The 230,686-nt window shown below is 70.4% G+C and carries 203 protein-coding genes, 1 pseudogene and 1 riboswitch (1 of these 205 running past the window's edge); of the genes and pseudogenes, 100 read left to right on the top strand and 104 right to left on the bottom strand.

Translation table 11 applies throughout. The features are described 5' to 3' along the window. Positions 1-69: 69 nt before the first annotated feature. Both OHB21_RS16980 and OHB21_RS16975 read right to left on the bottom strand, forming a co-directional pair. A complete protein-coding gene (locus OHB21_RS16980) occupies positions 70-273 on the bottom strand; it encodes a DUF397 domain-containing protein (RefSeq protein ID WP_067510016.1) in 204 nt (67 codons plus the stop codon). After that, a complete protein-coding gene (locus tag OHB21_RS16975; RefSeq protein WP_195126205.1) occupies positions 270-1,178 on the bottom strand; it encodes a helix-turn-helix domain-containing protein in 909 nt (302 codons plus the stop codon). The genes OHB21_RS16980 and OHB21_RS16975 overlap by 4 nt, the downstream gene beginning before the upstream one ends. Positions 1,179-1,962: 784 nt before the next feature. Here OHB21_RS16975 and OHB21_RS16970 point away from each other — a divergent pair. From OHB21_RS16970 to OHB21_RS16950, 5 genes are all read left to right on the top strand, one after another. Further along, entirely contained in the window at positions 1,963-2,511 is a 549-nt protein-coding gene (locus OHB21_RS16970) for a DUF3558 domain-containing protein (protein WP_084537759.1), read from the top strand. Between the two features lie 49 nt (positions 2,512-2,560). Continuing rightward, on the top strand, positions 2,561-2,965 hold the full coding sequence (locus OHB21_RS16965; protein WP_195126204.1) for a hypothetical protein: 405 nt from the start codon (positions 2,561-2,563) through the stop codon (positions 2,963-2,965). Positions 2,966-3,110: 145 nt separating this feature from the next. Beyond that, entirely contained in the window at positions 3,111-3,875 is a 765-nt protein-coding gene (locus OHB21_RS16960; protein ID WP_324195152.1) for an imine reductase family protein, read from the top strand. A gap of 125 nt (positions 3,876-4,000) precedes the next feature. Next, entirely contained in the window at positions 4,001-4,450 is a 450-nt protein-coding gene (locus OHB21_RS16955) for a VOC family protein (protein WP_067510029.1), read from the top strand. Between the two features lie 652 nt (positions 4,451-5,102). Next, on the top strand, positions 5,103-6,296 hold the full coding sequence (locus OHB21_RS16950; protein ID WP_328439526.1) for a cytochrome P450 family protein: 1,194 nt from the start codon (positions 5,103-5,105) through the stop codon (positions 6,294-6,296). Between the two features lie 4 nt (positions 6,297-6,300). Here OHB21_RS16950 and OHB21_RS16945 read toward each other — a convergent pair whose 3' ends face one another. The 3 genes from OHB21_RS16945 to OHB21_RS16935 are packed head-to-tail and all read right to left on the bottom strand — an operon-like array spanning position 6,301 to position 10,538. Next, entirely contained in the window at positions 6,301-7,704 is a 1,404-nt protein-coding gene (locus tag OHB21_RS16945) for an aspartate aminotransferase family protein (protein ID WP_195126201.1), read from the bottom strand. Beyond that, complete coding sequence (locus OHB21_RS16940) at positions 7,701-8,888, bottom strand: aminotransferase class III-fold pyridoxal phosphate-dependent enzyme (protein WP_195126200.1); 1,188 nt, start codon at positions 8,886-8,888, stop codon at positions 7,701-7,703. The genes OHB21_RS16945 and OHB21_RS16940 overlap by 4 nt, the downstream gene beginning before the upstream one ends. Positions 8,889-8,921: 33 nt before the next feature. Then, positions 8,922-10,538: an AMP-binding protein gene (locus OHB21_RS16935; RefSeq protein ID WP_195126199.1), complete on the bottom strand. Its 1,617-nt coding sequence runs from the start codon at positions 10,536-10,538 to the stop codon at positions 8,922-8,924. A gap of 153 nt (positions 10,539-10,691) precedes the next feature. Between OHB21_RS16935 and OHB21_RS16930 the strand changes: the two genes are divergently transcribed. Next, complete coding sequence (locus OHB21_RS16930; protein ID WP_195126198.1) at positions 10,692-10,853, top strand: hypothetical protein; 162 nt, start codon at positions 10,692-10,694, stop codon at positions 10,851-10,853. Between the two features lie 20 nt (positions 10,854-10,873). Here OHB21_RS16930 and OHB21_RS16925 read toward each other — a convergent pair whose 3' ends face one another. The 13 genes from OHB21_RS16925 to OHB21_RS16865 all read right to left on the bottom strand — a co-directional run bounded on the left by OHB21_RS16925 (position 10,874) and on the right by OHB21_RS16865 (position 31,942). Continuing rightward, positions 10,874-13,384, bottom strand: a complete 2,511-nt coding sequence (locus OHB21_RS16925) for an ABC transporter permease (protein ID WP_195126197.1) — start codon at positions 13,382-13,384, stop codon at positions 10,874-10,876. Further along, positions 13,381-14,076 (bottom strand): ABC transporter ATP-binding protein, encoded by a 696-nt coding sequence (locus OHB21_RS16920; RefSeq protein WP_195126196.1) that lies wholly within the window; start codon positions 14,074-14,076, stop codon positions 13,381-13,383. Before OHB21_RS16920 ends, OHB21_RS16925 begins: the two co-directional genes overlap by 4 nt. A gap of 255 nt (positions 14,077-14,331) precedes the next feature. Continuing rightward, the gene (gene narI, locus OHB21_RS16915; RefSeq protein ID WP_067510041.1) at positions 14,332-15,090 is read right to left on the bottom strand and encodes a respiratory nitrate reductase subunit gamma; all 759 of its coding nucleotides are present in this window, start codon (positions 15,088-15,090) and stop codon (positions 14,332-14,334) included. Next, positions 15,087-15,767, bottom strand: a complete 681-nt coding sequence (narJ, locus tag OHB21_RS16910) for a nitrate reductase molybdenum cofactor assembly chaperone (protein ID WP_067510042.1) — start codon at positions 15,765-15,767, stop codon at positions 15,087-15,089. The genes narI and narJ overlap by 4 nt, the downstream gene beginning before the upstream one ends. Next, entirely contained in the window at positions 15,764-17,488 is a 1,725-nt protein-coding gene (narH, locus tag OHB21_RS16905; RefSeq protein ID WP_067510175.1) for a nitrate reductase subunit beta, read from the bottom strand. Before narH ends, narJ begins: the two co-directional genes overlap by 4 nt. A 62-nt stretch (positions 17,489-17,550) precedes the next feature. Then, complete coding sequence (locus OHB21_RS16900; protein ID WP_195126195.1) at positions 17,551-21,288, bottom strand: nitrate reductase subunit alpha; 3,738 nt, start codon at positions 21,286-21,288, stop codon at positions 17,551-17,553. Positions 21,289-22,260: 972 nt separating this feature from the next. Then, a complete protein-coding gene (locus OHB21_RS16895) occupies positions 22,261-23,010 on the bottom strand; it encodes a sirohydrochlorin chelatase (protein ID WP_195126241.1) in 750 nt (249 codons plus the stop codon). Beyond that, positions 23,007-24,272, bottom strand: a complete 1,266-nt coding sequence (locus tag OHB21_RS16890) for a uroporphyrinogen-III synthase (protein ID WP_067510044.1) — start codon at positions 24,270-24,272, stop codon at positions 23,007-23,009. Before OHB21_RS16890 ends, OHB21_RS16895 begins: the two co-directional genes overlap by 4 nt. A gap of 4 nt (positions 24,273-24,276) precedes the next feature. After that, positions 24,277-24,672: a nitrite reductase small subunit NirD gene (nirD, locus tag OHB21_RS16885; RefSeq protein WP_067510045.1), complete on the bottom strand. Its 396-nt coding sequence runs from the start codon at positions 24,670-24,672 to the stop codon at positions 24,277-24,279. Positions 24,673-24,736: 64 nt separating this feature from the next. Further along, positions 24,737-27,298, bottom strand: a complete 2,562-nt coding sequence (nirB, locus tag OHB21_RS16880; RefSeq protein WP_195126194.1) for a nitrite reductase large subunit NirB — start codon at positions 27,296-27,298, stop codon at positions 24,737-24,739. A gap of 26 nt (positions 27,299-27,324) precedes the next feature. Further along, positions 27,325-28,773 carry a nitrate/nitrite transporter gene (locus OHB21_RS16875; RefSeq protein WP_084537763.1) on the bottom strand — a complete coding sequence of 483 codons (1,449 nt, stop codon included), beginning with the start codon at positions 28,771-28,773 and terminating at the stop codon, positions 27,325-27,327. A gap of 258 nt (positions 28,774-29,031) precedes the next feature. Beyond that, positions 29,032-30,528, bottom strand: coding sequence for a sodium/proline symporter PutP (gene putP, locus OHB21_RS16870; protein WP_195124858.1), 1,497 nt, complete (start codon positions 30,526-30,528; stop codon positions 29,032-29,034). A 133-nt stretch (positions 30,529-30,661) separates the two neighbouring features. Continuing rightward, positions 30,662-31,942: an MFS transporter gene (locus tag OHB21_RS16865; RefSeq protein ID WP_067510179.1), complete on the bottom strand. Its 1,281-nt coding sequence runs from the start codon at positions 31,940-31,942 to the stop codon at positions 30,662-30,664. A 65-nt stretch (positions 31,943-32,007) separates the two neighbouring features. On the opposite strand from OHB21_RS16865, the gene OHB21_RS16860 reads away from it, so the two are divergent. Both OHB21_RS16860 and OHB21_RS16855 read left to right on the top strand, forming a co-directional pair. Continuing rightward, complete coding sequence (locus OHB21_RS16860) at positions 32,008-32,679, top strand: FadR/GntR family transcriptional regulator (RefSeq protein WP_067510051.1); 672 nt, start codon at positions 32,008-32,010, stop codon at positions 32,677-32,679. A gap of 253 nt (positions 32,680-32,932) precedes the next feature. Next, positions 32,933-34,414 carry an MFS transporter gene (locus OHB21_RS16855; protein WP_195124857.1) on the top strand — a complete coding sequence of 494 codons (1,482 nt, stop codon included), beginning with the start codon at positions 32,933-32,935 and terminating at the stop codon, positions 34,412-34,414. 154 nt (positions 34,415-34,568) lie between these two features. Here OHB21_RS16855 and OHB21_RS16850 read toward each other — a convergent pair whose 3' ends face one another. The 3 genes from OHB21_RS16850 to OHB21_RS16840 form a co-directional block, all read right to left on the bottom strand. After that, a complete protein-coding gene (locus OHB21_RS16850; protein WP_067510181.1) occupies positions 34,569-35,420 on the bottom strand; it encodes a TIGR02569 family protein in 852 nt (283 codons plus the stop codon). Between the two features lie 295 nt (positions 35,421-35,715). Beyond that, on the bottom strand, positions 35,716-36,900 hold the full coding sequence (gene moeZ, locus OHB21_RS16845; RefSeq protein WP_067510056.1) for an adenylyltransferase/sulfurtransferase MoeZ: 1,185 nt from the start codon (positions 36,898-36,900) through the stop codon (positions 35,716-35,718). Positions 36,901-36,993: 93 nt separating this feature from the next. Further along, on the bottom strand, positions 36,994-38,178 hold the full coding sequence (locus OHB21_RS16840) for a DUF3152 domain-containing protein (RefSeq protein ID WP_407675219.1): 1,185 nt from the start codon (positions 38,176-38,178) through the stop codon (positions 36,994-36,996). Positions 38,179-38,431: 253 nt separating this feature from the next. On the opposite strand from OHB21_RS16840, the gene OHB21_RS16835 reads away from it, so the two are divergent. Then, entirely contained in the window at positions 38,432-39,097 is a 666-nt protein-coding gene (locus OHB21_RS16835; protein WP_067510060.1) for a TetR/AcrR family transcriptional regulator, read from the top strand. 214 nt (positions 39,098-39,311) lie between these two features. Here the strand turns inward: OHB21_RS16835 and OHB21_RS16830 are convergent, their stop codons facing one another. Then, positions 39,312-39,539: a DUF3107 domain-containing protein gene (locus OHB21_RS16830; RefSeq protein ID WP_067510062.1), complete on the bottom strand. Its 228-nt coding sequence runs from the start codon at positions 39,537-39,539 to the stop codon at positions 39,312-39,314. A gap of 144 nt (positions 39,540-39,683) precedes the next feature. Beyond that, positions 39,684-40,217, bottom strand: a complete 534-nt coding sequence (locus OHB21_RS16825) for a YceI family protein (RefSeq protein WP_195124854.1) — start codon at positions 40,215-40,217, stop codon at positions 39,684-39,686. Positions 40,218-40,318: 101 nt separating this feature from the next. Between OHB21_RS16825 and OHB21_RS16820 the strand changes: the two genes are divergently transcribed. Next, on the top strand, positions 40,319-41,158 hold the full coding sequence (locus tag OHB21_RS16820) for a helix-turn-helix transcriptional regulator (protein WP_195124853.1): 840 nt from the start codon (positions 40,319-40,321) through the stop codon (positions 41,156-41,158). Between the two features lie 80 nt (positions 41,159-41,238). Next, a complete protein-coding gene (locus OHB21_RS16815; protein WP_407675218.1) occupies positions 41,239-42,708 on the top strand; it encodes a nucleobase:cation symporter-2 family protein in 1,470 nt (489 codons plus the stop codon). Here the strand turns inward: OHB21_RS16815 and OHB21_RS16810 are convergent. Both OHB21_RS16810 and OHB21_RS16805 read right to left on the bottom strand, forming a co-directional pair. Beyond that, positions 42,705-43,391: a ferritin-like fold-containing protein gene (locus tag OHB21_RS16810; protein WP_067510067.1), complete on the bottom strand. Its 687-nt coding sequence runs from the start codon at positions 43,389-43,391 to the stop codon at positions 42,705-42,707. The two genes, OHB21_RS16815 and OHB21_RS16810, sit on opposite strands and share 4 nt — an antisense overlap. Positions 43,392-43,613: 222 nt before the next feature. Further along, positions 43,614-44,669 carry an alpha/beta fold hydrolase gene (locus tag OHB21_RS16805; RefSeq protein WP_195124852.1) on the bottom strand — a complete coding sequence of 352 codons (1,056 nt, stop codon included), beginning with the start codon at positions 44,667-44,669 and terminating at the stop codon, positions 43,614-43,616. Between the two features lie 545 nt (positions 44,670-45,214). Here OHB21_RS16805 and OHB21_RS16800 point away from each other — a divergent pair. The 6 genes and pseudogenes from OHB21_RS16800 to OHB21_RS16775 form a co-directional block, all read left to right on the top strand. Next, positions 45,215-46,708 (top strand): annotated as a pseudogene (locus tag OHB21_RS16800) (DEAD/DEAH box helicase); the annotation flags it as partial. A gap of 1,046 nt (positions 46,709-47,754) precedes the next feature. Then, positions 47,755-48,990 (top strand): Rv3212 family protein, encoded by a 1,236-nt coding sequence (locus OHB21_RS16795; RefSeq protein WP_067510072.1) that lies wholly within the window; start codon positions 47,755-47,757, stop codon positions 48,988-48,990. 45 nt (positions 48,991-49,035) lie between these two features. After that, on the top strand, positions 49,036-49,539 hold the full coding sequence (locus OHB21_RS16790) for a nitroreductase/quinone reductase family protein (protein WP_195124851.1): 504 nt from the start codon (positions 49,036-49,038) through the stop codon (positions 49,537-49,539). A 52-nt stretch (positions 49,540-49,591) separates the two neighbouring features. Next, complete coding sequence (locus tag OHB21_RS16785; RefSeq protein WP_067510183.1) at positions 49,592-50,200, top strand: acid phosphatase; 609 nt, start codon at positions 49,592-49,594, stop codon at positions 50,198-50,200. Then, positions 50,197-50,676: a GNAT family N-acetyltransferase gene (locus OHB21_RS16780; RefSeq protein WP_067510076.1), complete on the top strand. Its 480-nt coding sequence runs from the start codon at positions 50,197-50,199 to the stop codon at positions 50,674-50,676. Before OHB21_RS16785 ends, OHB21_RS16780 begins: the two co-directional genes overlap by 4 nt. A gap of 13 nt (positions 50,677-50,689) precedes the next feature. Then, complete coding sequence (locus OHB21_RS16775) at positions 50,690-51,370, top strand: endonuclease V (RefSeq protein ID WP_067510078.1); 681 nt, start codon at positions 50,690-50,692, stop codon at positions 51,368-51,370. A gap of 12 nt (positions 51,371-51,382) precedes the next feature. Here OHB21_RS16775 and OHB21_RS16770 read toward each other — a convergent pair whose 3' ends face one another. Continuing rightward, positions 51,383-51,805, bottom strand: coding sequence for a hypothetical protein (locus tag OHB21_RS16770; RefSeq protein WP_067510080.1), 423 nt, complete (start codon positions 51,803-51,805; stop codon positions 51,383-51,385). Between the two features lie 93 nt (positions 51,806-51,898). On the opposite strand from OHB21_RS16770, the gene OHB21_RS16765 reads away from it, so the two are divergent. Both OHB21_RS16765 and OHB21_RS16760 read left to right on the top strand, forming a co-directional pair. Further along, positions 51,899-52,846: a diacylglycerol/lipid kinase family protein gene (locus OHB21_RS16765; RefSeq protein WP_195124850.1), complete on the top strand. Its 948-nt coding sequence runs from the start codon at positions 51,899-51,901 to the stop codon at positions 52,844-52,846. 248 nt (positions 52,847-53,094) lie between these two features. Next, positions 53,095-53,349 (top strand): WhiB family transcriptional regulator, encoded by a 255-nt coding sequence (locus OHB21_RS16760; protein ID WP_011211115.1) that lies wholly within the window; start codon positions 53,095-53,097, stop codon positions 53,347-53,349. A gap of 106 nt (positions 53,350-53,455) precedes the next feature. On the opposite strand, the gene OHB21_RS16755 is transcribed toward OHB21_RS16760, so the two are convergent. Continuing rightward, a complete protein-coding gene (locus OHB21_RS16755; protein ID WP_067510084.1) occupies positions 53,456-54,970 on the bottom strand; it encodes a sensor histidine kinase in 1,515 nt (504 codons plus the stop codon). Between the two features lie 21 nt (positions 54,971-54,991). Then, a complete protein-coding gene (locus OHB21_RS16750; RefSeq protein ID WP_067510085.1) occupies positions 54,992-55,207 on the bottom strand; it encodes a biotin/lipoyl-binding carrier protein in 216 nt (71 codons plus the stop codon). Between the two features lie 168 nt (positions 55,208-55,375). On the opposite strand from OHB21_RS16750, the gene OHB21_RS37510 reads away from it, so the two are divergent. Further along, positions 55,376-55,450, top strand: coding sequence for a 50S ribosomal protein bL37 (locus tag OHB21_RS37510; protein WP_022597109.1), 75 nt, complete (start codon positions 55,376-55,378; stop codon positions 55,448-55,450). Between the two features lie 102 nt (positions 55,451-55,552). On the opposite strand, the gene rsrA is transcribed toward OHB21_RS37510, so the two are convergent. Together rsrA and OHB21_RS16740 are read right to left on the bottom strand one after the other, a co-directional pair. After that, positions 55,553-55,834 (bottom strand): mycothiol system anti-sigma-R factor, encoded by a 282-nt coding sequence (gene rsrA / locus OHB21_RS16745; RefSeq protein WP_067510185.1) that lies wholly within the window; start codon positions 55,832-55,834, stop codon positions 55,553-55,555. Between the two features lie 20 nt (positions 55,835-55,854). Further along, the gene (locus tag OHB21_RS16740; protein WP_228789659.1) at positions 55,855-56,619 is read right to left on the bottom strand and encodes a sigma-70 family RNA polymerase sigma factor; all 765 of its coding nucleotides are present in this window, start codon (positions 56,617-56,619) and stop codon (positions 55,855-55,857) included. Positions 56,620-56,774: 155 nt separating this feature from the next. On the opposite strand from OHB21_RS16740, the gene ybaK reads away from it, so the two are divergent. The 3 genes from ybaK (at position 56,775) to OHB21_RS16725 (ending at position 59,857) form a co-directional block, all read left to right on the top strand. Next, complete coding sequence (ybaK, locus tag OHB21_RS16735; RefSeq protein WP_195124849.1) at positions 56,775-57,266, top strand: Cys-tRNA(Pro) deacylase; 492 nt, start codon at positions 56,775-56,777, stop codon at positions 57,264-57,266. A gap of 194 nt (positions 57,267-57,460) precedes the next feature. Further along, a complete protein-coding gene (locus OHB21_RS16730; protein WP_067510089.1) occupies positions 57,461-57,772 on the top strand; it encodes a hypothetical protein in 312 nt (103 codons plus the stop codon). Between the two features lie 147 nt (positions 57,773-57,919). After that, the gene (locus tag OHB21_RS16725; protein ID WP_195124848.1) at positions 57,920-59,857 is read left to right on the top strand and encodes a sigma factor-like helix-turn-helix DNA-binding protein; all 1,938 of its coding nucleotides are present in this window, start codon (positions 57,920-57,922) and stop codon (positions 59,855-59,857) included. Between the two features lie 139 nt (positions 59,858-59,996). Here OHB21_RS16725 and OHB21_RS16720 read toward each other — a convergent pair whose 3' ends face one another. From OHB21_RS16720 to OHB21_RS16700, 5 genes are all read right to left on the bottom strand, one after another. Next, complete coding sequence (locus tag OHB21_RS16720) at positions 59,997-60,920, bottom strand: AMP-binding protein (RefSeq protein ID WP_228789652.1); 924 nt, start codon at positions 60,918-60,920, stop codon at positions 59,997-59,999. A 366-nt stretch (positions 60,921-61,286) separates the two neighbouring features. Continuing rightward, positions 61,287-62,543 (bottom strand): enterobactin transporter EntS, encoded by a 1,257-nt coding sequence (entS, locus tag OHB21_RS16715; protein ID WP_228789056.1) that lies wholly within the window; start codon positions 62,541-62,543, stop codon positions 61,287-61,289. Further along, the gene (locus OHB21_RS16710) at positions 62,540-62,950 is read right to left on the bottom strand and encodes a hypothetical protein (protein ID WP_195124847.1); all 411 of its coding nucleotides are present in this window, start codon (positions 62,948-62,950) and stop codon (positions 62,540-62,542) included. The genes entS and OHB21_RS16710 overlap by 4 nt, the downstream gene beginning before the upstream one ends. A 111-nt stretch (positions 62,951-63,061) precedes the next feature. Beyond that, the gene (locus OHB21_RS16705; protein ID WP_067510095.1) at positions 63,062-63,787 is read right to left on the bottom strand and encodes a hypothetical protein; all 726 of its coding nucleotides are present in this window, start codon (positions 63,785-63,787) and stop codon (positions 63,062-63,064) included. A gap of 326 nt (positions 63,788-64,113) precedes the next feature. Further along, on the bottom strand, positions 64,114-64,902 hold the full coding sequence (locus OHB21_RS16700; protein ID WP_067510097.1) for an SOS response-associated peptidase: 789 nt from the start codon (positions 64,900-64,902) through the stop codon (positions 64,114-64,116). 180 nt (positions 64,903-65,082) lie between these two features. Here OHB21_RS16700 and OHB21_RS16695 point away from each other — a divergent pair, with 180 nt between their 5' ends. The 5 genes from OHB21_RS16695 to OHB21_RS16675 all read left to right on the top strand — a co-directional run bounded on the left by OHB21_RS16695 (position 65,083) and on the right by OHB21_RS16675 (position 69,533). Continuing rightward, positions 65,083-66,582 (top strand): aldehyde dehydrogenase family protein, encoded by a 1,500-nt coding sequence (locus OHB21_RS16695; protein WP_067510099.1) that lies wholly within the window; start codon positions 65,083-65,085, stop codon positions 66,580-66,582. Positions 66,583-66,640: 58 nt separating this feature from the next. After that, the gene (gene aroA / locus OHB21_RS16690; protein ID WP_067510101.1) at positions 66,641-67,945 is read left to right on the top strand and encodes a 3-phosphoshikimate 1-carboxyvinyltransferase; all 1,305 of its coding nucleotides are present in this window, start codon (positions 66,641-66,643) and stop codon (positions 67,943-67,945) included. Then, the gene (gene rsgA / locus OHB21_RS16685; protein WP_228789648.1) at positions 67,942-68,943 is read left to right on the top strand and encodes a ribosome small subunit-dependent GTPase A; all 1,002 of its coding nucleotides are present in this window, start codon (positions 67,942-67,944) and stop codon (positions 68,941-68,943) included. Before aroA ends, rsgA begins: the two co-directional genes overlap by 4 nt. An 84-nt stretch (positions 68,944-69,027) precedes the next feature. Continuing rightward, positions 69,028-69,279, top strand: a complete 252-nt coding sequence (locus OHB21_RS16680) for a type II toxin-antitoxin system Phd/YefM family antitoxin (RefSeq protein WP_067510191.1) — start codon at positions 69,028-69,030, stop codon at positions 69,277-69,279. After that, positions 69,276-69,533 carry a Txe/YoeB family addiction module toxin gene (locus tag OHB21_RS16675; RefSeq protein WP_067510105.1) on the top strand — a complete coding sequence of 86 codons (258 nt, stop codon included), beginning with the start codon at positions 69,276-69,278 and terminating at the stop codon, positions 69,531-69,533. Before OHB21_RS16680 ends, OHB21_RS16675 begins: the two co-directional genes overlap by 4 nt. Here the strand turns inward: OHB21_RS16675 and OHB21_RS16670 are convergent. Further along, a complete protein-coding gene (locus OHB21_RS16670) occupies positions 69,524-70,426 on the bottom strand; it encodes an alpha/beta hydrolase (RefSeq protein WP_067510107.1) in 903 nt (300 codons plus the stop codon). The two genes, OHB21_RS16675 and OHB21_RS16670, sit on opposite strands and share 10 nt — an antisense overlap. Next, positions 70,423-71,028 carry a TetR/AcrR family transcriptional regulator gene (locus OHB21_RS16665; RefSeq protein ID WP_228789645.1) on the bottom strand — a complete coding sequence of 202 codons (606 nt, stop codon included), beginning with the start codon at positions 71,026-71,028 and terminating at the stop codon, positions 70,423-70,425. Before OHB21_RS16665 ends, OHB21_RS16670 begins: the two co-directional genes overlap by 4 nt. 65 nt (positions 71,029-71,093) lie before the next feature. Between OHB21_RS16665 and OHB21_RS16660 the strand changes: the two genes are divergently transcribed. From OHB21_RS16660 to OHB21_RS16650, 3 genes are all read left to right on the top strand, one after another. Further along, complete coding sequence (locus OHB21_RS16660; RefSeq protein ID WP_195124845.1) at positions 71,094-71,327, top strand: ribbon-helix-helix protein, CopG family; 234 nt, start codon at positions 71,094-71,096, stop codon at positions 71,325-71,327. Beyond that, positions 71,327-71,800 (top strand): PIN domain-containing protein, encoded by a 474-nt coding sequence (locus OHB21_RS16655; RefSeq protein WP_195124844.1) that lies wholly within the window; start codon positions 71,327-71,329, stop codon positions 71,798-71,800. The genes OHB21_RS16660 and OHB21_RS16655 overlap by 1 nt, the downstream gene beginning before the upstream one ends. A 297-nt stretch (positions 71,801-72,097) precedes the next feature. Then, positions 72,098-72,514: a hypothetical protein gene (locus tag OHB21_RS16650; RefSeq protein ID WP_195142040.1), complete on the top strand. Its 417-nt coding sequence runs from the start codon at positions 72,098-72,100 to the stop codon at positions 72,512-72,514. Between the two features lie 136 nt (positions 72,515-72,650). Here OHB21_RS16650 and OHB21_RS16645 read toward each other — a convergent pair whose 3' ends face one another. Beyond that, the gene (locus OHB21_RS16645; protein ID WP_067510157.1) at positions 72,651-73,154 is read right to left on the bottom strand and encodes a hypothetical protein; all 504 of its coding nucleotides are present in this window, start codon (positions 73,152-73,154) and stop codon (positions 72,651-72,653) included. A gap of 202 nt (positions 73,155-73,356) precedes the next feature. Then, a complete protein-coding gene (secA, locus tag OHB21_RS16640) occupies positions 73,357-76,200 on the bottom strand; it encodes a preprotein translocase subunit SecA (RefSeq protein ID WP_195124842.1) in 2,844 nt (947 codons plus the stop codon). Between the two features lie 378 nt (positions 76,201-76,578). Between secA and OHB21_RS16635 the strand changes: the two genes are divergently transcribed. From OHB21_RS16635 to bluB, 6 genes are all read left to right on the top strand, one after another. Beyond that, positions 76,579-77,985 carry a WS/DGAT/MGAT family O-acyltransferase gene (locus OHB21_RS16635; protein WP_067514026.1) on the top strand — a complete coding sequence of 469 codons (1,407 nt, stop codon included), beginning with the start codon at positions 76,579-76,581 and terminating at the stop codon, positions 77,983-77,985. Then, positions 77,972-78,538, top strand: a complete 567-nt coding sequence (locus tag OHB21_RS16630; RefSeq protein ID WP_407675217.1) for a DUF6912 family protein — start codon at positions 77,972-77,974, stop codon at positions 78,536-78,538. The genes OHB21_RS16635 and OHB21_RS16630 overlap by 14 nt, the downstream gene beginning before the upstream one ends. A 104-nt stretch (positions 78,539-78,642) precedes the next feature. Further along, positions 78,643-79,779 (top strand): ferredoxin reductase, encoded by a 1,137-nt coding sequence (locus tag OHB21_RS16625; RefSeq protein WP_067514025.1) that lies wholly within the window; start codon positions 78,643-78,645, stop codon positions 79,777-79,779. Between the two features lie 84 nt (positions 79,780-79,863). Next, complete coding sequence (locus OHB21_RS16620) at positions 79,864-81,285, top strand: fatty acid desaturase family protein (protein ID WP_067514024.1); 1,422 nt, start codon at positions 79,864-79,866, stop codon at positions 81,283-81,285. A gap of 99 nt (positions 81,286-81,384) precedes the next feature. Next, positions 81,385-82,671: a fatty acid desaturase family protein gene (locus OHB21_RS16615; RefSeq protein WP_195124841.1), complete on the top strand. Its 1,287-nt coding sequence runs from the start codon at positions 81,385-81,387 to the stop codon at positions 82,669-82,671. Between the two features lie 163 nt (positions 82,672-82,834). Beyond that, the gene (gene bluB, locus OHB21_RS16610; protein WP_067514032.1) at positions 82,835-83,479 is read left to right on the top strand and encodes a 5,6-dimethylbenzimidazole synthase; all 645 of its coding nucleotides are present in this window, start codon (positions 82,835-82,837) and stop codon (positions 83,477-83,479) included. A gap of 25 nt (positions 83,480-83,504) precedes the next feature. Here bluB and OHB21_RS16605 read toward each other — a convergent pair whose 3' ends face one another. Beyond that, positions 83,505-84,797 carry an acetyl-CoA C-acyltransferase gene (locus OHB21_RS16605; RefSeq protein ID WP_195124840.1) on the bottom strand — a complete coding sequence of 431 codons (1,293 nt, stop codon included), beginning with the start codon at positions 84,795-84,797 and terminating at the stop codon, positions 83,505-83,507. 374 nt (positions 84,798-85,171) lie between these two features. Here OHB21_RS16605 and OHB21_RS16600 point away from each other — a divergent pair, with 374 nt between their 5' ends. From OHB21_RS16600 to OHB21_RS16580, 5 genes are all read left to right on the top strand, one after another. Then, the gene (locus OHB21_RS16600; protein ID WP_067514021.1) at positions 85,172-85,861 is read left to right on the top strand and encodes a helix-turn-helix domain-containing protein; all 690 of its coding nucleotides are present in this window, start codon (positions 85,172-85,174) and stop codon (positions 85,859-85,861) included. A gap of 6 nt (positions 85,862-85,867) precedes the next feature. Next, positions 85,868-86,284, top strand: a complete 417-nt coding sequence (locus OHB21_RS16595) for a hypothetical protein (protein WP_067514020.1) — start codon at positions 85,868-85,870, stop codon at positions 86,282-86,284. A 99-nt stretch (positions 86,285-86,383) separates the two neighbouring features. Next, positions 86,384-86,908 carry an ImmA/IrrE family metallo-endopeptidase gene (locus OHB21_RS16590; protein ID WP_067514019.1) on the top strand — a complete coding sequence of 175 codons (525 nt, stop codon included), beginning with the start codon at positions 86,384-86,386 and terminating at the stop codon, positions 86,906-86,908. A 387-nt stretch (positions 86,909-87,295) separates the two neighbouring features. Continuing rightward, the gene (locus OHB21_RS16585) at positions 87,296-87,604 is read left to right on the top strand and encodes a hypothetical protein (protein WP_195124839.1); all 309 of its coding nucleotides are present in this window, start codon (positions 87,296-87,298) and stop codon (positions 87,602-87,604) included. Next, positions 87,564-88,034, top strand: a complete 471-nt coding sequence (locus OHB21_RS16580) for a DUF6545 domain-containing protein (RefSeq protein ID WP_324195151.1) — start codon at positions 87,564-87,566, stop codon at positions 88,032-88,034. The genes OHB21_RS16585 and OHB21_RS16580 overlap by 41 nt, the downstream gene beginning before the upstream one ends. On the opposite strand, the gene hpf is transcribed toward OHB21_RS16580, so the two are convergent. From hpf to cofD, 16 genes are all read right to left on the bottom strand, one after another. After that, positions 88,021-88,695 carry a ribosome hibernation-promoting factor, HPF/YfiA family gene (hpf, locus tag OHB21_RS16575; protein ID WP_067514016.1) on the bottom strand — a complete coding sequence of 225 codons (675 nt, stop codon included), beginning with the start codon at positions 88,693-88,695 and terminating at the stop codon, positions 88,021-88,023. The genes OHB21_RS16580 and hpf overlap by 14 nt on opposite strands. Before the next feature lie 318 nt (positions 88,696-89,013). Continuing rightward, positions 89,014-89,661 carry a ComF family protein gene (locus OHB21_RS16570; protein WP_067514015.1) on the bottom strand — a complete coding sequence of 216 codons (648 nt, stop codon included), beginning with the start codon at positions 89,659-89,661 and terminating at the stop codon, positions 89,014-89,016. 39 nt (positions 89,662-89,700) lie between these two features. Further along, complete coding sequence (gene lpqB, locus OHB21_RS16565) at positions 89,701-91,509, bottom strand: MtrAB system accessory lipoprotein LpqB (RefSeq protein WP_084538175.1); 1,809 nt, start codon at positions 91,507-91,509, stop codon at positions 89,701-89,703. Next, on the bottom strand, positions 91,506-93,257 hold the full coding sequence (gene mtrB, locus OHB21_RS16560) for an MtrAB system histidine kinase MtrB (RefSeq protein WP_084538178.1): 1,752 nt from the start codon (positions 93,255-93,257) through the stop codon (positions 91,506-91,508). The genes lpqB and mtrB overlap by 4 nt, the downstream gene beginning before the upstream one ends. A gap of 107 nt (positions 93,258-93,364) precedes the next feature. Next, the gene (mtrA, locus tag OHB21_RS16555; protein WP_067514013.1) at positions 93,365-94,042 is read right to left on the bottom strand and encodes an MtrAB system response regulator MtrA; all 678 of its coding nucleotides are present in this window, start codon (positions 94,040-94,042) and stop codon (positions 93,365-93,367) included. Between the two features lie 164 nt (positions 94,043-94,206). Further along, positions 94,207-94,854 (bottom strand): dTMP kinase, encoded by a 648-nt coding sequence (locus tag OHB21_RS16550; protein WP_067514012.1) that lies wholly within the window; start codon positions 94,852-94,854, stop codon positions 94,207-94,209. 138 nt (positions 94,855-94,992) lie between these two features. Further along, positions 94,993-96,477 carry an adenosylhomocysteinase gene (gene ahcY / locus OHB21_RS16545; RefSeq protein ID WP_067514011.1) on the bottom strand — a complete coding sequence of 495 codons (1,485 nt, stop codon included), beginning with the start codon at positions 96,475-96,477 and terminating at the stop codon, positions 94,993-94,995. A gap of 78 nt (positions 96,478-96,555) precedes the next feature. Further along, on the bottom strand, positions 96,556-97,284 hold the full coding sequence (locus OHB21_RS16540; protein ID WP_067514010.1) for a lipase family alpha/beta hydrolase: 729 nt from the start codon (positions 97,282-97,284) through the stop codon (positions 96,556-96,558). A 75-nt stretch (positions 97,285-97,359) separates the two neighbouring features. Continuing rightward, entirely contained in the window at positions 97,360-98,514 is a 1,155-nt protein-coding gene (locus tag OHB21_RS16535) for an alkane 1-monooxygenase (protein ID WP_067514009.1), read from the bottom strand. A 236-nt stretch (positions 98,515-98,750) separates the two neighbouring features. Beyond that, a complete protein-coding gene (locus OHB21_RS16530; RefSeq protein ID WP_067514008.1) occupies positions 98,751-99,371 on the bottom strand; it encodes a TetR/AcrR family transcriptional regulator in 621 nt (206 codons plus the stop codon). A 40-nt stretch (positions 99,372-99,411) separates the two neighbouring features. Further along, positions 99,412-99,594 (bottom strand): rubredoxin, encoded by a 183-nt coding sequence (locus tag OHB21_RS16525; protein WP_067514007.1) that lies wholly within the window; start codon positions 99,592-99,594, stop codon positions 99,412-99,414. Then, the gene (locus tag OHB21_RS16520) at positions 99,591-99,767 is read right to left on the bottom strand and encodes a rubredoxin (protein WP_195124837.1); all 177 of its coding nucleotides are present in this window, start codon (positions 99,765-99,767) and stop codon (positions 99,591-99,593) included. The genes OHB21_RS16525 and OHB21_RS16520 overlap by 4 nt, the downstream gene beginning before the upstream one ends. Then, the gene (locus tag OHB21_RS16515) at positions 99,764-100,999 is read right to left on the bottom strand and encodes an alkane 1-monooxygenase (RefSeq protein WP_067514005.1); all 1,236 of its coding nucleotides are present in this window, start codon (positions 100,997-100,999) and stop codon (positions 99,764-99,766) included. Before OHB21_RS16515 ends, OHB21_RS16520 begins: the two co-directional genes overlap by 4 nt. 274 nt (positions 101,000-101,273) lie before the next feature. Next, positions 101,274-101,792: an NUDIX hydrolase gene (locus OHB21_RS16510; protein WP_067514004.1), complete on the bottom strand. Its 519-nt coding sequence runs from the start codon at positions 101,790-101,792 to the stop codon at positions 101,274-101,276. Positions 101,793-101,820: 28 nt separating this feature from the next. Beyond that, positions 101,821-103,161 (bottom strand): coenzyme F420-0:L-glutamate ligase, encoded by a 1,341-nt coding sequence (locus OHB21_RS16505; protein WP_067514003.1) that lies wholly within the window; start codon positions 103,159-103,161, stop codon positions 101,821-101,823. Beyond that, the gene (gene cofD, locus OHB21_RS16500; RefSeq protein ID WP_232331918.1) at positions 103,155-104,153 is read right to left on the bottom strand and encodes a 2-phospho-L-lactate transferase; all 999 of its coding nucleotides are present in this window, start codon (positions 104,151-104,153) and stop codon (positions 103,155-103,157) included. Before cofD ends, OHB21_RS16505 begins: the two co-directional genes overlap by 7 nt. 490 nt (positions 104,154-104,643) lie before the next feature. On the opposite strand from cofD, the gene OHB21_RS16495 reads away from it, so the two are divergent. The 7 genes from OHB21_RS16495 to OHB21_RS16465 all read left to right on the top strand — a co-directional run bounded on the left by OHB21_RS16495 (position 104,644) and on the right by OHB21_RS16465 (position 111,177). Then, positions 104,644-104,877 (top strand): WhiB family transcriptional regulator, encoded by a 234-nt coding sequence (locus OHB21_RS16495; protein ID WP_040827503.1) that lies wholly within the window; start codon positions 104,644-104,646, stop codon positions 104,875-104,877. Positions 104,878-104,956: 79 nt separating this feature from the next. Next, positions 104,957-105,433, top strand: coding sequence for a metallopeptidase family protein (locus tag OHB21_RS16490; RefSeq protein WP_170160732.1), 477 nt, complete (start codon positions 104,957-104,959; stop codon positions 105,431-105,433). Between the two features lie 85 nt (positions 105,434-105,518). Continuing rightward, complete coding sequence (locus OHB21_RS16485; protein WP_067514027.1) at positions 105,519-105,896, top strand: DUF3499 domain-containing protein; 378 nt, start codon at positions 105,519-105,521, stop codon at positions 105,894-105,896. A 372-nt stretch (positions 105,897-106,268) separates the two neighbouring features. Next, on the top strand, positions 106,269-107,645 hold the full coding sequence (locus OHB21_RS16480) for a phosphomannomutase/phosphoglucomutase (protein ID WP_067514002.1): 1,377 nt from the start codon (positions 106,269-106,271) through the stop codon (positions 107,643-107,645). A gap of 95 nt (positions 107,646-107,740) precedes the next feature. Beyond that, complete coding sequence (locus tag OHB21_RS16475; RefSeq protein ID WP_113975091.1) at positions 107,741-108,958, top strand: tobH protein; 1,218 nt, start codon at positions 107,741-107,743, stop codon at positions 108,956-108,958. Beyond that, on the top strand, positions 108,958-110,178 hold the full coding sequence (gene manA, locus OHB21_RS16470; protein ID WP_067511000.1) for a mannose-6-phosphate isomerase, class I: 1,221 nt from the start codon (positions 108,958-108,960) through the stop codon (positions 110,176-110,178). Before OHB21_RS16475 ends, manA begins: the two co-directional genes overlap by 1 nt. A 69-nt stretch (positions 110,179-110,247) precedes the next feature. After that, positions 110,248-111,177, top strand: a complete 930-nt coding sequence (locus OHB21_RS16465) for a cation diffusion facilitator family transporter (RefSeq protein ID WP_067511001.1) — start codon at positions 110,248-110,250, stop codon at positions 111,175-111,177. A gap of 232 nt (positions 111,178-111,409) precedes the next feature. Here OHB21_RS16465 and OHB21_RS16460 read toward each other — a convergent pair whose 3' ends face one another. Both OHB21_RS16460 and OHB21_RS16455 read right to left on the bottom strand, forming a co-directional pair. Then, complete coding sequence (locus tag OHB21_RS16460) at positions 111,410-112,321, bottom strand: alpha/beta fold hydrolase (RefSeq protein WP_067511002.1); 912 nt, start codon at positions 112,319-112,321, stop codon at positions 111,410-111,412. Between the two features lie 28 nt (positions 112,322-112,349). Then, positions 112,350-113,231, bottom strand: coding sequence for an alpha/beta fold hydrolase (locus tag OHB21_RS16455; RefSeq protein WP_067511003.1), 882 nt, complete (start codon positions 113,229-113,231; stop codon positions 112,350-112,352). A gap of 129 nt (positions 113,232-113,360) precedes the next feature. Here OHB21_RS16455 and OHB21_RS16450 point away from each other — a divergent pair, with 129 nt between their 5' ends. Further along, complete coding sequence (locus tag OHB21_RS16450; RefSeq protein WP_067511004.1) at positions 113,361-114,287, top strand: cation diffusion facilitator family transporter; 927 nt, start codon at positions 113,361-113,363, stop codon at positions 114,285-114,287. A gap of 9 nt (positions 114,288-114,296) precedes the next feature. Here the strand turns inward: OHB21_RS16450 and OHB21_RS16445 are convergent, their stop codons facing one another. After that, entirely contained in the window at positions 114,297-115,766 is a 1,470-nt protein-coding gene (locus OHB21_RS16445) for a phytoene desaturase family protein (protein WP_067511005.1), read from the bottom strand. 219 nt (positions 115,767-115,985) lie between these two features. On the opposite strand from OHB21_RS16445, the gene OHB21_RS16440 reads away from it, so the two are divergent. Continuing rightward, on the top strand, positions 115,986-116,207 hold the full coding sequence (locus tag OHB21_RS16440) for a DUF4287 domain-containing protein (protein WP_067511006.1): 222 nt from the start codon (positions 115,986-115,988) through the stop codon (positions 116,205-116,207). Between the two features lie 123 nt (positions 116,208-116,330). Here the strand turns inward: OHB21_RS16440 and OHB21_RS16435 are convergent, their stop codons facing one another. Then, a complete protein-coding gene (locus OHB21_RS16435) occupies positions 116,331-117,698 on the bottom strand; it encodes a cation:dicarboxylate symporter family transporter (protein WP_067511007.1) in 1,368 nt (455 codons plus the stop codon). 421 nt (positions 117,699-118,119) lie between these two features. Here OHB21_RS16435 and OHB21_RS16430 point away from each other — a divergent pair, with 421 nt between their 5' ends. Both OHB21_RS16430 and OHB21_RS16425 read left to right on the top strand, forming a co-directional pair. Continuing rightward, positions 118,120-119,709, top strand: coding sequence for a sensor histidine kinase (locus tag OHB21_RS16430; protein ID WP_084537856.1), 1,590 nt, complete (start codon positions 118,120-118,122; stop codon positions 119,707-119,709). Further along, positions 119,706-120,410 carry a response regulator gene (locus tag OHB21_RS16425; protein WP_067511008.1) on the top strand — a complete coding sequence of 235 codons (705 nt, stop codon included), beginning with the start codon at positions 119,706-119,708 and terminating at the stop codon, positions 120,408-120,410. Before OHB21_RS16430 ends, OHB21_RS16425 begins: the two co-directional genes overlap by 4 nt. Before the next feature lie 2 nt (positions 120,411-120,412). Here OHB21_RS16425 and manB read toward each other — a convergent pair whose 3' ends face one another. The 3 genes from manB to rfbD all read right to left on the bottom strand — a co-directional run bounded on the left by manB (position 120,413) and on the right by rfbD (position 123,701). Next, positions 120,413-121,492, bottom strand: coding sequence for a mannose-1-phosphate guanylyltransferase (manB, locus tag OHB21_RS16420; protein ID WP_067511009.1), 1,080 nt, complete (start codon positions 121,490-121,492; stop codon positions 120,413-120,415). Positions 121,493-121,557: 65 nt separating this feature from the next. Further along, a complete protein-coding gene (locus OHB21_RS16415; RefSeq protein WP_067511010.1) occupies positions 121,558-122,445 on the bottom strand; it encodes a glycosyltransferase family 2 protein in 888 nt (295 codons plus the stop codon). A gap of 401 nt (positions 122,446-122,846) precedes the next feature. Then, entirely contained in the window at positions 122,847-123,701 is an 855-nt protein-coding gene (gene rfbD / locus OHB21_RS16410; RefSeq protein ID WP_067511011.1) for a dTDP-4-dehydrorhamnose reductase, read from the bottom strand. 222 nt (positions 123,702-123,923) lie between these two features. Between rfbD and OHB21_RS16405 the strand changes: the two genes are divergently transcribed. The 3 genes from OHB21_RS16405 (at position 123,924) to OHB21_RS16395 (ending at position 127,509) form a co-directional block, all read left to right on the top strand. Further along, positions 123,924-125,348 (top strand): LCP family protein, encoded by a 1,425-nt coding sequence (locus OHB21_RS16405; RefSeq protein WP_407675245.1) that lies wholly within the window; start codon positions 123,924-123,926, stop codon positions 125,346-125,348. Positions 125,349-125,363: 15 nt separating this feature from the next. Next, complete coding sequence (locus OHB21_RS16400; protein WP_067511019.1) at positions 125,364-126,083, top strand: TIGR03089 family protein; 720 nt, start codon at positions 125,364-125,366, stop codon at positions 126,081-126,083. A gap of 118 nt (positions 126,084-126,201) precedes the next feature. Then, positions 126,202-127,509 (top strand): cytochrome P450, encoded by a 1,308-nt coding sequence (locus OHB21_RS16395; protein WP_195124834.1) that lies wholly within the window; start codon positions 126,202-126,204, stop codon positions 127,507-127,509. Between the two features lie 156 nt (positions 127,510-127,665). Here OHB21_RS16395 and OHB21_RS16390 read toward each other — a convergent pair whose 3' ends face one another. Continuing rightward, a complete protein-coding gene (locus OHB21_RS16390; RefSeq protein ID WP_228789615.1) occupies positions 127,666-129,213 on the bottom strand; it encodes a serine hydrolase domain-containing protein in 1,548 nt (515 codons plus the stop codon). A gap of 173 nt (positions 129,214-129,386) precedes the next feature. After that, the gene (locus tag OHB21_RS16385) at positions 129,387-130,955 is read right to left on the bottom strand and encodes a carboxylesterase/lipase family protein (RefSeq protein ID WP_084537855.1); all 1,569 of its coding nucleotides are present in this window, start codon (positions 130,953-130,955) and stop codon (positions 129,387-129,389) included. 149 nt (positions 130,956-131,104) lie between these two features. On the opposite strand from OHB21_RS16385, the gene OHB21_RS16380 reads away from it, so the two are divergent. Beyond that, positions 131,105-131,329, top strand: coding sequence for an FmdB family zinc ribbon protein (locus tag OHB21_RS16380; RefSeq protein ID WP_067511014.1), 225 nt, complete (start codon positions 131,105-131,107; stop codon positions 131,327-131,329). A 15-nt stretch (positions 131,330-131,344) separates the two neighbouring features. Here the strand turns inward: OHB21_RS16380 and OHB21_RS16375 are convergent, their stop codons facing one another. The 4 genes from OHB21_RS16375 to OHB21_RS16360 form a co-directional block, all read right to left on the bottom strand. Next, on the bottom strand, positions 131,345-131,635 hold the full coding sequence (locus tag OHB21_RS16375; protein ID WP_067511015.1) for a SelT/SelW/SelH family protein: 291 nt from the start codon (positions 131,633-131,635) through the stop codon (positions 131,345-131,347). Positions 131,636-131,689: 54 nt separating this feature from the next. After that, positions 131,690-132,088, bottom strand: coding sequence for a YchJ family protein (locus OHB21_RS16370; RefSeq protein WP_195124832.1), 399 nt, complete (start codon positions 132,086-132,088; stop codon positions 131,690-131,692). Between the two features lie 225 nt (positions 132,089-132,313). Then, a complete protein-coding gene (locus tag OHB21_RS16365) occupies positions 132,314-132,691 on the bottom strand; it encodes a hypothetical protein (protein WP_067511021.1) in 378 nt (125 codons plus the stop codon). Between the two features lie 77 nt (positions 132,692-132,768). Then, positions 132,769-135,198, bottom strand: coding sequence for an AAA family ATPase (locus tag OHB21_RS16360; RefSeq protein ID WP_232331801.1), 2,430 nt, complete (start codon positions 135,196-135,198; stop codon positions 132,769-132,771). Between the two features lie 442 nt (positions 135,199-135,640). Between OHB21_RS16360 and OHB21_RS16355 the strand changes: the two genes are divergently transcribed. From OHB21_RS16355 to OHB21_RS16325, 7 genes are all read left to right on the top strand, one after another. Continuing rightward, positions 135,641-138,595, top strand: a complete 2,955-nt coding sequence (locus tag OHB21_RS16355; protein WP_228789052.1) for a DUF5691 domain-containing protein — start codon at positions 135,641-135,643, stop codon at positions 138,593-138,595. After that, a complete protein-coding gene (locus OHB21_RS16350; RefSeq protein ID WP_407675244.1) occupies positions 138,586-139,677 on the top strand; it encodes an ATP-binding protein in 1,092 nt (363 codons plus the stop codon). Before OHB21_RS16355 ends, OHB21_RS16350 begins: the two co-directional genes overlap by 10 nt. A gap of 6 nt (positions 139,678-139,683) precedes the next feature. After that, positions 139,684-142,101 carry a DUF5682 family protein gene (locus OHB21_RS16345; protein WP_407675216.1) on the top strand — a complete coding sequence of 806 codons (2,418 nt, stop codon included), beginning with the start codon at positions 139,684-139,686 and terminating at the stop codon, positions 142,099-142,101. 139 nt (positions 142,102-142,240) lie between these two features. After that, the gene (locus tag OHB21_RS16340; protein ID WP_195124830.1) at positions 142,241-143,401 is read left to right on the top strand and encodes a VWA domain-containing protein; all 1,161 of its coding nucleotides are present in this window, start codon (positions 142,241-142,243) and stop codon (positions 143,399-143,401) included. A gap of 81 nt (positions 143,402-143,482) precedes the next feature. Continuing rightward, complete coding sequence (locus OHB21_RS16335) at positions 143,483-145,744, top strand: ADP-ribosylglycohydrolase family protein (protein ID WP_195124829.1); 2,262 nt, start codon at positions 143,483-143,485, stop codon at positions 145,742-145,744. 417 nt (positions 145,745-146,161) lie between these two features. Next, the gene (locus OHB21_RS16330) at positions 146,162-146,833 is read left to right on the top strand and encodes a serine/threonine-protein kinase (RefSeq protein WP_324191974.1); all 672 of its coding nucleotides are present in this window, start codon (positions 146,162-146,164) and stop codon (positions 146,831-146,833) included. Between the two features lie 329 nt (positions 146,834-147,162). After that, a complete protein-coding gene (locus OHB21_RS16325; protein ID WP_195124828.1) occupies positions 147,163-148,242 on the top strand; it encodes an ADP-ribosylglycohydrolase family protein in 1,080 nt (359 codons plus the stop codon). Between the two features lie 354 nt (positions 148,243-148,596). Here the strand turns inward: OHB21_RS16325 and OHB21_RS16320 are convergent, their stop codons facing one another. The 5 genes from OHB21_RS16320 to OHB21_RS16300 all read right to left on the bottom strand — a co-directional run bounded on the left by OHB21_RS16320 (position 148,597) and on the right by OHB21_RS16300 (position 155,409). Beyond that, positions 148,597-151,140 carry an ABC transporter permease gene (locus OHB21_RS16320; protein WP_067511027.1) on the bottom strand — a complete coding sequence of 848 codons (2,544 nt, stop codon included), beginning with the start codon at positions 151,138-151,140 and terminating at the stop codon, positions 148,597-148,599. Further along, entirely contained in the window at positions 151,137-151,910 is a 774-nt protein-coding gene (locus OHB21_RS16315; RefSeq protein WP_067511028.1) for an ABC transporter ATP-binding protein, read from the bottom strand. The genes OHB21_RS16320 and OHB21_RS16315 overlap by 4 nt, the downstream gene beginning before the upstream one ends. A 72-nt stretch (positions 151,911-151,982) precedes the next feature. Next, positions 151,983-152,345 carry a hypothetical protein gene (locus tag OHB21_RS16310; RefSeq protein ID WP_195124827.1) on the bottom strand — a complete coding sequence of 121 codons (363 nt, stop codon included), beginning with the start codon at positions 152,343-152,345 and terminating at the stop codon, positions 151,983-151,985. 991 nt (positions 152,346-153,336) lie between these two features. Continuing rightward, positions 153,337-153,897, bottom strand: a complete 561-nt coding sequence (locus OHB21_RS16305) for a TetR/AcrR family transcriptional regulator (RefSeq protein ID WP_195124886.1) — start codon at positions 153,895-153,897, stop codon at positions 153,337-153,339. Positions 153,898-153,936: 39 nt separating this feature from the next. Next, positions 153,937-155,409 (bottom strand): FAD-dependent oxidoreductase, encoded by a 1,473-nt coding sequence (locus tag OHB21_RS16300; RefSeq protein WP_195124826.1) that lies wholly within the window; start codon positions 155,407-155,409, stop codon positions 153,937-153,939. A gap of 345 nt (positions 155,410-155,754) precedes the next feature. Between OHB21_RS16300 and OHB21_RS16295 the strand changes: the two genes are divergently transcribed. Both OHB21_RS16295 and OHB21_RS16290 read left to right on the top strand, forming a co-directional pair. Then, positions 155,755-156,528, top strand: a complete 774-nt coding sequence (locus OHB21_RS16295; protein WP_067511032.1) for an SDR family oxidoreductase — start codon at positions 155,755-155,757, stop codon at positions 156,526-156,528. A gap of 60 nt (positions 156,529-156,588) precedes the next feature. Then, positions 156,589-157,074 carry a glutathione peroxidase gene (locus OHB21_RS16290; protein WP_067511033.1) on the top strand — a complete coding sequence of 162 codons (486 nt, stop codon included), beginning with the start codon at positions 156,589-156,591 and terminating at the stop codon, positions 157,072-157,074. Here OHB21_RS16290 and OHB21_RS16285 read toward each other — a convergent pair. From OHB21_RS16285 to OHB21_RS16275, 3 genes are all read right to left on the bottom strand, one after another. Further along, positions 157,071-159,011, bottom strand: coding sequence for a serine/threonine-protein kinase (locus OHB21_RS16285; protein ID WP_067511034.1), 1,941 nt, complete (start codon positions 159,009-159,011; stop codon positions 157,071-157,073). The two genes, OHB21_RS16290 and OHB21_RS16285, sit on opposite strands and share 4 nt — an antisense overlap. A gap of 4 nt (positions 159,012-159,015) precedes the next feature. Continuing rightward, on the bottom strand, positions 159,016-160,914 hold the full coding sequence (locus OHB21_RS16280; protein ID WP_195124825.1) for a serine/threonine-protein kinase: 1,899 nt from the start codon (positions 160,912-160,914) through the stop codon (positions 159,016-159,018). 166 nt (positions 160,915-161,080) lie between these two features. After that, entirely contained in the window at positions 161,081-162,862 is a 1,782-nt protein-coding gene (locus tag OHB21_RS16275) for a serine/threonine protein kinase (RefSeq protein WP_195124824.1), read from the bottom strand. 150 nt (positions 162,863-163,012) lie between these two features. Here OHB21_RS16275 and OHB21_RS16270 point away from each other — a divergent pair, with 150 nt between their 5' ends. The 5 genes from OHB21_RS16270 (at position 163,013) to OHB21_RS16250 (ending at position 167,202) form a co-directional block, all read left to right on the top strand. Then, a complete protein-coding gene (locus OHB21_RS16270) occupies positions 163,013-163,783 on the top strand; it encodes a deoxyribonuclease IV (RefSeq protein WP_067511052.1) in 771 nt (256 codons plus the stop codon). Between the two features lie 106 nt (positions 163,784-163,889). Then, positions 163,890-164,810 carry a TauD/TfdA dioxygenase family protein gene (locus OHB21_RS16265; RefSeq protein WP_067511039.1) on the top strand — a complete coding sequence of 307 codons (921 nt, stop codon included), beginning with the start codon at positions 163,890-163,892 and terminating at the stop codon, positions 164,808-164,810. 72 nt (positions 164,811-164,882) lie between these two features. Next, complete coding sequence (locus OHB21_RS16260; RefSeq protein WP_195124823.1) at positions 164,883-166,106, top strand: CaiB/BaiF CoA transferase family protein; 1,224 nt, start codon at positions 164,883-164,885, stop codon at positions 166,104-166,106. Further along, a complete protein-coding gene (locus OHB21_RS16255) occupies positions 166,103-166,279 on the top strand; it encodes a hypothetical protein (RefSeq protein WP_157115851.1) in 177 nt (58 codons plus the stop codon). Before OHB21_RS16260 ends, OHB21_RS16255 begins: the two co-directional genes overlap by 4 nt. Continuing rightward, complete coding sequence (locus tag OHB21_RS16250) at positions 166,276-167,202, top strand: beta/alpha barrel domain-containing protein (RefSeq protein ID WP_195124822.1); 927 nt, start codon at positions 166,276-166,278, stop codon at positions 167,200-167,202. Before OHB21_RS16255 ends, OHB21_RS16250 begins: the two co-directional genes overlap by 4 nt. On the opposite strand, the gene OHB21_RS16245 is transcribed toward OHB21_RS16250, so the two are convergent. Together OHB21_RS16245 and OHB21_RS16240 are read right to left on the bottom strand one after the other, a co-directional pair. Next, positions 167,187-168,023 (bottom strand): GNAT family N-acetyltransferase, encoded by an 837-nt coding sequence (locus OHB21_RS16245; RefSeq protein ID WP_195124821.1) that lies wholly within the window; start codon positions 168,021-168,023, stop codon positions 167,187-167,189. The genes OHB21_RS16250 and OHB21_RS16245 overlap by 16 nt on opposite strands. 70 nt (positions 168,024-168,093) lie before the next feature. Continuing rightward, entirely contained in the window at positions 168,094-168,375 is a 282-nt protein-coding gene (locus OHB21_RS16240) for a hypothetical protein (protein WP_228801437.1), read from the bottom strand. 283 nt (positions 168,376-168,658) lie between these two features. On the opposite strand from OHB21_RS16240, the gene OHB21_RS16235 reads away from it, so the two are divergent. Beyond that, the gene (locus OHB21_RS16235; protein WP_067511042.1) at positions 168,659-169,183 is read left to right on the top strand and encodes a hypothetical protein; all 525 of its coding nucleotides are present in this window, start codon (positions 168,659-168,661) and stop codon (positions 169,181-169,183) included. A gap of 55 nt (positions 169,184-169,238) precedes the next feature. Here OHB21_RS16235 and OHB21_RS16230 read toward each other — a convergent pair whose 3' ends face one another. Beyond that, the gene (locus OHB21_RS16230) at positions 169,239-170,366 is read right to left on the bottom strand and encodes an acyl-CoA dehydrogenase family protein (RefSeq protein ID WP_067511043.1); all 1,128 of its coding nucleotides are present in this window, start codon (positions 170,364-170,366) and stop codon (positions 169,239-169,241) included. A 9-nt stretch (positions 170,367-170,375) separates the two neighbouring features. Then, positions 170,376-171,548: an acyl-CoA dehydrogenase family protein gene (locus OHB21_RS16225; RefSeq protein WP_067511044.1), complete on the bottom strand. Its 1,173-nt coding sequence runs from the start codon at positions 171,546-171,548 to the stop codon at positions 170,376-170,378. A gap of 229 nt (positions 171,549-171,777) precedes the next feature. Between OHB21_RS16225 and OHB21_RS16220 the strand changes: the two genes are divergently transcribed. Beyond that, on the top strand, positions 171,778-172,596 hold the full coding sequence (locus OHB21_RS16220; RefSeq protein WP_195124820.1) for a hypothetical protein: 819 nt from the start codon (positions 171,778-171,780) through the stop codon (positions 172,594-172,596). Positions 172,597-172,653: 57 nt separating this feature from the next. Here the strand turns inward: OHB21_RS16220 and OHB21_RS16215 are convergent, their stop codons facing one another. Continuing rightward, complete coding sequence (locus tag OHB21_RS16215; protein WP_067511046.1) at positions 172,654-173,814, bottom strand: epoxide hydrolase family protein; 1,161 nt, start codon at positions 173,812-173,814, stop codon at positions 172,654-172,656. 93 nt (positions 173,815-173,907) lie between these two features. Here OHB21_RS16215 and OHB21_RS16210 point away from each other — a divergent pair, with 93 nt between their 5' ends. Beyond that, entirely contained in the window at positions 173,908-174,882 is a 975-nt protein-coding gene (locus OHB21_RS16210; RefSeq protein WP_195124819.1) for a helix-turn-helix transcriptional regulator, read from the top strand. A 68-nt stretch (positions 174,883-174,950) separates the two neighbouring features. Here OHB21_RS16210 and OHB21_RS16205 read toward each other — a convergent pair whose 3' ends face one another. Genes OHB21_RS16205 through OHB21_RS16195 form a run of 3 tightly spaced genes read right to left on the bottom strand, consistent with a single transcriptional unit; the run spans position 174,951 to position 180,203 of the window. Continuing rightward, positions 174,951-177,602, bottom strand: coding sequence for an ATP-binding cassette domain-containing protein (locus OHB21_RS16205; protein ID WP_195124818.1), 2,652 nt, complete (start codon positions 177,600-177,602; stop codon positions 174,951-174,953). A 29-nt stretch (positions 177,603-177,631) separates the two neighbouring features. Then, the gene (locus tag OHB21_RS16200) at positions 177,632-178,606 is read right to left on the bottom strand and encodes an ABC transporter permease (protein ID WP_067511048.1); all 975 of its coding nucleotides are present in this window, start codon (positions 178,604-178,606) and stop codon (positions 177,632-177,634) included. 10 nt (positions 178,607-178,616) lie between these two features. Further along, positions 178,617-180,203 carry an ABC transporter substrate-binding protein gene (locus OHB21_RS16195; protein ID WP_195124817.1) on the bottom strand — a complete coding sequence of 529 codons (1,587 nt, stop codon included), beginning with the start codon at positions 180,201-180,203 and terminating at the stop codon, positions 178,617-178,619. Between the two features lie 38 nt (positions 180,204-180,241). Then, positions 180,242-180,369, bottom strand: a riboswitch (cobalamin riboswitch). 174 nt (positions 180,370-180,543) lie between these two features. Between OHB21_RS16195 and OHB21_RS16190 the strand changes: the two genes are divergently transcribed. From OHB21_RS16190 to OHB21_RS16170, 5 genes are all read left to right on the top strand, one after another. Then, on the top strand, positions 180,544-181,266 hold the full coding sequence (locus tag OHB21_RS16190; protein WP_067511049.1) for an alpha/beta hydrolase: 723 nt from the start codon (positions 180,544-180,546) through the stop codon (positions 181,264-181,266). Between the two features lie 313 nt (positions 181,267-181,579). After that, the gene (locus OHB21_RS16185) at positions 181,580-181,960 is read left to right on the top strand and encodes a hypothetical protein (protein WP_195124816.1); all 381 of its coding nucleotides are present in this window, start codon (positions 181,580-181,582) and stop codon (positions 181,958-181,960) included. After that, positions 181,953-183,239 carry a PPE domain-containing protein gene (locus OHB21_RS16180; protein ID WP_195124815.1) on the top strand — a complete coding sequence of 429 codons (1,287 nt, stop codon included), beginning with the start codon at positions 181,953-181,955 and terminating at the stop codon, positions 183,237-183,239. The genes OHB21_RS16185 and OHB21_RS16180 overlap by 8 nt, the downstream gene beginning before the upstream one ends. Then, positions 183,221-184,093, top strand: a complete 873-nt coding sequence (locus tag OHB21_RS16175; protein WP_228789048.1) for an ESX secretion-associated protein EspG — start codon at positions 183,221-183,223, stop codon at positions 184,091-184,093. Before OHB21_RS16180 ends, OHB21_RS16175 begins: the two co-directional genes overlap by 19 nt. A gap of 10 nt (positions 184,094-184,103) precedes the next feature. After that, a complete protein-coding gene (locus OHB21_RS16170; protein ID WP_195124814.1) occupies positions 184,104-184,628 on the top strand; it encodes a gamma carbonic anhydrase family protein in 525 nt (174 codons plus the stop codon). Between the two features lie 74 nt (positions 184,629-184,702). Here the strand turns inward: OHB21_RS16170 and OHB21_RS16165 are convergent, their stop codons facing one another. Next, entirely contained in the window at positions 184,703-185,326 is a 624-nt protein-coding gene (locus tag OHB21_RS16165; RefSeq protein WP_067511057.1) for a phosphoribosyltransferase, read from the bottom strand. 11 nt (positions 185,327-185,337) lie between these two features. Next, on the bottom strand, positions 185,338-186,192 hold the full coding sequence (locus tag OHB21_RS16160; RefSeq protein ID WP_195124813.1) for a carbon-nitrogen hydrolase family protein: 855 nt from the start codon (positions 186,190-186,192) through the stop codon (positions 185,338-185,340). Between the two features lie 62 nt (positions 186,193-186,254). Here OHB21_RS16160 and OHB21_RS16155 point away from each other — a divergent pair, with 62 nt between their 5' ends. Next, positions 186,255-188,057, top strand: coding sequence for a DEAD/DEAH box helicase (locus OHB21_RS16155; RefSeq protein WP_195124812.1), 1,803 nt, complete (start codon positions 186,255-186,257; stop codon positions 188,055-188,057). Positions 188,058-188,142: 85 nt separating this feature from the next. After that, positions 188,143-191,403 carry a bifunctional RecB family nuclease/DEAD/DEAH box helicase gene (locus OHB21_RS16150; protein WP_232331805.1) on the top strand — a complete coding sequence of 1,087 codons (3,261 nt, stop codon included), beginning with the start codon at positions 188,143-188,145 and terminating at the stop codon, positions 191,401-191,403. Positions 191,404-191,406: 3 nt separating this feature from the next. Here OHB21_RS16150 and OHB21_RS16145 read toward each other — a convergent pair whose 3' ends face one another. Together OHB21_RS16145 and OHB21_RS16140 are read right to left on the bottom strand one after the other, a co-directional pair. Then, the gene (locus OHB21_RS16145; protein WP_407675215.1) at positions 191,407-192,594 is read right to left on the bottom strand and encodes an amino acid deaminase/aldolase; all 1,188 of its coding nucleotides are present in this window, start codon (positions 192,592-192,594) and stop codon (positions 191,407-191,409) included. A gap of 46 nt (positions 192,595-192,640) precedes the next feature. Then, the gene (locus OHB21_RS16140) at positions 192,641-193,120 is read right to left on the bottom strand and encodes a TetR family transcriptional regulator (RefSeq protein WP_228789046.1); all 480 of its coding nucleotides are present in this window, start codon (positions 193,118-193,120) and stop codon (positions 192,641-192,643) included. A gap of 415 nt (positions 193,121-193,535) precedes the next feature. On the opposite strand from OHB21_RS16140, the gene OHB21_RS16135 reads away from it, so the two are divergent. Then, entirely contained in the window at positions 193,536-194,297 is a 762-nt protein-coding gene (locus OHB21_RS16135; RefSeq protein WP_067511061.1) for a tyrosine-protein phosphatase, read from the top strand. Between the two features lie 21 nt (positions 194,298-194,318). Here OHB21_RS16135 and OHB21_RS16130 read toward each other — a convergent pair whose 3' ends face one another. Further along, positions 194,319-195,530, bottom strand: coding sequence for a class I adenylate-forming enzyme family protein (locus OHB21_RS16130; protein ID WP_067511062.1), 1,212 nt, complete (start codon positions 195,528-195,530; stop codon positions 194,319-194,321). A gap of 97 nt (positions 195,531-195,627) precedes the next feature. Then, the gene (locus OHB21_RS16125) at positions 195,628-196,422 is read right to left on the bottom strand and encodes an enoyl-CoA hydratase/isomerase family protein (RefSeq protein ID WP_067511063.1); all 795 of its coding nucleotides are present in this window, start codon (positions 196,420-196,422) and stop codon (positions 195,628-195,630) included. A gap of 47 nt (positions 196,423-196,469) precedes the next feature. Here OHB21_RS16125 and OHB21_RS16120 point away from each other — a divergent pair, with 47 nt between their 5' ends. From OHB21_RS16120 to OHB21_RS16105, 4 genes are all read left to right on the top strand, one after another. Further along, entirely contained in the window at positions 196,470-197,498 is a 1,029-nt protein-coding gene (locus tag OHB21_RS16120; protein WP_067511064.1) for a glutathione S-transferase family protein, read from the top strand. A 125-nt stretch (positions 197,499-197,623) separates the two neighbouring features. Beyond that, entirely contained in the window at positions 197,624-198,349 is a 726-nt protein-coding gene (locus tag OHB21_RS16115; protein ID WP_067511065.1) for a hypothetical protein, read from the top strand. Continuing rightward, positions 198,346-199,329 carry an ABC transporter ATP-binding protein gene (locus OHB21_RS16110; protein WP_195124811.1) on the top strand — a complete coding sequence of 328 codons (984 nt, stop codon included), beginning with the start codon at positions 198,346-198,348 and terminating at the stop codon, positions 199,327-199,329. Before OHB21_RS16115 ends, OHB21_RS16110 begins: the two co-directional genes overlap by 4 nt. Next, positions 199,326-200,105: an ABC transporter permease gene (locus OHB21_RS16105; protein ID WP_195124810.1), complete on the top strand. Its 780-nt coding sequence runs from the start codon at positions 199,326-199,328 to the stop codon at positions 200,103-200,105. The genes OHB21_RS16110 and OHB21_RS16105 overlap by 4 nt, the downstream gene beginning before the upstream one ends. Here the strand turns inward: OHB21_RS16105 and OHB21_RS16100 are convergent. After that, positions 200,040-200,630 carry a hypothetical protein gene (locus OHB21_RS16100; protein WP_195124809.1) on the bottom strand — a complete coding sequence of 197 codons (591 nt, stop codon included), beginning with the start codon at positions 200,628-200,630 and terminating at the stop codon, positions 200,040-200,042. The genes OHB21_RS16105 and OHB21_RS16100 overlap by 66 nt on opposite strands. A gap of 111 nt (positions 200,631-200,741) precedes the next feature. Between OHB21_RS16100 and OHB21_RS16095 the strand changes: the two genes are divergently transcribed. Beyond that, positions 200,742-204,365, top strand: coding sequence for an ABC transporter ATP-binding protein (locus tag OHB21_RS16095; RefSeq protein ID WP_324195149.1), 3,624 nt, complete (start codon positions 200,742-200,744; stop codon positions 204,363-204,365). Positions 204,366-204,645: 280 nt separating this feature from the next. Continuing rightward, positions 204,646-208,380 (top strand): multifunctional oxoglutarate decarboxylase/oxoglutarate dehydrogenase thiamine pyrophosphate-binding subunit/dihydrolipoyllysine-residue succinyltransferase subunit, encoded by a 3,735-nt coding sequence (locus tag OHB21_RS16090; protein ID WP_407675214.1) that lies wholly within the window; start codon positions 204,646-204,648, stop codon positions 208,378-208,380. Between the two features lie 83 nt (positions 208,381-208,463). Here OHB21_RS16090 and OHB21_RS16085 read toward each other — a convergent pair whose 3' ends face one another. Then, positions 208,464-209,123 carry a TetR/AcrR family transcriptional regulator gene (locus OHB21_RS16085; protein WP_195124806.1) on the bottom strand — a complete coding sequence of 220 codons (660 nt, stop codon included), beginning with the start codon at positions 209,121-209,123 and terminating at the stop codon, positions 208,464-208,466. A 60-nt stretch (positions 209,124-209,183) separates the two neighbouring features. On the opposite strand from OHB21_RS16085, the gene OHB21_RS16080 reads away from it, so the two are divergent. From OHB21_RS16080 to OHB21_RS16065, 4 genes are all read left to right on the top strand, one after another. Beyond that, the gene (locus OHB21_RS16080) at positions 209,184-210,707 is read left to right on the top strand and encodes a flavin-containing monooxygenase (protein WP_328439427.1); all 1,524 of its coding nucleotides are present in this window, start codon (positions 209,184-209,186) and stop codon (positions 210,705-210,707) included. Between the two features lie 5 nt (positions 210,708-210,712). Next, positions 210,713-211,543 carry an SDR family NAD(P)-dependent oxidoreductase gene (locus tag OHB21_RS16075; protein WP_067513760.1) on the top strand — a complete coding sequence of 277 codons (831 nt, stop codon included), beginning with the start codon at positions 210,713-210,715 and terminating at the stop codon, positions 211,541-211,543. A 9-nt stretch (positions 211,544-211,552) separates the two neighbouring features. Then, positions 211,553-212,512, top strand: a complete 960-nt coding sequence (locus OHB21_RS16070; protein WP_195124804.1) for an alpha/beta hydrolase — start codon at positions 211,553-211,555, stop codon at positions 212,510-212,512. Positions 212,513-212,641: 129 nt separating this feature from the next. Continuing rightward, the gene (locus OHB21_RS16065) at positions 212,642-214,435 is read left to right on the top strand and encodes an AMP-dependent synthetase/ligase (RefSeq protein ID WP_067513748.1); all 1,794 of its coding nucleotides are present in this window, start codon (positions 212,642-212,644) and stop codon (positions 214,433-214,435) included. Here OHB21_RS16065 and OHB21_RS16060 read toward each other — a convergent pair. Continuing rightward, complete coding sequence (locus tag OHB21_RS16060) at positions 214,432-214,668, bottom strand: hypothetical protein (RefSeq protein ID WP_067513747.1); 237 nt, start codon at positions 214,666-214,668, stop codon at positions 214,432-214,434. The genes OHB21_RS16065 and OHB21_RS16060 overlap by 4 nt on opposite strands. Before the next feature lie 258 nt (positions 214,669-214,926). On the opposite strand from OHB21_RS16060, the gene OHB21_RS16055 reads away from it, so the two are divergent. After that, positions 214,927-215,112, top strand: coding sequence for a CGNR zinc finger domain-containing protein (locus OHB21_RS16055; protein WP_211334136.1), 186 nt, complete (start codon positions 214,927-214,929; stop codon positions 215,110-215,112). A 5-nt stretch (positions 215,113-215,117) separates the two neighbouring features. Here OHB21_RS16055 and OHB21_RS16050 read toward each other — a convergent pair whose 3' ends face one another. From OHB21_RS16050 to OHB21_RS16040, 3 genes are all read right to left on the bottom strand, one after another. Continuing rightward, the gene (locus OHB21_RS16050; protein WP_084538133.1) at positions 215,118-216,590 is read right to left on the bottom strand and encodes a DHA2 family efflux MFS transporter permease subunit; all 1,473 of its coding nucleotides are present in this window, start codon (positions 216,588-216,590) and stop codon (positions 215,118-215,120) included. Between the two features lie 16 nt (positions 216,591-216,606). Further along, positions 216,607-217,266, bottom strand: a complete 660-nt coding sequence (locus OHB21_RS16045) for a PadR family transcriptional regulator (protein ID WP_232331901.1) — start codon at positions 217,264-217,266, stop codon at positions 216,607-216,609. A gap of 234 nt (positions 217,267-217,500) precedes the next feature. Then, the gene (locus OHB21_RS16040; protein ID WP_067513744.1) at positions 217,501-218,370 is read right to left on the bottom strand and encodes a glycine betaine ABC transporter substrate-binding protein; all 870 of its coding nucleotides are present in this window, start codon (positions 218,368-218,370) and stop codon (positions 217,501-217,503) included. A gap of 232 nt (positions 218,371-218,602) precedes the next feature. Between OHB21_RS16040 and OHB21_RS16035 the strand changes: the two genes are divergently transcribed. The 4 genes from OHB21_RS16035 to OHB21_RS16020 are packed head-to-tail and all read left to right on the top strand — an operon-like array spanning position 218,603 to position 222,003. Beyond that, complete coding sequence (locus tag OHB21_RS16035) at positions 218,603-219,487, top strand: ABC transporter substrate-binding protein (protein WP_228789570.1); 885 nt, start codon at positions 218,603-218,605, stop codon at positions 219,485-219,487. A 25-nt stretch (positions 219,488-219,512) separates the two neighbouring features. Then, positions 219,513-220,661, top strand: a complete 1,149-nt coding sequence (locus OHB21_RS16030) for an ABC transporter ATP-binding protein (protein ID WP_067513743.1) — start codon at positions 219,513-219,515, stop codon at positions 220,659-220,661. Then, positions 220,658-221,320: an ABC transporter permease gene (locus OHB21_RS16025; protein WP_067513742.1), complete on the top strand. Its 663-nt coding sequence runs from the start codon at positions 220,658-220,660 to the stop codon at positions 221,318-221,320. Before OHB21_RS16030 ends, OHB21_RS16025 begins: the two co-directional genes overlap by 4 nt. Next, a complete protein-coding gene (locus tag OHB21_RS16020) occupies positions 221,317-222,003 on the top strand; it encodes an ABC transporter permease (protein WP_067513757.1) in 687 nt (228 codons plus the stop codon). Before OHB21_RS16025 ends, OHB21_RS16020 begins: the two co-directional genes overlap by 4 nt. Positions 222,004-222,069: 66 nt before the next feature. On the opposite strand, the gene OHB21_RS16015 is transcribed toward OHB21_RS16020, so the two are convergent. The 4 genes from OHB21_RS16015 to OHB21_RS16000 all read right to left on the bottom strand — a co-directional run bounded on the left by OHB21_RS16015 (position 222,070) and on the right by OHB21_RS16000 (position 226,598). After that, positions 222,070-223,266 (bottom strand): NAD(P)-dependent malic enzyme, encoded by a 1,197-nt coding sequence (locus OHB21_RS16015; protein WP_067513741.1) that lies wholly within the window; start codon positions 223,264-223,266, stop codon positions 222,070-222,072. A gap of 465 nt (positions 223,267-223,731) precedes the next feature. Then, on the bottom strand, positions 223,732-225,429 hold the full coding sequence (locus OHB21_RS16010) for an FAD-binding protein (protein ID WP_195124802.1): 1,698 nt from the start codon (positions 225,427-225,429) through the stop codon (positions 223,732-223,734). 51 nt (positions 225,430-225,480) lie between these two features. After that, a complete protein-coding gene (locus tag OHB21_RS16005; protein ID WP_084538131.1) occupies positions 225,481-225,747 on the bottom strand; it encodes a hypothetical protein in 267 nt (88 codons plus the stop codon). Beyond that, positions 225,744-226,598, bottom strand: a complete 855-nt coding sequence (locus OHB21_RS16000) for a PHP domain-containing protein (protein WP_195124801.1) — start codon at positions 226,596-226,598, stop codon at positions 225,744-225,746. Before OHB21_RS16000 ends, OHB21_RS16005 begins: the two co-directional genes overlap by 4 nt. A gap of 91 nt (positions 226,599-226,689) precedes the next feature. On the opposite strand from OHB21_RS16000, the gene OHB21_RS15995 reads away from it, so the two are divergent. Genes OHB21_RS15995 through corA form a run of 3 tightly spaced genes read left to right on the top strand, consistent with a single transcriptional unit; the run spans position 226,690 to position 228,457 of the window. Continuing rightward, the gene (locus OHB21_RS15995; protein ID WP_067513738.1) at positions 226,690-226,926 is read left to right on the top strand and encodes a FitA-like ribbon-helix-helix domain-containing protein; all 237 of its coding nucleotides are present in this window, start codon (positions 226,690-226,692) and stop codon (positions 226,924-226,926) included. Further along, complete coding sequence (locus OHB21_RS15990) at positions 226,923-227,333, top strand: type II toxin-antitoxin system VapC family toxin (RefSeq protein ID WP_195124800.1); 411 nt, start codon at positions 226,923-226,925, stop codon at positions 227,331-227,333. Before OHB21_RS15995 ends, OHB21_RS15990 begins: the two co-directional genes overlap by 4 nt. Positions 227,334-227,383: 50 nt before the next feature. Then, positions 227,384-228,457 (top strand): magnesium/cobalt transporter CorA, encoded by a 1,074-nt coding sequence (gene corA / locus OHB21_RS15985; RefSeq protein ID WP_067513737.1) that lies wholly within the window; start codon positions 227,384-227,386, stop codon positions 228,455-228,457. A gap of 24 nt (positions 228,458-228,481) precedes the next feature. On the opposite strand, the gene OHB21_RS15980 is transcribed toward corA, so the two are convergent. From OHB21_RS15980 to OHB21_RS15970, 3 genes are all read right to left on the bottom strand, one after another. After that, on the bottom strand, positions 228,482-229,249 hold the full coding sequence (locus OHB21_RS15980) for an ESX secretion-associated protein EspG (protein WP_067513736.1): 768 nt from the start codon (positions 229,247-229,249) through the stop codon (positions 228,482-228,484). Between the two features lie 76 nt (positions 229,250-229,325). Next, positions 229,326-230,651: a hypothetical protein gene (locus OHB21_RS15975; RefSeq protein ID WP_195124799.1), complete on the bottom strand. Its 1,326-nt coding sequence runs from the start codon at positions 230,649-230,651 to the stop codon at positions 229,326-229,328. 8 nt (positions 230,652-230,659) lie between these two features. Beyond that, positions 230,660-230,686, bottom strand: partial view of a hypothetical protein gene (locus OHB21_RS15970; protein WP_195124798.1) — the 3' portion only. Its footprint extends 363 nt past the window's final position; 27 of the gene's 390 nt are visible here — the last part of the coding sequence; its start codon lies off the right edge, out of view — the gene reads right to left on this strand; it ends in the stop codon at positions 230,660-230,662.

The raw sequence follows: 230,686 nt of genomic DNA, 5'->3' as shown, positions 1-230,686 counted from the left end.
GCGACCGAATCGTCGCCCGGGTCGCCGACCATGCCGGGCCCGCGCATCGCGTCACCGCCGACCAATCCCCTAACGGTGCGCGAACTCTCCGCTTCGCGTGCCCGCGAGGAAGGCGTCCCACTCGGCGGGGGCGAGGATCAGTGCGGGGCCGGTCGGGTTCTTCGAATCGCGAACGCCGACGGCGCCGTCCAGATGCGCGACCTCGACACAGTCACCGCCCGTCTTGCTGTAACTGCTCTTGAACCAGTCCGCTGCGGACATGCTGACGTTCATTCCCCGCACTCCTCCGCAATCGCCCGTATCAGCGACCTGGACTCGGTATCCCCCAGCGCGACGCGTTCGATCTCGCCGATGGCGGCACGATACTGCTCGATCTCAACACCTTTGTCCAGGTACAGGGCACCAGTGTAGCCCTCGACGTACACCACGGGCGGCTCTGTCAGAGAAGGATTGGCGTGCTCGGGGAACTCGAGTAGGACGAACGAACCGACCTGCAGCCCCAGCCACCCGACGGCGGTCATGGGGATGACTCTGATGGACACGCCAGGGTGGTCGCCGAGAAGGAGTAGATGCCTGGCTTGCTCAGACGTGGTCCGATCGTCCCCCATGCGATGCCGCAACGCCGCCTCGCTCAGGAGTACGTCGAAACGAAACACATCGCTCGATTCCGCCAGGCGCTCTTGGCGTTTCGCGAGCACCGCCAGATGGCGGTCGACATCGCCATCCGACAACGCCGGACGATAGGCACGCGCCATCGCACGCCGGTAGTCGGCGGTCTGCACGAGCCCCGGCAACATCGTCAGCTGGAACGACACGATGCGGCTCGCATACTGCTCCAGTTCGATGAACAGGTTGTTGTGGTCGAGAATCGCGTTGCCGTACGACTGCCACCAACCCGTCTTGCGCGACTCCTCCGCGAGCCAGAACAGTTCTCGCCGCAGTTCGTCCTCGACCCCGTACACGTCGCACAGTTGACGGAGCACACCTCGCTTGATGACGGCGACCTGAGCTTTCTCCAAGCGCCACAACGTCTGTGAACTCATCTCGCCGAGCTTCGCGGCCTTGTCGCGGGTGAGGCCGGCGGCCTCCCGCAGCAAGAGCAGGCGGCGAGCGAGCAGTCGCCGGGGCGGCGGCGTCGCCTGCGGCGCCACTGTCCATTCCGCCGAATCGTCTGCCATGAAACCCCCTTGTTCGACAGGGCCGCCGAACCATTCCAGTTGATTTGGAAGGAATCGGCCTTCCTCTAATTCTGTTGGGAATATTAGCTTTCGGACCCCGCAGTGGTCTACTCACAGAGCCCAACAATTTCTCGCATACGTCCGACGATCGGCGATTCCAACGATCCCCCGGACGAGGTTGGTCCTGTCCGAAATTCCTATGTCGCACCCGATGCGCCGCCGGCGCACCGGGGGGAGGGTTGATACCTTGGACCGCATACCTTTTGGCGCAACCGTGCAGGAACGTTGCTACTTCTATCGTCGGATATGCGACCTTCCAGCTGTGGTCGATCCGCCATTCCTCGGCCGGATCACCATTCCGGCAACACACGTGTGGGCGCTCATCATGCCCGCTGGACTCGGGGAAATCCGTCATGCAAGAGCTCCGCTACCAGAATGAGAACCTCGGCCCGATCCTCCACCACCCCCGCTCGGACCGCTGGTCCTTCCTCGTCCGCCCCGACATCCCCGACGACGTCGGACTATTCGCGGAACTGTTCCGCGCCAACGTCTCGGTCGTCCGAGAGGGGCCGCCCACTGCATGCGAACCGCGACAGCGGTAGAGCTCCCGACTCGAGCGAGACCGGACAAGCACAGGCTGCGTCTGCCGGCCCGCGAATGGCACATGTCACCCGCGCCGGGGGCGATACACGGTAGGTGCTGAAAATCGGGCGGAACCGTGGCGGCACCGGCTGCGTCATATAGTTGCAGCGGGGGAAACTGCCACGTCGACGCCAGGAGAGCCATGCGCATCGCTCACGCCCTACGCACCGCGATCACGGGGGGTGCGGTACTCGTGCTGGCCGCGGGGTGCGGAACGGAGGTCGGTGGGCAGGCCGAGTCCACATCGACCACCACCACGCCCGCCATGGACAACTTGCTCAATCCGTGTACGGACATCCCGGACGAGTGGTTGGTTGAAACGGGCGTCGATCCAGCGAGCGAGCGTGACACGGTGAACCCCTCCGACGCGTCTGCATGGCGAGTATGTGGCTGGAACTCCGTCGAGCTCCCATATCGGGTCGACGTCATGTCCTCCAGCCGCAAACTGGAAGAGATTCGCGCCAACCCAAGTCTCGTCCTGCTCCGCGAGACCACAATCGGAACCCGCCCGGCTCTGGTCACCCGCAACCAGTCCGACACGGATACGGAGAGCTGCTATGTAGCCTTCCCGGCGGATCAAGGCTCGTTCACAATCGCCGTTGGTTGGCGCGCATCTCAGCCGAAGACTCACGATCGATGCGATTTGGCAATCAAGCACGCCACTGATCTGGAGCGCCACCTACCCAATTAGGGCGCCGCCCGCAGCGGCGATGAAGACATATCGCGAGGGGAGCATGACAATGACTGGTGACATGCAAGGCCATCTGAAGACCTGGCAGAACTTCAAAGACCAAGCGATAAACGGCGAGTTCACGATGGACCACGAGATCGGCGCGGCTCTTCGTGATCGCTGCAATACCCTTCTGGTCGCCCTCGATCAAATGAAAATCGACGCCCAGAACCTGCAGTATCTGTCTGGCTATGGCAGCCTGCCCTCGGCCCAGGACTTGCAGAGCAAGTTCCAGAAAAAGGCGACCGGCGGCGCTGACCACGACCCCGATGACAATGCCGTCCACCGCATTCAACAGCACATCGAGGTGGTCAAGACGATGCGCGACGCCTACCTCGCCGCGATCGGTGAACTCCAGAACACCGATCAGAACGCCGGAAACCAGATGGGCACCCAAACCGAGCAGGTGAACTGATGGGATTGAATCCGTTCGAATCCGTGGCCGACGCGCTCAATTCGGTCAATCCGTTCACCGCCCCGGCCGCGATCTTCAACTCCCACGACAAGTCCGACGAGAACCGTGACAGCGATCGGAACCGCGCCACCGAGGGCGAGAACGCGTGGAAGGACGATCGCCAGATCATCCAGAACGAAGGCAATCAGCCAATTCGACGAAGTCGCTCACCGTCCTCGGTCTCGGCGATATGGGAACGGCGCCGGCACGGTCGTGGGCCGGCGCCGGGTACGCCGTCACCGTGTGGAACCGCGGTCCCCGAACAGCGCCGGAGGGTAGCGCGCCCACCTCCACCGCCGCCGAAGCCGTCGCCGCCAACTCTCTCGTCGTCGTCTGCTTGCCCGACGACGCGTCCGTGCGCGCGACACTCGACGGCCTCGACCTCACCGGCCGCGACATCGTCAACCTCACCACCGGCACCCCCGGTGAAGCACGGGCGCTCGCGGAGTGGATCGGCGCGCGCGGTGGCCGGTTCCTGAACGGCGGCATCATGGCGGTCCCGTCGATGATCGGGGTCGCGGATTCGGGCGCGTACATCTTCTACAGCGGGTCGGCGCAGGCGCACGCGGCACACGCCGAAGCGCTGGCCGTGCCCGCCGGCGTCGAATACGTCGGCACCGACCCGGGTTTCGCGGCGTTGTATGACATCGCCCTGCTCAGCGCGATGTGGGGCATGTTCGCCTGCGCCGCGCACGCGTTCACGCTGATCGCGAAGGAGGACATCTCGCCGGTCGAGTTCGCGCCGCGCATGGTCGCCTACCAGCGGGCCATGGCGGGATACGCCTTCGGCACGGCGGCGCAGCTGGCGGGCGGCGACTACACCGAGGGCATCGAGTCGACCACCGGCGTGGTGGATCTGCTGCGCCGATAGCGCCCGCGCCGCACGGCCCCGTGCGGAAAGATTCCTCGAGAAAGTTCGGGAGATGTGTCGAAGGGTGACGCCCTGCTCCGACCGATAGGTGACAGGACGTTCTTACAACGAGTGAGGAGATCATCATGGGCGTCACCACTTTCTTCTGGTTCGAGGCGCAGGCGGAGGAGGCCGCGCGACGGTATGTGGAGTTGATTCCGGGGTCGCGGGTGGTGGAGGTGTCGCGGCAGCCGGACGGGTCGGCGTTCGTGGTGGCGATCGAGCTGCAGGGGCAGTCGTTCACGTTCATGAACGGCGGGCCGGGGCATCCGCTGACGGATGCGGCGTCGGTGCAGGTCACCGTGGACACGCAGGAGGAGGTGGACCGGCTGTGGGCGGCGCTCACCGAGGGCGGGCAGCCGGGGCCGTGCGGGTGGCTGGTGGATCGGTACGGGATGCACTGGCAGGTGGTTCCGGCGAAGCTGACCGAACTGCTGGCGGGTGAACCGCATCGCGCCGCGGCGGCGGGGGCGGTCATGCAGACGATGTCCAAGCTGGATATCAAGGTGCTGCAGGACGCCTACGACAAGGCGTGACCCGCCGGGTCCGCTGGCTTCGGCCCATCCGTGGTGTCCGCGCGAGTGGCCACTCGCGTACAACCCACCCACAGGTCGCTGACCTCGTATCGGGGTCGCTCCGTCGAACAGGCACGGAGCGACACCGATTCGGCGCCATCCCGGCTCGGATCGGTAGCCCTGTGATCGCCAGCAACCACGAACCCGCCGTCCACACTGCACCAACTGGACGCTTGATAGCAACCGCGCGATCCGGTGAGCTGCATCGCTCACCGGATCCCGGGTTTCCCGGCGGCCAACGCGCCCCGGTGATCGACACGAGCACCTGACACCCTGGCCGAGTGGCATGACCTGTACGTTTCCGGTGCGTCGCACACAATGGCCCACCACACCGGCCTCCCCATCACCCACACAGGTCGAACGATCAATCGCACCGGCATCGCCCGCGTGCTCAGCGTCACTCCCCTGGCGGCGCGGGATTGCGGATAGCATCGCCTTGCCTTCGGTGGCGGTAGCTGGGCGGTGGAATTCCGTTGTCGGACAACGGTCCCCGATCCGGTATCCCGGCACACGCCGCCGCTGCGCGCTGTCCACAGCGTGGTGGGCGCACCCGTTCTTCCACCGGCACGACGGCGTGCCGCCCCGGGATACTCACCAGCAAGGACCCCAATAGATGAAACATCTATCTGCGGACTACTTTCGGGCGCCCCACGACTTCACCGCCGGCTTGCGGGCCGAGGGGCCGGTGCACCAGGTCACGTTGCCGACGGGAGCGCGAGCATGGCTGGTGGTGGGATACGACGAGGCGCTGGAGGTGCTGCGCCACCCCGATATCCGCAAGAATCCGCCGGGAACGCCGCCGAAACGGGACGACGCCGCGGTGAGCCCGCGGGTCAAGCGGCACCTGCTGAACACCGACCCGCCCGAACACTCCCGGTTGCGCAGACTGGTGACGCCCGCGTTCGCGCCGTCCAAACTCGCCGCGCTCGCGCCGCGCGTCGAAGCCGTCACCGACGAGCTGCTGGAGCGGATCGGGCGGGCGGATCGGGTGGACCTGCTGGAGGAGTTCGCGTTCCCGCTGCCGATCATCGTGATCTGCGAGATGCTCGGGGTCCCGGCACGCGACCGGCCCCGGTTCCGGGAGTGGTCGACCGTGATCGTCGACGTCAGCAAGGCCGACGCCTCCGAAAAGCGCAGCGCCACCGACGCTTTCGCCGACTACCTCGACGGCCTGATCGATGCCCGTCGTGAAGATCCGCGCGCGGACATGATCTCCGACCTGGTCGCGGCCAGCGACGACGGCGGCAGGCTCACCCGCGACGAGCTGGTCGCCATGGTGTTCCTGATCCTGGTCGCCGGGCACGAGACCACCGTGAACCTCCTCGGCAACGCGATCTACACGCTGCTCGACGACCCCCGCCGCTACCGCGCCCTGCGCGCCGATCCCGGACTGGTCGCGCCGTTCGTCGAGGAGATCCTGCGCTACGACGGCCCGGTCAACTTCACCACCGTCCGCTTCACCGCCACCGAGGTCACGATCGGCGGCGCGACGGTGCCGGAGGGCGAACTGGTGCTGGTCGCGGTGGGCTCGGCCAACCGCGACGAACGAAAGTTCCCGGACGGCAAAAGCTTCGATCCCGGCCGGGGGAACTCCGGACACATCGCGTTCGGCCACGGCATCCACTACTGCCTCGGCGCCGGGCTGGCCCGGCTCGAAACACGCATAGCCCTGGACGGATTGGCGCGGCGCTACCCCGACCTGCGCCTCGCCGCCGGGGACCTGCGGTGGCGTGAGAGTCTGCTCATCCGCGGACTGCACAGCCTGCCGGTGCACCCGCACGGCGCGCCGTCGGCCGCGGTGGCGTGATCCGTCAGTCGGCGACGAACGCCGGCGTCCACGGTCGCGTGCGGACGATGCCCCGGCGCGCCGAGAGGATATCGGCGCCGTAGCGCAGCAGCCAACGCGGCAAATGGAACTGCACGGCCATGAACGTGTCGAGGATCCGGTAGCTGAACGCCGGATACTGCGACAGGTCGGCGAGGGTCGCGTCGAGCGCGGCGACCGCCTTGTCGATCTCGGCGCGACTCACGGTGAGCGGCGGAAAGATCCGCAGCGCAGGGTGTTTCGCTGCCGAGTTCATCGAGATGCCGGTCAGCACGCCGCGCCGCACCATCTGCAGGAGGATGCCCTGTTCGACGAGCGGATTGAGCACCTTCATCCCGACCATCAGCCCGCGCCCCTCGACCTCCAGGACGAGGCTCGGATACCTCGCGGCCACCGAGGCGAGTCGGTCGAGGAGGTAGTCCCCGAGCCTGGCGGCATTGCCCGCGAGATCGTCGGCGACGATCTTCTCCATCGCCGCCGCGGCCGCCGCGCACACGAAGGGTGACCAGCCCGCCTCGGTGTCGAAGGGTAGTGCGCCGCCCGAGGTTTCGAGCGCCGCGGCGAACACCTCGTCGCGCACGACGGTCGCCGAGATCGGCACATGACCCCCGGACATCGCCTTGGACACCACGAGGATGTCGGGCACCACGTTCTCGCGATCGACACCGAAAAGCGTTCCGGTGCGGCCGAATCCGGTCTGCACCTCGTCCGCGATCAGCAGCGCGCCGTGCCACCGGCACAGGCGGGCGACCTCCGTGAGGTAACCGTCGGGCGGCACGGTCACGTAACCGCCACCGACCACCGGTTCCAGGCACACCGCCGCGACACCGTCGTCCAAGGCCGCCGCCATGGCGCGCAGATCACCGTAGGGCACGAAACGCGTGTCGGGATCGGCGTCGAAAAACGGTGCCGTCAGATGGTTTTGGCCCAGTAGTGCCATCGCCCCGAGCGTCTTGCCGTGGTAGCCGGTGGTGGCGGCGACCATCCGGGCGCGGCCGGGGCGGGCCAGCCGTGCGAGCCGCCGCGCCACTTCCACCGCTTCGGAGCCGCTGCCGCTGAGGATCACGTGCTCGAGATCGCCCGGCGTGATCCGCGCCAGCGTTCGCTTCAACTCCTCCGCGGCGGCCGTGCGCAGTGGGGGCGGGACCATCGCGAGCTCCGCGAGTTGGCGTTGCGCGGCCCGCTGCACGTCCGGATCGAGGTGGCCGAGCCCGAAAACCCCGTATCCGGCGGAGAAGTCGAGGTACTCGCGGCCGCGCTCGTCGACGATGGTGTGCTCGCGGGCGCTCACCTCGATGGGCAGCCGGCCCGCGCGCATCATCAGGGACAGCGAGGGGTTGTAGTGACGCCGGTAGATGTCGAGCACCGCGCGCCGGGATCGGGCGGTCATGCGATTCGCTCCTCCGCGACCGTGCCCACCGCGTCCACGGCGGCGCGGATGCCGTCGAGCGCCCGCTCGAGTTCCGCGCCCGTGCAGATCAGCGGCGGACGGAGGCCGAGGACGCCACGGTCGAGTGCACCCTCCCAGGCCAGCACGCCGTGGGCGCGAGCCTGGGACGCAGCGCCTCTCGCCGACGCCGGGTCGTGGAAGGTGATCGCGGCGAGCTGACCCACGGAGGCGACGGATTTCACCACTTCGGCACGCCGGAGATGAATGTCGTTCAGTGACTGCCGAATTCGTCGCGCGTTGATACGACTGCGGCCCGGCAGGTCCTCCCGCTCCATCACGTCGAGCACCGACACCGCCGCCACACAGGCCAGCGGATTGCCGCCGGTGGTCGAACCGTGCAACCAGGGCCCGCGCCGTCCGTAGACGCGACGGTTGATCGCCGCCCTGGTCACGTAGGCCCCCACCGGCAGCACCCCGCCGCCCAACGCGCCACCGAGCACGAGGACGTCGGGCACCACGTTCTCGGCGTCCACCGCGAACCGCGCACCGGTGCGCCCGAGTCCCGTGATGGTCTCGTTGACGATCAACAGCGCGCCGGACTCGTCGCAGATCTCCCGCACCGCGCTCAGGTACCCGGCGGGCGGGACCGTCAGCCCCTCCCCGGTGGCGATCGGCTCGAGGACGACAGCGGCGGGCCGTGCCCTTTCCACCGCCCGGCGCAATTCCGTTGTGTCACCGAATCGGACGAACGCCACGTCGATCGGCGCGCCCGCAACCTCGGCCCTCTCCGGAGATCCGAGGCGCGACACACTCATCGCGCCACCGCTGCCGCCGTGGTCGGAGCCGAGGGTCGCGACGAAACCCCTTCGCCCCGAACGCCGGTGGTAGCCGAGCGCGAGCTTGAGCGCGCCCTCCATCGCCTCGGCGGCCGAGTTGGCCGGATAGGTGACCGCCAGGTCGCCCGGCGTGCTTTCGGCGAGGTGGCGCACCAGATCCGCCAGCGGACGGTTCAGGAACATGCGCGTCGACTGCGGCAGTACGCTCAGCTGCGCCGACACCGCCTCTCGCACAACGGGATACTGATAGCCGAAAGCGGCCGACGCGCAGTCGATCAGCTCGCGGCCGTCGGCGGTGCGCAGGGTCGCGCCGGACGCGCCGACGATCACGGGTTCTGTCACGGGCATGGTCGAGTTCCCCTTCCCTCTCGACGGCGACCGTCAGGTCCACCGTCCGGTGCCGAAGGTTTCCGCGGTGCCGAGCACCTGTTCGCGCAGCGCGTGGCGGCGCACCTTCCACGTGGAGGTGCGCGGCACGTCCTCCCACGGCAGCACCACCGGCGGCCCGAGCGGCGGCAGGTCCCGCGTCGCCCGCGCCCACAGCTCCTCGTCCAAGGCGCCGCCGGCCAGGCACAGCACGGGCACCGGCAACCGGCCCGGCACGCCGAGCACGACCACCTCGGTGGCGTGCTCGAGGCGGTCGAGCAGCAGGCTCTCCACGTCGATTCCGCTCATGCCGGGGATCATGTCGACCTCCCGGTCCAGCAACCGGAAGCGGCCGAGCAGGTCGCGATAGCCGAGATCGCCCGTGTTCCACCACTTCCCGTCGACCTTCTCGCGATGGCGTTCCGTCTCGCCGAGGTAGTCGACGCAGCGGCCCTTGCCGCGGGCCATCAGCAGCCCGGGCTGTCCGATCCGTTGCCGCGCACCGGTCACCGGGTCGACGACCTTGGCGCGGCTGATGCCGGGAACGGTCCAGCCGATATCGCTGGTGACCGCCGACTTCCCCGAGGCCCACCGCACCCGGGTGCGGTTGTAGAAGCCGCCGGTGATCGGTCCGGTCTCGCTCTGCCCCCACCCCTGCAACCACAGCGGGAAGCGGCGGCGCGTCGCACCCAGGAACGCGCGCACGGTCGACGGGTGGATGAGATCGAAGGTGTTGAAATACAACCGGATCCGCTCGAACAGTTCCGGATGCGTGCGCGTCAGGGGCTGCCAGTGCAGGAAGATGTTCGGGCACGCCTCGAGAATGGTGACGCGATGGTTGCGCAGCACGCTGACGGCGTTGTCCGGCTCATGATTCGAGAGGATCACCAATTTCGCTGGAGCCAATGATAATTGCGCCGTGAAGGTGCCCGCCGCCCTGGCATGCGCAAAGGAGACCGCCGAGGCGTAGACATCGCGGTGGCCGCTGGTGAGGACAGGGAAGGGAATCGTGTCCAAGCGCGTCGCGTGATACAGGGTGGTGGTCGTGTGCACCACGAGTTTGGGCAGTCCGGTGGTGCCCGAGGTGTGGCAGAGGAACGCGGGCTCGTCGTCGGCACGCAGCCGGACGGGCGCCTCCGGCCCGCCGCGCAGCTCCTCGAAGTGGATTACGTCGCCGATCGACTCGGGGTAGGAATCCTCGCCCACCACAACGATCCGGCCCGCCGCCTCCGGCAGTTTCTCGCCGCCCTCGGTGAGTGCGCGAATCACGGTGGGCGACAAGATGGTCACCGCCGGTTCGGTCGAGGTGATCAAGTGCCGCAAGGTATCCGCGGGCGCCGCCGACGAAAGCGCCGCGGGTACCGCGCCGATGCGGGCGGCCGCGGCGACCAGGAACTGGATGTCGAAGTGGTTGTCCTTCACGATCGCCACCCGGTCGCCGGGACGAGCGCCCGCCGCGTGGAGCCAACCGGCGGCGTCCCGGACCAGGCCGGCCGCGGCGGCGCCGTCGATCACGGTGCCTTCCCACGGTGCGATGTCGAACGGCCGGTCCAGGTGGAAGGTCGTCTGCTGCGAACGTCCCGCGTGCCAATCCAGCAGTGCCGCCACGTTCTTCGGTTTCCGACTGCCCACTTGACCCCTCCTCGATACCGCGCGGTGCGGCGGGCCACGGCACGACCCGCTGCGAGTGGACCGCCGATGGTCCGGTGTGGAATGGTTCGATCGACAAGGAACGCGTTGTCGCCGAATAAGCCTATCGCCGAGTTGATTTCGGACTCTTATATCGTGACGCAGGCATTGGGTATTCGGCAATACCAGGCGCGTGGTTTCTTTACCTTTCTCGCGACGGCACAGGATAGCGGTTTGGCAGACAGTATCGGCGTCGGTGCTCGTCGCGAATCCGGCGCTTATTCAGGAATATTCGAGTATTCGACCGTCCGGCTGTGACACAATGCCGGACGGCCGGGTCATTCGTCGGCGATCACCTCGGCAGGTGAACTGTTCGCGACGGAACGGCGGGCGATCCACAGGGCGCACGCCACCGCCGCCAAGGTCACCGGCAGGCTGACGCCGATCATGCCGAGCGGCAGGTCGATCCGGGGCGCGAGTCCGCTCATCAGGGACTGCACGCCGAGCATCGCGACGGTCACCAGCAGGCCGGCCGGCACGGCGATCACCCAGGCCAGTCCGGCGATGACGGCCGCCTCCGCCCCCAGCAACCGTTCGCCGGGCCGGGGATCGCCGGACAGGGCGGTCAGCACCAGTCCCCGCCGGCGCTCGAAGATATTGGACGCCAACGTGGTCACCCCGACCACGGCCGCCACACCGAACATCACCCACGCGAGGACGCCGAACGAGCTCATCAAGCGTCCGAGGGTGGAGCTCACACTGGCGCGATAGGCGTCGCGGTCCAGCACGGCGGCGCGCGGATACCGCTGCGCGAGCAGGCTTTCCAGACCGGCTGCGACCTGCGCCTCGGCGCCGTCGGCCACCAGCACGGCGAAGGAGTAGGCGCCCTTGCCCGTGATGTCGCGATAGAGGTCGGCGCTCACGTAGACCAGGCCGCCGTCGGAGGTCGAATCGTCCACGATGGCGACGACCCGGCCGGTGCGGGTGCCGTCGGCGATTGGGAGTTCGACGGTGTCACCGACCCCGACCGACCGCGTGCGGGCGAAGTTCGACGAGGCGACGACATCCGAACCGCTCAGGTGATCGAGTACGTCGGCGGGCCCCTCCAGAATCCGCGCGTCCGAAGCCTGCCCGATATCGCCGGACAGCGACGACACCTGATAGCGATCCTCGCCCAGCACCATCAGCGACATCGAGAAGGCGTACACCCCTTCGACGCCTGGCAACGCCCTGATCTCGTCGGCCAGCGCGGGGGGCAGGGTTTCGTCGGCCAGGTTCTGGCCGATCGGCGCCGCCTGCACGAACACGTCGGCCTGGGTCCAGCGCACCATGGACGCCTCCAGATCGCCGCGGATACTCCCCGACGCGCCGGACACGGCAATGGAGGTGACGAGCGCGATCGCGAAAGTGATGGCCAGGGCGGCGTTGCGCCGCCAATACACTTCGAGCTGCCGCCCGACGAACAGGGTGGTCGCACCGGACCCGAGTCGCCGGATCGCGGTGCCCGCGACCACCGGCAGCACGACGCTGAGCACCACGATCGCGACGACCAGCAACGGCACACCGGCGGCCGAGGTGACCGACGACCACACCGGGGACGCGACACTGCCCGCGCTCGCCACGACCAGCGCGCCCACCGCGAAGCACACCGCACCGGCGGCGAGCGGCCTGCCGACCCCCGTCGCGTGCACGGCCGTCTGATCGCGGCCCGTGACCGCGTCGATGGCGGTGACCTGGCGCAGCCCGAGAATGCCCGACAGCCAGGCGAATCCGAACATCACCACGGCCGTCGCGAAACCACCGGCCAGCGGGATCGCGATGCCGGTGCGCGAATCCAGCGCCTGCTGGGTGAAATTCGCGATCTGCGCGCCGATCGAGTCCAGGCCGCGGCCGGTGGCCAGACCCAGCGCGGCGCCGAGGGCGTAGCTGCACAACAGCATCGGGATCATCACCAGGCCGGAGCCGAGAACCAGGTCCGAGGTGCGCACGCCGATCAGGCGCAGGCGCGCCAGCACCGGACGGGCGTCGGCGAGCGCGAGGCGCCAGGTCAGGAACGTCACCACGGCGCCGGTCAGCAGGCCGACGAGGAGGAACATCCACACCAGCAGCAGCGGGGTGCGGAAGACGCGGGAGTACGGCGCGAAGATCTCGTCCGGCGGCCCGACCAGCGCCGCGCCACCCGCGATCTCTCGCGCGCGGTCCGCGACCTCGGCGTCGCCGCGCAGCAGGAGGATGTCGACGGCGCTGCCTCGGTCGAAAGCGGCGGACAGGTCACCGATGCCCATGATCACGGCCGGTCCGCCGCCCGTAGCTTCGTCGCCGAGCACATCGGCCACCCGCCAGGGGCGTGCACCCGTCGGTGTCACGATCTCGACGCTGTCCCCGGCGGCGATGCCGTGCTCGTCCGCCCACCTCCTCGGCACGTAGACCTGGCCGGGCAGTAGGGGCGCGAAAGCCTCGGAGCGAGCGTCGGATTCGAGCATCGAGGGCAGGCCCGTGTCGACGCCGAGGACGCGCGCGGGGGCGTAGTCGGTGTCGCCGCGAATATTCGTGCTGGCCATGAGGATTCGCGCCGACTGCGCGCCGGTGGCCACGGTGATGTCGGTGGCCAGCTCGGCCGACAGGCCGACCGGCGCCTTCGCGGACACCGCGACCACCTCGGGATCGATCGCCTCGAGCGGCGCCAAGCGCACCGATTGCAGCACCGGCACCGAGATCGTGAGCACCGCGACCGCGAGCAGAACACCGCCGACGCCCCCACACACGGTGGCGATCAACCGGATCGGCCGCCGCCACCAGCCGCGGGCCAGCGCTCGCGCGACCAGTGCCACCGCCGAGGCGCGGTTCACCGCGCGCCTCCGCTCCGATCGAGCACTCCGTCGGACATGTGCCACACCGCATCCGCGTCCGCCGCGACGTCCGGATCGTGGGTCACCAGCACGCCGGCGGCACCGGATTCGCTGACGAGTTTGCGGAACAGTTCGCGCACGGTGGCACCGTTCTGGCGGTCCAGCGCGCCGGTGGGTTCGTCGGCGAACACCACGGTGGGCCCGGCGATACAGGCGCGCACCACGGCGGCGCGCTGGGCTTCGCCGCCCGAGACGAGCGTCGGCCAGGATCGCGCCCGGTCCGCCAGGCCGACCCGGTCGAGTGCGTCGCGGGCGGCGGCGAGGGCGGCCTTGCGCTTGGTTCCGGCGAACATGAGGGGCGCGGCGACGTTCTCCTCGATCGTCAGCCAGGGCACCAGATTGTCGCGCTGGAGCACGAATCCGAGGTGGCGGGCGCGCAATTCGGCCAGCTCGCGTGTCGAGAGGCCCGCGAGGTCGCGGCCGAGGATGGACACCGAACCTGTGGTGGGGCGGTCGATCCCGGAAAGCAGGTGGCACAGTGTGGATTTGCCGCTGCCGCTCTTGCCGACGATCGCGACCAGCTCCCCCGCCCGCACCTGCGCGTCACAGGGCCGCACCGCCGCGACGGTCGCCTCGCCGATCCGGAACTCACGAGAAACGCCCCGAGCGACGACTACCGCGTCCTCCGTCATCGGCACCCCTCGAATCCGCGGCCGCCGCACGGGCGACCCGGCCGGACTCCCCGATGAGCCGACACGACACTCCGACAACCCGGACCTCGATCGCACCGAGCTCAGGGCGCCCTCACTGTATCCCCGCCCCGAACCCCCGGCCCCCGGCTTTGCCGAAACTCGAGCGCTCCCGGAAATACCGAACGCCACCCCCACCGGATCGCGGTTGGGGGCGGCGTCGACCAGCGCGCGCGGCTGTTCACCAGCGCGCCGAACTCACCGCCAGCGCTCGGGCGTCACCGGCGCCTCCCACGCCTTCGCGTACCTGCGCGTATCCGCAGCATTCGACTGCTTGTGCCGGTAGACGATGTACGGCCTGGTCAGGTACCCCACCGGTGCGCTGAACATGTGGACCAGCCGGGTGTAGGGCCACACGCCGACCAGCACCAGCACGACCAGTCCGTGCAGTTGGAAGGTCCAGGGTGTGCCGACCATCAGTTCCGGGTGGGGGCTCAGCGAGAACAGGCTGCGGAACCACGGGGAGACGGTGTCGCGGTAGTTGTAGGTGCCCCAGAGCAGGTTGCTGCCCCAGGTGTTGAGCAGGCCGGTGACCAGCGCGGCGGTCAGCAGGATGTACATCGCCTTGTCGTTGGCGGTGGTCGCCTTGCGCACCGCGGGCACCGTGAGGCGGCGGTAGAGCAGGATGCCGACGCCGGCCAGCACCATCGCGCCCGCCACCGAACCGGCCCCGACGGCGATCAGGTGATAGGTGTGCTGGGTGATGCCGACGGCCGCCGTCCACGACTGCGGAATCAGCACGCCGAGCACGTGCCCGAAGAACACGCCGAGCATGCCGAAGTGGAACAGCGGGCTGCCCAGGCGCAGCAACCGGCTCTCGTAGATCTGCGAGGAGCGGGTGGTCCAGCCGAACTGGTCGTTGCGGTAGCGCCAGATGTGGCCGAGCACGAACGAGGTGAACGCGACGTACGGCAGGATCAGCCACAACTCGACGGGGACGGGGATCGATCCGTTCATCGGCGGCCTTCCGAATCGGCGAACATGGTCGGGTCCATGGAGAACGGCTCGAGGCCCACTTCCTCCTCCGGCGGGCCGGCCGCGGCCAGTTCGGCGATGCGTCGCCGGTCGGCGGTGGTGAGCGGCGGCAGCGTCGCCACCACACCGGCGAGCGCGGCGGCGTACGGGGATCCGCTGTCGGACAAGGAGAGTCGCAACAGTTCGATCACCGGGAGGTGTTCGCCGAGGAGGCGTTCCCCGCCGACCGGGTCCACGGTGGCCGCGAATTCGAGCAGGACGGGCAGGTGGTCGGGCAGTTCCTCGTCGCCCAGCTCGACGCCCGCGTGGCGGTAGGCGTGCTTGAAACGCAGCAGTGCCATACCGCGTTTGCGGGTGTCGCCGTAGGCGTAGAAGGTGAGGTGCAGGCTGGCGCGGCGGCGCAGGTCGAAGGTCTGGACGTAGTCGGCGGCCAGGTCGATCGGCGGTGTGCCGCGCTGGTGGGCCAGCAGCGCCTCGAACCCGGGGCGAACTTCGTCGGGCAATTCCGCTGCGGCGGCAGATAATTCGTCCAGCATGCCGAGCAGCTCGCGGCCGGGGTAGTCGAGGACCAGCGCGGTGAGCCGCCAGATCAGGCGACGGTCGCGCTCGGACATCCGCACCGCGGGCTCCGGCCTGCGGCGCAACTTCAGCAGGCTCATCGTGGCGCCCCGCTGGCGGTGGGGGCCGGGGCGGTGCCGTTGCCGGCGGCGCCGTTGCCGCCGGTGCCGGCCCCTCCCGCGGCAGCGCCGTTGCTGCCGTTCGCCTGCGCGCCTTCGGCTTTCGCGGCGCCGTTGCCGTTCGAGGGCAGCAACCCGTCGGTGCTGCGTCCGTCCCAGTTGAGCAGGTTGATGCGGTTCGACTTCTCCTCCGGCGCGGCGCCGTTGGAGTCGGTGAGGTGGAACTTCTCCACCATCTGGTCGAACGCCGTCATCCCCGGCCCGCCGTCGGTGTCGAGACTGCACCCGGTCGCCAGCGAATCCAGTTCGTGCGCTTGCGAAGTCGCGCCCTGCGGGATGACGTAGCGGTGCTCGTACTTGGCGATGGCCAGCAGCCGGTACATCGCCTCGATCTCCTCCGGCTCGAGCCCCACCGACGGCGCGATCGCCGGATCGGGCTCCTGGCCGAGGTTCACCGAGCGCATGAACGAGCGCATGCCGGCGAGCCGTTGCAGCGAGGCCCGCACCGGGCCGACGTCACCGGCGGTGAACAGCTCCGCCAGGTATTCGACGGGGATGCGCAGCGCGTCGATCGCGCCGAACAGGGTGCCGTGGTTCTCGCCGTCGTGCCCCGTCTCGCTCAGCACGTCCACCACCGGCGACAGCGGCGGCACATACCAGACCATCGGCATGGTGCGGTATTCCGGATGCAGCGGCAGCGCCAGCTGGTAATCCACGATCAGCTTGTAGACCGGCGAATCCTGCGCCGCCTGAATCCATTCCGGCGAGATGCCGGCGCGCTCCGCCTCGGCGACCACGCGCGGATCGTGCGGGTTGAGGAACACGCCCAGCTGCGAGGGATACAGATCTTTCGTGTCGGTGACCTGCGCGGCCTCGAGCACCTTGTCGGCGTCGTAGAGCATCACGCCGATGTAGCGCAGCCGCCCGACGCAGGTCTCCGAGCACACGGTCGGGATGCCGACCTCCACGCGCGGGTAGCAGAAGGTGCACTTCTCCGCCTTGCCCGTCTTGTGGTTGAAGTAGATCTTCTTGTACGGGCAGCCGGTGATGCACTGGCGCCAGCCGCGGCACTTGTCCTGGTCGACGAGCACGATGCCGTCCTCGGCGCGCTTGTAGATCGCGCCCGAGGGGCACGACGCCGCGCACGACGGGTTGAGGCAGTGCTCGCAGATGCGCGGCAGGTAGAACATGAAGGTCTCCTCGAACTCGAGTTTGACCTTCTCCGACAACTTGTTCAGCAGCGGGTCCTTGCCGACCTGTTCCGGGCCGGAGCCCAGGTCGTCGTCCCAGTTCGCGCCCCAGGTGACCTTCGTATCCTCGCCGGTGATCACCGATTTCGGACGCGCCACCGGGGTGGTGTCCATGGCCGGGGAGGACAGCAGGTTGTCGTAGTCGTAGCTCCACGGGTCGTAGTAGTCCGATACGGTGGGCAGATCCGGGTTGGCGAAGATGTTGAGCAGCCGCTTCATCCGCGAACCGGACTTCAGCGTGAGCTTGCCGCGCCGGTTGAGCGTCCAGCCGCCCTTCCACTTCTCCTGATCCTGGTACTGGCGTGGATAGCCTTGTCCCGGACGGGTTTCCACGTTGTTGAACCAGACGTACTCGGTGCCACCGCGATTGGTCCACGCCTGCTTGCAGGTGACCGAGCAGGTGTGGCAGCCGATGCACTTGTCCAGGTTCATCACCATGGCCAGCTGTGCCATGACGCGCATGTCAGTCCCGCCTTCCCGGGTCGGTGACGGGCGCCGGGCTGTGGGCGCGCACGTCAGTACTCCACTTCTTGCGAGCGACGGCGAATGGTGGTGACCTCGTCGCGCTGGTTTCCGGTGGGGCCGTGGTAGTTCAGGGCGAAGGACTGCTGGGCGTAGCCGCCGATGAGATGCGAGGGCTTGATCATGATGCGGGTCAGCGCGTTGTGGATGCCGCCGCGTTTGCCGCGCGCGTCGTCCACCTCAGGGGTGCCCTCGATGCGCGGCACGTCCACCGCGCGGTCCTGCGCGTGATACATGAACACGGCGCCCTCGGGCATCCGGTGCGACACGATCGCGCGGGCCACCACGATGCCGTTGCGATTGATCGCCTCGATCCAATCGTTGTCGCGCACACCGATCTTCGCGGCATCCTTGTCCGACATCCAGATCGACTGCCCGCCCCGCGAGAGCGTGAGCATGTGCAGGTTGTCCTGATAGGCGGAGTGGATGGACCACTTGGAGTGCGGCGTCAGGTACCGCACGGTGACTCCCCTCTCGGTCACCGTGCCGACGCCGGGTTCGTGGAACAACGCCGTCATGTCCAGCGGCGGACGGAAGATCGGCAGCTGCTCGCCGAGTTCGATCATCCAGTCGTGGTCCAGGTAGAAGTGCTGGCGGCCGGTGAGCGTATGCCAGGGCTTGAGCCGTTCGGTGTTGATGGTGAACGGCGAGTACCGGCGCCCGCCCGTCTCGCTGCCCGACCATTCGGGCGAGGTGATCACCGGCACCGGGCGGGATTGGGTGTCGGCGAATGTGATTCGCTTGCCCTCGTGCTCGGCGGCCAGGTCGGCCAGTTCGGTGCCGGTGCGGCGTTCCAGCGCCTCGAAGCCCTCCACGGCGAGCCTGCCGTTGGTGGTGCCCGACAGCGCGAGCACGGCCTCGGCGGCGAAGGTGTCCTTGGCCAGCGACGGACGCCCTTGCGCCACACCGGAAACCACGGTGCCGTTCACACCGGCCAGGTACCGCACCTCCGCCTCGGGGTAGGTGGTGATGCCCTTGGTGGTGAGTCCGAGCGATTCCACCAGCGGTCCCAGCGCGGCCATCTTCTCGGCCAGCTTCGGATAGTCGCGTTCGATCACCACCAGCTTCGGCATGGTCTTGCCCGGAATCGGTTCGCACTCACCGGCTTTCCAGTCCAGCACCCGGCCGCCCGCCTGGGCGAGCGCGTCGGGGCTGTCGTGCTGCAAGGGCACCGCGACGATGTCCTTGCGCTTGCCGAGATGCTTCTCCGCCATCCAGGAGAAGCCGCGCGCGATGCGGTGGAACGCGTCGAAATCGGTCTTGGCCTCCCACGGCGGGGAGATGGCGGGCGAGAACGCGTGCACGAAGGGGTGCATATCGGTGGAGGACAGGTCGTGCTTCTCGTACCAGGTGGCGGCGGGCAGCACGATATCGGAGAACAGCGTGGTGCTGGTCATCCGGAAATCCAGGGAGAGCAGCAGATCCAGCTTTCCGGTGGCGGCCTGCTCGCGCCACACCAGTTCCTGCGGGCGCACGCCGGTGGCCTCGCCGGTCTGGAGGTTGGAGTCGGCGCCGAGCAGGTGCCGGTGGAAGTACTCGTTGCCCTTGCCGGAGGAGCCGAGCAGGTTGGCGCGCCACACCGTCAGGCAGCGCGGGAAGTTCTCCGGTGCGTCGGGGTCCTCGCAGGCGAAGCGCAGATCGTTCGACTTCAGGCCCGCGACAACGTGATCCGCCGGGCTCACCCCCGCGGCTTCGGCCTCGTCGACCAGGTCGAGGGGATTGCGGTCGAAGGTCGGGTAGCTGGGCATCCAGCCGAGCCTGCTGGCCAGCGCGATATTGTCGGCGGCGGTGCGGCCCGCGAACTTGCCCTGCGCCAGCGGCGAGGCGAACGATTCGGCGGTGAACGGGTCGTAGCGCCACTGGTCGTTGGTGAGATACCAGAACACCGTGCCCTGCATCTGGCGCGGCGGGCGCTGCCAGTCCAGGCCGAAAGCCAATGTGGCCCAACCGGTGACCGGTCGGCACTTCTCCTGCCCCACGTAATGCGCCCAGCCGCCGCCGTTCACGCCCTGGCAGCCGGTGAGCAGCGTGAGGGTGAAGAAGGCGCGGTAGATCTGGTCGGAGTGGAACCAGTGGTTGGTGCCCGCGCCCATCAGGATCATCGAGCGTCCGCCGGAACGGTCGGCGTTGTCGGCGAATTCGCGCGCGATGCGTTCGGCCTGCGCGGCCGGGACGCCGGTGATGCCCTCCTGCCACGCGGGCGTGTAGGGGGTGGTGGCGTCGTCGTAGCCGGTGGGCCACTCGCCGGGCAGGCCCGCGCGGCCCACGCCGTACTGGGCGAGCAGCAGATCGAAGACGGTGGTGACGCGGTGGCCCGCGACGGTCACGGTCGGGACGCCGCGCAGCAGCACTCCCGCCGAGTCGGAGTCGAAGCGCGGCAGGCGAAGTGCGATGCCCTGCGCGCCGTCGCGCCCGTGCAGGGTGAGCAGCGGGTCCACGCCCTCGAGGTCGAGGTTCCACTTGCCCGCGTCGTCGGCGCCGAAGCGGTGGCCCAGAGAACCGTTGGGCACCACCGGGTTTCCGTCGGCATCCAGCAGCACCGGCTTGTGGGCGGACCCTTCGGCGGTGTCGCCGAGGTCGGCGGCGGTGAGGAACTTGCCCGCCAGCGCGCCGTCGTGGTGGTAGTCGCCCTCGGCGTCCCAGCCCTTCGGGTCGTCCACGCACACCAGGTACGGCAGGTCGGTGTAGCGCTTGACGTAGTCGAGGAAGCGGGGCGTGTCACGCTCGACGAAGAACTCCTTGAGCACCACGTGACCCATCGACATGGCCAGGGCCGCATCGGTTCCGGGCCGCGCGGGCACCCACTCGTCGGCGAACTTGGTGTTGTCGGCGTAGTCCGGCGACACCACCACGACCTTCTGGCCCCGGTAGCGCGCCTCGGTCATGTAGTGCGCGTCGGGCGTGCGCGTGACGGGCACGTTGGAGCCCCACATGATGAGGTAGCCCGCGTCGAACCAGTCGGCCGACTCCGGCACGTCGGTCTGGTCGCCGAACACCTGCGGCGAGGCCACCGGCAGATCGGCGTACCAGTCGTAGAACGAGAGCATCGACCCGCCGAGCAGCGAGATGAACCGCGCGCCGACCGCGTGGCTGACCATCGACATGGCCGGGATCGGCGAGAAGCCCGCGACCCGGTCGGGGCCGTAGCGCTTGATGGTGTGCACGTGCGCGGCGGCCGCGATCTCGGCGGCCTCCCACCACTCGGCGCGCACGAAACCGCCCTTGCCCCTGGCGGATTTGTAGCGACGGGCCTTCTCCGGGTCCTCGACCACGTCGGCCCAGGCCAGCACCGGATCCTTCAGGCGCTCCTTGGCCTCGCGGTAGAGCTCGAGCAGGGTGCCGCGCACGTACGGGTAGCGCACCCGCGCCGGCGAATAGGTGTACCAGGAGAACGACGCGCCGCGCGGGCAGCCGCGCGGCTCGTACTCCGGCTTGTCCGCGCCGACGGAGGGGTAGTCGGTCTGCTGCGACTCCCAGGTGATCACGCCGTCCTTGACGTAGATCTTCCACGAGCAGGAGCCGGTGCAGTTCACGCCGTGTGTGGAGCGCACCACCTTGTCGTGCGCCCAGCGGTCGCGGTAGAACTCGTCCGCGCCGCGGCCGCCGACCTTGTGCAGCACCCGCTGGTCCTCGGAGACCTCGCCGCGCCGGAAATACTTGCCGAGCCGGAGCAGGACATCGCCGGCATCGGGAGAACCGCCTGCCGGATCATGAGTGCGCGAGGTGACCACGACGCCCCCTTCGAGCTGTGGAATCGGGCTGATGTTTCGACTGTAGGGAGGTCGTTTCGCGCGGCAAAACGATTCTTTCACAGCGCTCGAAAGGCCACGGTGAGTTGTGAGGTCGAGGCAATATGCCGGTCACGGTACGGCGCGCGCGAATATCCGGCGACGACACGGCGACCAGGGGCGATGGGCGCTGAACTCGGGTTTTGCGGGGTGGAGGGGTCGTCAGGGGGACTTGCCGGTGATGCTTTGGAAACAGCTGGTTCTCGCGCGGTTTACAATCGTTAACACGTTTTCGGGAGAGGGAAAGCCTCGAATTGTGGTTTCGCACACGGAGATTTGCGCACCCGCTGTCCGCCTCCTTGTCCGCCTCTCCGCGTTCAAGGCGGCTGCGTCAGGGGCGGGGATCGTTGGGTGGCCGTCTGCCGTCGTTTGATGGGGCTGAGTTAGCCGGTACCCGGCGAGTTACCCATGTGCGAGCGAGATCAGTTGTCACCTCGAGCAGATTGATGAATGGCCATGTAATGGGCCACGAAGGCGGCCACGGATCCACCCGATCACGCGGATGCGGCGAGACGGTTGTGGACAGCCAGTGGGCGGAAATGCGCGGCGGCCGTGCCGAACGTCAGTGCGGCACGGGTGTGGGCGGTGGCAGCGATGCCGCAGGTGCCCGGAGGCTTCAGCGGAGGTGTGTTGCCGATTCGGTGAGCCTGGCAAATCCGTGGCATGCAGCGATGGACAGGGCCGGGAGGACCGCATCATCCGTGGACGCCTCGGCAAGCGGTGGTATTCAGCGAGAGATCCGGCCGACAACCAGTCTCGACCGCAACGACGTGTTTGCAGGCGTTCGGCGAGTTACCCAAGGCAACAACTGGTTTCGCCAGCACATGGGTAACTCGCCGGGTACCGGCTGACTCCGCCCAGCAGAATTCCGGAGACGGCAGCGAACCGACGTCCGCGCCTGACGCAGCCGCCGCCTTATACGCGGAGAGGCGGGTGGGCTGCCGCGCGGTAGCGGTCGGCAATAAGGCGCACCACCGCCGGGTGGACGCCGATCGGCTCGGCTACCCCGTCGGCGCCCGCCTCGTGCAAGCGCTGCTGGAACAACCCGTGCGCGAGCAGATACGAGGCGATGAACACGCGGCGCGCACCGGACTCACGCAATTCCGCGACAACCTCGGGCACGCGGGGCGCACCCGTCGCCACGTAACCGATGCGCACCGGCGCGCCGAGGCGCTCGGCCAGCATCGCGGCCGCGCGCCGGACATCTTGGCGCGCACGGGAATCCGATGAGCCGGCGGCGGCGAACACCACGGCGTCACCGCGACGCCACCCGGCCGCGCGCAGGCGCATGGCCATGATCGCGGCCAGCGCCGGATCGGGGCCCATCGCCGGGGTGACGGTCGCGGCCGGATGAGCGCTCTCGGTCACCTCGCGCGGCACATCCTGGTAGACGTGGTAGCCCGAGGCGAGGAACGCCGGAACCACCACGGCGGGAACGGTTTCCGCGCCGGCGTCCAGATCCCGCAACACCTCGGCGGGCGACGGGCCGAGCACGTCGACGAACGCCGTGCGCACCGCCGGGACGCGGGCGCCGCGCCCCGAAATCGCGGCGCCCGCGGGCGCGCCGAGCTCACGGGCGACCGCCTCGGCGAGCGCGGCGATCATCTCGACACCTTTGGTGCTGCGCGTGCCGTGCGCGACCAGCACCAGCGCGGGGGCGTTCACCACGACCCCATCGGCTGGGGCGCGTAGCGCGGCGAACGGACCGGGTTGCCGATGCCGGGCGCGGCCGGGCGGGTGTGCGCGGGCGGCTGCGCGTGCGGGGACGTCAGGTCGCGCGGCACCGGATCGCAGTCGGCGGCGTCCAGCGCCAGCCGGTAGCCGCGCTTGACCACGGTCTGGATCGCCTTCGGCGTGCCCAGGCCCGCGCGCAGGCGGGCGATGGCGGTTTCCACGGCGTGCGTGTCGTCACCGCCGCCGGGCAGGGCGGCGAGCAGGTCCTCGCGGGACACCACGCGGCCGGGCTGGCGGGCCAGCGAGCGCATCAGCGCCATCGGCGCGGGCGCGAGCTGGCGCACCTCACCGTCGACCACCACGCACGCGCCGCGCACACTGATGATGTGCCCGGCGGCGTGAATCCGGCTGGCGCGCCGGGGCAGTTCCTCGGCGACGTGGCGAGCCAGCGCACCGAGCCGCGCGCGGCCCGGCATCGAGGTCGGCACGCCGAGCTCTTCGAGCGGGGCGGCGGTGATGGGGCCCACGCAGGCCGCCAGCACCCGGCCGCGCAGGGCGTGCAGCACACCCTCGAGCAGACCGGTTTCCTTGGCGCGCATCAACATCGAGGCCACGGCGGGCGCGCTGGTGAACGTCACGCAGTCCAGTCCGGCGGTGACGATCAGCTCGATCAGCTGATCCATCGGGCCCTGATCCTCGGGCGGGATCCAGCGATACACCGGCACCGGCACGACATCCGCACCGGCACAACGCAATACCTCACAGAAGTCGGGCACCGGCTCCCACTCGGTGGTGGCGCCGTGCAACTGCACCGCGATCCGTACGCCCTCCACGCCCTCGGCGAGCAGGTGGTCGAGCACTTCGGCCGAGGACTCCGACGCGGGCGACCACTCCTCGCGCAGTTCGGCGGCGCGGATGGCGCCCTTGGCTTTCGGGCCGCGGGCCAGCATCCGGGTGGCGCCCAGGGTGGCGCGCAGATCCTCGGCCAGGCCCCAGCCCTCGGCGGCCTCCATCCAGCCGCGGAAGCCGATACCGGTGGTGGCCACCGTGATCTGCGGCGGCTGGGCCACCAGGGTGCGGGTGACCCGCTCCAGTTCGGTGTCGTCGGCCAGCGGAATGATCCGGATGGCCGGAGCCGACACGATGGACGCGCCCCGCCTGGTGAGCAGCGTGGCGAACTCCTCGGCTCGCCGGGCCGCCGTGACACCGACGGTGAAGCCGGCCAGGGACGCGCCGGCGTCGATTGTCGTCATATGTTCATCCGTCCGAGGCGTCGAGCGCGGCGGGCTCGTTGGAAATCGAAACGATGCCGTCGTCCACACGCACCGCGTACACCGGCAGCGCCGCCGATGCGTCGTCCAGGCAGCGTCCGTCGAGCAACGAGAACGCCTGCTTCAGCAGCGGCGAGGCCACGATGGGCACGCCGCCGCGGTCGCCGACGATCCCGCGCGACATGACCGCCGCCCGGCCGAACGGATCGATGTTCCCGACCGCGTAGAGGGCGCCGTCGCCCAGCAGGAAGAGCGCGGCCTGCTGGCCACCTCTCAGCAACACCGCGACCCCGCGGCCGGGGATCAGGTAGTCGAGTCGGCACGCCTGCGTCCAACCGGTGGCCGTAGCCGGGGAAATGCTGGGTGTATCGATCACGGTCATCGGGTTCCTCCTCCGAACGCCTTACCCATTGGTACCGGCGTCCTGTTTCCACACGGTTAAGCGGCTATTTCCCGTGCGTCGCGGTGTTGTCTCCCACCCGCGCCGCCCCGACGGCGATCTGTGGCACGCCCAACAGCACGGGCACCTTCCGCTCGCCGCTGTCGTCGAACGCGATGGTCGGGTCGGCCTCGGCGGGCGCGTTGACGAACGACACGAAGCGCGACAGCTTGTTCTCGTCCTCGAGCACCGCCGCCCACTCGTCCTTGTAGCCCTCGACGTGCTTGGCCATGGCCGACTCCAGCTCCTCGGCGAGGCCGAGGCTGTCCTCGCAGATGACCTGCCGCAGGTACTCGATGCCGCCCTCCAGCGCCTCCTGCCACGGCGCGGTGCGCTGCAACCGGTCGGCGGTACGGATGTAGAACATCAGGTACCGGTCGATGTATTTGATCAGCGTCTCGTCGTCGAGTTCGCCGGCCAGCAGCACCGCGTGCTTCGGGGTGAGACCGCCGTTGCCGCCGACGTAGAGGTTCCAGCCGTTCTCGGTGGCGATGACGCCGACGTCCTTGCCGCGCGCCTCCGCGCACTCGCGGGCGCAGCCCGACACCGCCAGCTTCAGCTTGTGCGGGGAACGCAGTCCGCGGTAACGCTTTTCGAGCAGCACGGCCATGCCGACCGAGTCCTGCTGGCCGTAGCGGCACCAGGTGGACCCGACGCAGCTCTTGACCGTGCGCAGCGATTTGCCGTAGGCGTGGCCGGACTCCATGCCCGCGTCCACCAGGCGCTTCCAGATCAGCGGCAGCTGCTCGACGCGCGCGCCGAACAGGTCGATGCGCTGGCCGCCGGTGACCTTGACGTAGAGGTCGAACTCCTTGGCCACCTCGCCGATGGTGATCAGCTGCTCGGCGGTGACCTCGCCGCCGGGCATCCGCGGCACCACCGAGTAGGTGCCGTTCTTCTGCATGTTGGCCAGGAAGTGGTCGTTGGTGTCCTGCAGCGCGGCCTGCTCGCCGTCGAGGATGTGATCGCTGGAGGTGGACGCCAGGATCGAGGCGACGGTCGGCTTGCAGATATCGCAGCCCGAGCCCTTGCCGTACTTGGCGATCAGGCCCGAGAAGGTGCGGATGCCGGTGACCTGCACGATCTGGAACAGCTCGGCGCGCGACTGGCTGAAGTGCTCGCACAGCGACTTGGAGACCTCGACGCCGGACTGCTCGAGCAGCTTCTTCAGCATCGGCACGCAGCCGCCGCAGGAGGTGCCCGCGTTGGTGCAGCTCTTGATGGCGGGCACATCGCACGCGCCGTCGGCGATCGCGCCGCAGATGGAGCCCTTGCTGACGTTGTTGCAGGAGCAGATCTGCGCCTCGTCGGGCAGGGCGTCGGCGCCCAGCTCCGCGCCGGCCGGGGAGATGAGCGAAGCCGGGTCGGCGGGCAGCGGACGGCCGACCAGCGGGCGCAGCGCCGAGTAGGCCGACGCGTCGCCCACCAGGATGCCGCCGAGCAGGATCTTCGCGTCGTCGGAGACGACCAGCTTGGCGTAGGTGCCCTTGGCCGCGTCGTGCAGCACCACCGACAGCGCGCCCTCGGTGGTGGCGTGCGCGTCACCGAAGCTGGCCACGTCCACGCCGAGCAGCTTGAGCTTGGTGGACATGTCCGCGCCGGGGAACTCGCCCTGCCCGCCGAGCAGACGGTCGGCGACCACCTCGGCGGTGGAGTAGCCGGGGGCCACCAGGCCGTAGCAGACACCCTCGACCGCGGCGCATTCGCCGACGGCCCAGATGTTCGGGTCCGAGGTCTGCAACCCCAGGTCGGTGATGATGCCGCCGCGCGGGCCCACCTCGAGGCCGGCGTCGCGGGCGATCTGATCGCGGGGGCGCACGCCCGCGGAGAACACCACCATCGCGGCGTCGATCACGGTCTCGTCGGAGAGGGTGACCCGCAGGCCGCCCTCGGTCTCCTCGATCGAGGAGGTGCCGACGCCGGTGTGCACGTTCAGGCCGAGATCGGTGACCAGGCGTTCCAGGATCGCGCCGCCGCCCTCGTCGACCTGGGCGGGCATCAGCCGGTTGTTGTACTCGACCACGTGCGGGGTCATGCCGAGCAGGCGCAGCGCGTTGGCCGCCTCCAGGCCGAGCAGACCGCCGCCGACCACCACGCCGCGCGCGCCGGGACCGGCCGCCTCGGCGGTGGCGCGGATGCCGTCGAGATCCTCGATGGTGCGGTAGACGTAGCAGCCCGGCAGGTCGTGGCCGGGGACCGGCGGCACGAACGCGTAGGAGCCGGTGGCCAGGATCAGCGCGTCGTAGGCGAGGGTGTCACCGGCGGAGGTGAGCACCTTGCGCGCCTCGCGGTCGATGCTCTCGGCCCGGTGGCCCAGCCGCAGCTCCACCAGCTCGTCACCGGCGTACTCGTTGCCGGGCAGCGCCAGCGCGCTGGGGTCCCAGGCGCCCACGTAGGACGACAGGCCGACGCGGTCGTAGGCGGGCAGCTGCTCCTCGCTGAGGACCACGATCTGCCAGGTGGCGTCCTCGTCGCGGGACCGCAGGGCCTCGACGAAGCGGTGTCCGACCATGCCGTGGCCGACGACCACCGCGGTCTTGCGCCGAGTGGGATCGACGGTGGGGTTCATAGTGACCTCCCTGGAATGGTTCGGCGTCAGGCGCGAGCCGACGGGCTGGACGACGCGGCGGCCTCGGCTTCGAGGACGAGCGCCTCGGCTTCGACGACCACGTCGGAGTCGGTGGCGGCGGGGCGGCGCAGGAACACCAGGTAGGTGACCGCGGCGCACACCACGTAGAAGGCGGTGAAGACCCAGAACGCGGTGGTCGCGGAGCTGGTCGAGGCGTAGGACGAGCGCAGCACCAGGTTGATGCCGACCCCGCCCAGCGCGCCGATGGCGCCGACGAAACCGATGAGCGCGCCGGCGGTGTTCTGCGACCAGGCCGACTGTTCGGCCGGACGCACGGGCAGCGACTTGGACCTGGCCTCGAACACCGACGGGATGATCTTGGTGACCGAGCCGTTGCCGATGCCGGAGATGACGAACAGGGCGATGAAGCCGGCCACCATGGCCACCATCACCACACCGGTCGGGCGACCCGCGCCGTCACCGAGGGCGCTCGCCAGCCCGACCAGCACAGCCGCGCCGATCATGACGGCGAAGGTGAACAGCGTGACCTTCGCACCGCCCAACCGGTCGGCCCAGCGGCCGCCGTAGGGGCGGGCCAGCGAACCGAGCAGCGGGCCGATGAACGCGATGGACGCGGCGTGCACGGCGGCCTGGGCGGCGGTGTCACCACCGGCGACGAAGTTGAGTTGCAGCACCTGGCCGAACGCGAAGCTGTAGCCGATGAACGACCCGAAGGTGCCGATGTAGAGGAAGGCGATGGCCCACGACTGCGGCACCCGCAGCGCGTCGACCATGGACGAGAGGTTGGCCTTCTGGCTCGGCAGGTTGTCCATGTAGAGCGCGGCGCCGAAGCCGGCGACGGCGATCAGGGCCAGGTAGATCAGGCAGATCACCGATGCGTACTCGGCGCCCAGGGTGGCCAGCACCAGCAGGCCGAGCAGCTGGATGACGGGGACGCCGATATTGCCGCCGCCCGCGTTCAGGCCCAGCGCCCAGCCCTTGAGCCGCTGGGGGTAGAAGGCGTTGATATTGGTCATCGAGGAGGCGAAGTTGCCGCCGCCGAAGCCCGCGAAGGCCGCGATGACCAGGAACGTGGTGTACGAGGTGCCCGGCTGGTTGATGAAGTACAGCGTCAGCAGCGTCGGGATCAGCAGCGCCAGGACGCTGAAGATGGTCCAGTTGCGGCCGCCGAATCGCGCGGTGGCGACCGTGTACGGGATGCGCAGCACCGCACCGACCAGCGTAGGCACCGCGACCAGGAAGAACTTGCCCGCGGGATCGATGCCGAACTGGTCGGCGGGCATGAACAGCACCATCACCGACCAGATGGACCACACGGAGAATCCGATGTGCTCGGCGACCACCGACCAGATCAGGTTGCGCTTGGCGACGTCCTTGCCGCCCGCCTCCCAGGCGGCGACATCTTCGGCGTCCCACTGCTCAATGTTGCGATTACGCGTCAGCGTGCTCAACAAGGGCCTCCCAAATTCCGGTTGGCCCAACGGTAGGAAACAGGTATTGCCGTAATGCTGCGGTAGATGACCGTCAAATCAACGGTTACTCACCTCGCTCCGGTCAGCGAGGTGAGCCCCTTCGAATGTTTCGGGCATGTGACACAACGGTTTCCGCGAGTGACAAACAGCCGACCCCGCCGGAAAACCGCGTGAGATGTGACGTGCACAGCATGCGCCCGGGGCGGCGACACCGCAACAGCTACGTCCCGATCGCCGCGGCTAGCGGGCGTGGGCGACGTCCACCGCGCGGTCGAACTCGTCGTCCATTCCGGTGTCCGGGGTGTAGGTGGCCAGGCTGACGGCGATCGAGACGACCACGTTGACGAGGAAGCCGGGGACGATCTCGTAGAGGGCGACGCCGTAGATGTCGGGGCCGTAGGCGGACCAGAGGATGACGGTCAGCGCACCGGCGACCATACCGGCGAGCGCGCCCCAGTTGGTGAGCTTGCGCCAGTAGAGGCACAGGAGCACGGCCGGGCCGAAGGACGCGCCGAAACCGGCCCACGCGAACGCGACGAGTTCGAGGATGGTGCCGCTCGGCGAGATCGCGAGCAGCCCGGCGATGACCGCGACCACCAGCACGCACACCCTGCCCAGCGTCAGCAGCGTGCGCTGGGAACTCTCCCGGCCGAAGACGTGGTACAGATCCTCGACGAATGCCGAGGAACAGACGATCAGCTGGCTCGACACCGTGCTCATGATCGCCGCCAGCACCGCCGCGAACACGAAACCGACGATCAGCGGATGCAGCAGCAGCTGCGAGAGCGCCAGCACCACATGCTCGGGATTGTCCAGGGATTCGCCGCTGGTCGAGAAGTACGCGATCCCGACCAGGCCGCAGGCGACCGCGCCGGCCAGCGACACGATCATCCACGTCATGCCGATGCGCCGGGCCGGTCCCGCCGACTCGGCGCTGCGCATCGCCATGAAGCGCACGATGATGTGCGGTTGCCCGAAGTACCCGAGGCCCCACGCGGCCGCAGAGAGGATGCCCACCACGGTGGCCGCCGTCAACGAGCCGCCGCCCAGCCAGGACAACCGGGCGGGGTCCACCTCCCGGATCGCGTCGACCGTCGCGCCGGGCCCGCCCACCGCGACCATCGCCACGACGGGCACCACGAGCAGCGCCAGCAGCATCATGGTGCCCTGCACCACGTCGGTCAGCGACGCGCCGAGGAAGCCGCCGATGAGCGTGTAGGCCAAGGTCACGGCGGCGACGATCAGCATGCCGCTCAGATACGAGGTGCCGAACGCGAGCCGGAAGAACTCACCGCCCGCGACCAGCATCGAGGACACGTAGAAGGTGAAGAAGACCAGGACGATGGTCCCCGAGGCCACGCGCAGCAGCCGGGTGTCGTCGTGCAGCCGGTTCTCGAAGAAGCTGGGGATGGTGATGGAGTTGCGCGCGACCTCGGTGTAGGCGCGCAGCCGCGGCGCGACGAACCGCCAGTTGAGGTAGGCGCCGATGGTGAGGCCGATGGCGATCCACGCCTCGATCAGGCCCGCGGCGTAGATGGCGCCCGGCAGGCCCATCATGAGCCAGCCCGACATATCGGAGGCGCCCGCGCTGAGGGCGGCGGTCCACGGCGGCAGCTGCCTGCCCGCCAGCATGTAGCCCTCGTGGTCGACCGTCTTGCGGTAGGCGTAGACACCGATGGCGACCATCGCCCCGAAGTACACGACCAGCGCGATGATCTGCAGGGTCCGGTCGGACACGCTGCCCCCTTTACCCCGGTGGCCGCGCGGGCTCCGGCGAGATCGGCGGGAGGTTTGTCCGGTTACGGTATCCCAGCCCGGGGTTCTTCCACGGCGCATCGCCGGTTAGCGACTCGGACGTGTCCTGGGGAACCTACGCCGCGACGACCGGCTCCCGTTTGCCCCAGGTGTCCTCCAGCAGGCGCGGTTTGCAGGCTTGCCAGGCGCCGAGGAGCAGGACCAGCACCGCGACGCTCAGCATGGCGAAGGGGGCGAGCCAGCCGCCGGTGGCGGTGTGCAGCATGCCGAACAGCAGCGGGCCCAGGCAGGCCACGGCGTAGCCGACGCCCTGGGTGAAGCCGGACAGCGCGGCCGAACCGCGCGGGGTGCGGGTGCGCAGGTTGATCAGGGTGAGCGCCATCGGGAAAGTGCTCGGGCCCAAGCCCAGCAGCACCACCCACAGCACGGGCGCGGCCATCGGCGCGATCAGCAGGCCCGCGAAGGCGGCGAAGAAGAAGACCGCGCAGCCCAGCACGATGGGGAACGGGTTGCGGTACCGCGCGACCAGGGTGGGCGCGGTGAACGCGGCGACGAGTCCGACCAGGGCGAACAGGCCGACCATGGTGCCGCCGAAGGCGTCGCTCGCGCCGGCGTCGCCCAGGATGCGCGGCAGCCAGGCGAACATGGCGTAGGTGGTCAGCGAGGTCATGCCGAACATGCCCGCCATGCCCCAGGCCAGCGGCGAGCGCCACACCCGGCCCGCCGCCGCGCCCGGCTCGGTGGGCAGCGCAGTGACGTCGTCGCGGTCACGGCCCTCGCGGCTGCGCAGCACCGCGATCCACGGCACCGCCGCGGCGAAGCCGAGCAACGCCCACATGCCGACGGACACGCGCCAGCCGAAGTGGTCGGCCGCGGGCACCGCGACCAGCGCCGGGAAGACGGTGCCCAGCTGCACCATGGTGATGTAAAGGGAGCTGATCACCGCGAGCCGGTCGGGGAAGTACCGCTTGACCAGCGGCGGGATCACCACGTTGCCGATACCCATGCCGCCGAGGGCCAGCGCCGAGAACACCAGCAGCTCGCCGGTGCCGTGCATGAGCGAACGGATGAGCATGCCCGCGCCCGCCATGAGCATCGCGGCCAGCGCGGTGCGCTCCAGGCCGAGGCGGCGCACCATCAGCGGGGTCAGCAGGCCCGAGACCGCGAACATCGCGGTGGGAATCATGCCGAAGACGCCGACGACGGCGGTGGAATAGCCGATGTCGGCGCCGATGCGTTCGGCCAGCGGGCTGTAGGCGGTGACGGCGACGCGCAGCACGAGCGCGGACATGACGATCGCGGTGAGGACGAGTAGTCGCCCCTCCAGCAGCGCGCGACGGCGCGCGGCGATATCGACGGTGTCCTGGCTCGGGGCATCGGGGAGGGTCGCTGTCACCGAGAAATCATAGGATGACCCCATGATCGGAGGCAACCGTTTGTGACGGGCGGTACCCTATTGCCGTGCAACCAGTCCGGCGCACCAGCCTCATCGCCCAGGTAACCGAACAGCTGCGTGCCGAAATACGTTCCGGCCGTTGGCCCATCGGCTCCCGCATCCCCACCGAACCGGAGCTCACCGAGCTCACCGGGACGGGCCGCAACACCGTGCGCGAGGCGGTGCAGGCGCTCGTGCACGCGGGTGTGCTGGAACGCCGCCAGGGCTCGGGCACCTATGTGATCGCGGCCTCGGAGGTCGGCGGCACGCTCGGCAAGTTCTTCGCCGACGCCGAGGAGCGCGATGTGCTCGAGTTGCGCCTGGCGCTCGACACCACCGCCGCGGCGCTGGCGGCCCAGCGCCGCGACGAGTCCGATATCGCCACCCTGCGCCGCCTGCTCGCCGAGCGCAGCAACCACTGGGACGACGACATTCCCACGGCCATCGCCGCTGACGTGGAGTTGCACCGCGCCATCGTGGTCGCCAGCCACAACGCCGTGTACCTCGAGTTCTACGATTCGCTGCTGCCCACCATCGAACAGGTGATCCGTTCGCGCACCTCGAAGTCCGACGACTCCTACGACGCCGAGCACAACGAGCTCGTGCAGGCCGTCATCGACGGCGACGGCGAGCGCGCCTCGCAGGCCGCGAGCTGCTTCCTCGGCTCGCTCATCGCCGAATATCCCGACGCGCGCTGAATTCCGACCGGTCGGGCACGCAGGAAAACCCTCTCCGCGGCCGATCCCACGATGTGAGTCGGATTTGCCGGGAACGTCACCGAAGGCCACGGGGACGCAACAACGGGCTTCTACTTTTGTCTCGACCGTACTAAGGCAACTCGACGGCTCCACCCGATTCCGGGGCGAGGGGCGAATCCCGAGACGAACAACGTCGCAACGGCGCGACGGTGCCGCGATGAGGGTCGGTCGAGATCGAATCGAGAGGAAGCCGATGACCGCCACAGTCGCTGCCACCGGCCAGACGCCGGACACCGCGTTCACCCACGAGAAGCGCGGCCGCTGGCTGGATCACTGGGAACCGGACAACGAGAAATTCTGGGAATCGGGTGGCAATCTCACCGCGCGCAAGAATCTCATCTTCTCGGTGTTCGCCGAGAATCTCGGATTCAGCGTGTGGGTCATCTGGGGCACCGTCGTCACCAGCATGGGCGCGGCCGGATTCCCCTTCCTCGCCGGTCTCGGCCAGGGCAACCCGACCGCCGTCAGCAACGCGCTGCTGCTGACCTCCACGCCCACGCTCGTCGGTGCGGCACTGCGCATTCCGTACACCTTCGCCATCCCGCGCTTCGGCGGGCGCGCGTTCACCGCGTTCAGCGCCGCCATGCTGCTCATCCCGACGCTCGGCCTGGCCTGGTTCGTCAACCAGCCCGGGACGCCGATGTGGGTGTTCATGGTGCTGGCCGCGCTCGCCGGTTTCGGTGGCGGCAACTTCTCCTCGTCGATGGCGAACATCTCGTTCTTCTTCCCCGAGGGCAAAAAGGGTGCGGCACTGGGCATCAACGCCGCGGGCGGCAACCTCGGCGTCGCGCAGACCCAGCTGGTGCTGCCGCTGCTGATCACGCTCGGCACGCACATCATGGCCAAGGACGCCGCGGGCTACCGGTTCGGCATCACGCTCTCGGTGCTGGTCTGGGTGCCGTTCATCCTGGTCGCCACGTTCGGCGCACTGCGCTACATGGACAGCATCAGCACGGCCAAGTCCGACGGCAAGTCCTACAAGCTGGCGCTCACCAACCGGCACACCTGGATCATGTCGTTCCTCTACATCGGCACTTTCGGCTCGTTCATCGGTTTCTCGTTCGCGTTCCCGACGCTGATCAAGGCGAACTTCCCGAGCCTGGCCAATATCGGCTGGATCACCACCCTGGGCAACCTGGCCTTCCTCGGCGCGCTGGTGGGCTCGTTCAGCCGTCCGTTCGGCGGCTGGATCTCCGACAAGGTGGGCGGCGCGAAGATCACCGTGATGGTGTTCGGCGGCATGGCCGTGGCGGCGGTCGCCATCCTGGCGGCGCTGGAGCTGAAGAGCTTCCCGCTCTACCTGACCGCGTTCCTGGCGCTGTTCATCCTGACCGGCATCGGCAACGGCTCCACCTACCGGATGATCCCGTCGATCTTCAGCGCGGAGGCCAAGAAGTACGCCTCCGAGCACGGCACGGACATCGCCGAGGCCGCGGCGTCGGCGCGGCGGCAGGCGGGTGCGGCGATCGGCGTCATCGGCGCGATCGGCGCCTCGGGCGGCTACCTGCTGCAGCAGGCGCTGCGCCTGTCGAACATCAACTTCGGCAGCATGTCGCCCGCGTTCTGGGCCTACGCGGCCACGTTCGTGGTGATGGCGGGCGTGACCTGGTTCTTCTACCTGCGGTCCTCGTTCGCGGTGGGCCGGATCTCCTCGCTCGCCTACGCGAACGTGTAAGTCGCACCGGGCATCCGGGACCGAACCCCTCGGATGATCGCGACGCCGGCGACCGGCGGCGCGCCCGGTGAGACCCGAATGCCGCCGGGAAGTCTTCCTTCCCGGCGGCATTCGGTGTGTTCGTATGCAAGTTGTTGCCCGGCAACGGTTTTCACTACAGCAGGAACCGCACCATATCGGCGGTGCGCGCGAGTCCGGGCAGCGCCTCCGGGGTGGAACGCGGATGCAGCGCGTGCACCGCGAGCCGGAACATGACCGCGCGCAATAACATCTGCGGCCACTCCGGCAGATCCGCCCAGCGGTCGACCAAACCGTCGTCGGCCCCGCCCCACGACAGCGCGTCCACCACGATCACCCCCGCCGCCCAGCCCGCGGGCCGCCAGTACGGGGTGATGTCGGTGAGCCCTGGCGTGTACTGCCCGGCGAACAGGACCGTGCCGAACAGGTCGCCGTGCACCAGTTGCGCCGGTGTGTGGACAGGTTTGCGCAGGGTGGCCAACTGGCCGATGAGCTCCATGCTGCGCTGCCCGTCGGGCGAGGTGGGCAGCACCGCGCCGCCCGCGCGCAGACTGCGCAGCGGCACCGATTCCCAGGCCGCGCGATCGGCGGCCACGAAGATGTCCACGTCGACCCACGGCGCGACGGGCGGCTGCACCAGGAAGCGTGGGCGCTCCAGCCGCGAGGTGGCCTGGTGCAGGCGCAGCGAGATGGAGACCACCTCGTCGTGGCGGGGTTCCGGGCTGCCCTCCAGGTACGTATCGGCCCGCCAACCCGAGACGACGTAGCGGCCGTCGGTCGCGCGCACCGGCCGCGCCAGCCGCAATCCGTCCACCTTCAGCGTCTCGCGGACCTTCGCCGACCACGCCGCGCGCGCGTGATCGGCCACCGGGCTCAGCACCACGTCACCGCACCGCCAGCCACCGTCCCAGTCATTGAGCGGGACGGGTGTCACTTCGCGCAGACCGAACGTGGCGCGCACGTGCTCGGGAGGTTCCACAGAAGTCACGGCCGTACGGTACCGCCGGTCAACGGCGGAATTCGGACGCCGCGCCGGTACCGAGTCGCGCCGGTGACCGTCCTCGCCGGCCATCCGCTCACCGATCTCGCACTCCCGGCGGCCCGCGCCGGCGCCGTGTTCGGCGTCCACCATCTCAGTCGGTACTGGCCTGTTCCCGGTGGGCGGATCGGCCGCCGACCGGATCGGGACCGCCACGAGGGTGACGTTTTCCAGACCGTCCACCTCGACTGCAACGCGGGGTGGACGGTCGCGGCGGCCCGGCGCGCGGGCCACCGCGGCGGTGTCAGTAGACGGGCAGGCTGGTGTCGACCTGGCGGGCCCAGGCCACGATGCCGCCCTGCACGTGCGTGGCGTCGGCGAAGCCCGCGCTCTTGAGCACCGCCAGCGCCTCGGCCGAGCGGATGCCGGTCTTGCAGTGCAGCACGATCGGGCGGTTCTGCGGCAGTTCGGCCAGCGCCTCACCGGACAGGATGCGGTCCTTCGGGATCAGCTTCGCGCCCTCGATGTGCACGATGTCCCACTCCACCGGCTCGCGCACGTCGATCAGCTCGATCTCCTTGCCCGCGTCCAGCAACTCCTTGAGCTCGGTCGCCGTGATGGTGGATCCCGCCGCGGCCGCCTGGCCCTCCTCGGACACCACACCGCAGAACGCCTCGTAGTCGATCAGCTCGGTGATCGGCTGACGCTCCGGGTCACGGCGCAGCTTGATGGTGCGGTAGGTCATGTCGAGTGCGTCGTAGACCATGAGCCGGCCCAGCAGCGGGTCGCCGATGCCGGTGATCAGCTTGATGGCCTCGGTCACCATGATCGAGCCGATGGAGGCGCACAGCACGCCGAGCACGCCGCCCTCGGCGCAGGAGGGCACCATGCCGGGCGGCGGGGCCTCGGGGTACAGATCGCGGTAGTTGATGCCGCGGCCGTCGGGCGCGTCCTCCCAGAACACCGACGCCTGGCCCTCGAACCGGTAGATCGAACCCCACACGTACGGCTTGCCGGCCAGCACGGCGGCGTCGTTCACCAGATAGCGGGTGGCGAAATTGTCGGTGCCGTCCAGGATCAGATCGTACTCGCGGAACAATTCGACCGCGTTCTCGGGTTCGAGGCGGAACTTGTGCAGCCGCACGTCGATGCCGGAATTGATCTCCAGAATGGAATCGCGCGCGCTGTCGGCCTTGGAACGACCGATATCGGACTGGCCGTGGATCACCTGCCGTTGCAGATTCGAGGCGTCCACCTCGTCGAATTCCACGATGCCGAGCGTGCCCACGCCGGCGGCGGCCAGGTACAGCAGGGCGGGCGAGCCGAGGCCGCCCGCGCCGATCACGAGCACTTTCGCGTTCTTCAGACGTTTCTGCCCGTCCACACCCACATCCGGGATGATCAGATGCCTGCTGTAGCGAGCGATCTCGTCCTTGCTCAGCTCGGCGGCCGGTTCGACCAGCGGCGGCAGGGACTTCGGTGATGACACGTCCAGGACTCCTCGAATCGAATTGGCCGATCGCGTGGTGCAACGCGCGCGAGCGGGCCGTTCTTCCCGATTATCGCGCCGTGCCGCGCCGCGTCAGCCGCGGGGGTAGGGCCAGGGGTTGAAACGACAGCGCTTGCCGTCCATCGGGACCACACCGTGCGGATCGAGTTCGGCGATGTCGTTGTTCTTGGTGCCGAACGTCTGCTGCATCATGATCGGCGCCAGGCCGCCGTCGGTCTCGCACGGCTGATGCTGGTGGTAGCCGATGGCGTGGCCGACCTCGTGATTGATCTGGTACTGCCGGTAGGAGCCGATATCGCCCTCGAAGGCCAGCGCGCCACGCACCCAGCGCACCTCCGAGAGCACCACGCGGTCCAGGTCGGCGTGGTAGCAGGACGAATCGATGGGGATCTCGAACCCGCACACCTCGCGGGTGGTCTGGCGCGAGGTGAGCGAGATCCGGAAATCGGGCTCGCCCTGGTCGATCCGCTGGAACGCGAACTTCGGGTCGTGCGACCAGCTTTTGGGGTTGGCGAGGGTGCTGTCGATCATCTTCGCCACCGACTCGTCCCCGCCGAAGCCGGAGGTGTCGATGCCGTCCTCGATCTCGACGGTGTAGCGGAAGCTGTACTCCCGGCCCTCGCCGACCTTCGCGGTCGTGCCGGGCACGACACGCCAGGTGCCCGTGCCGTCCTCCACGAACGGCCCGCCCTCCGGCAGTGCGCCGGTGGGCAGATCGGCGGGGAACTGCCCGTCACCGGGCGGTGCGCCGATCACGCCCGCCGACGCGGCGCGCGGACTGAATCGGCCGAAACTCGGATCGGTGTTCGCGCCCGCCCCCTCGGCGCCGCCCCCGCGCACCGCGTCCACCACCACGAGGACCGTGACGATGAACAGGATGGGCAGCGCGTAGGCGCGCCATCCGTAGGTGGAGACGAATCGGCCGATCGCGCTCTGCTTCTTGGTGCCGCGTTCGGGGCGCGGCCGGCTGCGGCTCTCGTCGGGAGCGGTGGGGTCCCAGCGCGCTCGCAGCGGCTGATGGGAACGGTCGGCCCCCTGGTAGAGCCCGAGGGGGTCGTAGATCTCGACGCCGTCGCGGGTGCGGGCCGGTGGCGCCGCGTCGCGATCGGAGGGGGTGTCGCCCGCGCGCGGCCACGGTTCGCTGATGCGAGGGACCGCGCGCTCGGGTCTGGATCGGCGGCCCGGCGCACCGGAACGCCGCGCGGTGCCCGATCGGGCAGCCGCGCCCGAACGCGCCTCGGGACCGGACCTCGCCACGGGGTCCGACACTACGGAACCGGGCGTCGCCGAGCCAGTGGGGCGGAGCGCGTCACGCCCGCCGCCGGACGGTCTTTCCGGTCGGTCGGTCACACCCATCAGGTTCTCACAGGGCGCAAGCTCCCCGCCGGACGTCCCATCGGGTGAACTTCGTCGCAGGGCCGGGTCCGCATGCGACGGGTTAGCGGGTATCGTTCTTTGGATACCCGGTGCACAACCCCATTCAGCCGGGGAACCGACTGGGAGAGCCGAAATGACCGACCTCGTGGACCGGATGACGTCCCGCAGAACGTCGTCCGAGGCCATGGCACCGACCAAACGCGGTACCCGCCTGCCGCGCGACGAGCGCAGGCTGCAACTGCTCCAGGCCGCGAGCGAGGTGTTCGTACTGCGCGGCTACCACGCCGCGGGCATGGACGAGATCTCCCAGGTCGCCGGCGTGAGCAAGCCGGTGCTGTACCAGCACTTCACCAGCAAGCTGGAGCTGTACCTGGCGGTGCTGCAGAACTACGTCGACATGCTGGTCTCCAGCGTGCGCCAGGCGCTGCGCTCCACCACCGACAACCGCCAGCGCGTGCGCGCCGCCGTGCAGGCGTACTTCGATTTCGTGGACAACGAGATGCAGGGCTTCCGCCTGGTCTTCGAGTCCGATCTCACCAGCGAGCCGCAGGTGCAGCGCCGCGTCGAACAGGCCACCGAGGCCTGCGTGGACGCCGTCTTCGACCTGGTCGCCCACGACTCCGGCCTGGACCCCTACCGGGCCCGCATCCTGGCCGTCGGCTTGGTGGGCACCAGCCAGTTCACGGCGCGGTACTGGCTGGAAGCCGATCGCCCGATCCCCAAGGACGAGGCCGTGGATACGACGGTGGCGCTGGCATGGGGCGGCCTGTCCCACGTCCCTTTGCATCCGATCGGTTAGCCCCAACCATCAGATCGAACAAGAAAGGTCCCTGGCTTCCGAGAAGCCAGGGACCTTTTCGTTCTTCACCCACGCAACACCTGATCTCGCACCTACATGGGTAACTCACCGGGAACGCCCAGAACTCACCCTGCACAGAACAGGCGGCCCGGCACGAAACCGAACCACGCACTCACGACCGGCGAAAAGACGCGGAGAGGCGGGTAAGCCCAGATCAAACAGCGGCGAAACCTACGCGGCCGCCCGTGGCGGTGCCGATCTCGACGTACGCCACCTTGGACGCCTGGATCAGGAACTTGCGGCCCTTCTCGTCGGTGAGGGCGACGACGCCCGAGGTGCCGCTCAGCGCGTCGGAGACCAGCGCTTCGACCTCGTCGGGGGTCTGTCCGCTGACGATGACGAGTTCGCGCGGGCTATCCGCAATACCGATCTTGACCTCCACGGCCAACCTCCGAACCTAGAGTCCTGTGCGGCACCGGGCGTCGCGGCGCCCGAGCGCTCTTGCTGTCGGTCCAAGGCTAATGCAGGGCCGCGGCCGTCCGGCACGGCCCTGCCTGCGCTGTCAGCGAACAGCGGGCCGGGTGGGCTATTTCGGTTCGACGAGCTGGATCTCGAGTTCGATGGCCACCGCGTCGCCGAGGAAGCCCGGCGCCGACGGGCCGACACCGAAGTCGGATCGCTTGATGGTCCCGGTGGCGGAGAATCCGGCGTGGCGTTCGCCGGTCTCGCCGAAGGCCTGCACACCGCCCCATTCGACGTCCAGGCGCACCGGCTTGGTGATCGCGCCGAGGGTGACCTCACCGTCGACGGTGAAGGTCTCCGCGACACGGACCGGGCCGAGCGCGCGGAAGGTGAGCGTGGGGCGGTTCTCGACGTCGAGGAAGTCGGCGGTGCGGACGTGGGCGTCGCGGTCGGGGTTGCCGCTGTCGAAGGAGTCCAGGTGGATGGTCGCGCCGAGGGTGGCCTCGCCGTTCTCGTCGACGACGAATTCGGTGTCGAAGCGGGTGAAGCCGCCGCGCACCTTGGAGATGCCGAGGTGGCGGATGGCGAACGAGACCGACGAGTGCGCGGTGTCCAGCGCCCAGGAGCCGGCTTTGAGCTGCGTGGTCGAAGTGGTCATGGCTACGACGATGTGCGCGCGGGCGGCGGGCAGCCAGACCGCCGTTATCCTCGCCCTCGCAGGGCGCGGCTACCGGTACCCGGATAGGGCATGGTGGAACCATGGCACGCAACGCCTTCGCCGAGTTCCTGGTGGCCCGCCGCGGTGAGCTGCGGCCCGCCGACGTCGGCCTGCCCGAGGGCGGCAGGCGGCGCACGCCGGGCCTGCGCCGCGAGGAGGTCGCGGTGCTGGCCGGGGTGAGCGCGGACTACCTGGCACGGCTCGAGCAGGGCCGCGACACGAACCCGTCGCTGGCCGTGGTGGACGCGCTCGCCGACGCGTTGCGCCTGGACGGCACGCAACGGCAGCACTTCGGTCTGCTGGCGCTCATCTCCGGCAACGAATCCCGCTGCCCGGGAGCCGAATCCCCGCACGAGCAGATCAGCGACACGGTGCGTGCGGTGCTCGACGCCCTGGACCCCACGCCCGCTTTCGTTGTCGGCAGGCGCTGGAACATCCTGGGCTGGAACCACACGTGGGCCGAGTTCGCCGCGCCGCTGGGCCTGATCGACCGCGCCGAGGAGGCCAACCTCGCCGGGTACGTGTTCACCGATCCGCGGGCGCGCCACATCCTGCGCGACTGGCCCGCGGCCGCCGACTCCTTCGCCACCGCGCTGCTGCGCGCGAAACTGCGCTGGCCCGGGGACAGCAAACTGCTCGCGATGATCGACGCACTGCGCCGCGAACCCGAATTCGACCGTCGCTGGCAGCCGCAGCGCGTCGGCGCGGGGCCGATGTCGAGCCTTCTGCGGTTCGACCATCCCACCCACGGCACCATCGACGTGCCCGTCGAAACAATGGAAACCGACAGCGATCAAAGCGTGGTCGTCTGGCTGGTCGACCGCGCCGCCACCCACTCCCCCGGCCTGCGCCTGGTCCACAACCGCGCGGCCAACGAATAGGCATCGGTATATCCAGCCCGTAATTCGGCGGTGACGAGCGGGAGAAGGCGCGGAAACCTGGGTCGAAAACGATGGGGGCCATGGCTTCCCGCAACACGAAGGCTCCGCGCCCGGTCGACGAGATCCCGCCGCTGAAACGGCTGTTCCCTTTGGCCGCGCAGCACGTCCTGGCGATGTACGCGGGCGCGGTCGCGGTGCCGCTGATCGTCGGCGGCGCGATGGTGAGCGCGGGACGGTTGCAGCAGTCCGACATCGTGCACCTGATCATGGCGGACCTGTTCGTCGCCGGCCTCGCGACCGTGCTGCAAGCCGTCGGATTCTGGCGGTTCGGCGTCCGGCTGCCGCTCATGCAGGGCGTCACCTTCGCCGCCGTGGGCCCGATGATCACAATCGGCGTGAACCACGGCGTCACCACCATCTACGGGTCGGTCATCGCCTGCGGGCTCTTCATGATCCTGCTGGCGCCGGTGTTCGGCAGGCTGATCCGGTTCTTCCCACCGCTGGTCACCGGCACCATCATCCTCATCATCGGGGTCTCGCTGATGCGGGTGGCGTCGGGATGGTTCGGCGGCGGCACCGGACCCGAGTTCGGCGATCCCGCCGCGATCGGCATGGGATTCTTCACCCTCGCGGTGATCATCCTCATCGAACGGTTCGCCCCCGAGGGCCTGCGCCGGATCTCGATCCTGCTCGGACTGATCATCGGCACGGTGGTGTCGATCCCGCTGGGGCTGACCGACTGGAGTCACCTCGGCGACTACGACTGGGTCGGTGTCGTGACACCGTTCCAGTTCGGCCTGCCCACCTTCGAGATCGGCTCGGTTCTCGCGCTGCTCATCGTCGCGATCGTCGTCATGACCGAGACGACCGGCGACATCGTGGCGGTCGGCGAGATCGTCGACGAGAAGATCACCCCGCGCCGGTTGGCCGACGGTCTGCGCGCCGACGGGCTCGGCACGGTGCTCGGCGGGGTCTTCAACACGTTCCCCTACACCGCGTTCGCCCAGAACGTGGGGCTGGTCGCCCTCACCGGCGTGCGCAGCAGGCATGTGGCCACGGCGGCCGGAGCATTGCTCGTGGTGCTGGGTCTGCTGCCGAAACTGGCGGCCGTGGTGGAAGGGATTCCGCTGCCGGTGCTCGGCGGCGCGGGTGTGGCGCTGTTCGGCATGGTCGCGGCCTCCGGGGTGCGCACGCTGTCGAAGGTCGCGTTCGACAACACCAACATCCTCGTTGTCGCGATCTCGCTGGGGGTGGCCATGCTGACCGAGGCCAAGCTCTACTACACCGACCGGTCGGGCGAGGCGCCGGTGAACGTGGCGCTGGACCTCTACAGCCAGTTCCCGGACTGGTTCCAAACGGTCTTCCACTCGGGGATCTCGGCGGGCGCTATCACGGCGATACTGCTCAACCTGCTGCTCAACCGAAACCGCACCGCCGACCCCGGCGAGCCCGACGCCCACGACGCCCCGCGCGCGGCGCGCCCCGATCCCGGCGACCTGGCGCGCGCCGCGGAACCGTCGCGGGCGGAGCGGGGAGCGGAACCGGCCTAGAGGCCCAGGACCGCCATGCGCTGGGCGTGGCTGTCCTGCATGCGCTCGAAGAGCGCGGCGATGCCGTTGAGATCGCCGGTGGCGGTGAGCACGAGTTCGGCCAGTTCGTCGCGCTGGGCCATCACGTACTGGGCCTGGGTGATGGCCTCACCCAGCAGCCTGCGGCCCCACAGGGTGAGGCGGTCGCGTTCGGAACGGCTGGTGGTGACCGCGCGGCGCACCTCCTCGACCACGAACTCCGAATGGCTGGTCTCGGCGAGCACATCGCGCACGACGGTGGCCACGGCCGGGTCCAGCGCGCCCGCGATCTCGGTGTAGAAATCGGCGGCGATGCCGTCGCCCACGTAGAACTTCACCATCGACTCGAGCCAGGTGGAGGGGTCGGTGGACGCGTGGTAGGCGTCCAGGGCCCGCACGAACGGCGCCATCGCGTCGAACACGTCGACACCACACTCGGCCAGCGCCGTCTCCAGCGTCTGGAAGTGCGCCATCTCGGCGGTCGCCATCTTCGCGACGGCCACCTTCCCCCGCAGCGTCGGCGACAGCTTCGCCTCCTCCGCCAACCGGTAGAACGCGGAGATCTCGCCGTAGGCGAGCACCGCGAAAAGGTCGATCACACCGGGGTTGTCCGCGGCGATGGGCGAGGTCGAGACACCGGACGTTGCAGGGGACTGTGCTGCCATGCAGCCAGCCTAATAGGCACCGATGGGCGCAGCCCATTCGAAACACTGCGCACGGCCGAAGCGCAGTCCGTCCATGCCCGGCAGACGCCCGACGAGCGGAGGCCATCACTGCCCTGCGCGCGGCCTGAGCGGGACGAGACGCTGCACACGCCCCAGGAGAAACCGCGGCTTGCCCGAACTCCCGCGCCGCGAATGAGGCGGAACGCGAACGGGATTCGCCGGTCAGCTCGCGTCGCGTTCGGTGAGGAACTTCTCCAGGTACACCCAGGTGGTGTCGCGGGCGGTCTCGCCGGTGAGGATGCCGAGGTGGCTGCCGGGGGCGGTTTCGTAGCGCACGGTTTCGGCGCCGGTCAGGGTGCGGGTGCCGGCCTGCACGGCGGCGGCCGCGGTGATCACGTCGGAGGGGCCGCCGACCAGCAGCACGGCGGCGGTCACATCGGCCAGCCGGATGCGCCGCTCCCCCAGGCGCACCACGCCGCGTCCGATGTCGTTGCCGAGGATGAGCCTGCCCCACAGCTGCCCGTAGAACCGGCCGGGGTAGCCGGGCATCTCGGCCATGAAACGGTCGATCGATTCCATCTTGGCCAGCGTCTCGGTGCGGGCCAGGTTGGTCGCGACGAACCACGGCCGCTTGAGCTCGCGCTCCCACGCGGTGACGCGATAGGCCAGCCGGGTGAGCGGTGCGGGGATGCCGCCCGCCGCCCGCACCGCCGTGGTGGTGGCGATGCCGCCGGTGAGCTTGGCGACCGCGCGCAGTTGCGGGATGCCGGTCATCTTGTCGTAGTCCAGCGGCGAGCCGACGGCGGTGATCGAGCGGATCGGCAGTTCCGGATGGGCGGCCGCGGTGAGCAGCGCCAGCGTGCCGCCGATCGACCAGCACACCAGGTCCACGGGCGCGCCGCCGCGATCGGCGGAGGTGCGCAGCACGGCGTCCGGGATGATCTCGTCGATCCAGTCCTCGAAGCCCATGGCGCGGTCGGCGAAGGTGATCTCGCCGTAGTCGATCACGTAGGTCGCGCGGCCGCTGTCGCGCAGGTGGCGGGCCAGGCTCTGGTCGGGCCGCAGGTCGAAACAGGTGGCCGGCGCGGCGAGCGGGGGCACCAGCAGGACGGCGGCGTCCGCGACCGGGGTGGGTCCGCCCTCGAACCGGCGCAGCTGCCGGTGCGGTTCGTCCCACAGGATCGTCGACGGGGTGGGTTCCGGCGACTCGACGCCGGAGCCGAAGGTCAGCGCCCACGCGTTGCGGGCGGCGGTGGTGACCGTGTCTGCGATGCTCACCCCAAGAATGTCTCACATCCCAGTACCGCCGGTAACAGGCAAGTCCGCTTCCCGACGGTTTGCCGCCACCGCGACACTCGGGCGCCGGGCGGGCCCGCCGCCGCTACCGCCCCGCGCGCGAAGCATTCCGGCGACCATGAATTGTCAAGTCCCGCACCATACATCGGGTAAACCGGACGGGCGCCCGCGGAGTTTCGCCCGCGAATAACCCGGGCGCCATTTCGGGCGCAGCACAATATCACGCTACAATCACCACGGACAACGGAAAATATCGTTCCCCACGCATGCGCCACGGCGCCGCCACGGGGCTTCCGAGGTCCAGGAAAATGTGCGCGCACCAGATCCGCATCCCGCGTTGCGCCGATGTTCCCGGGTAGTTGCCGTCCCACGATGGCACCCTGACGACATCCGGCCGCGACCCGGAGCACCCGCCGGATCAGTGGTCGTCGCGGACCGGCCGGTCCGCCCCACACCTCGTGCGCGCGTGACGCGATATCGAGGAAGGCACGAACCTGAGCAAGATCACTGTCGAGCAGGAGCCCGGCCTGGCGGACACGCTGTTGACGGCCGAACTGGACGAGACACACACCGCCCCGACATTCACCGAATTGGGGGTGCGCGACGAAATCGTCCGCGCGCTCGCCGAGATCGGTATCGAACGCACCTTCGCGATTCAGGAACTCACCCTCCCGCTGGCGCTGGCCGGCGAGGATCTCATCGGTCAGGCCCGCACCGGTATGGGCAAGACCTTCGGTTTCGGCGTGCCGCTGCTGCACCGCATCGCGACCGGTGATTCCACCACCCCGCTGGACGGCACGCCGCGCGCGCTGGTGATCGTCCCGACCCGCGAACTGTGCATCCAGGTCACCCAGGATCTGGAGAACGCGAGCAAATACCTGCGCAACGAGCGCGGCAGGCTCGCGGTGGCCTCCATCTACGGCGGCCGCCCCTACGAGTCGCAGATCGCGGCGCTGCGCGAAGGCGTGGACGTGGTGGTCGGCACGCCGGGCCGACTATTGGACCTGGCCAAGCAGAACCATCTGATCCTCGGCAAGGTCGGCGTGCTGGTGCTCGACGAAGCCGACGAAATGCTCGACCTGGGCTTCCTGCCCGATATCGAGCGCATTCTCACCATGGTCCCGGACAAGCGCCAGACCATGCTGTTCTCGGCCACCATGCCGGGCCCGATCATCACCCTGGCCCGCACGTTCCTCACCCGCCCGACCCACATCCGGGCCGAGGAGCCCAGCGATTCGGCCGTGCACGACCGCACCGCGCAGTTCGTCTACCGCGCGCACGCGCTGGACAAGAGCGAACTGATCGCGCGCGTGTTGCAGGCGGAGACCCGCGGCGCCACCATGATCTTCACCCGCACCAAGCGCACCGCGCAGAAGGTGGCCGACGACCTGGCCGACCGCGGCTTCGCCGTGGGCGCGGTGCACGGCGACCTCGGGCAGATCGCGCGCGAGAAGGCGCTGTCGAAGTTCCGCAAGGGCGCGATCGACGTGCTGGTCGCCACCGACGTGGCCGCGCGCGGCATCGACATCGACGACGTCACCCACGTCATCAACTACCAGTGCCCCGAGGACGAGAAGACCTACGTGCACCGCATCGGCCGCACCGGCCGCGCGGGCCGCACCGGCGTCGCGGTCACGCTGATCGACTGGGACGAGCTCAACCGCTGGGCCGGCATCGACAAGGCGCTGGGCCTCGGGATCCCCGAGCCGGTGGAGACGTACTCGCGCTCGCCGCACCTGTACTCCGATCTCGGGATTCCCGAGGGCGTCGGCGGCACCGTGCGCAAGGCGCGTCCCGCGAGCGAAGAGGACGACGCGGTCGTGGTGGAGCGCGAGGCGCGCAGCCCGCGCAAGCGCAACCGCAGGCGGACCCGCGGCGGGCAGCCGGTGGACGGCGTGGAATCGGGCGCCGCCGAGGCCGCCGGTGAACAGGGCGAGGACGCGCAGCTGGGTCGGCGCAGGCGCAGGCGGCGCCGGTCGGGCGGCGGCGAGAACGGCGCCGACGCGCAGGTGACCGAGACGGGTGGCCAGGTCGCCGAGCCGGGTGCCGACGCGGCGGACGCCGAGCCGGGTGCGGCGCAGGGCGAGGCGCCCGCGCGGCGCAGGCGTCGGCGGCGCAAGCCGGCCGAGTCGGGTGCGGGTGACGTGACCGACGTGCAGTCGGATGCGTCGGCGAACGGCGTTTCGTCGGTGGGCGCCGAGTCGGCTCCGGTGGCTGACGCGGCGGCGGTTCAGGCCGAGGAGCAGGTCTCCAACACTGCGGCAGTTCAGTCCGCTTCGGCACCGGTCTCGGTCGAACAGGCCGCGACCGATCAGCTGTCGGCCGTGGCGAACACGGCGCAGCCGGTCGCTGCTCCCGTCGAGCAGCCCGCTGTTGTCGAGCCCGGCACCGCGACGGCCGAGCAGTCCGCGACCGTGGCCGAAGCCGCGACCCCGGCGACGGCCGGGGAGAAGCCCGCGCGACGTCGGCGCACCCGCGCCACCGCGAACGCCGAAACCGCTGATCAGGCCACCGAAGCCGGTGCCGAGAAGCCGAAGCGCACGCGGAAGAAGGCGGACGCACCTGCCGAGGCCGCGGTGGCCGACGGCGCCGAGGAGAAGCCGGCCCGCCGCACGCGCAAGGCCGCGGTGAGCGCCGAGGGCGAGTCCGCGGAAGTCTCCGCCGAGGAGAAGCCCGCGCGACGTACCCGCGCCCGCAAGGCCGACGCCGACACCGCGAACGGGGAGGAGGCGGCGCCGCGCCGCCGCACCCGCAAGATCGAGGCGAACGGCGAGGAGACGGCGGAGGCCGAGAAGCCGGTGCGCCGCAGGCGCGCCAAGGCGGAGGCGACCGCCGAGGCCGAGGGTGACCCGGTGTCGGTGGGCGCGGCAGGGACAACCGCTTCGGCCTAGCACCTGGCTCGGAGCACAGTCGCAGCGATCGCCGTCCGGCGACGCGGAGGAGGAGCCGACACCGGGGTCGTCCCGGCGGCGCCGACAACGCGGCCGGGCAGCGGTCCGCATCGCGGAGACGCCGGTGGGGACACCGATACGGAGCCCGCCCCCGCGGATCGGCTAGTCTCGCTCACGTGCTCGCACCCGAGCGGCGGACGCGCGCCGATATCATCTCCGCAGTCGCGATCGTCGTGCTCGTCGTGGTCGCGGCGCTGGTCGTCTGGGCGCGCGGCGACGCCACCGGCACCGAGTCGGTGACGGCGCCGAGCCCCCCGCCCACACCGCCGACGGCGGGCACGCTCCCGGTCTCCCTGCGCGAACTGTGGCACGCGCCCGACGGCGCGAGCACGCGCGCGCTGGCCTCCGGTGGCGCGGTGATCACGGCCGAGGACGGCACCGTCACCGGTCGTGATCCGGCCACCGGCGCCGAACTGTGGCGCTACCGGCGCGACATGCCGCTGTGCGGTGTGGAGTCTCAGTACGGTTCAGTGGTGGCGGTCTACCGCGACCAGCGCGGGTGCAGCCAGGCCACACTGCTCGACGGCGACACCGGCGAACGGCGCACGGCGCGTAGCAGTTACATGGACGAGAACGTGCGCCTCTCGGTCGACGGCACCTATGTGCTGGCCAAAGGTGAACGGCGACTGGAGATGTGGCGTTCGGACCTGGTGCGCACCATCGAGTACGGATACGTCGACGCGGCGATCAACGTGAAAACCCAACCGCGCAAAGGCTGTACGTTGCTCTCGGCCGGGTCCAGCGCGTCGCGCCTGGCGGTGCTGGAGCGCTGCCCCGACGACCAGTCCGACCGGTTGACGCTGCTCAATCCCGCGCCGAAGGACAACACCGTGCCCGAGGAGTACGGCTCGCGCGTGCTCACCGGGCCGGGCGCGGGTTCCCCCGGGGCGCGGGTGATCGCGGTATCGGAGAACCGCGTCGTGGTGTATCTGCCCGGCGGAAGCGGTTCCGGCGCAGAGGAATCCGCGCCGCCCCGCCTGGCAGTGTTCGACGCCACCGGCAATCCGGTTGTCACACACCATCTTTCCGCGCCACTGGACGACGTGATCGACGTGTCGCGGGTCGGTTCGGCCTACTTCCTGTTCACCGGCAACAGCGTGATCGCGTTGAACGCCAGCACCTTCGACCCGATGTGGACCGCCGCCGACGCACTCGGCGCGCCCGCGTTGATGGCGGGCCGTTTGCTGCTGCCCGTCACCGACGGGATGGTCGCGCTGGACCCGGCCAACGGGCAGGAGGTGGCGCGCATTCCCGTGCAGCGCTCCACCGCGCCCGAGGGGCCCATCTCGGTGGCGGTGCTCGGCAGCACGGTGCTCGAACGCCGCGACGGCGAGCTGTACGCGCTCGGCTGAGCCGGACCGGGCGAACTTGTCGGTGCCTCGAGGCAGACTGTGGCCATGTCTGAAAGCCATTCGCCCGCCGCCGAATCCACCATCACCGACTACGACGATCCCAACGCCCCGTGGAACAAGCTGGCCGAGGACGGTGACGTCGCCGGCTGGAACAACGACGTCATCAGCGAGTTCCGCGAGCAGGGCGGCAAGGTCGGCGGCGACTACGAGGGCGGCGATCTGGTGCTGCTCACCACCACCGGCGCGAAGAGCGGCAAGCAGCACGTGGTGCCGCTCGGGCTGTGCTACCGGGGCGAGATCCCGTACGTGAGTTCGTTCGTCGAGGACCGGTACCCGGCCTGGTACCACAACGTGAAGGCCGACGGGCGCGTCGTCATCGAGCACGGCTCGCACACCTACGACGGGTTCGCGCGCGTGCTCACCGGCGCCGCGTACGACGAGTTCGCGGCGTTCGCGTTCGCCGACAACCCGATGCTGGCCCAGTGCCAGGAGCGGGCCGGCCACCCGCTGCCGCTGGTGGTGCTGGAGTTCGGCGAGCCGAGGAAGTAGTCGCCCGCCCCGGTGCGGGCGGCACCGGTCCCCCGTCGCCATGATGGAGGGCATGCCCGAAAGAGACGACGCCAAGCTGGTTCTGCTCCGGCACGGGGAGACCGACTGGTCGCGCACCCGCCGCCACACCGGCCGCACCGATGTGCCGCTCACCGAGACCGGGGAGCGCCAGGCCGCGGCGGCGGGCTCGCTGATCGCCGGGCTGGACTTGCTTGACCCGCTGGTGCTCACCAGTCCGCGGCAGCGCGCGACGCGCACCGCCGAACTCGCCGGCCTGGGTGGCGCGGTGCCCGACGACGACCTCGTGGAGTGGGACTACGGCGACTACGAGGGCCTGACCTCGCGGCAGATCCGGGAGTCCGCGCCGGGCTGGACGATCTGGACCGGCGCGGTGCCGGGCGGCGAAACCGCCGAGCAGGTGCGGGCCCGCGCCGACCGGGTGCTGGCCGCCGCCGCGACGGCGCTGCCCGACCGCGATGTGGTGCTGGTGGGCCACGGGCACTTCTCCCGGGCGCTGATCGCCCGCTGGGCCGAATTCGCGCTGGTGGAGGGCCGCCGCTTCACCATGACCACCGGCGCGGTCAGCGTGCTCGGCTTCGAGCACGGCAATCGAACCATCCACGCGCACAACCTCGTTCCGACCTCAGGAGGGTTCCGATGACCATCCGCCGCGCCGCCCCGGCCGACGTGCCCGCCCTGGTCGAACTCGTCTACGACCTGGCCGAATACGAGAAGGCGCGCGACGAGTGCACGCTCACGGCCGAGCAGTTGCACGCCGCGCTGTTCGGGCCGGCGCCCGCCCTGTTCGCGCACGTGGCCGAGGACGAGACGGGCATCGCTGGGTGCGCGATCTGGTTCCTGAACTTCTCCACCTGGGACGGCGTGCACGGCATCTACCTGGAGGATCTGTACGTCCGGCCGGACACCCGCGGCAAGGGGTACGGCAAGGCGCTGCTGGCCGCCCTGGCGCGCGAGGCCGTCGACCGCGGCTACAGCCGGGTGAGCTGGTCGGTGCTCACCTGGAACAGCCCGTCCATCGACTTCTACCGCTCGCTCGGCGCCGCCGAACAGGACGAGTGGGTCGGCTACCGCCTCGCCGGCGCGGAACTCACCGCGCTCGCGGAAACCGCAGGCTGAGAGCCGCCGCACCATGCGGATCACCCAGCCGGACCGCTGGCCGCGCACCGCTGACGAGGCACGGGCCATCCAGGACGAGTTGCGTCCGCTGGTGGTGGCAACCGATCCGGAACCGCCCCGGTTCGGCACGGTGGCCGGGCTCGACTCGGCCTACGACGACGAGGCCGGGGTGGTCGCGGCGGCCGCCGTGGTGCTGGACGCCGACACCCTGGGGACGGTCGAATCGGAGGTCGCGCACGGCACGGTCGAGTTCCCGTACGTGCCGGGACTGCTGGCGTTCCGCGAGGTGCCCACCGCGCTGCGCGTGCTGGAACGCCTCGACACCGAGCCCGATCTGCTGGTCTGCGACGGCCAGGGCCTGGCCCATCCGCGCCGTTTCGGGCTGGCCTGCCACCTCGGGGTGCTCGCCGGCCTCCCCACGATCGGCGTCGCCAAGAACGCGTGGGGCGAGTACACCGCACCGGGCCCCGAACGCGGCGACAGCAGCAACCTGGTGCTCGAGGGCGAGGTGGTGGGCCGCGCCCTGCGCACCCGCGCGGGCGTCAAACCGGTCTTCGTCTCGGTGGGCCACCTGATCTCCCTGGACACCGCCTGCGCCCAGGTGCTCGCCCTCACCCCGCACTACCGCCAGCCGGAAACGACCCGCCGCGCCGACGCCCTCTGCCGCAGCGCGCTGCGCGCCGCTCTCGACTGAGACCCGGCAGGCTCAGTCTCCGCCGTACTCCGCGGCTATCCAGCGGGTCGAGGCGGGGACGAACAGCAGGACCAGGGCGCTCACCACCACGACGCCCAGGACGGTGCCGTAGACGGGCTGGTGGGAGTCGGTGAGCAGGGCCCACACGACGGGGAGCAGCAGGATCTGGGCGATGACGGCGATCGCGCGGCCCCAGCGCTGACCGAGCAGCAGGCCGATGCCCGCGGCCAGCACCGCGCCGCCCAGGATCGCGAACCACGCGGCGGTGCCGTACCCGCTGGCCTGGGACTGATCGTGGCCGAGCAGCCCGCGGACCACGAGCACGATCGCGACACCCACCGCGACCGCGCCCTCCAGCGCGACCAGCGCCCCCGCGCCCCGCACCGTGGGCGGGGTCGCGCCCGCCGAAACTTCTCCCTTGCCGCTGTCAACCACGGGCCCAAGCCTACGACGCGCGCCGCGGTGCGGCCGGTGCCGCCCGACCCGCGCGGAATCGGCCCGCGCCCGGCCGCCCATTAGGCTGCGAACGTGCGGACGCTGCTGATCGTGAACCCGAATGCCACCTCCACCACACCGGCAACCCGGGATCTGCTGGCCCACGCGCTGGAGAGCCGGACCCAGCTGACCGTCGCGCACACCCAGCACCGCGGCCACGCCGCCGAGCTCGCCCAGTGGGCCGCCACCAGCGAGATGGATCTGATCGTGGTGCACGGCGGTGACGGCACCGTCAACGAGACCATCAACGGCTTCCTGCCGCTGCCGCAGATCGACGACGGCCAGGCCTGGCTGCCGCGCCTGGGCGTGATCCCGGGGGGCTCGGCCAACGTCTTCGCCAGGGCGCTGGGCATCTCCCCCGATCCGGTCACCGCGACGAACCAGCTCATCGACCTGCTCACCGTGCGCGGGGACCGCCGCATCGGACTCGGCCTCGCCGACGACAGGTGGTTCACCTTCAGCGCGGGCGTCGGATTGGACGCCGATGTGTGCGAGGCCATCGACGCCAGCCGCGCCAAGGGCCACACCGCCACTCCGGCCCGATATCTTCGAACAACTGTGCGACAATTCTTCCGGGCGAAGCGTCGTGAACCAAGCGTCCGAATCGAAATCCCGGGTTTCGAACCCGTCGAGAGTGCCCATTACGCGTTCGTGACGAACTCGAGTCCTTGGACCTATCTGGACGCCACCCCGGTGCACACCAACCCGGGCACCAGCTTCGAGACCGGCCTCGGCGTCTTCGCCGTGCGGTCCATGGCGGTGCTGCCCACCCTGCGACTCGCCGGGCAATTGCTGTCGAAGAACGGAAATCCCAAGTCCCGCATATTGTTTCGCGAGGACGACGTGCCGTCGGTGCATATCGAGACCAAGGAGCCGATCGGCCTGCAAATCGATGGCGACTTCATCGGGAAGCGGAACGTGGTGGATTTCACGGCCGTGCCCGATGTGCTGGAAGTGATCGCCCCGCGGCCGTCGCGCTGACGAAACGCCGCGAAAAACTGGCGGTTGTGCTGCGAAAACCGTCCGGAGCGAGTACAAAGGACCGGGCAGGCTCCCCATGCGGGGTCCTCGATTGCGTGAGCTTCCCCACGGTGCACCGGATACCTATTGACATCTACGGTGTTCGTGAAAGCATTCACAAGCAACCGTGCGGAAACATTCGAGTCGCACAAGTGAACGATCCACTAACGACAGGCGCCCCTTGTGGCGCCCAGCAAAGGAGCAGAGGAATGGACTGGCGCCACAAGGCCATCTGTCGCGACGAGGACCCCGAACTGTTCTTCCCGGTGGGTAACAGTGGGCCCGCGCTCGCGCAGATCGCCGATGCCAAGCTGGTCTGCGCCCGCTGCCCCGTCACGGCCGACTGCCTGTCCTGGGCCCTGAAGTCCGGACAAGACGCCGGCGTGTGGGGTGGTATGAGCGAAGACGAGCGTAGGGCGCTGAAGCGTCGCAACGCGCGCACCCGCACCCGCACCGTCGTCTAGAAGAGTAAAGACGACCGGCCTTACCGGGCCATCCCAGCCCGGCCCGGTAAGCGCATGAAGCCCGGCACCGAGAGCGGTGCCGGGCTCAGTTGTTTTCGGGGAGTTCTCAGCGCCCTGAGCGGCGACCCAAAGGCACCCGCAGCACCGCGTCCGTTCCCACGTCCGCGCCCGGGTGCAGGCCGATGGAGCCGCCGAGTTCGGCCGTCACCAGGGTTCGGACGATCTGCAGGCCCAGGCGGTCGGAGGCCTCCAGGCTGAAGCCGGGGGGCAGGCCGCGGCCGTCGTCGCTGATGATGACGTCGAGCCAGCGGGCCGAGCGCTCCGAGCGGATGGTGACGGTGCCGGTCTGGCCGGAGTCGAAGGCGTGCTCGATGGCGTTCTGCACGAGTTCGGTCAGCACCATCACCAGCGGCGTCGCGCGCTCGGCGGAGAACACGCCGAGTGAACCGGCGCGGCGCACCTTGATGCGGGTGGTGTGGACGGTCGCGACGTCGGCCATGATCGGCAGCAGCCGGTCCACCACCTCGTCCAGATCCACTTCCTCGTCCACCGACATGGACAGCATCTCGTGCACCGAGGCGATCGAGGTGACGCGGCGCACCGATTCGGTGAGCGCGACCTGCGCCTCCTCGTTCTCGGTGCGGCGGGCCTGTAGGCGCAGCAGCGCCGCGACGGTCTGCAGGTTGTTCTTCACCCGGTGGTGGATCTCGCGGATGGTGGCGTCCTTGGACAGCAGCGCGCGGTCGCGCCGCTTCACCTCGGTCACGTCGCGCACCAGCACCGCCGCGCCGGCGAGCTTCCCGTGCGGGCGCAGCACCAGCGTGCGCAGCAGCACGGTCGCGCCGCGCGCCTCCACCTCCATCCGGCGTCCGGTGCGCCCGGCCAGCGCGGCCTGAATGTCGCCGACCACCTCCTGCGCGTCGAACGGGTCGGTGATCAGCGACCGGGTGGTGACCGCCAGATCCTGCCCCTCCAGATCGGCCTGCAACCCCATCCGGTGATAGGCCGACAGCGCGTTCGGACTGGCGTAGACGACGATGCCTTCGGTGTCGAGGCGGATGAAACCGTCACCGGCGCGCGGACTGGAATGCGTGGCCGCGCGGTCCTCCGGGGTGGGGAAGGTGCCGTCGGCGATCATCTGGCACAGGTCGTCGGCGCAGGCGACGTAGGCGGTCTCGAGCGCGCTGCGCATCCGGGAACGCTGCAGGTCGGTGTCGCGGGAGAGCACCGCGATCACGTCGTCGCCGCAGCGCACCGGGATGGCCTCGCGCACCGCGTGCACCGGATGCGGATGGTAGACGCCCTCGGCCTCCACGTCGCGGTCGGCGCGCACGATGTCGCCGGTCCGCAGCGCCTGGAAGACCTGGGCGTGCTCGTCCTTGCTCGCCGCGGCGCCCACCTTGTCCTCCAAGTGCACGGTGGCCGCCGTGGTGGGCCTGCACTGCGCGACGCAGACGAGGTCGGCGCCCTCGTCGACGGGGCCCGCGCCGACCCACAGCAGCAGATCGGCGAAGGAGAGATCCGCCAGCAATTGCCAGTCGCCCACCACGCGCTGCAGGTGGTCGACGGCGCTGCCGGGTAGGTCGGTGTGTTCGGCGAGAAGTTCGCTCAGTGTGGCCACGGTGGGTCTACCCGCTCCGCCCTAGGAGATGACGGCGATGAGATCGCCCTGCTGGAGGACCTGGCCCGGCCGCACCTCGAGAGCGGTGACCTCGCCACCGACCTCGGCGATCACCGGGATCTCCATCTTCATCGACTCCAGCAGGATCAGCGTCTGGTCGACCGCCACCTTGTCACCCACCGCCACCTCGACGGTCAGCACGGTGGACACCATCTCCGCGCGCACTTCCTCGGCCATGACACCCCAATCACTCGTCGGTCGGACCGGCCCCGCGGGGGGCTGTTCGGCGCGGCGCCGGGTCGCGACCGTATCCGCTGAAAGTACAGCCAACCACACATGAAACAATGACCGACGACCAGATGTGTTCCCCGCCGGATCGCGGGGATGAGCCGCCGGAGGAATTCGATGGGTAAGCGAGGACGGAAGAAGCGCAGCCGCAAGGGGAACGCGGCCAACCACGGCAAGCGTCCCAACGCCTGAGCCGTCACAGCGCGAAAACAGAGCGGCACGCTCTTCCGTGATCGGAAGGCGTGCCGCTCTTTTCGTGGGATGTCGGACCCAGCGTTGTCGGACCCGCGCGGGTCAGGACTCGGTGGCCTCCAGCGGACCGGAGGTCTCGATCCGCGTCACCGTCACGGATCTGCGGATCTCCAGGGTGAGCCGGTCGCGCAGCGAATCCGGCGCCCGGTCCCCGCCGCACTTGCGGCTGAGCAGGCTCTTGATCTTCTCCTCGATCCCGTACGCCTCGATGCACGGGGAGCAGTGGTCCATGTGATGCTGCAGGCGGGCGCGGGTCGCGTCATCGCACTCGCCGTCGAGCATCAACCAGACATCGGCCAGTACCGCCGTGCAGTCGAGCTCCATATCGGGGTCCCGCTCCACACTCACTGCTTGACCTCCTGGCGCTCACCACGATTGAACCCGCGTTCGCGCGCCACATCGGCGAGCAAACCCTTCAGCTGCTTGCGGCCGCGGTGCAGCCGCGACATGACCGTGCCGATGGGGGTGCCCATGATCTCGGCGATCTCCTTGTACGGGAAACCCTCGACATCGGCGTAGTACACCGCCATGCGGAACTCCTCGGGCAGTTCCTGCAGCGCGGCCTTGATGTCGTCGTCGGGCAGGGCGTCCAGTGCCTCGACCTCGGCCGAGCGCAGTCCCGTCGAGGTGTGCTCGGCGGTGGCGGCCAGCTGCCAGTCGGTGATCTCGTCGGTCGGGTACTGCGCGGGTTGGCGCTGCTTCTTGCGGTAGGAGTTGATGTAGGTGTTGGTGAGGATGCGGTAGAGCCAGGCCCGCAGGTTCGTGCCCTCTTTGAACGATTTGAACCCTTGGAACGCCTTGACGTAGGTCTCCTGCACCAGGTCCTCGGCGTCGGCGGGGTTGCGGGTCATGCGCAGCGCGGCGCCGTAGAGCTGGTCGAGCAACGGGAGCGCGTCCCGCTCGAACCGCTGCGCCAGCTCGGCATCGTCGACCGCGGCACCGACCTCACCGTCGTCGGGCACCACGTCTTCGTCGCTCGTCACACCTGTCCCTTCGGTCGCCGTACCTGCCAAATCTACCGGCAGGAAGGAAACCGGGGCGAACCCGGCCGCCGACGGCGAGGTGTCGACCGCGACCGGACGTTCGTCGAGCAGTACGGACACCGACATCTCCTCCATGTGTTCCAACGTGCGATGGGCCCGGTGTGGTGACCGAGCGTCCCGCCCACCGGTATCGCGTGCAACATGTCCCGCGGGCGGTGTGTTCCCGAGTGGTGGGAAATCCGGTTGCGGGAAGGCTGCCGGGCACGATTACGGTGGCGCGCATGGCAGGCGCGTCCACCCCCGCTGTCCGCACGCTGAGCGCCGCGAAGATCGCGCATCGCGTGCATTCCTACGTCCACGATCCGCGCGCCGAGTCGTTCGGCGCCGAGGCGGTGTCCGCGCTCGCCGCCGGACTCGGTGTCGAGGCGGCGCAGATCTTCAAGACCCTGGTCGTCGAATTGTCCACGGGCGCGCTGGCCGTCGCGATGCTGCCGGTGCCGGAGACGCTGTCGCTGAAGGCGGCGGCCGCGGCCCTCGGCGCGCCGAAGGCGGGGATGGCCGACAAGACGAAGGCCGAACGCGCCACCGGCTACGTGCTGGGCGGCATCTCCCCGCTGGGGCAGCGCAAGAAACTGCCGACGGTGGTGGACGCCTCGGCGCTGCGCTGGGACCGGATCCTGTGCAGCGCGGGGCGGCGCGGACTGGAGATCGAGGTGGCGCCCGCGGACCTGATCCGGGTCGCCGACGCGGTGACGGCGCCGATCACCGCCTGACCGGGTCAGGCCCGGAGGAAGTAGCGCAGCGTCACCACGCAGGACCCCCGGTGCGCGCGACACGTCCGCAGGTGCGGGACTTTCGCCCGCGGCCGGGCGCGGTGTGCGTTACTGGTCTGTGCGTTTCCGAGCCCGCGGGCTCATGTTCTCGAGTGCAAGGTCCGATCGGCCCGACCCAGAGGATGTGATGCGTGATGTCTCGTCAGCGGTTCTTCCCCCGGCGGCGCGGTGCGGTCGCCGCTCTTTTCGCCGCGATCGTGCTCGGCCTGGCGACACCCGTGCTGCCCGCCGCCACCGCCGCGCCGGGTCCCGCGCAGAGCGACCCCTTCGCGGGGCTCTCCGGTGACACGCCGTCGGTGTCCCCCGAGCGGCAGGAACAGGACGAGAAGGCGGAGAAGGCCGAGAAACTGGGCGGCGGGGTGACCACGAAAGTGATCGATCTGTTCACCGACGTCATCAAGTGCGGGTTGAATATCGCGACACCCGCTGTGAAATGCAAAATGTGAAATCCTCGCGCACAAACCGGGCCGATCGTTATGACCGATCAGCCCGGTTCGTGCGTTAATACACCGTTTTCGCCGGTAACGTCCCCCGGACTCAGTCAAGCCTATACTTTGTGAATGTCAGCACAGCACTGGTTGTAGGAGTGATAGGTGAGCGGGCTTTCCCCGTCTCCCGTCGGCGATATCGCGCGGCGGTCCTGGCTGGACGTCCTGCCCTGGCTCGGTGCGCACCGCCAGGGTCCCCCGCTGCTCGGCGAGGGCGAACTCATGGCGAACGCCTGGATGTCGACGGCGCCGGGTGACTCGGCCTCCGACGAGCATCTGGCCGAGATCTGCCGGCGGCTGGCCACCGTCTTCACCGAGCACCACCGTGGGCTGGCGCTGGCCGAGGCGTTCCCGTTCGCCTTCCCCACCGACGACGCGGACCTGTCGTGGCTGGGCCTGCGCGAGCGCACCGCCGCGACGCTCACCGCCGCCGGTGTCACCGATTCGGGCGCGCTCGGCGCGCTGACGGTGGACGGGCTGGCCGGATTGCGGCGGGTCGGCCCGGCGGTCGTCGCCGAGGTCGTCACCGCGCTGGTGCGGCGCAGCGTCTCCGCCGACACGGCCACCTCGGCCGCGGTCGACGAGGTCGAGCGGTTCGTCGCGCCCCTCGGCGAGCGCGATCGCTTCCTGCTCACCGCGCGCATCCTCGGCGACCGGCGCGTGACGCTCGCGGAATGCGGTGCGGCGCTGGGTATTTCACGGGAGCGGGTGAACCAGCTGGACAACCGGCTGCGCGAGCGGGTGCACGCGGCGTTCCACTCCTCCGCGCCGCTGCGCGCCGCGGCCGACGCGCTGGCCGCCGCCGCGCAACCGGTCGCCGCGCTGGACCGATTGATCGCGGCCACACCGGAACTCGGCGCCGTGGCGCCGTCGGCGGGCGTGCCGCTGTGGTTCGTGCTGACGCGGCTGGATCAGCGCGTCGACGCGGTGGACGGCTGGGTGGTCGCCGAGACCATCGATGCCGCGCGCTCGCGGGTCAAGGCCGCGCTGGCCCAGCTGGCGGGCGACGAGGGCCTGGTCGCGCTCACCGAGATCGCCGCGCACCTGGGCATCCCGGAGGCCGAAACCGCCACGTGGCTGGCGTATTCGGGCTACCGGATCGCGGACGGCCACGTGCTCACCCGCTCGGGTTCGGTGCACGACAGCGTCGCCGCGATCCTGGCGCTGGCCGGGGAACCCATGACGCTCAACGAGATTCACGCGGCCGTGGTGCCGGCGCGGTCGCTGTCGAGTGTGCGCAACGCGATGGTCTCCGACGAGCGGTTCGTCAAGACCGATCGCGCGCGCTGGGGCCTGGCCCGCTGGGGCACGTCACGCTACGTGCCGATCCACCGGCAGATCGGCGAGATCCTGGACGCGCGCGGCGGCAGCATCCCGGTGGACGAACTGGTCGAGCGGCTCACCACCGAGTTCGGGGTGAAGGAGTTCAGCGTCCGCACCTACGCCGCGTCGGGCGGTTACACGACGGTCGACGGCGTGGTCACCCGCCGCAAGCAGACCTACAAGCCGCGCAAGTCCCCCACCAAGACGCGCCACCTGTACCGCGAGGGTGAGGTGCTGCGCTGGCGCACCACGGTGGCCGCGCCGCACGCGAAGGGTTCGGCGTTCAACCTGCCGACGGCGCTGGCCGGACTGGTCGGCGCCGGCCCCGATCGCTCGGTGGAGCTCACCAGCAGGCTGGGCCCGCAGTCCATCCTGTGGGTGGCGGTGCAGGCGCGGTCGGGCACGATCAAACGCTTCCTGGACGATCTCGGGCTGGTCCCGGGCGACGACATCTTCCTGGAGTTCGTCCCCGACGCCACGGACCGGCCGCAGTTCGACGTGCTTCCCGCGCAGCCGGTCCCCGATTCGGGCAGCCCCGCGCACCGGGCGCTCGCGGCGACCGGCCACGCGAACGCCGCGGGCCTGTCCGAGCCCGCGGCGCTGGCGGCGCTCGCGGAATCGCTGTGGCTGCCGTCCACGTCGGATCAGGCCGCCGTCGTGGCCGCGTTGCGCGGGCGCAAGGAGGACGAACTCGCCGAGATCCTCACCAGCGCCCGCTGAGCCGGCGGTGCGCACGCGCCGTCGCGGCACGCGAATCCTGCCGCCTCCCGGCCACACGGTGCGGCCGCCGACGGACTCGGGCGTCGGCGGGGGCGCCTCGGAGCAACACTTCTGCGCCACGCGCCGAATCCGCGGGCGCTCAGTCACGCCCGCGGCATGCGCAAGGCGCGGCAGCGGTGCGGTCGGCCGACTTGCCGAACCGCCCGCGCCCGCCGCCGAGGCCGAGGAGGGCGCGGCAGCGCACGAGATCGAAGTCGGCGGCACGACCGCGAGGCAGCGCCAGCACCCGCAGGCCGGGTGCGCGCACGCCCGCAGCGCGCAGTTCGACAAGGTCGGCCAGGGAACAGACCAGGACCGAGACGGCGTCCTCGCGCAACTGGCGATCCACCCGGGCCGCGACGGGCCCGCGGTGCCCCCGCAGCGAGAGACAAGCGCCGCGCGATAGGGCCGCCAGCACCACGGTGACGACCGCGCGTCCGGTCAGTGTCCCCGAGACGGCGACCACGTCGTCGGCCGTGATGGACACGGCGGCGCCCAGTTCCTCGGCAGCCGCGGTCAGCGCGGCACCGTCCACGGTGATCGCGCCGACGCCACCGGAGAGTCCGAAGACGAATCCGCCTCGGCCGCCGGGACGCGCGCTCGCCCGCCGACGCCGCACGAGCGTGTAATCACCCGCCACCGCGAGCACGGACACGCCGGTCGCGCTGATGTCGCCGACCAGTTCTTCGACCAAGTGGCCGTCGCCGATGTGCCCGATGATGTGGTCGGCCCCTGCTTGCGCGAGGGCGCGCTCGGTGTCCTCCGGCGAGTCGTAAATGTCGAGGGGCATCGCGGTGGCGCCGAGGTATTCGACGGACAGCAGGGCGAGCAGAGCCTCGAAACCCGAGCCTACATACACGGCGGCCCGCTGCCCCGGGAACACACCCGCCTCCGCGAGTTCGGCGGCGAACAGCTGCACCGCCTCCCACAGCGACGCGTAATCGTGCATGCAGTCACCGTCGACCACCGCGAGACGATCGGCGAACGACGCCGTCGCGGCCTCCATCGCGTGGGCCACACACATCACCGGCACGACACACCTCCCGCCACAACCTCTACCCGATCCCCGCGATGCGAATATCCTGCCATATAGGGAAGGCAAACCTAAGTTCGCTCAAGGACTGTGCAGCAGCTCACACCAACGCCGGCCTGCGGCATCCGGCCCACAGCGAAGCGGTGTCCGCGCCTATCGGCGTAACCATCAAGTCATTCCGCGCCGAGTCGGTTCGTCCGCCCGGCCATGGCTCACTTGCGCCGGGTGTCGATGACCACGGGGCGAGCGTATGTCTCCCCCGCTTCAGACGGCACCATAGCTCTCGCCCCTCCGAGGCATGGCTCGGAGGGGCAGGCCACCCGGAGGAGCCCGCGGCCGCCCGTCAACCCCACCGAATCACCTTTCGGCCGAGACATTTTCCTCACTGCCCAACTGACGCAGCGGACCGAGCGCACCCCACAGCACGAGCGTGAGCACACCCCCCAGCGCCCCGTACACCAGGAACACCTCGCGCGCCGGAACCAGTTCCGAAACTACGCCTGCCACCACCGCGCCGACCGCCGCAGCGACGGTCACCTGCGCGGTCCATACTCCAGACACGCGCCCACGGAACTCGTCAGGCGTATTCTGCTGCACCACAGCGAATTTCGCGATATCGCCGACCACGCGGCCCACTCCATAAGCGAACAGCCCGACAAACGCGCACACGGTCGTCCCAACCATCCCGGCGCCTGCCAAACCCGCCGCCGAAACCAGGGCCGCCCCGAAGATCACGATGCCCCCGCGTCGCAACCCACCGGTCCAGCCAGAGGTCAGCGACCCGGCCACCGCGCCGATAGCCGGTGCGGCGAAAAGCAATCCGGCGACGGCCGATCCACCGTGCAGCACCTCGCCGACATAGGCGGGAATGAGCACGCTCCATCCGGCGAGCACCATCGTTACCACGCCGGCGAGCAGCGTGCTGCCGATGATGCGATGCCCGAACGCGAACCGGAATCCGGAAACCATGGCGCGCACCGATGATTCAGCGTGCGCCCGGTGCGGTGGCATGGCGTCCAGGCGCGCGATCAGCACGGTCGTGACCAGGCTCGCGACGGCTGCCAGCCAGTAGTTCGCGGCCACACCCGCCCACGCGATGAGCAGGCCACCCAACGCGGGCCCGACCATGGTGCCCAGGTCGACGGTCAGCGCCATCAACGCGCCGGCCGCCGCCATCTTGTCGCGCGGGACGAGCCCCGGCATCGCCGCGACCAGCGCGGTGGCCGAAATCCCGCCCGCCGCACCGTCGATCACCCCGCAGGCGAGGATCAACCACACTTGCGGCGAGGGCAGCATGGCGTTCACGGCGAGCAAAGCGAATCCCAGCGTCGCCGCCCCGCGCGCGACCACGATCACAGTGCGCCGATCGACCCGGTCGGCGAGCGCACCCCCGATCAGCGTGCCGCCGAAGGTGGCGGCGCCTGCCACCACCGTCACCATCGCGATACGCGCGGTGGAGCCGGTGAGCTGGTAGACCTGAATCGGCAACGCCACCATGAGGAACCCGATCCCGAGCACCGAGATGGCCCGGGCGATGAACAAGGTCCGGAACTCACGACTGCTGCGCAGGGGGTCCAGATCGATGGCGATCCTACGCGGCGACATTCGCGTCATGCGCCGAGCGTGCCGAACCGGCCGGACCGCGCCGGATCCGGTGCGCGGCGGCAGGCGGCCCCCTTCGGGTCCGCATCGATGACCGTCGACCCGGCACCGCGCGGATCAGCTTGCGCGACGATGGCCGTGTGCCACGTGCCGCGGACGAGCGTGCGAAGCATTTCGTTTCTCCCACTGCATGATTCGACGATGTGACGGCCGGCGAGAAGCGCTTCGGCCGGTGCCGGCGAGAACGTTCGGTACGAACTCGGTGAGATGAAACCCGTCGCCGCCACCCTGTTCCCGGGCCCCGCCGCCGTCCGCATACCCGCATCGGCGATTGACTCGACAGGCCGGCCGATCGGGATGCCCGACGCCGCCGGCCCGGTGCGGCGAGGCAGCCCGACCGGCCGCGAACCCGCGAGCACCGCCTTACCCGAGGCGATCGCGCCGTCCGATCGGCCCCACCGGAAGACCCTGCGACGGACATCGGCGGGTCCGGAGCCCGGACCCGCCGATCGAACCGCTCGGCGCCGTGGCTACTTGGCCGGAGCGGCGGGCGGCAACGGCGCCGTGACGGTGCTGAAGTACTCGATCGCACCCGCGATGGCGACCGGGACGCCGACGAGCAGCGCGCCGGCGATGGTGCCCACGGGAGCCAGCATCACGGCACCGGCGATGCAGCCCGCGATCGGTCCGCCGCCCAGCAGCAGGGCGACCGGAGCGGTCAGCGCCCCACCGAGCACGCCGCCGGCCACACAGCCGACCGCGGACGCGCCCACCGCGCCGACCAGCGCGCCGACGGCGGCACCGACCGACAGGCGGCTACCCAGCTTCTGCCAGGCCGCCTGCTCGCGCTGCGCCGCCGTCTGCTCGCTGATCTCCTTGGCGGCCGACAGTGCGGGGCGGAAGTAGGCGCCCTCGGTGGTCGGGGTGAGCTTGGCGGTGTTGCCGGTGATCTCGGCCTTCACCGGGTAGGCGATCTCGTCGACGGTCACCTCGAGCGGCACGCCGCCCACCAGCCTGCCCTCGGCATCCGTGATCTGGAACTGCCCGCCCACGACGGTGAGCGCGCCCACGTCGGTGGTGATGATCGCCGAGGTGCCGTCGTTGGTCGCGGTGTAGTTCACCACGCCCGGGATGATCGGGGTCGCGATGCCGCCGGGCGGAGCGACCGGTGCGGGCAACGCGTTGGCGGTGCCCCCGGCGATCCCTACCGCGGCGATCGCCACCATCGCGGCGACCGCCGTGTTCCTCATCTTCATGCTGCTTCCTTTGCCTCTTCGATCGCAGACGGCGTCACAGCCGCCTGCGATCCGTCGGGAATGTCCCGCCCGGCCGATCCGCAGCGGAGTCCCAGCACCGGACGGTGCCGGTCTCGGGCTCGGCGAATCCCGCCCAGCGGAACCCGAGCAAAGTTAGCCTATCCTTCATAACCGCACAAGAGGTTGCGATTCATCAAGTGCGACCGGGACACGAGAGCACCCGCGCCGGCGTCGCCGACGGGCGATCCGGCACACGACGGCACCGCACAGCCCCGCACGTCGGACGTGCGTGTTGTGTGCGAGAGCGACGGACGTGGCCCGGGGCGTCAGCGCGACTCGGCGGCCTCCGGTGCGCCGTCCACCGGCGCCAGCAACTCCGGCCCGTTGTTGCGCACGCTGTTGACCAGCGTCGACACCGGCCGCGCCACGATGCTCGCGACCACCTCCTCCGACGGCGTCTCGAGCAGGCTCGCGGGCGCGGGGTGATCCGGGTCCAGCCAGGCGTCCCAGTGCTCGCGGGGCATCGGCAGCGGCATCCGGTCGTGGATGCGGGTCAACTCGCCCACCGCGTCGGTGGTGAGGATCGTGCAGGACAGCAGCGGTTCACTATCGGCCACCGACCGGTCCCGCCACACCGACCACAGGCCCGCCATGTACAGGCGGGAACCGTCGGCATCGGCCATGTAATAGGGGCGCTTGACCGCCTTGCCCTTCGCGCCGCCGATCGGGTCGGGCTCGACCAGCCACTCGTACCAGCCGTCCATCGGCACCAGGCAGCGCCGGTACTTCACCGCGTCGCGGAACGACGCCGTGGTGGCCGCCTTGTCGGCGCGCGCGTTGAACAGCGGCTTGCCCTTCACCGGCACGCCCGGCTCGGCCGCCTTGGTCCACACCGGGATCAGGCCCCACCGCATCCGCCGCACGCGCAGGCGCGGATCGTCGTCTGGGTGGTCGCGGTCGTGGCGGGCGACGACGGTGAGCACCTGGGTCGTCGGGGCCACGTTGTAGTTCGTGAATCCGTCACCGCGGGAATCGTTTTCGCCGGTCTCGTCGATCGCGTCGAGGTCGGCCGCGAGCCTTCCCGGGTTGGTCGTCGTCGCGTATCGTCCGCACATGTCACCGATCCTCCCACCCGGGGCCGACATCGCGCGGACAATGGGAAGGGCAGGGGTGGTGACCAGTTGAGAGTTGTGGAATAACATTCTCTCAACGGATGGGATGAGCGTCACACCCCCGTCCGCACCGGCACGCGCACCGACCGGCCGATCGCACCGAGGCAGAGGAGAGCACCACCCGTGACTACCATCGAGACCACCCCCGACACGTCGCTCGAGTCGGTGAATCCCGCCACGGGCGAGGTCATCGCCACCCATCCGATCGCCGACGAGCAGGCCGTGCGCGCCGCCGTCGCCACCGCCCGCGCCGCCGCCACGACCTGGGGCGCACTCACCTACGACGAACGCCGTCACCATTTGCTGCGCTGGGCCAGCTACCTGATCAACAACGCGGACGAGTTCACCGCGCTCATCCACCGGGAGAACGGCAAGCCGCTCGACGACGCCTACCTCGAGCTCATGCTCGCCGTCGAGCACGTCTCCTGGGCGGCCAAGAACGCCAAGAAGTACCTCTCGCCCAAGCGCGTCTCGCCCGGCGCGCTGATGTCGAACTTCTCCGCCCGCCTCGAGCAGCGCCCCCTCGGCGTCATCGGCGTCATCGGCCCGTGGAACTACCCCGTCTACACCCCGAACGGTTCCATCGCCTACGCGCTGGCCGCGGGCAACACCGTGGTGTTCAAGCCGAGCGAGTACTCCACCACCATCGGCAACTACCTGGCCGACGCCTTCGCCAAGGCCAATCCGGAACTGCCCGCGGGCGTCTTCGCGACGATCAACGGCTTCGGCGCGACCGGCGCGGCCCTGGTCAAGGCCGACATCGACAAGATCGCGTTCACCGGCTCCACCGCCACCGCGAAGCGAATCATGGCCGCGGCCGCCGAGAACCTCACCCCGGTGTTGCTCGAAGGCGGCGGCAAGGACGCGGTGATCGTCGCGGCCGACGCCGATGTGAAGGCGGCCGCCGACGCGGTCGCCTGGGGCGCCACCTCCAACAGCGGCCAGACCTGCGCGGGCGTGGAGCGCGTCTACGTAGACCGATCGGTACGCGACGAGTTCGTCGCCGAGGTCAAGCGCATCCTCACCGACGTCAAGCCCGGTTCGGGCGACAAGGCCGCCTACGGACCCATGACCATGCCCAAGCAGGTCGACATCGTGCGCCGCCACATCGAGAGCGCGCTGAGCAACGGCGGCACCGCCGTGCTCGGCGGACCGGAGTCGGTCAAGGGCCCGTTCATCGAACCGGTCGTCCTGGTCGATGTGGACGAGAACTCCGAGGCGGTGCAGGAGGAGACCTTCGGTCCCACGATCACCATCAGGACCGTCGACAGCGTGGACGAGGCGGTCGATCTGGCCAACAATTCCCGCTACGGACTGTCCTCGGCGGTGTACTCGAAGCGCAACGGCCTCGATATCGCCCGGCGGCTGCGCGTCGGCGCGACGTCGGTGAACTCGGTGCTCGCCTTCGCCGCCATCCCCGGCCTGCCGTTCGGCGGCGTCGGCGATTCCGGCATCGGCCGCATCCACGGTGAGCCGGGCCTGCGCGAGTTCACCCGTCCGCATTCCATCGCGGTGCAGCGCTTCGCCATTCCCGGTATGGCGCTGCTGAGCTACGCGCGCACCGATTCGACCATGAAGCTGCTGCGCAAGATCACGCCCCTGCTGCACGGGCGCCACAAGTAGGCCGGCCGCGGGCGGTCGCGGTAACGGATCCGCGACCGCCCGTGTGTCCCGGACGGCGATGGGTCAAGATGGACGGGTGACTTTCTGGCCAGCGCCCCACGTCGATGTCCCCGTACACGCGACCGTCACCCTGCCCGGTTCCAAATCGATCACCAATCGCGCGTTGATCCTGGCCGCCCTCGCCGACGGGCCGTCCACCCTCACCGGCGCGCTGCGCAGCCGCGACACGGATCTGATGATCGCCGCGCTGCGCGCGCTCGGCACCGGCATCGACGGTGACGGCGACACGCTGACCATCACCCCCGCGCCGCTGGGCGGCGCATCCGTCGACTGCGGGCTCGCGGGCACCGTGATGCGTTTCCTGCCGCCGGTCGCCACGCTCGCGGGCGGCGACGTGGCCTTCGACGGCGACGCGCAGGCGCGGGTGCGCCCGCTGAGCACCATCCTCGACGCGCTGCGCGGGCTCGGCGCGCGCATCGACGGCGACGCGCTGCCGTTCACCGTGCACGGCGCGGGCTCGCTGCGCGGCGGTGCGGTGACCATCGACGCGTCGGGTTCCTCGCAGTTCGTCTCGGGCCTGCTGCTCTCGGCGGCCCGCTTCGACGAGGGGCTCACCGTGCACCACGACGGCAAGGCGCTGCCTTCGATGCCGCACATCGAGATGACGGTGGAGATGCTGCGCCGCGCCGATGTGGCCGTGCAGGCGCCCGCCGACAGCCGCAAGGCGCAGACCTGGACCGTCGCGCCCGGCCCGATCAGCGCGGTGGACTGGGACGTGGAGCCCGACCTGTCCAACGCCACGCCCTTCCTCGCGGCGGCCGCGGTGACCGGCGGCGAGGTGCGGATCCCGCACTGGCCGCGCCTGACCACCCAGCCCGGCGACGTGATCCGCGAGATCCTGGTGCGCATGGGCGCCGAGGCGCGGGTCTTCGACGGGGTGCTCACGGTGCGCGGGCCGGAGCGGCTGGCGGGCATCGACATCGACCTGCACGACGTCGGCGAGCTGACCCCGACCGTGGCCGCCCTTGCCGCACTGGCGGATTCGCCGTCCTGGCTGCGCGGCATCGCGCACCTGCGCGGGCACGAGACCGACCGGCTGGCGGCGCTGTCCACCGAGATCAACCGGCTCGGCGGCAAGGTCACCGAGACCGAGGACGGCCTCGAGATCGTTCCGGCCACCCTCCACGGCGGCCAGTGGCACTCCTACGCCGACCACCGGATGGCCACCGCCGGAGCGATTCTCGGCCTGCGGGTGCCCGGTGTGGAGATCGAGGACATCGGCACGACCGCCAAGACGCTGCCCGCCTTCACCCTCCTGTGGGAGCAGATGCTGGCCTCGGCCGGCGAGGGAGCGGCACGCTGAGCCGCCCGCGCCGCTCCGCCGCGGGGTACGACGAATCCGATGTGCGGGTTCGTCCGGGCCGCAGTTCCCGTCCGCGCACCAAGAATCGCCCGCAGCACAACGACGCCGAACCGGCGATGGTGGTGTCGGTGGATCGCGGGCGCTGGGGGTGCGTGCTCGACGGCGATCCGGAGCGGCGCATCGTGGCCATGCGCGCGCGGGAACTGGGACGCACGCCGATCGTGGTGGGCGACCAGGTGGAAGTGGTGGGCGACCTGTCCGGCCGGCCCGACACGCTGGCGCGGATCGTGCGCGTGGGTGAGCGGCGAACGGTGTTGCGCCGCACCGCCGATGACACCGATCCGTTCGAACGCATCGTGGTGGGCAACGCCGAGCAGCTGTTCATCGTGGTGGCACTGGCCGATCCGCCGCCGCGCACCGGTTTCGTGGAGCGCTGCATGGTCGCCGCGTTCGTCGGCGGGTTGCGGCCGGTGCTGTGCCTCACCAAGCACGACTTGGCCGCCGATTCCGAATTCGCCTCCGCCTTCGACGATCTGGATCTCACCATCGTCTACGGCGGTATCGACGACCCGCTCGAACCCGTGCTCGAACTCCTCACCGACCGGCTCACCGCGTTCATCGGGCACTCCGGCGTCGGCAAGTCCACGTTGGTGAATCGCCTTGTGCCCGACGCGGATCGGGCCGTCGGTGAGGTGTCGGGGGTCGGCAAGGGCAAGCACACCTCCACCCAGTCGGTCGCCCTGCCCCTCCCCGACGGCGGGTGGGTGATCGACACCCCCGGCGTCCGCTCCTTCGGCCTGGCCCACATCACCCCCGACGACGTCATCCACGCCTTCAGCGACCTCTCCGAAGCGATCGAGGACTGCCCCCGCGGCTGCACCCACCTCGGCCCACCCACCGACCCCGAATGCGCCCTGGATTCCCTGCCCGGCAAGCAACGCCGCGTCGCCGCCATCCGGTTGCTGCTGGTGGCGTTGAATTCGAATGATCCGTGGTGAGAGGCGCTAGCCACGCACAGTTGTCGTCACCGCCGAATCGAATGTACAATTTCTTGTACGTCAGCTGAAATGGTGGTGGTCATGATGCGCACGATGTCCTACTCCGAATCGCGGGCGCGCTACGCAGAGGTCCTCGACAGTGTCGTCAATGATCGGGAGGAAGTAGTGATTACGCGCGCTGGACACGAGCCGGTGGTCATGGTGTCTCTCGACGATTACGAATCCCTCAAAGAGACCGCCTACCTGCTGCGCAGCCCGGCCAACGCGCGCCGGCTGCTATCCGCGATCGAGCGGTTGGAAGAGGGTGGCGGCACCATCCGTGAGCCGATCGAATGAAGCTTGTCTGGGACGAGAACGCCTGGTCCGACTACCTGTGGTGGCAGACTCAGGACCGGAAGGTCCTCAAACGGGTCAACCAGTTGCTCGCGGACATCGATCGCAATGGCAACGAGGGAATCGGCAAGCCGGAGCCACTGAAGCACGGGTTCCATGGCTACTGGTCGCGGCGCGTCACCGACGAGCATCGGCTCGTCTACAAGATCGTCGGTGACGAGATCCGCATCGCGGCCTGCCGTTACCACTACAGCTGAGCCGGCCGGTTCTCCGGACGCAGGATGGCGTCGAGGAATTCGATCTGGTCGGCGAGAACCTTGGTCCGGTTCTCGGGGCGGTAGATGTCGAAGTGGGAGAACGAGTAGTTGATCACGCGGCCGTGCGGGGCCAGGTCGGCCAGCTGCCTGCTGTCGGAAGCCGCTGTCTCCTTGTCGAATTCGCCGACGCACACCAGGATCGGCATGCGCAGGTTCGGGGCGTGCTCGCCGGGTTTGTAGCGGGCCATGGCGAGCAGCGAGCGCGGGGCGACCTCGTTGCGCCAAGTGGCGCTGTCGAGTTCCGCGACCGCGGCCTGCGCCTGCGGGCCGGTCATGACGGCGACCTCGTTGGTCGCGCCGACGGCGGGGATGTAGTACGGCGGGCGGCCGAGCATCCCGCGCCAGCGGTCGCGCAGGATCGCCGCGAGCACCTTCAGCGTCGCCCACCGCGACCGTCCCTCGACCCGCTTCGGAAAACCGTTGTACGGCACCTGCGCGACCACGGCGGCGATGGCCGGGTCAGCCGCCGCCACGGTGACGACGTGTCCGCCGCCGAGGGAGGTGCCCCACAGCGCGATGCGGGACTCGTCCACGTCGGGGCGCGCTCGTGCGGCGGCGATCGCGGCCTCGATGTCGAGCGGCTGGCCCGCGATGTCCACGAGCTGGCGCGGCTCGCCGCCGCTGCGGCCGAAATTGCGGTAGTCGAAGGTGAGCGCCACATAGCCGGCGGTCGCGAACGCCGCCGCGGCCGCCTCCAGGGACGGGGTGTCCTGGGTACCGCCGTAGCCGGTGCACAGGACCACACACGGGTGCGGCCCCGCCCCCTCCGGCAGGTACACGAATCCCGCCAATTCGGTATCGGCGACGGTGAATTCGATCGGTTCGACTCTCATCGGGGCTCCGTTTCTCGGATCTGCGGATCGGCGAGCATCCGCGCGAGCAAGGCGAGCAGGTGCTCGCGATGCCGCGCCAGCTCGAAATCTTTTCGCGCGGCGTAGGTCTCGTGCAGTCCGGTCAGAGCACCCAGCATCGCCGCGGCCGTGAACTCCGCATCCTCGACGTCGAATTCGCCCGCTTCCACACCCTGCGCGATGAGCGTGGCGAACACCGGAAGAAGCCGCGCGGCAACCGATTCCGTGACGCGATGATGCACGTCGGCGAACCCGCCGGAATGCAGATCCGCCGCGAGCTCCGCCCCGCTCGGCCGCGCCGCCAGCGCGTAGTTGTGGTCGACGTAGTCCACCAGCCGCCGCCTCGGCGAACGCGTTTCGTCACCCAGGATCGCCACGTACTCACCCAGCAACCGCTCGGCCAACGCCTCCACGCACGCCTCGAACACCTCGGCCTTGGACGCGAAGTGGTGATAGAAGCACCCCTTCGCCACCCCCATCCGCCCGATGATCGCCCCCACCGTCGTCCGCTCGAACCCCTCCTCCGCGAACAACCCCGTGGCCGTCTCCACGATCTCGGCCTTCCGCACCTCGGGCTTCTTCATCTGCCGCACACGGGCAGGCTACCGACCGACCGTCGGTCTGTCGATACCTATACTCCCCTGCACATATGTCCCTGAAGCGCACCATGGTCTACGCCGAGGCCGAGGACCTCGCCGCGATCAAGGATGCTGCCGCCCGGACCAATGTCAGCGAAGCCGAGATCATTCGGGACGCGATCCACTTGGCGGCCATGCGGGTGCGACGACGCAACGAGCCGCTGCGGCTACGCCGATTCGCCAGCGGCGACCCGACGTTGGCGCATCGCGTAGACGAGATCCTCTCGGAGGACGACGAGAACTGATGACCCATTCCCGGGGGGTCGGAGTTTCCGGAACCGGCATCGTCATCGCCGACACCTCCGGACTCATCGCGGCATTCGACACATCGGCACCGGAGAGCGAGGACGCTTTTCGCGCGTTGGAGTCAGCGGGCCTCGTCGTGATCTCGCCATTGATCCTCGCCGAGATCGACCACGTCGGCCGAGGCGCGATCGGCCGGGGACACGCGCTCTCCATGATCGAAGACCTGACCGCGCAGGCACGCGCCGGGCACTTCGAGATCGCCGCCGTCACCACCGAGGTGCTGGACCAGGCGAACGCAGTGCGGACCCTCTATCCCGATCTACGCCTCGACCTCGCGGACGCAGTGAATGCCGCCCTCGCCGCGGACTACGAGACCGAAACGATTCTCACCCTTGACCGCCGCGATTTTCGGGCGCTGACACCATTGACGAAGCACACCGCCTTCCGGCTGCTGCCGGACGACCTCGACTAGCGGTCATCATCAGATACCCCGAGCATCCCGATTCGGGCCACGCCCAGGTATGTGAAGCACCGCCGAAATGAGTGCTACATTTTGGAGGGTTCACGGTGCTCGATTGCTCGCGAAAAGCGGGGCGCGGGACCGGAATTCGATAAATTTCCGGGTGGAAGGGTTGGGGGAATCCCCCTTCGGGGCGTGCACTGGACGGGATTCGGAGCGAATCGGGCAATCCGCGAGCGTAATCGGGTCTAGGGTGACGACTGATTCATTGATTCGTCAACGGCATCGGAGCCAGAAGGCGAGGCAGTTGTGGACAAGGATTTCGGAACCCGGTTGACCCTGGCGTTCGAGATGTGGGAGCGACGGTACGGGCGTCCACTCTCCGATGAGATCGTGGCCGGGTGGCTCACCGCCGTCGGCCATCGCGTCTCCGCCGACTACGTGCGCCGATTGCGCAAGGGCGAGATCACCGCCGTCCCCGCACCGACCAGATCGGCCCTGGCCCAGGTCTTCGGCGTGGACCCCGGCTATTTCGCCCACGTCCCCGTCCTGGCCCACTCCCACGACCAGGACGTCGTCGCCGATTTCGACAACCCCGCCCTGCGCCACCTCGGCCGCGTCGTCACCGGCCTCTCCATGCGCACCCTCCTCTACCTCGAATCCGTAGCCGACGCCCTCCGCCGAGCCGACGGCCTCCCACCCGCCAACTGGACCGCCCAGATCTGATACGAAAGAAGGTGCCCGGAAACCCCGGGCACCTTCTTTTTCGCGGCCCCCAGATTCTTTTCGCGACCCCTGCGCCTGCGAAAGCGACCGGAGTCGCATCGTCTCGCGACCGAATCAATCAGGCGCGCACCGAAACTCAGGAGACGAGCAATACTCCCGTGCCCGGGATGAGGGAGATGGGCATGGGTGGGGCGTTCCACTGTTCGCGCTGCTCGGTGGCGGTGGCGAGGATCGGGCCGGGGCCGGTGGGAGCGGTGGCGGCGGTGGGGAGGGAGGCGGCGTAGCCGGTGCTGCCCGAGGTGGGGTTGGTGGTCCAGTGGCGGATGTCGACGCTGCCCGTCGCGCCGGTCTGGAGGTTGCGCCAGTGGACCGTGATCCAGCGGTAGTTGTATTGACTGTCGTACGGCGCGAGGACCGGAATCGAGAAGGTCGCTGCGCCAGGTGTTTCACCGACGGTGCCCACCACACCGATCGTTCCGAACGAACCGCCCGGCACGCCGCCCGGCCCCACCTCCAACCCCTTCACCACCGGGATCTGGAACGCGACGTGCGTCGGCGCCGCCTCGGCGACCGGCATCCCGAGCCCGAACAGCAACGGCACCGACACCAGAGCGCCGGCCATCATCTTCTTGACACGCATGTACCCCTCCAGGACAGTTGACTTTCATGTTGGGACATCTATGTATCATTTCCAGCGCCTGTCACAGTAACCACTTCCCCACCGGATAGCCACCCACTTTGGCGAGCAGCTGCATTCACAGCGCAAAAACGAAGGCGCCCAACTGTTTCCGGTTGGGCGCCTTCGTGCTGGGCTCGGTCGCGGCGGGGACCCGCCACGGGGCTCAGTGCTTGCGGCGGCTCTTCGGCGCGCGCTTGCCCTTGGCCTGGGCGCGGGCGGCTTCGCGGCGCTCGCGGCGGGTGGCGGGGGCGCCGCCGTCGCCGTCGCCGTACTCCTCGGCGTCGCTGTGGACGGCCGCGTGGCCGCCCTCGTCGGGACCGGAGTAGCTGAAGCCGCGGGTGTTATTGGACTCGTCGATCCCCTTGGCGCGCAAGGCCGCCGGGGCGGCGCTGCCCGAGGGGGCCGGGGCGGCGGGGACCGGGGCGGGCGCTGCGGCGCCGACCGGGGAACGCAGGCCCGGGTCGACCGAGACGCCGGCGGGCTGCGGCTGCTGCACCTCCACCTGGAGGTTGAACAGGAAGCCGACCGACTCCTCCTTCAATCCGTCCAGCATGGCGGTGAACATGTCGAAGCCCTCGCGCTGGTATTCGACCAGCGGGTCGCGCTGCGCCATGGCGCGCAGGCCGATGCCCTCCTTGAGGTAGTCCATCTCGTAGAGGTGCTCGCGCCACTTGCGGTCCAGCACCGACAGCAGCACCTGGCGCTCCAGGTTGCGCATCGACCCCTCGCCCGCGAGCCCGTCGATATCCTGCTCGCGCTTGGCGTACGCGTCGTGCGCGTCGTCGAGCAGGGTCTCGAGGAGTTCCTCGCGGGTCAGGTCGCCCGCCTCGCCGACCTCGGTCTCACCGGTCAGCTGCTTGTGGTCGACGCTCACGGGGTACAGCGTCTTCAACGCGGTCCACAGCTTCTCCAGGTCCCAGTCCTCGACATAGCCCTCCGCCGTGGCGCCCTCCACGTAGGCGGTGACCACGTCGGTGATCATGTTCTGGACCTGGCCCTCCATGTCCTCGCCGCGCAGGATCCGGTTGCGCTCGCCGTAGATCACGGTGCGCTGCTGGTTCATGACCTCGTCGTACTTGAGGACGTTCTTGCGGATCTCGAAGTTCTGCTGCTCGACCTGCGTCTGGGCGCTCTTGATGGCCTTGGACACCATCTTCGCCTCGATCGGCACGTCGTCGGGCAGGTTCAGGCGCGTCATGATCGCCTCGAGCGCGGCGCCGTTGAAGCGCCGCATCAGCTCGTCGCCCAGCGACAGGTAGAACCGCGACTCACCCGGGTCGCCCTGACGGCCGGAACGACCGCGCAGCTGGTTGTCGATACGCCGCGATTCGTGGCGCTCGGTGCCCAGCACGTACAGGCCGCCCGCGGCGCGCACGTCGTCGGCGTCGGCCTCGGTCTGCTCCTTGACCTTCTCCAGGGTGGGCAGCCAGGCGGCCTCGTACTCGTCGGGGGTGTCGATCGGGTTCAGGCCGCGCTTGCGCAGCTCCAGGTCGGCGATGATGTCGGGGTTGCCGCCGAGCACGATGTCGGTGCCTCGACCGGCCATGTTGGTGGCCACCGTGACCGCGCCGGGCCGGCCGGCCTCGGCGATGATCTGGGCTTCCTGCTCGTGGAACTTGGCGTTGAGCACATTGTGCGGGATGCCGCGCTTGGTGAACTGCTTGGACAGGTATTCCGAGCGCTCGACACTGGTGGTGCCGATCAGCACGGGCTGGCCCTTCTCGTGCCGCTCGGTGACGTCGTCTACCACGGCGGCGAACTTGGCCTCTTCGGTTTTGTAGATCAGGTCCGACTGGTCGGCGCGGATCATCGGCTTGTTGGTGGGGATCGGCACCACGCCCAGGCCGTAGATCTGGTGCAGCTCGGCCGCCTCGGTCTCGGCGGTACCGGTCATACCGGACAGCTTGTCGTAGAGGCGGAAGTAGTTCTGCAGCGTGATGGTGGCCAGCGTCTGGTTCTCCGGCTGGATCTCGACGCCTTCCTTGGCCTCGATGGCCTGGTGCATGCCCTCGTTGTAGCGGCGGCCCACCAGGATGCGGCCGGTGAACTCGTCGACGATGATGACCTCGCCGTCACGGACGATGTAGTCCTTGTCGCGCTGGTAGAGCTCCTTGGCCTTGATGGCGTTGTTCAGGTAGCTCACCAGCGGCGAGTTCGCGGCCTCGTACAGGTTGTCGATGCCGAGCTGGTCCTCGACGAACTCCACGCCCGCCTCGTGCACGCCGATGGTGCGCTTCTTGATGTCGACCTCGTAGTGCAGGTCCTTCTTCAGCAGCGGCGCGATGCGCGCGAACTCGGCGTACCACTTCGAGGACGCGTCGGCCGGGCCCGAGATGATCAGCGGGGTGCGGGCCTCGTCGATGAGGATGGAGTCGACCTCGTCGACCACGGCGAAGTTGTGCTTGCGCTGGACCAGATCGTCCAGCGAGTGGGTCATGTTGTCGCGCAGGTAGTCGAAGCCGAACTCGTTATTGGTGCCGTAGGTGATGTCGGCGTGGTAGGACGTGCGGCGCTGGGCCGGGCTCATCCCGCCGAGCACCACGCCCACCTCGAGCCCGAGGAAGCGGTGCACGCGGCCCATCCACTCGGAGTCGCGCTTGGCCAGGTAGTCGTTGGTGGTGACGATGTGCACGCCGTCGCCGCTGAGCGCGTTGAGGTAGGCGGGCAGCACCGAGGTCAGGGTCTTGCCCTCACCGGTCTTCATCTCGGCGATATTGCCCAGGTGCAGCGCCGCGCCACCCATCACCTGCACCTTGTAGTGCTTCTGGTTGAGCACGCGCCAGGAGGCCTCGCGCGCCACCGCGAACGCCTCGAGCAGCAGGTCGTCGAGGGTCTCGCCGTCTGCGTAGCGCTGGCGGAACTCGTCGGTCTTGCCGCGCAGCTCGGCGTCGGTGAGATCCTCGTAGTCCGGGGCGAGCGCGAGGACCTCGTCGGCGAGATGGGACAGCCGCTTGACCGTGCGACCCTCACCAATCCGTAGCAACCTCGTCAAAGTCAGCGCAGGCACGGGTCTCGTCAGTCCTCTGGTCGGTGTGTCATTCGTGGTGTGGTGGTCCGCCCCGGCCGCCCGCCGGGCAGGCGGAATCTCCCAGCACGCCCCCATGGTAATGCCGCGACCGCACCGAGCGCCGGTGACCAGCGTCGTCACAGGTCGTGGCGCGACCTCGCCGGAGGCGTACCACCTCACCGTACCCGCACCGCGCAGTACTTCGACTGGGCAATCCCCACCGCCTGTGGTCGAATCGGTCAACACTGCCACGCGAACCGACGCGGGTGAAGATGTGCGCCGATTTCGCTGGAAATGCCACAGATCCCCTTCGGAACCGTTGTCGGGCACGACAATGGGTCGCAGGACACAGCGGCATCGGAAGGAGCATCGGGCAGCGTGATCACGCGATTGACGCCGCAGGACGCGTCGTTCTACCGGCTCGAATCGAGCAGCAATCCGATCCACATCGGCTCCCTCGCGATCGTCCGCAACGGCGACGACGAGCCCGCGCTCGACTACGACCGGCTGGTCGACCTGGTCGAGAGCAGGCTGTCGCTGGTCCCCCGCTACCGCCGCAAGGTGCGCGAGATCCCGTTCGCGCTGGGGCGGCCGGTGTGGGTGGAGGACAGCCGCTTCGACATCACCTATCACATCCGCCGCTCGGCGCTGCCCAAACCGGGCACCGACGACCAGTTGCACGATCTGGTGGCCCGCCTCGCCTCGCGCCCGCTCGACCAGAGCAGGCCGCTGTGGGAGATGTACCTGATCGAGGGGCTCAGCGGGGGTCGCAGCGCGATCTTCACCAAGACCCACTCCGCGCTGGTCGACGGATCCAGCGCGCTGGAGATCGGGCACGTGATCCTGGACAACACCGCCTCGCCGCGCGATTTCGCCGACGACTCCTGGATCGCGCCCCGCGAACCCAACGACGTGGAGCTGCTGGTCGGCGCGCTCACCCACCTGGCGGGGCAACCGCGCGAGGCGCTGGAGGTGGCCCGCGACGTGAGCGCCGACGCGTTCGCCATGATCAACGCCGCGGGCAAGGCGGTGGAGTCGGTGATCTCGGCCGTGCGCACCGCCGCGATCGGCGCGCCGGACAGCCCGCTGAACATCCGCACCTCGCGGCACCGCCGGTTCGACGTGGTGCGCACCGACCTCGAGGACTACCGCACCATCCGCAAGCGCTTCGACTGCTCGATCAACGACGCGATCCTCGCCGTGGTGACGGGCGCGCTGCGCAACTGGCTGCTCTCGCGCGGCGAGGCGCTGACCGAGTCGACCACGCTGCGCGCGGTGGTGCCGATGTCGGTGTACGTCGACGGGCAGGGCTCCGAACGGCTCGAACCCGACAGCGAGGTGTCCTCGTTCCTGCTCGATCTGCCGGTGGGCGAACCGAATCCGGTGATGCGCCTGTCGCACATCGCGCACGCCAACGAGGCGGGCGCGCGGCACCGGCGCGGGGTGCGGGCGCGCACGCTCGTCCATATGGCGGGTTTCGCGCCCGCCAGCCTGCACGCGATGAGTGTGCGGGCGGCGAGTACGTTCGCAGAGCACACGTTCAACTTGGTGATCACCAACGCGCCGGGTCCGCAGACGCCGATGTACATCGGCGGCGCGCGGATGCTGGAGATGTATCCGGTGTCGCCGTTGCTGCGCAACCAGGCCTCCAGTATCGGGATCACGTCCTATGACGGACAGGTGTTCTACGGGCTCAACGCCGACCGCGACGCGATGGCCGACATCGGGGTGCTGGCCGCCGCGGTGCACGAATCCATGGAGGAGATGCTCGGTGCCTGCGCCTGACCGGAACGAGACCACGCGGGTCTACGTGCCCGCGACCGTGTCGATGCTGCGGAGACTGGTCGCCGACCGGGAGCTGTTCCCGCTCGGCGGCACCGCGTTCGCGCTCACGCCCACGCTGCGGGAGGCGTACGCGTCGGGCGACGACGAGGAACTGGCCGAGGTCGCGATGGCGGAGGCGGCGCGCGCCTCGCTGCGGCTGCTGGCCGGTGAGCGCGAGGACGCCGAGACCGACCCCGCCGACGACGAGCCGTCGTCCTCGGGCCGCCCGGTCTACCGCCGCGCGGTGATCGCGGCCGACGTGTCGGGCGTGAAGCCGCGCCCCGATCTGGACGACGCGGTGGTGAAGCTCTCGGGCCCGATCACCTACGACCGGATCGCCTCGGTGCACGTCGACCTGGCCGAGGCCGAGCCCGCCGTCGCCAAGGCGGTGGACGTCGTCGATGCCGCCGACCTGGGCGATCCCGATGCCGAGTTCGTGCTCGGCGACGCCGAGGACCACCAATTGGCCTGGTACGCCGCCCAGGAACTCCCCTTCCTGCTGGATCTGCTCTAGTACGTGCGCGGGCTCACCGGAATCGCTAACCTACGATGCCGTAACCTTGCCCTATGACCGGTCGCCGACGGTGGCCGTCCCGACGGAAAGACGAACGGCAGCGAATGGTCCTGAAGAATGTCCGCGAGTGGCTCGAGGCACCCGCGGCGAGCGTGGCCGAGCGAGGTGGGCGGCTCAACGTGCTGCGCGGCGCCGTCGCCCGGGTCACCACGCCGCTGTTGCCCGACGACTACCTGCACCTGGCCAACCCGCTGTGGTCGGCACGCGAACTGCGCGGGCGCATCGTGGACGTCCGCAAGGAGACCGCCGATTCGGCGACCCTGGTGATCAAGCCGGGCTGGGGTTTCGACTTCCGCTATCAGCCCGGCCAGTACATCGGCATCGGCATCCTGGTCGAAGGCCGCTGGCACTGGCGCTCGTATTCGCTGACCTGCCCGCCGGACTGGAACGATCCCAGCCGCGGTTCCGGGCGCCTGATCTCCATCGCGGTCAAGGCGATGCCGGAGGGTTTCCTGTCCAGCCACCTGGTCAACGGCGTCAAGCCGGGGACCGTCGTGCGGCTGCAGACCCCGCAGGGCGGATTCGTGCTGCCCTACCCGCCGCCGCCCAAGGTGTTGTTCCTCACCGCGGGCAGCGGCGTGACGCCCGTCATGTCGATGCTGCGGGCGATGGATCGCCGCGACACCGTCACCGACGTGGTGCACCTGCATTCGGCGCGCACCGCCGACGACGTGATGTTCGGCGCGGAGCTGAAGGAACTGCACCGCCGCCACCCCGGCTTCGAATCGCACCTGCATCTCACCTCCGAGCAGGGCAAATTCGCGCTGGCCGACCTCGATACGCGCTTCCCGGACTGGAAGGAACGCGACACCTGGGCGTGCGGTCCGGCGGGCATGCTGGACGAGATCGAACAGCACTGGCGTGCGGCGGGCATCGAGAACCGGCTGCACATCGAGCGTTTCGAGATCGAGCGCTCCGCCGTCGGGGAGGGCGGTACCGTGACGTTCGGCAAGACCGGACGCAGCATCGAGGCCGACGGCGCGACCAGCCTGCTGGAAGCGGGTGAGTCGGTGGGGGTGCAGATGCCGTTCGGCTGCCGGATGGGTATCTGCCAGACCTGTGTGGTGACAATCAGTTCCGGGCACGCGCGCGATCTGCGCAACGGCGAGGAGCGTCGCGAGGGCGACAAGGTTCAGACGTGCATCTCCGCGGCCGCGGGCGACTGCACACTGGACGTCTGAAACACCCCCGACAGCCTGGCTCGCCTTCGGCGGCGCTTGCCCGGGTACCCTCGATGCAGACCGCCGAACGACGAAGGGACCCCGGTGGCCATCACCGACATTCAGGCGTTCTCGCACCTCACCGACTCCGACATCGAAGCGCTCGGGCAGGAGCTCGACAGCATCCGGCGCTCTGTGGAGTTGAGCCGTGGTGAACGCGACGCCAAGTACATCCGCCGCACCATCGCCGCCCAGCGCGGCCTCGAGGTCGCGGCGCGCGCTGTGCTGTTCGGCAGCCGCAACCGCTGGGCTTGGGTCGCGGGCACGGCCATGCTCTCGGTCGCCAAGATCATCGAGAACATGGAGCTGGGCCACAACGTGAGCCACGGCCAGTGGGACTGGATGAACGATCCGGAGATCCACTCCACCTCGTGGGAGTGGGATATGACCGGGCCGTCGGCGCAGTGGCGTCGCGCCCACAACTACTCCCACCACACCTACACCAACGTGCTGGGCAAGGACGAGGACCTCGGTTTCGGCATCCTGCGGATGACCCGCGACGAGGAATGGCGCCCCGTCCACCTGGTGCAGCCGTTCGCTAATCTGCTGCTGGCCGCCACCTTCGAGTGGGGCATCGCCCTGCACGACTGGACCATCGACAAAGAGCTGTCCGGCACGCCCCGCTACCAGCTGGCCTCCGAACCCAACAAGCTGTTCGCCCGAAAGATCGCGCGGCAGGTGGGCAAGGACTTCGTGCTGTACCCGCTGCTCACCGGCCCGGCCTGGAAGTCCACACTGAAAGCCAACGCGACGGCGAATCTGGTGCGCAACCTGTGGGCCTACGCGGTGATCTTCTGCGGGCACTTCCCCGACGGCGCGGAGAAGTTCACCATCGAACAGCTCGACGGCGAGACGCAGGCCGAGTGGTACCTGCGCCAGATGCTCGGCAGCGCCAACTTCAAGGCGGGCCCGGCGATGGCGTTCATGAGCGGCAACCTCTGCTACCAGATCGAGCACCACCTGTTCCCCGATCTGCCGAGCAACCGCTACCCGGAGATCGCCGCGCGGGTGCGCGAACTGTGCGACAAGTACGACCTGCCCTACACCACCGGCTCGCTGGGCAAGCAGTATCTGCTGGCGTTCCGCACCATTCACAAGCTCGCGCTGCCGGACCGCTTCCTCATGCGCACCGCCGACGACGCTCCGGAGACCTCCTCGGAGCGCAAGTTCGCCGGGATCACGCTGCCCGCCGCGGGGTGGACCGAGCACAACCGGCTGATCACCGACCCCGAAACCGGGCAGCGGCGCGGGCTGCGCTCGGCGCTGCACGAGGCGAAGGTGGCGCTGGAGGAGAAGGCGGCCCACGAGAAGCAGGTGCTGAGGGAGGCGAAGGCCTCGCTGAAGGAGAAGGCCCGCCACGAGAAGCAGGTGCTGCGCGAGGCCAAGCGCTCGCTGCGGGAGAAGGCCGAACCGCGCCGTAAGTCGCTGCGGGACCGCGTTTTCCGTGCGCGGGCACGCTTCGCGTGATATAGCACTCGTACGTTGCTGTGGCAATGCGGTATTTGCCACAGTATCGGCACGATCCCGGCAACCTACGGTGTCGTAACTTACGGTACTGTAACCGCCATGGCGATCTCGGATGTCAAGGAATACGCGCATCTCACCGCTGCCGACGTGGAAGCGCTCGGCGCGGAATTCGACGCGATCCGGCGGGAAATCGAAGCCTCGCGCGGGGAAAAAGACGCGCGCTACATCCGCAACGTGATCCGGCTACAGCGCGCCCTCGAGATCAGCGGGCGCACCGTGCTGTTCGCCAGCTTCCTGCCGCCCGCGTGGCTGGCCGGCGTCGCCCTGCTCGGCACCGCCAAGATCATCGAGAACATGGAGATCGGGCACAACGTCATGCACGGGCAGTGGGACTGGATGAACGATCCGGAGATCCACTCCACCTCATGGGAATGGGACAACACCGGCCCGGCCAAGCACTGGAAGCACACCCACAACTACCTGCACCACAAGTACACCAATGTGCTCGGCATGGACGACGACATCGGCTACGGCCTGCTGCGCGTCACCCGTGACCAGCGCTGGCGGCCCTTCTACCTGGGCAACCCGGTCTACAACCTGCTGCTGCAGCTGTTCTTCGAGTACGGCGTGGCCATCCAGCACCTGGAGCTGGGCAAGCTGGCCGCGGGCAAGTACAAGCCGGGCACGCCGGAGCGGGCGGAGTTCGAGCGCAAGCGGCGCGAGGTGCTGACCAAGATCGGCAAGCAGACCCTCAAGGACTACGTGATCTTCCCGGCCCTGACCGGCCCGGCGTTCCTGACCACGCTGACGGCGAACCTGGCCGCCAACATGGTGCGCAACGTGTGGACCAACGCGGTGATCTTCTGCGGCCACTTCCCCGACGGCGCGGAGAAGTTCACCAAGCACGACGTGGAGACCGAGACCCAGGCCGAGTGGTACCTGCGCCAGATGCTGGGCAGCGCCAATATCGACGGCGGCCCGATCATGCACTTCATGACCGGCAACCTGAGCCACCAGATCGAGCACCACCTGTTCCCCGATCTGCCCAGCAACCGGTACGCCGATATCGCGGTGCGGGTGCGCGAACTGTGCGACAAGTACGACCTGCCCTACACCTCCGGCTCGCTGCCGGTGCAGTACTTCAAGTCGTGGCGCACCATCCTCAAGCTCTCGCTGCCGAACAAGTACCTGCGCCAGACCGCCGACGACGCCCCCGAGACCTCCTCGGAGCGCCGCTGGGGCGGCAACGCGGTCCCCACCGTCGACCCGCTGACCGGCAAGCGCCGCGGCCTGCGCACGGCTCTGGAGCAGGGGCGCAAACGCGCCGTGGCGGAGGGCCGCAAACGCCTCACCCGCCGCGTGCCGGTGCTGTCGAAGGTGGGCTGAACGACCCACTACGCTTCGCCAGGTGGATGATCCGACCGGCCACCTGATTTCGTTCGAACCGGACTCGCCGTCGCGCCAGAGGGTGCGCCACGCGGGTGGCGGCGAGAACGGCACGGAAGGTTCGCCGCGAACGGACGACGCCGATCGAGTTCGCGGCACCGCCTTGGACGCGCCGGCCCGCGCGGGCGTCTACGAGGCCATTCACCTGCGCCGTGACGTGCGCGCGGAGTTCACCGGCGAGACCGTGGACGAGTCCACCCTGTGGCGCATCCTCGATGCCGCGCATCGCGCGCCCAGCGTGGGCAATTCGCAGCCGTGGGATTTCGTGGTGGTGCGCGATCCGGACCGGCTGGCCGCGTTCGCCGCGCACGTCGCCGAGCACCGGATCGCCTTCCGCGACGGGTTGCCGCCCGAGCGCGCGGCCGTCTTCGAGCCGATCAAGATCGAGGGCATCGTGGAGAGCGGGACGGGCATCGTCGTCACCCACGACGACAGCCGCGGCGGCCCGCAGGTGCTCGGCCGCGCGACCGTCCCCGAAACCGGCGTCTACTCCACGGTTCTCGCGATCCAGAACCTGTGGCTGGCCGCCACCGCGGAGGGCGTCGGCGTCGGGTGGGTGTCGTTCTACGACCCGGCCTTCCTCAGCGACCTGGTCGGCCTGCCCACGGGTATCCGGCCCATCGCGTGGTTGTGCGTCGGGCCGGTCCGCGAGTTCCAGACCGTCCCCGATCTGGAACGGTTCGGCTGGCGCTCCCGCCGCCCGCTCTCGGCGGCGGTCCACCACGAAACCTTCGGCACCGCAGACTGATCCGCTGCGGCCGAAGGACCACCGCTCACACGCGTTCCAGCACCGCCGAGGCGCCGATGCCGCCGGCCGCGCAGATGCCCAGAAGGGCCGCGTTCTTTCCCGAGAGGGCGAGCTCATTGGCCATGGTGGTGACCATGCGGGCGCCGGTGGCGCCGAAGGGGTGGCCCAGGGAGACCGAGCCGCCGTGGACGTTGAGGCGGTCGACGTCGATCTCGCCGACGGCGGTGTCGCGGTCCAGGCGGGTCTTGGCCCACTCGTCGCTGGCCAGCGCCTTCACCACGGACAGGGTCTGGGCGGCGAACGCCTCGTGGATATCCACGAAATCCACGTCGGCCAGCGACATCCCGGCCTTGTCCAGCGCGCGCGGCATGGAGATGGCGGGGCCGATGAGCACCTGGTCGGTCGGGTCCACGCTCACGTAGCTCCACGAGCGGAACGCGGCCAGCGGGGTGAAGCCCAGCTCGCGGGCCTTCGCCTCGCTCATGAGCAGCACCGCCGAGGCGCCGTCGGTGAGCGGGCTGGCGTTGCCCGCGGTGACGGTGCCGTTCTCCGCGAACACCGGCTTCAGCTTCGCCAGCTTCTCGACGCCGGTGTCGCCGCGCACGAGTCCGTCGCGGCTGATCTCCACGCCGTCGGGCGTGCGGACGCTCAGCACCTCGCTGTCGAAACGGCCGGAGGCGATCGCGGCGGCGGCGCGGGCGTGCGAGCGGGCCGCGAACTCGTCCTGTTCGGCGCGGGTGACGCCGTGGATGCGCGCCATCTTCTCCGCCGACTCCCCCATCACCTCGCCGGTGGTGCGTTCGGCGATCTTGGGCCGACTCGGCAGCAGATCGGTGAACGGCGCGAGCTGCGCGGCGGCCGAGAGGTAGTCCTTGACCTTCGGCTTGCCCAGCGCCAGCGGCGCGCCCGCGTGCACCAGCTTCTGGGGCAGCTTCACCTCGGCGTTGCTGGTGGAGTCGCTGCCGCCGGCGATCATGATGTCGTACTCGCCTCGCTCGATGGCGGCGACCGCCGAGGTGACGGCTTGCAGTCCGGACGCGCACGCCCTGGTGACGGTGTGGCCCTCGCACCCGGGGTCGAGCTTCAGGTCCAGTGCGATCTCGCGCGCGATGTTCGGCGCGGCGCTCGGCAGGATCACCCCGCCCCACACGATGGCCTGCACCTGGTCACCCGGCAGCCCGGTGCGGTCGAGCAGACCGCGCACGGCCGCGTCGGCAAGTGCGATGGAATCCATCCTGGTGAAGTCGGTGAACGCGCGCACGAACGGCGTGCGGGCACCGGAGACGATTACGGCACGGCGAGCAGCGTCGGAGGCCATGCGGAGTCCTTTCGAGGGAGATGTACCCCACAAACTTACTTGGAAGTAAGTTCAAGGGCCAGTGATACCTCCACCAATCCTTCCCGCACCCCACCGGGCGGGAAGGCCGGCAGACCCCTCGTTGGATACGCCGACGAGCCGGAAGGGCTCAGCGATCCCCTCCGTGCCGCTGAGCCCGCCCGCGCCGTCACCGCGCGGGAGCCCGTCCGTCGAACGCCCCTGCTCGCCCCGGACGGCAGGTCCGGCGCTCCGCCACGCACGGACCGCACCCTACGTCCGGCGCGAAAGAACAGTAGCGTTCTTTCCATAGACTTTTCAAATCTTTTCTATGAAGTTGTCATTTGTACCATCGGCCGCTTAGCATGAACGGCACTATGAGAAGCCCTTCGGAGCTGTCGCGGCAGAAGCGCTTCGGCCGGATCATCAAGGACCGCCGGGACGAACTCGGCCTCACGCAGCTGCAGATCGGCGACCTGGGTGGGCCGTCGGCTCCGACCATCCGCAAGATCGAGGACGGCGACGCCGCGATCAGCACCCACACGCTGAACAAGCTGGACGCCCCGCTGCGCTGGCTGCCGGGCAGTGCGGCGCGCACGTACGCGGGCGGCGCGCCCACCGCGCACGAGAGCGCCGCCGCCCCCGACGAATCGGTCGTCGCCGGGCCGACCTCGATCCGGTTCGACATCGCCGACCTCACCGGCCTGCTCGCCGCGACCGGCAGGCTCAGCGACGCGGTCGAACACGGCCGCACCACCGAACCCGCGATCACCGAGGCCGTCGCGGATCTCAACCGCGTGGTGTCGCGGCTGTCGGCGCGCTACGCCACGGTGATGCTGGAACGCAACGGCGGGCCGGGGCGGCAGCTGCACCCGCTGGTGGAGATGGCCTTCGCGCATCTGCTGGAGACCCCCGCCGACACCGACGATCCCGAAGAACTGGAAGAGCGCCGCTACCGGCGCTGGCTGGCGGGCCGCCCGGCGGACCTGACCGCCGCGGCCGAAGCCCGATTCCGCGCCCGCTGGCTGGCTGCGGGCGGAACGCCGACCACGAACGGCAAGCACTGAGGTACCATGCCCGACACCGTGAACCTGACCCTGAGTCACAAGATCAACCGCTTGTTCGCGGTGATGCATCCCCGCTCGGCGCCCGAACGCAGCACCGAATCGGTGGCCGAACAGGTCGCCGAAGCGTTGAACCGGGCGGTCACCCCGGACTACCTGGAACAACTGCGCGACGGCCGCGTCGATCAGGACGGCGCCGACACCGAGGTGCTGGCCGCCGTCGCGTCGTGCTTCGGGGTGGCGCCGTGCTACCTCACCACCGCGGGCCCGGCCGCCGCGGGCATCGATCGCGAACTCGAACTGCTGGCCACCATGCGCGACGCGAACGTCGCCAGCATCGCGCTGCGCGGCTCCGCGATCGACCGGTCCGTGCTGGCGGCGGTCGTGCGGGAGGTCGACGACACCGCGGGCGAAATCAACCGCTGATCGTGGATTCGCGGCGCCGACTCGGCAACGGCACCGACTCCGGTTACCATCGTCAGCCACGGGGCGGGACCGCGGAACTGCTGTAGGAGAACGCATCGCATGGCCGGTATGGATACCCGCTTCCGGGAGCTGTCCCGGGACGTGCCGATACCGCACCCGTGGCGCCTGGACACCTACCTCGACGCCGTCGCGGAATTCCGCGGCCGCCCGATCAGCCTGCATCCCGTGGACACCGCGGTGCTGGCCGGGGCGGGCTGCGGCACCGGCAGCGGCCTGTGGATCGCCAAGCGCGACGCCGACGTCATCGTCTACGGCGCCGACACCACCGAGTGGCACGCCGAGCACATCATCGCCCACGAACTCGGGCACATGCTGCTCGGTCACGGCCCCGACACCGAGGAGACCCCGGACGGGCCGACCGCGCGGACCGTCGCGGCGGTCGCCGAGCTGCTGCCCTCCATCTCCCCGGAGTCCATCGCGCACGTGCTCGGCCGCACCGACTACGGCACCACCCGGGAACGCGACGCGGAGACCTTCGCCGACATGGTGATGTTGCAGGCCATGCGCCCGCCGCACCGCGATTCGCTGCTGCACCGGACGTTCTTCCGCGACCGCCGCAGGTGAGTTCGCCGATCCCAGGCCCGGTCGCCGCGCCGCTGATCGCGTTCGTCGCCCCGGTGACGATCGGCCGCTGGATCCTCTTGCGCCGCACCGCGACCGATCGCCTGCTCAATCGCGCGCTGGCGTGGGCGGGCGCGGGGCCGCTGCTGCTCGAACGCGGCCTGGCCCCGCAGTTCGGCAGCCTCATGCATCAGGTGTCGATGGGCTGCATGGTGAGGGGCGTGATGAGCGCGTACGGCGCGGCGGCGCTGTGGGCGGGCGCCGATCCGGCGACGGCGCGCGCCCGGCAGCGACGTTACGACCTGGTCGGCGTGACGGGCGCGGTGACGATCCTGCTGGTGGGCACCGAGTCGCGGGGCGAGGGCAGGTTGCTGGGACTGGGAGTCGGCCGTGTCGGCGCCGGCGCTGTGCCTGCCCGCGGTGGCCTGCGGGCGGCTGATGTGGCGGGCGCTGTGGCGCGAGGCCCGGCGCGCCGACGCGACCCGGCGCGAACGCCTCGTCTACGGCACCCTGTTGGCCGCGCTCACCGCGGGCGCGGCCGGGTTGCCGTTCTCGGCGGCGCTGCTGATCGGCCGCCGCACCGTGGACGATCCGGAACTGCTGCGCTGGGCGGTGCCCAATTTCGTGGTGATCACGGTCGCCGCCGTGCCGCTGGCCGATGTCCTCGCGACCCGCGCCGGACTGGATCGCTCGCGCTAGGCGCTGCCGCCGACTGCTGCCGCTGTGGCGGGACGTGACGGGCGCCGAGCCGGCAATCGTGCTCGATTCGGATGCCGCGCCGCACCGGGGCGACGCCGACGTCCGCCTGATCCGGATGACGGTCGAGATCCGCGACGCCCTGCTGCACCTGAATCGCTATGTGCCCGAAGACCTTCCGGACACCGGTGACGATCCGCCACGCCGGTACGCCACGCGCATCGCCGACGCCATTCGCACCGAGCGGGCGGGCACCGGCCCGGTGCGCACCAACCCGGGCTCGGCACCGCTCGGACCGGAGTGCGCCGATATCGACGCCGAACTGCGGCACCTGCTGGCGTTGGCGAAGGTGTCGCCGGTGGAGACAGGCGCCCGGCCGGCGCCGCGAACGGCACCGGCCGGGTGGTCCGGACGCTTCGCTACGCGAGCCTGATCAGGCCGTAGTCGAAGGCGTGGCGACGGTAGACGACCGACGGTCGGTCGGTCTCCTTGTCCTGGAACAAGAAGAAATCGTGGCCGACGAGCTCCATCTGGTACAGGGCGTCGTCGACGGACATCGGCGTGGCGGAGTGGACCTTGGTGCGCACGATGTGGCCGGGACCGGCCTCGTACTCGATCTCGTCCTTCTTCGCGTGCTCACCGGGGTGCTCGTGCGCGGCCGACCCGTTGGTCAGCGTGAACAGCGAGTCGTCGATGAGATCGGCGGTGGCCTCGGCCACCGAGAGCGGGGTCTTTTCGCCGTAGTGCACGCGGCGGCGGTCCTTGGTGCGCCGCAGCCGGCTCTCCAGCTTCGCGGTCACCGACTCGAACGCGGCATAGAAGCTGTCCGCGCAGGCCTCGGCCCGGACCACCGGGCCCTTGCCGCGCGCCGTGATCTCCACACGCTGGCAACTCTTACGCTGACGACGGTTGCGTTCGTGGAACAGCTCGACGTCGAACAGGAATATCGACGGGTCGAAGCGTTCGAGACGGGAGAGTTTCTCCGCGACATAGATTCGGAAATGATCGGGGACCTCCACATTGCGGCCCTTGACCACGATGTCGGCTCGGGTGGCCGGTGGCCGGTCCGCTTCGGATGGGTCTGTCGCGTCCACGACGCCGGCGAGCGTCGAGGGATCAGCGGCTTTCGCTGAAGGTCGTGAAGTAGTCGTCACGCGTACCTCCCGGATCTGGCCGCACGAACCGAATACCCGTGCGGCGGGATTGAACCGTGCCGAACGAGAATCCTGACGAATGGGAGCGCGGACCGAGAGAGGTCAGCCAGGCTGACGCCTTCGAGCGAGCTCACACCGGGGAATCGCACGACACGTAGATGTCCGAGGCGCCACCTCCAAACTCTCGGTTCGGGTGTGTGTTCGCGACGCTAGTACGCCGCGCGGCAGTCCGCCAGTGTTCACGCAAATTTCCCGGAGTCAAGCAGCGCACGTCACCAGAACGGCACGTGTCGCCAGCCCGGAACGGGCCAGCGCACGCACCGATTCGCGGGCGGTCGCGCCGGTGGTGAGGACGTCGTCGACCACGATCACCTCGGCGTTTTCCGTCACCTCCGCGTCCGGTACGCGGCGGTGGCACACCGATACCCGCCCGCTCAGGTTGTGCACGCGCTCACGAGGGGTGAGGCCGACCGAATCCCGCACACCCCGCCCGGCACGCAGGATCGGCGCCACCCGGCAATCGTCCAGCCAACCCGCCGCCACCCGCGCGGCGCGCAGCACCGGATCACCGCCGCGCCTGCGGGCCGCCGCGCGACGGGTCGGCGCGGGCACTACCAGCAGCGGACGTGCTGGCGCACGCAACCGGGCCAGCGCGAGCGCGTACGCGAAGCCGACCGGATTCGCGACATCGCGGCGCCCGGATTCCTTGGCCGCCAGCACCGCCCGCCGGGCCGCTCCGCGATACGGGGCGATCGCCCAGCACGGCACCCCCGGATCGGACCGCGGACGCAGCCGCACCGGCCTGCGGGCGAGCACGGCGGCGCAGTCCAGGCACCAGCGCACCCCGGGCGCGCCACAGCCCGCGCAGGCCAGCGGGAGCACCAGGTCGGCGAGGGTCGATTCCATGGGCGGATTCTGCCCCGCCGCACCGACATCCGGCCGGGCTCAGCCGGGCAGCACCGGAGCGGTGTCGGAGCCGGAGAGGCCGGGGATCTCGGTCCAGTAGCGCAACTCGCTGGTCTCGTTGCTGGTCAGCCCGAGCACGCCGCGCGAATCGGCGACGTACTGGGTGGTGGGCGAGGCCGCCACCACGCGCACCGGCGGGGTGAGGTTCTGCGAGGTCGTCGACACCTGCTCGGACCCGTCGATGGCGACGGTCACCACCGGGTCCACATTGCCCTCCCTGGCCACGATGATCCGGTCGCCGCCGAGCCAGTTCAGCGACACCGCGCTGGTGCTGAGCACGGCGATCGGCAGCGGCGAGGTGAGCACGTAGCGGCCGTCGGGGCGCGGCTCGACCACCGCGACGAACACCTTGCCGTCGGCGATGATCGCGGCGCGCACGCCCGTGGCGGAGACCCGCAACTCGGTGATGGGCCCGCGCAGCGCGGGCGCCGAAGGCGAACCGAAGAGCGCGGAGGTGTCCACATCCCGCACCGACACGTTGCCGGTGCCGCGGTCGTTGACGGCGCGGATCACCCGGTCGCCGTTGATCACCGCCCAGGCGGCGCCGCCGTCGGCCGTCCACGACGGTCTGCTGATGGTGTCGCCCTCCGCGACGGGGAACGCGCCGCCGCCGTAGGTGCCGATCATCAGCGTGCGTGGCGGTTCCGGGGCCGGGCGGCCCGCCTCGGCCACGGCCGCCACCAGCTGGCCGTCGGGGCTGAGCGCGATCGAACGCAAGTTGTTCACCCCGCCGAAGTAGCCGGGCGCGTTCACCACCCCGCTGTCGGTGACCTGCACCAGCGCCCCGTCGCGCAGCGCGTGCAGGCCGATCCGGTTCTGCGCCACCGCCGTCGGGCCGAAGTGCTCGACGTCGGCCACCGACCAGCCGTTGGCGGCGAACCGGTCGTCGAGGGGTTTGCCGTCGGCCAGGAGCATGTACGGGCCGAGGATGTCGGCGGCGGCCAGCGTGAGCACCACCTGCGCGGCGAGCAGTTCTCGATCGCGCGGGGCGAGTTCGGAGGCGCCCGCGAAATCGATGCGCACCCCGCCCAAGCCCACACCGACCTCGTCGGGATCGCCGTTGGCCTTGGTGATCGGACCGCGCAGCGTGACGGGGGCGGCGAGTTCGTTGCGCACCACGGCCGCCAGCGCGGGCTGGCTGCCCTCGGTGAGCAGCGTCAGCAGCCGCTGGGTGAGCTGGTTCTTGGGCACCGAGATCCAGCGCAGATCGGGCACCACGGAGGCGCCCGACGGGTCGGCGAAGTAGAGCACGTTGCGCCGGTAGGACTTGGCGAACGCGGTCTTGTCCATGACCACGCCGTCGGGCAGCTCGTCGATGCGCCACTCGCCGTCGACCCTGGTCATCTCGATCTTGTTCTCGACCGTGCCCTCCACGGCCCGGTAGGACCCGTCGGGCGCCAGTTCGGCCACCCGCTGCGCGCGGATCACGTAGGTGGCCTGGTCGCCGGAGCGCGACTCGCGCAGGGTGTCGGGCTTGTCCACGATGAGGGTGCCCGCCGAGTCGTCCCACTGGGCCGAGGCCGCGGGCGTCATGTACTGACGCGCCGCCAGGTGCCGGTTGGTGGGGTCGGCGGTGGCCTGCAGGAAGTCCCGCAGCAGCAGGTCGGGGTCGCGGCCGGGCAGGGGCGGCGGCGGGCCCTCGGTGGTGGGCTCGCGGTTGAGCGTGCCCAGCGCCTGCGGCGAGGAGGAGTCGGGCAGGCTCGCGCAGCCGCCGAGCACCAGCAGCGCCGCGAGCAAGGTCGCGCACACCGCGAACCGGCGGGGGGTTCTGGCACCGGGCATCGTCATGACTGTACGTCTCCGCGTTCGGTGAGCACCGAGCCCGCGGCCGTGTCGGCGGCCTCGGCCGCACCGTTCACCGGCGTGGCCGGGGGTGTCGTGCCGTCGCCGCGCGCGGCGGGCTCGGCGGGCGATTCGGCGCGCTGGAACGGCACCGTCGGCACGTCGCCGTCGGCGAGGTCCGCCGTGCGCGTGGGCTTGCGCCCGGCCGGTTCCAGCGGCAGCGGGCTCACGCCCATCTTGCGGCCGCGCACCATCGGCAGGGTGAGCCGGAACGCCGCGCCGACGCCGACCTCGCCCCACGCCTCCAGCCTGCCCTCGTGCAGGTTCGCGTCCTCCACGCTGATCGACAGGCCCAGGCCGGTGCCGCCGGAGCGGCGCATCCGCGACGGGTCCGAGCGCCAGAACCGGTTGAAGACCAGCTTCTCCTCGCCGGGCCGCAGACCGACGCCCTGGTCGCGCACGACCATCGCGACGGCGTTGACCTCGGCGTCGCCCCGCATGCGGATGAGCACCGGTTTGCCCTCGCTGTGGTCGATGGCGTTGGCCAGCAGGTTGCGCAACACGCGCTCCACGCGCCGCGGGTCGACCTCGGCCACCACCGGGTCCTCCGGCAGGTCGATGACGATCTCCACGCCCGCGTCCTTGGCCAGGTGGCGCACCGTGGAGATGGCCGCCCGCGCGCACATCCGCACGTCGAGCGACTCGATCTGCAACTCGGCCACGCCCGCGTCGTGACGGCTGATCTCGAGCAGGTCGTTGAGCAGGCCCTCGAACCGGTCCAGTTCGGTGACCAGCAGTTCGGCGCTGCGCGCCAGCGTCACGTCCAGATCCTCGCTGCTGCCGTGGATCAGGTCGGCGGCCATGCGCACGGTGGTCAGCGGGGTGCGCAGTTCGTGGCTCACATCGGAGGTGAATCGGCGCTGCAGGTTGCCGAATTCCTCGAGCTGGGTGATCTGGTTGGACAGGCTCTCGGCCATCTCGTTGAACGCCTGCGCCAGCCGCGCCATATCGTCCTCGCCGCGCACCAGCATGCGCTCTTTCAGGCGGCCGTCGGCGAAGCGGCTCGCGATGCGCGCCGCCGAGCGGATCGGCAGCACCACCTGGCGGGTGACCAGCGCGGTGATCGCGGCGAGCAGGACCAGCAGCACCAGGCCGCCGATCATCATGGTGCCGCGCATCAGGGCCAGGCTGCGTTCCTCGTTGGCCAGCGGGAAGATCAGGTAGATCTCCAGGGTCGGCACCTCGGCGCTGGGGCTGCCGATGATGAGCGCACTGCCGTGGTAGCCGTCCGGGTCGTCGACCGTGGCGAACTGGTAGCTGACCTGGTTGCGCTGCACGAAACGGCGCAGCTCCTCGGGCACCTCCTGGATCGGGCCGGAGGCGACCTGCTGCGGCGGGGTGCCGCCGATGACGCTCAGCGCCGAATCGAAACTGCCCGCGGCGCCCGCGGATTGGCCGGTGCCGCCGCGATTGGACAGGCTGTTGCGCGTCTCGTCGAGGCGCTGGCGCTGCGCGCCGATGTCGTGCACGCCCGAGAGCTGGCTCTCGACCGTGTTGCGGGCGCGTTCCATTTCCTCGACGGCCGCGTTGATCTTCGCGTCCAGCAGGCGGTCGGTGATCTGACTGGTCAGCACCACCCCGAGGATGGTGATGACGATGAGCGAGAGCGTCAGCGTGGACACGATGACGCGCAGCTGCAGCGAACGCCGCCACAAGTGCCCGAGGGCGGTGCCCGCGTCCTTGAACCATGCGATCGCGGGCGCGAGCCAGGTTTCCAGGCGTGCGATCACCCCGGCCGGCGGCCGAACCGGGTCCCCCGGACCCGACGCGTCACCGGCGGGGCGATCCGCGTCGCCATCGGTCACGGCGGTCCGGCCTTGTACCCGACCCCGCGGACGGTCAGCACGATCTCAGGATTCTCCGGGTCCTTCTCGACCTTGGCGCGCAGGCGCTGCACGTGCACGTTCACCAGGCGGGTGTCGGCCGCGTGGCGGTAACCCCAGACCTGTTCCAGCAGCACCTCGCGGGTGAACACCTGGCGCGGTTTGCGCGCCAGCGCCACCAGCAGGTCGAACTCGAGCGGCGTCAGCGAGATCTGCTGACCGGCCCGGCTCACCTTGTGCGCGGGCACGTCGATCACGATGTCGGCGATCGACAGCAGCTCCGCCGGCTCCTCCTCGGTGCGGCGCAGGCGCGCCCGCACCCTGGCCACCAGCTCCTTCGGCTTGAACGGCTTCACGATGTAGTCGTCCGCGCCGGACTCCAGACCGAGCACCACGTCGACCGTGTCGGTCTTGGCCGTGAGCATGACGATCGGGACACCGGAATCGGCCCGCAGCACGCGGCACACGTCGATGCCGTTCATGCCGGGCAGCATCAGGTCCAGCAACACCAGATCGGGGCGGATCTCGCGAACCGCCGCCAGGGCCTGTGTGCCGTCGCCGACCACGTGCGGGTCGAACCCTTCCCCGCGCAGGACGATCGTGAGCATCTCAGCGAGTGCCATATCGTCGTCGACGACCAGAATCTTCGGCTTCATAATTACTATGTTGTCATCTCCCAGGCCAGGATCGGGCCGCCACGCCAACACCGATGCGTAACAACCGGCCGTTCACACCGCGTAGCCGGACGAATTGTTTCGCCGCTCCACACTAATGGACGCGACCGGAACGGTCACCGTCAGGCCGCACCCGCGCGACCCGCTCATCTCGCGCGGATTTCGGCGATCCGCGCGGCCAGCACCTCAGGGTCGTCGCCTGGGGCGTGCACCCACCACCGGCCGTGCCATCCGGTCTCGACGAGTTCGCGGTAGACCTCCAGCGTGCGCTGCTGTAGGTCGGCGTCGCGTTCGTAGGCGTCGAGCGCGCGCGTGCTGTCGAGTTCGCCTCGGCGGCGCGCGCGTTCGGCCGCGAGTTCGGTCGGCACGTCCAGCAGCACTTGCGCGTCGGGTTCGGGCATGCCGAACCGACCGAACTCCAAATCCGCTGTCCAGCGGGTCATCTCGCCGTCGGCGGACTGGTGCAGGCGGGCCGCGTTGTAGGCGGCGTTGGAGGCGACGTAGCGATCCAGGATCACGATGTCGTTGTCCGCCAACAGTTTCGCCAGTTCGGTGCGGGCGTCGGCGCGGTCCAGCGCGAACAGCAGCGCCATCGCGTACACCGAGTCGGCCAGATCGCCGTGCGCGCCGCGCAACGCCTCGGCGGCGAGATCGGCGTGCGCGGAACGTCCGTAGCGCGGGAAGGCCAGTGTCGCGACCGAGAGTCCGCGCGCGGCCAGCGCCGCCACGACGGCATCGGTCAGCGTGCGCTTACCCGCGCCGTCCAGCCCTTCCACCGCGATCAGCACTCCCATGGCACGCACAGTACCCCCGCCCGCGCGAGGCTCCGGGCCGAGGTCGCGACGGCGACCGGATGCGCCGCGCGCCAACGCAATACGCGAAAGGCCCGGCGGTGCGATGCCGCCGGGCCTGTCACAGATCGACCGGAAATGTCAGTACCGGTAGTGCTCGGGCTTGTAGGGGCCCTCGACGTCGACGCCGATGTACTCGGCCTGGTCCTTGGTGAGCTTGGTCAGCGTGCCGCCGAGCGCTTCGACGTGGATGCGCGCGACCTTCTCGTCCAGGTGCTTGGGCAGCCGGTAGACCTCGTTGTCGTACTGCTCGGGCTTGGTCCACAACTCGATCTGCGCGATCACCTGGTTGGAGAAACTGTTCGACATCACGAACGAGGGGTGCCCGGTCGCGTTGCCGAGATTGAGCAGACGCCCTTCCGAGAGCACGATGATGGACTTGCCCGACTCACCGAAAGTCCACAAGTCGACCTGCGGTTTGATGTTCAAACGCGTGGCGCCGGACCGTTCCAGGGCGGCCATATCGATCTCGTTGTCGAAATGCCCGATATTGCCCAGGATGGCCTGGTCCTTCATCGCCTTCATATGGTCGAGGGTGATGATGTCCTTGTTGCCGGTCGAGGTGATGACGATATCGGCGCCGCCGATCGCCTGCTCCACGGTGACCACGTCGTAGCCGTCCATCAGCGCCTGCAACGCGTTGATCGGGTCGATCTCGGTGACCTGCACCCGCGCGCCCTGCCCGGCCAGCGACTCCGCGCACCCCTTGCCGACATCGCCGTACCCGCAGATCAGCACCTTCTTACCGCCGATCAGCACGTCGGTGCCGCGGTTGATGCCGTCGATCAGCGAGTGCCGGGTGCCGTACTTGTTGTCGAACTTCGACTTGGTCACCGAGTCGTTGACATTGATCGCCGGGAACACCAGCTCCCCCGCCGCCGCGAACTGGTACAGGCGCAGCACACCGGTGGTGGTCTCCTCGGTGACACCCTGCACGCTCTCCGCGATCGCCGACCACTTGCCCTTGTCGGTCTCGAAACGCTCGCGCAGCAGGTTCAGGAACACCTTGTACTCGGCGGAGTGCTCCTCCTCCTCGGGCGGCACCACACCGGCCTTCTCGAACTGCGCGCCGCGCAGCACGAGCATGGTGGCGTCACCACCGTCGTCGAGGATCATGTTGGCCGGCTCGCCGGGCCAGGTCAGCATCTGCTCGGCCGCCCACCAGTACTCCTCCAGCGTCTCGCCCTTCCAGGCGAACACCGGGGTGCCCTTCGGCTCGTCCACCGTGCCGTGCGGGCCCACCACCACCGCCGCGGCGGCGTGATCCTGGGTCGAGAAAATGTTGCACGAGGCCCACCGGACCTGCGCGCCCAGCGAAGTCAGGGTCTCGATCAGCACCGCGGTCTGCACCGTCATGTGCAGCGAGCCCGAGATCCGCGCCCCCTGCAACGGCTGCACCTCGGCGTACTCGCGCCGCAGCGCCATCAGACCGGGCATCTCGTGCTCGGCGAGCCGGATCTCCTTGCGGCCGAACTCGGCCAGCGACAGGTCCGCCACCTTGTAGTCGATGCCGTTGCGGACATCGGGGGTCAGGGACACACGTGCGGGAAGTTCTGAGGTCGTCATCTGCCTCTCCATGGTTCGGCTGTACCGAAGCAAGGCTAGCCGTTGTGTCCCGGCCGGTGTGGCGCGACCGCCGACGGGTCAGCCGAAGGGGATGCCGCTGGGCCAGAGGCTGGACTCGGCGGTGACCGATCCGTCCGGATCGTCGGCGAATTCGCCCGCGCAGTCACCGTTCAGCGCGGCGCGCACCTGCTCCCACACGACCGGCAGCACCGGTTCGAGGCTGTGGTCGAGGCCGCCGTTGCCGAGCGTGGCGAAGGGCGTCAGCCGGCACTGTCCGCCGTCGAGGTCGCCGGTGGTCCACTCGCGCTCGCTGCGGATCGAGTAGTAGGCGGTGTCGCCGGGGGTGTCGTCGCCCTCGTTGAGCGCGGCCATGAAGTCGGTGCCCGGGCACACCTCCGCGCCGACGGGCTGGCCGCACGCGCCGGGCGAACCGTATTGCGGCGCACCGATGGACACGTAGGTCGCCACCGACTCGGTGCCGCCGAGATTGCGCAGGTAGTAGCGGGCGCTGACGGAGCCGATGCTGTGCGTCACGAGCGAGACGGGCACGCCGGGATGGTCCGCGCGGGCGGCGGCGACGGCCGCGCCGATGACGGGCGCCTCGGCGGCGAGGTCGAATCCCTCGAGATCCAGCACGATCGGGGTGTAGCCCGCGCGGCGCAACATCTCGGCCATCGGCTGGTACGGCAGCGCGCCGAGATACTGACCGGGCACGATCACCACCACGCCGCGCGACGGGTCCTGCGCGTGCGCGGGCGCCGCGAGACCCGCCGCGACGAGCACGAAGAACAGAATCCGCTTCATCATCAGCTGAGCCTTACCTGAGCACGATGTGTGCCGGAAGGTTACCAAGCGGCGGCGGCACCGTCGGGAAAGTGGGAGTCAGCCCACACCGTGCTGGGCCAGCAGCTTCTCACGCTTGCGCGGCTGGATGTTCGCGCGGGTCACGTCGCCGCCGTAGTGCTCGAGCACCCGGTGATCCATGATCCGGCGCCACAGCGGCGGGATGGCGGCGAACACGATCATGCTCGCGTACCCGCCGGGCAGTTGCGGCGCCTGCTCCGAAGTGCGCAGCGTCTGGTAGCGACGGCCCGGGTTGGCGTGGTGGTCGCTGTGCCGCTGCAGGTGGAACAGGAAGATATTGGTGACCAGCCGGTCGCTGTTCCAGCTGTCGCGCGGGGAGCAGCGGGCCCAGTGCCCGTTGGGCCTGCGTTCGCGCAGCAGACCGTAGTGCTCGACGTAGTTCACCGTCTCCAGCAGCAGCGCGCCGATCGCGGCTTGCAGCAGCAGCCACGGCAGCACCTTCGGGCCGAAGGCCACGACCAGTCCGCCGAAGAGCACCAGCGTCATCGACCACGCCTGCAGGATGTGGTTGTCGAGCGACCACCAGCCCTTGCCCTTGCGCGCCAGCCGCTCCTTCTCCAGCCTCAGCGCGGACCGGAAGCCGCCCGCGACCGTGCGCGGCAGGAATTCATAGAGCGACTCACCCAGCCGGGCGCTCGCCGGATCGTCCGGGGTGGCGACGCGCACGTGGTGGCCGCGGTTGTGCTCGACGAAGAAGTGGCCGTAGGCCGACTGCGCCAGCGCGATCTTGGCCAGCCATCGCTCCAGGTGCTCGACGCGATGGCCCAGTTCGTGCGCGGCGTTGATGCCGATGCCGCTGACGAAACCGAGCGTCGCGGCCAGGCCGAGCTTGTCGACCACGCTGAGGTCGTCGCCCGCCCACATATAGGAGGCGATCATCAGGCCGATCATCTGGATCGGGAGGAAAATGAAGGTGCACCAGCGGTAGTAGCGATCGTTGGACAGCAGTTCATAGTCCTCGTCGCGGGGGTTGCTGCCGTCCTCGCCGACCACCCAGTCCAGGACCGGAATGGCCACCAGCACGATGATCGGACCGATCCACCAGAAGACCTCGGAGCCGGTGTGGAGCACCAACTGCGAGGGCAGCAACGCGGACGCGGGCGCGATCAGGCCGAGAACCCACAGATGGCGTTTGGGATCGGGTGATCCCGCCGGTTTGCCAACCGTTTGCACGTTTGCCCCGCTAAAAAAGACCCTGACTCAGCTATACGAGAATACTGACAGACCTTACGTCTCCCACACAGGGTCCATCGCTTCAAACGTGGTGACGGTTACAACCGTGGTGGTCGGTTTTTGAGCGGGTTCACCTGTGACCCGCGACACGGCACACTGCGCGCAAATCAGAAATGAGCAAAGTTCAAATATGGTGAGAGGCGGAGCAACTCGGGGTTCGCCGAGCCCGGAACCGTTCAGCGAACTTCGCGCGCGGCGAGAATCGCCTCGACGTACGGACCCAGCAACTCCGCGAGTTCGGACGGGGCGTTGCTGCCCGGGGCGGGCGGAGTCGGGATGTAGCTGAGCGCGATGCGGACCACGGCGTGCGCCAGGATCCGCGACTGTTCCGCCGTCGCGTTCACCCAGCTGTGCTCGAACACCGAGGCCAACCGCGCACCGGCGTGCTCGAGCAGCGGCCCCGCGTCCAGCGTGATCAGGCGCAGCAGATCCAGTTTCACCTCGCCGGCCAGCAACGACCGGACCAGCGGGTCGGACGCCGCGTCCAGGAAGAAGCCCGACAGCCCCTCCCGGAACGCGGCCCGCACATCACCCACATTGCCCGCGATGGCGGCGCGCACGTGGTCGACCAGGTCGTCGGCCAGCCGCAGCGCGTAGGCCTGCGCCAAGCCGGAGCGGGAACCGAACTCGTTGTAGAGCGTCTGCCTGCTCACCCCGGCGCGGCCGGCCACGTCGCCGAGGGTGATCTTGGACCAGTCGCGTTCGGTGAGCAGTTCGCGCATCGCGTCGAGGACGGAGGCGCGCAGCAGTTCCCGCGCCGCCTCCTGATACGGGACCCTCGGACCTGTGCGCGGCATACCCGCGAGGTTGTCACGGGCATCGGCCGCAGTCAAAATCTCACGACCGCTCGATCTCGACCATGAAGAAGTCGGCCTTGGCCGCGCCGCAGTCCGGACAGGTCCAGTCGTCGGGGATGTCGTCCCACCGGGTGCCCGGCGCGATGCCGTCCTCCGGCCATCCTTTCGCCTCGTCGTACTCGAAACCGCACTGGATGCACTGGAAGAGCTTGTACTCGGTCACTTGCTCGACACCTCCACCGGTTCGAAGTCGATCTTGTCGCGAACGCCACAATCCGGGCAGTTCCAATCGTCGGGCACCGCGTCCCACGACGTGCCGGGCGGGAAGCCCTCGTGCGGCGCGCCTTTCGCTTCGTCGAAGATGTAGTCGCACACCGGACAGCGATACGAACTCATGCCCGCTCCTGCGCCCCGTAGCGCGCGAGCACCCGCTCGCGCTTGGCCGGATGGATATTGGCGCGGGTGATGTCGCCGTCGTAGTGCGCGAGCACCCGCTTGTCCATCACCTTGCGCCACAGCGGCGGGAAGTAGGCCAGCAGGATCATGCTCGCGTAGCCGCTGGGCAGGTTAGGCGCGCCGTCCCAGCTGCGCAGCGTCTGGTAACGCCGCGTCGGGTAGGCGTGGTGATCGCTGTGCCGCTGCAGGTGGTACAGGAAGATATTGGTGACGATGTGGTCGCTGTTCCAGCTGTGCGTCGGGGCGGGCCGCTCGTACCGGCCCGACGCGGTGCGCTGGCGCACCAGCCCGTAGTGCTCGAGGTAGTTGACCGCCTCGAGCAGGCTGAATCCCACTACCGCCTGCAGGATCAGATACGGCAGCACCTCGAGCCCGAACACCGCGACCAGCGCCGCGTACAGCACCACCGACATCGCCCACGCCGAGAGCACCTCGTTGTGCCGCGACCACGGCTTCTTGCCCAGCCGCTCCAATCGCGCCTTCTCCAGGTGCCACGCGGACTTCAGGCTGCCCCACACGGTGCGCGGCCAGAACGCCCAGAAGGTCTCGCCCACACGGGAACTCGCCGGATCCTCGGGGGTGGCGACGCGCACGTGATGGCCGCGGTTGTGCTCGATGTAGAAGTGGCCGTAGAAGGACTGGGCCAGCGCGATGCGCGACAGCCAGCGCTCCAGATCGACCTTCTTGTGCCCGAGTTCGTGGGCGGTGTTGATGCCGATGCCGCCGATCATGCCGACGGTGATGGCGATGCCGATCTTGTCGGCCACGTGCAGCCCGCCGTCGATGCCGAGCCAGGACAGATCGCCCGCGGTGATCAGGTAGCAGGCCATGATCAGCGAGGCGTACTGGAACGGCAGGTACAGGTAGGTGAGGTAGCGGTAGTACCTGTCGTTCTCCAGGTACTCCATGACCTCGTCGGGCGGGTTGTCCCCGTCGGGGCCGAAGAAGATGTCGGCCAGCGGGATCACCAGGTACACCAGGATCGGCCCGAGCCAGAACGGCACGTGCGCGAGTTCGGTCCACCCCAGCTGATTGAGCGCCCAGATCATCGGCAGCCCGATCGTGAACAGTCCGGTCGGCGCGAACAGCCCCCACAGCCACCAGTAGCGCTTGCGGTCCCGCCAGGCCGGAACCTCGACCGGGCGATCCGGCGCGTCGGCTTCCGTCGACATCGTTGTCTCCCATCACGCGGCGTCACGCTGTGACGCGCACAACATCTTGCTTTTGACAGTAGAACGCCGACTGTCGTCTGTCTATACAAATGACAAGATTTGTAAAGTTGTGACGGGTGGGGTTCTTGTGACGTGGACAGAACGGGGCACGCCCGGTTCGGCGCGTGGACCGAACGGGGCGTGCAAGGTCGCCGGTTGCCGGTCGGCTGATGGCTGAACCGATCCCGGCGTGCGGGAAGGACGGAGCGGGCCGACGCCCGGCCGCGCGAGCCCGTCAGCGCAGGAGCACGTCCGCGTCGGCGGGCAGGGCGTCGACCGGCCACCAGCGCAGGTCGGTGGACTCCGCGCTGCGGATCGGGACGGCGCCGGGCGGGGCGGTGATGCGGAACAGGAGGTCGAGGTGGCGGGTGGGCCGGCCGAGGGAGCAGGTGATGGGGTGGGCCTGGGCGCCGTAGAGACCGGGTTCGAGGCGCAGGCCCGCGATGCCGGATTCCTCGGTGGCCTCGCGGAACGCGGCGGCGGACACGGTGTCGTCGGACTCCTCGCAGTGCCCGCCGAGCTGGATCCAGCGGCCGACCCTGGGGTGCAGGGTCAGCAGGATCTCGCCGCCGTCATGGGAGAACACCAGCGCCGAGGCCGTGATGTGCCCGGGGGCATGTTCGCGTAGGCAGCCGCGCGGTGCGGAACCGAGGAACGCGAGCATCGCCTCACGCAGCGATTGATCGGAACCCGCACTCGGCGACCAGGATTCGAGCAGTTCGGTCGCGGAGGCGTGCAACGACTCGGCGCTCATCGGGGGCACCTCGCCGCGGGCGCACCACTCACAGCTCCACCAGCCCCGCCCCGGAGGGCACAGGCGTACGCGGAGCCAGCTCCTCGAGCGGGTGTCCGATCGCGATGGCGCCCAACGGGTTCCAGTCGGACTCCAGGCCCAGCACCTCGCGGGTGATCTCCGGGGCGAAGATGGTGGACCCGATCCAGCAGCTGCCGATGCCTTCGGTCGCCAGCGCCACGAGCAGGCCCTGCACGGCCGCGCCCACGGCGACGGTGAACATGGTGCGCTCGGCCGCGCGGCGACGCTCGTCGGGATAGTCGTGCGCCCCGTCGGGCACGCACACCGGAATGATCACCTCGGGGGCGTCGCGCAGAATCTGCCCGCGCCCCACCCGGCGTTCGACGCGCTCGGGGTCCAGACCGTCCCCGGCGAGGTCGGCGCGCCACTTGTCCGCCATAGCGTTCAGCAGCCGGGCCCGCTTCTCCGGATCGCGCACCCACACGAACCGCACCGGCCGCGTATGGTGCGGCGCCGGCGCCGTCAGCGCCACCGACACCGCCGCGCGGATCCGCTCGGGATCGACAGGGGTGTCGGCGAATTGGCGCACCGATCGTCGCAACAGCACGGCTTGGCGCCGGCCCAGCTCGATCGCCTCCGCCGTGCCGAGCCAGAACAGATCCTCTTCCCCGCCGCGCAGCAGATCCGCGGCGCTGGACCCGTCATCGGTGACGGGCAGCCCGCGCACCACCGCGACGGGCACGCCGCCCAGCTTGCCCTTCACCAGATCGGCCGCGGCGGCCAGTTCATCGGCGATGGCCACCTGGGTGACGTGCAGTTCGTTGCCCTGTCCGTCCACCGCGCCCGCGTAGTCGTGCAGCACCCGCAGCCCGGCCGCGCCGATCGCGGCGTCGATCTGCCCGTTGCGCCACGCGCGGCCCATGGTGTCGGTGACGACCACCGCGACCGTCACCCCCAAGCGCTCGAAGATCGCCGTGCGCAACGCTTTCGCGCTGCCGTCGGGGTCGGCGGGCAACAACACCAGCTCGCCCTGCTCCACGTTGGAGCCGTCCACGCCCGAGGCGGCCTGCACGATGCCGAGCTTGTTCTCGGTGATCAGGGTGCGGCCCTTGCGCGCGAGCACGCGCACCGCCTCCTGGTCGACCAGCGCCCGCCGCGCGCTGTCGCGCTCCTCGGGATCGGTTGGGGCGGTGACGATCCTGCCCTCCGCCTTGGCGACGATCTTGCTCGTCACCACCAGGATGTCGCCGTCGGCCAGCCACGGCGCGGCGGCGGCGATGCGCTCGCCGAGGTCGTCCCCGGGCCGGAACTCCGGCAGTCCGGTGATCGGGCGGATGGTCAGCTCCCCCGCCGCGTGGTCGTTCACCACTTCACTCCCGCGAGATCCAGTGCCGCACGCACGATTTCGGCCGTGGTGGGCGGGTCGGTCATGAGCAAGGGCACGCTGCGCACCTCCACGCCCGGCACGTCGGCGGTGTCGGTGGTGTGGATGAGCCAGCCGTCGAGAATACCGGTGGTGGCCCGGGCGCCGTAGTGCCGGCCGACGGCCTCGGCCGTGGTCTCCACCCCGATCACCGACAGGCACTCATCGGCCATGCCGCGCAACGGTTTTCCGTCGATCACGCCCGACACCCCGATGACCTTCGCCGGCGTGGTGCGCAGCGCGCCGCGAATGCCGGGCACCGCGAGGATGGACCCGATGCTCACCACGGGGTTGGACGGGGCCAGCAGCACGGCGTCGGCCGACTCTATGAGATCGATCACATTGGGCGCGGGTTTGGCCTCCTCGGCCCCGATTGTGGCGAATCCATGGGTCTCGATGTTCGCGCGGTAGCGCACCCACCACTCCTGGAAATGGATCGCGCGACGTTCGCCAGGGTTGTCCGGATCGCTCACAACGACATGCGTTTCACACCGATCGTCGGTCGCCGGGATCAGCTTCACGCCGGGTTGCCAGCGATTGCACAGAGCCTCGGTGACCGCCGAGAGGGGGTAGCCGGCGCGCAGCATTTCGGTGCGGATCAGGTGGGTGGCGATATCCCGGTCGCCCAGGCCGAACCAATCCGGCTGCGCGTGGTATTTCGCCAGTTCCTCCTTGGCGTGCCAGGTCTCGTCGATCCGGCCCCAGCCGCGCCCGGTGTCGATCCCGCCACCCAGGGTGTACATGCAGGTGTCCAGGTCGGGACAGATACGAAGGCCGTGCATCCAGACGTCGTCGCCCACGTTCACGATCGCCGCGACCTCCGCGCCGGGCAGCAGTTCGCGCACGCCCTGCAGGAAGCGCGCACCGCCGACGCCGCCGACCAGGACGACGATCTTCGGCTCGGTCGCGGGCGCGATGTCCGCTTGTTGTCCAGTCACATCCGCACAGCCTATGCGGTACCCGTGACGCACTCCGTTCACACCATATTTGCTGCTCATTTGCTATTGCGCCCATCAAGATCAGCGCGGAAATCGGTCGCGGATAGTAACGGAATAGTGTCGGCAGCTTGACCATCGACACGTACGGCGTGTCTAATCACAGTCATGTCATTCCGGGTTCGCGCGAGAGGGCAAGGCGCGGACGGCTTTTCGAACGGATGTTCGCATCGGGATGGCGAGCTCGGGGATGTCCGCGGGACAACGTCGCGGGGTACGGCCGCCGGTGTGCGCGTTGATCCGGCGGAAAGAATCATTCTGCGCTAACACACAGTGAGGAGGCGGAGCGATGACCGAAGACATGGTCTCGCGAAGCGATTCCACAGCAGGCGCAGCACGTGGCGTCTGCGCAGACATCGACCGAAGCGAGCACGACGGCGGTGACGCGGTGCCGACACCCCGGCTCAGCCTGGTCGTGACCGGCTTCGACGAGATGTTCGACACCATCGAGGAGCAGTGGCAGGAGCGTGCCCTGTGCGCGCAGACCGATCCGGAGGCGTTCTTCCCCGAGAAGGGCGGCTCGACCCGCGAGGCGAAACGGATCTGCATGGGCTGCGAGGTACGCGACGAGTGCCTGGAATACGCCCTCGCCCACGATGAGCGCTTCGGCATCTGGGGCGGCCTCTCCGAGCGGGAGCGTCGTCGCCTCAAGCGCGGCATCGGCTGACAGTACGGTGTCGCACCGGCCTCCGCGGCGGGGTCGGTGCGAGTTCACCCCGGTGCCCTGATTCCCCTAGATTCGGAGCATGTCCCGTTCCCGCAATCGACGACCGCCGACCGCGCGTTCGGTGATCCGGCGCGGCCGCGGTGTGCGCGGGCCCATGCTGCCCCCCACCGTCCCCGCGTGGCGAACCCGCGGCCAGCAGTTCGACCGGCTGGTGCTGGAGGCGTTCGCCCCGCTCGACAGTCGCTGGCACGACCGGCTCACCAAGCTCGACATCGCCGTCGACGACGTGCCGAAAATCCGCCCGCTGCATCCCGATACGGTCACCTGGCCCGACGAGGTGGTGGCCGACGGCCCGGTGCCGCTGTCGCGCCTGGTGCCCGCCGGCGTGGACCGGCACGGCCAGGCCACCCGGGCGCGCGTGGTCCTGTTCCGCAAGCCGCTGGAGTTGCGCGCGGGCGATCCCGACGATCTGGTCGACCTGCTGCGCGAGGTGCTCGTCCAGCAGATCGCGACGTATCTGGGCGTGGATCCCGATCTCATCGATCCCGAGGCGTGAGAACACCGGTGTGAGCCGAGACTCGCACCCGCGTGTCTGTCCACATCCGGGGGTCGAGGGGGTTACTCTCATCGGCGTGATCCCCATGCGTCGTTGCTGCCGACCCGGCTGCAAGAACCCGGCCGTCGCGACGCTCACCTATGTGTACTCGGACTCGACCGCGGTGGTCGGCCCGCTCGCGACGGTGGCCGAACCGCACTCCTGGGATCTGTGCGAAACCCACGCCTCCCGGATCACCGCCCCGAAGGGCTGGGAACTGGTCCGCCACGAGGGCGGGTTCTCCACCACCCCGGACGACGACGATCTGACCGCACTGGCCGAGGCCGTCCGCGAAGCCGGACTGCGCCGCCGCCCCCCGGAACCCGATCAGCGCGGTTACCGCGACTACGCGCCCCCGCCGCCGCGCCCCACGCGCACCGGCCGCCGCGGCCATCTACGGGTCCTGCCCGATCCGCCCAACTGATCCTCCGCGGATCCCGCCCTGGCCTCCACCTCCCGCTGAGATCCCGGCCCGCCGTCGAGCATTCGCGGATCCGAGCCGCCGCACCCCGACCTCCTGCCGCACCCCTGACCTCCAGCGGCCCGCCACTCCCCACATCGACTCCGCGACAACGGATCGCCTCGACGCCCGGCCGCGCGCGGTTCCGCTCACCTCCCGCCCGAGCACACACAGTCCCCCAACCGGACGAAACGCCGAAACCGACTGCGCGCCCGGATCTCCCGGAGCGTCCGCCACCCGCCGTATCGCCGCCCGCCAACCGCGCGGCAAGCGGAAATCGGGCCGCCCGGCAGGGACCGTCCCGGCCCCGCGCGCGGGCACACTAGGGTAGGTGCCATGACAGTCGCCCGCTCTGCCGAATTCGTGAACGCGGTGATCAAGGCTTACGACGTTCGCGGTGTGGTCGGTGAACAGATCGACGCGCGGTTCGTCGGTGACGTGGGCGCCTCGTTCGCCCGGCTGATGCGCGCCGAGGGCGCCACCCGCGTGGTGATCGGCCACGATATGCGCGCCTCCTCCCCCGAACTGTCCGAGGCGTTCGCCGAGGGCGTGCGCGAGCAGGGCCTGGATGTGGTGCACATCGGCCTGGCCTCCACCGATCAGCTGTATTTCGCCTCCGGCCACCTCGGCTGCCCCGGCGCCATGTTCACCGCGAGCCACAATCCGGCCCGCTACAACGGCATCAAGCTGTGCCGCGCCAACGCGCTGCCGGTCGGGCAGGACACCGGCCTGGCGACCATCAAAGACGAAGTGATCGCGGGCGTGCCCGCGCACGACGGCCCGCGCGGCGGCGAGAGCCGGGTCGACCTGCTCGCCGACTACGCGAAGTTCCTGCGCGGCCTGGTCGACCTGGAGAACATCCGCCCCCTCACCATCGCGGTGGACGCGGGCAACGGCATGGGCGGGCACACGGTGCCCGAGGTGCTCGGCACGCTCGCCCCCATCACGATCGTGCCGCTCTACTTCGAGCTGGACGGCACCTTCCCCAACCACGAGGCCAACCCCCTCGACCCGAAGAACCTGGTGGACCTGCAGCGCCTGGTGCGCGAGTCCGGCGCCGACATCGGCCTGGCCTTCGACGGCGACGCCGACCGCTGCTTCGTGGTGGACGAGTTGGGCGAGCCGGTCTCGCCGTCCGCGATCACCGCGCTGGTCGCCGAGCGCGAGCTCGCCAAGGAGCCGGGCGCCACCATCATCCACAACCTGATCACCTCGCGCGCCGTACCCGAGCTGGTGCACGAACTGGGCGGCACGCCGGTGCGCACCCGGGTCGGGCACTCGTTCATCAAGCAGCAGATGGCCGCCACCGGCGCGGTGTTCGGCGGCGAGCATTCCGCGCACTACTACTTCCGCGATTTCTGGGGCGCCGACTCCGGCATGCTCGCCGCGCTGCATGTGCTGGCCGCGCTCGGGGAGAAGGACCGCCCGGTGTCGGAGCTGATGGCCGCCTACACCACCTACGCCGCCTCCGGGGAGATCAACTCCACGGTCGACGACGCCGCCGCGCGGACGATGGCGGTGCTGGACGCCTTCGGCGACCGGGCGCAGTCGGTGGACCGGCTGGACGGCGTCACGGTGCAGCTGGCCGACCACGCCTGGTTCAACCTGCGCGCCTCCAACACCGAACCGCTGCTGCGTCTCAACGTCGAGGCCCGATCGCCGGAGGAAGTAGACGCACTCGTAACCGAGATTCTGGGCATCGTCCGGTCCTGACTGGAATAGTGGAATCACAGACAGTGGATTCGCCCGACCCGGGCTCGGTGTGGACGATCCGGACGCAGCGCGATGAGGGGAGGTGGAACGCGGAGATGATCGCGGGAACACCGGTGCTCGACCTCGACGATGCCGCTTCGCTCGAGGCAGCCGACAACGGCGGCGCACTGCGCTCGGCCGCCTCCGGCGGCGCCCAGGTCCGGGCCACGGCGGCAGCCGTCGCCGAACAGGCCCTGGCTCGCCTCACCGATCTGCGCCCGCGCAGCCTGGTACTGGTCTCCGGTTCCGGGCGGGCGGCGCGCGCCGCGGCGATCCTGGTGGCCGCGCTGGGCGACCGGGCGGGCATGCCGGTGGTGCCGGTGTCGGCGCTGCCGCCCTGGGTCGGCCCGCTGGACGTGGTGCTCGTCGCGGGGGACGACGCGGGCGATCCGCGCCTGATCGACGCGGTGGACCGCGCGCTGCGCCGCGGCGCCGAGGTGGTCGTGGCCGCACCGCTGGAGGGTCCGCTGCGCGCCGTCGCGGCGGGTCGCGCCGCCGTGCTGGAGCCGCGGGTCCCGGTGCTCGATCACAACCGCCTGCTGCGCTATCTGGCGGCCGGAATCGCCGTCCTGCGCCTGGTGGACCCGGGCCGCACCGGCGCGTCCGTGCCGGACCTGACGGAGCTGGCCGACGTGCTGGACGCGGAGGCGTTGCGCGACGGCCCGCACAACGAGGTCTTCCACAATCCCGCCAAGACGCTGGCCGCGCGCATGCAGCAGCGCGGTGTGGTGCTGGCGGGCGACTCCCCCGCCGCGGCCGAGCTGGCCGGGCACGGTTCCGAGGTGCTGTTGCAGGCCGCGGGCCGTCTGGCCGCCGAGGCCGAACTGGCCGAGGCCGTCGCGGCGCTGCCGCGGCTCACCGCCGCCGCGGGCGCCGCGGCCCCCGACTTCGATCCGCTGTTCCACGACGAGGAACTCGACGGTCCCGCACCGGTCGAGCGGGTCCGGGTGTTCGTGCTCAGCGCCGACGCCGATCAGTCGGCCGCGCGGCGCAGGCTCGCCGTCTTCGGCGGCGACTCCTCGGCCCTGGTCGACGCCGATCTGGTGAGCGCCGATGTGGACCTGCTGCGCAGCGGGCTCACCGACCCGGCCGCACCCACCCCGCCCGAGGACGCCGAAACACCCTCGCGCGGCACCGAACTCGAACAGCTGGCGGTGCTGGCGCTGCGCCTGGAGATGGCCGCCGCCTATCTGCGGCTGATCGGCTCGCACGGCACCGACACCTCCGCGCGAGCGCCCTACGGCGGCGACCAGTACGACGGGGGACGCTACTAGTGCACGAACTCGTTGGTGCACTGCGTTCCTACGCTTGGGGTTCGCGCACCGCGCTCGCTCGGCTGTGCGGAAGGCCGGTCCCGTCGGCTCATCCGGAGGCCGAACTCTGGTTCGGCGCGCACCCCGCCGACCCCGCGCACGTGAAAGCCGCCGAGGGCACGCTGTCGCTGCTGGAACTGGTGGCGGCCGATCCGGAGGGCGAACTCGGCGCCGTCGCGGGCGAATTCGGCGGCAAGCTGCCGTTCCTGCTGAAGATCCTCGCGGCCGAGGAGCCGCTGTCGCTACAGGCGCATCCCTCGGCGGCGCAGGCGAAGGCGGGCTACGAACGCGAGAATCGCGCACGGGTGCCGCTGGATTCGCCGATGCGCAACTATCGCGACGACAACCACAAGCCCGAACTCGTGGTGGCACTGGACCGTTTCGAGGCACTGGCCGGGTTCCGCGAACCCCGCCGCACGGTCGAACTGTTCCGCGCGCTCGAGGTGCCCCAGCTCGTCTCCTACGCGGATATGCTGGCCGCCCAACCGGATTCGGCCGGCCTGCGCACCCTGTTCACCACCTGGATCACGCTGCCGCAGCCGGTGCTGGCCACCCTGCTGCCCGCCGTGCTGGACGGCTGCGTGCGCTACCTGTCCGGAAAAGGCAAGCGGCCCTTCGCCGCCGAGGCGCGCACCGCGCTGGAACTGGCCGAGGTGTACCCGGGCGACGCGGGCGTGCTCGCGGCGCTGCTGCTCAACCGCGTGACGCTGGAACCCGGTCAGGGCCTGTACCTTTCGGCCGGCAACCTGCACGCCTACCTGCACGGGCTTGGCGTGGAGATCATGGCGAACTCCGACAACGTGCTGCGCGGCGGGCTCACCCCCAAGCACGTCGACGTCCCGGAGCTGTTGCGGGTGCTGGACTTCGAGCCCATCGACCTGCCCGCCGTGCTGCCCGAACCCGCGGGCGACGGCTCGGTGCGCTACCGCACGCCCGCGCCGGAATTCGCGCTGCGCCGCTTCGACCTCACCGAGGGGTCGGGTCAGGTGCCGCTCATGTCGGCGGGCCCCGGCATCGTGCTGTGCACCGGGGGCACGGTGCGACTGCTGCGCGACGAGACCGAACTGATCCTGGGCCGCGGCTCGGCCGCGTGGATCTCGGCATCCGACAACGATATTCGTGCCCAGACCGTGGACGGACCGGCCCAGGTCTTCTGCGCGTGCGTCGGGCCGGGGGCCTGAACCGAGACGTCCCGGCGTGAGCGCGCTATCTTGACCGAGGTTCGCGCATACGAGAGAGGGCGGTCGGACATGTCGGCTAGCGGTGGGAAGAAGGCGATTCTGGCCGCGTTGGTGGCGAACGCGGGTATCGCGGTGGCGAAGTTCGTCGGCGCCGCGATCACCGGATCGGCGTCGATGCTGGCCGAGGGCGTGCACTCGGTGGCCGATACCTCCAACCAGGCCCTGCTGCTCTACGGCCAGCGCGCCGCCGCGAAGGAGGCCACCGAGCTACACCCGTTCGGGTACGGCCGCAACCGGTACTTCTATTCGTTCGTCGTTGCGCTGGTGCTGTTCACCCTCGGTTCGGTGTACGCGCTCTACGAGGGCATCCACAAGGTGCAGCACCCCGAGGAGCTGAACTCGCCGATCGTCGCGATCGTCATCCTGGTGATCGCGATCGCGCTGGAGACCTACAGCTTCATGACGGCGGTGAAGGAATCCCGCCCGCTCAAGGGCGGCGCGAGCTGGTGGCGGTTCATCCGCAACTCGCGCAGCCCCGAGCTGCCCGTGGTGCTGCTGGAGGACACGGGCGCGCTGGTCGGCCTGATCCTGGCGCTGTTCGGCGTCGGCCTGACGATGATCACCGGCGACCCGGTGTGGGACGGCGTCGGCACCCTGTGCATCGGCGTGCTGCTCGGCGTTATCGCGATCATCCTGATCATCGAGATGCAGAGCCTGCTCATCGGCGAGGGCGCCACCCCCGAAGAGGACCGCGCCATCCGCGAGAGCCTGGTCGACGGCGAGCGCATCGACCGCCTGATCCACCTCAAGACCCAGTACATCGGCCCCGAGGAGATCCTGGTCGCCGCCAAGGTGTCGGTGGTGCGGGGACTCGACATAGCCACCATCGCGGCCGCCATCGACGCCGCCGAGGCCCGGGTGCGCCGGGCCGTGCCCGCGGCGCGCACCATCTACATCGAGCCGGATCTGTATCGCACGGAGAACAGTCCGGCCAAGTGAGCGAGGCCGCGTCCGGATACGGCCTTCCGGTCGTTGCGCGCAAGTCATTTCGCGGCGACGCTCAGGTCCGGGCTGGGTCGTGTTTCGCGGCACGCGCACGTGCGGACCGGGCAGGTTCCGCGGCAACGCTCGAGTCCAGACCAGGCGTGTTCCGCGGCACGCTCACGTTCGGACCGGGTCGTGTTCCGCGACAGCGCACACGTTCGGACCGGGTCGTGTTCCGCCGCAGCACTCAGGTGCGGACCGGGTCGTGTTCCGTGGCGAACGCCAGCAGCCTCTGCATCACCTTGTCCTTGATGGCCCACGGCATTTCGTGGCCGACGCCGGGGTAGACCTCGATGTCGGCCGCGGGGATGTGGTCGCGGATGCGGCGGGCGACGGCCTCCGGATCGTTGACCACCGTCGCTGCGCCGAAAAGGACCAGCAGCGGAGCGGTGAGGGCGCGCAGCTGATCCTCGGTGAGCGGGCGCTCCCACGGCAGCGCGAACCGGTACTTGCGGCCGGCCCGCACCATCGCCCGCTCGTTCTCATCGAGTTCGAGTCCGGGCGTGAGCCATTCAGTCAGCTTGCGCATCCGCTCGTCGGTCGGTCGGAGACCCGCCACCAGGAACTTCCACAGCACGGACAAGCGCGGTCTGATGAACGCACCGCCGCTGGGCTCCAGCATGATCACGCTCGCCAACCGGTCGGAGCGGTGCGCGCCCACCACCCCTGCCATCCACGCCCCGAACGAGACGCCCGCGAGGTGCACGCGCTCGACGCCCAACCCGTCGAGGACCTCCACCACCCAGTGCGTGATATCGGCCTGGTCCAGGATGGGCGCGGTCTGCCGGCAGCGGCCCGGCCAGCCCATGATGTCGGGCGTGTAGACGACGCGGTCCTTGGACAACTCCTCGACGAACCCCCGCGACGCCATCCCGTTGCCGGTGATCCCCGGGAACAGCATGAGCGGCGCCGGTCCGCTTTCCCGCGTCGTCCCACCGATCGCAGGAGCCTCCCCGGACCTGCGCACTCGCGTTGTGCCGAACGAGGTTTCGATATCGAGGTCGGTGAACGACACCGGCCACTCCGCGCCAACCGCCTCGTACGCCCGCAGGAACGCCGCCTCGTCGGTCGCGTTCCGGAACCGTCCGATCTTCGCCATGGTCTCCCCTTTCCTCCGATCCGAGCGCTCAGGTCCGGGCTGGTTCGTGTTTCGCAGCGAAGGCCAGGAAGCGGGGGATCACCGTGTCGGTGCGCGCCCACAGCAGGTCGTGGCCGACGTCCGGGTAGGTCTCGACGTCGGCCGAGGGTACGTGGTCGCGGAGGCGGCGCGCGCCGATTTCGGGGTCGTTGACGACGGTGTCGCGGGCGAAGAGGACCAGTAGCGGGGCCGTGAGGGCGCGCAGCTGGTCGTCGGTGAGCGGACGCTCCCAGGGCAGCGCGAGCCGGAATTTGCGGCCCGCCTTCGCCATCGCCCACGCCTCGTCGTCGAGCGCGACGCTCGGCGTGAGCAGCGCCGCGATCTTACGCATGCGCCTGTCGGTCGGCCACAGCCCGGCCGCCAGGAGCTTCAGCAGCAGGCTCCACTTCGGTTTGGCGAAGGTCGCGCCGCCCGGTTCCAGCATGCTCAGGCTGGCGAGGCGATCCGAGTGCTTCGTTCCGACCAGGGCGGCCAGCCACGCGCCGACGGAATATCCGGCGAGGTGCACGCGGTCGACGCCGAGTCCGTCGAGGGTTTCCGCCAGCCAGCCGATGATGTCGTCCTGGTCCCGGATCGGCGCGGTCTGCCGACAGCGGCCGGGCCAGCCCATGATGTCGAGGGCGTAGACGACCCGGTCGCGCGCCAGTTCCTCGATGAACGGCTGCCAGAACAGGCAATTGCCGGGCATGCCCGACAGCAGCACCAACGGCGCGTGGTCGCCCGACCCGGATTTGCGTACTCGCGTTGTGCCGAAAGAGGTTTCGATATCGAGGTCGGTGTATGGGACCGGCCACCGCGCGGAGATCGCGTCGTAGGCCCGGAGGAACGCCGCCTCGGCCTTGTCGTTGGTGAACCGCCCGATTTTCGCCATGGTCTCCCCTGTTCCAAGTATGTGATATGAGCGTATCAGTTAAAGCGATACATGCATACCATCAAAATCGGGCGGTGGGACCGCCGTGTCGGGATCGCGGGGCGGGGCGGTCCGGGTAGCGTCGCGCGCATGGCGTCCAGTGGAGGCAAGGCGGCGATCTTCGCGGCGCTGGCGGCGGATGCGGGGATCGCGATCGCGAAGTTCATCGGCGCGGGGATCACCGGGTCGTCCTCGATGCTGGCCGAGGCGGTGCACTCGGTGGCCGACACGTCGAATCAGTTCCTGCTCCTGCTCGGGCAGAAGCGGGCGGCGCAGAGCCCGGACCGGTTGCATCCCTTCGGCTACGGGCGCAACCGGTATTTCTACGCGTTCGTGGTGGCGCTGGTGCTGTTCTCGCTCGGGTCGCTGGCCGCGATCTACGAGGGCGTCGGCAAGATCCGCGAGCCCGAAGAGTTGACGTCGCCGCTGGTCGCGATCGTGATCCTCGGGGTCGCGGTGGCGCTGGAATCGTTCAGCCTCGCGACGGCGCGGCGCGAATCCCGGCCGCTCAAAGGACGTTCCAGCTGGTGGGAATTCATCCGCACCTCGCGCAACCCGGAACTGCCCGTGGTGCTGCTGGAGGACAGCGGCGCGCTGGTGGGCCTGCTGTTCGCGTTCGCGGGCGTCGGGCTGACCGTGCTCACCGGCGATCCGATCTGGGACGGCATCGGTACCCTGGCCATCGGCGTGCTGCTCGGCGCGATCGCGGTGGTGCTCATCGTGGAGATGAAGAGCCTGCTCATCGGCGAGGGCGCCACCCCGGCGGAATACGCCGCCATCCGCGCCAACCTCGTCGACGGCGAGCACATCGACCGCGTCATCCACCTGGAAACCGAATACCTCGGCCCCGAGGACATGCTCGTCGCCGCCAAGATCGCCATCGTCCCCGGACTCGACATCGCCACCGTGGCCACCGCCATCGACGCCGCCGAAGTCCGCGTGCGCGCGGCGGTGCCGCACGTGAACCGGATGTACTTGGAACCGGACCTGTATCGCGCGGTGCGTGCGGATACGTGAGCCCGCGCGTCAGCGGGACCGAATCTTGCTGTCGCGCACCAGGTCCAACGGTTCGGTGTGGATGTCGAACTCGCGGCGCAGGACGCGGTGGGCGGCGTGGAGGCCGCACATGCCGTGGACGCCGGGGCCCGGTGGGGTCGCTGACGAGCACAGATAGACGCCGGGAAGTGGTGTGGCGTAGGGGTTCCAGCGGGGTGCCGGGCGGAATGCCGTCTGCAGCAGCGTCATCGCGCCCGCGGAGATGTCGCCGCCGACGTAGTTGGCGTTGTGCGTGGGCATTTCGGCGGCCGTGCACACGTTCTTCGCGAGGATCAGGTCGCGGAATCCGGGGGCGAAACGTTCGACCTGGTCGATCACGACCTCACTGATGTCGATATCGGAGCCGTTGGGTACGTGGGCGTAGGTGTAGAAGGTGTGTTTGCCTTCGGGTGCGCGCGTGGGGTCGACGACGCCGGGTTGGATGGCCAGCACGTAGGGCCGGTCGGCGTGGCGGCCCGAGGCGACCGCGCCTTCCGCCGCCATCGCCTCGGCCCGGCTGCCGACCAGGTGCAGGGTGCCCGCGCGATCGCAGCCCTCCGCCGCCCACGGCACCGGGCCCGACAGGGCGAAGTCGACCTTGCACGCCGCGCCGCCGTAGCGGAACTTGCCGAGCCGCTTGGCATATCGCTGCGGCAGCCGGTCACCGGCGATGCGCAGCAAGCCCGCCGGGGCCAGGTCGAGGAGAATCGCTCGCGCACCGCCGAATTCGTCCAGCGAGTCGACGCGGTGGCCGGTGTGCACGGTGCCGCCGAGGGATTCGAGTTCGGCGATCAGCGCATCGGGGATCGCTTGGCTGCCACCGCGCGGGATCACCCAGCCCTCGGCGTGCGCGAGGGTGCCGAGCAGCAGGCCCGCGCCCACGGCCGGGAGCGCGCGCGGTGACGTGATCGCGTGCGTCGCAACGCCACTCAGCAGCGCGGGCGCGGCGTCCTCGCGGAAACGGATGTTCCACAGCGGCGAGCCCTGTTCCAGTAGCCGCAGCCCGAACCGCGTCGCGGCTCCCAGATCGTCGGGGATGCCGCGCAGATCACCCATCGCGACGTCCACGACCCCGGGCCAGTCGCGCACCAGCGGCCCGAACAGCCGCCGCCACGCCTTCCCGTCGAGCCCGAGTCCCGCCACGGTCCGCTCCAGATCCCGCCACGCCACCGCACCCCGCCCGCCGTCGAGGGGATGCGCGTACGACGCCTCGGGGGTGAGCAGTTCCACCCCGTGCGCGGGCAGGTCGAACGCCCGGAAGAACGGTGACGCCGCGGCCATCGGATGCGCCCCCGCGCACACATCGTGCCGGAACCCCGGCAACGTCAACTCCGCCGTCCGCGACCCACCCCCGGCCGTGTCCTGGGCCTCGAACACCTCCACCGACAACCCCGCCGCCGCCAACGTCACCGCCGCCGCGAGCCCATTCGGCCCCGACCCGACCACCACGACATCAGCCATACGCCCACGCTACCCGCGCCCCAGGTTATCGATGGCCGGTGCCACGTCGCCGTGAATACAGTCATCGACGGTGCCACCACCCACTCGACCACCGACCCGGTCCGCGCACCGTCCGACGGCTGCGGACCGCTCCATGACGTGCGTCACATCGGGCGCCGAAGCGGTGAGTTCGACCGGTTCGTCTCGTCGGAAGGATGAACAGCGAGATGAGGAGAGTTCATGTCCGGCAAGCCGAGTGGTCCCGCTTCCTATTTCCCGTCCATCGAAGCCAAGTACGGCAAGCCGGTGACCGAGTGGTTCGAGTTGCTGGCAAAGTCCGGGGTGGCGGGGCACAAGGGATTGGTGGAGTGGTTGAAAGCCGAGCACGGGGTGGGGCACGGGCATGCGAACGCGTTGGTGCAGGTGCATTTGAATCCCGAGAAGTGGGGTTACTCCGCGTGATTCACGAACGAAGGGCCCGCGGATCGCGCGGGCCCTTCGTCGAGGGGGCGGGCGGCACCGGCGGGAGCTAGGCGCACGGTGCCGCCCTGGTCCCCGGCCCGGGCCGGGGACTGGCAACCGGGATCAGACCGGTACCAAGGACTTCGGTTTCGGGTCGGGTTCGGGGGAGGCGTGGTCGTCGACCATGGTGCTTTCGTCGAACGGGATCTCGCGGGCCAGCACACTGCGGACCCGGTCCACGTCGAGGGTTCTCGTCCAGGTGCCGATGAGCACGGTGGCGACGGCGTTGCCCGAGAAGTTGGTCAGCGCGCGGGCCTCCGACATGAACCGGTCGATGCCGACGATCAGACCGACCCCGTCGAGCAGTTCGGGCCGGTGACTCTGCAGGCCGCCCGCCAGCGTCGCCAGGCCGGCGCCGGTGACACCCGCCGCACCCTTCGACGCCACGATCATGAACAGCAGCAGCCCGAGCTGTTCGGGAATGCTGAGCGGCACGCCGAGCGCGTCGGCGATGAAGATCGACGCCATCGTCAGATAGATCGCGGTGCCGTCCAGGTTGAACGAGTACCCGGTGGGCACGACCACGCCCACGGTGGTGCGCTGCACGCCCATGTGCTCCATCTTCGCGATGAGCCGCGGCAGCGCCGACTCCGACGACGAGGTGCCCACGATCAGCAGGTACTCACGCCCGAGGTAGCGCGCCAGCTTGAAGATCGACACCCCCGACACCACCCGCATCAGCACGCCGAGCACGCCGAACACGAACACCAGGCAGGTCAGGTAGAAGGCGATCATCAGGGTGGCCAGCTGCACCACCGCGTCCAGCCCGGTGCGCCCGACCACGTTGGCGATGGCGCCGAACGCGCCGATCGGCGCCAGCCACAGGATCATCGCCAGGATGCGGAACACCAACTTCTGCACGATGCCGACGGCCTCGAGAATCGGCTCGCCCGCCGACCCCATCGCCTGCACCGCGAACCCCACCAGCAGCGCGACGAACAGCGCCTGCAACACGCTGCCCGCGGTGAGCGAGGAGACCAGTGTGGTCGGGATGATGTCGTGCAGGAATTCGATGGTGCCGCCCCCGCTGTGCGCCTGATCGGCGTATTTCGCTCCAGCACCGGCATTTTCGGCGATGTCCATACCGCTGCCCGGATCGAGCAGGTTGCCGACGACCAGGCCGATGCCGAGCGCGACGGTCGACATGACGAGGAAGTAGCCGAGCGCGAGCCCGCCGACCTTGCCGACCGTGGCGGCGGTGCGCACCGAGCCGATGCCGAGCACGATGGTGCAGAAGATGACCGGGGCGATCATCATCTTGATCAGGTCGACGAACATGGTGCCCAGCGGCGCGAGCGACTGCCCGACCCCGGGTGCGAGCCAGCCGACCAGCACGCCCGCGACGACGGCGACGATGACGGCCAGGTAGAGCCAGTGCGTGCGGTCGCGTTTGCGGGCCGGAGCGGGGGCGGCGTCGGTGCTGGCGCTCATCGGTTGACCTCCCCGGTGCCGCCGGGCGGCGGGGGCGGGCACTGGATGGCGCGCCCGTGCCCGGAGCGCCACGGCGCGGACAGCCGATCGCGTCGCGCGCAGTCGACACCAGCGTGCGACAAGCGCGCTGATCTAGATTTATCGCTCATGGCGAATCCTGCTCTCCGATTTGATGCCGGAATTGGCGGCCGCGCTGCCCGTGTGAGGCGGGTACGGCGTCGGAGCCGGGGTATGCACCGCGCGGCCCGATGTGCACAATGTTCTCGGCCCCAGTGACGCGGGTCACTGTTTGGTGCATAACGTTCAACGGTTATGCATAACGTTCGATGGAGGAAATCAAGTGCGACGTGATCGACCCGCATCCGGCGCGGGGTCCGATCCGTCCCCGCGACCTCGCCGGTTCCGGCACGGCCGCTATCGGCTGTCGCTGGCCGCGCAGGCGTTCGTCCTGCAGCTGGTCGTCCTGGCGCTGGTGATCGTCGGCGGTACCGTCGCCGCGGTCTTCGAGGCGCGGCGCACCAACGACCTCACCACCGAACGCGAGGTCAGGGACATATCGGTCAGCGTCGCCCAGGCTCCGTCCACGCGCGAGGCGGTGCTCTCGCCCGACCCGACGGCGCGGTTGCAGCCGGTGACCGAACAGATCCGCGTGCGCACCGGCATGGACTTCATCGTGGTCATGGCCCCCGATCGGACCCGGTTCACCCACACCAATCCCGCACAGATCGGCGGACAGTTCGTCGGCAATATCGATCGCGCGCTGGCCGGCGAGACCTTCACCGAGACCTTCACCGGCACCCTCGGCCCCTCCATCCGCGCGGTGACACCGGTGCGCGACGACGACCGGGTGATCGCCCTGGTGTCGGTCGGGGTCACCCGCGCCCGCATCGGGGATCAGGTGGCGGCGCGCCTGCCCGACATCCTGGGTGTCGCGGCGGCGGGCCTGGTGGTGGCGGCGATCGGCTCGTTCCTGCTCAGCAGGCGGCTGCGCCGCCAGACCCACGGCCTGGACCCCGACGAGCTGCGCATCATGTACGAGCACCACGACGCGGTGCTGCACTCCGTGCACGAGGGCCTGGTGGTGTTCGGCACGAGCGAGCTGGCCGAGGTGGTCAACGACGAGGCGCGCAGGCTGCTCGATCTGCCGGACGGGCCGGTGCGCCGTGCCGACCTGCCGCTGTCGCTGCGACGGATGGGCGGCGGCGTGGTGCGCGACGAGATGCACGTGACGGGCGATCGCATCCTGCTGGTGAACCAGGACATCGTCACCTCGCAGGGCCGCGCGCTCGGCACCGTGATGACGATCCGCGACCACACCGAATTGCGCAACGTGCTGGGCGAACTCGACTCGGTGCGCAGCTTCGCCGAATCGCTGCGCTCGCAGGCGCACGAGGCCGCCAACCGGTTGCACACCGTGGTCACCATGGTCGAACTCGGCAAGCCGCGCGAGGCGGTGGAGTTCGCCACCGCGGAACTCGAACTCTCCCAGTCGCTCATCGATCGGCTGATGGCCGCGGTCGGCGAACCCGCGCTGGCCGCACTGCTGCTCGGCAAGGTGAACCAGGCCGCCGAACGCGGCCTGGAGCTGACCGTCTCGGAGGACACCGCACTCGACTCCACCGCGCCGCTCACCGCCCGCGAGGCGGTGACGCTGGTCGGCAACCTGGTCGACAACGCCATCGACGCCGCCGCGGGCAGCTCCGCCGCATGGGTGGAAGTGGCGGTGCGCCAAGATGATTCGACGCTGTTCGTCCGGGTGTCGGACAGCGGGCCCGGCATGACGGCGGAGACCTTCGCCAGGGCGGCCGAGCGCGGCTACACCACCAAGGATGATCACCACGGCCTCGGGCTGGCCCTGGTGCACCGGGTCGTCGCGCGGCATCACGGGGTGATCACCGCCGACAGCACACCGGAAAGTACTGTCACCGTGACGATTCCGCGGGGGGAAGATCGAAAAAGCGCCGGACACAACGCAATACCGGCGCGAACCACCCTGGAAGGACCGTCGTGATCCGAGTGCTGATCGTCGAGGACGAACCGTTGATCGCCGAGGCGCATCGCGCCTACGTCGAGCGCATCCCCGGGTTCACCGCCGTCGGCGTCGCCCACACCGGACGCGACGCCATGCGCGCGGCCGCCACCGCCGCCGCCGACGAGAGCCCGATCGACCTGGTGCTCATGGACATCGGCCTGCCCGACACCAGCGGCCTGGACGTGGCGGCCGCGCTGAGCGGGCTCACGCCGAGCCCCGACGTCATCGCCATCACTTCCGCGCGCGACCTCACCATGGTGCGCACGGCCGTCGCCAACGGCGTGGTGCTGTATCTGCTCAAGCCGTTCACCTTCGCGGCGTTCCGCGACAAGCTGGAGCGCTACCGGGAGTTCCGCACCGCGCTACCCGCGGGCGAATCCGCCCTCTCCCAGCTCGACATCGACCGCGCGCTGAGCGCCCTGCGCACCCCCGACCAGCGCGCCAACACCCCGAAAGGCGTTGTGCCGCAGACACTCGAGGAGGTGTCGCGGTCGGTGCGCGCCGCCGCGAACGGCATCACCGCCGCGGAGGCCGCCAACACCGTCGGCGTCTCGCGGATCACCGCGTGGCGCTACCTGGAGAAGCTGGCCGACGACGGCCTGGTGCTGCGCAAGTCCGACTACGGGCGCGCGGGCCGGCCGAAGACGCGCTACCTGTGGAAGCGCGCCGACACGACCTGAGCTCAGACGTCGGTGGAGAAGCGGATGCCGCCGTCGGGGATCTCCACCCCCGGCCACACCCGCGCACCGCGCAGCAGTTCGCAGCGGGCGCCGATGTTGGCGCCGTCGCCGATGACGCCGTCGCGCACCAAGGCGCGGGGGCCGATGCGCGCGCCGAAGCCGATGATGGTGCGTTCCACCGTCGCGCCCGCCTCCACCACGGCGCCGTCGAAGACGACCGCGCCGTCCAGCCGCGCGCCCGCGCCGATCTCCGCGCCGCGACCCACCACGGTGCCGCCGATCAGCACCGCACCCGGCGCGACACCCGCGCCCGGGTGCACGAGCGATTCGCCGCGCTGACCGGGCAGCGCGGGCGAGGGCGCGATCCCGCGCACCAGATCGGCCGAACCGCGCACGAAGTCCTCGGGCGTGCCCATATCGCGCCAGTACGAGGAGTCGACGTGGCCCTGCACGCGCGCGCCCTCGGCCAGCAGCGCGGGGAACACCTCGCGCTCGACCGACACCGGCCGCCCGGCCGGGATCTTCTCGATGTACTCGCGGCGGAAGACGTAGCACCCGGCGTTGATCTGGTCGGTGGGCGGGTCCTGGGTCTTCTCCAGGAACTCCAGCACGCGGCCGTCGGCGTCGGTGGGGACGCAGCCGAACGCGCGCGGGTCCGAGACGCGCACCAGGTGCAGCGTCACATCCGCCTTGGTGGACTCGTGGGTGTCGAGGATGGCGCCCAGGTCGGTGCCGCCGAGGACGTCGCCGTTGAACACCATCACGTTGTCGGCGCGCAGCTTGGGCAGCACGTTGCGGATGCCGCCGCCGGTGCCCAGCGGCTCGGTCTCGGTGACGTACTCGATCTCGAGCCCGAGTTCGGCGCCGTCGCCGAAGTGCTCCTCGAACACCTCCGCCTTGAACGACGTGCCAAGCACCACATGCGTGATCCCGGCCTCGGCGATGCGCGCGAGCAGGTGGGTGAGGAACGGCAAGCCCGCCGTGGGCAGCATGGGCTTGGGGGCCGACAGGGTCAGCGGCCGCAGCCGCGTGCCCTGACCGCCGACCAGAATCACGGCGTCGGTGCCTGGATTTCCTGCCATCGGTGTTCCCCTGTTCGCCTCTCCACGCGGCGCTGGTGCGCCTGTTGACCGCGCCTCGGGGACCGTTACCGGCCCTGCTGGCGCAGAGCGGATCGAACCGCAATCCGGGAGCGGATCGCAAGTCCGGCGCGCAGCGCCAGCCGCAGCGGTGCCTGCCACCAGTGCGGATGCCGGTCGGCCTGGAAGCGGTACGCGCTGGCGTGGTGCGCGGGCAGCATCACCTCGGGATGCCGTCCGGCGGCGTGTCCCTTGGCGTGCGTGACCTCGGCCGACGGCACGAAGACATTCTGCCAGCCCGCCTTGCCCATGCGGTCGCCGAAGTCGACGTCCTCCATGTACATGAAGTAGCGGGAGTCGAAGCCCTCGATGGCGTCGAACGCCGAGCGGCGCACCAGCAGGCAGGAGCCGGACAGCCAGCCCACCGGGCGCTCGGAGATCTCCTCGTTCTCCTGGCGGTAGCGCCGCGTCCACGGGTTGCCGGGCCACACCGCGCCGAGGATGGCGTGGCCCGCGCCGTCGGCCAGGCCGGGCACCCGGCGCGCGGAGGGGTAGACGCTGCCGTCCGGTTCGCGCACCATCGGCCCGAGCGCGCCCGCGCGCGGCCACCGCTGGGCGGCGGCGAGCAGGTCGTCGATGGCGTCGGTGCCCCAGCGGATGTCGGGGTTGGCGATCACGATGAACTCGATCGACGGGTCGATCTCGGCGACCGCCCGGTTGATGGCACCGCCGTACCCGATATTGCCGCCGGTGCGCAGCAGCCGCACGTGCGCGTTGGCCTCGGCCACCAGCTCCGGCACCCCGTCCACCGACCCGTTGTCGGCCAGGATCACCCGCGGTTTCTCGCTGGTCGCGTGGGCCAGGGTGGTGATGAAGTGCTCGAGGTGCTCGCCGGGCGAATAGGTCACCGTGACGACGGCAAGGCCACCGGGGGCCGCGGGATCGGGTGCGCTCACGCCACAGCCTCGCTGGCGCTCGCCCGCAGCGTGCGCGCGGCGCACTGTGACATGGTTCGCTCACTACGTTCGCTCACGACTCCGCAGCCTAGTAGGAACCACGCCGCCGCGCGTGGCCGGTTCCACACTCGCGCGAGACCGGACGGTCTGGATCGGCGGGGCCGGACGACCCGAATCCGGTACGCGCCCATCGTTTCTCATCGCGCGGGTGGCGGGCCTTCCGGCTCGGGCCGCGCAGGGCCTGGGCAGCGGATCGACGTCACGGACCGGTCCGCTGCCTGCCGCCCCGCGGTATGTCGGCCAACGCGGGCGGTTCGCCGACGGGCCCGTTCGCGAAGTGCATCGCGCCGTTCCACCGGCCTACGTGCCGCCACAGATCTCCGGCCGAAGGCGAGCGTCGATCACCGCTCGTCCGACAGCGCCGCGTGCAATGCCGCGCGCCAGTCGCGCAGCGGGGTCAGCCCCGCCTCGGCCCAGGCGCGGCCCGAGAGCACCGAGTAGGCCGGGCGGCGGGCGGGGCGGGGGTAGGCGGACGAGTCGACGGGACGGATGCGCTCGGGATCGGCGCCGATCTCGGCGAATACCGCGCGGGCCAGGTCGAACCAGGTGGCATGCCCGGCGTTGGTGGCGTGCAGGACGCGGGGAGCGCCGGGGTGCGCGGCGAGTTCGAGCAGACCGGCCGCCAGGTCGCGGGCGTAGGTGGGTGAGCCGAGCTGGTCGTTCACCACGGTGAGGGTGTCGCGTTCGCGCTCCAGGCGGCGCATGGTGGCGACGAAATCGCTGCCCACGCCCGTGTAGACCCACGCGGTGCGGACCACGTGGACCTGCGCGGCGCGTTCGAGCACGGCTCGTTCTCCCGCGAGCTTGGTGCGGCCGTACACCGATCTCGGGCCGGTCGGGTCGCCGGTCTCATAGGGCGCGCGCGCTGTGCCGGGGAACACATAGTCGGTCGAGAGGTGGATGAGGCGCGCGCCGACCCGTGCGCAGGCCGCGGCGAGCACGGCGGGTCCGGTGGCGTTGACGGCGAACGCGGCGCCCGGATCGGACTCGGCGGCGTCCACGGCGGTATACGCGGCGCAGTTGATCACCACGTCACCCGGCGCGATCACCGCGCCGACGGCGGCCGGGTCGGTGATGTCGAGCTCGGCGCGGGGTAACCCCAGCGCAGCGGGGTCCAGTCGCAGGATCTGTGCGCCGACCTGTCCCCCGGATCCGGTGACGAGCAGGCGGCGGGCGGCGGGCGATGCGGCGGTCACGGCCGCAAGTCTGGCACGCCGGTACACCTGCGGGTCCGGTCCGCCGGGGTAACCGTTCGTTAGCCTGGGGGCGGGGTATCCGGTCGGCACGGCCGCCGGAACGCACTACGGGGGGCCACCGGACGCGGGGGCGGTCGGGGCGAATATCGGGCTTTGTCGAGAGGATGCGCAGTGCAGCGGAGGAGTACACCGGCAGCCGCGGCGCGGTTCGACCGGCGCCCGCTGGGCGCGCTGCGCCTGTCCGCCGCGGCGCTGGCGGCGGCGGTGTTCGTGGTGACGGGTTTCGGCTGGCACAGCGTGGACGCGCTCATCTCGGGCATCGAGCGGATCGGCGGGCTCGGGCTGGGCGGCGGGCGCGACGGCGCCGTCGACATCCTGCTGGTCGGCGTGGACAGCCGCACCGACGCCCACGGCAACCCGCTCAGCCAGGCCGAACGCGACATGCTGCACGCGGGCGACGAGGTGGGCACCAACACCGACACCATCGTGCTGGTCCGCGTCCCCGACGACGGGCGCTCCGCGACCGCCATCTCCATCCCGCGCGACTCCTACGTCGACATCCCCGGCTTGGGCAAGGGCAAGATCAACTCCGCGTACGGCGCCACCAAGGAGGCCGAACGCGCCGAACTCATCGAGAGCGGCGTCGCCGCGGACCGCGCCGAGCGCGAGTCCACCGAGGCGGGCCGGCGCGCCCTGGTCGAATCCGTGGCGAACCTCACCGGCATCACCGTCGACCACTACGCCGAGGTGAGCCTGCTCGGGTTCGTGCTGCTCACCGATGCCGTGGGCGGTGTCGAGGTGTGCCTGAACAATCCCGTGAACGAGTGGATGTCGGGCGCGAACTTCCCGGCGGGCCCGCAGCGCCTGGACGGGCCGCGGGCGCTGAGCTTCGTGCGCCAGCGCCACGACCTGCCGCGCGGCGATCTGGACCGGATCGTGCGCCAGCAGGTGTTCATGGCCCAGCTGGTCGGGCAGGTGCTCAGCGCGAAGACCCTGGCGAATCCGGGCCGGTTGAGCGAACTCACCGAGGCGGTCGGGCGCACCGTGGTGCTGGACGAGGACTGGGACGTGATCGCGTTTCTTCAGCAGCTCCAGGACCTGTCCGGCGGGCAGGTGACCTTCGAGACCATCCCGGTCGCCGACCTCAACGGCACCACCGCCGGCGGCGAATCGGTCGTGCGCGTCGATCCGAAGACGGTCAAGACCTACGTCGCCTCGCTGGTCGGCGAGCAGCAGGCCGACGAACCCGCGGTGGACCCGAGGACGGTCACCGTGGACGTGTTCAACGCCGGCGGCGTCGCCGGACTGGCCGCGCAGGTGTCGCAGGCGCTGGGCGGCAAGGGTTTCCGGCCGGGCGAGGTGGGCAATTACCAAGGGGCGGGCGTCACCGGCAGCCGGGTGCTCGCGGCCGACAGCTCGGACCCGAAGGCCGCCGCCGTGGCCGAGGCCCTGGGCGGACTGACCGTGGTCGCGGAACCGGGCATGGCGCCGGATGCGGTGAGCGTCGTGCTGGCGAGCGACTATTCTGGTCCGGGCTCGGCCGCGAGTTCGGTGTTCGACTTCTCCGGAACGTCGGGCACCGCGACACCGGTTCCCCCCGCCCCTCCGATCGACGCAGGCCAGAACGGACCGAAATGCGTGAACTGAAGCGTGAAGGAACCCATGCGTGACCACGGCGCGCCGAACCTCACCGAGGCGGTGCTCGATCCGATCCTGTCCAGGGACCCCGCCGGGCCGCGGGTCACGTATTACGACGACGCCACCGGCGCCCGCGTCGAACTGTCCGGCCTGACGCTGGCGAACTGGGCGGCCAAGACGGCCAACCTGATCCGCGACGAATTCGGCCTCACCCCCGGCGCGCGCGTGGCGGTGCTGCTGCCCGCGCACTGGCAGACCGCGGCGGTGCTACTGGGCTGTTGGTGGGCCGGGACCGAAGTGGTGCTGCGCCCCGATCCCGACGCCGAACTGGCGCTCGTCACGGCGGGCCGGATCGACGACGCCGACGGTATCGATGAGGTGGCCGCGCTGTCATTGGACCCGCTGGGCGCCCCGATCCGCGATCTGCCCGTCGGCATCACCGATTTCGCCACGGCGGTGCGCGTGCACGGCGACCAGTTCTTCCCCGGCGGCGCCGGTGTGGCGCTGGACGGCCTGGCGGTCGCCGAGGTGCTCGCGGCGGCCCGCAAATCGGCGGCCCGCCAAGGGTTCTCCGAGGGCGACCGGGTGCTCTCCAGCGCACCGTGGGACACCCCGGAGGAACTGATCAACGGGTTCGTCGCGGTGCTGGCGGCGGGCGCCTCGCTGGTGCAGGTCGCCAACCCCGACCCCGGCCGTCGGGATCGGTTGATCGAATCGGAGCGGGTCACCGCGCAGGTGGGGTGAGCGCGAACCGGCGTCTCCTACCGGAGTAGGAGACGCCCTCCGACTCCGGAACAGTTCCCCCGTCGGCCGCGAATCCGTACCGTGGATGTTGTCCGCACAACGATGGGGTTGATGGGATATGAAGCCGCAGTACTGGTTCCGCTGGCTGTCACAGCAGGGTCTGCCTCGCCTGATCCTGCGCACCCGCGCGCGGCGCGGGGACACGTTCGCCCAGTTGATGGGCGGGCCCGCGGGCATCGCCGATCCGTATCCGCTGATCGAGGACCTGCGCGGCCGCGGCCGGATGGTCCGCACGCCGCTGGCCTGGGCCACCGTCGATCACGAACTGTGCCGCACCATTCTGCGTGACAACCGCTTCGGCGTGCGCACCACCGAGAGCTTCGGCATCCCGAAGCCGCTGCAGATCCTGGCCGACCGCTCGCCGCTGCCGCCCAACCCGGTCGAACCGCCGTCGATGCTGGTGATCGACCCGCCCCAGCACACGGCCATGCGCAAACCGGTCGCCTCGGCGTTCACCCCGCGCGCCATCGGCAGGCTGCGCGACCGCATCGAGTCGGTCACCGTGGAACTGCTGGACGCGCTGCCCTCCGGCGGCTCGGCCGACCTGGTCGCGGCCTACGCCTCGCAGGTCCCGATCGCGATCATCTCCGAGATGCTCGGCTTCCCCGACCGGGACCGCGCCATGTTCCTGGAGTGGGGCGACCGGATGACGCCACTGCTGGATCTGGGCATCCCGTGGCGGGCGCACCGGCGCGCGCTGGTGTCGATGGAGGTGATGAACGACTACCTCGATCAGCACATCGCCCGGCTGCGCCGCGATCCCGGCGAGGACATCCTGAGCACCCTGGTCGTCTCGGGCGACCTGGACGACTACGCGCTCAAGGCCACCGCCAGCCTGCTGATGGGCGCGGGTTTCGAGACCACGGTCAACCTGATCGGCAACGGGGTGGTGCAGCTGGTCCGCAATCCCGATCAGCTCGCGCGGCTGCGCGAGGAGCCGGACCTGTGGCCGAACGCCGTCGAGGAAGTGCTGCGCCTCGACTCCCCGGTGCACACCACGGCGCGCACCGCGCACGAGGACGTGGAACTCGGCGGCGTGCGGCTGCGCAAGGGCAACACGGTGGTGCTGTCGCTGGCGGGCGCGAACCGCGACCCGAAGGTGTTCGCCGACCCCACCCGCTTCGACGTGGGGCGGGCCAACGCCAGGGATCACCTGTCGTTCAGCAACGGCATCCACGTCTGCCTGGGCGCGGCCCTGGCGCGCATGGAGGGCACGTACGCGTTGCGGGCACTGTTCGAACGGTTCCCGGATCTCCGCCTGGACGGCGCACCCCGCCGCCGCGAACTGTTCACCCTGCACGGATATTCGCGGATGCCGGTCGATCTCGGGCACCGCGCGCCGCTGCGGACCACGGCGAGTGTCTGAGGAATCCGGGCGTCCGAACGTCGCGCGTTTCACCGCCCCTCGCAGGAGCGGGCGGCGCTGAATACACGCCGCGGCCGGAGTGTCGGGTACGCGGATGCGGCCCTCGTGGCTCGGACACGACCTCGAGATCTCGGCCGACGACGGGCGGGTCCTGGATCACGACACCGATCGCGACGATGACGACTGAGGGCTGACCGCCTCGGCGGACGGTGGGTCGGCGGGCGCGGTTCGCCTGGCGCGCAAGCGAACCGCGCGCACCGCCACCACCGCCGCCCCGGCGACCGACGCCACCACCAGGAAGATCGGCGCGGACGGCAGCACGTACAGCACGTGCTCGTACCCGCCCGCGCGACCCGCGAACACCAGCGAACCCAGCTGGGGCAGCAACACCAGCGGGGGAATCGCCGCCAGATAAGGCAATTGGGTCGCCACGGTACGCGCGAGCGGCCATCCGGCTCGACGGTCGGCCCAGCCCTTGGCGCGGCCGATCAGCACCCCCGCGCCCACCACCACACCGAGGGTGGCCGCGCCGAGCGCCCAGTCGGCGTAGATCCCGGCCGGGCGGCGCACCTCGGGATCCTGGCCTCGGGTCAGCGCGACCAGTCCGTCGGCGATGATCGCGGGGTCGTCCTCCAAGCCCATCCCCATGTTGGCGAGAACGGCTATGCCGTAACCGGTTTCGGGGAGCAGCACCTGCTGGGCGGTATAGGTGAACCAGTCGCCGCCGTGATAGACGCGCGTGGGATCGGTCTCGTCGTACTGCCACCCCATGCGATAGCCGCCGACCGGAGACGGGGCGTGCATCAGATTCACCGACTCCTCGGTGGCGATCCGCGGCCCCTCCCCCGCGCGCCCGCCGCCGTTCTGCACCGTCAGCCAGCGCGCCAGATCCGCCGCCGTGGTGACGATGCCGTGGCTGCCGTTGACGAACCAGTCGATCTCGCCGACCGCGATCGCCTTGCCGTACAGGCGGATATGGCCGCGCGGTACGTCGTGCGCGTCGGCCGGGCGGTCCACGGTGTAGCTGTCGGCCATGCCGATCGGCTCGAAGATGTGCTCGCGCAGGTAGTCCCCGTACGGTTGCCCCGCGACGACTTCCACGATGCGGGCGGCGACCTGGAAATTCGGGTTGTGATAGTGGTACTCGGTCCCCGGTTCGGAGGCCAGCTCGGCGTCCTTCAGCCGCGTCACCGCCTCCTCGAGCGAATGCGCCTGCGGCATACGCAGATCCGCGAACGCGCTGTCGGCCATCCCGGAGGTCTGCTGCATCAGCTGCCGCACGGTGATGCGCTCGGCGCGGTCGTCGGCCATGACGAAGTCGGGCAGGTACCGTCGCACCGGCTCGTCCAGCGAGACCCGCCCCGCTTCCACCAGCTGCATGACCGCCAGCGCCGCAAAGGATTTGCTCACCGACGCGACGGGCATCGGGGAGTCACCGGTGATGGCGGCCCCTGTCGAATCCGTTCCGTACCCCGCGACGTGCACCACCCGGTCGCCGTGCGTGATCGCCACCGCCACCCCGGGTAATCCGGTCCGGTCCAGGTACTCCTCCACGAACCTGTCCACCGCCGCCGCGTCGACGTCACCGGCCGCCTCCTGCGCACCGACCGGCCCGGCGGGAAATACGGCGAGCAGCAGGAACCCGAACACCGCGAGCAGCGCCCCGCCCGCGACCCGCCACGACGCCCCGCCTCGACCACCCATCACGCCACACTCCAATCCGGCACCCGAACCTCGGCGGATGCCGAACGCACCACCAGCCGCCCCCACCCGGCACATCCGGCCGGGCTCGACCGCCCCACCAGTCTGCCCGAGCCGATCCGCGAGCCCCAGGCACCAGAAATCGGGTCCACCGGCCCGACTGCGTGGCCCCGCGCTCAGCTGAAGCCCACGGCTTGGTCCCCCCAGGCGGTGAAGAGCTGTTCGTCGGGGTTGTCCACCACGCGGTCGGCGGTGTCGATGACGAGGGTCGTGCGGGTGGCCGGGTGGTACGGGGGCCAGTGCTTGGAGCCGTCGAGCGCGGCGGGCACGCCGTGGGTGGCGAAGGCCAGCCAGCGCCGCATCATGCGGCCGGAGATCTCCGTCGCCACCTTGCGGCCACCCAGCCAGAAGGTGGGGTCGTGGTTCAGCGTGCCGAAATTGCCGAAGACATACGGCAATTCGGTCGCGTGTCCCGCGCCGACGCGGGCGGCCCGCAACATCGGGGTGGCGGCGTCGAAGCGATAGGCCCAGGTGCGGGAGTGCTGGGCGTGGGCGTCGGCCACCCAGTGCGCGGGCATGCGGAACGCCGCGTCGGTGGACATGGCCAGCGCGCCGCGCGTCTTGTCCAGATCCGGGTAGGCGGAGGTGATCTCGGCGATGCGCTCCGGCGACATGTCGGGGTGGCTCTGCGCCACGTCGCGCAGCATCACGTTCACCGCGTCGGGCGTCACCGGCATGATCGGCGAGCGGAACACCCGGAACAGCGACGCCTCGTCCTTGTTGGTCCCGATGATCAGCGGCACCCGGTGCGAACGCCCCTGCTGGAACCGGTCGATCGGATACCCCGGCAACAGGTCGCCGTCGACCACCGGCGCGGCCGCCAGCCGTCCCGGCTCGGCCAGCGGCACCTCGTCGAGCAGGATGTCCGCCGCGCGCACCACCCGGTCGATCGGCAGGTCGATCAGTTCCAGCGCGCGCGAGGGCGGCAGCTCCAACAGCTCGAGGAATCGGCAGGCCACCCGCGCCGCCCGTTCCTGCCCGAAAACCGTTGTCGCGGGCGGACTCTGCGCGATCGCTCGGTGGAACAGCCCCTCGGCCGCCGGCGAGGTGAGCAGGGCCGTGACGCAGCCCGCGCCCGAGGACTCCCCGAACAGCGTGACGTTGCCGGGGTCTCCGCCGAACGCGGCGATATTGTCGCGCACCCAGCCCAGCGCGGCCAGCTGATCGTGCAGCCCGAGGTTCGGGGTGAAGCCGTGGAACAGCGAGGAGAGGTCGAGGAACCCGAGCGCGCCGAGCCGGTAGTTCACCGTGACGACCACCACGTCGCCGGTCTCGGCCAGCCTGCGCCCGTCGTAGATGGCCTGTGCGGCGGTGCCCAGGCAGTACGCGCCACCGTGCAACCACACCAGCACCGGGCGCGGCGCCTCGGCCGGCGCGAGCGGGGCCCACACGTTGAGCCACAGACAGTCCTCGCCCATGTGCAGGTCGGAGTCGACCGGCACCATGTTGCCCATCGTCTGCGGGGCGATCTCGCCGAACATGACGCAGTCGCGCACGCCGTCCCACGGCTCGGGCGGCACGGGCGGACGGAACCGGCGCGTCCCGGTGACGGGCGCCGCGTACGGGATGCTGCGCCAGACGGCGATCCCGCCCTCGGCCTGGCCGCGCACCCGTCCGGAGGTCGTCGGGACCACGGGGGCCGCCGCGTCGGCGAGGGCCCGGTCCTGCTCGATCCCAGTGCTCATGGTTCGCACCTCCTGCCACCGGCCCCACGTGCGCTGCGGAGTAGCCACACCGCGGCCGGCGCTTCGCGATCTTCCTTCGATGCTACGTCCGCCCCGGAGGTGCCACCGGGACGACGCACCAACCGTGACCGCGGCGCTACCCTGATCGAATGCCGAACTACAGCTTCCGATGCCGCAGCTGCGGGGATACTTTCGAGGTGAATCGGCCCATGGCGCGGTCCGCCGATCCGGCGACCTGCCCGAGCGGCCACGACGACACCGTCAAGCTCCTGACCACGTTCGCGACGGTCGGGAAGGCCGGTGCGGGCGCACCCCCGCCGCCCGCCGCGCCCGCCGGCGGGGGCGGTTGCTGCGGCGGAGGCTGCTGCGCCTGAGCGGCGCGGATCGGCTCAGGCGGACGGCCCATCCGCCTGACGGTCGGCATGACCGAGATCACGGTCCGGGGCGACCTTGTCGCGCACCCGCTGCTTGAGCACCGCGATCTCCGGGAACCCGCCGTCGGCCTTGCGCTCCCAGATCTGCGCGCCGTCGACGGTGATCCGGAACACCCCGCCCTCCCCGGGCACCAGCGCGACCTCGTCCAGGTCGGTGGCGAAGGTAGTGAGCAGCTCCTGCGCCATCCACCCCGCCCGCAATAGCCAGCGGCACTGGGTGCAGTACTCGATCGCAACACGTGGCATAGGGGTCGACGCTACTCGAGCGCGGGGGTGCGCGCCGGGCGGGGATCGGCCGCGTCAGGCTTCGATCACACCGTCCAGGTACATCCACGCCCCGTCTTCCCGCACGAACCGGCTGACCTCGTGCAACTCTCCGCGCCCGCGATCGTCCCGATAGTGCGCGACGAACTCGACCACCCCGGTGTCGTCGAACGGCCCGCCCCGCTCGGTCCGCAGCACCTCCAGGAACAGCCACCGCTGCCCGGGGTCGAGGTCGATCGTCGCGGGCCGGGTCCGCGCCGACCACGACCGCAGCAGGTAGTCCGCATCGCCGGTGGCGAACGCCGTGAATCGCGAGCGCATCAACGCCTCCGCCGTCGGCGCGGGCTTGTCTCCGGAAAGCGCGGGCCCGCAACATAATTCGAACGGCTCACCCCTTCGGCACGGGCACACCTGCGACTTTCCCATGCGCCCCATCCTGCCGCGCCCGGTTCGCGCTCGGGCGACCGCCCCCGCCCAGCGAACACGGCTCGATACCCACACCCGGCGGGCACAGCGCGAGCCACTACCCGCACCCCGCGAAGCCGGCTGGGGCAACCGCACCGCACCCAGCGAAGTCGGCGCACGCCACTACTCGCACCCGGCCAACGGCTCACGCCTCGGCCCGAACCCGTCACGACCGCCGACAGGCTCGGCGCAGGCTCACCCCTCGGTCCGCACCCACGTGTAGCCGTGACCCGCCAGCGCCTCGGCCACCGCCGCCGTCTGCTCCCGCCAGCGGCGCAGTTCGGTGACGCTCGGCGCGAGTTCGTAGTCGTGGTGGTGGGCGGCACGTGAGAGTGCCGCCCACACGGCCGCGACCTGCGCGGCGACCTCCGGCGTCGTGTACACGCGCAGCGCGACGAGCTGGGCGCGCATCGGGCAGCGGGTCAGCTCCGGCGCCTCGCGCGCCCACAGCTCGTCCACGGCCTGTTCGAGGGCCAGGCGCAGGATCCACGCCGTCGCCCGCGACCACACGCCACCGGCGGCCGTCACCTGGCCGTCGAGCAACCGGTCCACGGCGTCGAACCGTTCGGCCACCGACGGTCGCGGCGCGCGCGGCGGCCGCGGCGGGCGTTTCGCACCGTGCGGGCGCCGACCCGGACCGCGGCGGCCCGTCACCGGCTGATCCAGGCGATGAAACGTTCGGTGTCGCCGATCAATTCGCGCACACCGCGACGGATCGGCACGTGCGCGCCCGCCGTGACGTCGCGCAGCACGCCGACCAGCCAGCCCGCCTCCCGCGAGAGATGCGCGTTGAGGTGGTCCACGTTGTAGGTCACGCCCATGACGGCCAGCGCGACCATCGCCCGGGTGGTGTGCGCGCCCTCGACGTGGCGTTCCACCTGCCGGTGGTGCATCCCGCCCGAGAGCAGCACGCGCCGCGCCTTGGCCAGCGCCGCCGCCTCGATCGCCGAGCGGCAGCAGGTGGCGACGAGTTCGTCGGCGATGGCGGGCGGCAGCTGCGGGGTGCGGGCCAGCGACCGCGCGTCGTCGAGGTAGCGGCGCACCGGGTCGCTCGCGGTGCGCACCTCCACCACCGACCGCTCGCGCCGCTGCACCTCCAGCACCCGCGCGTCGAGTTGCATGCGGCGCACCGCCTCGGCCAGCCGCTCGTCGTGGGTGAAGACGACCACCTGCCTGCTCCACGCCACGAACGCCAGCACCCGGGCCAGCCCGTCCACCTTCGCCGGATCCATCGCCTGCACCGGATCATCGATCATGACGAAGCGAAAAGGGCTGTCCTCCACCGTGGCTCGCGGCAGGAACAGCGAAAGGCCCAGTGCGTGCAGCTCACCCTGGCTCATCACGCCCAGCGCCGCGCCGTCCACCTCGTCCACGGTGACGTCGAGCAGCACCCGCCGCGCCGTTCCGGCGTTGCCCTGCAAGCGAATCGCGCCCAGCTCCACATTGCTCTGCTGGCGCAGTGTGCGCCACACCCACCGCGCCGTGGTCTCCAGCGGCGCCATCCGTTCGTCGCGCAGACCGGCGGTGGCCGACTTCAACCACTCCTCGGCGCGCTTGAGCGTGCGCAGTTCGGCGGCGTTCACCGCCACCTCGCGCGCCCGCGCCAGCCAGCCCGCCACGCGCGGCACCAGCGGCGCCCACACCTCGTCCAGGCGGTCCAATTCCTTGCGCGTGCCCTGCTGGAGCAGATCCAGCTCGTCCACCAACCGGGTGTGCGCGGAACGCAGCCGGCCGGGCAGCCCCGGGCTGTACTCGGCGGAGCGCAGCGCGGCCCAGGCGGCCCAGGCGCGGCGCACGGCGCCGGTGTCGACGGTGGGCGGGTTGCTGGGATCGAAATCCAGTTCGGCGGGCACGTGCTCGGGCAACGACCGCGCCGCGCGCACGGCGTTGTCGAGTTCGGCGCGCGCCGTGGTGAGCGCGTCCACCTCGGCCGAAAGGCGCGCGATGGTCGCGTCGGTCTCGCGTGCCCACTCCTCGCCGAGAGTGCCGCGCCCGCACACCGGACACGCGCATTCTCCGCTCGCCGCAACGTGTTCGCGCGCACGGCGCAGCAGGTCGAGCACCCGCAGGTCGGCTTCGGCGTCGGCGGTGGAATCGCGCGCCAGCGCGTCGGCGCAGCGTTCCAGCCGTGCCGCGACGGCGTCCACCTCCGCCTCGGTGGGCAGCGCGAGCCGCACGATGGCGCGCAGTTCGGCCGGGCCACCGGTCTCGTCGGCGCCCATCATGTCGCGGCCGACGGCGGTGAGGTCGGGTTGCGCGGGACGCAGCAGTTTCGCCATCCGCACGGCGCGGTCGTCGGCCAGGCCGTCCAGCGCGGCGAGCAGATCCAGCTTCTCCTGCCGGGAATCGCGTGCGGCGCGCTCCAATTCGAGCCTGCGCGCCCGCAGGCGGTCCTGGGCGGCGGTCAGGTCGTCGAGGCCGAGCAGCTGATGCAGCGCGTCGAACAGATCGCTCGGCTTGCCGTCGACCAGGGTGCCGAGTTCGCTGTAGGAGAGGAACGGCCGGTACAGCTCGAGCGCCGAAGACCAACGCGCGGCGTCGAATTCGGACTGCGCGCCGGAGGACCGGCGCTGGGTCCAGCGCGCTTCGGTGAGATCGTCGTGCTCGGACCACTCTTTCGTGATGGTGAGGTCGGGATCGCCGCCGCCGGTGAGCAATTCGAGTTCGATGCGGGTGCCACCGCCGTCGTGCAGGTTGCGCCACCCCTCCCGCCACGCCGCCGAACGCCCCTCCCACCGGCGATTTCCGCCGGTGAACGCGAGTTCGGCGGCCTCGGCGAAACTGGATTTACCGCTGCCGTTGCGGCCCACCACCAAGGTCAGGCCGGGGCCGGGCGCCAGGTCCAGGGTGGTCTCGGCGCCGATGCCGCGGAAGCCGCGCACCCGGATCGAGCGCAGGAAGATGCCGGAGTCCTCGAATTCGGTGGCCGGGTCGCCGGAGTGCACACCGCCCAGCGCGCCGAGCACCGCGTGCGCGACATCGGGGGTCACCGCGGGATCGTCGTGCAGTCGCCGCGCGACCACCTCGGTCAGACTCTCGGCGACCTCGGCCGCCGTGTCGACCGCGGGCTCGGGACACACTGTCTGACCACCCCTCCACCACCGCACCGCCGCGCGCCCTCCCGCTCGCACGCTCGGTGTCAACCTGTCGAAAGCTGAGCGAAACGCTACCCGATCGGCACGCATTCCCGCACTCGCGAACGGGTGCGACGGTGGGAAGGCGAATCTGCCCGCGGGGATGGATATGGCCATCGACAACCACGGCGGCGTCGATGTCCACCCCTCGGCCAACCCCGGCGGGCAGCTCGATGGTGTATCACCCGAAGGGGGGTGGCCCGGACGAAGCCGAACAAGACAGAATGCCAGACGAATTCGCGGTGCACAAGACCTGAGTGGTCGCGAATTCAACCATCGCCCAGCCGTTTCCACCGGCCCCTGGTGGGCGCGTCGACTGTCGGTGTGGTGGGGTAGAAATCGGGACGGCGGGGGTGGGGCCCTTGCCGTCGCGAAAGCAGGAGGCGAGATGACGCACGGCCCGATGAGCGCGCCGTGGCCCGCGGAACGGGTCACCGCGCTGGCGCCCGACGCGCGCTCGCTGGCCGCCGCGCGGGGCCTCGCCGATCGGTGGTCGGACACGGGATACCTCGGGGACGCACTGTGGGGGCGGTGTCGTGGCACGCAGATCTACGAGACCGTGGTCGATATGTCCGGTCCGGCGTCGCGCTGTTCGTGCCCGAGCCGGAAGTTCCCCTGCAAGCACGCACTGTCACTGTTGCTGGCGTGGTCGGCGGGCGCGGTGCCCGAGGCGCAACGGGTGGCCGATTTCGCCGAGTCGTGGCTGTCGGGGCGGGTCGCGCGCCCGGCTCCCGTCGCGCGCACCGCGAACCCGGCCACCGCCGAACAGCGCCGGGTGCGGGTGACGGCGGGGCTCGAGGAACTCGACCTCTGGCTCGGCGACCAGATCCGCACCGGCCTGGCCCAGACCGATCGGTCCTTCCGGGCGTTCGAGGCGGTGGCGGCGCGCATGGTCGACGCGCAGGCGCCCGCCGTGGCGAGCGTGTTGCGGCGGTTGCCCGGCACGGTCGTCACGCGCGCCGACTGGCCCGCGCGGATGCTGCGCGAGTTCGCCGGCCTGCACCTGCTCGTCGCGGCGCACCGCCGCCTGGACGAGCTGCCGCCCGGCCTGCGCGCGAGCGTCCGCACCCACATCGGCTACCCGACCCCGGCCGAGTCGGTGCGCGCCGAACCCCGCGTCCGCGACGAGTGGATGACGCTCGGCGTGCGCGTCACCGAGGACGAGCGGCTGTACACCCGCCGCACCTGGCTCTACGGCCGTCACACGCACCGCTGGGCCGTGCTGGTGGACCATTCCTTCGGCGATCCCACCTTCGCCGCCACCGCCCCCGCGCTCGGGTTCCAGAGCGACGCCGACCTGCACTTCTATCCGGCCGCCGCGCCGCTGCGCGCGCTGTGGGGGACGCGGCACGGGGCGGATGAACCGTTCACCACGCTGCCGAAGGCGCCCGATACAGCGGAGTCCTCCTCGCCCGGCGAAACTCCGGTGCCCCAACCAGCCGTGGGTCACTCGTCGACCGCACGCCGTGGGCCTGTCGCACGGGCGCTGGAGGAGCACGCGGCGGCGCTGGGGGCGGACCCGTGGTTGCGCGGGTGGCCGGTGCTACTGCGGAATGTGGTGCCCGTGGCGGCGCAAGCGCCGGGTGCCGAGGAACCTACCGGAGAGGGCGGTCTCGGCAGGTGGCGGGTGGTGGATGCGTCCGGTGCGGCGCTGCCCCTTGTCGCCGGTGCGGAGCCGTGGATGTCGCTCGCGGTGTCAGGTGGGTATGCGGTGGCCGTGGCCGGGGAATGGACCGCCGACGGTTTGGTGCCGGTCTCGGTGTTCACGTCCGGTGAGTGCGTGGGCTTGGAAAGCGAAGGCGGGCAAGGGAAAGAGGCCGCGTCCGAGTCCCCGGACGAACTGGTCTCCGTGGCGCTGCTCGGGACCGCGCGCCGAGCGCCCGACCCGTCGCGGCTGCCCGAACCGGTGGCCGCCGCCGCGAGCGCACTGGACACCGATCCCGCCGTCCTCCTTCTCGAATCCGCCGCTCTCCGCGACTCTTTCGCACGTGGCGGGGTGGGCGCGGATACCGCCGATCCGCCATCCGCCGCCGTCGACGACGACCGTCCCGCACTCCCCCGGGCTGTCGCCGCCCGTCTGTCCGACATGCTGCGCGACCGCTCGCCGTTCCTCCCGGAGTGGTTCGCCGCCACCGCCGCGCGCGACTTCCGCGCCCCCGACGCGCTGTGCCCGCAGGTGCTCACCGCCGCGCTGACTACACAGGAACACCGCGAACAACTGCTCCGGCTGGCGGGCGCCCGTGGCCGGTGGCTCGCCGAGCAGCATCCCGAATGGCGGAACCTGTTGTCGCTGTGGCCTTCCGACGACGACGGCGACGATCTGTGGTGGCACGGCACCCCTGCGCAACGCCGCTCGTGGCTCGCGCGCCTGCGCCACCGTGACCCCGATGCCGCCCGCGAGATCCTCGCCGAATCGTGGGCGAGCGAACCGGGCGCGGAGAAAGCCGATCTGCTCGGCATTCTCGCCGACGGGCTCGGCACCCGCGACGAATCCCTGCTGGAGACCGCGCTCGACGACCGCAGGGCCGAGGTGCGCAGAACGGCCGCGAGCCTGCTCACGGTACTGCCGGATTCCGCATTCGCCCGGCGGATGCGGCACCGAGCGCGCGAGTGGGTTGTCCCGAACGCCGACGGCTCCCTGGCCAGGATCGCGGTCCCCGACGACCTCGACGCCGAGGCCCGGCGCGACGGAATCACCGATCGCACCGTCGAATTCGCCTACCGCTGGAACGGCGCACCCGATCTCGCCGCCGGCCGCCTGCGCCAACTCGTCGCGGCCACCCCGCTGGACCACTGGGCGGCCGTCCTCGGCCCACCCGCCACAACCCTGCGGGTCACGGTCGAGGAACGTTTCCGCCAGCCGCTGTTCGACGGCTGGGTCGACGCGGCCCTCGCCCACGGCGATCCCGACTGGGCGGCAGCGCTTTTCGCGGGCGGCATCCCTTCCGACACCGCACTGCTGCGCCGCCGCGAACTGTTCGCCGAATTCGCCGCCGAGGACCGGGTGCGGCATCTGCTCCGCCTCGACGGCTCCTGGCTGTCCGAACTGGAAGCGCTGCTGCCCGCCGCCCCGCACCCGTGGCCGCAGGCGCTGGCCCAGCACGTGCTCCTGCTGCTGTTCGAGCGCGCCCGCGTCGCCGCGGGACGCACCGCGGGGCACGGCGTCGGCCCCGCCGCCCACCGCTCCCTGCTCGCCGCGGCCGCCGCCCACCTCCCGGTCGACGCGGCCGACGCAGCGAGCGCCCTCGCCGCCCGCTGCGAGGACCCGGCCTGGTCGCGCGCCTTCGACCGCCTCGCCACCGACCTCACCTTCCGATCCGAAATGCTGGAGGAATTGCCGTGATCGAAGCGCTGTTGCGTCCGCACGCCGAGCAAGCGCACGCCGAGGAGTTGCGCGCGCTGGCCGCGGCCGACGACCGGCCGCGTCCGCCCGCGTGGCGGCTCTCGCCGTGGGCGGTGGTGACGTATCTGCTGGGCGGCACGCTCGACGACGGCACCGTGATCACGCCGAAGTACGTGGGGCCGCGCCGGCTCATGGAGGTCGCCGTCGCCACGCTGGCCACCGACCGCGCGCTGCTGCTGCTCGGCGTGCCGGGAACCGCGAAAACCTGGGTCTCGGAACATCTTTCGGCCGCGATCTCCGGCGCGTCCACGCTGCTGGTGCAGGGCACGTCGGGCACCACGGAGGAGTCGATCCGCTACGGCTGGAACTACGCGCGCCTGCTCGCCGAGGGGCCGAGCGAGGCCGCGCTCGTCCCCTCGCCGGTGATGACAGCGATGCGCACCGGCGCGCTGGCCCGGATCGAGGAGCTCACCCGCATTCCCTCCGACGTGCAGGACGCGCTGATCACCGTCCTGTCGGAGAAGACGCTGCCCGTACCCGAACTCGGCACCGAGGTGCAGGCGGCGAAGGGCTTCAACGTGATCGCGACCGCCAACGACCGCGACCGCGGCGTGCACGAACTCTCCTCCGCGCTGCGCCGCCGCTTCAACACGGTGGTGCTGCCGCTGCCCGCCGACGAGGAGGACGAGGTCGCGATCGTCACCCGCCGCGTCGCCCAGCTCGGCGCGGCACTGGAACTGCCCGCCACCCCGTCCGCCGCCGAGGAGGTGCGCCGGGTGGTGCGGGTGTTCCGCGAATTGCGCTCGGGCGCCACGGCCGACGGGCGCACCAAGCTCAAATCCCCCTCCGGCACCCTGTCCACCGCCGAGGCGATCTCGGTGCTCACCAACGGCATCGCCCTGGCCACTCACTTCGGCGACGGCGTGCTGCGCCCCACCGATGTGGCGGGCTCCCTGCTCGGCGCGATCGTCAAGGACCCGGTCACCGACGCCGCCATCTGGACCGAATACCTGGAAGCCGTTGTCCGCGAACGGCCCGACTGGGCCGACCTGTACCGCGCCTGCCGCGAGGTCGGCGAGTAGACGGACATGGTCGCGCCACTCGAAGGGTCCGGAGTCGACCGGCGATCCGACAGCGTGGACGCCGGGATCCGTCGTGCACCGGAAGCCGTTCGCGCCGAGCATGATTCGGCTCGGTCGGCCAACGGAGCGGTGGTTCCGACCGCCGCGCCCGAGTCGGCGACGCCAGCCACTACACGCCCTCCGGCTACCGCGGGTGCCGCCGAATCCGAGGTGCACGATCCGCGTGCCATCGGCGACGACGTGCTCCCCGACGCGGATCCGATCACCCGCGTGTTCGGGATCCGCCACCACGGCCCAGGTTCCGCGCGCTCACTTCGGTTGGCGCTGGAGAGTTTTCGACCGGACACGATCCTCATCGAAGGACCGGCCGACGCCGACAACCTGGTGCAGTACATAGCCGACGAGGGGATGGAACCGCCCGTCGCGCTGCTCGGATACCTACCGGATCAGCCTGCGCGCGCGGCGTTCTGGCCGTACGCCGTGTTCTCCCCCGAGTGGCAGGCGCTGCGCTACGCCGCCGAACACGAAGTGCCCGTGCGGTTCTGCGACCTCCCCGCCTCCGCCGCGCTGGCCACCGGGTCGGAGCCGGGCGATCGCGTCGACCCGCTGGCGCGGCTGGCCTACGCCGCCGGATACGACGACGCCGAACGCTGGTGGGACGCGGTGGTCGAATCCAACACCGACACCGATATTTTCGACCCCCTCACCGAGGCGATGGCCGCCCTGCGCGAGGAGCCCGAAGCCCTCGACGACCACACCCTGCGCCGCGAGGCGTACATGCGCCAGACCATGCGCAAAGCGTTGAAGGCCGGAGCACGGCGGCTCGCGGTGGTGTGCGGGGCCTGGCACGCACCCGCGCTGGCGGGCCCGCTCGGCCCCGCCGCCCCCGACGCCCGGCTGCTCAAGGGCCTGCCGAAGGTGAAGACCGCGCTCACCTGGGTGCCGTGGACACATTCGCGTCTCGCCGCGGCCTCCGGGTACGGCGCGGGCGTGGATTCGCCGGGCTGGTACCACCACCTCTTCACCGCAGGCGAGCAACCGATCGCGCGGTGGCTGACGAAGGTGGCGGGCGTGCTGCGCGCCCACGATCTGCCCGTGTCGAGCGCGCACGTCATCGAATCCGTCCGTCTGGCCGAAACTTTGGCGACACTGCGGCAACGTCCCCTCGCCGGGTTGTCCGAGGTGACCGAGGCGGTGCGGTCGGTGATGTGCGGCGGCGACGAGACCATGGTGCGGGTCGTCACCACCAAACTGGTGGTCGGCGAAGCGCTGGGCACCGTGCCCGAGCACGCCCCGACCGTCCCGCTGGCCGCCGATCTGCGCGCCCGCGTGCGCCGCCTGCACATGAAGACCGAACCGACCGCCCGCACCGTGGATCTGGACCTGCGCAAGGAGCGCGAACGGGAACGCTCGCACCTGCTGCACCGCCTGCGTCTGCTCGGAATCGACTGGGGCACACCGACGGAGAGCGAGACCGGCAACACCGGGACCTTCCGTGAGACCTGGACCCTGCGCTGGCGCCCGGAATTCGCGGTGTCGATCATCGAGGCCTCCCGCTGGGGCACCACGCTGCGCACCGCCGCCGAGGCGAAGATCCTCGACGTCGCCGACCGCGACGACCGCACCCTCGCCGAGGTCTCGGCGGCGCTGGAACAGGCGCTGCTCGCCGATTTGGGCGATGCCACACCGGGTCTCATCGCCCGCCTGGCATCTGTGGCCGCGCTGGACCACGACATCACCCACCTGCTGGCGGCCCTACCCGCCCTGGTGCGCACCCTGCGCTACGGCGATGTGCGAGGCACCGACACCGCCGCGCTCACGCACGTCGCCGACGGGATGCTGGTGCGCATCTGCGCCGGACTCCCCGGCGCGGTCACGGGTTTGGACGCCGAGGCGGCCGCCCAGCTCCGCGGCCAGATCGACGCCGCGCACCTGGCCATCCACACCCTCGACGACACCCGGGCCACCGCGGCCTGGCTGGACGCGCTGCACCGCTTGGCGAACCGGCCGGATGTGCACGGCGCGCTGGTCGGGCGGGCCGTGCGATTGCTGTGCGACGCCGGGCTGATCGAGGACGCCGAATCGGCCCGCCGCCTGGCCGCCGCCCTCTCCGTCGGCGCGACCGCCGCCGCGAAGGCCGCGTGGGTGGACGGGTTCCTCGGCGGGCGCGGCCTGTTGCTCGTGCACGATCGAGACCTGTTGCGCCTCATCGACTCCTGGCTCGCCGCCCTCGACGACGACCAGTTCCTGGAAACCTTGCCCGCCCTGCGCCGCACCTTCGGGGCCTTCGAATCCGGGGAGCGCCGAGCCATCGGACGAGCGGTCCAGGACGCCGCGCCGACAGCCGAGCAGACCGCGCTCGACATCGAAAGAGGGCGCGTCGCCATGCGTACCGTCGCCGAGATCCTGGGGGTGCCGGTATGAACTCCCCCGCACCGAAGGGTGCGTCGACCGTGCCGCATCCGCGTACTCGAACCACGAGCACGCGTAGCGGATCTGCGAACGAACCGGGCGACCCGAGCCCGGCGCCGACACATCGCCGCGCCGACCGCGGGAGGCAGCAATGACCACTCCCGACGAAACCCGCGCGCGCCGTTGGCGTCTCGTGCTCGGCACGGCCGCCGAACCGGAGCTCGGCGGGCTCGGCTCGGCCGACGACCTCGCTGTCGACCGCGCCCTCGGCGCGCTGTACAACACGGGCGACGAACCGGCCCCGGGTCGGCGCACCGGCGGCCTCGGCGGGTCCGCGCCGCGCGTCGCACGCTGGCTCGGAGATATTCGCACCTACTTCCCCAGCAGCGTCGTGGAGGTGATGCAGCGCGACGCGATCGACCGGTTACAGCTCACCGAATTGCTGTTGGAGCCGGAGCTTTTGGCGGCCGTCGAACCCGACGTGCATCTCGTCGGCACCCTGGTCGGACTCAACCGGGTGATGCCCGAGACCACCAAGGCCACCGCGCGCACCGTGGTCGAGAAGGTGGTGCGCCAGATCGAGGAACGCATCGCCACCCACACCCGCACCGCCGTGTCGGGCGCGCTGAACCGCGCGGCCCGGGTGTCGCGCCCGCGCCCCCGCGATATCGACTGGGACCGCACCATTCGCGCGAACTTCGCCCACTACCTGCCCGAGCACCGCACGGTGGTGCCGGAGCGGCTGATCGGCTACGGCCGCAACACCCAGGCGGTGCGCCGCGACGTGATCCTGGCCCTCGACCAGTCCGGGTCCATGGCGGCGAGTGTGGTGTACGCGTCGGTGTTCGGCGCGGTGCTGGCGTCGCTGCGGGCGCTGCGCACCTCGCTGGTCGTCTTCGACACCGAGGTGGTGGACCTGACCGAGCTGCTCGCCGACCCCGTCGACGTGCTGTTCGGCGCGCAGCTGGGCGGCGGCACCGATATCAACCGCGCCCTGGCCTACTGCCAGAACCTCGTCACCCGCCCCGCCGACACGCTGTTCGTGCTCATCTCCGACCTGTACGAAGGCGGGATCCGGGAGGAGATGCTGCGCCGGGTGCGCACCATGACCGAGTCGGGTGTGCAGGTGATCGTCCTGCTCGCACTCGCCGACGACGGCGCCCCCGCCTTCGACCACGACAACGCCGCCGCCCTGGCCGCCCTGGGCGTCCCCGCCTTCGCCTGCACGCCGGACCGCTTTCCCGACCTGCTCGCCGTCGCGTTGGACCGCGGTGACGTGCACGCCTGGGCCGACGCCAACGCCGGCCGGTGAACTCCTCGCGCCCGCGGCCGGGCCGGTTCGCCGAGATGTTCGATAGGCTCGGACGGTTCCGAGTCAGTCGAGGGGGTGCGTGTGCTTCGCCGGGGTGAGACGTTCGCCGGGTACGTCATCGAGCGGGAGCTCGGGCGCGGCGGCATGGGCGCGGTCTACGCGGCGCGGCACCCGCGACTGCCCCGCCTCACCGCGCTCAAGCTGCTGCACCGGGAGATGTTCGGCGACGACGAGCTGCGGGTGCGCTTCGAACGCGAGGGCGATGTGGTCGCCCAACTGGACCACCCGAACATCATCACCGTGTTCGATCGCGGTATCGAGGACGACCGGCTGTGGATCTCCATGCAGTACGTGGACGGTCCCGACAGCGCCACCGTGCCGCGCGACGGCATGTCCGCGGAGCGCGCGGTCCAGATCGTGGTGCAGACCGCCGCCGCGCTCGACTACGCGCACGGCAAAGGCATCCTGCACCGGGACGTGAAGCCCGCCAATCTGCTGCTCTCGCGATCGGCGGGCGTCGGCGCGGGGTTCGACGAACGGGTGCTGCTCACCGATTTCGGCATCGCGAAACTCCTCGACGACACCGGCCAGCTCACCCGCACCGGCAACCTCACCGCCACCCTCGCCTACGCCGCGCCCGAACAACTCACCAACACACCGCTGGACCACCGCTGCGACCAATACGCCTTGGCGTGCACGCTGTTCCGGCTCATCACCGGCTTCGGCCCGTACGACGCGCCGAGTGTCGGCGCCGTGGTGTTCGGGCACATCCAGGGCCCGATCCCGTCGATCCGCGCGGCCCACCCGGAGCTGCCCGCGGAATTGGACGCCGTGCTCGCCAGGGCGATGGCGAAAGATCCCGCGCAGCGCTACGACTCGTGTGGCGAGTTCGCCGAGGCGGCGCGCTCGGCGCTGCGCGATCCGGCGCGCCTGGCCCTGACGCTCCCGCCGCACGTGCCCGACTTCACCGCGCCGTCCGGTCCCGAGCCGACTCGGCGCGTTGCGCCGCGACTGATTCCGGACCTGTCCGTGCACTCGAGTGGCGATCACCGGATAGACGAAACCGCCTCGACCTCGCGTGGACTTCGCGATTCCGGCACACGCGCCGATCCCGAACCCACACAACACAATTCGGTGCACCCGAGCACCGACAGGACGCTGCGCCGGGGCGAGATCCCTTTGGGCCGAACGGGATACCGGCCTTCCGCCCGGGGGACGCACGCGATCACCGCGCACCCGCCCTTGTCGCCGCACGACCTGCGCGACGCCGTCCTCGGCTGCCTGCTCGGCGGTGCCGTCGGGGACGCGTTGGGCGCGCCGATCGAATCCCTAGACCTCGAACGGATCCGGCGGCGCTACGGTCCCCGGGGACTCACCAGCGACCCCGCCGCCTACGAAGGCCGGATCTCCGATGAGACGCAGCTGACCCTGTTCACCGTGGAAGCGCTGATCAAGGGCTCGCAGCGGGCGCGCGAGCGCGGGGTGGGCGGCGCGACGCTCGGCCTGATGCAGCAAGGATTCCTGGTGTGGTTGCAGGGGCAGGGCGTCACCATCCCCGAACAGCCGGTGCCGCTGCACAGTTCGCTCGCGGCGTATCCGGAGCTGATGCAGCGACGCGGGGTCTCGCACGCGGCGTCCACCGCGCTCCAGCAGGCCGGGGCCCGCCGCGCGCCCACCGACCCGCTCGGCACCAGGTCCGCGCCGGTCAACGATTCCAAGGGCTGTGCCGCCGTGGTACGCGCCGCGCCGTGCGGGTTCGGCTACGCCAGCGACAGCACCGGCGCTGTGCTCGAGCACGTCTTCGAATTGGGCTGCGACGCCGCCGCTCTCACGCACGGCCACCGGTCGGGCTGGCTGCCCGCGGGTGCCATGGCCGCCCTGATCTACCGGCTGTGCCGGGGCGCGTCGCTGTCCGCCGCGCTCGACGACGTGCGCACCGAACTGGCCCACCACGACGGCCACCAGGAGACCACCGACGCGCTCACCGCCGCCGTGGACCTCGCCGCCCGCACCACCGGCGACCCGCGCGCGGAACATGTCGAAACGCTGGGTAGCGGCTGGGTGGGGCCGGAAGCGCTGGCCATCGCGGTCTATTCGGCCCTGAGCGCCGAATCCGTGGGCGGCTCACCGGAAGCGATCTTCCGGACCGGAGTCCTGCTGTCGGTCAACCACTCCGGTGACAGCGACTCCACCGCGTCCCTCTGCGGTCACCTCCTCGGCGCCCACCTCGGCCGCACCGCCATCCCGTCGGCGTGGGTGACGCCGCTCGACGCCGCCCCCGTCATCACCACCCTCGCCAACGCCTATTACACGGAGTTCGGGCCCGCACCGGTCACGCCCTGAACGGCTTCTCCGCTATCGTCGGCCGTAGTGGACGCCCGGCAATCCCGGGTGCGGCCGCCGCGATCGGCACCGGCCGGAATCGTGCCCGATGTGGGTGATCCCACACCGAAGTTCGATAGGCTCGGGCCGGTTCCGAGGTAACGGGGGAGACAGTCGTGTTGCGCCGAGGTGAGCTGTTCGCCGGGTACGTGATCGAGCGCGAGCTCGGCCACGGCGGCATGGGCTCGGTGTACGCGGCGCGACATCCCCGGCTGCCCCGCCTCACCGCACTGAAGCTGCTGCACCGGGAGATGTTCGGCGACGACGAGATCCGGGTGCGGTTCGAACGCGAGGGCGATGTGGTCGCCCAGTTGGACCATCCGAACATCATCACCGTCTTCGATCGGGGCGTGGAGGACGACCGGGCTGTGGATCTCCATGCAGTACGTCGACGGTTACGACAGCGCGTCGGTACCGCCCACCGCGATGTCGCCGGAACGCGCGGCCCAGATCGTGGTGCAGACCGCCGCCGCGCTGGACTACGCACACGCCCGGGGTGTGCTGCACCGGGATGTGAAGCCCGCCAATCTGCTGCTCTCCCGCTCGGCGGGCGTCGGCGCGGGGTTCGACGAACGGGTGCTGCTCACCGATTTCGGCATCGCGAAACTCCTCGACGACACCGGTCACCTGACCCGCACCGGCAACCTCACCGCCACTCTCGCCTTCGCCTCGCCGGAACAGCTCACCAACGCCGCGCTGGACCACCACTGCGACCAATACGCCTTGGCGTGCACGTTGTTCCGGCTGCTCACCGGCATCGGGCCCTATGACGCGCCCCGCGTGGGGGCGGTGGTGTTCGGGCACCTGCACGCACCGATCCCCTCGCCGCGCATCTATCGTCCCGACCTGCCCGCCGAGCTGGACGCGGTCCTGGAGCGCGCGATGGCGAAGGAGCCGTCCGAGCGGTTCGATTCGTGCGGGGCGTTCGCCGACGAGGCGCGGCGGGCGCTGCGCGGGCGTTCGGGTGGGGTATCTCGGCATTCGAAAGTGGATGTTCCCAGCGGATTGTGCCTCTCGCCGACTTCGGGGATAAACGCTCGCACTTGGTGACGCCCGCCGAACCGGCGGTCCCCGAGCCCGATACGCGGCGGACGGTCACCGACGAGGATGCGGAAGGAGGGTCCGAGGAGGCCCTGATGACCGCCGGAAAGCCTTCGCCCGCGGCGGCCGAACACTCCCCGCCGAAGGCGAATCCGCTCTCGCACGAACGTCCGGAATACGTTGCTGCTCAATTAGATTCGCCAGACTGTGCACCGCGTCCCCCGGCGGCGGCACCCGCCGCTGCCCCACATGCCGTGCCGGCGGGCGGCGAACCCGAACACTCGTCTCGCCCACCGGCGGCAGACCAACCCCGCCTCGCCCGCGACCACGAGAACGCCGTGCTGGGTTGCCTGCTCGGCGGCGCGGTCGGTGATGCGCTCGGCGCGCCCGTGGAAACCATGCAGCTGCACAACATCCTGCGCCGCTACGGCCGACGCGGGGTCACCGGCGACGCCGAGACCTACAAGGGGCAGATCTCCGAGGAGACGCAGGTCGCCCTGTTCACGGTGGAAGCGCTCATCAAAGGTTCGGTGCGGGCGCGGGCGCGCGGAACCGGCGGCGCGACACTCGGTTTGATGCAGCAGGGCCTGCTGGTCTGGTTGCAGGGGCAGGGTGTGGTGATCCCGGAGCAGCCGGTGCGGATGCGCAGCGCGCTGGCCGGCTACCCCGAGCTGATGGCGCAGCGCGGCACCGCGCACGCGGTGGTCACCGCCCTGCGCCGGGCCGCCGCCCGCCGCGAGCCCACCACCCCGCTCGGCACCAGGGCCGACCCGATCAACGCGTCGAAGGGCTGCGGCGCCGTGGCGCGCGCGGCGCCGTGCGGGTTCGGCTACGCCCTCGACAGCGCGGGCGCATCGCTCGAGCACGTCTTCGAATTGGGTTGCGACGCCGCGGCACTCACCCACGGACACCCGTCCGGCTGGCTGCCGACCGGGGCGATGGCCGCGCTCGTCTACCGGTTGTGTCGCGGTGTGGGGCTGCTCGACGCGATCGAGGACGTGCGCACCGAACTGGGCAGGCACAGCGGGCACGAGGAAACCTCGGCCGCGCTCGCCACCGCCGTCGACCAGGCGCGCTGGACCGTCGACCAGGCCCGCCCCGAAGACGTCGAAACGCTGGGCCGCGGCTGGACCGCCCCCGAAGCACTGGCCATCGCGGTCTATTCGGCGCTGTGGGCCGAATCCGCCGGCGGCCCAACGGAACAGATCTTCCGCACCGGAATCCTGTTGTCCGTCAACCACTCCGGTGACAGCGACGCCACCGCCTCCCTCTGCGGCAACCTCCTCGGCGCCCACCACGGCCCCCGCGCCATCCCCACCCCCTGGCTCACCCCCCTCGACGCCGCCCCCGTCATCACCACACTCGCCACCGCCTACTGCACCGAATTCGGGCCCACGCCACCACCGGTGGGGGTGTGAATGTTTTCCATGCCGGGGGCGTCCCGGTTTCCATCGAGCGCGGCCGGGCAAAGGTGAATGAAAGTCCGTATGCTCGGCCGAGAAACCGCAGGTCAAGAAGTATGCTCCCCGCGCACGCGGGGATGAGCCCACGGGGAGGCGATAGCGGCCGACCTACTGACGATGCGCACGCGGGGACGAGCCGGTCAACCAGAAACGCAGGTTCGGGTCGGTGATATATGCCCCGCGTATGCGGGGATCAGGCCGCCTTCGACCTCGGCTTGTCGACAGTTACATTTGCTCCCCGCGCAGGCGGGGGATTGCCGCACAGACCCTCGGCCGGGCGGTTCGAAGCCGCCCGGCCGACAAGTCCGGTTACAGGTCCGCGATCGCCGCCAACGGTGGCGTTCGGGCCGCGCGGATACCCGGCCACACCGCCGCCAGGATGCCCACCACCGCCGACGCGATCACGACCGCGACCAGCTGATCCCATGGGATCGCGATCTGGTCGATCCCGAGGTCACGCAGGGTGCGCAGGAATCCGATCCCCAGACCGAGGCCGAGGATGACGCCCACGATCGCGCCGAAGACGGCGATCAGCATGGACTCCAGGTAGATCGTGCGCCGCACTTGCGCGCGGGAGGTGCCCACGGCGCGGAGCATGCCGATCTCGCGACGGCGTTCCACCACCGAGAGGGCGAGCGTGTTGACGATGCCGAGGATCGCGATCACCACGGCCAGCGCGAGCAGTCCGTAGAGGATGGCGAGCATGGTGTTGATCTGGCGGCCCTGCTCGCCCTTGAACTGCTCGCGGTCCTGCACCTGGATGATGGCGAACCGGTCGGTGGCGTTCTCCAGGTCGGTGCGCAGCGCGTCCAGATCGGTCCCCGGCTGACCCTTGACCAGCACGAAGAAGTTGCTGCGGAAGGCCGTCGGCGTCACCTCGTCGAACACCGCGGGCGGTGCCACCAGATCGCCGAGCAGCGGCGACGCCTTGAACACGCCCGCCACGGTGACCGGCACCTGCTCGTTCTTGTCCAGCGTGGTCAGCTCCACCTGCTGGCCCGGCTGCCAGCCGTGCTCGGCGGCCTCGTCCTCGGAGACCAGCACGCCGCGTTCCCCGAGATCGCGCGACCCCTCGATCAGGTCGATGCTCAGCAGCCCGGTGAGCGGCCCGTCGGGTGCGATACCGGCGATGCGATCGTCACCGACCCGCGCCGCCACACCGCGCAGCCCGACGACCTGACCGGCGGCGGGCACCTCGGCGCGCACGGTGTCGGGCACGCCCATCGGCAAGCCGATGAACTGCTGCGGCGGGCCGGTGAGTACGTAATCCGCCTCCACGCCCTTGTCCACCAGCACGTCCACGCTCGCTTTGGCCGAGGCGCCGAGCATGCCGATGGCCGAGACGAGCATGAGCCCGAGGGTGAGCGCGAACGCCGTCGCGGCGGTGCGGCGCGGATTGCGCACGGCGTTATTGCGCGCCATCCGCCCGATCGGTCCGAACGGGCGCAGCGCCGCACCGAGCGCGCCGACCACCGGCCGCGACAGCGCGGGCGCGGCGAGCAGCACCGACAGGATCAGCCCCAGCGCGCCGACCCCGACCGTTGCCGCGGCGCTGCCGCCGGTCGACTGCGCACCCACCACCACCAGCGCGATGCCGGCGACAGCGAGCACCGCGCCGACGAGCGTGCGGACCCGCAGCGAATCGCCCGCCGACGCGAACTCCTCGCGCATCGCCTCGACCGGCGGGATCTTCGCCGCGCGCCGGGCGGGCGCGTAGGCGCTGATCACGGTGACCGCGATGCCGACGAGCAGCGCCACGATCACCGTGCGCGGCAGCACCGCCATCGTGCCGGTCGGCAGGCCGAGATCGAACGCATTGAGCAGAGCAGCGAGCCCGAAGGCCAAACCCACACCCGCCGCGAGTCCGATTGCGCTGCCGATGATTCCGATCACCAGCGCCTCGCCGACCACCGACCCGCCGACCTGCCTGCTGCTCGCGCCGACCGCCCGGAGCAACGCCAGCTCTCGCAGGCGCTGCGCGACGATCATCGCGAAGGTGTTGTAAATGATGAACGTGCCGACGATCAGCGCGATCGCGCCGAAGGCCAACAAGAAATAGTTGATGAAGTTCAGCGCTTCGGAGACTTGGGATCTCAGGTCCTCGCGCACCTGCTCACCGTTCTGCACCTTGTAGCCGGGCAGCGCGGCGGCGATCCGTTCCTGCGTGGATTCCGAACCGTCCGTGGCGATGTCGACGTAGCCGACGTGCGCGCCGTCGGTGAACAGCTGGCGAGCCTGCGCGTCCTCGAACAGCACGCCGATGTATCCGCCTGTGTCGGACGGGGTTTCGTAGATGCCGGTGATGGTGACGTCCAGCATCGGCTGCTGCTGGGTGCTCTGCGAGGGGATGAGGACCTTGGTGGTGTCACCCACGGCGAGCCCCGCGCGTTCGGCGCCGCTCTTGTTCAGCGCGACTTCGTTCGTGTTCGCGGGCGGCGCGCCCTCGAGGAACTTCTCGGGTTCGGCGACAGCGCGTTCCGGCGGGAGGTAGGACTCGCCCCAGCTCGGCGCGCCACCCGTCTGCACGGGCTTCTCACCCGCCGGATCGAGCAGCACCAGCGGGCCGCCCACGCTCGGCGCGACCGTGCGCACGCCCTCCATGCCGGCGATCTCGTCGACCACGCTGTTGGGGACGCCGAACGACTGCTGCTCCTCGGGGCTGACCCGCACGTCCACACCCATCGCCTCGTTGGCGAAGATGCCGTCGAACGTGCGCTGGAGGGTGTCGGTGAACACGAACGATCCCGCGATGAACGCGGTGCCGAGCACCACCGAGAGCAGGGTCAGCGCCAAGCGCACCTTGTGCGCGGCGAGATTGCGCAAGGCGACCTTGCGCATCGGCGAGCCGGTCATGCCTGCTCCAGCGACTTCATCCGGTCGAGCACGGATTCGCTGGTGGGATCGCGCAATTCGGAGACGATGCGGCCGTCGGCGAGGAACACCACGCGGTCGGCGAACGACGCGGCGTGCGGCTCGTGGGTGACGATCACGACGGTCTGCCCGAACTCGTCCACCGCCGCACGCAGGATCGACAGCACCTCCTCCGAGGATCGCGAGTCCAGGTTGCCGGTGGGTTCGTCGCCGAAGATGATCTCGGGTTTGCCCGCCAGCGCCCGCGCGCAGGCGACGCGCTGTTGCTGCCCGCCGGACAGTTCGCTGGGCCGGTGCCCGAGCCGGGCGGTGAGCCCGAGCCGCTTGGTGACCGTGTCCAGCCATTCGGCGTCGGCGGCGCGGCCGGCGATGTCCAGCGGCAGGGTGATGTTCTCCAGCGCGGTCAGCGTCGGCACCAGGTTGAACGCCTGGAACACGAACCCGATCCGGTCGCGGCGCAACTGCGTCATCTGCTTGTCGCCGAGCGAGGTCAGATCGGTGTCGCCGATGCGCACCTGCCCCGAGCTGGCGCTGTCCAACCCGGCCAGGCAGTGCATGAGCGTCGACTTCCCCGACCCCGACGGCCCCATGATGGCCGTGAACTCCCGCTGCGCGAAATCCACCGACACCCCGTCCAGAGCCCGGACCTGCGTGTCTCCGGACCCGTACACCTTGACCAAGTCCACGGCGCGCGCCGCCACCCCGGTCCCGACGGCCTCAGCCGTCCCAGCCACTCCACCGTGCGAAGTCATGCACTCCAGTCTGTCGGTGATCGGTGCCGCGCGCCATCGGGGAAGTCCCCGATGGCGCGGGGTTGATGCAGATCACCCTCGAGAAGTAGGTGGTGCCGTGCCTCGATCGGTCTCCGGCTCGCGCCGGAGGCGGTCGAGGCGATCGGCTTCGGCGCGGGCCTGATCGCGCGCGCCGTGCAGATAGGCGATCGTCCCGATCATCACCTGTTCGAGCGGATCCCCCTCGGGGCCGAGCAACGCGAGACGAGCCGCCATCTTCGCGGCGACCTCCTGCATGTTCAGCCCCTCCGACGCCAACGGAAGATTGCGCCACCAGATGTCCGCGAAGGTGTCCGCCATCTGCTCCGAGGATTTCGCGAGCCGCTGCCAGATGTCGACGATCTGCTCCCGGTAGGCGTCCACGGTCTCGGGAGGGAACTCCGACTCGTCGTTCATCGGTGTCCGCTGCGTTGCCGTGTGGCTCCGCCCGCCCGCCCCTGAGCCCCAGCGCGCGGGTGCACGCCGGCGACTACCAACGCACCCGCCAGCAGCACCACACCGAAGACTCGTCGCATGCTCACCCCCACTACCCACGCCGGGCCTTCATCGTTGCTGCAACTATACAAACGTCCACCCCTGACCGGGTTCCCGCCCAGATCGACCATCCAAAGTGCGGCTTGGTCGGGCATCCGCGCCGCCCACCCACCGTCGACGGCGATCGCGGGCGTGCGACAACTGCCCACCGGGCAGTTTCGAACCACCAGGGCAAGGTGCTGATGCGGAGATCCACACGCGCGGGGAGCGTGACGCCGATGGCCGGCACTACTTCGGCGGCCCAGGCTCAACCCCGCCGGCGCGGGGAGCACGTGCTACAGGCACGGTAGGGATGGATAGTACCGCCGGAGATAGTATCGCCAGAGATACTATCGCTCGCGATACTATCCATTTCGGTACGAACACTTCGGAATCCGCTCACGGGGCGGAGTCGCACGGATTCCACCAACGGCGATGATCGCGACTCTGCAAATGGTTGACCGCCTGGCACTTCGGCGCCGCCCGGCTGGGGGGGCATCGTGAACCATCTCCGCATGCGACTGGAGCATCCGAGCGGGTCGATCAGCGCGCCCATGACGCCGAGGCCCATCCCCGCATGCGCGGGGAGCATAAGGGGACCACCCAAGAACTCATGGCCGCCGCGGGCTCATCCCCGCACGGGCGGGGACCATCTCGGCGTCGAAATTAAGGCCGACACAACAGGGGGCTCATCCCCGCACACGCGGGGACCATGACTCGGCGGTCAGCAGGGTGATCGGGGTGGCGGGCTCACCCCCGCATGCGCGGGGACCATACTTCTTGACCTGCGGTTTTTCGCAGAGCTGAGCCAATTCTCATTCACTTTCGTCCGACCACGGCCATCGCGTCCGGACGCGACATCCACCGTATCCCCTCACCGTAAGATCAGCAGCGCCGATTTCTCGATCCGGTCGGCGATCTCCGCGTACGACGCGTAGCCCATTCCCGCGCGGACCAACGCTCCGGCGTAGAGCAGTTCGAGGGATTCGACGATGTCGGGGTCGGGGTCGGGGCCGAGGGCGCGCAGGATGCGTTTGCGGATTTCGGCGCCGATGCGGTCGCGCAGGTGGGCGACGTCGGGGTCGCGGCCGAGCAGGGCGCTGGTGACGGCGCCGGAGAGTTCTTGTTCGTCGGCGACGAGCAGGGCGATGTCGCGCAGTTCGGCGATGACGCGGACCACGGGGTCGGGGTCCTCGCTGGCGGGCGAGGGGGAGGCGATCAGGCGGCGCCAGAAGATCTCCGCGACCAGGTGTTCCTTGGAGGAGAAGTAGGTGTAGGCGGTGGCGGTGCCCACGCCGGCGGCGGCCGCGACCAGGCGGACGGTCATGCCGGCGAAGCCCTCGCGCGCGAGCACTTCCACCGCCGCTTTGGTGAGCTTGTCGACGGTGTCGGCCTGCTTGCCGCTGAGGCGACGGCGGGTCGCCTCCAGCATCACGAAATCACCTTCAGACATGTGTCCAGACGCTATCAGGGTCTAGCCGTCTTTGGCGGCGGCCCTCCCGGCACGGCGGCCGTAGAAGCTGCCGTCACCCAGCGACGCACCGCTGACATAGCCGCCGGCGCACAATCCCGACGTGCACCGGCCGGCCGCGTACAGACCCGGGATCGGCTCGCCGGACACGTGCAGGACGCGCGAATCCAGATCGGTGCGCAACCCGCCGAGGGTGAATCCCGCGGTGAAGTTGCGCATGTCGAAGCCCGCCAAGGGCGTACCGATCGGCCGCACCCATTCCGGCTTCTTCCCCAGCACCGGATCGTGCCCGTCGGCGGCGTGCCGGTTGTAGACCTCGACGGTGGATTGCAAAGTGCCGCTGGGCAATCCGATCTCGGCTTCCAGTTCGGCGACGCTCTCGCACGCCCACGTGGGCGGCTGCCGGAAAAACGGCGTGGCGGTCACGGTGGCCAGCGCCTCCTCGTAGGACCGCTCGTCGATCACCAGGAAGGCCTGATTCTCGTTGCGCAGCAACGTCGCCTGCCCGATGTGGCCGCCGTAGGTGTCCTCGGGGACGTAGCGCTGGCCGCGCCCGTTCACCAGGATGCCGCGCGCCAGCAGCTGCGGATCGCCGAAGAACGCGACCTCGGTGGCATCCATGTGGGCCAGGTCGGCGCCGAGCGCTTGCGCCACCCGGATGCCGATGCCGTCGTGCTCCTCGATCGCCGCCGCCGGACGGCCGATCAGGCGCGGCGCGTAGCCCTGCACCATGGACTGGGCGTAGGCGAAACTGCCGGTGGCGAGCACCACGCCGCGCTCGGCGCGGATCGCGACGCGCTCGCCGAACCGGGTGGCGAGCACGCCGACGACGCGGTCGTCGTCGTCGACGATCAACCGGCGGATGCGGGTGTCGAATTCGACTCGCGCGCCGAGCTTTTCGGCGGTCTCCGCGAGCGGCTTCATGAGCATGTAGCCGCCGCTGCGCTGCCCGGGGCGCTTATCGGAGTACTGCGGAACATGGCCGCGCGGTGCGGGTTTCGCGAGAGTGTTGAAGGGCGCGGAGTTCTCGCCGCCGGAGTAGCCGAGCCCTTCGTCGTGGGGCACCTCCCACCCCGGCTCACCCCAGAACGCTTCGCGGAACGGCACTCCGCACGCCACGAGCCATTCGTAGTGCTCGACACTGCCGCGGCAGTAATCGGCGATCCTGGCCTCGTCGGCGCCCGGCCCGACGGCGGCGAGCAGGAACTGCTCCATGTTCTCCGGGGTGTCCTCGAAGCCGAGCGCCTTCTGCAACGGCGTGCCGCCGCCGAGGTAGATCCAGCCGCCCGCCATGGACGCCGCGCCGCCCCAGCCGCCCGCGCGTTCGAGGATGAGCACGTCGGCACCGGCCCGCGCCGCCTCGACGGCCGCGCACACCCCGGCGATCCCGTAGCCTGCGACCACCACGTCGGCGGTGTGCGCCCAGGTGTCCACGTCGCGGGCGCGCAGCGGTCGGACGGTGTCGATATCGGTCACGGTTTCTCCTCGGATTCCGTCGCGCGGGCCGCGTCGGTGCGCGGCGCCGCGAGGATGCCCACTCGTTCCGGAACGCGGTCCGGAGTCACAACAGCAACAGTAACTTGTTCCTGTTTTCCGAGTGGAGAACTTACCCGCCGCGACTCGATCCCATCGACCCATTGTCCCGGTAGCCGGTGCACTGATAGTGTCCAGACACATGTCCAGCTACGCGTCTCCACGAGTCGGCAACCCGGCGCGTGGTCGCGAGAACTCGTTACGGAAATTCCGGACCGAGATCGACTCGCCGTCACCGACCTTCGACCTGCGCGACACGTCCGCGCACCCGATCCCCGTGGAGAGGTAATGCCGCGCTTCGAACCCCATCCCACCCGCCGCCCCGCCCTGATCGCGGGCGCGTCCTCGGGCATCGGCGCGGCTACCGCCGTGGCGCTGGCCGAACTGGGCCATCCGGTCGCGCTCGGCGCGCGCCGCGTCGAGTTGTGCGAGGAACTGGCCGGCAAGATCCGCGCCGACGGCGGCGACGCGCTCGCGCACCGGCTCGACGTGACCGACGCCGACTCGGTGGACGCCTTCGTCACCGCGGCCGAGGACGCGCTCGGACCGGCGGAGATCCTGGTCTCGGGCGCGGGTGACATCGAATTCGCCCTGGTGCAGGACATGGATCCGGAGAGCTTCCTGCGGCAGGTGCACGTACACCTGGTCGGGGCGCAGCGCTTGGTGCATCGGGTGCTGCCCGGCATGCTGGCGCGCAAGCGCGGCGACCTGGTCCTCATCGGCTCGGACTGCGCGCCGCAGCCGCGCCCCCGCACCGGCGCCTACACCGCCGCCAAGGCGGGACTGGAGGCGATGGCGACCCAGTTGCGAATGGAGTTGGAGGGCACCGGGATTCGCTCCTCTGTGGTGCGCCCCGGACCGACGCTGACGAATATGGGCATGAACTCGACGCCCGAGGTGGTCGGGCCGCTGCTGGAGGACTGGCAGCGGTGGGGTTTCGCCAGGCACCCCTACATGCTGCGCGCCTCCGACCTCGCGGCGGCCGTGGTGGCGGTGGTGTCGGCGCCGCGCGGGGCGCACCTGGTGCTCGTCGAGGTGCAGCCCGAGGCCCCGCTGAAGTGAACGGAGATCCGGTAGCGTGGCGCTCGGGGTGGGCCGACGACATCGAAGAGGTGTAGACGCGTGAGCATTCGCGAGATTCCGCTGCGGACCCTGACGGGCGCGCCGACCACGCTGGCCGAACTGGCCGGCGACAAGGCCGTGCTGCTGGTCAATGTGGCCTCCAAATGCGGTCTGACGCCGCAGTATTCGGGGCTGGTCGAGCTGAACAAGACCTACGGTCCGCGCGGGTTCACTGTGATCGGCGTGCCGTGCAACCAGTTCATGGGACAGGAGCCGGGCACCGCCGAGGAGATCGAGCAGTTCTGCTCCACCACCTACGGCGTCGATTTCCCGCTGCTGGAGAAGACCGAGGTGAACGGTGAGAACCGGCACCCGCTCTATGCCGAGCTGGTCGAGACCGCCGACGCCGAGGGCGGCGCGGGCGATATCCAGTGGAACTTCGAGAAGTTCCTCATCGACCGCGACGGCAAGGTGGCCGCGCGCTTCCGCCCGACCGTCACGCCGCAGGACGCGACGATCACCTCGGCCATCGAGGGCGTGCTCTAACTCAGCGGCGCGGACTGCCACCAGGCCATGAGCTCCTCGCGCGTGGCGATGAATCCCACGCTGTAGAGGAGGAAGGTGGCGCGGTCGGCGTCGCCGGAGAACCAGGTGACCATGCGCGGACGCTTGCTCACCGGATTGTCGTCGAGCAGGTAGTTCCGGTACAGGTACGGGCCGTGTTGCGCGGTCGAGACGGTGTACCCGGGCAGGTGATCGATCGCGACCTGCGCGCTCTCGGAGTCCTCGTAGACGAACAGCTGGTAGTTGGCCTTGTTGTCGCCGCCGAAGCAGTACCAGTACGCCGAGAAGTCGCCGAAATCCGGTGCGCCCGCGTCCATCGCGTTCGGTGAGCCCGCGTCGTGCGCGAAACAGGTGCTGCCGTTGAAGCCGTCGCCGATGTGGACGATGCCGTCCGGATCCACCGGCGGTGTCATGCCGGGGAACGCGGTGCTGATGCGGGTGAGCCGTTCGGCGAGGCTGCCGGAGAGTGGTGGTGACGCGGGCGCGGAATCGACCGTCGTCGTGGGCGTCGTCGTGGATGCCGCAGCGGGCTCGGTCGTGATCGCGGCCGCCGACGCGTCGGATTCGCCGCCGCGATCCAGGGCGAACACCGTCGCGCCCGCCCCGACCGCCACCGCCGCCACCAGGGCGAGGCCGATCCCCAAGGCGCGGCGGGATCCGGACGCGCGCGGCGGGCCGGGTGGGAGCGGGCTGTCGGAATCGCGGACGGGCGCGGCGTTGTCGTAGGCCAGGGGTTCGTGTGCGCGGTACGAGTCGGAGTCCGCCCCGGTCGCCCGCCCCTGTGCGAAACCCGGCCCAGCCGAGGAGAACTCGGCGGACCGCTCGGATGCGAAGCCCGGCTCGGCGGCACCGCCGGGCGGAAAGCTCGAATCGCCCGGCCGGCCCCGTCCGAATCCCGGTCCGTCAGCGTGGGCGAACCCGAAATCCGAAGCCGCAGGGCCTGGAACGAAGGTCGCGCCGGCGGCCGATGGTGACGCGAACCCTTGACCCGCACTCGGGCCGGGGGCGAGGGGCGGACCGTCCACGAACTTCGGTGGCGCACCCCATTCCGCGGTGACCGGCGCGCCGAAACCGTTGTCGCCCGGCGCATCCGGCGCGGCCAATGCGCGCCACGCGGCGGCCGCGAACTCCGTGCACGAATCGAACCGATCCGCGGGTCTTTTCGCGAGGGCGCGGGCGAGCACGGCGTCCAGCGCGACCGGCAATCCCGGACGGGCCGACGCCAGCGGCGGCGGTTGCCGCTGCATGTGACCCTGGATCACCGCGACCGGGTTGTCCGCCTCGAACGGCACCGCGCCCGTGAGCAACCGGAACAGCGTGCAGGCCAAGGAGTACTGGTCGGAGCGGTGGTCCAGCGGCACGCCGGACAGCTGCTCCGGCGAGGCGAAAGCCAGGGTGGCGGTGAAGGTTCCGGTCTGGGTGAGCTTGCGCTTGTCGTCGCGCAGGCGGGCGATGCCGAAGTCGGTGAGGAAGACCCGCTCCCCGGCGTCGGCCCGCTCCAGCAAGATGTTGGCGGGCTTCACATCCCGGTGCAGCACACCCTTGCCGTGCGCGAAGTCGAGGGCCTTCGCGGTCTCCGCGACGATTCGCACCGCGCGATGCGGCGGCAGGTGCCAGGCATCCAGCGACGCGGCATCCTCGCCCTCGACGTACCGCATCGAGATCCACAGCTGCTCGTCCTCGATGCCCCGGTCGAACACCGTCACGATGTTCGGGTGGTCGAGCCGGGCCACCAGATCCGCCTCCCGCTCGAAGCGGGCGCGGATCTCGTTGTCGTGGAACAACTCCCGATTGAGCAGCTTGAGCGCCGTCAGCCGGGGCAGGCGTGGGTGGCGCGCCAGGTACACCGACCCCATGCCCCCGCGACCCAGCAGGCGTTCGACGGTGTACCCGGCGAAGACCGCGCCGTTGTCCAGCATCGGGTCAGTTCAGCGGCGCCGAGCGCCACCAGCGCAGCACCTCGTCGATGGTGCCGACGATGCCGTCGGTGTACATCAGGTACTGGCCGCGGTCGCCGCCGAACACGGTGACCATCTTGGGCCCGCTGTCGTCGAACTTGTAGTTGGTGTAGGACTCGCCGCCGTTGGTGTCGGTGGACTTGGTGGCGCTCGAGGGCAGGTTGCTCAGCGCGGCCTCGGCGTCGGCCGCCGTCTCGTACACGAAGAACGTGTAGAACGGGTCGTCGTTATTGCCGCCGCCGTAGCAGTCCCACTGATAGGCCCAGTTGCCGAAGTCGGGCGTGCCCTGCGTGGGGTAGGCCGGGCTGTCGGGGGTGTGCGCGCTGCAATCGGCGTCGTTGTAGCCGCGATCCTCGCTGGTGGACGCCGGGACCATGCCGGGGAATTCGGCGCTGATCGACTCCGCGGTGGCCGCGACGGGACCCGAGCTGTTCGAGCCCGTGCCCGGCGCACCGGCGGTGGTGGACGTGCCGCCGCCACCGCTCGAGGACGAGCCGCCGCTCGACGCCACGACGACGATGCCGATCACGACACCGATCAACACCACGACGCCGAGTGCGAGCGCGACGATCAGTCCCGTATTCGACTTACCGCCGCCCGCACCCGCGCCGGTGCCGCCGCCCACGCCACCGCCGGGCGGCGGGGACGCGAACCCGTAGCTCTGCTGCGGCGCCGAGGCGTACCCGGCGGGCTGTTGCTGCTGACCCGAGGCGTACCCGGTCGGCTGCGGCTGCTGACCCGAGGAGTACCCCGCTGCCTGCGGGTGCGGGGCCGAGGCGTAGCCCGTGGGCTGCGACCCGGTGCCGGTGGGCGTCGAGCCCTGGTACGTCGGGGTGTTGCCCTGGTACGTCGCGCCCTGGTACGTGGGCGCGGTGCCCTGATGCGTCTGCTGACCGGTGAGCGGCTGTGATCCGCTGGTGGTGGGCCCGGGGAACCCGGCACCCATCACCGGCATCTGCCCGCCGGTGGACGCGTACGGCATCGCGCCGCCGGTCACCGGTCCGCCCGCCAGCGGCATCGCGGGCATGCTCTGCCCCGACAGCGCGGCCTTCGCGGCGGCGGCGAAATCCGAACACGAGTCGAACCGGTCGTCGGGCCGCTTGGCCATCGCCTTGGCGAGCACGCCGTCCAGCGCGTTGGGCAGGCCCGGCCGCACGCTGCTCAGCGGCGGCGGCGCGGATTGCAGGTGGCCCTGGATGACCTGGGCCGGATTGGTCGCGGCGAACGGCCCGCTGCCGGTGAACAGCCAGAACAGCGTGCAGGCCAGCGAGTACTGGTCGGACCGGTGATCCAGCGACGCGCCGGTGAGCTGCTCGGGCGAGGCGTAGGCCAGGGTGGCGGTGAAGGTGCCGGTCTGGGTGAGGTGACCGGTGTCGTCGCGCAGGCGCGCGATGCCGAAGTCGGTCAGGAACACCCGCTCACCGCGGCCGCCGGTGGACCGGGCCAGCAGGATGTTGGCCGGTTTCACGTCGCGGTGCAGCACGCCCATGCCGTGCGCGTAGTCGAGCGCGTCGGCGGTCTCGGCGATGATCTGCACGGCCCGTGCGGGCGGCAGCGTCTTCGGATCCACCGACGCGGCATCGACACCGTCGATGTACTGCATCGAGATCCACAGCTGCTCGTCCTCGAGCCCGCGGTCGTAGACGGTGACGATATTGGGGTGGTCGAGCCGGGCGACCAGATCCGCCTCCCGTTCGAACCGCGCCCGCACCTCCTTGTCGAAGAACATCTCTCGGTTCAACAGCTTGAGCGCCGTCATCCGCGGCAGCCGCGGATGCTTCGCCAGATACACCGAACCCATGCCACCGCGGCCGACTTGCCGCTCGATGACATAGCCGGCGAAAGCCTCACCGCTGGCCAGCATGTCTGCTCCACTTCTCGCCTGCACCGGGACCCGCCGGGAACAGACGTCCAGCACGAACGCGCGGACGGGTGGGCCCGACCACGGAAAACACCGAAACCTTAGCAGCGTCACCCGGTCCCGGACGGTCCGAGAGCGGAGCGCAGCACCTGCCATGCATAGCGAAAAGCTATGGCGGAGGCCGTTGTTCCGGTGGTTGCGGGCTGCTTCCCGCTCCCGGCGCGGCGCGCGGCCTGCGCACCTGATCGGGCAAAGCGATGGTGATGGGGCGCACCGGCCGGCCCGACGGGCGAGCCGAGCCCGGTGCGCGCGGGGGTTCGCCCGAGCCGGCACCCGGCGGACGCGGTGACTCGGCACCCGGCGGACGCGGCGGGCTCGCGGAGTGACGCGCCTGCTCGGCGGGGCTCGAAGCGGCACCGCGCACCGGTTCGGCCGGGCCGGAAACCGGGCCGCGTACCGGCTCGGCCGGGCCGGAAACCGGGCCGCGCACAGGCTCGGCCGGGCCGAAAGCAGAACCCCGGACGTGCTCGGCGGGGCTCGAAGCCGCACCGCGCGCGTACTCCCCCGGAACGGGCCCGCGCACCGGTTCGGCGGAACCGGAAACCAGTCCGCGAGTAAGCGGGCTCGGACCCGAAACCGGGCCGCGCACCTGCTCCGCCGGGCTGGACACCGGCCCTCGGCCCCGCTCACCCGCGCCGGAGGCGGCTCCACGGCCCTGCTCACCGTGACTCGGAACCGCCCCGCGCCCCTGCTCACCGGGCACCGACCCCGGTCCACGGGTGTACTCCGGCCCCGTCCCCGGCCGACGGTTCCCCGACGGCCCCGCACCCGGGGGACGTGACGGCTGAGCGCCCCGATTCAGGTCCACGGGTGGTCCGTACGGCGGCATCGCGCCGGTGGGTGGCATCGCCCCGGTATGCGGGGCGACCGGCCGCCCGTGCGGCGCGACAGGCGGTCCGGGCCGCGGCGGCACGGCCCCGGGCGGAACGGCTCCGGTGTACCCCGGATAGGGCGGCGCGACATTCGGCCGCGCCGGGTATCCGCCGTACGTCGGCATCGGCGCCTGCGGGACCGAGTGCGGGTACCCGGGCGGCACGTGCCGGGGCGGCGCGGGCGGTGCGGCGGCGAGCGCCTGACGGGCGGCGGCCGCGAATTCGGTGCAGCTGGCGAACCGGTCGTCGGGCCGTTTGGCCAGCGCCCGCGCCAGCACCGCGTCGACGGCGGGCGGCAGCCCCGGACGCATCCGGCGGGCCGAGGGCACCGCGCCGTGCAAGTGCCCGTGCATGACCGCGACGGGCGTGGACCCGTTGTAGGGCACGCTGCCGGTGAGCAGCCAGAACAGCGTGCAGGCCAGCGAGTACTGGTCGCCGCGATGGTCCAGCTGTTCCCCCGACAGCTGTTCGGGCGCGGCGTAGGCGAGGGTGGCGGTGAGCGTGCCCGCCGAGGCGAGGGTGGTGTCGGAGTCGCGGATGCCCGCGATGCCGAAGTCGGTGAGCAGCACCCGCTCGGCTTGGCCGATCGGCATCTTGGCGAGCAGGATATTGGCCGGTTTCACGTCGCGGTGCAGCACTCCGTTGGCGTGCGCGAAATCCAGTGCCGAAGCCGTCTCGGCCACGATCTGCACCGCGCGGGCGGGCGCCAGCACGCCCACGTCGGCGCTGGAGGCGTCGGACCCGGAGATGAACTGCATGGAGATCCAGAGCTGGTCGTCCTCGGCGCCCCGGTCGTACACGGTGACGATATTGGGGTGATCGAGCCGGGCGACGAGATCGGCCTCGCGCTCGAAGCGACCGCGGCTCTCCGGATCGCCGTACAGCTTGCGGTCCAGCAGTTTCAGCGCCGTCAGTCGGGGCAGCCGCGGGTGCTGAGCCAGATAGACCGTGCCCATCCCGCCCTTGCCGAGGACACCTTTGATGACGTAACCGGCAAACACTTCGCCAGCACGCAACAAGTGAATTCACCCCCCTCATCGGGTCGAGCACGCGTCCTACGGATGTATCTCGCGCGCGCCCTCCAGCGCAACAGTCCCCACGATTCTCGCACCGAATCGGCACCTCGCCACCGCGGTTCGCGTGTCGGTGCCCCCGGCTACGCTGGCCGCATGCGCATTGGAGCACATGTCCGGCTCGACAGCGATCCGATCGGCTTCGGCGAACAGCTCGGCGCCGAGGTCATCCAGCTCTTCGTCGTCGACCCGCAGAGCTGGGACAAACCCGTCCCGCATCCCAGGACCGAGCAGATCCTGGCCAGCCCGATCGACGTGGTGGTGCACTCGTCGTACCAGATCAATGTGGCCAGCCTGAACAACCGCCTGCGCATGCCCTCGCGCAACGCGGTGGCCCAGCAGGCGAAGGCCGCCGCCGAGCTGGGCGCGTTCGGGCTGGTCGTGCACGGCGGGCACGTCCGTTCCGACGCCGAGATCGAGACCGGGATCGACAACTGGCGCAAGCTGTTCCAGCGCCAGGAGGACAAGGGCGGTTTCGCGGTGCCGATCCTGATCGAGAACACCGCGGGCGGCAATCACGCCATGGCCAGGCATTTCGACTCCATCGCCCGGCTGTGGGAGGCGGTCGGCGACTACGGCGCGGGCTTCTGCCTGGACACCTGTCACGCGTGGGCGGGCGGTGAGGACCTGGTCGGCGTGGTGGAGCGGATCAAGGCCATCACCGGCCGCATCGATCTGGTGCACCTGAACTCCTCGCGCGACGAGTTCGACTCCGGGGCCGACCGGCACGCCAACTTCGCCGACGGCACCATCGACCCGCAGCTGCTGGCCGAGGTGTGCCGCACGGCGGGCGCGCCGGTGGTGCTGGAGACGCCCGCCGAGGGGCTCGCCGAGGACCTGGCCTACCTGCGCGAACACGTGGGCTGACGCGGGCACGTGTTGCGATCGGGCCGAGAGAAAACCTGGTCGCCGCCGGAGCCGGCTGGTGTGCTCTAGGGCACCAATCCGGCTCGACCAGCGAAGGTGATCACGTATGACGATCGCAGCCCCCACCGTCACGGTGACCAAGCTCGGCGCCCGCATCGGCGCCCTGATCGAGGGCGTCCGGCTCGGCGGCGAGCTGGACGCCGACACCGTCGGCACCGTCCGGCGCGCCCTGCTCGAGCACAAGGTGATCTTCTTCCGCGGCCAGGACCACCTCACCGAGGACGGTCAGTACGAGTTCGCCCAGCTGCTGGGCACGCCCACCACCCCGCACCCGACGGTCACCTCGCGCGGGCAGAAGAGCCTGGCCATCGACTCCGAGTACGGGCGCGCCAACAGCTGGCACTCCGACGTCACATTCGTCGACCGCATCCCGAAGGCGTCCATCCTGCGCGCGGTGACGCTGCCGGAGTACGGCGGCTCGACCACGTGGGCCTCCACCGTCGCGGCGTACGAATCGCTGCCCGAGGCGCTGAAGCTGCTGGCCGAGAACCTGCGCGCGGTGCACACCAACGTCTACGACTACACCGCCACCCACCGTGACAAGGCGCGCCCGAAACAGAACGAGTACCGCGCCGAGTTCGAATCGACCCATTACGAGACCGAGCACCCCGTGGTGCGGGTGCACCCGGAGACCGGCGAGCGCACGCTGCTGCTGGGCCACTTCGTCAAGAACTTCGTCGGGCTGTCCGGCAACGAGTCGCACGCGCTGTTCCGGCTCCTACAGGACCGGGTGACCCGGCTGGAGAACACGGTGCGCTGGAACTGGCAGCTCGGTGACGTCGCGATCTGGGACAACCGCGCCACCCAGCACTACGCCGTGGACGACTACGACGACAAGCCGCGCAAGCTCACCCGCATCACCCTGGCCGGTGACGTGCCGGTCGGCGTCGACGGCACGCCGAGCACCGTGCTCACCGGCAACGCCGAGCACTACTCGATCGTCGACGAGCCCGGCAAGGCGGCCTGAGCGGGTGGGCGCTCGGCGCCGGGAACGGACCGAGCGCCCTGCCGCGCGGCCCCATGGTCCACACTGGTGGCCATGAGTATTCGGCCGCTGGACGGTATCCGCGTCCTCGAGCTCGGCAATTACATCGCGGCCCCCACCGCGGGACGCCTGCTCGGGGACTTCGGCGCCGAGGTGATCAAGGTGGAAAGGCCGAAGGTAGGCGACGAGCTGCGCAACTGGCGGCTCTACGGCGGCGACACCTCGATGCTCTATCGCACCGTCAACCGGAACAAGAAGTCGATCACCCTGGATCTGCGCACCGAGGCGGGCCGCGAGGTGGTGCTCGGGCTGTTGCGGCACTGCGATGTGCTGCTGGAGAACTTCCGCCCCGGCATGCTCGAGAAATGGGGCCTGGGCCCCGAGGTGTTGAACGAGGTCAACCCCGCCCTGATCATCACGAGGATCTCGGCCTACGGGCAGACCGGTCCGCTGGCCGAGCGTCCCGGATTCGCCGCGGTGGCCGAGGCCGTCGGCGGCCTGCGCGAACTGGTCGGCGATCCGGACCGGCCGCCGGTGCGGGTCGGCGTCTCGATCGGCGATTCCATCGCGGGCATCTACGCCGCGTTCGGCACCGTGATGGCGCTGTTCCAGCGCGAACGGGGTGCGCGGGCGCCGCTGCGGGAGCGGATCATCGACGTGGCGCTCAACGAGTCGATCCTGTCGGTGATGGAATCGCTGGTCCCCGACTATCTCGCCTACGGCATCCGACGCGAACGCGTCGGCGGGCGGATGGAGGGCATCGCGCCCAGCAACGCCTACCCCTGTTCGGACGGGTCCAGCATCATCATCGGCGGCAACGGCGACGCGATCTTCCAGCGCTACATGGACGTGATCGGCCGCCCCGACCTGGCCGCCGACCCCGAACTCCAGGACAACGCGGGCCGCTGGCGCCATCGCGAACGCCTCGACGCCGCGATCGGCGAATGGACCGTGCGCCACACCGGCCCCGAAGCGCTGGCCATCCTGGAGAGCGCGGCCATTCCGTGCGGCCCCATCTACACCGCCGCCGACATCGTCGACGACGAACAGTACAACGCGCGCAACATGATTCAGCAGTTCACCGTGGATGTCGGTGCGTCGGAACCGAAGTCGGTGGGCTTTCCCGGGATCGTGCCGGTGATCGGCGAACAGTCGCTGCCAATTCGCAACGTCGGGCCGGATCTGGGTGAGCACACCGCCGAGGTGCTCTCGGAACTGCTCGGCATGAGCGCCGACGAGATAGCCGCGCTCGGGGCGGACAGCGGGGTGAAGGCATGAGCGCCCGGCGCAGGCGGACCAGGCGCAGGCCGGTGGGGCGTCGCAGCTGGGATCTGAGCTCACCCGGCCACGTGCGCCCGACAATCCATCCGAATCCCGCCGGGGCGCACCGCAAGCCGTGGGCGGGCGTGATGTGCGTGCCGCAGCAGGCGCGGGAGGACAAGCACCGATGACCGGGGCCGTGCTGCGCGACGTCACGCTGCGCGACGGGTTGCAGCTGACCGGTAAGACGCTGCCGGTCGAGCGCAAGGTCGAGGTGGTGCGGACGCTGCTGGCGCTGGGCGTGCCCGCGCTCGAGATCGGGTCGATGGCCCGCCCGGACCTGGTGCCGCCGATGGCCAACACCATGGAGCTCGTGGCGGCGCTCACCCCGGAGGAGCTGTCCCGCTGCTGGGTGTGGGTGGCCACGCCCCGCCACGTGGAGAAGGCCGCGGCCGCCGGCGTGCGGAACTTCCAGTACTGCTTCTCGGTGTCGGACGCGCACAACCGCGCCAATATCGGCCGCGACACCGAGCAGAGCGTGGCCGCCATGCCCGACGCCGTGCGCCTGGCGCGGGACGCGGGCGGGTCCATCCAGCTGTGCCTGGCGACCAGCTTCACCTGCCCGTTCGACGGACCGGTCGACCCGGAACGGGTGCTGGCCATCGCGGCCGACCCGCGCACCGAAGGCGCCGAGGACATCGTGCTCGCCGACACCCTCGGCCAGGCGCACCCCGGCCAGGTGAGCGCGCTGGTCACGGCGGTGCGGGAGCGGACTCCCCCGCGCCGCGTCGTCTTCCACGGTCACGACACCTGGGGCATGGGCGTGGCGAACACCCTCGCCGCCGTCGCCGCCGGCGCGGCCATGGTGGACGGATCGCTCGGCGGGCTCGGCGGCTGCCCGTTCGCCCCGGGCGCCAGCGGCAACACCTCCAGCGAGGACATCCTGTTCGCCACCCGGCCCGCCTGGTTCACCCCGGCGACGCTGGCGACGCTGGTCGGGTTGACCGGCGGATTGCTCGCCGACCTGGGCGAACCCAACCGCTCTCGCACCACCGAGGGCGCGCTGTCGAAGGCGGAGGCTTTCGAATGGGTGGTCTCTCACCCGAAGCCGTAGCTCACGAAATCGTGGACGGGCCGGTAGCCGATGGCCCGGTAGATCTTGTTCGAGGTGGGGTTGGCGAGATCGGTGAACAGGCAGACGTCGAGTCCGTCGGCGCGCAGCACCCGCGACACGTGCGCGGTGAGCGCCGACGCGTAGCCGCGGCCCCGCTCGGCGGGCGGGGTGTAGACCGGGCCGATGCGCGACCAGCCCGCCACCGGCACCTGATGCGCGACCAGGCTCACCGGCACATCGTCCACCTCCCACAACCACCAGCGCCCGGCCGCCACCCTGGCGCGAATCGCGTCGGCGGACAGGCCGGGCGCCGAACCCAGCGCCTCCCGGTTCATCGCGGCCGCCCAGGCGACGCACGGGTCGACGTCGGCCTCGGTGGCGCGCCGGGGCGCACCGGGCGGGGCGGCGGGCGCGTGCAACTCCTCGAGCCGAAACAGTCTGGGGCGGTAGCGTTCTCGCGCCTCGACGCCGAGCAACGCGCACCATCGTTGGGCGAACGCGTCGGCATCGCGGAGTGTGGCTTCCACCCCGCCGTTGTCCGGCGCGACACCGGCCAGGACCTCGGCGACGGCGACGGCCCCGCCCTCCGGGAGAGCGCCCAGGTAAGCGTCACGACCCGCGGTGCGCATCGCCGCGCCGACGACCACGTCGTCGGCGTCGCGGGCGCTGAGGAAGAACGAGGTGCCCACCTCGCCGTGCAGGCCGGTCAGGAGGTTGCTCACGGCGGTCGCGATCACGCTGTGCCGCAAGGGATCACGATCCAGGAAGGGGGCCGCGGCGGCGCGGTAGGCCGCGGCGTCGGAGGTGATCTCGATACGCATCCACCGCACGCTAGACGGACTCCGCCGCGCGGGCACGCGGTTTACGCGCGCGGGTGGAAAGGCTTGTGATTCAGTCGGATTCGGACGATGCTCCGGCGTCGGCACGGAGCTTGAGCAGGACCAGTCCGGCGGTGCAGGCCAGGATCAAGCCGGCGACGGTGATCTCCACGTGCAGCCCGGCGATGCCGAGCACGGCGCCGACGAGGCCGCCCGCGAAGAACAACCAGGCGAAGGACCTGATCAGCAGGGTGGACATGGTGCGCGCGGACGGTGCGGGTGACTCCCGCCGCGCCGGTTGTTTCGCTTCGGCGGCCGCGGTGAGCGGCGCGGATGTCGAGTATGCTCCCATCATCTTCTCCTCGTTGACGCCGATCGAAGTGTTGCCGTCACTCGGGCGGCGCGTCTCCCATCTCGAACCAGGCGTCTCACGCGTAACTTTGCTCACACGCTACGTCGCGCGGACGGCCGAACCCCGCGACACGTGCCCGCGACACGCCGAAGAAATCATTTCGATATCTGAACTAACGATGTTTGAGATGCCCCGGTGGCGGCCCCGCGGGACGCGGCCCGAATAGCCCGGCCACCCCGCCTGGTTTAAGGTGGGGCCACTCGAAGTACACGAGGAGTGTTCGCGGATGGATCGCAGCAGGGCCAGGATCGCGGGGCCGGCCGCCGCCGTGGGGGCGGTGTCCCTCGGACTCGTCGTCATCGGCTCCTGCGGCATCGGCGGCGAGGACGTCTACGTGCCGCCGCCCCCGCTGCCCGACGGCCCGGCCGCCGCCGCGGTCGTGCACGACGGCGCGACCATCACCGGCTCACGCATCGTCATCCCACCCTCCCCGACCTGGCAGGTCGCCCCCGAGGGCCCACCGCGCAGGCCCGCCGGATTCGTCACCATGACCGTCTCTCCCGACGAAGAACACCAGGACGAGACCACCCGTCCCACGCGGCCGGGCCGCACCACCACGCCACCCGCCGACGTCGACGCACCGACCACCACCACCCGCACCAGGACTCTGTCGGCCACGCCCACCGCCCCGCCCACCACCGAGGCGCCCGAGCCGACCACTCGGCCCACCACAACGGCGGCCCGCCCGACCACGACGACGCCCGAGTACGAGAACGAGTACGAAAACCCGTTCGAGTACGAGGACGAGTAGCCCTCGAAATACCAGGGGCGGCGACGCGAGAACGCGCCGCCGCCCCTGGTGTTTCTCAGAGCTCGACCAGGTCGTAGTTGCCGACCCCGGCCGTGAGCACCTTCAGGTGGTCCAGATCGCCGCCGAGGGTGCGCCCGATGGCGGTGAGCCGCGCGACGTAGTGCCCGACCGGGTACTCGGCGGTGACGCCGATACCGCCGTGCATCTGGATGGCCTCCTGCCCGATGTGCCGGGCCGACCGGCCCACCTGCAACCGCGCCCGCGAGGCGACCACCGGGTCGTGCGCGTCGTCGGCCAGCGACCCCGTGACGTACAGGCTCATGCTGCGCGCCAGTTCCAGCGAGACGTACATGTTCGCCGCCCGCTGGGTGAGGGTCTGGAACTTCGACAGCGTGACGCCGAACTGCTTGCGCGCCTTCAGGTAATCGGTCGTCAGACGCAGCGCTTCCTCCATCGCGCCGATCGACTCCGCGCACAGGCCCGCGTGCGCGTGCCCGAGCGCGATCGAGACCGCTTCGGCGCCGTCCCGGTCGCCGCCGAGCAATTCGCCGGGGGTGCCGTCGAATTCGATCTGCGCCCCGCGCTGACCGTCGACGGTGCGGAAAGGCTTGCGCACCAGGCCCGTCGCGTCGGCGGCCACCAGGAACAGTCCGGTGCCACCGCCGGGCAGCTTCGCGCTGACCACCAGTTCGTCGGCGCAATCCCCGTGCGGCACCGGGTTTTTCACGCCGGACAGCACGTATCCGTCGCCCTGCTGTGCCGCCGTGACGAACAACTCGGTCGACGGCCAGCGCACTCCGGGCTCGTTGTGCGCGAAGGCGAGCAGCTTCTCCCCCGCCGCCACGGCGGGCAGCACCCGCTGCCGCTGCTCGGCGCTACCGATCTGCGCGACAATCGATCCCGGCACCAGCACCGCGTCCAGCACCGGCTCCGGCGCCAGCCTGCGCCCGATCTCCTCGAGCACCAGCATGGTCTCCACCGGCCCCGCGCCCACGCCACCGTCCTCCTCGGAGAACGCCAGGCCGAGCACGCCGAGATCGGCGAGCTGACCCCACACGTCGCGACTCCAGCCGAGTTCGGTGTCGGTGATCTTCAGCCGCGACTCGGGATCGTAGGTGCGGGCCAGGACGTCACGCACGGTGTCGCGCAGCATGACCTGTTCATCGGTGAGTTCGAAATCCATGGCGCGACCTCACAATCCGAGGATCGTGGAGGCGATGATGGTGCGCTGCACCTCACTCGACCCTCCGTAGATGGTTGTCTTGCGGTAGTTCAGGTAGCCGGGGCCGCTGCGCTGCGCCCAGTCGGGCGAGGCGATATCGGCCGCGTCCACCGGCAGGGCGTCGGGGCCCGCGATGTCGAGCAGCAGTTCGGTGGCGGCCTGCTGGAGTTCGGAGCCGCGCAGCTTCAGCACCGACGAGGCCGGATTCGGCTTGCCGTCCGAGGAATTGGAGACGACCCGCAGCTGGGTCAGCTCCAGCGCCAGCAGTTCGTTCTCCAGTTCGGCGACGCGGGCGGCGAACACCGGGTCCTCGAGCAGCGTGCCCGACCCCGACTTGATCTGGCGCGCGTAGTCCTTCGCGACACCGAGCTTGACCTTGGTGCGGCCGACGCCGGTGATGCCGGTGCGCTCGTTGCCGAGCAGGAACTTCGCGTAGGTCCAGCCCTGGTTCTCCTCGCCGACGAGCTGATCGGCGGGCACCCGGACGTTCTCGAAGAACACCTCGTTCACCTCGTAGCCGCCGTCGATCAGCTTGATCGGGCGGATGGTGACGCCGGGGCTCTTCACGTCGAACAGCAGGAAGGAGATGCCCGCCTGCTTCTTCGGCGCGTTCGGATCGGTGCGGACCAGGCAGAAGATCCAGTCGGCGTACTGGGCCAGCGTGGTCCAGATCTTCTGGCCGTTGACGATGTAGGAGTCACCGTCGCGGACGGCGGTGGTGCGCAGCGAGGCCAGGTCCGAGCCCGCGTCGGGTTCGGAGAAGCCCTGGCACCACCAGATGTCGAGGGCCGCGGTGGGCGGGAGGAAGCGTTCCTTGAGTTCCTGGGAGCCGAAGTGCGCGATGACCGGACCGACCATCTGGGCGTTGAAGGTGAGCGGCTCGGGCACCGAGGCCAGCTGCATCTCGTCCTGCCACAGGTGGCGCTGCATGGGGGTCCAGTCCTTGCCGCCCCATTCCACCGGCCAGTTCGGCACGGCGAGCCCGTTGTCGTTGAGGATCTTGTGGGCGGTCACGACGTCCTCGCGGGAGAGTTCGCGCCCGCGCTTCACGCGCTCGCGGATCTCGGCGGGAATCTGTTCGCGGTAGAACTGCCGCAACTCGTCGCGGAAGGCCACCTCGTCGGGGGACAGGGATAATTTCATACGCAGCTCCCGTTGTGTCTCGTACTTCCGAGTGCAAACCTACCCCTCGGTTCACCGGCACTGTCGAGTGGATCACATACCCGCCCCGCCGCGGACCATCCCTCGCCGAGATCGCCGCGCCGCGCCGCGTCACATCCGGCGTCGACCCGGGCGGCGCGGGCCCCGTCGAGCTGGTACGTTGCTGGCCAGGGTTCGGGGAATCCCGTGGTTCATATACGAGGAGTACTTGGTGAACGGCAGAACCATCGCACGTGCGGCCGCGACGGTGACCTCTCTCGGCCTCGGCGCCGTTCTGGCCTTCGCGGGGCCCGCCGCCGCCGCGCCGGAGGGGCCGGTCGGCGAGGCCATCGCGCAGCTCACCGAGCGCGCGGGCGAGGACGCCGCCGCTCGGGCCGGTGTGGGCGCGCTGGACAAGTACACCGACATGCTCGACATCCCGCAGGTCCGCGAGATCGCGGGTCAGTGGGCCCCCTTCGCCTACGCCGCGCCCACCTTCGGCTGCGGCACGCACGGCCCGATCACCACGATCATCGCGGCGGCCACCACCGGGGGCAACACGCCCGACCACGCCGAGAACCCCGATCCGGGCACGCTGCGCTTCAGCGCCACCCCCGCGCACTCGGGCGTGCCGCTCAGCTCCGGGCTCACCGTCGCGTGGGTGAACGTGAACAACGGCCGCAGCGGCATCGATGTCCTCGATGACACCACCGACCACAACATGCCCACGCTGTCCAAGACCGTGCACAGCGGTCCCGGCACCGTGCTGGCGTCCATGTGGGGCATCATCGGCTACCCCGGCGCGCACTGCGTGATGACGCCGACGGTCGGCATGTTCGTCGTCCCGGATCTGCCTCCTCCGCCCCCGGCGCCCGCGCCCGAGGCGCCCGGCACCCCCGCCGCGCCCGCGCCCGCACCGCAGGCGGCGGTCCCCGCGCCCGGCGCTCCGGGTACGCCCGCCGCGCCCGCGCCGGCGCAGGCACCCGAACCGGCCCCGGCGCCCGCTCCGGCGCCCGCCGCGCCGAACCCCGGTGTGTCCGTGCACAACTGACGACTCACGTCCGGCCGCCGCGGAGATTTCTCCACGGCGGCCGTCGTGTTTCCGAGGTCAGGCCGATGCCTTGGCCCGGTGGTCGATGGCGTCGAAGCAGGCGCGGATGTCGTCGGCGTGCGCGGCCGGTTGTTCCATGGCGACGAAGTGGTTGCCGGTGTTGCCCTCCGGCCAGTACGCGATGTCGTTGTCGCGTTCGGCGAGCCTGCGCATGAGCGCCGAGCCGCCGCCGTACACGCCGGTCGGCACCAGCGTCTGCCCGGCGGGCCAGCCGAATCCGCCGTCGGCCAGCCCCTCGTACATCGGCCACGACGAGGTGCCCGCGGTGTCGGTGAACCAGTACAGGCTCGCGTTGACGAGCAGATGGTCGCGGTCGATGACGTCCTCCACGTGGTCGGCCATCGGCGTGAACTCGGCGAACTTCTGCATCAACCAGGCCAGCAGGCCCACCGCGGAATCGGTCCACGCGTGCGCGAACGTGCGCGGGGCGGCACGCAGCAGCGTGTGGTGGTCGACGCCGCCGGTCATCCACTGCCCCATGAGATCCCATTCGGCGCGCTCGTCGGGCGTCATCCCGGGCACGTCGGCCTCCGTCGGCATGCCGATGCCGCCGTCCAAGTGCACCCCGACCACGCGGTCCGGGGCAAGCGCCGCCACCCGGGGCGCGATGTAGGCGCCGAGGTCGCCGCCCTGCACGCCGTAGCGGGAGTATCCGAGCCGGTCCATGAGCGCGATCCACATGCGGGCGACCCGGTCCACGGACATATCGGGGCCGTGCTCGGAGAAAGCGAAGCCGGGCACCGACGGCACGATCACGTGGAAGGCGCGGGCACCGGGGCGACCGTGCGCGGCGGGATCGGTGAGCGGGCCGATGGTCTTGGTGAATTCGGCGAACGAATTGGGCCACCCGTGGGTGAGCAGCAGCGGCAGGGCGTCGGGGTCGGCGGAGCGCACGTGCACGAAATGCACGTCGAGGCCGTCGATCCCGGTGACGAACTGCGGGAACTCGTTGAGCGCCGATTCCTGTGCGCGCCAGTCGAATCCGGTGCGCCAGTACTCGGCGAGCTCCTTCAGGTAGTCCAGCGGGACGCCACGCTCCCAGCCGTCGCCGGGCAGGGCGTGGGCGCTCCAGCGGGTGCGGGCCAGCCGGTCGAGAAGGTCGTCGACGTCGGCCTGCGGGATGTGAATGTGGAAGGGGCGGATCTGCTGGTCGGTCATCGAGTACTCCCTGCGTCGTTCTTATCGTTCGTAGACGAAGGTAGAGCGCATATAGGACCATTCAAGTCCTAGTTCTCCGTCATGATGGAAAACGTGAACGACACCCCCGCCCGCCTGCTGAAACTGCTCTCGCTGTTGCAGACGCCCCGTGTGTGGCCGGGCAGCGAACTGGCCGAACGGCTCGGCGTCACCGACCGCACCGTGCGCCGCGATATCGACCGGCTGCGGGCGCTCGGCTATCCGGTGGACGCGGAGCTGGGCGCGGTCGGCGGCTACCGGCTGGCGGCGGGCGCGGCCATGCCGCCGCTGCTGGTGGACGACGACGAGGCGGTGGCCATCGCCCTCGGGTTGCGGGCGGCCGCCGCGTCGACGGTGGCGGGCGTGGGCGAGGCATCGGTGCGCGCGCTGACCAAACTCGAGCAGGTGCTGCCCACCCGGCTGCGCAGGCGGGTTCGCGTACTGAGTACGGCTACCTCCCACCGCATTTCGGCGGAACCCGCCGTCGACGCGGAGGTGCTCACCACACTGGCCGCCGCCGTGACGAACCGGGAACGCGCCCGCTTCACCTACCGCGACGCGGCAGGCCGGGCGAGCGCCAGGCACGGCGAACCGGCCGGGCTGGTGGCCTCGGGCCGCCGCTGGTACCTGGTCGCCTACGACCTGGATCGCGGGGACTGGCGCACCTTCCGCGCCGACCGGATCGAGAATCCACGGGCGACCGGGGCACGCTTCACGCCACGCCCGCTACCGGCCGAGAGTCCGGCCGACTACGCGGCAGGGGCGCGCACCAACTGGGGCACACCGGTGCTGCCCGTGTCGGTGACCATCCACGCTCCCGTCGCGGCGGTCGCGGGACCCCTCGCCGACGCACCGGGTGAGCTCGTCGCGCTCGACGAGACGAGCTGCTGCCTGACCGGCGAGGGCGACGACGCGCCGGAGTGGTTGGCGCACCGGCTGATCCGGCTCGGCGTGGACTTCGAGGTGCACGAGCCGAGGGAGTTGATCGAGGAGTTGCGTGTGGTGCGGGAGCGGTTGGAGCGAGCGTTGGGTGCGAGGCGGGCGGAGTAGCAGGGGGCCGGACGGTGGCCGGCACCCCTCCGACCCGGGACACGGCGAGCTCGGGGGTGCGGGGATCTCTACCCCACCGGGTGGAGGCGGCCGCCGTCCAACGTGAGGGTGCGGTCGGCGAGGCGGGCGACGACCTCGGGCTGGTGGCTGATGAGGATCATGGCCAGGCCGGTGCCGCGCAGATCGTCCAGGAGGTCGAGAACCGCCGCGCGGGAGCGGATGTCGAGCGAGGCCGTGATCTCGTCGCAGATGAGGACGCCGGGGCGAGCGGCCAAGGCACGGGCGACGGCGACCCGCTGCTGCTGTCCGCCGGACAGGCGGCCGGGGCGGCGGTCCAGGAGTGCCTCGTCCAGGTGCAGCGAGGCGAACAGGCGACGGGCCTCCCGCTGGGCGGACTCGTGGTCCAGGCCGTGCAGCAGGCGCAGGGTGCGCCGCACCTGCGCGCCGACCGGATAGACCGGATTCAGCGACGTGGCCGGATTCTGGAAGACCAGCTGAATCGCCCTGCGCTGCGCGATAGTTCGCCGATCCACGCTCGCAGGGACCCGCCCGCCCTCGAACTCCACGTGCCCGGCGTTGGGTGCGTGCAAGCCCGCCAACGCCCGCGCCACCGTCGTCTTCCCGACACCCGACCGCCCGACGATCGCCAGGCACTCCCCTTCCGCCACAGCGAAATCCACGTTATCGAGCACGCGCGTCCACCGTCCGTGGGCGACGGACAGGCCGGTCACCCGCAGGACCGGCGCGCCGGGTTCGCGGGCGGCAACACCGCCGGTCGGGACCGATTCCACGCCGGGACCACCACCGCCCCTGTTCGATTCGGCGTCGGAAGCGCCGCCCGCCCGTCCCGGCACCACGCCCTTGGCGCCACTCGCTCCGCCCGGCGCCCGGCTCGAAGTGCCTCCTGCCCAGATCAATTCGCCGCCCAGCGCCCCCTCCGACAGGCCAGGATCGCCATCGGAAACATCGGCCGTCCCGCATGGTTCACCAGCAGATGCGCCGTGCGGTGTGACCGGCCCGTCGTCGGAAACGGCATCCGCCCTGCCCGGCTGATCGGCTGCCGCGATGGTTGTGCCGGTGTCCTCGGTCGCGTCATCACCACGAGAAGGGGGCGGGGCGCCGGTCGTATCGCATTGCCGGGTGCCGGGCGTCAGCGCGTTTCCGACGGGCGGACGCACGGCCAGGTGCACCGGGCCGCTTTCGCCGGGCTCCGCATCCGAACCAGGTGTCGGGCCGAAGGAGACGAGCTTGCCCTGATCGAACTCCGCTACGTCGTCGACGACCGGGGCGAGGCCGGCGAGGTCGTGGGTGACGATGAGAAAGGTTGCGGTGGTGGAGTTCTTGATGTCGGTGAGGGTGGCGACCAGGTCCGCGCGGGTGCGGGGATCGAGGCCGGTGGTGGGTTCGTCGAGGACGATGAGCGCGGGGTTGCCGGTGAGCGCCATGGCGAGCAGGACGCGTTGCTGCTGGCCGCCGGAGAGTTCGTGCGGGTAGCGGCGGCGGAATTCGGGGGTGCCGGGCAGGCCGACGCGTTCGAGGGCCGCGGCGACGACGCTCGCGCCGGCGCGGCGATCGTGCAGGCGGGCGATCTCGCGCAGCGACGTGCCGATCCGCAGCGCGGGATTCAATCCGGCCGCCGGATCCTGCGGCACATAGCCGACGGTGCGCAACCCCTCCGTCACCGGGGTCGTGATCACGCCCGTGGCGCGCAGGCCGCGCGGCAGGGCGCCGAGCACCGCCGAGGCGAAGGTCGTCTTCCCCGCGCCGGAGGGTCCGACGACCGCCAGACTGCGGCCGCGCGCCACCGACAGCGAAACCCCTTCCAGCACGGCGCGACCGTGCCGGTCGTGGACGTCGAGATCGGAAACAGCAAGTCCCGCATCGGGATCGGAGGCTAGGCGTGCCAGGCGCGAAGGTGGCGGGACGTGTCCGCCCAGCAGCCCGTCGACCAGCAGGTTCACCGACACCACCAGCACCATCACCAGCGCGGCGGGCGCGAGCACCGACCACGGCTGCACGACGAACCCCGGCCGGTTCTCGGTGATCATGAGCGCCCAGTCCGCCGAGGGCGGCCGCAGGCCGAGGCCGAGGAATCCGCTCACCGCGACCATCGAGATGGTGCCGGACACGCGAATTCCCGCGTCCGCCAACACGACCGAACGCAGGTTCGGCAGCACCTCCACCACGGCGACGCGCCACCACGGTTCGCCACGGGCGCGCGCCGCCTCCACGTAACCGCTGCCCGCGATCTCGAGCACGGCGGTGCGGACGATGCGGATGATCCAGGGTGAGGCGGCCAGCGTCGTCGTCACCACGATCGCCGCCGGACCGGGCCCCATGGCGGTGGCGATCACCGCGAGCAGCAGGAACCACGGCACCACCACCAGCGCGTCGACCGGGCGCGACACCCACGGATCGGCGCGGCGCCGCAGACCGGCGAGCAGCCCGAGCGCCAGGCCGAGTCCGTAGGCCGCCATCAGCGCGGCGGCGGTGATCGCGACCAGCGACAGCCCGCCGTGCAGCAGGCGCGAGAACACGTCGCGCCCGACGACATCCGTGCCCAGCGGGAACTGCCCGGACGGCTCCGTGAACGGCCTGCCGACCGGCGACGTGGCCGGATGCGGCGCGAGCAACGGGCCGAGCACCACCACGGCGAGCACCGCGAGCAGCAGCGTCGCGGGCACCACCACACGCAGTCGTACTTTCGAACCCCTTTGCACAGCAATACTTTCCACCGACCGCCCGGCACTCATGCCGCACCCCCGAGCACTTCCCGCCGGGCACGCGGGCTCACCGCCAGCGTCGCCAGATCCGCGAGCAGGTACACGGCGAGTCCGAGCGCCGCCATCAGCACCGCGGCCGACTGCACGAACGGGAAGTCCCGCGCGGCGATCGCGCGCAAGAGTTCCTGGGAGAGACCGGGATAGGCGAACAGCGTCTCCACCACCGCCACGCCGCCGATCAACCCCACGATCGATCCGGCGACCGGATGGATCGAGGCCGACACGGCGTTGGGCGCGACATGCCGGGCCAGCAGGCGCCATCCGCCCACCCCGTTCGACCGCACGGCCGTGATGTAGGGGCTCGCCATCACATCGGCGGTCTGCGCGCGCACCACCCGCACCGGGTGCGGCGCCAGCCCGATCAGCAGGCACAGCACCGGCAGCACCAGGATCTCCGGCCGCTCCCACGGACTCGTCCCGGTCGGCAACAGCGACACCGCGGGCAGCAGATGCAACGTCAGCGACACCGTCGCCACCAGGATCACCCCGGAGACGAAGGAGGGCAACGACTCCGCGACGAGGGCGAGCGAACTCACCGCGCGGTCGGTGCGCGATCCGGCACGCGAGCCCGCCAGCAGCCCGAGCGCGAGCGCGAGCGGGATCAGCAGCGCGGCCGTGATCGCCGCCAGCACCACGGAATTGCCGAGGCGGCCGAGCAGCACCTCGCGCACCGGCCGCCCCGACAGCAGCGAATCGCCGAGGTCGCCGCGCACGAAATCGCCGGTCCACTCCGCGAATCGGACCGGCGCGGGCCGGTCGAGCCCGAGTTCGGCGCGTTTGGCCGCGAGCTGTTCGGCCGTCGGCTGACCGCCGCCGTGGCGGCTCAACGCCACGGCGGCGGCATCGGAATCCAGCAGCTCGAACAGGCCGAACACCACCAGCGCGACCGCGAACAGCACCGCGATCGCGCCGCCGACGCGGCGCAGCAGATAGCGGATCACCGCGAGACCGCTACTCCGCCAACCAGGTGGTGGTGAAGTTCGCCCAGTCGTCGGTGCCCGGCACGCCGTCGCGCACGCCCTGCACGCGGACGTGCGCGACATCGGGACGCTTGGCGAAGCTGTGCAGGATGTAGCCGCCCTCGTTCCAGAGTTCTTCCTGGAGTTCGAAATACAGCTGCCTGCGGCGCTCCTGGTTCATCTCCGCGCGGGCGGCCGCGAACGTGGCGTCCCACGCCGGGCGGCGCCAGCCGGAGTCGTTGCTGGGCGAATCGCTGGTCATCGTCTGGCCGTAGAAGTAGTCCAGACTGTAGTTCCACCAACCGATGTGGGAGAGCGGCGCTGTGCCCACCACCTCGGTGAAATAGGTGTCGGCAGGCACGGTTTCGAGCCGGATGGTGATGCCCGCGGCCTTGGCGTGCTCGGCGAACAGCGTCGCGGACTCGACCATGCCGGGGATCGCGTCGGCCGTCGGCAGCGTGACGGTCAGGTTCTCCCGCCCCGCCTCCCGCAGCAACTGGCGCGCCCGCTCCGGATCGTAAGTCCGTTGCGGCAGTTGGTCGTTGTAGAACGGCGCGCCCTTGCCGTAGATGTCGTTGCCGACCTCGCCGAAGCCGTAGTACACCGCCTCGACCATGGCCTCGCGGTCCACAGCCAGCCGCATCGCCTGGCGCACCCGCACGTCGTCGAAGGGCGCCACGTCCACCCGCATCTGGAAGGCGCCCATCAGGCCCGCGGGCGGGGTGACGACCTGCGCGTTCGGATCGTTCGCCAGCGTGTGCGCCTGCAGGTAGGACATCTCGTGCGCGGTGTCGGCCGCACCGGAGAGGAAGGCGTTCATGCGCGCTTCGGTCTCGGCGATCTGGATGATCTCCACCTCGTCCAGGTGGACCGGGCCGTCCCAGTACTTCTCGTTGCGGCGCAACAGGGTCCGGTCACCCGGCGACCAGTTCGCCAGCGCGAACGGCCCCGTGCCGACGGGCAGCGTGTTCCGGTCGAACACCGTGGTGCCGTCCTTGATCACGTAGCAGTACCACCCGGCCAGCACCGAACCGAAGTCCGCGATCGGCGTCTTCATCGCCACCACCACGCCGAGGTCGCCGTCGGCGCGGGTGCGCGACATGTCGACCACGGCCAGGTCGCCGGAGGAGGGCCGCGCCGGGTCGAGCATCCGCTCGAAGCTCCACAGCACATCGCGCGCGGTGAGCGGGCTGCCGTCGCTGAACACCACGCCGGGGCGCAGGGTGATGCGCCATTCGCTGCCGTCGGCGTTGGGTTCGAGCGCGCTGGCCAGGCGAAAGCGCAGGGTGAGGTCGTTGTTGTAGGCGACGAGTTTGTCCCATACGTTCTTGCTCACCGCACCGCCCGCGGAGCTGCCCGCCAGGTGCGGGTCCAGCACGTCCACGCTGGCGGCGCGTCCGGCGATCGCGGCGCGCAACCGGCCGCCCGCGCGCGGTGGACCGCCCTGGGGCCCGGTGCCGCCGTCACCGCAGCCGGTGAGCGTGAGCGCGCCGGTCGCGAGCAGCCCCAGTGCGCCCGCGCTGCGCAGCAGCATCTCCCGGCGGCCGAGTGTCCGCCGGTGTCGTATCGAGTTGTCCATCGCCATCCTCGTGGAGTCGTCCCGGTGCCGGCCGACGCAGGTGTCCTGGCTCCCGGATCGACGCTCCCCACCGGCCTTCCAACCCGGGCAGGTCGTGGCCGTACTGCGGCGGTTCGCTCCTCGGTGACAGTTGCGGGACAGCCCCGGATTCGCACCGGTGTTCCCTGCGTCGAGGCCAGACCCTACCGCCCCGAGAAGCGGGCGCGGGCGGGCTCGTCGGTGAACGGCCCGGTCAGGGGTCAGCTGGGGCACGAACGGCGAATCGGCGGAAAAGTGTAGCCGGTGGCCGTGCAGGGCGGTGAACTCCACTGAGTCGCAGAAGTTTTGGCACTATCGGTACATGTTCTACTTCGACGGCGCGCGCGGCCGGATGCACTATCGGCGGTGGCCGGTCGACAACGCGGTGGCCACGGCGGCACTCCTGCCGGGGCTCGGTCAGCACAGCGGGCACTACCACCGATTCGCCCGGAGTCTGGGGGCGGCGGGCATCCGGCTGTGGGCCCTGGACACCTTCGGGCACGGGCTCAGCGAGGGCGATCCCCTGCACCCGGGCACGCTGGCCGAACTGGTGGCCGACGCGACCGCGTTCCTGGACCGGGTGCGTGCCGAAGCGGCGGGCCCGCTGGTGCTGATGGGGCATTCGCTCGGCGCCGTCACGGCGCTCGGGACGCTCGGCGCCGCCGTCCCCGACATCAGCGCGGGCACCGATCTGAACACCGTCGAGGCCAGCTATCCGCTCACGCCGAGCGTGCCGCACGAGGCGTTGGCGGGGCTCGTGCTGTCCGGCGTGCCGCGCCGGGCGCTCGGCGGCGGACGCCCCGATGCGCCGGGTACACCGCTGCCGTCGACGCTGCCGATCCTGGCGGTGCACGGCACCGACGACCGCCGCGCGCCGGTGGAGGCGATGCGCGAATGGGCCGGGCGGCACCCGTGGGCGCGCTGGCACGAATACGCCGACACGGGCCACGACGTGCTGCACGAACCCCGCTACGCCGAGGTGACGGCCGATGTCGTCGCCTGGCTGCTGGAGCGGGCGCACAGCGCGGCGGCAGCTTCGCGCTAGTCCGTGACACACTTCACAAATCCGGCCGAGCCCGCCGGCGCCACGATCGGGCGGGCCTGGGTTCCCCGCGTGTCGACTTCCCCGGCCGTTGGTGTTTTACGACAAAGGCGACATCGGTGGGGGACAACGCGCCCGGGTACCTGCTTAAAATTGCGGGGACCATCGGCCCCCGGGGAGTGACCGGCCGGGCCGGTGCGCGCGGCGACGGTGTGCTCGCGCGCGGTGGAGCAGGCGCCGCCGTGGGGTCGGCGCGGCGCGGGAGAACCGAGTACGGCCGCGGGGCACGCGGCACGATGAGGAAGGGGGACGGTCGATGCGGCCACAGGTCACGAACCTGAATCAGGCTGTCGACGAGGGCAGGCTCTGGATCGACGGTGTACTCGTCGCGGACGGCGCGCACGAACGGTGCGCGCGCCGCTACGAACAGCTGGCCGATCAGGTGGAGGCCCAGATCCACGGGCTCACGGCCGCCACCTCACTGCCGGGGTTCGGCGGATTCGCCTCCGGTGACGCGCTGCGCGCCGGCTTCGAGGGCAAGGCGGGCGAGGCGATCACCCGGCTGCGGGCCTACGCCGACTCCGCGCGCGAGCTCGCGGCGACCTTCCGCGCCGCCGCGGCCGCCTACAGCGCGGCCGACGACGGGCTGGCCGCGGCCGTCGCCGAGGTGGACGCGGCGGGGGTGGCCCATGCCTGATCTGCCCCGCACCGATCCGGCGTACGCGCCGACCGTCGAGGTGTTCGACCACCTCCAGCAGCGCGAGATCCATCAGAAGGTGCAACTGCTCGACCCGGTCGCGCTGCACGCGGGCAGCCAGGCGTGGCAGGGCTCGGCGACCGGGCTCACCGACGCGGTGGCGCAGGCGCACACCGAGATCCGCGCGCTCATCGCCGACGGCTGGCGGGGCGGTGCGGCGGGCGCGGCCGCCGACGCGGTCCGCGATTTCGAACAGCACGGCCAGCGGTTGGCCGATGTGTTCGCCGCCGTCGCCCAGCGGCTCGGCCAGGCGGGCGACGCGGCCGAGGCGCTGCGCGCCGCCATCGGCGTCGGCGAGCAGACCGAGGCGGATCTGTCCTCGGCACTGCTGGATCCGACCCAGGCCACCGCCATCGTCGCCACACAGAAGGCCGCCGAGCACGACCGGCAGGATGTGGTGCAGGCGATGGACAGCATCTACACCAACGTGTTCCTCGGCGCGGGCACCGGCGTGCCCGCCTTCCCCGACGCCCCCGCGGGCATCGGCACCCCGGGTTCGGGCGAGCCCGCACCGGGCATCCAGATCACCACCACCGTCGACCCGTCGGGAACGCCTGTCTCCCAACCGGTTTCGAACGTCGTGTCCACGCCGCAGGCCGAGACGCCCGGCGCGACCGAGCCGGAGCAGGGCCAGGAACCGCAGCCGGAGCGGGAGCCCGAGGCGTCCACCGTGCCCGCGAGCACCACGCCCGCCGCCGTGCTCCCCACTATCCCGGGCGGCACCGACACCACGCCCGCCGTGGCCAAACCGGTGCCGGTCGCGGCCGACACCGCGTCCGCAGCGGCCGCGCCACAGGATCGCGCGGTCCGTCCTGTCGCGGGCGCGCCGGTCACCGCCGCACCGGCGGCCTCGGTGCCCGCGGCGACGGTGCCCACCACCACGACTTCGCCCGCGTCCGCCGACGACGAGCGCAAGCGCGAGGAGCGCCGCCGCGAGACCAACGCGGGCGACGCCGCCGTCACCGGCATGGGCGCGGGCGCCGTCGGCGGGCTCATGGGTGGCGCGCTGGCCGCCGCCGACACCACCCGGCAGGGGTCGAGCGTCGCGGCGAACGCGTCACGCCCCGCGCGTCCGGAGGAGGACGAGGACGACGACGATCTGCTCTGGGAGGACGACGATCTCACCTTCCTGGAGCCCGGCGAGGAGAACAGCGAGCTGATCGGCGAACTCGATCCGACGACGCCCCCGGTGGTCGGTGAATGGACCGAGCTGGAGTGAACTGGACGCTGACCCCGGACCAGTTCGCCATGGCCTGGGAGCGCACCGACGGGGACCGCGTGCCCTACCCGCTGGCCGTCCGGCTCTCGGCGCGCGACTCCGATGAACGCGCCGCGCAACTGCCCGAACTGCACCGCTGGTGCGAGCACACGCTCGACGCCGATCTGGAGGCCGCGCTGCGGCTGCTGACCAGGCCCGCGGTGCTGGTGGAGGTGTACGGCGAGCACCGGCGCACCCTCGGGCCCGCCGTCGCGGACGACGAATGGTCGGTCGACACAGCGGAATTCGCCATCGGCGCGACCGGTGACGCCGCGGACGACACGGCCGGCGCACCCGCCGCCGAGGCGAAGCCGGTGCGCGTGCTGGCGGTGGCGGCCGGCGAGGTGGCCGTGGTCGCGGCGCAGCGCCCCGGTCCGCTGCCCGACCGCGGCGGCGACGTGCGGCTGTTCGTCGGCAACACCAAGAACCTCGCGGCGCGCATCGTGTCGACCCTGCCCGAACAGCGCCCCGGCACGCTCGGGCGGCTCAGCTCGCCGCTGTCGCGGGTCAAGGAGGACAGCCGCGATCTGGTGACCGTGCCGGTTTCGGGGCCGTCGGCGCCCGCGCGAATCCGGCGGCTGCTCAACCGTCCGCGCGACGGCATCGGGCAGATCGTCATCTCGGTGCGGCGCGGTGCGGAAATGCGGCCGTTCGGTGTGCTCTCCTGGATCGACGTCGCCGAGGACGGCCGCTACGCGGTGCGCACCGGCGCCGATGTGCACGTGGCCCCGGTGCATGCCGAGGCATTCGCCGCGCACCTGCGGCCGATGCTGGCCGCCGCCGAGCAGGCGACAGCGCACGCCGAACGCTGGTAGACCTGGACGCGTGCCACTCTACGAATTCGAAGGCAAACGGCCGCAGGTCGATCCGACGGCGTTCGTCGCGCCCACCGCCACCCTCATCGGCGATGTGCGCGTCGAGGCGGGCGCGTCCATCTGGTACGGCGCGGTGCTGCGCGCCGACCTGGCGCCCATCGTCATCGGCGAGCGCGCCAATATCCAGGACAACGCGGTGCTGCACGTACCGCCGGACGTGCCGATGACCATCGGCGCGGGCGCGACCATCGCGCACAGCGTGGTGTTCCACGGCGCGTCGGTGGGCGCCGAGGCGATCGTCGGCAACGGCACCACGGTGCTGGACCTGGCGAAGATCGGCGCGGGCAGCATGATCGCCGCCCATTCGCTGGTGCCGCCGGGCGCCGCGATCCCCGACGGCGTGCTCGCCGCGGGCTCCCCCGCCCAGGTCAAACGCCCCATCGAAGGCACCCAGGCCGAGATGTGGGTCCGCGCCAACCCCGGCTTCTACGCCGAACTCGCGCAACGCCATCGCAAGGGGATCACCGAGGTCTGATCGACGCCGCCCCGCACGCCGCCGTGGCGACCGGTGACCCGGGGCGGGCGAATCCGGCTGCGCGCCGGCCCCGTTCAGGCGAGCAGCACCGACACTTCCTCGTCGGCGAGCTGGTGGAAGTCCCGGTACGCGGTGCCCACGCCACCGAGATCCGGTGGCACCAGCGGGCACACCACCTCGTCGGCCTCGCCCGCCGCCCGATGCACCGCCTCCGACGAGGACACCGGGACGGCGACGACCACGCGAGCGGGCTGGTGCAGCCGCACCACGCGGCAGGCCACCACCACGGTCGCGCCGGTGGCCATGCCGTCGTCGACGATGATCGCGGTGCGCCCGCCGATCGGCACCGGGCCGCCGCTCCCGCGCCAGACGGCCAGGCGGCGTTCGAGTTCCGCGCGCTCCAGCCGTTCCACGCGGGCGAGTTCGGCGCGCGACACCCCGGTGTGCCGGATCACGTCCGGGTTGAGCACGCGCACGCCCTGCTCACCGATCGCGCCCATGGCCAGCTCCGGCTGCCACGGCACGCCCAGCTTGCGCACCAGCAGGATGTCCAGATCGCCCCCGATGACCGAGCGGACCGCCGCCGCCACCGGCACACCGCCGCGCGGCAGCCCGAGCACCAGCGGCATCGATGCGCGCAGATGCTCCAGCCGGGCTCCCAGAACGCGACCGGCCGCCGTGCGATCGGGGTAGGTCATCCACTCCGACGCTACTCCGGTGCGCGCTCGGTGATCGCGAATCGCCGCAAGGCCAGGCTGGGATTGACGGCCCGCACCTCGGCGAGGCGGTCGAGTTCGACGGTCGCGGTGAGCACACCGGGCTCTGCACCGAGTTCGGCGAGCACCGCCCCGGTGGGGTCGATGATCATGGACGCGCCCGCGCCGCGCGGGGCGGCCTGGTCGGCGGCCGCGACGTACACCGTGTTCTCGATGGCGCGCGCCCGCAGCAGGGTGGTCCACTGATCCACCTTGGCGGGACCGGGAATCCACTGCGCGGGCACCAGCAGCGCCTGCGCGCCCGCCGCGGCGAGACGCCGGAATCCTTCGGGGAAGCGCAGATCGAAGCAGGTCTGGACGCCGAAGGTGACGTCTCCCACGGTGAACACGGGCGGCGCGGTGAGGGCGCCGGGCTCCACCACGTCGGATTCGAGGTGGCCGAACGCGTCGTAGAGGTGCACCTTGCGGTAGCTGGCGACGAGGTCGCCGTCCGGCCCGTGCACGAGCAGCGTGTTGCGGATGCGATCGGCGCCGGGCGCGACCTGTTCGATCATGCCCGCCACCAGGTGGACCCCGAACTCGCGCGCGAGGCCGGCCAGTCCGGTGGCGAACGGCCCGGTGAGCGGCTCGGCGACGGCGACGACCCGCTCGTCGAGGCGCGTCACGGCGTACATCGAATACTCGGGCGCCGCCACCACCCGGGCGCCGCGGCGCGCCGCCTCGGCGACGTGGTCGCGCAGCGCGGCGAGGTTGTCCGCGGGCTCGGTCGTGGGCGCGAACTGCACCACCGCGACCGGCACCTGTGCGGCAAGGTGATTCCGATGCTCCGGCGCGTCGTTGGGTTGCATGGGTCTCACCGTATTGGCCCCGTGGCCGGAACGGCCACCGCGAGGCAGTAAACTCCTGGTCAATGAGTACCAATCAGGTCGACAGCGTTCCTGGCGACAACGACAGGGATTCGGGTGGGGACGAGGACACGGTCACCCACCCCGTCGGTCCTACCTTCGCCGATCTCGGCATCGATGACCGCATCCTGCGGGCCATCGCCGACGTCGGCTACGAGTCGCCCTCCCCGATCCAGGCGGCGACCATCCCCCCGCTGCTCGACGGCGCCGACGTGGTCGGCCTCGCGCAGACCGGTACGGGCAAGACCGCCGCGTTCGCCATCCCGATCCTCATGGGCCTGCAGGACTCCGGCAAGGAGCCCCGCGCGCTCGTGCTGGCCCCGACCCGTGAGCTGGCGATCCAGGTGGCCGAGGCCTTCGGCCGCTACGCCACCCACATGCCCGGCCTGCACGTGCTGCCGATCTACGGCGGCCAGTCCTACGGCGTGCAGCTGTCCGGGCTGCGCCGCGGCGCGCAGGTCGTGGTCGGCACGCCCGGCCGCGTGATCGATCACCTGGAGAAGGGCACGCTCGACCTGTCGAAGCTGCGCTACCTGGTGCTCGACGAGGCCGACGAGATGCTCAAGATGGGCTTCCAGGAGGACGTCGAGCGCATCCTCGCCGACACCCCCGCCGAGAAGCAGGTGGCGCTGTTCTCGGCCACCATGCCCTCGGCCATCCGCAAGATCTCCAAGCAGTACCTGCACGATCCGGTGGAGATCACGGTCAAGGCCAAGACCCAGACCAACACCAATATCTCCCAGCGCTGGGTGCAGGTGTCGCACCAGCGCAAGCTGGACGCGCTGACCAGGGTGCTCGAGGTGGAGACCTTCGAGGCCATGATCATCTTCGTGCGCACCAAGCAGGGCACCGAGGAGCTCGCCGAGAAGCTGCGCGCCCGCGGGTTCTCCGCGGCCGCCATCAACGGCGACATCGCGCAGAACCAGCGCGAGCGCACCATCGGCCAGCTCAAGTCGGGCGCCCTCGACATTCTGGTGGCCACCGACGTCGCGGCGCGCGGCCTGGACGTGGAGCGCATCTCGCACGTCGTGAACTACGACATCCCGCACGACACCGAGTCCTACGTGCACCGCATCGGCCGCACCGGGCGCGCCGGGCGCAGCGGTGAGGCGCTGCTGTTCGTGGCGCCGCGCGAACGCCACCTGCTCAAGGCGATCGAGCGCGCCACCCGCCACCCGCTGACCGAGATGCAGCTGCCCAGCGTGGAGGACGTGAACGCGCAGCGCGTGGCCAAATTCGGCGACGCGATCACCGAGAACCTCTCCTCGGCGAACCTGCCGCTGTTCCGCAAGCTCATCGAGGACTACGAGCGCGAGCACAACATCCCGCTGGTGGACATCGCGGCCGCGCTGGCCGTGGGCTCCTACGACGGCGACAACTTCTTCATGGAGCCCGAGCCGGAGCCGCAACGCCGCGAACGCCCGCTGCGCGAACGCCCGGCGCGCGCCTTCGACGAGGGACCGTCGCGGCACCGGGCCACCGGCGCGGAACTGGCGACCTACCGGATCAGCGTCGGCAAGCGGCACCGGGTGGTGCCGGGCGCGATCGTCGGCGCCATCGCCAACGAGGGCGGCCTGCGCCGCAGCGACTTCGGGCACATCAGCATCCGGCCGGACCACAGCCTGGTGGAGCTGCCCGCGCACCTGCCCGAGGAGACGCTGGAAGCGTTGCGCCGCACCAGGATCAGCGGTGTGCTGATCCAGCTGCAACTCGATTCCGGTCCGCCCTCGCACCGTCCGTTCACCCGCGGCCCGCGCCGCGACCGCGACGGCGGCAAGCGACCGGAGCGCCGCAAGCCACGCTCCTGAACCGGGCGGTGTCCACCGCGGCCGCGAGAAGTGGCTAAGGTGTTGCCGTTGTCCCGGCGTAGACACAGGAGGGGCGCGTTTGTTCGTGTTCGGTGATCGTGTCGTCTGCACCGCCGCTGATCTCGTGCGCGCGGCGCGCTGTGAGTTCGCGATGCTGCGCGCCCTCGACGCCGAACTGGGCACGGCGCCCGGCGAGCCCGCCGCCCCACCGCCGTTCGCGGCGCCGGGCGGCTACGACGATGCGCGCGAGCGCAGGCTGGCCGACCTGCGCGACCGCTACGGCGGCGCGCTGGTCGAGATCCGGCAGCCCTGGCAGAATCCGGACGACCCTGCGGCGCGAATGCGGGCGCTGAGCGACGCGCACGAGGCCACGGTGGCGGCGCTGCGCGACGGCGTGCCGGCCATCCGGGGCGCGGTGTTCTTCGACGGCCGATTCACCTGTTCCTGCGACGCCGTGGTGGCCGCCGGGTCGCGGTACACGGTGCACGTCACGGCGCCGACACCGCACGACCGGATGGCCGCCGCACTGGAAGCGGCCGCGTGCGCCGACGCGCTCACGGCGGCCGACGCGCGCAGCGAACCCGTGGTGCGGCTGTACCCACCCGGCGCCACGACGCCGCTCGCGGAGTTGCTGCCGGTTTACCAGGCGCGCAGGCGGCGACTGGAACGGATCGTGGACGAGCAGCTGGGCGAACTGCTACCCGTCCAGTGGGGCGATCCGAGGTATCTGGCGTGCGGACGCTGCCCCGTCTGTGTGCCCGAACTGACCGCCGCGCGCGACCCGCTGCTGGTGGCCGGGATGACCGGCACCGCGCGCGCCCGGTTGCGCGAGGCCGGGGCGAGCACCGTGGAACGGCTGGCCGGACTGGGGTCTGCCGTACCCGGCCTGCCGCCGCGCACGGTGAAGGCGCTGCGCAGGCAGGCCGAGATCCAGTCGCGCGCAGCGGATTCCGGCGGGCCGGTGTACGCGGTGCTGGACCCGGTGGCGCTGGGCGCGCTACCGCCCGCGTCGGACGGGGACCTGGCGCTGACCCTGTCGGTCGATACCGCAGGCGACCCCGCGAGCTTGGCGGTCGCCGGATACGAGGGCACGCTGCTGTCGTTCGACGCGGCGACGGACGGCGGCGTCGAGGGGCTGCGGTCGGCCCTGCGGCGCTTGTTCGGCCTGATCGAGCTGCGGCGCCGCACCTATCCGGATCTGCGTCTGTACCACCACACTTCGGCGGTGCGGGGCACGCTGACGCGCTGGACCGGCGCGCTGGGGGTCGGGGAGGAACCGCTCGACGAGTTGCTGCGCGCGGGTGCCGTGGTGGACCTGTATCCGATCGTGCGGGGCGCGGTGCTGGTCGCGACCACGTCGTACGACCTCGCGCGGCTGCGCCCGCTGGTCGGCGGCGAGGGCACGAAGACCGTACTGTGCCTGCGCGACTGGCTGCTGGACCTGGCCACCGAACACGACGCCCCGCCGTACCGCAACGACTCCGTCCCGCTCGGAACCGATCTCGGGCCGAGCCCCTCCTCCGTCGAAGCCGCGCTCGCGGAATACGCCGCGACGCAAGCCGATCCCCAGCACCCGGCGGCCGCGATGGCGGCGGCGCTGGGCTACCGGCGACGCGAACGGCAGGCGCTGTGGTTCGCGCACACCGACCGCCTCAGCCACCCGGTGCCGGAATGGCCCGACGCGCCAGGCGTTCTCGTCGCGGAGTGGGGCACCGTGGACACCAAGTGGCACCACAGTCCGCAGCGCGCCACCATGCGGCGCTACCTCACGGTGACCGGCCGCATCGGCACCGGCGACACGGGCGCGGGCATCCCCGCCCCCGGTGACACCGTCTACACCTTCTACGACCGCTCCGTCTCCCCCGGCATGAGCGGCGGGCCCGGCTTGCGCGCCACCACCACCGCGACCGTCCTGGGGTGCGCCGTCGACGCCGATTTCGACGACACGGTGCGCCTCGAGGAACATCTCCCCGCGGGCTGCGCTCCCTTCGACGATCTCCCCATCGCCCTCGCGCCCGCGTTGCCGCCCTGGGACGAAAACGCCGAAGCCGCCAGGGAATCGGCGGCCCAGCACCTGTTGATGACGCTGCCGCGCATCCCCGAGGGCGCGCTGTTCGACATTCTCGCCCGGCGCGCGCCGCGCCTGCACGGCGATGCCGCGCTGCCCGAGGTGCACGGCGACCACGCCGCGGCCGTCACGGCGGCGGCCAGGGCGCTGGACGGGTCCTACGTGGTGGTGCAGGGCCCCTCGGGCACCGGGAAGAACTCGACGCTCGCGCGCGTGCTGGAGCGGCTGGTGGTGCGCGACCGGTGGCGCATCGGCATTGTGGCGCAGGCACATTCGACGGTGGAGAACCTGCTCGACGCGATCGTGACGATCGGCGTACTGCCCGAGCTCGTCGCCAAGCGCGACGCCGAATCCGTCGCGCCGGAATGGGCGGTGGTGGAGGCCGCACGGTTCCCGCGTTTCCTGGACAACGCCGTCAACGGCTGCGTGATCGGCGGTCTGCCCGCCGATTTCGCCGACGACGCCGTGGTGCCCACCGAGAGCCTGGACCTGCTGGTGATCGCCGACGCGGGCCGCTTCCCGCTGGCCGAGACGGCGGCCGTGGCGGGCAGCGCGCGCAATCTGCTGCTGCTCGGCGATCCGGCGCCCGCGCTCAGCCGCGCCGGACATCCGGCGCCGGTGGGCGATTCGGTGCTGGACTGGCTGCTCGACGGCCGCAACACGGTGCCCGCCGAGCGCGGCTACTTCCTGGACCGCACCTGGCGCATGCATCCGCGCGTGTGCGAACCGATTTCGCGGCTCTACTACGACGGACGGCTGCGCTCCAACGAAACCGTGGCCCTGGCAAGGACTCTCGACGGTCTGGCGCCCGGGATCGGCACGATCCTGGTCGAGCACCGGGGCGACGCGACCGAATCGGTGGCCGAGGCGCGCGAAGTGGTGCGCCAGGTGCGCGCCCTGCTGGGCATGTCGTGGACGGCGGGCACGACGACCCGGCGGCTGCATCCGCACGACATCTTCGTCATCGCGCCCTACGGCGCGCAGGTGGGGCGCATCCGGAGCATGCTGGCGCGCGCCAAGATCGAGGACGTGCTGGTGGGCACGGCCGAGAAGTTCCGCGGCCGGGAGGCGGCGGTGGTCCTGCTGTCGATGACGACCTCGAGCCCCGCCGACGCGCCGCACGGGATGTCATTCCTGTTGTCGCGCGGGCTCGTTCGCGCCGCGCTCAGCCGCGCGATGTGGCGCGCGGTGATCATCCGGTCCCCGCTGCTCACCGAGTATCTGCCCGCGACACCGCGCGAGGTCGCCGAGCTCGCCGGGTTCCTCAGCCTCGGCTGAGCGTCAGCCGAAGTTCTTTCCCTCACCGCGATAGGTCGGCACCGTGACGCGCGAGCCGTCGGATTCGACCAGGTGCACCTCGTCGAACCGCTCGCACAGTTCGCCCGCCTTGGCGTGCCGGAACCACACGCGGTCACCGATGCGCAGTTCCGCGGCGGCCTTCAACGGCGTCTGCACCTCGCCCGCCCCTTCGGTGCCGATCAGGCGTAAACCGTTGGGCCACACAGGCTTCGGCACGCGAGTCGGACCGGCCGGACCGGACGCGATGTATCCGCCCGCGAAGACCGTGGCGATGGACGGCGCCGGCTTGCGCAGCACCGAGGTCGCGAAGAACAGCGCGGGGCGCGGGGTGAAGGCGCGGTAGTGGTCGAACAGCGTGGGCACGTAGAGGCCCGACCCCGCGGTCACCTCGGTCACGTCGGGATCGACCACGCTGACCTCGATCGACCCACTGCCGCCGCTGTTGACGATCTCGAGCGGGCCGGTCACCGAACGCACCGCGTCGACCACGGCCCTGCGGCGTTTGGTGATCTCGGCCGCCGAGGCGCGCTTGACCAGCCGCACCGCGATATTGCTGTCGGGCAGGCCCGCGATCTGCGCTTCGTAGGTCATCACGCCGACCACCCGGAACCCGCGCTCTAGCGCGGCGCGGGCCAGGGCGGCGGCCTGGTCGGGGGTGCGCACCGGGGAGCGCCGCACGCCCAGGTGCACCGGACCGATGCGCAGCGAGGCGTCGACGTCCAGGCAGACGCGGGGGTGCACGCGGTCGGAGCCGACGGCGGTGCGGATGAAGTCGAGTTGATCGACGTCGTCGACCATCAGGGTGATCGAATCGAGCAGCGTCTCGTCGGCCGCGAGTTCGGCCAGCGCGGCCCGATCGACGCTCGGGTAGCCGAGCAGGACGTCGCGGGCGCCGAGGCCGACGAGCCAGATCGCCTCGCGCAGCGAATAGGACATGATCCCGGCGAATCCGCCGTCGGCGGTGAGTCCCGCATCCAGCACGGTCTCCAGGATCGCGCGGCAGCGGACGGATTTGCTCGCGACGCGGATCGGGACCCCGCCCGCGCGGCGGGCCAGGTCGGCGGCGTTGGCGCGCAGCGCAGTCAGATCGAGGGCGGCCAGCGGCGGGTCCAGCTCCGCGGTGGCCGCGTGCAGACCGGCGATCGGCGATATCTCGCTCACCGGATCCACTCAACCACCCAACTGGTCACATGTCCAGTATCGAGCGGGAATGTCGTCAGACTTCGACCGCGCGGCCGGCCAGGCCGGTGACCAGGTCGTCGAGCACCACCAGCGTGGTCTCGTCATCGCAATCGGCCAGCCAGCGCAGGACCGTGCCCTGCAACACCGAGACGACGTAAGCGGCGATCGCGTCGACGGGCTCGATCCACTGCGCGCCCGAGCGGCGCGCACACAGTTCCAAGAACTCGGCGACTTCGCCGTCCATCTGACGGAACCAGGCGGAGGCGACCGGGTCGGGCACGCATTCCGACTGCTCCTCCCACCGCTCGCGCAGGGTCTGCACGGTCTCCTCGTAGGCGCGGATCGACTTGGTCGGCGCGGCCTTGACCTGCGGCCAGTAGGCCGTCACGCCGGCGTGCAGCAGGACCCGCAGCGCCCGCACTCCGGTGATATCGAGCGAGGCGGCCGCCTTCTCGACGGCCTCGCAGAGGGCCGGTCGCAACCGGCCCTCGACTGTTTCTCCACGTACGCTCAACGACGACTCCCTCGGGATGAGATCACGCGCCGTCGCACCGGCGCGTCTCGCTGAACTCGGACGGGCAACCCTGACAATCCCTGGATTGTCCGGTCCAACGTTCATCAATGGTAGAGGGTTTTCGGGGTTTGAGAACGGGTTCGGTGGGTATTTCCAAACTGGAAGAATGTTTTGTTATCCAAACGGAATGACTCCGCAACGCCGCGGTGCCCCCATTCCGCTGCCGCTCCCTGCGCCCGTCACGGCCCCTCGCGGCCGTGACACACGCTTGTTCCACAGTACGGATGGACAGACGACACCCCCGCATTCTGTGGCCGATCACACAGTGACTACGGACAAACCGGACGCCGAACCCGACATTCACCCCTCGCTCCGGCGCTACCCGCCCGCCATCGGCGGTCGATAGCCTGGACCGGTGACCCTCACCCCACCCGCCGACACGCCCCCCACCGACCATTTCCTCGTCCCCGGGACGTTCAACTTCCGCGACACCGGCGGCCTGCGCACCGAGGACGGCGCGACCGTGCGCCCCGGGGTGCTGTTGCGCTCGGCGCAACTGAGCGGCCTCGACGGCGACGGGCACCGGGTGCTGCGCGACCTGCGCGTCACCGATGTGTTCGACCTGCGCGGCCCGGCCGAGATCGACCACGTCGGCCACGACAACCTGCCCGGTGACGTGCGGCTCACCATCACCCCGTTCGACACCCGGATGGGCGAGACCCCGCCGCACGACGCGCAGACCTCCGCGGCCCGCATCCACATGATCGAGGTCTACCGGGCCTTCCCCACCCTGCCCGAATCGCACGCCGCGATCACCGCGATCGCCCGGACCCTGGTGGACGGCGAGGGCGCGGTACTGGTGCATTGCGCGGCGGGCAAGGACCGCACCGGCTGGGCGGTGGCCACGCTGCTGCGCGCGGTGGGCGTCACCGAGGACGAGGTGTTCGGCGACTTCCTGCTCAGCAATCACGCGGTGCCCGCGCTGCGCGCGATGATCGCGCCGAAGCTGGCGGCCGGCGCGAACGTGTCCGACGATCTGCTCGGCGTGCATCCCGAGTACCTGCGCACCGCGCTCGACGCGGCGGTCTCGCACTTCGGCGATTTCGACAGCTACCTCGAGGCGGCCGGGCTGACGGATCCGCTGCGCGAGCGGCTGCGCGAGCGCATGCTGCGCTGACGCGACGCAATCGCCGGCCGCTCACGCTGTTTCGCGCCGGACCAGGCCGTCGGCCCCGATGCGCACCTGGTCGCCGGTGTGGAACCAGGTGCCGGTGAAGCGGTGCGCGGTGGCCTCGGGATCGTTCCAGTACCGCCGCGTGACATTCGGCCCGCGACACAGCAATTCGCCACACCCCAGTTCGGCGCGCGGACCCCACAGCGCCAATTCCGTACCGCCGAACGGGAATCCGAGCACGGTGGCCGAATCGTCCTGCGCCACCGTGTCGTCCACGGCCAGCCCGATGCCGCTGGTCTCGGTGGCGCCCCACACCGACCACTGCCGCGCCTCGGGGAAGGCGTCGCGCAGCGCGGTCACCGATTCGGCGGGCACCGGCGTGCGATGCCCGGCGTTGCTGATGCGGCGCACCCGCGCGGTGTCCAGGCCCTCGCCGCGCAGTGCGGCCAGGTGCGGCAGCAGTCCGGCGAACAGCCGCGGTGTGCCCGAGACCATATCGATCCGCTCGGTGACGAGCGCCTCGGCCAGGCGGCCGGTGTCGGGGGCCAGCACGACGGTGCCGCCGACCGCGAAGGTGGGCAGCAGCTGGTCGACGCAGCCGCTGGCGTGGGCCAGGGGCAGCAGCACCAGGTTGCGCAGGCCGTCGGCGGGCAGGTCCAGCGCCCCGACCACCGACCGGATCGCCGAGAGCAGGTTCTCGTTGGTCAGCTCCACGCCGCGGCGGGTGCCGCTGGTGTAGCAGAGCAGGGCCAGATCGCCCAGCGCGGCGCCGTCGTCGATGAACGCGGCGCCGTCGGGCAGGTCCGCGTCGCCGTCCCCGAGCACGAAATCGGCTCCGGCGTCGGCGATCACGCGCTCGGCGACCGGGCCGGGCAGGGCGTGATCGACCAGCACCGGCACCGCGCCGCTGAGCAGGGCGCCGAGGAAGGACCGCACCCAGCGGACGCCGACCGGCAGGTGCACGGCCACCCGGTCGCCGTAGCCGATGCCGTGCTCCTGCAACCCGCCCGCGATCCGGGAGGCCGAATGCCACAGCTCCCGGTAGGTCAGGCGCGGGCCGCCGAGTTCCACGACGGCCTCGCGATTCGAGAACGCGTGCACCTGCAGATCGAGCAGTTCGGTCAGCGCCGGGGTGAGGTTGCCGTACCGCAGCACCCCGTCCGCGCCCCTGGCCAGGGGATTGTCGCGCGCGAGCGGGCGATTCAGGGGGTACTCGACCAAGATCTGCTGCGACATGTGTCCTCCGCGCGGTGCCTCGAGCTGCCAGGCACCTGCGACTATATGACGCGGATCACATTTTCGCGGCGATTAGTGGCCGACCGTGTCCGGCCCGTCATGTCCCGGAGTAGGTCGCCTTGCCCGGACCGACCTCGAGGAAGCTGCGCACGGCGCCGCGCAGATCCTCGGTCGCGAACAGTGCGCCCGACACCTCCGGCGTCACCGAATCCGCGTGCGCCACACCGCCGGAACGCCACGCCTCGATGATCCGTTTGGTCGCCGCGTGCGCCTTGGTCGGCCCGTCGGCCAGGCGGTGGGCCAGCGCCCGCGCGGCCGCGTCGACATCGTCGTGCACGGCGTTGACCACGCCCCAGTCCGCCATCGTCGCCGCGTCGTAGAGATCGCCCGTCATCACGAATTCGCGGGCCCGCCCCGAGCCCGCGCGCTCGGCCAGCCGCTGCGGGCCGCCCATCGAGGGCGTCAGCCCGACCACGGTCTCCACCAGACCGAACTTCGCGCGCGGCGCGGCCAGGATGATGTCGCAGGCCAGCGCGATCTCGAACGCGGCGGTGAGGGTCAGGCCGTGCGCGGCGAACACCACCGGGCACGGCAGCGCCTCGATCGGGTGGATGATCTGGGCGAACAGCGTCTGCCACAGTTCGGCGCCCTGCTCCTCGGTGAGGCCGTCGAACACGTGCACGTCCACCCCGCCGGAGACGACCTTGCCCTCGGCCCGCAACAGCAGCGCGCGCGGCGGTTTCGCGCTCAGTTCGGCGAAATCGGCGGCCAGCGCGTCCAGCATCGCCCGGTCGAAGAGGTTCAGCGGCGGATGGGCCAGGGTCAGCACGGCCACTTCCGCACCGCCACCGGTGTTCTCGCGGTCCAGTCGGGTCGCCTTCGAATCAGTCATGCCGTCAGCCTAGAACCGCGGGCCCGCCGATCTGCCAGACTGGCGGGGTGAGCGAGGCGGTATCGGAGAGCGGTTCCTACGTGGAACCCGGTGAGTTCAAGCGGGACACGAACTACATCACCACGCGGATCACGGCCGACGGCCGCGACGGCTACCCCGTCGAGCCCGGACGCTACCGGCTGATCGCGGCCCGCGCCTGCCCGTGGGCCAACCGCACGCTGATCGTGCGCAGGCTGCTCGGCCTCGAGGACGTGCTCTCGCTCGGACTGTGCGGGCCCACCCACGACAAGTACAGCTGGACCTTCGATCTCGATCGCGACGGCGTCGACCCGGTACTCGGCATCCCGCGCCTGCGCGAGGCGTACCTGGCGCGGTTCCCCGACTATCCGCGCGGCATCACCGTGCCCGCGATCGTCGACGTGCCGACCGGACAGGTCGTGACCAACGACTACGCGCAGATCACCCTCGATTTCTCGACCGAATGGAGCGCCTACCACCGCCCCGGCGCGCCACAGCTGTATCCGGAGCATTTGCGCGAGGAGATCGACGCGATCAACGCCGTGGTGTTCCGCGAGGTGAACAACGGCGTGTACCGCTGCGGGTTCGCCGGATCGCAGGAGGCCTACGACGCCGCCTACGACCGGCTGTTCACCCAGCTCGACGCGCTCTCGGCGCGGCTGGCCGGACAGCGCTACCTGGTGGGCGACACCATCACCGAGGCCGACGTGCGGCTGTTCACCACGCTGGTGCGGTTCGATCCCGTGTACCACGGCCACTTCAAGTGCAACCGGCAGAAGCTGAGTGAGATGCCGGTGCTGTGGGCCTACGCCCGCGACCTCTACCAGACGCCCGGTTTCGGCGACACCGTCGATTTCGGGCAGATCAAGACCCACTACTACGTGGTGCACACCGATATCAACCCCACCCGCATCGTGCCCAAGGGCCCCGAACTCACCGATTGGCTCACCCCGCACGGGCGCGACGCGCTCGGTGGCAGGCCCTTCGGCGACGGCACCCCGCCTCCGCCACCCCCGCTCTCGGAACGTGTGCCCGCGCTGCGCGGCCCGCAGTTGTGACGACGTTCGCTCCGGCGTATCCGGGGAACCCCGGTCGGGAAGCGGTTCGTTGTCGTGTTGGGCTGGTACACGACCGGTGCCATAGAGTTCTGCCAGCGAAGGCTGAGACTTAAGGGGTGTTGCCGATGAGGCACAGCGCGTTCGAGAAGACCGTGGTCGCGTTGCTCGAAAACGGGTCGAAGCTGCAAGCGCCCGCCGTGGAGAAGTACATCGATCGCATCCGGCGGGCCCACCCCGACGAGACCCCGGCGCAGGTCGCCACCCGTATCGAACGGCAGTACCTGCTCGCGGTCACCGGCAGCGGCACGGCAGCGGGCGCGACCGCGGCCATGCCCGGCGTCGGCACCGTCGCCTCGCTGGCCACCATCACCGCGGAGACCGCGTTCTTCCTGGAGGCCTCCGCCCTGTACACGCTGGCCGTCGCCGCCATCCACGGCGTCGCGCCCGAGGCCAAGGAGCAGCGCAGGGCGCTGGTGCTCGCGGTGGTGCTCGGCGATTCCGGCATGGAGATCGTGGAGAAGTCGGTCGGGCACTCCGCCAAGAACTGGGGCACCCTGCTGGCCAACCACGTGCCCGGCCTGGCCGGGATGAACGACTCGCTGATGAAGCGGTTCATCGTCCGGTTCCTCACCAAGCGGATGGCGCTGATGGCGGGCAAGGTGATCCCGATGGGCATCGGCGCGGTGATCGGCGGCGTCGGCAACCGCGCGCTCGGCAAGACCACGATCGTCAACGCGCACAAGGCGTTCGGGCCCGCGCCGCGGGTGTGGCCCGCCAGCAGGCAGCTGGTGATCGACGCCGAGCCGCTCCCCGCGCTGGAGGCGCCGCAGCAGCCCGTCGATCCGCGATGACGGCGGCCAGGCAGGTGCTAGCCGCGCGCGGGCTCGGCAGGCGATTCGAGATGTACGCGGCGGTCACCGACGTGTCGTTCAGCGTCGCGGCGGGCAGTGTCGCGGCACTGGTCGGTCCGGCGGGGGCCGGCAAGACCACGCTGGTGCGAATGCTGCTCGGGCTGCTCGAACCGACCTCCGGCTCGGCCGAGGTCGCGGGCCGCACGATCCCCGCCACCATCTCCGACGATCCGCGCGAAGACGCGGCGGCGCAGGTGGGCGGGATGCTCGTGCCGCGCGGTCTGCATCCCGCCCGCGGCGCCCGCGACCACCTGCTGGTGTACGCGGCGGCGGTGAATGTCCCCGACACGCGCGTGGACGCGGTGCTCGAGACCGTGGGGCTCACCGACGCGGCACGGATCGCGGCGAGCGCGCTCTCGGTCGGACAGCAGACCCGGCTGGCGCTGGCGACCGCGCTGCTCACCGACCCCCAGCTGCTGATCCTGGACGAACCGACCGAGGGCCTGGACGGCGCCGAGCGCGGCTGGTTGCACGATTTCCTGCGCAGGCACGCCCGGCGCGGTGGGTCGGCGCTGCTCACCGCGCGCAGTCTCGCGGCCGTGGTGCCGATGTCGGATCAGCTGATCGTGCTCTGCGGCGGTTCCGTGGTGTACCAGGGAACGCCGGCCACGCTGCGGCGCGGCCACCCCGACCGGTTGGTCGTCGCGTCGTCGTCCCCCGTCGCGCTGGCCACCGCGCTCGCCGCACGCGGGCACACCGACGCCGTCATCCGGCCCGACGGACGGCTCGCCGTCGCCGAGACAACCGAGGCCCAGCTGCACGAGGCCGCCGCGGCCGCCGGGGTGCGGCTGGACAGCGTGACGCCCGATCCGATCCACCCCGACCGGGTGCTGGCCTCGCTCGTCAAACCCGCCGCGCCGCCCGTGCTGCAGGGCGCGGCCGTCCACCGTCCGCCGACGCCCTACGGGATCCCGCGATGATGCTGCTGCCCCCGGACCTCGTGCCCACCGTGAACTCCGAGGTCCGCAAGGTCTCCACGCTGCGCCGCAACTGGTTGCTCGCCGCGGGGCTGCCCGCGGTGGCGCTGGTCGCGGCCACCACGACGGCGCTGACGGCCGGGCCCACCGACCCCGAGGCGAACCCGGCCACCGGCGCCGCCACCATCGGGCTCTACCTCGCGTTGCTCGCCACGATCCTCACCGCGGCCGCGGTCGGCGCGGCGGGAGCCGGCGGGGAGTTCCGTTACCGGTCGATGCCGCTGACCGCGCTGTTCACCCCCGACCGTGACCGGATCGCGGCGGCCAAGGCGCTGGTGACCGGCGCGGGCGCGCTGGCCGTGGCGCTGATAGTCGAAATCGTCGTGCTCGTCTGCCTTTTCGCGTTCGGGCGCGGCAAGATCGCCTTCGGCGGACAGCTGTTCGCGGTGTGCGGGATCGGATTGCTCGCGGTGGTGTGCTGGGCGCTGATCGGCACCGCCGCCGGGCTGCTGCTGCGCCAGTCGACGGGGGCGGTGGCGCTGATCCTGGGCTGGCTGCTGTTCGCCGAACCGCTGATCTGGGTGATCGCCGACGCCATGGGCCTGGGCGGCCTGGTCACCCTGCTCCCCGGCTCGGCCACCGTCGGCGCCGTCGCCGTCGGCTCCTTCCCCGACAGCGACATCCTCGCCCCCACCCCCGCCGCCTTCGTCGTCCTACTGCTGTGGACCGTCGCTCTCTCCGCCGCCGCCTGGTGGCACCTGCGCACCCGCGCCGTCTGACCTGATCCCGCTGCGCACGCCGTCGGAGCGACCGCCGCGCAGCAGCTGGAGGATCTGCGTGACGCCGTGCTCCACCTGCCGCACCTGGGTGCCCAGGGCGCCGATGCTCCGTTCCATGGTGTCGAGGCGTTGGCCCATGTTGTCCAGGCGTTGGTCCATGGTGTCCAGGCGTTGGTCCATGGTGTCCAGGCGTTGGTTCATTGTGTCCAGCCGTCCGTCGATGGCGTCCAAGCGCCCGTCCACCGCATCCAAGCGCCCGTCGATGGCGTCCAAGCGCCCGTCCACCGCATCCAAGCGCCCGTCGATGACGTCCAAGCGCCCGTCCACCGCATCCAAGCGCCCGTCGATGACGTCCAAGCGCCCGTCCATGGCGTCCAGGCGCAGATCTTGTTTGTGGAACCGTTTGTCGATTCGGCGGAAGCCGCGATCCATCTTCTGTTCCAGGACCGCGACCTGTTCGTAGACGTCGTCGACGTCGTGGCGAAGCTGCTGGTAGCGCCGTGTGAACTCCCCCTGCGTGGTCATGCGAGCGACGGTAGACCGAGTTTCGCGACCTGCCAAGCGAGCCTGTGGACAACTCGGTCGGGCGCGGCGTGTCGGGATGTGTCGCTACCTTCGAGTGGGAGGTGAGTGCGGGTGCGTGAGGGTGCTGTGCGGGAGCGCGGGTGGGTGCGGCGGCTGTGGGCCGAGAGCCGTGCCTATCCGGGGACGGTCGCGGCGGTGGGAGCCGCGATCCTGGCGGGGGCGCTGGTGGAGGTGGCCGCGCCGCTGCTGACCAAGCGTGCCATCGATGCGGCCGGGGTCGGCGACACCGAGGTGATCGGGACGGTCGCGGCGCTGCTGGTGCTGCTCGCGTTCGGCCGGTTCGGCGCGTCGTTCGGCAGGCGGCTGCTGGCGGGCAGGCTCTCCCTCGACGTGCAGCACTCGCTGCGGATCCAGGTGCTCGGCGCGCTGCAGCGCCTGGACGGGGCGGGCCAGGACGCGCTGCGCACCGGCCAGGTGGTGTCACGCTCCATCACCGACCTGCAACTGGTGCAGGGCCTGCTCGCGATGGTCCCGCTGTCGGGGATGGCGCTGCTGCAGTTCCTGCTCGCCGCAGCGGTGATGCTGTGGCTCTCGCCGCCGCTGGCGCTCGTCGCGCTGCTGGTGGTGCCCGGGATCGCGCTGGTGGTGTACCGGATGCGCCCGCGCGTGTTCGCGGCCACCTGGTCGGCGCAGCAGCGCGCGGCCGAGGTGGCCCAGCACGTGGAGGAGACCGTCACCGGCGTCCGCGTGGTCAAGGGTTTCGGGCAGGAAGCCCGGATGGTCGACGTGCTGGAGGGCCACGCCCGCAGGCTCTACGCCGAACGCCTGCGCGCGGCGCGGGTGGATTCCCGCTTCGCGCCGGTGGTCGCGGCGGTGCCGCAGGCCGGGCTGGTCGGGGTGATCGGCTTCGGCGGCTGGCTGGCGCTGCACGGGCACGTGGGCCTGGGCACCTTCCTCGCCTTCGCCGCCTACGTCGCGACGATGACCTCCGCGACGCGCGCGATGACGTCGGTGATCATCCTGGCCCAGCTCACCCGCGCGGCCGCCGAACGCGTCTTCCAGGTCATCGACACCACGCCCGCGCTGACCGACCCGCCCGACCCGGTGCCGCTGCCCGACGGCCCACTCGGCATCGAGATCGACTCGCTCACTTTCGGTTTCGATCCCGACCGCCCGGTCCTGCGCGACCTCGACCTCACCGTGCGCCCCGGCGAGACCGTGGCGATCATCGGCCCCACGGGTTCCGGCAAGACCACCCTGTCGCTGCTGCTCCCCCGGTTCTACGCCCCCGACGCCGGCCACATCCGCCTGGTCGGCGGCGATCCGGCGCACCCGGTCGACATCGCCGACGTGCGCGCCGCCGAGCTGCGCGCCGCCGTCGGCGTGGTCTTCGACGAGCCCTTCCTCTACAGCGCCTCGATCGCCGCCAATATCGCGCTGGGCCGCCCCGACGCCACCGACGCCGAGATCAGGCAGGCCGCGAAACTGGCCGCGGCCGACGAGTTCATCGGCGAACTGCCCGACGGCTACGACACCGTGGTCGGCGAACGCGGCCTCACCCTCTCCGGCGGCCAGCGCCAGCGGGTGGCGCTGGCGCGGGTGCTGCTGACCCGTCCGCGCGTGCTGGTGCTCGACGACGCCACCTCCGCCGTCGACGCCCTCACCGAGGCCGCCATCTTCGACGCGCTGCCCGACCGCGGCGGGCGCACCACCCTCATCCTGGCCCACCGCGAATCCACCCTCGCGCACGCCGACCGGGTGATCCGCCTGCCCGCGCCCGCGCATCCGCCCGCGCCGCGCGTCACCGAACCCGAGGCGCCGCTCTTCCGCAAACCCCGGGCGACCGGCCGGACCGGCGGCGGTTTCGGCGCGGCCAGCGCCGCGCTCGCCGAAACACCCGAATTGCGCCGCACCATCGACAGCCTGCCGCCCGCCACCGAGGAACCCCACCAGGACGACGCCGACCTGCGCCGCCCCGATCCGCACTTCCGCCTGCCGCGCCTGCTGCGGCCGGTGCGCGCGCTGGTGGCGGCCGTGGTCGGGCTGCTCGCGCTGGACGCGCTGATCGGCGTCGCGTTCCCGCCGCTGGTCCGCTACGCCATCGATCACGGCGTGCACGCCGCCGACACGGGCGCCCTGCGCTGGGCCGCGGTCCTGGGCGCGCTGCTGGTGGTGGCCGGGCTGATCGTGGGCGCGGCCACCATCGTGCTCACCGCCCGCACCGGCGAACGCGTGCTCTACGGGTTGCGGGTGCGTAGCTACGCGCACCTGCAACGGCTGGGCCTGGACTACTACGAGCGGGAACTGTCCGGCCGCATCATGACCAGGATGACCACCGACGTGGACGCCCTGTCGACCTTCCTGCAGACCGGGGTGGCCACCACCGTGATCGGCGGGCTCACCCTGGTCGGTATCCTCGGCGCGCTGCTGCTCATCGACCTGTCGCTGGCCTCGGTCACGCTGCTCGCGCTGCCGCCGCTGATCCTGGCCACCGTCCTGTTCCGCCGGGTCTCGGGCACCGCGTATTCGGTGTCGCGGGAACGGGTTTCGGCCGTGAACGCCGATTTCCAGGAGAACGTGGCCGGCCTGCGCGCCGTGCAGGCCAACCGGCACGAGCCGCGCGCCGCCCGCCGCTTCGCCGAGTACTCGGCCGGCTACCGCGCCGCGCGCATGCGGGCGCAGCGGGCGATCGCGCTGTACTTCGCGTTCGTCATCGCCTGGGCCGACGTGGCGCTGGCCGCCGTGGTGTTCGTCGGGGCGCGCGAGGTGGCGACCGGCGTGACGACGGCGGGCACGCTGGTCGCGTTCGTGCTGTACCTGGAGCTGCTGTTCGGCCCGATCACCCAGTTGTCGCAGGTCTTCGACAGCTATCAGCAGGCCCGGGTGGGCCTGCGCCGCATCGGCGATCTGCTGCGCACCCCGTCGACCCTGGCCGAGGACCCACCCGACGCGACGCCGCTGCGCGGGCGGCTGCGCGGCGAGGTGCGCCTCGACGAGGTGCGTTTCCGCTACGGCGACGCGGGGAAACCGGCGCTGGACGGCGTCACGCTCGATATCGCGCCGGGGTCGACCCTGGCGCTGGTCGGCCCGACCGGCGCGGGCAAGTCGACCATCGTCAAGCTGCTGGCCCGCCTGTACGACCTGCCGCGCGCCGACGACGCGGGCGCGGTCACCGTGGACGGGGTCGACATCCGCGACTACCGCCTCACCGAGTACCGGGCCCGGTTGGGGATCGTGCCGCAGGAAGCTCACCTCTTCACCGGCGACGTCGCCAGCAACATTGCGTTCGGACAACCTTTCGCGACCGACGACGAGGTGCTCGCGGCCGCGAAGGCGGTGGGCGCGGCCGACATGATCGCCGCCTTGCCGCTGGGCCTGCGCCAGCCGGTGGGTGAACGCGGTCGCGGTCTCTCCGCGGGCCAGCGCCAGCTGATCGCGCTGGCCCGCGCCGAACTGGTGCGCCCCGACCTGTTGCTGCTGGACGAGGCCACCGCCACGCTGGACGCCCAGAGCGAGGCATCGGTGCTGGTAGCGAGCAGATCGCTGACCCGAGGCCGGACCACCGTCGTGGTCGCGCACCGGCTCGGCACGGCCGCGCGGGCCGACCGCATCGCGGTGGTGGAGCGGGGCCGGGTCACCGAGTTCGGGACGCACGAGCAGCTGCTGGCGGCCGACGGCACCTATCGCAGGCTGTGGGCTGCGGCTTCGCCGGGCGCGGCGCCCGCGCGCGGGTGAGCGGGCCGCGGGCGCGGGTCGGGTGCGGGGCGCCGGTCAGAAGGAATATTCTCGCTTCGGGACGGGTCTGCACAGAGGAGTTCGTGTCTGTCCGGTGGTGGGTGGCTCCCTCGATTTGCCGCTGGGCATATCCTCGACAGAGGGTGAATCGGCGCCCATCCGCCGATCCCCGTGCCGGGCACGTCACAAACGTCGCAGCGCGAAGAACGAAATGAGGCGAACACCTGCTGTGAGCAGCTCAACTTCCCAGTTCGGACAGAACCAGTGGCTAGTCGACGAGATGTATCAGAAGTTCAAACAGGACCCGTCGTCGGTCGATGAGAGTTGGCACGAGTTCCTCGCCGACTACACCCCCGAGGCCACGGGCGAGTCCACCGACAACTCCGCCGCAGCGCCGACCGCCAACTCCGCCCCCGCCCCCGCTCCCGCGCCCGCCAAGCCGGTGACCTCCGCGCCCGCCCCGGCCCCCGCGCCCGCCGCCGCCGCGCCCGCCCCCGCTCCCGCGAAGGCGGTCCCGGCTCCCGCCAAGGCCCCCACCCCGACACCGGCGAAGGCCACCGCGCGCGCACCGCAGACCACCCCCGCCCCCACCTCCAACGCCGCGCCGACCTCCGGCGGGCCCAAGCCCGCCGAGGCCACCGACGAGGCGAAGGTGCTGCGCGGCGCGGCCGCCGCGGTCGCCAAGAACATGTCCGCCTCGCTGGCCATCCCGACCGCGACGTCGGTGCGCGCCATCCCGGCCAAGCTGATGATCGACAACCGGCTGGTCATCAACAACCACCTGGCCCGCACCCGCGGCGGCAAGATCTCGTTCACCCACCTGCTCGGCTACGCGATCGTGCAGGCGGTCAAGGCGTTCCCGAACATGAACCGCCACTTCGCCGAGATCGACGGCAAGCCGAACGCGGTCACCCCGGCGCACACCAACCTGGGCCTGGCCATCGACCTGCCCGGCAAGGACGGCAGCCGCTCGCTGGTCGTCGCGGCCATCAAGGGCACCGAGGCGATGACCTTCGGCCAGTTCCACACCGCCTACGAGGACATCGTGCGGCGCGCCCGCGACGGCAAGCTCACCACCGAGGACTTCACCGGCGTCACCATCTCGCTGACCAACCCCGGCACCATCGGCACCGTGCACTCGGTGCCGCGCCTCATGCAGGGCCAGGGCGCGATCATCGGCGCGGGCGCCATGGAGTACCCGGCCGAGTTCCAGGGCATGAGCGAGGAGCGCATCGCCGACCTGGGCGTGGGCAAGCTGATGACGCTCACCTCCACCTACGATCACCGCATCATCCAGGGCGCGGAGTCCGGCGACTTCCTGCGCACCATCCACCAGCTGCTGATCTCCGACGACTTCTACGACGAGATCTTCCACGGCCTCGGCGTGCCGTACGAGCCGGTGCGCTGGCGCAAGGACATCCGCGAGCGCGGCGTCGACAAGAGCGCGCGCGTGCTCGAGCTGATCGCCGCCTACCGCAGCCGCGGCCACCTGATGGCCGACACCGACCCGCTGCGCCTGGTCAAGGACAAGTTCCGCAGCCACCCCGACCTGGACGTCACCTCGCACGGCCTCACCCTGTGGGACCTGGACCGCGAGTTCAGCGTGGCGGGCTTCCACGGCCAGGAGCGCATGAAGCTGCGCGACGTGCTGTCCATCCTGCGCGACGCGTACTGCCGCCACGTGGGCGTGGAGTACACCCACATCCTCGATCCCGAGCAGTTGCAGTGGATCCAGGACCGTGTCGAGCAGAAGCACGTCAAACCGACTGTCGCGCAACAGAAGTACATCCTGAACCGGCTCAACGCCGCGGAGGCGTTCGAGACCTTCCTACAGACCAAGTACGTCGGCCAGAAGCGCTTCTCGCTCGAGGGCGCCGAATCGGTCATCCCGATGATGGACGCCACCATCGACCAGTGCGCCGAGCATTCGCTCGACGAGGTCGTCATCGGAATGCCGCACCGCGGCCGCCTCAACGTGCTGGCCAATATCGTCGGCAAGCCGTACTCGAAGATCTTCACCGAGTTCGAGGGCAACATGAACCCGGCGGCCACGCACGGCTCCGGCGACGTGAAGTACCACCTCGGCGCGCAGGGCACCTACCTGCAGATGTTCGGCGACAACGAGATCGAGGTCTCGCTGACGGCCAACCCCTCGCACCTGGAGGCGGTGGACCCGGTGCTGGAGGGCCTGGTCCGCGCCAAGCAGGACCTGCTGGACAAGGGCGACGGCCCCGAGGGCTTCTCGGTGATGCCGCTGATGCTGCACGGTGACGCCGCGTTCGCCGGTCAGGGTGTGGTGGCCGAGACGCTGAACCTCTCGGGTCTGCGCGGCTACCGCGTGGGCGGCACCATCCACATCGTGGTGAACAACCAGATCGGCTTCACCACCGCCCCGGAGAACAGCCGCTCCACCGAATACTCCACCGATATCGCGAAGTTCATCGGCGCGCCGATCTTCCACGTCAACGGCGACGACCCGGAGGCGTGCGACTGGGTGGCGCGCCTGGCGGTCGACTTCCGGCAGAAGTTCCGCAAGGACGTGGTCATCGACCTGATCTGCTACCGCCGCCGCGGGCACAACGAGGGCGACGACCCGTCGATGACCCAGCCGTACATGTACGACGTCATCGACACCAAGCGCTCAGTGCGCAAGAGCTACACCGAGAGCCTGATCGGCCGTGGCGACATCTCGCTGAAAGAGGCCGAGGACGCGCTGCGCGACTACCAGGGCCAGCTGGAGCGGGTGTTCAACGAGGTCCGCGAACTGGAGAAGTACCCGCCGGAGCCGAGCGAATCGGTCGAGGACGACCAGAAGGTCCCCGCGACCGTGCAGACGGCCGTGGACAAGTCGGTGCTGCAGCGCATCGGCGACGCGTTCGTCAACGTGCCGGAGGGCTTCAGCGTGCACCCGCGCGTGAAGCCGGTGCTGGAGAAGCGGCGCGAGATGGCCTACGAGGGCAAGGTCGACTGGGCCTTCGCCGAGCTGCTGGCCTTCGGCACGCTCATCGACGAGGGCCGCGCGGTGCGCCTGACCGGTCAGGACTCCCGCCGCGGCACCTTCACCCAGCGGCACTCGGTCATCATCGACCGCAAGACCGCCGAGGAGTACACCCCGCTGCACAACATCGGCTCGGCCAACCCGGGCTGGTTCGCGGTGCACGATTCGGCGCTGAGCGAGTTCGCCGCCGTCGGTTTCGAGTACGGCTACTCGCTGGGCAACCCGAACGCGCTGGTGCTGTGGGAGGCGCAGTTCGGCGACTTCGTCAACGGCGCGCAGTCCATCATCGACGAGTTCATCTCCTCCGGTGAGGCCAAGTGGGGCCAGCTCTCCGATGTGGTGCTGCTGCTGCCGCACGGCCACGAGGGCCAGGGTCCCGACCACACCTCGGGCCGCATCGAGCGCTTCCTGCAGCTGTGCGCGGAGGGGTCGATGACGGTGGCGGTGCCGTCCACGCCGGCGAACTACTTCCACTTGCTGCGCCGCCACGTGCACGACGACATCCGCCGTCCGCTGATCGTCTTCACCCCGAAGTCGATGCTGCGCAACAAGGCCGTGGTCTCGGACCTGAAGGACTTCACCGAGTCGAAGTTCCACTCGGTGTTCGACGAGCCCACCTACGAGCAGGGCGTCGGTGACCGCGGCAAGGTGAAGCGGGTGCTGTTGACCAGCGGCAAGCTCTACTACGAGCTGGTCGCGGAGAAGACCAAGCAGAAGCGCGAGGACATCGCGATCGTGCGGGTCGAGCAGCTGTACCCGATCCCGGCGTACCGCCTCAACGAGGCGCTGGCCGGGTACCCGAACGCGACCGACATCGCCTGGGTCCAGGAGGAGCCCGCCAACCAGGGCGCCTGGCCGTTCTTCGGCCTGAACCTGCCCGAGCTGCTGCCGGAGCGCCTCGGCAAGCTGCGCCGCGTCTCGCGCCGCGCCATGTCGGCCCCGTCCTCGGGATCGTCGAAGGTGCACGCGGTCGAGCAGGCGGAGATCATCGAAGAGGCCTTCGCGCCGACCGCCTGATCGGGTCAGGCCCGGACGCCGGGTGCGAATCCTCCCCTCGGGGAATCGGATTCGCACCCGGCGTTCGCCGTGTCCGGGGTCGGTCAGCCGCCGATGGCGGCGCCGCGCAGGACCTCGCCGAGGTCGGCGTGCAGCGCCATGGCCAGGCTGATGAGGGATTCGACGAGCAGTTCGACCAGTTCGTCGCGGGTGATGGGTTCGGCGCGCAGCCAGGTGAGGGTGGTCTCCTCGACGAAGGCGATCCAGCCGCGCATGCCGAGCATCAGGCGGGGGTGGACGGCCGGGTCGATAGGGACCGGCGCCTCGGCGAGGATGATGCCGATGATGGCGTCGCGGGTCTGCTCGACCAGCGGCACCAGATCGGGGCTGACGCTGGTGGGCCCGCGCAGCAGCGCCAGATACGACGTGCTGTTCTCGCTGACGTAGTCCACGTAGCGGCCGATGGAATCGCGCAGCATGTCGAAGATGCCGAGCGTGCGATCCGGCGAGACCCGTTCCAGCAGTTCGGCGTTCGCGTGCCGCACCACTTCGCGCTGGAAGTCCTGTTTGGTCGGGAAGTAGTGGAAGAGCAGGCCGCGCGAGATGCCCGCCTGCGCCGCGATCTCGCTGACGGAGATCTCCTCGATCGAGCGCTCGCCGAGCATCTTCACACCGAGGGCGAGCAGCTGTTCGCGGCGCTCCTCCGGGGTGAGCCGGGTGCGCTTGCCGTTCTCGCCGGGGCTTCTGCGGTTCACGGGACTCATGTTACTGAACGTGGTTCAATACTGTTGACTCCTGCTCAATAGGATCGTAAGCTAGGTTACATGAGTCGTAAGGTTACAGACAAAGCTGTCGGCAACCGGCCTGCCCGCCACCTCGAGACGATCATCATCGGCAGCGGGTTCGCCGGGCTCGGTCTCGCCATCCGGCTGACCCAGCAGGGCCGTGACGATTTCCTGGTCCTGGAGCGCGGCAGCGATGTCGGCGGCACCTGGCGCGACAACACCTACCCCGGTGCCGCGTGCGATGTGCCGTCCCACCTGTACTCGTACTCGTTCGAGCTCAACCCGAACTGGTCTCGCTCGTTCTCCCGCCAGGGTGAGATCCAGGCCTACATCCAGGGCGTCGCCGACAAGTACAAGGTCCGCGACAAGCACCTGTTCGACTGCGACGTCACCGGCGCGCGCTGGAACGCCGAGCTGGCCCGCTGGGAGGTCACCACCTCCCGGGGCGAGTTCACCGCCGACACGCTGGTCTCGGCCGTCGGCGCGCTCTGCGAGCCGAACCTGCCCGATATCAAGGGCATTCACGACTTCGAGGGCGAGATCTTCCACTCCGCCCGCTGGAACCACGACGCCGATCTCACCGGCAAGCGCGTCGCCATCATCGGCACCGGCGCTTCCGCCATCCAGATCGTGCCCGCGATCGCGCCGCAGGTGGCCTACCTCGACGTCTACCAGCGCACCGCGCCCTGGCTGCTGCCGCGCCTGGACCGCCCGTACCTGGGCATCGAGAAGCTGGCGTTCAAGTACGTGCCCGGCGTGCAGCGCCTGTCCCGCGCGGCCATCTACGCCGCCCGCGAGACCCAGGTCGTCGGCCTGGCCAAGGTGCCCGCGCTGATGCAGGGCTTCGAGCTGCTGTCGAAGGCCAAGCTGCGCTTCGAGATCCGCGACGCCGAACTGCGCCGGAAGGTCACGCCCGACTACCGCATCGGCTGCAAGCGCATGCTGATCTCCAACGACTACTACCCCGCGCTGGACCGGGACAACGTCGACGTGGTGACCGATCCGATCGCCGAGATCCGCGCCGGCTCCATCGTCACCGAGGACGGCACCGAGCGCGAGATCGACGCGCTGATCGTCGCGACCGGCTTCCACGTCACCGACTCGCCGACCTTCGAGACGATCACCGGCAAGGACGGCCGCACGCTGAGCGAGGTCTTCGACGAGATCGGCCAGCAGGGCTACAAGGGCGCCTCGATCGCCAACTTCCCCAACATGTTCTTCCTGCTCGGCCCCAACGTGGGCCTGGGCCACACCTCGATGGTGTACATGATCGAATCGCAGATCAACTACATCGCCGACGCGTTGAACACCATCGCGAAGCAGGGCCTGCGCACCGTCGAGGTCCGCCGCGAGGCCCAGGACGAGTACAACAGGGAACTGCAGGCCAAGCTGGGCAGGTCGGTGTGGAACACCGGCGGCTGCGCCAGCTGGTACCTGGACAAGCACGGCAACAACACCACGCTGTGGCCCGACTTCACCTTCGAATTCCGCCGGATCACCAAGGAATTCGATGTCGAGGCCTACGAGACCACCACCGCGCCCGCCGAACTGAAAGCAGTGTGACACCCGTGAGCAAGGACGCTTACTTCACCAACAAAGTCTGTGTGATCACCGGAGCCGGCTCCGGCATCGGCCGCGCCCTGGCCGAGGATCTGGCCGCGCGCGGCGCGAAGCTGGCGCTCTCCGATATCGACACCGACGGGCTGGCCGAGACCGTGCGCCGCTGCGAGCAGCTGGGCGCGCAGGTCAAGTCCGACCGGCTCAATGTGGCCGAGCGCGAGGCCGTGCTGCTCTACGCCGATGCCGTCAAGGCGCACTTCGGCGTGGTGCACCAGATCTACAACAACGCGGGCATCGCCTTCCACGGCGAGGTGCTGCGCTCGGAGTTCAAGGACATCGAGCGCATCATGGACGTCGACTTCTGGGGTGTCGTCAACGGCACCAAGGCGTTCCTGCCGCACCTGATCGAGTCCGGCGACGGCCACGTGGTGAACGTATCCAGCCTGTTCGGCCTGATCGCGATCCCGGGCCAGAGCGCCTACAACGCCGCCAAGTTCGCGGTGCGCGGCTTCACCGAATCGCTGCGCCAGGAGATGCTGGTGGCCAAGGCCCCGGTCAAGGTCACCTGTGTGCACCCGGGCGGCATCAAGACCGGCGTGGCGCGCAACGCCACCTACGCCGAGGGCATCGACGGCGCGTCCGCGGCCGCGATGTTCGACAAGATGCTGGCCATCCACACCCCCGAGATGGCCGCGAAGACCATCACCGAGGGCGTGCGCAAGGGCCACGGCCGCGTGCTGATCGGCTGGGAGGCCAAGGCGCTGGACCTGTTCGTCCGCGCGACGGCCTCGGGCTACCAGCGCATCGTGTCCGCCACCACCCGGCGCTACCTGCCCTGAGCCGCCGGAATGCGTGATTTCGACATCCCGCTCCCCGTGGGGCGGGCGCTGCTGAACCCCGTCTTCCGCGTCCTGCTGCACCACCGGCTGCCGTTCGCGATGCAGCGCGGGCTGATGGATCTGGGCTCGCGGGCCCAGCTGCTGCCCGACGGCGTCACCATGCGCCGGATGCGCCTGGCGGGCCGGGTCACCGAACTGCACACCGCGGGCGACACCGCGCCCACCACCGCCGTGCTCTACCTGCACGGCGGTGGTTATGCGGTCGGCTCGCTCGCCACGCACCGCTCGCTGGCGGCGCGTCTGGCGCGCGACAGCCGGAGCGCGGTCTACGTGCTCGACTACCGGATGGGCCCGGAGCATCCGTTCCCCGCGGCCTTGGACGATGCCACCGCCGCGTTCCGCGAACTGGTCTCGCGGTGCGGATTCCGGCCCGACCAGATCACCGTCGCGGGCGATTCCGCGGGTGGCGGTCTGTCGCTGGCGCTGGCGCAGCGACTGATCGCCGAGCACGGTATGCGCCCGGCCGCGCTGGGCTTGATCGCGCCGTGGACCGATCCGAACGCGGTGTCCTCGCGCGAGCGCGATCTCGTGGTCAACGGGCCGTGGTCGCGCGCCTGCGCCGCCGCCTACCTGGGCGCCGGCGACGGGGCCGACACCGGCTACGCGCCGTTGCGCGGTGAGATGCGCGGACTGCCGCCGACCTACGTCCAGGTGGACGTGAGCGAGTTGCTGCACGAGCAGTGCCTGGAGCTGGTGGCCGCGCTGCGCGCGGCCGGCGTCGAGGTGCACTACACCGAGACCGAGGGCCTGTGGCACGTCGCGCAGATGCAGGCGGCCTGGTTCGCGCCCGCCGCGCGGGTGCTGGGCGAGCTCGCCGACTTCCTCCGCGCGGCCGCCTCGCCAGTGGCGTCCGCGACCGAGGAGACCCCGAAGGGCGCGCGGCGATCGCGCGGCCGGAAGTTTGCCTAGGATGGGCGCGCCAATGCGTCCGGACCGGGCGGCCGAATGCCGAACAGCGGAGTTTTCGGTGGTCGATGACGCGCGCCGGCAAAAGGTGTCGTAGATTACTGGCGAGTTAACCCACGTGGAAGGGCACTGATGCGAGAGTTCGAAGTCCCGGCTTCTTACACCATTCCGGACGACGCGAACAATTCCGACAACGTCTTCCGCCATGCCGAACAGTCACCGAACGCGGTGCTGTTCAACGTCCCGAACGGCAATGGCGGCTGGAACGATGTGACCGCGGCGCAGTTCGCGAAGACGGTCACCGGCGTGGCCAAGGGCATCATCGCCTCCGGCGTCGAACTCGGCGACCGCGTCGCCATCATGGCGCCCACCCGCTACGAGTGGGCCGTGCTCGACTTCGCCATCTGGGCGGCCGGTGGCGTGACCGTCGCCATCTACGACAGCTCCTCGGCCGAGCAGGCCAAGTGGATCCTGCAGGACTCCGCGACCAAGCTGCTGGTGCTCGACAACGACAAGCACCAGGCCACCATCGACGAGATCGAGGCCGGGTCGCTGCCGGACCTGCGCGAGACGCTCCAGTTCGAGAAGGGCGCGGTCGATGAGCTGATCGCCCGCGGCGCCGATATCGACGAGCAGCGGGTGCACGAACGCCGCGCCCAGGTGGGTGCGGCCTCGCCCGCCACCCTGATCTACACCTCGGGCACCACGGGTCGCCCGAAGGGCGTGTCGCTGACCCACGCGAATCTGTACGCGGAGTCCAAGTCCGACCGCATCGCGCTGAACAAGTACGTCAGCGAGGGCAAGCGCACGCTGATGTTCCTCCCGCTGGCCCACGTGTTCGCCCGTGCGGTCGCGCTGGCCGCGTTCGACGCGAAGGTCGTCGTCGCGCACACCTCGGACTGGACCACCCTGGTGGAGCAGTTCGGCAGCTACAAGCCGCACTTCATCCTCTCGGTGCCGCGCGTGTTCGAGAAGGTGTTCAACGGCGCGAAGCAGAAGGCGCACGACGGCGGCAAGGGCAAGATCTTCGACGCCGCGGCCGAGACCGCCATCGCCTACAGCGAGTCCCTCGACAAGGGCGGGCCCGGCCTGGTGCTCAAGCTCAAGCACACGGTGTTCGACAAGCTGGTCTACAGCAAGCTCAAGACCGCGCTCGGCGGCCAGTGCGAGGCGGCCGTGTCCGGCGGCGGCCCGCTGGGCGCGCGCCTGGGCCACTTCTTCCGCGGCGTCGGCGTGACGATCTACGAGGGCTACGGCCTCACCGAGACCACCGCCGCCATCACCGTGAACACCCCCGAGCACATCCGGGTCGGCTCGGTGGGCCGCCCGATCGAGGGCCACGCCGTCAAGATCGCCGAGGACGGCGAGCTGCTGCTGCGCGGTTCGGTCGTGTTCGGCGGCTACTGGGGCAACGCCGAGGCCACCGAGGACGCGTTCCAGGACGGCTGGTTCAAGACCGGCGACCTGGGCGCCATCGACGCCGACGGCTTCGTCACCATCACCGGCCGCAAGAAGGAGATCATCGTCACCGCCGGTGGCAAGAACGTCTCCCCCGCGCTGCTGGAGGATTCGCTGCGGGCGCACCCGCTGATCAGCCAGGTGATGGTCGTCGGTGACGGCCAGCCGTTCATCGGCGCGCTGATCACCCTCGACCCGGAGGCGCTGCCGGGCTGGAAGGAGCGCAACGGCGTCGCCGCCGACACCCCGATCGAGACCCTGATCGAGAACAAGGCCCTGATCGCCGAGGTGGACGCCGCGGTGGCCGAGACCAACAAGAAGGTCTCGCACGCCGAGCAGATCAAGAAGATCCGCATCCTCCCGGTCGACTGGACCCAGGAGACCGGCGAGCTCACCCCGAAGATGTCGCTCAAGCGCGCCGTCGTGATGAAGCAGTACGCCTCCGAGGTGGAGAAGATCTACAACTAGGTCAACCGGGAAGGCGCCGTCCGCGAGTTCTGCTCGCGGACGGCGCCTTTCGCGTGTCCGCCGTGGACGCGGTCGAGGAAATCGCCGACGAGCGGCGCGATCTCGGGCAGGTGGGTCTCCAGCGCGAAGTGGCCGGTGCCGAACAGGTGGAGTTCGGCGTCCGGGAGATCGTCCAGGTAGGCGCGCGCGCCGGGTGCTCGACACCCCCGCCCGCCTGGACGAGTGGCCGGCACTGGAAGCGGACCGATTCGGCGAGCCGGTGCCCAGCCGGTGCACCGCCGCCGACCTCGCCGCCGTCCGCGACGTGCGCGCGCACCTGACCGCGGTGCTACACGCCTTGCTGGACGGTCGCCCGCCCGCCCGCCGCCGCGCGGGCGGGACTCACCGCCGCCCAATCCGCCGCGTCCGCCGTACGCGAACTCGGCTGGCACGACGGCGCGATCACCGCCACCCCGCGCCGCGCGGGCGCCTCCGGCACTCGGCTCGCGGCGGTGCCGGCCGAGGCCGCCGCCGACCTCCTCACCGATCCAGCGCTGGCCCGGCTCAAACGCTGCGAAGCCGAGGATTGCGTCCTGCTCTTCCTCCCGGCGCATCCGCGCCGTCGCTGGTGCTCGCCCACCCGCTGCGGCAACCGCGCACGGGTGAATCGCTATTACCACCGCCACAAACAGGATTGACGACGTCAGGCCGAAAGGGTGTCGGCAGGTTGGGGTTTCGACGTATCGACACGCTTGCCGTGGCTCACGAAAAGCGCCGAGGCGACCACGCCGAGCAGCAGGATCGCGGCGGGCAGGAGCACGGATTCGCCCAGCGCCGTGCTGAATTCGTCGAGCACCTGCGGTGGCACGGCCCCGTGCCCGAGGCCGCCCTCGCTCACCTGCGCGTCACCGAGCCCGGCCGCCGACATGCGCGCGGCGATGAGCGCGCTGATGGCCGCGCTGCCCAGCACCGACCCCACCTGCCGGGTGGTGTTGTAGACGCCCGCGCCCGCCCCCGCGAGGTGCACGGGCAGGTTGTGGGTGGCGGTGGAGGCCAGCGGCGCCCAGATGCAGGCGTTCGCCAAGCCCGCCAGACCGGCCGTCACCAGCAGCAGCACCAGATTCGACTCGGGCGTCATCAGCATCGCCCACCAGAAGGTCGAGGCCGCGAACAGCGCGAAGCCGGCGGTCGGGACGATCTTCGGGTGCAGCCGGTCGGAGAACCGGCCGATGAACGGCGCGCTCACCCCGGTCACGATCGCCATCGGCGCGAACACCAGCGCCGACTGCGTGGGCGTCATCTCCCGCACCGCCTGCAGATAGAAGTACAGCGGCAGCATCACCGAGGTGACCGCGGCGCCCATCGCGGCGATCGCCACGTTCGACAGCGCGAAGTTGCGGTCACGGAACACCCCGAGCGGCACCAGCGGCTCCCCGCGGGTGCGGGCCTGGTTCACCACGAACAGCACCAGCACCGCCAGCCCCGCGCCGATCAGCACCCAGATCCGCGGCGACCAGTCGTAGTTGCCGCCCTCCTGGATGCCGAACACCAGCAGGAACATGCCGGCGCCGCTGAGCACCACGCCCACGAGGTCGAATTTGTGGGTGTGCGTGGGCAATTCGGGCACCAGCCACATCGCCAGCGCGAACGCCGCGAGCCCGACGGGCACGTTGACGAAGAAGATCCACTCCCAGCTCAGCGCGTCCACCAGCACGCCGCCCAGGATCGGCCCCACCAGCGTCGCGAGCCCGGCCACGCCGCCCCACAGGCCCATCGCCGCGCCGCGCTTGTCCGGCGGGAAAGTGCGGGTGATGACGGCCATCGTCTGCGGCGTCATCAGGGCCGCGCCCAACCCCTGCACGGCGCGCGCCGCGATCAGCATCTCGATGCTGTGCGACAACCCGCACCACAGCGAAGCGGCGGTGAAGATCGTCAAGCCGATCAGGTAGATGTTCTTCGGGCCGAACCGGTCGCCGAGGCGGCCCGCCACCAGCAGCGGCACCGCGTAGGTGAGCAGGTAGGCGCTGGTGACCCAGATGACCTGCGGGATATCGGCCCCGAGGTCGGCCATGATCGAGGGGTTGGCGACCGACACGATCGTCATGTCCAGCAGGATCATGAAGAAGCCCACGACCAGCGCGAACAGCGCCAGCCACGGATTGCGTTGGGTGGACACGGATTTCGTTCCTCTCTCAGGACGGCAGCGGGCCCGCCGCGGGCGGCGTGCGTTCGCCGTCCCCCGCCCGGGGGGTGTCGGATGCGGTGCGGCGCGCACCGGTGTCCGGATCGAACTCCTCCCACTCCAGCGCGCCGCCGGACAAGTCCGTTTCGAACTCGCGCAGCCACGTCAGTTCGGCGGCGCGAGTGGCACGCAGGTACGGCAGCGCGAGCCAGTACCGCCGCCGCACGGCGTGCTCGCGCGCCCGCGCGCTCATGGCGTCGAGCGCGGCGAGCTCCTGTTCGAGGTGCGTGACGCGTTCGCGCACCAGGGTGAGCACGTCGGCCTTCGGCAGGTTGTGCGCCTCGGCGAGCGCGAGCGGGAACAGCGGGTACTCCGGCGCGGGGTAGCGCAGGATCTCGGAGACCCTGGCGCGCAACGCCTCCCGGCCCGACGCGGTGATCCGGTAGGTGGTGCGTTCGGGCCGGTTGCCCGCGCGGTCCACCCCCTCGGCCACCACCAGCTCCTGACCGGCCAGCCGCGCCACCGTGTGATAGAGCGAGCCGGGCCGCAGCTTCACGAGCTGGTCCTCACCCCGCTCGATCAGCGTCTGGTACATCTCGTAGGGATGCATGGGCCGCTCCTCGAGCAGTGCCAGCACCGAGATCCCCAGCGCCGTCACCTGAGCACCCACCCGCCCACCTCCTCGAGGTGTTCCAGACCAAATATTCCATTCGGAATATACGGCGCGGGGTACGGGGCGACAAGGGGGATGACGCAGACCACATTCCGGGCTCTACCTGCTCAAATGCGACTATCGGGACACACAGGACGAACGCGGCCGCCCCTTGGGCGTACCCGGAAGATCGCCCGAGGGTTGGCTCCGCCGCGCCCGCGCCCGCCGCACCGGCAGGCCACCGGGCATCCCCTACAGCGCGTGCGCGTCCAACCACTCGCGCGCGACGTGGCTCGCGTCGGCCCCGCCGCGCACCCGCTCGATCATGGCGAGCAGTTCGTCGGTGGTCAGTTCGCCCGCGACGTAGTTCAGCTTGCGGACGCGCCGGTCGTCCAGGGAACCCTTGCGGAACAGCGGGATCACGTTCTCGGCGCGCACGGCGAAATCGTCGTCGGCGAGTACGGTCAGGCCTTCGGTCGCGCGCTCGTCGTCGGGCGGTCCGTTCAGGATGCCCGCGCGAATCCGGCCGTCCAGCAATGCCTCTCGCAGCGCGACCGCGTCGGGCAGCTCGACCACACCGGCGAACGAGCAGTCCGCCACCGTCACCGCCGGACCGCGCACCAGGTCGGGTTCGGGCGCGACGCCCGCCGGGATCTCGGGGCAGCGGGGCGCGAGATCGGCTACGGCGTCGGCGTTCTCGCTCTCCACGACGAGCACCCGTCCACGCAGATCGGCACCCTCGGCCGGGTCGGCGACCACCAGTCCCTCCGGCAGCGAGCGGTTCAGCGCTTCGAGCACGTCGTCGGGGGTGCGGGCCTCGGACCGGTCGTCGAAGTGCGCGAGCAGCGCCCCGGTGTGCTCGCCGACGAGCGCGACCCGCCCTTCGTCCAGCGCGCCGAGGTAGTCACCGCGCTCCCCGAGCCCCGGCTCCACGGCCACCCGCAACCCGGTGCGCGCCAACGCCCCGGCGTACACTTCGGCGAGCACGCGGGATTCCACCGCGTCACCCGCGCCGACCGTGAACTCCGGGCCGGGGTCGTCGTTTCCGCAGGACAGCACCGTCCCCGCGGCCGCGACCATCAGCATCCTGGCCACCCACCGCCGCGACGCGCCCGATTTCATCCGGCGACACCACCCCTTCGAAGACGAGTTCAACCCACGTGATCGCCCGGTTCCGGGCAGTATGGACACCCAGAAACATACCGCTGGCCCCAGCGCCTCGGTCGCACCGCCCGCACCTGCCGGAAGGACTTCCGTGAAGACCACGATCACCCCAGCCGCCAGGCAGTCGGCGGTGCGCATCGCCCTGCGCGCCGCCCGCTACCTCGCCGCCGCGGCACTGCTGGCCGTCGGCATGATCCTGTCCGCGTGCGGCGACTCCGATCCGCTCGCCCAGTCGGGCACCTGCGAAGGCGAGAGCCTGATCGTAGGCTCGGCGAACTTCCCGGAATCGGAGACGGTGGCCAATATCTACGCGGAGGCCTTGCGCCGCAACGGCTTCCAAGTGGACACCAAACTCAATATCGGCAGCCGCGAGGCCTATATCCCCGCGCTGCGCGAGTGCGCCATCTCGGTGATCCCCGAATACACCGGCAACCTGCTGCAATACCTGGACGCCGACGCCACCGCGACCAGCGCCGCCGACGTCGAGGCCGCACTGCCCGGCGCGCTCGGCACGGAGCTGGCCATCGCCGCGCCCGCGCCGGGTCAGGACTCCGACGCGGTGGTGGTCACGCGCGCCACCGCCGAGCGCTGGAACCTCACCACCATCGCCGATCTAGCGCCGCACTCGGCCGAGGTGACCTTCGGCGCGCCGGCCGAGTTCCAGCAGCGCCGCGGCGGCCTGCCCGGCCTGAAAGAGAACTACGGTCTCGACATCGCCGCCGAGAACTTCGTCCCGATCGCCGACGGCGGCGGCCCGGCCACCGTGCGCGCGCTGGTCGACGGCCAGGTCACGGCGGCCAATATCTTCACCACCTCCCCCGCCATCGCCGAGTACGACCTGGTGGTACTCGAGGACCCGCAGAACAACTTCCCGGCGCAGCACGTGGTGCCGCTGTTCAATGCCGCCAAGCACTCCGAGAAGGCGGTCGCGGTGCTGAACGCGGTGTCGGCGAAGCTCACCACCGAAGAACTGATCGGGCTGAACGAGGCCGTGTCGGGCGAGTCGAAGACCGAGCCGAAGGACGCCGCGACCGCATGGCTGGCCGCGCAGGGGCTGGATCAGCCGATCGGGTGATCGCGCCCGATCAGGAAGGGTCACGTTGTCCGACATCGAGTTCCGCGGCGTCAGCAAGATCTACCCCGACGGCACGCACGCCGTCACCGAGCTGGACCTGCGCATCGAATCGGGTTCGTTCACCGTGTTCGTCGGCCCGTCGGGGTGCGGGAAGACCACGTCGATGCGGATGATCAACCGGATGATCCAGCCCAGCTCCGGCACGATCACCGTGGCCGGGCGGGACATCTCGACCGTCGATCCGGTGCGGCTGCGCCTCGGCATCGGCTACGTCATCCAGAGCGGCGGCCTGCTGCCGCACCGCACCGTGCTCGACAATGTGGCGACCGTGCCGGTGCTGCGCGGTGATTCGCGGCGCGCGGCGCGGGCGGCGGCGCTGGAGGTACTGGATCGGGTGGGGCTGGATCGCGGGCTGGCCGGACGCTACCCGGCGCAGCTGTCGGGTGGGCAGCAACAGCGCGTCGGTGTGGCGCGCGCACTGGCCGCCGATCCGCCGGTGCTGCTCATGGACGAACCGTTCAGCGCGGTCGACCCGGTGGTGCGCGCCGAGTTGCAGACCGAGATGCAGCGCCTGCAAGCGGAATTGCGCAAGACGATCGTGTTCGTCACCCACGACATCGACGAGGCGGTCACGCTCGGCGACCGGGTGGCGGTGTTCGGGCGCGGCGGTGTATTGCAGCAGTACGACGCGCCCCAGCGCGTCTTGGCGCAACCGGCAACGGATTTCGTCGCGGGATTCGTGGGCCGGGATCGCGGATATCGCGGCCTGTCGTTCCGTTCCGCCGAAGACGTTCCGCTGCACGACATCCGCACCGTCGTGGCCGAGGGCGTCACGGCGTTGCGCTTGGCGCGCGGCGAATGGGTGCTGGTGGTGGATGATTCGGGTCGGCCGCTCGGCTGGGTCGACGTGACGGGTGTCGAATCGCACCGGGCGGGCACGGCACTGGCCGACTGCCTGGCGGCGGGCGGATCGCTGTTCGGGCCGAGCGGCGATCTGCGACAGGCGCTGGATGCCGCCATCTCCTCCCCCTCGGGAATCGGTGTGGCCGTGGACGACTCGGGCGCGGTGCGCGGCGGCGTGCGCGCCGATGAGGTGATCGCCCAACTCGCCGCCCAGCGCACCGCCGAGGACGACGCCCGCAACGCCCTCGCTTACGAACACGGCCTCGGATGAACTACCTCCTCGACAACTTCGGCGAGATCATCGGCATCACCCGCACGCACCTGTTCCTCGCGCTGCTGCCGCTGGTCTTCGGCCTGCTGATCGCGATCCCGGTGGGCGCGTCGATCCGCCGCGTGCCATGGTTGCGCCGGGTCACCGTGACCGCCGCGAATCTCGCCTACACCGTGCCGTCGATCGCGCTGTTCGTGATCATCCCGCCGCTGGTGGGGATTTCGGCGATCGACCCGTGGAACGTGATCATCGCGCTCACCATCTACTCCGCCGCCCTGTTGGTGATCGCCGTTCCGGTGGCGCTGGATTCGGTGCCGGCCGACGTGGTGGACGCCGCCGACGCGGTCGGGTTCGGGCCGCTGCGCCGCATCCTCACCGTCGAAATGCCGCTGGCCATCCCCGTTTTCGTGTCCAATCTGCGCGTGGTTGTGGTGACGAACATCGCGATGGTCTCCGTGGGCGCGCTCATCGGCGTGGGCGGGCTCGGCAAACTGTTCACCCAGGGCTACCAGCGCGATTACCCCGACGAGATCATCGCGGGCATCGTCGTGACCTTGGTGCTGGCGCTGCTCTTCGACCGCGCCGTGCATCTGCTGGGCCGGTGGGCGACGCCGTGGACGCGGGCCGATCCGCGCGTCGGCCGAGGGGCGGGCGCGTGAACCTCTTCCTCGACGCTTGGCGCTACTTCACCGACGGTGCGAACTGGGGTGGACCCACCGGCATCGAATCCCGTGTGGCGCAACATCTCTGGTACACGCTGCTGGCGGTGGGGCTGTCGGCGCTGATCGCGGTGCCGCTGGGTCTGGTGATCGGGCACCGTCGCCGGGGTGCGGCGCTGCTGGTGGGTTTCGCCAACGCCATGCGCGCGCTGCCGACGCTCGGTCTGCTGACCTTCCTGGTGCTGTTGCTGGGCCTGGGCCTGGTGCCGCCGATGCTGGCGCTGCTCACCGTCGGCATCCCGCCCTTGCTGGCCGGCGCGTACGCGGGCGTGGCGAACGTGCCCGCCGACGTGGTCGACGCCTCGCGCGCGATGGGCATGACCGAACGCCAGATCCTGCTGCGCGTCGAGGTCCCCAACGCCGCGCCGATCCTGCTCAACGGCCTGCGCGGCGCGACGCTGCAGGTGGTCGCCACCGCCACCATCGCCGCCTACGTCAACCTCGGCGGCCTGGGCCGCTACATCTTCGACGGCCTCGGTCTGTACCGCTACGACCTCGTCCTCGTCGGCGCCCTCCTCGTCGCCGCCCTCGCCCTCACCCTCGACGCCCTGCTCGCCCTCCTCGTCTGGGTCACCGCCCCGGGCACCGGCCGCCTGCGCACCCCCACGAAACTCCCCACCTGAGCACCTCCACGAATGGCGAAGGGCGCCCGTTCCTTTCCGGAACGGGCGCCCTTCTCGCTCTGGTGGTTACGCCACGCCCTCCGCGCGGGCCGCGGCGGCGACGGCCTCGGCGACGGCCGGGGCGACGCGCGGGTCCAGGGGGCTCGGGATGATCTTGTCCGGGGACAGCTCGTCGGCGACGACGCCGAAGATGGCGTTGGCGGCGGCGACCTTCATGCCCTCGGTGATGCGGCGGGCGCCCGCGTCCAGCGCGCCCTTGAACACGCCGGGGAAGGCGAGCACGTTATTGATCTGGTTCGGGAAGTCGCTGCGGCCGGTGGCCACGATCGCGGCGTACTTGCGCGCCACGTCGGGGTGGATCTCCGGATCCGGGTTCGACATCGCGAACACGATCGACTCCGGCGCCATCGAGGCGATGAGCTCCTCGGCGATCAGGCCGGCCGACAGGCCCAGGAACACGTCGGCACCCGCCAGCGCCTCCGCGGCGCCACCGATCAGGCCGCGCGGGTTGGTGCGCTGCGCCAGCTCCGCCTTGACCTCGTTGAGGTCGGTGCGGGTGGTGCTCACGATGCCCTTCGAGTCGAGCACGGTCACATCGGCGACACCGGCGGCCAGCAGGATGTTGGTGCACGCGACACCGGCGGCGCCCGCACCCGACACCACGACCTTCAGGCCGGAGATGGCGCGGCCCTGCACCTTGGCGGCGCCGTTGAGCGCAGCCAGCACCACGATGGCGGTGCCGTGCTGGTCGTCGTGCATGACGGGGCAGTCCAGCGCCTCGATGACGCGCTTCTCGATCTCGAAGCAGCGCGGCGCGGAGATGTCCTCCAGGTTCACCGCACCGAAGCTCGGGCGCAGGCGGATCAGGGTCTCGACGATCTCGTCGACGTCCTTGGTGTCGAGCACGATCGGAATCGAGTCCAGACCGGCGAACTTCTTGAACAGCGCCGCCTTGCCCTCCATGACCGGCAGCGAGGCGCGCGGGCCGATGTCACCGAGGCCCAGCACCGCGGTGCCGTCGCTCACCACGACGACCAGGCGGTCGGTCCAGGTGTAGCGCTTGGCCAGCGCCTCGTCCTTGGCGATCGCGCGGCTGACCTGAGCGACACCGGGGGTGTAGGCGATGGAGAGGTCACGCTGGGTCTCCAGCGGAGCCGAAAGCTCGACCGAGAGCTTGCCGCCGAGGTGGCCGGCGAAGATCTCTTCCTGCGTGATCTCGGACAGGCTCGCGGTGGCATTCGGTGCGTCAGTCACAGGTGACACGATTTCACTCCTGCTCGGGTCGGGCTGAACCGGGGGACGGTTACCGCCGGGTAGTTGGTCATAGCTGATACGTTCCGCTCATCGAGTGCGCTGACCGGGACGTTTCGGGTAGATGCGGAATCGCGATCCGGCTGTCCTCATCGAGACGTGGCGCTGCACTGATCTGCGGAGCGGAACCGGACGGGTGGGTCCGGATACATCGTGCGGGGCGATCTTCGGGGTGCGACGGTGCGTCGCGCGGCGGAGGTCACCGTGGTTCCCGGACCCGGCGGTGGCAAAGGACGGGAATCCGCAACATTCTGCCAGTCGGTCCGACCGGTTGACAAACCGGTGTGCCGGGTACCGACTGCGCATCATGAATCGAGGGTAGGCCGCCGGAATTGCCCCGACGTTAGGGGAAACTCGCACCCCGGCGCGAGCGTCCGGTGAGCTGTCTCGGGCGGTCGCCCGGCGGGGTGTGAGGTGCTACGCGGACGGCAGACCCGATTCCACCCACTCGGCCTCGGCCGCCTCCGGGGCGATCGGTGGCGTGGGCGGCAGCGCCGGAGCCGGCTCCATGCCGACGGGCACCTGTCCCCGCACGACCGACGGCGGCGGGAGCACACCGGCGTCCTCGCTCGCCCGCGGCAACGCCTCCGGGATCGCGGGCAGCGGGATGGTGTCCACCCACACCTCGTCGAGCCCGCCCGAGAGCACCCGCGCCCGCCAATCGGCGGTGGTGGCGGGATGGTCGGTGCGCTGGTGCATGCCGCGGGTCTCGGTGCGGGCCAGCGCGCTGTACTTGGTCCAGCGGGCCACGGCGAGCAGGGCGGCGGCTTGGCGGGCGCGCACCCGGTCGGCGCCCGTGCCGCCGAGGTCGAAGGCCGCGCCCGGCCACATGGCGTCGAGTTCGGCGATGCTGTCGCGCAGGCTGCCCTCGCTGCGCCAGTAACTGCGGCGCAGCGGCAAGGTGTGTTCCTGCACCAGCCCGATCACCGCGCGGGGATCGACGTGCGCGACCGGGCCGAGCCCGGCGCCGGGCACCGCGCGCACAGCGCCGGGTCTGCCGCGCTCGCGCGCGAACCGTGCCGCCCCGGCCCCGGCCCACACGCCCGACGCGATCGCCCACGCCCCGCTCTGCCCGCCGAATCCGCTCATCGCGCCGGTGATCGCCTCGCGCGTGGCCGCGTCACCGGCGGCGAAGAGTCCGAAAACATCGGTGGCGCAGTCGTTTCCGGTGATGCGCAACCCGCCCGTGCCGCGCACGGTGCCCTCCAGCACGGCTCGCAGCGGCACGCGGCTGCGCCGGTCCACCGCGCCTTGCCTGGTGAGCCAGTGCCGGATCGTCTCGGGCACGTCGTCCAGCGCGGCGAACACCCGCCGCCCGCGCGAGATCGCCCCGAACGCCGAGCGGTGCCCATCGATGACCTCGCCCGTCTCGTCGTAGAGCGTCGCGAAATGCAGCGCCAGCCCCGGCGCGTAGCTCGAATGCATCGACCGCGCACCGGAATTCAGCACGGGCGCGAGACCGTAGGCGCTGGAGAACTCCATCCCCGACAGCCGGGCGCCCGCTTCGGCGGCGAGCAGCAGTCCGTCGCCGGTCGCCACCTCCGTTCCGGCGCTGCCGGACAGGAACGCGCAGCCGCCGGTCGCCACGATCACCGCCGAGGCCCGCACCGTCCACGGACGAAACCTGTTGTTGCGCTGCACACCCGACGCACCCGACACCGTCCCGTCGGAGTCCACCAGCAGTTGCAGCGCCGGATGATGGTCGAGGACGCGCACTCCGGCCTCGAGTACGGCGCGGCGCATCCGCCGCAGATAGCCCGCCCCGTCGAGGCATACGCGCAGCGAGGCACCGCCCGCGCAGTCCTCGGGAAACCTGTGCCCCCAGCTCGCCAGCTGCCCCACGCGGCGATGCGTCTCGTCCAGCACCCGGTACATCAGCTCCGCGTCGCCGAGTGCGCCCCCGTGCGTGTACGCGTGCCGCACCGCTTCCTCACGCGCCGCGCCGGGAGGGATGTTCCACAGCGACGTGCTCCCGAACGCGGAAGGCCCGCTGCTTCCGCAACGGGCCTTGTCCACCAGCACCACACGCGCTCCCGCGCCGGCCGCCGCGACGGCGGCCCACACCCCGGCGGGTCCACCGCCGAGGATCAGCACATCCGTCTGGATATCGTTCACAAGACAAAATATTCGGCCACAATTCACCCGGCCGCAACCAGTACACGACCCTCAACCCCACCACTGTGTCCACAGCAACGTTCCCGTGACCAAGAAAACGACCGCGCATCCGGAGAACGCCGCCGAACCCCGACGCCGATCCGCGAAAATCTGCGCCGCGAGCACCACCGCCGAGGCCACCAGATGCCAGGTCACCGACTCCGCGCCCGGTCCGGGAAACCCGCGCTGCCCGCCCAGCACCGCCGCTCCGACGACCACCAGGGTGAGCAGCACGGTGCCGGCGGCGGCGACACCGCTCAGCCCCCGTAGCAGCCTCACCGGGCGATCACCGGCACGCCGGAGGACTTGCCCACCAGTTCCTCGAATTGCGCCGGTTCCGTGGTGAATTCACCGAGCCGGATGGTCTTGTTCCGGCCGTGGTAGTCCGAGGAACCGGTGGTGATCAGCCCGAGTTCGCCCGCCAGTCCGGTGAGCAGCACGCGGTCGGACGCGGAGTGGTCGGGGTGGTCCACCTCGAGCCCGCCCAGCCCCACCTCGGACAGCGCGCGGATGTCGTCGACCGCGAGCAGGCGGCCCCGCTTGCGGGCGCGGGTGTGGGCCAGCACACTCACACCGCCAGCCGTGGCGATCATCTCCACCGCGCGGCGCAGCGGCGTGTCGGCCTTCTCCGCGTAGTAGCGGCCGTGCGGGGCGAGCAGGTCGGTGAACGCCGCGTCGACGGTCGGCACCACGCCCGCCTCCACCAGCGCCCGCGCCAGGTGCGGCCGGCCCGCCGACACGCCCGCCGAGGCGAGTACCGCGTCGGGATCGATCGGCAGTCCGTCGGCGGCCATCCGCTCGGCCATCGACCGCAACCGGTCGACCCGCTCGGCGCGCAACCGCTCGCGCTCCTCGGCGAAGCAGCGGTCGGCGGGGTCGAACAGGTAGGCCAGCAGGTGCACGGGCACCGGCCACCCGTCCTCCCCCAACCCCACGCACGACATCTCCATCCCGCGCACCAGCGTCATCCCCTCGGGCAGCGCCGCCTCGGCCTCCGCCCACCCGGACGTGGTGTCGTGATCGGTGATCGCCACCACGTCGAGCCCGGCGGCCGCCGCGTTCCGCACCAGCTCGGCCGGACTGTCGGTCCCATCGGACGCGGTCGAATGAGTATGCAGGTCGATGCGCACGCCTCCAGTCTTACAGTGCGGGTTCCGAGTGACGCACGCGCCGCCGACGTCTCGCTCACATGCGCATGACATGCGCATGTGCCCTGGTGTCATGAGTGTGGCAATTCAGATCAAGGATGTACCGGAAGAGATTCGGGACGCGATCGCGGCACGTGCTGCCGCACGCGGCCAGTCCACCCAGTCCTACCTGCGGAGTTTGCTCGAGCGCGAGTTCCGCGCGGAGCGCAATCGGCATCTGCTCGAGAGCATGGTCGGGCATCGGGGGCTCGAACTCACACCCGACGAGATTCTCGCCGAGATCCGCCGTGACAGAGGGTCCGACGATTGATCGTCATCGACGCCGACGTGATGGTTTTCGCTCTGGTCGATCACACCCGGGCCGGTGACACCGCGCGCGCCGCGATGATCGCCGACGACGACTGGTCCGCACCGGCGCACATGCCCTTCGAAGTCCAACGGACCCTGCACAAAGCTGTTGTGGCGCGCAAACTTCCAGCCGCGGATGCCGACACCGCCACCGAGGCGCTCGCCGCGATGCAGATCGAGTACGTGAGCACCGACGCGACCTTGCTGCGCACCGTGTGGCGATTACGACACAACGTCTCCGTCTACGACGCGACGTATCTGGCGGTCGCCGCGCTGGAGGACACCACTGCGGTCACGTTCGACGCCCGGCTGGCGAAGGCGGCGGAGTACTGCGGCCTTCCCGCCGCGGTACGACTGCTCACCTACTGACCTGGCGCGCGTTCCCGTCCTCGCACGCGCCGCCGACGTAGCATCGTCGGGTGCCGTCCATTCCGCCGATGCCGTCGTTCCGCGGTCCCGGGCGCGCGACGCCGGCCGCGTGGGTGCCGGTGCCGACCGCGCGGGCGATCGTGGACTGCGGCGTGTACGTGGACGGGGAGCGGCTGCCCGGACGGTTCACGCACGAGGCGGCGCTGGCCGAGGTGCGCGAGCGCGGGTCGGGGTTCGTGTGGGTCGGTCTGCACGATCCCGATGAGCACCAGATGGCCGATATCGCGCACGCGTTCGACCTGCACCCGCTCGCCGTGGAGGACGCGGTGCACGCCAAGCAGCGCCCGAAGCTGGAGCGCTACGACGACACGCTGTTCCTGGTGCTGCGCACCGTCAGCTACGTGCCGCACGACATCCACGCCATCTCCGAAATCGTGGAGACCGGCGACATCATGGTGTTCACCGGCCCCGATTTCGCCGTCACCGTCCGGCACGGCGAACACACCGGGCTCGCGGGCGTGCGCCACGAATTGGAGTCCAAGCCTGAACAACTCGCGCTCGGGCCGGGCGCGGTCCTGCACGCGGTGGCCGACCACGTGGTCGACTCCTACGTCGATGTCGCGGGCTCGGTGGAGAACGACATCGAGGAGATGGAGGAGGCGGTCTTCACCCCGCGCAACCTCACCACCGTCGAAACGATCTACCAGCTCAAACGCGAAGTGGTGGAACTGCGCCGCGCGGTGAACCCCCTCGCCCTGCCGCTGCAACTCCTCGTGCACAAGCCGGATCTACCGCTGCCCAAGGAGATTCGCCGCTACTTGCGCGACGTGGCCGACCACCACACCACCGTCGCCGAGCACATCGCCGACTTCGACGAATCCCTCAGCGAACTCGTGAGCGCGGCCCTGGCGAAGATCAGCGTCCAGCAGAACACGGACATGCGCAAGATCTCGGCGTGGGTCGCGATCGCCGCGGTGCCGACGATGATCGCCGGCATCTACGGCATGAACTTCGAGCACATGCCGGAACTCAGTTCACCGTGGGGATATCCGGCGGTGTGGATGGTGATTCTCACGATCTGCACGGGGTTGTACGTGACCTTTCATCGCAACAATTGGTTGTGAGGGTTCCGAGTACAAGCAGAGCTTTTACCAACTGCGCGCCACCGGACGGAAACTCGCCTCCAGGAGTTTGTGGAGTTCGCGTTCCATCTCGGCGGCCGAGCCCGGCGCCAGCGTGAAGTCCTGCTCGGAGTGATTGTGCAGCAAGTACCTTCCGTCGGCGGGCAGATAATCCATCCAGTGGAACCCGCGCCCGTCGCCGGTGGGCCTGCTGTCGTAGGCCGCCCCGCGATACACCATGATCTCACCCAGGCTCGAACGTGGGCGACGCACAAGGCGATTCAGTTCCTCGGTGGGCGACAACCGCGTCGGATGCTGTCCGTACTCGGGACGGTCCAGATCGGAGCGCCGCCCGCTCAATGGACGATGCTTACCGGGCCCGCACTGGGGCAGATTGCCGACGATGTGCGTGACCGCACCGCGCGCCGGGCATCGATACAGAATCACGTCGCGTCCGTATTGCTGTGTGGGGCCGGACATTTGCACGGCGACGGTCGCGCTGCGCGCGTCCAGTCCGGCGTGGATGCGCACCACCTGGGCGAAATCCGGGCCGTAGAATCCGTGCACTTCCACCCGGACCCGCGGTTCGAGCAGCACGGTCAGCGCCTCGTACAGACGCTCGTCGGCGATGCCCTGCAAGCGCCGCGCCGCGTCCACCCGCGCCCGCAGGTAGTCGTCATGCGCCTCGACACCCTCGACCTTGTACCGCAGCGGGTAGGGCAACCGATCCCGCCCGAACGCCTCCAACGCCAGCTGGAACATGAAACCGTCCATGCGCCACTGGAACTCATTCATGCCGCCGCCTCACCGACATTCCCAACACCATGAATCCACCCGCGCACCAACGGTTCCCGCGATGCTTGTCCGGTTCTCATCCGCCGATCACCCCACCGGGCGGGAGCGCGGGCGGCTGCGTGCCCAGCAGTTCGTCCCCGTGGTCGTAGACCAAATAGTCGGGGATCTTGTGGTTTTCGTCGTCATCGCCCTTGCCGCGAGCACCGGCGCCACCCATACCGGGCATACCGGCCATTCCGCGCCCCATACCGGCGCCCGCGCGATTGTTCGCACCGTTCAACCCGGGCTGCTGCGTGGTCGGCGTCGCGGTCACACTGCGCCCCGCCCCCGGCCCCGGCGTCCCGGGCCCCGGCACACCGGGAACCCCCGGCCCCGGCGTGCTCGGCGTGGTCGACTTCGGCAGATCCGTACTGGGGATCTTGGTGTCGGGCACGGTCGACGCCGGATTCGTCGACGCCGGATCGGTCGACAGCGGATTCGACGACGGGTCGGTGCTGGTATCCGTGTCGTCCGGGTCCGTCGACGGATCCTCCAGTTCGGTTCCCGGCTGCGTGGGGTCCTCGGTGGTGCCGGGCCCGGGGCCTGGCCCCGGACCACCCGGACCGGGACCGGGCTGGCCGGGGCCGGGGACATCCGTGTCGTTCTTGATCGTGCTCTTGGGTTCGGGGATTTTCGGGGTGTAGGGGTCCACTTCCTCGGCGACGCCGGGCTGGTAGACGCGGTCCATGAAATCGCGGACGCGGTTCTCCGCCTCGTCGGCGCGGTATTGGGCGCTTTTCAGAACGCCGTTGCCGGGGATGTGGCCGATCAGCTTGTCCGCCCACGACAGTTCATGCGGAGGATCTACCGTCTGCTGAGCCTGAGCCAGATAGCCTTCGGTCAGATCGAGGCCGCGCGCCACCATCTCGAAGGAAACGAGCAGCTTGTTCAGCTCGCCCGCGTACGACTTCGTCGACTCGACCACCGCGTTGGCGGTCTGCCCTTTCATATAGGCCTCGATGTCGTCCTTCACACCGTTGGCGAACACGTCGCTCAGTTCCCGGCCAGCCTTGACCATATCGCGCCAGCCGTTGGCGCCGTCATTGATCTCCCCCGGCTTAACATCTTTCAGGTTGTTGTAAATCCAGTCGTGCGACGCCGTCAGGAAGGACTCTTTATTCTCCCCGACCACCACGCGATCCGAGTACCCGCCCTCGTGCTGCGATTGCAGATCCGACCAGTTCTTGTTGACAATCGCCCGATCCGAATCCCACTGCTGCTGCGCACCGGACTTGCGATCATCGAAGTCCTTCGACTGCTGCTCCGCCTCAGATCTGGCGTTGAAGACATCCTTGACGATATTGATCGGGTCGGACGCATAGCCACCGATATTGTTGAGCCATTCCCACGTGGACGTTCCCACAACCCCTCCTACACGTCCGTATTGTTGAGATCGTT

The sequence above is a fragment of the Nocardia puris genome, assembly GCF_036051655.1.
Lineage (GTDB): Bacteria > Actinomycetota > Actinomycetes > Mycobacteriales > Mycobacteriaceae > Nocardia > Nocardia puris.
Note: the sequence above shows the minus strand (reverse complement) of the source record. Positions and strands in the feature narration are given on the sequence as shown.

Excerpts from the sequence above, each read along its gene's own strand:
- OHB21_RS16245 (WP_195124821.1), bottom strand. The coding sequence starts at position 168,023 with ATGCGTATCGAGATCACCTCCGACGCCGCGGCCTACCGCGCCGCCGCG.
- OHB21_RS16580 (WP_324195151.1), top strand. The coding sequence starts at position 87,564 with ATGTCCTCGCGACCCGCGCCGGACTGGATCGCTCGCGCTAGGCGCTGC.
- OHB21_RS16100 (WP_195124809.1), bottom strand. The coding sequence starts at position 200,630 with ATGACCACGCAGGGGGAGTTCACACGGCGCTACCAGCAGCTTCGCCAC.
- OHB21_RS16775 (WP_067510078.1), top strand. The coding sequence starts at position 50,690 with ATGCGGATCACCCAGCCGGACCGCTGGCCGCGCACCGCTGACGAGGCA.
- manB (WP_067511009.1), bottom strand. The coding sequence starts at position 121,492 with ATGGCAGGAAATCCAGGCACCGACGCCGTGATTCTGGTCGGCGGTCAG.
- OHB21_RS16380 (WP_067511014.1), top strand. The coding sequence starts at position 131,105 with ATGCCGAACTACAGCTTCCGATGCCGCAGCTGCGGGGATACTTTCGAG.
- OHB21_RS16105 (WP_195124810.1), top strand. The coding sequence starts at position 199,326 with ATGATGCTGCTGCCCCCGGACCTCGTGCCCACCGTGAACTCCGAGGTC.
- OHB21_RS16450 (WP_067511004.1), top strand. The coding sequence starts at position 113,361 with ATGGCGTCCAGTGGAGGCAAGGCGGCGATCTTCGCGGCGCTGGCGGCG.
- OHB21_RS16920 (WP_195126196.1), bottom strand. The coding sequence starts at position 14,076 with ATGACGGAGGACGCGGTAGTCGTCGCTCGGGGCGTTTCTCGTGAGTTC.
- OHB21_RS16070 (WP_195124804.1), top strand. The coding sequence starts at position 211,553 with ATGCGTGATTTCGACATCCCGCTCCCCGTGGGGCGGGCGCTGCTGAAC.
- OHB21_RS16090 (WP_407675214.1), top strand. The coding sequence starts at position 204,646 with ATGTATCAGAAGTTCAAACAGGACCCGTCGTCGGTCGATGAGAGTTGG.
- OHB21_RS16375 (WP_067511015.1), bottom strand. The coding sequence starts at position 131,635 with ATGCCACGTGTTGCGATCGAGTACTGCACCCAGTGCCGCTGGCTATTG.
- OHB21_RS16270 (WP_067511052.1), top strand. The coding sequence starts at position 163,013 with ATGCGCATTGGAGCACATGTCCGGCTCGACAGCGATCCGATCGGCTTC.
- narI (WP_067510041.1), bottom strand. The coding sequence starts at position 15,090 with ATGAACGGATCGATCCCCGTCCCCGTCGAGTTGTGGCTGATCCTGCCG.
- OHB21_RS16465 (WP_067511001.1), top strand. The coding sequence starts at position 110,248 with ATGTCGGCTAGCGGTGGGAAGAAGGCGATTCTGGCCGCGTTGGTGGCG.
- OHB21_RS16310 (WP_195124827.1), bottom strand. The coding sequence starts at position 152,345 with ATGAACGACGAGTCGGAGTTCCCTCCCGAGACCGTGGACGCCTACCGG.
- OHB21_RS16515 (WP_067514005.1), bottom strand. The coding sequence starts at position 100,999 with ATGTCGACGGAAGCCGACGCGCCGGATCGCCCGGTCGAGGTTCCGGCC.
- OHB21_RS16855 (WP_195124857.1), top strand. The coding sequence starts at position 32,933 with ATGACCGCCACAGTCGCTGCCACCGGCCAGACGCCGGACACCGCGTTC.
- OHB21_RS16195 (WP_195124817.1), bottom strand. The coding sequence starts at position 180,203 with ATGGACAACTCGATACGACACCGGCGGACACTCGGCCGCCGGGAGATG.
- OHB21_RS16530 (WP_067514008.1), bottom strand. The coding sequence starts at position 99,371 with ATGCCGCGCACAGGTCCGAGGGTCCCGTATCAGGAGGCGGCGCGGGAA.
- OHB21_RS16600 (WP_067514021.1), top strand. The coding sequence starts at position 85,172 with ATGAGAAGCCCTTCGGAGCTGTCGCGGCAGAAGCGCTTCGGCCGGATC.
- narJ (WP_067510042.1), bottom strand. The coding sequence starts at position 15,767 with ATGAGCCTGCTGAAGTTGCGCCGCAGGCCGGAGCCCGCGGTGCGGATG.
- OHB21_RS16370 (WP_195124832.1), bottom strand. The coding sequence starts at position 132,088 with ATGGGGCGCATGGGAAAGTCGCAGGTGTGCCCGTGCCGAAGGGGTGAG.
- OHB21_RS16835 (WP_067510060.1), top strand. The coding sequence starts at position 38,432 with ATGACCGACCTCGTGGACCGGATGACGTCCCGCAGAACGTCGTCCGAG.
- OHB21_RS16175 (WP_228789048.1), top strand. The coding sequence starts at position 183,221 with ATGGACCGAGCTGGAGTGAACTGGACGCTGACCCCGGACCAGTTCGCC.
- OHB21_RS16975 (WP_195126205.1), bottom strand. The coding sequence starts at position 1,178 with ATGGCAGACGATTCGGCGGAATGGACAGTGGCGCCGCAGGCGACGCCG.
- OHB21_RS16165 (WP_067511057.1), bottom strand. The coding sequence starts at position 185,326 with ATGACCTACCCCGATCGCACGGCGGCCGGTCGCGTTCTGGGAGCCCGG.
- OHB21_RS16970 (WP_084537759.1), top strand. The coding sequence starts at position 1,963 with ATGCGCATCGCTCACGCCCTACGCACCGCGATCACGGGGGGTGCGGTA.
- OHB21_RS16160 (WP_195124813.1), bottom strand. The coding sequence starts at position 186,192 with ATGCAACCCAACGACGCGCCGGAGCATCGGAATCACCTTGCCGCACAG.
- OHB21_RS16460 (WP_067511002.1), bottom strand. The coding sequence starts at position 112,321 with ATGGCGAAGATCGGACGGTTCCGGAACGCGACCGACGAGGCGGCGTTC.
- OHB21_RS16615 (WP_195124841.1), top strand. The coding sequence starts at position 81,385 with ATGGCGATCTCGGATGTCAAGGAATACGCGCATCTCACCGCTGCCGAC.
- OHB21_RS16255 (WP_157115851.1), top strand. The coding sequence starts at position 166,103 with ATGAGCGCCCGGCGCAGGCGGACCAGGCGCAGGCCGGTGGGGCGTCGC.
- OHB21_RS16435 (WP_067511007.1), bottom strand. The coding sequence starts at position 117,698 with ATGAGCGCCAGCACCGACGCCGCCCCCGCTCCGGCCCGCAAACGCGAC.
- OHB21_RS16540 (WP_067514010.1), bottom strand. The coding sequence starts at position 97,284 with ATGATGAAGCGGATTCTGTTCTTCGTGCTCGTCGCGGCGGGTCTCGCG.
- OHB21_RS16660 (WP_195124845.1), top strand. The coding sequence starts at position 71,094 with ATGTCCCTGAAGCGCACCATGGTCTACGCCGAGGCCGAGGACCTCGCC.
- OHB21_RS16065 (WP_067513748.1), top strand. The coding sequence starts at position 212,642 with ATGCGAGAGTTCGAAGTCCCGGCTTCTTACACCATTCCGGACGACGCG.
- OHB21_RS16115 (WP_067511065.1), top strand. The coding sequence starts at position 197,624 with ATGAGGCACAGCGCGTTCGAGAAGACCGTGGTCGCGTTGCTCGAAAAC.
- OHB21_RS16645 (WP_067510157.1), bottom strand. The coding sequence starts at position 73,154 with ATGCGTGTCAAGAAGATGATGGCCGGCGCTCTGGTGTCGGTGCCGTTG.
- OHB21_RS16780 (WP_067510076.1), top strand. The coding sequence starts at position 50,197 with ATGACCATCCGCCGCGCCGCCCCGGCCGACGTGCCCGCCCTGGTCGAA.
- OHB21_RS16385 (WP_084537855.1), bottom strand. The coding sequence starts at position 130,955 with ATGAGCACTGGGATCGAGCAGGACCGGGCCCTCGCCGACGCGGCGGCC.
- OHB21_RS16655 (WP_195124844.1), top strand. The coding sequence starts at position 71,327 with ATGACCCATTCCCGGGGGGTCGGAGTTTCCGGAACCGGCATCGTCATC.
- OHB21_RS16445 (WP_067511005.1), bottom strand. The coding sequence starts at position 115,766 with ATGGCTGATGTCGTGGTGGTCGGGTCGGGGCCGAATGGGCTCGCGGCG.
- OHB21_RS16510 (WP_067514004.1), bottom strand. The coding sequence starts at position 101,792 with ATGAGCGCCGAGTCGTTGCACGCCTCCGCGACCGAACTGCTCGAATCC.
- aroA (WP_067510101.1), top strand. The coding sequence starts at position 66,641 with ATGGGTCAAGATGGACGGGTGACTTTCTGGCCAGCGCCCCACGTCGAT.
- OHB21_RS16395 (WP_195124834.1), top strand. The coding sequence starts at position 126,202 with ATGAAGCCGCAGTACTGGTTCCGCTGGCTGTCACAGCAGGGTCTGCCT.
- OHB21_RS16595 (WP_067514020.1), top strand. The coding sequence starts at position 85,868 with ATGCCCGACACCGTGAACCTGACCCTGAGTCACAAGATCAACCGCTTG.
- OHB21_RS16670 (WP_067510107.1), bottom strand. The coding sequence starts at position 70,426 with ATGAGAGTCGAACCGATCGAATTCACCGTCGCCGATACCGAATTGGCG.
- OHB21_RS16230 (WP_067511043.1), bottom strand. The coding sequence starts at position 170,366 with ATGGATTTCGAACTCACCGATGAACAGGTCATGCTGCGCGACACCGTG.
- OHB21_RS16390 (WP_228789615.1), bottom strand. The coding sequence starts at position 129,213 with ATGGGTGGTCGAGGCGGGGCGTCGTGGCGGGTCGCGGGCGGGGCGCTG.
- OHB21_RS16945 (WP_195126201.1), bottom strand. The coding sequence starts at position 7,704 with ATGACCGCCCGATCCCGGCGCGCGGTGCTCGACATCTACCGGCGTCAC.
- OHB21_RS16890 (WP_067510044.1), bottom strand. The coding sequence starts at position 24,272 with ATGACGACAATCGACGCCGGCGCGTCCCTGGCCGGCTTCACCGTCGGT.
- narH (WP_067510175.1), bottom strand. The coding sequence starts at position 17,488 with ATGGCACAGCTGGCCATGGTGATGAACCTGGACAAGTGCATCGGCTGC.
- OHB21_RS16965 (WP_195126204.1), top strand. The coding sequence starts at position 2,561 with ATGACTGGTGACATGCAAGGCCATCTGAAGACCTGGCAGAACTTCAAA.
- OHB21_RS16125 (WP_067511063.1), bottom strand. The coding sequence starts at position 196,422 with ATGACTGATTCGAAGGCGACCCGACTGGACCGCGAGAACACCGGTGGC.
- OHB21_RS16570 (WP_067514015.1), bottom strand. The coding sequence starts at position 89,661 with ATGGAATCGACCCTCGCCGACCTGGTGCTCCCGCTGGCCTGCGCGGGC.
- OHB21_RS16785 (WP_067510183.1), top strand. The coding sequence starts at position 49,592 with ATGCCCGAAAGAGACGACGCCAAGCTGGTTCTGCTCCGGCACGGGGAG.
- OHB21_RS16475 (WP_113975091.1), top strand. The coding sequence starts at position 107,741 with ATGATCGCGGGAACACCGGTGCTCGACCTCGACGATGCCGCTTCGCTC.
- OHB21_RS16760 (WP_011211115.1), top strand. The coding sequence starts at position 53,095 with ATGGACTGGCGCCACAAGGCCATCTGTCGCGACGAGGACCCCGAACTG.
- OHB21_RS16130 (WP_067511062.1), bottom strand. The coding sequence starts at position 195,530 with ATGTCGCAGCAGATCTTGGTCGAGTACCCCCTGAATCGCCCGCTCGCG.
- OHB21_RS15980 (WP_067513736.1), bottom strand. The coding sequence starts at position 229,249 with ATGAATGAGTTCCAGTGGCGCATGGACGGTTTCATGTTCCAGCTGGCG.
- OHB21_RS16950 (WP_328439526.1), top strand. The coding sequence starts at position 5,103 with ATGAAACATCTATCTGCGGACTACTTTCGGGCGCCCCACGACTTCACC.
- OHB21_RS16480 (WP_067514002.1), top strand. The coding sequence starts at position 106,269 with ATGACAGTCGCCCGCTCTGCCGAATTCGTGAACGCGGTGATCAAGGCT.
- OHB21_RS16155 (WP_195124812.1), top strand. The coding sequence starts at position 186,255 with ATGAGTACCAATCAGGTCGACAGCGTTCCTGGCGACAACGACAGGGAT.
- OHB21_RS16705 (WP_067510095.1), bottom strand. The coding sequence starts at position 63,787 with ATGAAGATGAGGAACACGGCGGTCGCCGCGATGGTGGCGATCGCCGCG.
- ahcY (WP_067514011.1), bottom strand. The coding sequence starts at position 96,477 with ATGACGACCTCAGAACTTCCCGCACGTGTGTCCCTGACCCCCGATGTC.
- OHB21_RS16740 (WP_228789659.1), bottom strand. The coding sequence starts at position 56,619 with ATGTCGGTGTCCGTACTGCTCGACGAACGTCCGGTCGCGGTCGACACC.
- OHB21_RS16215 (WP_067511046.1), bottom strand. The coding sequence starts at position 173,814 with ATGACCGACCAGCAGATCCGCCCCTTCCACATTCACATCCCGCAGGCC.
- OHB21_RS16295 (WP_067511032.1), top strand. The coding sequence starts at position 155,755 with ATGCCGCGCTTCGAACCCCATCCCACCCGCCGCCCCGCCCTGATCGCG.
- OHB21_RS16040 (WP_067513744.1), bottom strand. The coding sequence starts at position 218,370 with ATGAAATCGGGCGCGTCGCGGCGGTGGGTGGCCAGGATGCTGATGGTC.
- OHB21_RS16110 (WP_195124811.1), top strand. The coding sequence starts at position 198,346 with ATGACGGCGGCCAGGCAGGTGCTAGCCGCGCGCGGGCTCGGCAGGCGA.
- ybaK (WP_195124849.1), top strand. The coding sequence starts at position 56,775 with ATGGCAGGCGCGTCCACCCCCGCTGTCCGCACGCTGAGCGCCGCGAAG.
- OHB21_RS16080 (WP_328439427.1), top strand. The coding sequence starts at position 209,184 with ATGAGTCGTAAGGTTACAGACAAAGCTGTCGGCAACCGGCCTGCCCGC.
- OHB21_RS16315 (WP_067511028.1), bottom strand. The coding sequence starts at position 151,910 with ATGACTTCGCACGGTGGAGTGGCTGGGACGGCTGAGGCCGTCGGGACC.
- OHB21_RS16750 (WP_067510085.1), bottom strand. The coding sequence starts at position 55,207 with ATGGCCGAGGAAGTGCGCGCGGAGATGGTGTCCACCGTGCTGACCGTC.
- OHB21_RS16495 (WP_040827503.1), top strand. The coding sequence starts at position 104,644 with ATGTTCGACACCATCGAGGAGCAGTGGCAGGAGCGTGCCCTGTGCGCG.
- OHB21_RS15995 (WP_067513738.1), top strand. The coding sequence starts at position 226,690 with ATGAGTGTGGCAATTCAGATCAAGGATGTACCGGAAGAGATTCGGGAC.
- OHB21_RS16790 (WP_195124851.1), top strand. The coding sequence starts at position 49,036 with ATGTCTGAAAGCCATTCGCCCGCCGCCGAATCCACCATCACCGACTAC.
- OHB21_RS16250 (WP_195124822.1), top strand. The coding sequence starts at position 166,276 with ATGACCGGGGCCGTGCTGCGCGACGTCACGCTGCGCGACGGGTTGCAG.
- entS (WP_228789056.1), bottom strand. The coding sequence starts at position 62,543 with ATGACGCGAATGTCGCCGCGTAGGATCGCCATCGATCTGGACCCCCTG.
- nirD (WP_067510045.1), bottom strand. The coding sequence starts at position 24,672 with ATGACCGTGATCGATACACCCAGCATTTCCCCGGCTACGGCCACCGGT.
- OHB21_RS16550 (WP_067514012.1), bottom strand. The coding sequence starts at position 94,854 with ATGGGAGTGCTGATCGCGGTGGAAGGGCTGGACGGCGCGGGTAAGCGC.
- OHB21_RS16285 (WP_067511034.1), bottom strand. The coding sequence starts at position 159,011 with ATGCTGGACAACGGCGCGGTCTTCGCCGGGTACACCGTCGAACGCCTG.
- lpqB (WP_084538175.1), bottom strand. The coding sequence starts at position 91,509 with ATGACGATGCCCGGTGCCAGAACCCCCCGCCGGTTCGCGGTGTGCGCG.
- OHB21_RS16520 (WP_195124837.1), bottom strand. The coding sequence starts at position 99,767 with ATGAGTTCGTATCGCTGTCCGGTGTGCGACTACATCTTCGACGAAGCG.
- OHB21_RS16265 (WP_067511039.1), top strand. The coding sequence starts at position 163,890 with ATGACGATCGCAGCCCCCACCGTCACGGTGACCAAGCTCGGCGCCCGC.
- OHB21_RS16680 (WP_067510191.1), top strand. The coding sequence starts at position 69,028 with ATGCGCACGATGTCCTACTCCGAATCGCGGGCGCGCTACGCAGAGGTC.
- OHB21_RS16235 (WP_067511042.1), top strand. The coding sequence starts at position 168,659 with ATGGATCGCAGCAGGGCCAGGATCGCGGGGCCGGCCGCCGCCGTGGGG.
- OHB21_RS16940 (WP_195126200.1), bottom strand. The coding sequence starts at position 8,888 with ATGCCCGTGACAGAACCCGTGATCGTCGGCGCGTCCGGCGCGACCCTG.
- OHB21_RS16810 (WP_067510067.1), bottom strand. The coding sequence starts at position 43,391 with ATGGCAGCACAGTCCCCTGCAACGTCCGGTGTCTCGACCTCGCCCATC.
- OHB21_RS16675 (WP_067510105.1), top strand. The coding sequence starts at position 69,276 with ATGAAGCTTGTCTGGGACGAGAACGCCTGGTCCGACTACCTGTGGTGG.
- OHB21_RS16260 (WP_195124823.1), top strand. The coding sequence starts at position 164,883 with ATGAGTATTCGGCCGCTGGACGGTATCCGCGTCCTCGAGCTCGGCAAT.
- OHB21_RS16720 (WP_228789652.1), bottom strand. The coding sequence starts at position 60,920 with ATGTGTGTGGCCCACGCGATGGAGGCCGCGACGGCGTCGTTCGCCGAT.
- OHB21_RS16085 (WP_195124806.1), bottom strand. The coding sequence starts at position 209,123 with ATGAGTCCCGTGAACCGCAGAAGCCCCGGCGAGAACGGCAAGCGCACC.
- OHB21_RS16730 (WP_067510089.1), top strand. The coding sequence starts at position 57,461 with ATGTCTCGTCAGCGGTTCTTCCCCCGGCGGCGCGGTGCGGTCGCCGCT.
- OHB21_RS16700 (WP_067510097.1), bottom strand. The coding sequence starts at position 64,902 with ATGTGCGGACGATACGCGACGACGACCAACCCGGGAAGGCTCGCGGCC.
- OHB21_RS16815 (WP_407675218.1), top strand. The coding sequence starts at position 41,239 with ATGGCTTCCCGCAACACGAAGGCTCCGCGCCCGGTCGACGAGATCCCG.
- OHB21_RS16440 (WP_067511006.1), top strand. The coding sequence starts at position 115,986 with ATGTCCGGCAAGCCGAGTGGTCCCGCTTCCTATTTCCCGTCCATCGAA.
- OHB21_RS16820 (WP_195124853.1), top strand. The coding sequence starts at position 40,319 with ATGGCACGCAACGCCTTCGCCGAGTTCCTGGTGGCCCGCCGCGGTGAG.
- mtrA (WP_067514013.1), bottom strand. The coding sequence starts at position 94,042 with ATGAAGCCGAAGATTCTGGTCGTCGACGACGATATGGCACTCGCTGAG.
- OHB21_RS16625 (WP_067514025.1), top strand. The coding sequence starts at position 78,643 with ATGGTCCTGAAGAATGTCCGCGAGTGGCTCGAGGCACCCGCGGCGAGC.
- OHB21_RS16490 (WP_170160732.1), top strand. The coding sequence starts at position 104,957 with ATGTCCCGTTCCCGCAATCGACGACCGCCGACCGCGCGTTCGGTGATC.
- OHB21_RS16225 (WP_067511044.1), bottom strand. The coding sequence starts at position 171,548 with ATGAAATTATCCCTGTCCCCCGACGAGGTGGCCTTCCGCGACGAGTTG.
- OHB21_RS16825 (WP_195124854.1), bottom strand. The coding sequence starts at position 40,217 with ATGACCACTTCGACCACGCAGCTCAAAGCCGGCTCCTGGGCGCTGGAC.
- OHB21_RS16980 (WP_067510016.1), bottom strand. The coding sequence starts at position 273 with ATGAACGTCAGCATGTCCGCAGCGGACTGGTTCAAGAGCAGTTACAGC.
- nirB (WP_195126194.1), bottom strand. The coding sequence starts at position 27,298 with ATGAACCCCACCGTCGATCCCACTCGGCGCAAGACCGCGGTGGTCGTC.
- OHB21_RS16485 (WP_067514027.1), top strand. The coding sequence starts at position 105,519 with ATGCGTCGTTGCTGCCGACCCGGCTGCAAGAACCCGGCCGTCGCGACG.
- OHB21_RS16330 (WP_324191974.1), top strand. The coding sequence starts at position 146,162 with ATGCAGTACGTCGACGGTTACGACAGCGCGTCGGTACCGCCCACCGCG.
- OHB21_RS16180 (WP_195124815.1), top strand. The coding sequence starts at position 181,953 with ATGCCTGATCTGCCCCGCACCGATCCGGCGTACGCGCCGACCGTCGAG.
- OHB21_RS16320 (WP_067511027.1), bottom strand. The coding sequence starts at position 151,140 with ATGACCGGCTCGCCGATGCGCAAGGTCGCCTTGCGCAATCTCGCCGCG.
- OHB21_RS16185 (WP_195124816.1), top strand. The coding sequence starts at position 181,580 with ATGCGGCCACAGGTCACGAACCTGAATCAGGCTGTCGACGAGGGCAGG.
- OHB21_RS16665 (WP_228789645.1), bottom strand. The coding sequence starts at position 71,028 with ATGAAGAAGCCCGAGGTGCGGAAGGCCGAGATCGTGGAGACGGCCACG.
- OHB21_RS16355 (WP_228789052.1), top strand. The coding sequence starts at position 135,641 with ATGACGCACGGCCCGATGAGCGCGCCGTGGCCCGCGGAACGGGTCACC.
- OHB21_RS16280 (WP_195124825.1), bottom strand. The coding sequence starts at position 160,914 with ATGCTGGCCAGCGGTGAGGCTTTCGCCGGCTATGTCATCGAGCGGCAA.
- OHB21_RS16190 (WP_067511049.1), top strand. The coding sequence starts at position 180,544 with ATGTTCTACTTCGACGGCGCGCGCGGCCGGATGCACTATCGGCGGTGG.
- OHB21_RS16400 (WP_067511019.1), top strand. The coding sequence starts at position 125,364 with ATGCGTGACCACGGCGCGCCGAACCTCACCGAGGCGGTGCTCGATCCG.
- OHB21_RS16590 (WP_067514019.1), top strand. The coding sequence starts at position 86,384 with ATGGCCGGTATGGATACCCGCTTCCGGGAGCTGTCCCGGGACGTGCCG.
- OHB21_RS16605 (WP_195124840.1), bottom strand. The coding sequence starts at position 84,797 with ATGGCCTCCGACGCTGCTCGCCGTGCCGTAATCGTCTCCGGTGCCCGC.
- OHB21_RS16035 (WP_228789570.1), top strand. The coding sequence starts at position 218,603 with ATGATCCTGTCCGCGTGCGGCGACTCCGATCCGCTCGCCCAGTCGGGC.
- OHB21_RS16025 (WP_067513742.1), top strand. The coding sequence starts at position 220,658 with ATGAACTACCTCCTCGACAACTTCGGCGAGATCATCGGCATCACCCGC.
- OHB21_RS16455 (WP_067511003.1), bottom strand. The coding sequence starts at position 113,231 with ATGGCGAAAATCGGGCGGTTCACCAACGACAAGGCCGAGGCGGCGTTC.
- rsrA (WP_067510185.1), bottom strand. The coding sequence starts at position 55,834 with ATGGAGCTCGACTGCACGGCGGTACTGGCCGATGTCTGGTTGATGCTC.
- OHB21_RS16345 (WP_407675216.1), top strand. The coding sequence starts at position 139,684 with ATGGTCGCGCCACTCGAAGGGTCCGGAGTCGACCGGCGATCCGACAGC.
- OHB21_RS16955 (WP_067510029.1), top strand. The coding sequence starts at position 4,001 with ATGGGCGTCACCACTTTCTTCTGGTTCGAGGCGCAGGCGGAGGAGGCC.
- OHB21_RS16340 (WP_195124830.1), top strand. The coding sequence starts at position 142,241 with ATGACCACTCCCGACGAAACCCGCGCGCGCCGTTGGCGTCTCGTGCTC.
- OHB21_RS16240 (WP_228801437.1), bottom strand. The coding sequence starts at position 168,375 with ATGATGGGAGCATACTCGACATCCGCGCCGCTCACCGCGGCCGCCGAA.